Consider the following 230,686-nt stretch of genomic DNA (forward strand, 5'->3'; position numbering starts at 1 on the left):
CTCAGAAAAACTAGATTATTACACGCCTGTATTAACAACAAATGAAAAAATGATTGCAGAAAATCCTGACACGGTAAAAGCATTTGTAAAAGCAGCTGCTAAAGGATATAAATTTACTATCGAAAACCCAGGTGATGCCGCAGATATTTTATTAAAAGCAGCGCCAGATTTAGATCCAGAGCTTGTGAAAAAGAGTCAAGAATGGTTAGCGCCTAAATACCAGGATGATGCACCTCGCTGGGGTGAACAAAAGCTTGAGGTTTGGGAGAACTATGCTTCCTGGATGTATGAAAATGGATTACTAGAAACAGAATTAGAAGCTAAAAAAGCTTTTACGAATGAGTTCTTACCTGAATAGGAGATGTTATTATGGCAAATGCACTAGTCAGTATACAAATCATCCCGAAGCCGTCTGATGGTGGAGATGTGATTCCTTTTGTGGACGAAGCAATTCGAGTGATTGATGAATCTGGGGTAAAATATGAGGTCCATCCGTTAGAGACGACAATGGAAGGCGAGTTATCCCATTTGTTTTCAATCATTGAAAAAATGAACGAACGGATGATGGAAATGGGCAGTAAAAATGTGATTTCCCAAATTAAAGTTCTTTATCAGCCAACAGGTATTACATTGGAAACCCTGACGGAAAAATATCGATGAACTATTTAATTAGAAAAGGATGGAGACCGGTTGCGGTTCTCCTTCTTTTGTTCATTTTATGGGAAATCATTGTAAAGATAACGAGAGTACCCGAGTGGCTCTTACCGGCACCTACAATGATTATGAATGAGATTATTTCAGGTTGGACGTCGTTTTATCCAGATTTAGTCTCAACAGCGAACATTGCGGTTGAGGGTTTTTTAGTAGGGACCACAGTTGGAGTGGTTGTTGCTGTCTCGCTGCATTTGGTCCCTTGGATCCGGGACTCAGTGTACCCGTTGCTTATATTATCACAAAATGTTCCGATTATTGTGCTCGCTCCTCTGCTTGTTATATGGTTTGGATTTGGATTATTACCTAAAATTATTGTAATCACCCTTACCTGTTTTTTCCCTATCACTGTGGCAGCTTTAGACGGATTTAAACATGTTCCATATTCCCATAAACATTATATGTTGATGGCTGGGGCAAACAAGTTTCAGTTGTTTTGGAAGCTTGAATGGCCATATGCACTCCCCTCCATCTTTTCTGGCTTAAAAATTTCAGCCACCTATAGTGTTATGGGGGCTGTCATTTCTGAATGGCTCGGAGCGGAAAAAGGAATTGGTGTGTATATGACCTTAGCATCTTCTTCATTTAGAACAGACAAGGTATTCGTTGCCATTCTATCGATTATGGTACTAAGTCTCTTATTTTTTACCGTTATAGTTGCAGCCGAAAAATATTTCATTCGGTGGCAAAGCAAAGGAGGCAGCGAGGAGTGAGTCATTTACTAGTTGATCACATTGTAAAAAGTTTTGGACCAAATGAGGTTCTTTCAGATTTATCTTTTTCGATTGAAAAAGAAGAGTTTGTTACCATCATCGGGCCATCTGGAAGTGGAAAAAGTACAATTTTTAACTTAATTGGCGGGATCATGACCCCCGATAAAGGAGTCATTGAGCTTGAAGGGAATAATATTATTGGGAAACGCGGCTCGATTAGTTTTATGCCACAAATGCCTTCCCTCCTGCCTTGGCGGACTGTTTTGCAAAATGTATTACTCGGAGCTGAACTGCAGGGTAAAAAGGATCGGGATAAAGCGATCGAAATGCTTCGTAAAGCCGGTCTTGCTGATTATGTGCATGCTCGCCCGGAAGAGCTATCCGGCGGAATGAAGCAGCGCGTCGCGTTTATACGAGCCCTGCTAAGTCCCCAATCTCTCATTTGTCTTGATGAGCCTTTTTCGGCGCTAGATGAATTAACAAGATTAGAGATGCAAGAATGGCTTCTTTCGATTTGGGAGGAATATCGTCGGACCGTGCTGTTTGTTACTCACTCGATAGAAGAAGCATTGTTTCTATCGGATAGGATCATTGTGTTATCCGCAAAGCCAACAAGAGTGGCAGCGGAATTCAAGGTCCCATTCAAACGCCCGCGGGATGAAAGCTTGTTTTTAGATGATAATTTTCTAAAATGGAAGAGGACAGTTACTTATTCATTAAAAAACGTTGGAAGTGACAAGGATGGAGAAGTTAATAGACGCCCATATTCATTTAGATCAATATGATGACATTGAAATTGCCACGCTGGTTGAGGAGAACGTAGCCATTGAAGCACTTGTTTCAGTTTCGATGAACCTGGATTCCTGTAAGAGGAATCTTATTTTATCAGAACGATATCCCATCGTAAAACCTGCATTTGGTTTTCATCCTGAGCAGATTCTGCCAACTGAAAAAGAACTTGATGAACTAATAAACTGGATGAGAGTTAACAAAGACAAAATGATTGCTGTAGGTGAAGTAGGCCTGCCATTTTTTATGAGGGCAGAAAATAAAGTTACAAAAAAAGACTATGGCCGCTATAGTGAATTGCTTGAACTATTTGTGAATCTAGCCAAAAAGTGGGAAAAGCCTATCTCACTTCATGCGGTCTATTCTGATGCCCCAGTTGTTTGTGATCTTCTCGAAAAGCATTCAGTTTCTAAGGCTCATTTTCACTGGTTTAAGGGGGATCAACGGACAACCGAGAGAATGCTGGCAAACGGATATTTCGTTTCTGTTACTCCGGAGGTTGCCATGGAAGAACCTGAAAACGTCACTTTGGTGAAAAATTATTCGATTAATCAAATCATGCTTGAAACAGATGGTCCATGGCCCTTTGAAGGTCAATTTATTGGAAAAAGGACAAACCCTCTTATGATGAAGGAGTCGCTTAAAAAAATAGCTGAAATCAAACGTATGACTTTTCAGGATGTAAACACACAAATTAGAAATAATACTAAAAGATTTTTTAATATATAAATTAATTGGTACAATTGTCTTACATATTTCTTTATTCAAAGACTAAATGTTTAAATCCTAAAGCCTAGGCTGTCCCAAAGATGGGACAGCCTTTTCCATTTTTATTTAGTGTTGCTTTTTTTAGCAGCATTTTCTAATTTACTTTTAGGATCTTCTGTCATTTCCGCATCCTGTCCATAACCCTGTGGATTCACTCCAGGTGCCTTGACACCGCGATTTCTTGAACCGTTTTTACTCACCGCTGTTCACCTCCCATTTTTTTAGTATTTCCATGAGAGAATAATAAAACTCAACTTTCTAAACAATAAAGATAAGAGGTGATAAAAATGAACAAAGGTGTTTATTTAGCCCTATCGAGTATTGCATTAGCACAGGGCTTAAAGATTCCCATTCATTACTATAAAAAGAAAGAATGGCGCCCAGACCTCTTTTTTCAAACAGGTGGAATGCCGAGCTCCCATTCAGCAGGGGTTTCTACACTGACCACCTATATTGCTTTACAACGCGGGCTGCCAACATTTGATTTTGCCCTATCTCTTGTTTATGGGCTAATTGTTATGTATGACGCTCAAGGTATTCGACGGCAAACAGGTGAACTTACCTTAAAGGTGAATTCTATGCACGATTTAATTGAAAAAGTGGATAAAGAAGAAAGCGTAGAATTTGAGCAAGAAGCCCCTAAAAAGTTAAAAGAAATGTTAGGACATCAGCCTGAAGAAGTAATTGGCGGTGCTATTCTTGGGGCAATAGTTGGAGTCATTGGACATGTATGCACAGAAAATAGTAGAAAATTGTCGAAATTTAAGGTAAAATCTGATAGTAAATGGTTTTAGATTGCTTGGAGAGGGATGGAGAAGCCAGTGCGGACAGTGGATGAGTACTTGCATTACTTGGAGGGAAAAGGTTTTCATTTTCAAGAGGATGCAATCGGTTTTATTTATTTCGGAAAACAATACACGAATGCTTCCGATGAATTGATTAATTCAGCAATAGAGATCACATTAAAAGCTCAGAAAACCTTTGATGGCAGCTTTTATGTGTCATTATTAGAAACCCTTGTTTCGAGCAAAATACAAACAAGAAATGCGGCCCTAAAGTTTGTTAAAGAAAGAGAACTAGTGGCAATGTAAAACAAAAATCCTCCCTAAAAAGGAGGATTTTTGTTTTACCCTTGAAAGCTCTTGTCTTTTCTAAGCACAGGAAATTTTTTGGCGGGAAGCTCTGCAAAAATCATTCCTGCAAAAATAAGCAAGCAGCCAACTAGTGCGCTGAGAGATAATCGTTCATCCGCCCAATAATACCCCGCAATCGCTGCAAATACAGGCTCCATTGCAAATATTAAAGCCACTCTTGTAGCTGTAGTGTATTTTTGAAAATTCGTTTGAATCCAAAACGCTAAGGCTGTCGCTAGTATACTGGTGATCATTAAAGCGACGATAACATCTTGTGCGAGCAGAATTTCCGGATTAAATGATCTTCTCCAATCCTCAAAAATAAAGGCGGAAAGGATGGATAATACTGCGACGGTGGAAATTTGAATCACCGTTAACAATAAGGTTGGATATTTGCTTGAGAACTTTCCCGTGAAAATAATTTGAAGAGCAAAGCTAATCGCACAAATAAACACAAATCCATCTCCAATATTTAAAGAGGAAACATCGGTCATCGTTAGCAGAAACAAACCAATGCTTGCAATCGAAACTCCGATTACTGCATTTCTGCTTGGAAACTGTTTTAACAAAAACATTGAAAAAAGTGGGACGAAAATTACGCTTAACCCTGTAATAAAGCCAGCTTTAGAAGTGGTTGTATATACTAAACCGATTGTTTGAGTGGCGTAACCTAGAAATAGCCAGAACCCAATAAATACACCAGATGCAAGCATTTTTAAGTTTAATAAGGCAAGTTGCTTTCGTTCAAATATAAAAAGCCATAATAAAAGCATGACTGCTGCTGCCAGAAAGCGGATTCCATTAAAGGAAAATGGTTCGAGCAGGCTAATCGCATTTTGAACAAGAACAAATGTTGTGCCCCATATAAATGTAACGAATAATAAGCTGATATCAGCTAGTATTGGCTTTCTCATGAAGATTAAATTTCCTCCAACGTATTTTTCCGGATCGCAAGACGTGCTAATTCATCGGCAGTTTTATTTTCGATGCTTGGAATCCACTTCATAAAAAATAAATCAAATTGTTTGGACAGCTGTAATGCTTTTTCCAGCAGTGGTGCATATACTTTGTTTTTTACAAATTCCTTCTCCACACCTTTATTCACTAATTCTGAATCTGTTCGAAAAGATACAACTGAATGAGAATAGCCTTTTTCTAAACAGATTTCTAACGCTTTTATAAAGGCGTGATATTCTGCCTCATGATTAGACATCAGGCCAAGTGGGATGGAAAATTTTTCTGCTGTTCCATTCCCTTTAATAAATATTCCAGCACCGCTTTGTCCAGGGTTACCGGCACTGGCACCGTCGATATAAACTTCAATCAAAGCAGCCCCTCCAGTTTCATATTAATTGAAAGTTTATCATAATCTAACACAAAACGCAGGAAATATATTTTCCCTATTTCTACTTTGTTGATATGGGTATGCTAATATTAGATGTTTAAACATATTGTAAGAAAGTGCCAATCATTCATTCTTACTTTTCAACTCAGAAATTTTTTAAGGAAGGTTGAAAATCATGAAATATAGACTTGAGTGGAATTATAAAACAGGAAAAAATGAAAAAATACAATTTACCTCTGATTGGATATCTACGGAATTGGCAATACAAGCTGGTGAAGAGCTTGAAAAGCTAGGGAAAGCAAGTGATATTTATTTTTATGATGAAGTTGGTACATCGTGGATTTTAAAAGAACTGAAAAAGCTGGTCACTGAAATAGAAGATGATCCACATGAAATTACCGTTTATTTTGATGGCGGTTTTCAAAAGGAAACCAATACTGCTGGTCTTGGCGTGGTTATCTTTTTTAAACAAGGAAAAAAGAAATATCGCATTAGGGCCAATGAAGTTTTCGATGAATTGGAAACAAATAATGAAGCTGAATATGCAGCTTTTTATTATGCATTAACGATTTTAGAAGAATTAGGGGTTCATCATCTGCCATGTGAATTCAAAGGGGACTCGCAGGTCGTGTTAAAGCAGCTAGAGGGAGAATGGCCATGCTATGAAGATGTGCTCAATGCCTGGCTCGATAGGATTGAAGAAAAGATCAAAGCGCTATCACTTATACCAAAGTACACTCCTATACCAAGGAACGACAATAAAGAGGCAGATAAATTGGCAACACAGGCGTTAGAAGGGAAGGAAATATTCGCAAAGACTCAAATCATTTAAGAAACGGGGTGCCGTAGACTCGTGAAAAATTTAAGCAGAAAAGAACTGTTTAATCATGTTGAAACCTTAATGGCTCACTATTGTAATGGCTGCTTTGTCCATCAACAATTTAAACAGGAAGGCGGCAGGAGGTTTGCACATCGCTTTTGTATTTCAAAATGTACGGTTGGGGAAAAGCTTCAAGAATATGGGAAAAGGCTGACATGAATAGCGGTTTTCGGCTGAAGAATTTGTTCACTGTGGATATACCTGCGGTACCTGAAGGAAATAGAAAAAAGGCTGACGGTTTTCGCCAGCCTTTGGTTGTTTTAATGATTATAGTTTTACTACGTTAGCAGCTTGAGGTCCACGGTTTCCTTCAACGATTTCGAAAGAAACTTCTTGGCCTTCTTCTAAAGACTTGAAGCCTTCGCCAGTGATCGCGCTGAAGTGTACAAATACATCGTCTCCGCCTTCAACTTCGATAAAACCGAAACCTTTTTCATTGTTGAACCATTTTACTTTACCGTTTTGCATCTACTATTTCCTCCTAAGCCTTTCAGGACACCTTGTTAAGTGCCAAAGATAAATATTATCATGACCACAAAGATAATATAAATACTATTCAATTAATGATACATGACGCTTTAAATATACATGAATATTTTTGGGCAGTCAAGGAAAGTAAGCGCTTTTTTAGCCAATTAATTGTATTCTCATGCCATATTAAAAATTAATAAATCTAACTGAACATAAAATTTTATCAGCCTCATATTCTTATAAAAATGGTTGATAAAGGGTGAGGATTATGTACCGATTTTCGATTGAGGGAGATGAATGGATTTTAAGATTCTCGCCACAAGTCTTCATTGAAGCCGAAGAAAAACAAGTGGTTTTGATGGCGTTGCTTCAAATCGGAAAAGATTTATCATCATATTCACATGGTGACGCCTTTCTCATGTTTACAAAGAATATAGGTGCCATCGTTTTTGATGTTGAAAGAATTCCATCATTTATTTTGACTGTATCGAATATTATTCCAGAAGAAAATTGGTATATGCAGGATTTAAACTTAAAACTAATACAATAAAGAGTATCTAGGTGGTCAGAAATGACCGCTTTTTTTGTGTTAATTGTTAGATTTTAGACAAATGTATTCTAATTTATTAATGAAAATCATTGCTATGATATGCTTGAAGTAAATCCTCTCTTTACCCCCATGGTGCATAAGCACTCCTTTTCACATTCAACTAGAATTTTTTTATCCTTTACAAAAAGACAAATGAAGTGGGAAAATGTATTTTTGGATGCTTTATCAAAAGGAGCAATCATAATGAAATTAATTATTGCAGAAAAGCCAGACCAAGGTTCGACATTGGCTTCTATATTTAAAAATAAAAAACAAAATGGTTTTATTGAGATATTTCCAAACGAAACTTTTACTAATGGTGCCTATGTCACGTGGGCTATTGGACATTTATGTCAGTTGGTGAACCCAGAAGCTTATGAGCCAGGTTGGAAGAAATGGTCGTTGGATAATCTGCCAATGATACCTGCCCAGTTCCAATATGAAGTGACAAAGGATAAAATCAAACAATTTTCCGTAATCCAAAAGCTAGTAAACAATCCTGCGGTAACAGAAATTATTCATGCGGGAGACGCCGGGCGTGAGGGTGAATTAATTATCCGTAATATTCTTCGGATTACAGGCTGTAAAAAGCCTATGAAACGATTATGGATTTCCTCTTTAACACCTAATTCCATTCGCGAAGGTTTTAATAAATTATTGGATGAAGACTATACTAGAAATCTATATTATGAAGCGTACACCCGAGCATGTGCAGATTGGGTAGTTGGAATGAATGCCTCAAGACTCTATAGTTTACTTTTGCAAAAGCAAGGCTTTTCTGATGTGTTTTCTGTGGGCAGGGTACAGACACCCACCTTGGCTCTTATTGTAAAAAGGGAATTAGAGATTGAGAATTTTAAATCTGAACCCTTCTGGGAAGTAATTGCCCATTTTAACATAGATGGCAAGAAGTATAGCGGAAAATGGCAGAATGATGGAGAAACCCGAGTAAAAACAAAAGAAATGGCTGAGAAGGTTGCGGCGTTTTGTAGGGATAAACCTGCAGAAGTATCAGATGTACAATCGGAAAGAAAAGAGTTTTTGCCGCCATTACTTTATAATCTATCTGCTCTTCAGGCGGAAGCGAATAAACGATTTAAGTTTTCACCAAAGAAGACATTAGATGTGCTGCAAAAACTCTACCAAAAAGGGAATGTTTCATATCCTCGATCTGACTCGCGGTATGTAACAAAAGAAGAAGCGGCCACTTTTCCAGAAATTCTAACTAAATTAAGTCATATTAATGGATACGATAAATTTTTTCCACTGCCTATTGAATCGATTGCCGATAACAAGCGGTATGTTAATGAGAAAAAAGTTACGGACCACTATGCGATTATTCCTACTGAACAAATTCCAAATGTAGACCGGCTTGATCCCGATGAAAGAAAACTTTACGACCTTATTGTTACGAGTTTAATAGCGGCTCATTATCCAAAAGCCATTGCCGAATATACAACGGTAACTACTTTAGTAGCTGGGCGGGCAGTTTTTCAATCAAAAGGTAAGGTTCAAATCGAAGAAGGCTGGCGCAAAGTAATCAACCAAAAGGAAAAAGAGGATGAACCTGCTCTTCCACAACTAGCAAAAGGAGAACAAGGCCGAACGGTTAAGGTTGATGTAAAAGAAAGCCAGACCCAGCCGCCCAAACGCTATACCGAAGGCCAGTTAATTACGTTAATGAAAACGGCAGGTAAGCATATCGAAGACAAGGAAATGGAGAAAATCTTGTCCAAAACGGAAGGCTTAGGCACAGAAGCTACAAGAGCCGGAATTATCACCATGTTAAAGGACAGAAAATATATCGATGTAACCAAGAACCTTGTTTATGCGACAGCGAAAGCTAGGATATTGATAGAAGCGATTGGACAGGAAATTCTTGCATCCCCGAAAATGACAGCAAAATGGGAGCAAAAATTAAAAGAAATATCAGAGGGGTCAGCTTCTCCCAAGAATTTCATGGAACAGACGAATAAAATGGTCTCCCACCTAATCTCATCAGGGGTAGGACATTCTGCTAATTGGTTTTTCTCAGAAGATGTGCGCGAAAATTTCACCCCTAGTAAAAAGATGACAAAGGGTAAAGGCGGCACAAAACTGGGCAAATGTAAAAAATGTGATGGTTCTATTGTTGATAAAGGGAGCTTTTACGGGTGCTCGAACTATCAAAAAAACCAATGTAATTTCACAATATCAAAAAAAATTCTTGGAAAAAACATTACCCAAAAGAATGTTAAACTTCTTTTAACGGAAGGCAAAACAGAATTGATTGAAGGCTTTACAAATAAGGATAAAACTTTTAATGCAAGTCTTTATATAGATGAACAGGAGAAAAGGGTTAAGTTTCTATTTGAGGAACAGAATTCGAAAACTGTGACAAAGTCATAAATCAACTTGTCACTATTTTTTTTCTATAGTAAACTTTTAAGAGAGTAATTTTTTTGGAGGTACGGGATGCCAACACCGAGTATGGAAGATTATATAGAGCAAATTTATATGTTAATTGAAGAAAAAGGATACGCCCGAGTTTCAGATATTGCAGAGGCATTATCTGTACATCCCTCCTCAGTTACAAAAATGGTTCAAAAGCTAGACAAAGATGAATACCTTGTCTATGAAAAATACAGAGGCTTCAGCTTAACAACTAAAGGGAATAAGATTGGCAAGCGCCTCGTATTTAGACACGATCTGCTTGAACAATTTCTAAAAATCATCGGAGTAAAAGATGAAAATATATATAAAGATGTTGAAGGAATTGAGCACCACTTAAGCTGGGATTCAATTGAAAGAATCGTTGACCTCGTTCAATTTTTTCAAGAAGATGAATCAAGAATAGAAGCATTAAAAGAAATACAAAAACAAAACGAAGCCGAATAAATGTAAAAAGCACTTGGGAATCCCCAGGTGCTTTTTTAGAATAAATTAGGATAATGATCAAAGGATTGATCCTGCTCAGGACTTAGTATGAGTTTTCCATCGTAATCTTCGATTGTCTGGACGCCTTGGATAACGCCGTTTGCTGCTTCCATTAACGCTTTTTGATAGGAGATGACCCGACCTCCGGATGTAACAAAACTAATAATATCTCCAAAATGGTTTCGATGCAGGCCTACTACTGTTTCCACAACGTTTCCCCCCTTTGCTCGATATTCTTTCTATAATTTACGAAAAATAAACGAGGAGGGATATTAATTTAACAACGTATTACATAAAAAAACGTAAAAAAGAAGCATCTGTCCGATGCTTCTTTCCTTATTCCCAATTAAAAGGTGTTTCTTGATAGACGTAATAGTTGAGCCAGTTTGAAAAGAATAAGTGTCCATGAGAACGCCAGCGATTAATAGGCGGTTTTGTTGGATCATTGTTTGGAAAGTAATTTTCCGGGATATGAATTTGCAGCCCTCTGCTAATATCACGATTATATTCCTGTGCTAAGGAATCAGATTCGTATTCCAAATGTCCTGTTATCATCACATGCTTCCGGTCACGTGAGGCAATAAGCAGGGCACCGGCTTCCTCAGATGCGGCTAATAACGTTAATTCAGGGTTTTCATGGATTTCAGCAATTGATACATCTGTATACCGAGAATGGGGAGCATAAAATTGATCATCAAAACCACGCAGGAGAAAATCATTCTGCTCGAAAATCTGGTGCTCATAGATACCTGAACATTTACGAGATAGTTCAAATTTATCAATCCCATAATGATAAAATAATGCGGCCTGTGCTCCCCAGCAAATATGCAGGGTAGAGGTGACATTGGTTTTAGTCCAGTCCATAATTTCTGTGAGTTCTTGCCAATACTTTACTTGCTCAAACTCCATCAGTTCAACAGGCGCACCTGTAATAATCATGCCATCATATTTTTGATTTTTGACCTCTGAAAAAGTGGTATAGAATTGTTCTAGGTGCTGCTTGCTTGTGTGTGTAGATTCATAGGAATTCGTTTTTAAAAATTTGACGTTTACTTGCAGCGGGCTGTTTCCCAATAGCCTTAATAGCTGCGTCTCTGCCTTTTCTTTTTCAGGCATTAAATTGAGAATAAGAAGTTTTAATGGACGGATATCCTGGCTGATTGCCCGTTCGTCGTCCATAACAAAAATATTCTCATGTTCAAGTATTTCTCGTGCAGGCAGCAGCTTTGGAATGTTAATAGGCAAGGTGCACTCCCCCTTTATTTCTAATTTTGTTAAGTATAAAGTATTTTTAAAATATTTGGTCTATAACATTATAAACATTATATTAGATTCAGAAAAGAATAAAGTTTTGTGACAAATAATACACGAAATAAATCTGCGATTTGATACAATAAAAAAGGTTATAAATTCTATGTGAATGCGAGGGATCATTTTTGCAAATGAAAACATCATTTAAGTCCGACATTGAAATTGCACAAGAATCGACCATGAGGCCAATTGTAGATATTGCTGAGTCAATTGGTTTAAAGGATGATGACCTCGAATTATACGGCAAATACAAAGCAAAAATCTCTTATGAAGCGCTTAGGAATATTGAAACAAATAAAAGTGGGAAAATTATCCTTGTTACCTCTATTAATCCAACACCTGCTGGCGAAGGAAAATCGACGGTAACAGTTGGCCTTGGCGACGCCTTCAAACGCATTGGTAAGAAAGCGATTATTGCGATGCGCGAACCATCATTGGGTCCTACTATGGGAATAAAAGGCGGTGCTACCGGCGGAGGGTATTCACAGGTTTTACCCATGGAAGATATTAATTTGCATTTTACAGGGGATTTGCACGCGATTACTACCGCAAATAATGCCCTAGCCGCATTACTGGATAATCATATCCAGCAAGGTAATGACCTTAAAATTGATCAGAGGCGGATTGTCTGGAAACGCGCGGTTGACTTAAATGATCGTGCACTAAGAAAAGTTATTATCGGCCTTGGCGGACCTCTGCAAGGAGTTCCTCGAGAAGATGGCTTTGATATTACAGTTGCCTCAGAAATTATGGCCGTTCTCTGCTTAGCTTCAGATTTGAAGGATTTAAAATTGCGGTTAGCCCGAATGGTTGTTGCTTATAATGTTAATAAGGAACCTGTTACAGTTGGTGATCTTGGGGTTGAAGGTGCGCTTACTTTATTGCTTAAGGACGCGGTTAAGCCAAATCTCGTCCAAACGATTGAACACACTCCTGCACTCGTGCATGGCGGGCCTTTTGCCAATATTGCGCATGGCTGTAATAGTGTGATTGCTACCCGTGCTGCAGCCAAGCTGGCTGACTTTGTCATTACAGAAGGCGGATTTGGTGCTGATTTGGGAGCAGAAAAGTTTTTACATATTAAAACCAGAAGTGCTGATATTAAACCAGAAGCAGTTGTAATCGTTGCAACCATCCGAGCATTAAAAATGCATGGCGGAGTAGCGAAATCGGATTTGGCTAAGGAAAACGTCGCTTCCTTAACGTTGGGCTTTGCAAATCTACAAAAACATATCGAGACAATCAAAGCATTTGGGTTACCAGTAGTGGTGGCTATCAATAAATTTATTACGGATACAGAACTGGAAGTTCAGACGTTACTAGAATGGTGTAAGCGTGAGGGTGTTCATGTTGCGTTAACCGAGGTCTGGGAAAAAGGCGGAGCCGGCGGAGTTGAGCTTGCAAAAACATTGTTATCTGTAATCGAAAAAGAAGAAAATAACTTTCAACACTTATATGACGTATCAGATTCCCTAGAAACCAAAGTGAGAACGATTGTTCAAAAAGTATATGGCGGAAAAGACGTAGAATTCTCTACGAAAGCGAAAAAGCAGCTATTAGACTTTGAGAAATTCGGCTGGTCTCATTTAGCAATTTGCATGGCAAAATCTCAGTATTCCTTGACCGATGATCCAACAAAATTAGGTAGACCGACGGACTTTATCGTCAATGTAAGAGAGTTCAAACCATCAATCGGTGCTGGATTCATTGTTGCCTTAACCGGAGAGGTTATGACCATGCCGGGGTTACCGAAAAAACCTGCAGCACTGAATATGGATGTGGACGAAACGGGCAAGGCATTAGGGCTGTTCTAATTATATGAGGTGAGTTGAATGTTTGATCCTACGGCTTTTGATAATATGAAAGTAGTCATTGAAGGGGCGTTATATGATTTAGATTTAGCGGGAGAAATTATTATTACGGATCGAAATGACATCGTGAATATGGCGAAAATGTCCCGAATTTTTGATATTCACTTTCAACAATCCTCAACTCAACAACCAATTGTGACTGCTAAATTGGAAATCAAAGCAGAATTAATTAATCTTGCAGCAGAGTTACTGCCAAACTCTATGTCACAGAAACAGGCGGGATGCATAATTAAGCTGCAATTTTATCATCATGGTTTAACCGATGAAGCACAATTTAAAAAAATACAAGAAATATTTATTGATATTTGGGGAGAAACAAGACAGATTAGTCAATCTGTAACCCTTACACCTTCCAAATCACTAATCCATAATTGTATTTCAATTGAATTTGACAGACTGATCAGCGAGGACCAAATGGATGATTTGGTTGAAATGATCAATTTTATGATGACTTCCATTGTCCAATTACAATCATACCTAAGAGAAATTAGTTAAATAGATTGAAACCGGCTATACTTATAGCCGGTTTTTTATCATTATTAATATTTACAAGAAAACCATTTCAAGGTACGATTATTCTAACTAGATATTAGGACCTCATACCAATTTTAAGGGGAGATAACATTGGTTAAAACGGCATGGGTAACAGACAGTACCGCATTTTTAGATGAAGAACTAAAAAATCATCCTGATTTGTATACAATCCCATTAACGATTTTATTAGACGGTGAGGAATTTGCTGACGGAATTGATTTAACAGCAGCACAGCTTTTTGCTAGATTAAAAGAACTTAAGGCGCCGCCAAAAACCTCACAGCCTGCTGTAGGTGTTTTCCAGGAATTATACGAAAAACTTTCCAAGGATTATGACCAAGTTGTAGCTGTTCTTTTATCAGGAAAACTTAGTGGTACCGTCTCTTCAAGCGAACAGGCAGCAAAGCTTGTGGATATTCCTGTTAAAACCTTTGATTCACATATTCTAACTGCACCTATGACTGCTTTATTAAAAAAAGGTATGGAATTAATGGAGGCTGGTAATAGTATTGATTCTGTTATGGATCAATTAGAATTATTAAAGACCACAAACGAGACATATGTTTTAATTGGAAGCCTTGAACAGCTTCATCGCAGCGGAAGAATGTCTGGTTTACAATTTTTCTTAGGCAGCATGCTTAACGTAAAGCCCATCATTTCAATTGAAGAAGGCGCCCTTAACACAAAAGAAAAAGTCAGAAGTGATAAAAAGGCAAAGGAAAGGATTCTAGACTACTTTAAATCCTCTTATGAGAAAAATAAATTTAAAGAAGTATATATTTTATATGGCTTACACCAGGATCATGCAAATGAATGGAAAGTGAATTTGGAACGATTATATCCTGAGTTAAAGGTTATTACTTGTCCGTTAGGTGCCGTAATTGGAGTCCACGCAGGTGAAAATACCCTTGGTATCAGCTGGCATAATGGTTTGAAATAACTTTATCCCCATGTGAGCATACTAAAATGGCAGTTCATTTTAGATTAGGGGGTAATCACCATGAAAAATAAAAATTTAACACGTGAAGAGATTGAGAAACAAGACGAAAAAAATGATGTCGAACTCGGCGGCGAGCATACAATTGGTAACACCAAGTCACAAAGTCAGAAAAAGAGCGGTCGTCAGGCGAACAAAAAATAACTCCGAATTCTCGGGGTTATTTTTTGTTTGCTTTTCATGGTAAAATACTTGGGTGAAGGAAGGTGTTTTACATGAAGAATCAAATTATAGAACAAACTAATACGTTTGTCCGTAGTCAATTAGGTGAAGACGCAACAGGACATGATTGGTTCCATGTTGACCGCGTCAGACGGACAGCATTACATATTTGCACACAAGAACAAAACGGTGACCCATTTATTATTGAAATGGCGGCACTTTTGCATGATATCCCTGATGAAAAGCTTAATGACAGTGCTGAGGCAGGGAAAAACAAACTAAATGCATTTTTAAACAGTATTTCGTTACCTGAAGATGCACAAAAGGCTATCGTGGAAATTATTGATTCTATTTCATTCAAAGGTGGAAGTAAAACTGAGCTAAAAACAATAGAAGCAAAAATTGTTCAGGACGCAGATCGGTTGGACGCCATTGGTGCGATTGGCATTGCGAGAACATTTGCATATGGCGGTAAAAAGGGACAACCCATTTACGACCCCAGCATACATGTGCGCGAGGAAATGAGTATTGAAGAATACCGAAAAGGAAAATCCACGAGCATTCATCATTTTTATGAAAAATTATTAAAGTTAAAGGATTTATTAAATACAGATACTGCGAAAGAAATGGCAGAAAAAAGGCACCAAACGATGGTGGACTTTTTAGAACAATTTTATCTAGAATGGGAAGGTCAATACTGATGAAAATGCTGACAGTAGAAAATGTTACCAAAACGTATGGAGAAAAACAGCTATTTAACAACATCTCCATTACCATCGGTGAAAAAGAGCGAGTCGGCTTAATTGGCATTAATGGAACGGGAAAATCATCACTATTAAAAATTATTGCCGGCTTGGATCAGCCGGATGATGGAAAAATTATCACAGGCAAGGATTACTCGATTGCATTTCTAGACCAACAGCCTGACTTAGATCCAGCTAAAACAGTTCTAGAACAGGTCTTTCACGGTGACGCACCTATTCTTAGGTTAATGCGCGAATATGAAAAAACACTGTGGCTTTTGAATACATCACCTAATGATACAAAGGTTCAAGAGGATCTTTTCCAATTGCAAAAGCAGATGGACGCCTTAAATGCATGGGATGCTAGTACAAATGCAAAGTCGATTTTAATGAAACTTGGTATTGAGGATTTCACAAAGAAAATCAGTGAGCTTTCCGGGGGACAGAAGAAACGGGTTGCGCTAGCTCAAGTCCTAATTGCTGAACCTGATTTACTAATTCTTGATGAGCCTACAAACCACCTAGACTTTGACTCTGTAAAATGGCTGGAGGATTATTTAAGCCGATATAGCGGCTCCATCCTTCTTGTTACACATGACCGTTATTTTTTAGACAGGGTTGCCAACCGAATGTTTGAGCTTGATGGCGGAAACCTCTATAGCTATAAAGGAAACTATGCAGCATTTTTAGAAGCAAAAGCACTCCGTGAGGAAAATGAGGCTGCGACCTTTGAAAAGAAGCAAAACCTGTTTAGACGTGAGCTTGAGTGGATGAGGCGCGGTGCAAAAGCGAGAACAACCAAGCAGAAAGCTAGGATTCAGCGGTTCGATGAATTAGAAGATAAGCTTTCGGGCGGGAAGCCGACAGGTGAAAAAGTAGATATATCATTAACCGGAAGCAGGTTGGGAAAACAGGTATTCGAACTCAAAGAGGCGTCTAAGCGGTACGGGGAAAAAACAATTATAAATCACTTTAATTTACTAGTAAAACCAGGAGACCGGCTTGGGATTATCGGCAGAAACGGGGCAGGTAAGTCAACATTGTTGAATATCCTCGCTAAAAAGCTTCCGCTTGATGAAGGTGAGTTCATCATGGGTCAAACCGTAAAAATCGCTTACTATACACAAGAAAGCGAAGACATGGACGAAAACAAGCGGATGATTGAATACATTAAAGAAACCGCTGAAGTGGTTGAGACGTCTGACGGTAAAACTTTATCAGCAGCACTCATGCTTGAACGCTTTTTATTCCCGCCATTTTCTCATGGAACTCCAATTCGTAAATTATCCGGGGGAGAAAAGCGTCGTTTATACTTGTTAAAGCTATTAATGACCGCGCCAAATGTTCTCTTACTGGACGAGCCTACAAATGACCTCGATACTCAGACATTGACGGTTCTGGAAGATTATTTAGAGGAATTCCCTGGCGTGGTAATCACAGTATCCCATGACCGTTATTTCCTTGATAAAGTCGTCGACCAGCTGCTCGTCTTGCGTGGTGAAGGCCGGATCGATTCATTCTACGGAAATTATAGCGAGTACCTTGAAAAAGAATCAGCTGTGGAAGTGAAAAAGACGGGATCTAATACGCCTGCACCACCTAAAGCTCTTGAAAAAGAAAAAAAGAAAAGAATGACCTATAAAGAGAAAAAAGAGTGGGAAGAAATAGATGAAGTGATTTCTAAAACGGAAGCTCGACTAGAAGAAGTTGCCGAAGAAATGGGAAACACAGGCAGTGATTTCACCAAAGCCCAAGAATTAATGAAACAAGAAGCAGAATTAAACGAAAAGCTAGAGTATCTAATTGAAAGATGGGAATATTTGGCTGAGTTAGCTGAAAGTGAATGAAAAAGTACGTCGATGACGTACTTTTTTAGTTGAAAAATTTTATATCAGCGATACCGTCCAAGACCAATTTCTAGAATGAAATATCACCTTTATGTTAAACTTGTAAAGAGAAACTAAAGAATTAGGTGAACTTCATGAAAATTAAGGGTATTGAACCAACTCCAAGCCCGAATACAATGAAAATTATCTTAGACGAAGAACTGCCCATGGGGAAAAGCCATAATTATAAAAAAGAAACTGCGGCAACTGCACCAGATATTATCCAAAATATCCTTCAAATTGAGGGAATTAAAGGTGTCTATCATGTAGCAGATTTCCTAGCGGTTGAACGCAATGCGAAATACGACTGGAAGGATTTGCTGGCGAAAGTCCGGAAGGCGTTTGGGGAAACAGCAGAGGAATCAACGGAAAGCCCCAGGCAAATAGATGAACACTTTGGGGAAGTCAAGGTTGAAGTTCAAATGTTTAAGGATATTCCCCTTCAGGTTAAGCTAACAGATGGCACCACAGAAAAACGATTTGGGATGCCTGATTACTTTTTAAAAGCAAGAGAACGGGCACAGCTTACAGACGAAAATTATATACTGCTCCGTAGATGGGATCAAAAAGGCGTCCGCTATGGAGATTTCGATCAAATTGGTCAGGAAGTCGTAGAGGAATTAATTGCCGCTTATCCTGCTGAACGGCTTGAGGACCTAGTATCCAGAGCACGAGTAAAAGAAACCGCTGCTAAACCAAAGCCAATTCGAGAACGCAAAAAGGTAACTCTGGAATCATTAGACAATCCCGATTGGCAGATTCGTTATCAGCTGCTTGAGCAAATGGATGATCCTGAGCTAGAAGATTTACCTGTATTAGAAAAAGCATTATTAGATGAAAAGCCATCGATACGCAGGCTCGCAACCGTTTATTTAGGGATGATTAAGGACCAAGCGGTTCTGCCTTATTTATATAAAGCATTAAAGGATAAGACAGTGACTGTTCGCAGGACTGCTGGTGATTGCTTATCTGACCTTGGATTCCCAGAAGCAAGTGAAGAAATGGCAAAAGTACTTCAAGATTCAAGCAAATTAGTTCGTTGGCGGGCTGCGATGTTTTTGTATGAAGTGGGTGATGAGACGGCATTGCCAGCATTAAAGGCAGCCGAGAATGATCCTGAGTTTGAGGTCAGTATGCAAATCAAGATGGCGATTGAAAGAATTGAAGGCGGCGAGGATGCTAAAGGTTCTGTATGGAAGCAAATGACTGAAGCGCGCAAAACAGAAAGTTAATTGGAATTGCACTTAGTAAATCAGATATAGTACACTGCAAATATAGAAAGTGAGGTTTTTATGATGTCAATGGCATATGAAGAATACATGAGACAAATGGTTTTGCCAATGCGTGAGGAGTTAACAAGAACAGGATTTCAAGAACTTACAACAGCTGAAGAAGTTGAAAACTATATGGAAAATGCAAGTGGAACAACACTTGTTGTTGTAAACTCAGTTTGCGGATGTGCGGCTGGTCTTGCTCGTCCTGCTGCTACACAAGCTGTATTAACAAGCGAGAAAAAGCCGGACCATCTTGTAACCGTATTTGCTGGACAAGATAAAGAAGCAACAGCGAAAATGCGTGAGTATTTTGAAGGAATTGAGCCTTCATCACCATCAATGGCTTTATTAAAGGGAAATAAAGTAGTTCACTTTATCCCACGCCATGATATTGAAGGAATGCCAATGGAATCCATTATGGATAATTTAAAGGCTGCATTTGATGCCAATTGCTAAAAGGATGTCTTATGACGTCCTTTTTTTTGGAGGATTTTAAGTGTCATGTTTGTTACCACAGCAGGACGAACCAATCAGCAAATGATAGAAAAAGCAATGGAAATCGCAGAGAGATTAGCAGTGCCGTACATACCGCGTAGAAAAAAATCAATTCAGACTTTACAAAAAGAAACCAATAGCGAGTGTATCGTTGTCGGAAAGGAAAGGCTGGAACTATTTTCGTTGGGAGCGGATCAGCCCTTCTTCTTTCATCCAAATTCAGCGATGTTTCGAATTAAGCGACTGGCAAATGGTGAACACGATCCCTTTGCCGAAGCAGCTCAACTTACCAAGGGTATGACTTTTCTCGATTGTACACTAGGTCTTGCATCAGATTCGATTGTAGCAAGTTACTTAGTAGGGGATGATGGTATGGTGACAGGCACCGAGGGTCAAAAGTATTTGGCATTCATGGTCAAGGAAGGACTGAAAACTTGGGATTCGGAAATTTCCGGCATGAATAAGGCAATGGCTAGAATACGGGTTATACATAGTCATGCACTTAAATATTTAAAATCTCTGCCGGATAACTCCGTCGATTGTGTTTATTTTGACCCGATGTTTGATGAGGCTATCCTCGAATCAGATGGGATTAAGGCGTTAGGTCACCTTGCACTTTATGATGATTTGAATGAGGAAATGATAGAGCAAGCGTTGAGAGCATCGAAAAATCAAGTGTTGTTAAAGGATCACTATAAAAGCAAGCGATTTGAGAAATATGGTTTTCACGTTTTGCGACGAAAGACTTCTAAATTTCACTTTGGTTACCTAGAAAAATAATAATTTCTATCAATCTGTAAGAAATGATTTTTCCATTTTGCCTTTAAAAGAAGTATAATATTTGTTAAGATTCAAAAAATATCGGAATTCTTCCAGGTACAAAGGGGAATGTAGATGAATAAATGGATTCGTAAATCGTTTGTAGTACTGGTTTCAGTTTTAACATTTGGTTTAATAACTCCTACTCAACTAATAAATAACGCCAATGCTGAGAAACCTACAGAGAGAGATACAATTGAAGCTGCTTTGTTAAGAGGTTATGCTCAGGAAAACAGCTTTTTTGAGACAGAAGAAGTAGTAGATAAGGAAAAATTTCTCGAAGACCTAATCAAACAGGCAGAACTGCAATCCTATCAAAAATTTGGTACAAGGATTAAACCTGTAATTGAAAATGAATTTCGCGAAATTATTATGCCAAATATCGAAAAGGCTTTACAGGAAACAGCTGCTCAATTTCCAACCGAGGATTTAGTAAATTTAGCTATTACAGAGACTCCAGGAAAGGGACAATCAGAAAAAATCTTTAACATCAAGAATAGTGAAACCAATATGGATGTTCTTCGTTTTCATGTGAGAAGAGATAATCCGCCTCAAGCTGGTTACTGGTTTAATTTTCATTACCACACCTATCATGACGGGTTTCAAAGCCATCATGAGCTGGGGTCTATCTATTGGGATAAAAACACCCCGCCAAAATGGATGAGTTAATGATTTGCGAAACAATAGTAAAAATTTTATTATAATTATTGAAACCTTTCCTAGAGAAACTCGTATATAGACTATTACCTAAAATGGAGGAATGAAAAAATGGCAATTAGTTTATCAAAAGGACAAAAAGTTGATTTAACGAAAACAAATCCTGGATTAACAAATGTAGTAGTTGGTTTAGGCTGGGATACAAATAAATATGATGGCGGAAATGATTTCGACCTTGATTCATCCGTTTTCTTATTAGGTGAAAATGGCAAGGTTACAAACGAAACTGATTTCGTATTCTACAATAATCCAAAAGGTGCAAATGGTGCAGTAGTACATAATGGAGATAACCGTACTGGCGCAGGTGATGGTGATGATGAGCAAGTAAACATTAATCTAACTGCAATTCCTGCTAACATTCAACGAGTTACTTTCACGATTACAATTCACGATGCACAAGCAAGAAATCAAAACTTTGGTCAAGTTTCTAATGCATATGCTCGTATTTTCAATGAAGCAACTGGTGAGGAATTGATCCGTTATGATTTAGGAGAAGATTTCTCTATTGAAACAGCAGTTGTTGTTGGCGAACTATATCGTCATAACGGTGAATGGAAGTTTAGCGCAATTGGCAGCGGCTACCAAGGCGGCTTAGCGGCTCTTGCTACAGACTTTGGATTATCAGTAGGATAACAACTAGAATAAAGACCCAGCACTTGCTGGGTCTTTGAACAAAAAACATATAACATCCGGGAGGAATTTTTTTTATGTCTGTTTGGCAAGGAATTATAGATACGTATTCTCAATTTTTTAACTGGTCAATGTGGGCTGAGGTTCTTACTGACCCAGTCGCATGGGGACTTATTGGAACCCTTGTAATTCTTGAAGGATTACTTTCAGCCGATAATGCACTTGTATTGGCCGTAATGGTAAAACACTTACCACCTGAACAACGCAAGAAAGCATTATTCTATGGATTATTAGGTGCATATGTTTTCCGTTTTATTGCTATCGGTGTCGGGGTCTTTTTAATTAAGCTTTGGTGGGTAAAGATTTTAGGTGCGGGATATCTTGCGTGGTTATCTATTAAATATTTCATGGATAAACGTAAAGCAGGGCAAAGTGAAGAGGAAGAAGCGCATGGTATAAATCAAAATGGGCTGCTTATCCGTCTCTTTGGAACATTCTGGGGAACGGTTGTTGCCGTTGAATTAATGGATATTGCATTCTCCGTTGACAGTGTGCTCGCTGCTTTTGGTGTTAGTGAACAGGTATGGGTTTTATTACTCGGTGGTGTACTTGGGGTACTTATGATGCGGGGTGTTGCCGGAGTATTCTTAAAATTAATTGACCGTATTCCTGAACTTGAAACATCTGCGTATGTCTTAATTCTGTTAATCGCAGCAAAAATGTTTGTAGCTGTTTTCGGTATTCACGTACCACACGCAGTTTTCTTTATCATTATTTTACTTACGTTCGGAGCTACTTTTATTGTTCATTATATGAACAAAAAGAAAGAAGTTGGCAAGGAATCATAATTATTAACGTACGACATAAAATGGGGAACAGACGAAAGTCAGTCCCCATTCTTTTTTATTAAAGGAGTAATTGAGAATGAAGTATTTTACTTATTTTTATGAAAATGAGCTTGAGGCATTATTCTTTCAAAAGCCAAAGGACTTTAATAAGTATAGTAATCGGGAGCTTTTATCTTATGGACTTGGTGCAACGCTATACATGCCGGCAACTCGTCCAAATATTCATCAAGATCTCCTTTCAAAAAAGCATGAAGGATTAACTTCTCTTGTAATCGACCTAGAGGATGCTGTAGGTGATATCGAGGTTGAAAAAGCAGAAGAGCAGCTTGTAGAGGAACTGCTAAAATTATATGGTGAAATTAACAAAAATTATTTAACATTTGATGATCTGCCTCTTATGTTTATCCGGATTCGGAACATCGAGCAGCTTAAAAGAATGAGGGAACAACTAGGAAATGCAACCCAGTTGTTAACGGGAGTGGTTTTACCGAAATTTAATGCAGAGACTGGTGAGGAGTTATTAACTGAGGTTGTGAATATTCACACAAACACTAAACCTTTTTACGCCATGCCTATTCTTGAAAGTGATAAAATAATACATAAAGAGACAAGAATGTCAGAATTAATGTCGATAAAACAGCTTCTAGATCGCTATAAGGAAAATATATTAAATGTTCGCATTGGGGCTACTGATTTTTGCGGATTATATGGAATTCGCAGAAGTGTGGATACCACTGTTTACGAGATTGCTGTTTTACGAGATTGCATTGCAGATATTATTAATGTTTTCCAACGGTCAGAGAGTCCTTATGTGATCTCTGGGCCAGTCTGGGAGTATTTTTCTTCCAAACCAAGGATGTTAAAACCACAGCTTAGACAGACTCCTTTTCGCGAACGTTATGGTGAAGAAGGCTTAAAATGGCGTGCCGAATTGATTGACCAAAATATGGATGGTTTAATTAGAGAAGTGTTAATGGATATTGCTAACGGGCTTACCGGAAAAACAATTATTCATCCTACGCATATTAAAGCTGTCCAGGCCCTCAATGTTGTAACTTACGAGGAATATATCGATGCCTGTTCCATTATGGAAGCAGAAAACGGCAAAAATGGAGTTAAGAAAAGTGATTTCTCAAATAAGATGAATGAAATTAAGCCTCATTTGTTTTGGGCAAAAAAGACCATCTTAAAATCTCAGCTTTACGGGGTGCTGCATGAAGGATACACAAATATCGACCTTATCAAAAAAGACGTATTCGTATACAATTCTTGACAAAATTACTGTTGACATTGAAGTGACCGCTAATCCATTTCAGTTACCTCTTGAAGAACTGTTTACTATGGCAGCAAGAATCAATAAAAAACGGTCGTTTTTGTTTGTTAGTAAGGTTCTTGGAAAACATTTACCGATACAACCGCAAAAAGGTCTTTTAATACCTGCTTTACTTGCAGCTAGATACGCAGAGAGTATAAGAGAATTGAATTGCGAAGTAACAGAGAGTCTGGTCAGGGAATTTGGTCAAAAAGAGACAGATTTTCAAAGCGTTTCTTTTATCCCTAAGACGGTGAGCCCGGTGGTGATTGGATTTGCAGAGACGGCTACTTCACTTGGTCACGCTTTTTTTGATTGCTTTGAAGAAGCAGACTATTTTCATACAACAAGAGAAGAAATCGATCATCTAACACCTTGTATAACCTTTGAAGAAGAGCATTCGCACGCTACCTCTCATCGCTGTTATATTCCGATTGATCTGATTGATAATCAACGTGAAATTATTTTAGTAGATGATGAAATGACCACTGGAAAAACAGCAATCAATATTATCCAATCGATACATTCCCAGTTCCCTAGAAAAGAATATACGGTTGTGTCTATTTTGGATTGGCGTTCTAAGGAAAACAATCAACAATTTACACACCTAGAAAGAACACTTGGGATAAATATAAATGTCGTAAGCTTATTGAGCGGTAAGGTCCATGTAAACGAGATTGGTACGCTTCAAGAACTACAGAAACAACCTGATACATACAAAGAAATAAAAACATCAATCGAATCGGTATCATTATCTGCTTTTTTTGAAAAAGAATCTGCCGGGATTAACAATAGGACTCCCTATATCAAGGAAACTGGCCGCTTTGGGATAGAAAGCAAAAACAACCTAGCCCTTTATCAGAAAATCAGTGACGCTGCGGATGTGTTAAGACAACGTAGAACGGGTTCAAAAACGCTTTGTTTAGGGAGCGGGGAATTCATGTATATCCCAATGAAATTAGCTGCCGAAATGGGTGAAAATGTCTTCTATCAATCTACTACTAGAAGTCCAATTTATATTCAAAACATCAAAGGGTATGGGGCAAGACATGGTGTAAGTTTTCCTAACCCAGAAGATCAGGATGTGGCTCATTTCGTTTACAATATCGCTCCTGGTATATATGATGAATTATTTGTTTTTTTTGAAAGGGAAGTATCTGCTGAAAATCTTCATCCATTCTTAAAACAAGTTGAAAAATTGCAGTTAAAGTCGATTAAAATCGTCTTTTTCTCAGAGTAATAGGGGTGAAAGAATGTCGATAATAACCAATCAGCCTGCTAAAATGGGCAGCTATTCTGAGGATGATGTTCTTTTTCTATTAAAGGATTTAAGTACTATTCAACTTGAAGACTCAACTGTGAATCGCGAACTGAGAGTTCAATCTGGTCAGCATTATAGTGAGTCACTGCCGATAGAATACCAGCCGCCGAAGGAATATGTGGAATTGTTTTGGAGTGCCGCCAATGAATATAAAACAAAGGTGGCACAATGCACCGGTATTGTGGCAGAGCAAATCTATCGCCATAAGGGTAAGCAAGCCATTCTCGTTTCTCTTGCGAGAGCTGGAACGCCGGTTGGAATTCTGATTAAACGATATATTAAATTCCGCTACGGCATATCTTTACCTCATTATAGTGTCTCGATTATCCGTGACAGAGGTATTGACGAGAATGCACTTCACTATATCCTCAAGAAACACCCTGAAGGAAACATTCAATTCGTGGATGGATGGACAGGAAAAGGTGCCATATCGCTTGAATTAACTAAGGCATGCCAAGAGTTTGAAAAGAAATATCATATAAAACTCGATAATCAACTTGCGGTCATTGCAGACCCTGGCCATTGCACGACACTTTTTGGAACGAGAGAAGACTTTCTCATCCCGAGTGCTTGTTTAAATTCGACAGTATCAGGTCTAGTAAGCCGTACGGTATTAAATGACACGTATATTGGTAAAAACGATTTTCACGGAGCAAAGTATTACCGTCAGCTACTTCAAAGCGATGTTTCGAATGATTATATTGAGTTGATTGCTGGTGAGTTTTCTGCTATCAGTCAAGAAGCAGAGGAAATCGCATTACTTAGAGTAAACGAGGAAATTAATGCGGAATTTTCAGGTATGCAGGATGTTAAAACCATCCAAGCTGAATTTGAAATAGGGAGCACGAATTATATCAAACCAGGAGTTGGTGAAGCGACACGAGTTCTACTTCGAAGAGTCCCATGGAAAATTCTCTTGCGCGATCCTTCAAGTCCTTATGTGAGACATATTCTTATGCTCGCTGAAGAAAAAGGAGTAGAAGTAGTGACATATCCTGAAATGAATTATTTGTGTATGGGGTTAATTAAATCGGTTAAGGAGACTAATAAATGATAACTGCATCGGATCTTGACCGTACAATCATGTATTCCAATCGAGCAATCGAAGAATTTGGAATACCAGAGAATCTTGTGTTGAAGCCGGTTGAAATGATAAAGGGAAAATGGGCGGGGTATATGACGGAAGCGTCTTTTTCCATGTTAAGAGAAGTTAACCAACACAGTTTGTTTATACCGGTTACAACGAGAACAACAGAACAATTTAAACGGTTTGTGATTTTTGAAAAAGAAATACCATTGACTTACGCGATTACCACAAATGGAGCACATATTTTGTATAATGGGGAACCTTTAAAAGAGTGGTCCGAACATTTACTTATTCAATTGAAAAATGGATGTGCATCTGAGGAAGAGTTACTTTCAGCGTTGAAAATGGCTGGAATTACATTTGATGGGGAAAGAAAGCAGGCTGAAAACCTATTTTTCTACTTTGTTTTAAACTGTCTTCCGACCCCATCAGAACTCACAGAAATTCGCGGGCTTACAGCCAATTATGGATGGAAAATGAGCCTTCAAGGCAGAAAACTCTATTTTATTCCAACTGCCATTAGCAAAGGTAAGGCGCTTGAATATATTTGTAACCGAGAAGGAATGGAAGCAATGGCAGGTGCAGGTGATTCTGTTTTAGATTGGGATTTTCTAAAAAATTGCCGCTATCGATTCGTCCCAAGCCATGGAGAGCTCCTTAAAGTAAAGGGACCAGCTGATTTCACGCTGACAAACCAACTCGGAGTTGCAGCTGGTGAAGAAATACTCCAGCATTTCCTAAAGGCTATAACACTCAAAATCTAACTATCCTTAATATAGGGATAAAAAAAATAAAAATAAATCGAAGCAAACAAAGCAAAAGAACCACAAAAAAATAAGACAGACATACTAAAACTGGCAAGAACGGGAGAAAGAAATAGAGTAAAAAGTAAGCATAACCAGAATAAATCAATCATAACGAAGGTTTTCGAGACCATTATATCCATAATGATACTTAATTCCTCGCTAACATCTTCCATTCTTGGCCGCTTGTATATAAACCTCATGAAGTCACCTACTTTTAGTCTTGAGTACTCAATCATATGTAAGGACAAGGAAAAAGGTGAAAATGAGGAAATTACCTAGCTTATTTCCCTAGTAATGAAACATTTTAAGATTACTTTCGTATAAACAATGAACCAATTATTTAACTGTGATATGATGGTAAAGAATACCCTTACATAATTTAACTGTAACGTACAAAAAAATCTTTCGCTTTTACGAGGGAAGGGATTATGAATGAATTTACCATACAACCAAATGAATGTCCGACCTGTATCCCTTTCATTTGAAAATTGGCTTGATATGCTGAAGACGCCCCTGTCAGAGCGGCCAGAATTTTCAATAGAGCAGGGAAGTATTCAGATTGGGCAAGTACTGGCGAAATTCCTTGGAATTCCGATTGACAGTGATGAGTACTATAATCAGCTTTTTGATTATGTGTCTTCCTCTGAAACACACTTACATTTATTAAGTGAGGAATCACTAAATAGAAACATTGATAATCAACATTTTCAATCGATTCAAAAGGTACTGAATATCAGTCAAGAACAGAAGCTTTCAATCAATCGGTTCACTGCTTTTCTTGATGGGGAGCGGCTGCTGTATAAGTCAAATATCCCAGCCATTCATCGAAAAATTAGGGAAGCGATGATCAGTACGCTCGAACTTTTCACCCAGCGTGAAAAGGATGGGTTAAAAAATCATGAACTAAGAAGAGTTCTAGTTGACGTAATTAAATGGTCGATGAACCACTTAAATCCATTATTAGATACCGTTGACCTGCAAAAGGAAATGCCCAAATTCTTATGGTACGGCGATTTGAAAAGAAGCCAGCCTTATTTTTTATATTATTTAGTGAAGCTCGGCTGCGATTTAATTATCTTTGATCCAGAAGGTAAGGATGTTTTAGCTGGATTTCTAGATGAGGAAATTTTTACGCATCATTACCAAAATAAACAACAAGCCGAACCATTTCCAAAAGAAAGAAGAAATCGCCAAACCACTGTTGCCTATCGTGCCTCAAGAGAGATCGAGACCATTCTCAACCAAGAGGGCTCTGGTTTATATAAACCGTGGCAATTAAGGGAGTATACGCCATCTTCCATTACCTTAAAAACAACCTATGATGAATTATTTATCCTCGGAAAAGAAATCGCAATGGTACGGCCAGGTTTTGAAGCAGAGAACGGACAAGTCAAAATTCCATCTCTGTTTGCGAAAATTCAGGGCGTGAGTAAAAACCGTAAAGAGTATTGGGAGCGAATTCAGAATCTCACAGAATTCGAACATAGCCTGTTAATTCGCCAATTGCCGTTTACATGGTCAAGCTCTAACGATTTTCGTTTTCACTACCGAAACGCTCTTGACAGGGACGGATTGTTAAATCCAGAAATGATGATGCAGGCACATTATTGGCCGTATTCATTCTTACCAACTGGATTACAAAAGGGGATCGCGAATGCGATTCGACGAATTTGTGAAAAGCCGGGTTTAAAGTCATTACCAGGGGAAAGCATGGAAGAGGTAAGCATTTATTTATTTAGTCAGGCGATGTTTACACCAAAAGAAATCATCCAGTTAATGGAGAAATTTGATTATTCACAGCATGTTCCGAAGTTAATTATTTATAACAATGAATGCCGCGGTAGGCTTTCAAGATCAGACGCTGCCCTTATCCTGCTTTTAAACCAATTTGGTATTGATATTATCGTATATAATCCGCCAGGCCATAATGATATTGAAAATTTCCTTTATGATAGTCTATTTGATACACACTGGCTTGAGGATGTTGTCTTTGAATTAGAATACAAAGAACCTTTCAAACTGAAAAAAAAGTTCTTCCAAGGAATTATAAAAAATTTAAGGGGAGATTAAATAGTGAATCTACCACAAAATCAATCTGCTAACTTAATGACCGAGGAAACACTAAGTGAAGCAAAGATTTCAGACATTAAGCTTGCCCTCAGGAAGGAAACAGAAGTTCAAAATCTGGCAAGATCTATTGATGAACGTGACCAGATAAAAATTTTAGAGTTTGGGAAAGAGCCAGCTGTGCAAATCTCCCGTTTCTCTGATCAAATCTTAGGTAATATGCGTACTACGAAGGTTGAAGATTCTGGCGAGCTATTGAAGCAGCTTACGAAAATTATGGATAAGTTCGATCCAAAGGACTTTCAAAAAACTTCTCCCGGATTTTTCGGAAAGCTCTTTAAAAAAGGCGAAAAGATGATTGAAAAAGTATTTGGAAAATATCAAACGATGGGCTCTGAAATTGATAAGGTATATGTGGAAATATCCAAGTATCAGCATGAAATGGTTGATTCCACAAAAATGCTCGAACAAATGTATGAGCAGAATTATCAATATTACATGACGCTGGAAAAATACGTGGTCGCTGGTGAAATGAAGGTAGAAGAACTAAAAAATAATCAATTGCCACAACTGGAAGCACGTGTTGCGTCAGGTGATCAGATAGCTTCTATGCAATTGGATACTTTGAAAAATGCGATTGAAGCTTTAGAACAGCGAATTTATGATCTTGAAATGGCAAAGATGGTCGCGTTGCAGACAGCACCACAAATCCGCTTGCTGCAAAGAGGTAATACAAAGCTGATTGGAAAAATTAATTCCGCTTTTGTAACAACCATTCCAATCTTTAAGAATGGACTCATTCAGGCAGTTGCTGCAAAAAGACAGAAGCTTGTCGCTGATTCGATGAGTGAACTCGATCGCCGTACCAATGAAATGCTTCTGAAGAATGCGCAAAACATTTCGAAACAGAGCACTGATATTGCAAGACTCGCAGGCGGTCCAAGTATTAAAATCGAGACCATCGAAGAATCCTGGAACATTATCATTAAAGGTATGCAGGAAACACGAGCCATCGAAGAAGAAAACCAACGCCTGCGTGTAGAAGGAACAAAGCGTCTAGAACAGCTCCAGGATAACTTTAAAAAATTGAAACAACAATACTAATTGATTGTTAACTATAAAAATAAATTTATGAGGTGAAAGTTATGGCTATTAGCTTACAAAAAGGTCAAAGAGTTGATTTAACAAAAGGAAATCCAGGTCTATCTAAAATCATGGTAGGTTTGGGCTGGGACCCAGTTCAAAGCGGTAAAAGCGGAGGCGGCGGTCTCTTCGGCGGATTGTTTGGCGGCGGAGGAGCTGGCGGCGGTGCCAATGTAGATTGTGACGCATCTGTTATTTTGCTTGGTGCCAACGATAAAATTCAAAACAACAATGACGTAATCTACTTTGGTAATTTGAAAAGCAAAGACGGCAGCGTACAGCACTCTGGAGACAACTTAACAGGTGATGGCGACGGTGACGACGAGCAAGTAATGGTAGAACTAAGCCGTGTTCCAGCAAGCGTTCAAAAGCTTGTTTTTGTAGTTAACATTTATGATTGTGTAAAAAGAAAACAGCACTTCGGCATGATTCGCAATGCATTTATCCGTGTAGTAAATCCATCCAATGGTCAAGAAATGATTCGTTATAACTTATCAGATGATTACAGCGGCAAAACATCATTAGTAGTAGGCGAAATCTACCGCCACAACACAGAGTGGAAATTCGGTGCTGTTGGAACTGGTACCAATGCTGCAAGCTTAAGTGAAGTAGTGCGCTCATACAGTTAATTCTACAGGAACAAGCTATGCTTGTTCCTTCTAAAATTTTAGTCTAAAGAGGTGATCTAGTTGGGCATCAATTTATCTAAAGGACAAAGAATTGATCTTACAAAAACAAATCCAGGGCTGACAAGGGCTATTATTGGTCTTGGCTGGGATACGAACCGCTACCACGGCGGACACGACTTTGACCTAGACGCTTCCGCGTTTCTAACAGACGCAAATGGGCGGGTAACGCAGGATTTGGATTTTATCTTCTATAATAATTTAGCTCATGCGTCAGGAGGAGTGGAGCACACAGGAGATAACCGCACTGGTGAGGGTGACGGGGACGACGAGCAAATAAGAATTGATTTCAGCAAAGTACCTTCTCACGTACACCGGATTGCGATTGCCGTAACGATACACGATGCAGACTCGCGGAACCAAAACTTTGGACAGGTTTCCAATGCTTTCGCCCGGTTGTTTGATGAAGAAACAAATCGTGAAATTCTCCGTTTTGACCTAGGCGAGGACTTTTCCGTAGAAACAGCTGTCGTTATTTGTGAGCTTTATCGTCACAACGGCGAATGGAAATTCAACGCCATCGGAAGTGGATTTTCAGGCGGATTAGCCGCACTTTGCCGGAATTATGGACTTCAAGTATAGAGTTTTTTTGAAAAGCTGCCTTATTTGAGCGGCTTTTCTTTGCGTTTATCAGCGTTAATCGCAATATATCAGCGATGCCCTGACTTCCACCAATTAATTACCAATTATTCAGCACAATCTACCATGTTATAATTCTAGTAAGTACTAATTTACTAGGAGGATTATAATATGCGTAAATGGGTTGTTTCCTCCATCGTAGCTGTAATGTTTTTGTCGATGATCACTACCTCTAAAGCCTCATTTGACAGCATTAAGCTTGGCGATTATCCAAGAAACTCTGAACTCTATCAATATATAAAAACCGAATCCTCCCTTCAACAACTAAACAAAATGATTCTATTACCAAATAGCGTTTTTGATGAAAAAGAAGCAGCTGGAATTATTACTAGAATGGCTAATTTACCTGAATCTCTTTTAGAAAAAATCAACGAACAAGACATCACCCTTAAGCTGTTTACTGGAAAATTAACCGACAACCAAACAGCACGCTACTTAGCTGGGCAGATTCCACGTGGGTATAATTCACAATCTACATGGGATGAAGTACCTGGAATTGGCGGCTCGCAGGTGGTTTTGGTGAAAATAGGGCACAGTGAACAAGGGAAAGGGCACGGCTCTGTGAATTTAGAGTTACATGAAATCGCGCATTCGATTGATAATCTAGTCTTCCAAAATGTTAGTGAAAATAAAGAATTTCAATTGATTTGGGAAGAAGAGAGAGGTATTTTATTTCCAGGAAACTCGTATTTCATCTTGCATGCAGAGGAATACTTTGCTGAAACCTTTGCCATGTACTACCTAAACGAAGAAACAAACTTACAATTGGAAAAACTAGCTCCTCAGACGTATGACTTTATTCAGACTCTGCAATAAACAGTTCATTATGGTAAAATGAAAAACATGAATGTTTTACAGAGGGAGTGTCAGTTTTGAAGCAATATTTAGATTTATGCGAGCATGTTTTAAAAAATGGTCATGAAAAAGGAGATCGTACTGGAACAGGGACGATAAGTACCTTTGGCTATCAAATGAGATTTAATTTACAAGAAGGATTTCCTTTATTAACCACTAAAAAGCTTCATTTAAAATCGATCATTTATGAGTTGCTATGGTTTTTAAATGGAGATACCAATGTCCGTTATTTACAGGAAAATGGTGTACGTATATGGAATGAATGGGCTGATGAAAACGGCGAACTAGGGCCAGTATATGGACACCAATGGCGTTCATGGACAGGTGCTGATGGGACGACGGTGGACCAAATTAGTGAGTTAATTCATCAAATTAAGACCAATCCAAACTCAAGAAGACTGATTGTGAATGCATGGAATGTAGCAGAAATTGATAAAATGGCGTTGGCACCGTGTCATTGCATGTTCCAATTTTACGTGGTCGATGGGAAATTATCTTGTCAGTTGTACCAACGTTCAGCAGATGTATTTCTTGGTGTGCCGTTCAATATAGCCTCTTACGCTTTACTGACGATGATGATTGCTCAGGTTTGCGATTTGGAGCCGGGTGAATTTATTCACTCATTCGGTGATGTTCATATCTATCAAAATCATATCGAGCAAGTGAAAATGCAAATGGAACGGGATCTGCGTTCATTGCCAAAAATGAAAATAAATCCCAATGTAAAGGATATTTTCTCCTTTGCCTTTGAAGATTTCACTTTGGAAGGTTATGACCCACATCCACACATTAAAGGAGCGGTCTCAGTATGATTTCTTTTATTGTGGCTATGGATGAAAACAGAGTTATCGGCAAAGATAATGAATTGCCTTGGCATTTGCCGGAGGATTTAAAATTCTTCAAACGAACAACAATGGGGCACCCGATTGCGATGGGAAGAAAAACGCATGAATCCATCGGTCGGGTTCTTCCTGGAAGAGAAAATATCGTGATTACCCGTCAACTAGATTATAAGAGCAACAATGTGACGATTTTCTATTCGATGGATGAATTTGTGGAATATTGCCGAAATCAGGATGATGAAATCTTTGTAATTGGCGGTGCTGAAATTTTTAAAGAAACTTTTGCTTTCGCAGACCGTCTTTACATAACACATATATACGAAGAGTTTGAGGGAGACACCTACTTCCCAGAGTTCAATGAACGTGAATGGGAGCTTGTCTCCTGTGAAAAAGGAATAAAGGATGAGAAAAACCCTTATAAGTACGAATATAGGATTTATGATCGTATTATAAAAGGCAGCCATTAATTTTGCTGTCTTTTTTATGGAAGTTCGTCAAATCTTTATGGCTAACCGTGAAGCTATAAACATCGCATCATAAAGAAAGAAGCATCGGCTATTGATGCTTCTTTCTTTTTAAAAATAGGAACCATTTAATTCATAATCAGCCAATTTATCAAGCATTCCTCTAAATTCATCTGGATGGCAGAAGTCTTCCTCATGGAAATGTGCTTTCACCCATTCAATTAATTCATTAGGGCTATTAAAGTATTCACCGCTGCTGTCGCTTTTGCGAATCATATACCTGCCGTTCTCTTCATCGATGGTTACTTCAACTGGCAGGGCTCCATCAAAACTACTGAGTGAAAATTCCATCTTCATCACATCCATTCCTTTAAGTTTCCAATAGTATATGTTTCTCTTGATGAAATTATAAGTGTAAACTGACCAATTGTCAAAATATTTATACAATTCAAAAACCTAATTTACGTTGACTTCAGGGGTGGTTCTTGGTAAATTGTTAAGAGTAAATAGTAGAGAAATAAATGCAAAAAATCACATCTGGGAAATATTTCTTAGATAATGTGAAATTAATATGAATTATTGCGTATATTTTACTCAAAAGTGTTTATCAATACTATAATCGTAGTAGAAAGATCATTAACTAAAGGGGATGTAAATCAATGTTCTCAAATATTGGAATACCAGGATTAATCCTTATTTTAACTCTAGCCCTCATTATTTTTGGACCTAAGAAGCTGCCTGAAATTGGTCGTGCCTTCGGACAAACATTGAAGGAATTCAAGAAGTCAACTCGTGAATTAACCGATGATGTGATGAAGGACATCGATGAAGAAAAACAAAAATTGACTAAATAAGGTGTAAGATTCTTTCTTGCACCTTTTTTTCTTCAATTGACTTTTAAACTATAAAAATGGTGTAAATAACGTTTACTATATTTTCAACCTTTGAAATTGGCAGGGGAAATACATGGAAGATAAAGAATTACAATTAGTTGATCATTTAGATGAGTTGCGTAAACGGATTATTATTTCGGCCGTTGCGTTTGTTGTTTTTTTCATTGTTGGATTCATTTATGTGACAGATATCTACGATTGGATCGTTCGAGATCTTGATGTTAAATTGATTGTACTCGGACCAAGTGATATTATCTGGGTTTATTTTATGATTGCGACTGTTATTGCGATTGCGGGTACTATCCCTGTGCTGGCCAGCCAATTATGGATGTTTGTAAAGCCCGCACTTAAACCTATTGAAAAAAGAATTACCTTATCATATATTCCTGCACTGTTTATATTATTTATCGTTGGTCTGTCCTTTGGTTACTTCATCATTTTCCCAATGGTACTCGAGTTTTTAGTCAATATGGGTGCAGACATGTTTGTAACCAATTTTACAGCCGAAAAATATTTCCGCTTTCTAATGAATATGACCCTTCCGTTTGGTGTATTGTTCGAACTTCCAGCGGTCGTTATGTTCTTAACAGCATTAGGTATTATTAATCCATTTGTGTTAGCGAAAATCCGTAAATATGCATACTTTGTGTTAATTTTAATTGCAATTGTTATTACTCCTCCGGATTTCATGTCCGATTTTGTAGTGACACTGCCATTACTGCTGTTATATGAAATCTCGATAAACTTATCGAAGTTTGTTTACAAAAAACGAATGAAAAAGATGCAGGAAGAGGAAGAAGAATTTGCAAATTTATAATTAACAGAGATACAAGGCCTTCAGAGATTTATTTCTCTGGAGGTCTTTTTTTGGGGATAACATTATTCTGAATGGGGCATTTTTTTATAATTTTTTGTGTTCACTCATCCATTCCTGGAATTTTATGTACTTCCGATACTCATGAAAATCTTCCTTCTTTAAGCCTTCTTCAATTGCCTGCTGTATTAACACCTTCCATTCCTCACCTAGCTCGTTATCCTCAACTATTTGTACTCTTTATCTTGTAAAAGAAAATCAATACTTGTTTCTAAAGTTTTAGACACTTTAACGAGAAATTGAAGAGACGGATTGGTCTGTAAACCTCTCTCAAGCTGGCTTAAGTAAGATTTCGAAACATCAGCTAATCTTCCTAATTCCGTGATGGAAAACCCTTTTTGCTACCTCAACCGTTTAATCTTATTCCTGATCATATTACCTTCATCTCCCTAAAATAAAGAATCCGCTAACAATAAACATTATATAGAACCGATTATTCTTTATAAAATACAAAATAATAAGAAAACAAGAGAAATAAGGAGTAAAAGGAACAATGGTGTTCTTTATTAAGAAAATACGGTCTATTTTGAGGTTTTTCATGTTCGTTATTTTGTTTTATACTCAACTCATAGGTTCGTTATAAGGAACAAAACCCTAATCGTTCATCATTATAAGAAGCAAAATCATAAAAAAGACATTTTACCTGAACGGTCATAAGGGAGGGAGAAAAATTAGAAACAGTAGATTGAGGAAATTTAGAAAGAAACATAAAAATCTTTTGGTTATTTGGAATGTTGGACTTATATGGTATTTATTAATGTTTACGGCTACAAATTTTTCATCTTTATCTACAAACGCGATATTTATTGATCAGGTAAAAAATGAATCAAGCTTTCAGGCAAAAACTTGGTGGGATAAAAGTTCATTAACATTTATTAATAAATATGGCGGAACTTGTACTGAAATCTTTACCTACATAAAGAACGTCGGTGATGGAGATATGGCCCTTACCTCAAAATATTACGTGTATTATAGTCCGACTGGTAACCCAGTAAACCCTGATGGGATTAATGGAGAATTAGTATTTTCACAAGGTGTAATTCCAAAAATGAAATCCAATGGTGATCCTTTAAAACTCACTTATGCACCGCAAAAGCCTGGATTTTTTAAATTCGTCGCTTTCCAGCATCCTGACAAACCTGGCGAAAATGGAAACAACTTAACTATAGAAGGAAAGCCAGTGACATTTAGTGAGTTAATTAAAGTAGAAAAGTGTTCTAAGCCTTAATAAATGTTCTAGATACCCTTAGGTTTACTAAAAAAAATTAGGTAGGTAATGCGGATGAAAACTTTTAAAAAGTGGGCAAATAGAATTTCATCAATAATAATTTACGGATTGCTAATTTGCATGATATTTCTAGTCATTTCTTCAAAAATGGCAGGAGGAACTCCTAAGGTTTTTGGTCATGAAATTATGACAGTTCTTTCAGGATCCATGGAACCAGGAATAAAGACCGGTTCAATAATCGCAATTAAACCAGTTAATGATCCTACAAATTTCAAAAAAGGTGATGTCATCACTTTTAAAGCAAGTGATGATCCAAATAAATTGATTACACATAGAATCATTGATGTCCAAAAAGTAGATTCAACAGTTCAGTATATTACAAAAGGAGACAACAATGACGCTAAAGATCCATCACCCGTAGGTCCTGGAAGTATAGTTGGTGAGTACAATGGTTTCACAATTCCGTTAGTTGGAAAATTAATGTCTTTTATTCAATCAAAAACAGGTGCTATCTATCTACTAATTGTCCCTGGTGTCCTAATGGTACTTTGGTCCGTGTTTAGTATTTGGAGAGCAATTACACAAATGGAATCAAAAAAGGAAACCCCAGTTGGTTGAATCTCCTAAAAGGAGTTCACATAAAAAATAATTAGCCCGTACATAACAGGGTAGGAGAAAGAGGAGGAAATTATAATGAGTTTAAAGAAAAAAATGGGAGCAGCACTACTAACCACAGCTATGGGAGCAGCATTAATCGGTGGAGGAACATTTGCATTATTCACAGATGCGGCAACAAATAAGAATAACACTTTTTCTGCAGGTACATTAGATATTAATGTGAGCCAGACTGATATTGCCTGGACAAATGAAGATGGAAGCATAAATGTTCCATTCAATAATCTTGCGCCTGGGGATAAAGGAGAACTACAATTTGATGTAACAAACAATGGAACACTCGAACTACGTTATGATGTGTCTGGAGGATATTCTGATGATGCAGACGCTACCACACCATCATTTATTCAAAATAAAACAGGTGAAGATTTAGTAATTACGGTGTCTCGTTCTATTGATGGACAAAATTGGACTATAGTAACTCCAGCTAATGAAGATGATGTTGTTATGGCTCCAAATGCAGTGATTAAGTACAAAGTTAATTATTCATTCCCTGAAGCTGCTGGAAATACTTATCAAAAAGCGGCAGGACAATATCAACTTACTTTCAATGCTGAACAAACTCGTAACAACTAATATTTAAAAATACACTAAAAAACAAATAAGGGTGGCGATTGCCACCCTTATTTATTAAAGAGGATGTGAAAAAATGACCATAAAGAAAAGGTTGGCACTTCTATCAGTAACAGGACTGGTTGGAATGGGGTTAACAATAGGTGGAGCAACCTACGCGCTTTTTACAGATTCTGCACAAAGTAAAAATAATACTATCACTTCTGGATCAATAGATATTTCCGAAAAGCGTGATAGAGGTGACAGTGTACCGGGTCCAATGTTTTATTCTTCAATCTCAGACACAAATACAACAGATCCAGGTAAATATGCATATGATGTTGATAAAGCAAATAACCTATACCCATATGGTGGAGAAGCAAAGGGTGGATGGGCACCTGGTGATAGTGTCCAAAGAACAATGATAGTTGAGAGCGAAGGATCATTAGAGGCAAGATTAAAAAGCATTAGTGCTACTGTAAAAGGTTCATATGATATTATGAATGGTCCGACTGTATTGAGAACTATTACTGGTGTCACTAGCAGCTCTTTAGGAGACGACCTTGTTGCTTATAATATGTTTATAGCAAAGATGAATGTAACAATAACTGCACCCGGAAATATTCCACTATATAATGGACCACTGAGCACATTATTAACGGGATATAATTTACCTTCCACATTATTGTATCCGCTTGGGCGAAATGGCAGTGAAACAGCACTAGATTTCCTAGTAACTTTAGATAAATCTGCTACAAATGAAATAATGGGTAAAAATATTATTTTCGACTTTACAATTAACGCAGAACAGGTAAGAAATAATTAATTATATATTGCTGGCCGCGGATAAATTTATCCGCGGTTTAGGTATTGCGAGGGACTCTTATGAGAAACTACAAGTTATTATTTACCGGTTTATTTCTAATATCTTTTATTATCCTCTTATTATCATTAACGCAGGTTAGAGGTACCAAAGCAGATGAAACAGTGTACAAGGTTGATATTTCCACAACCCCTGCAGAAGGGTTTTTAATAGCTGAAAATATGGCTCCCGGCGATAAGAAAACTTCTATATTAAACGTAGCTAATAATGGTAATCTTGATTTCAACTACTCTGTCAGTTCACGACAGGAATCTGGAGATGTAGATTTATATAATAGGATATTACTTAAGGTTTCAGATGGTGATGGATCGCTATATGAGGGAACCTTACAGGGGTTTCTTAATTTTCCATTAGGTACGATTGCGATTGGAGGTAATGAATCTTTAATGTTTACAGCAGAACTACCTATAGAAACAGGAAACGAAATTCAGGGGAAAACTACTACTGTCGCTTTTGATTTTACGGCAATTGGTCATGAGGAACAGATTCCTATTGGTGATCAATGCTATGAACCGCCATTTGTTAATAGTAATTTTACTCTTCATCAAAAATCAACCGTACCGATTAAGTTCCATTTAAGAGATGAATATGGGGATTTAGAGTATGAGCTTTTGCAAAACGTTCGACTAGAGGTTACTGGTCCATTTCCTAATGGGGGCAATCAAACATATATTTTTACTCCAAAAAATGGAACGTTAGATTTTCAAAAGGTAAAACCACCACATTATCATGCACGCTTTTCTACTTTTGATTACCCAGTAGTGACAGATCAATGGTATACCGCAACAGTATATGTTGATAACAAAGAGTATTGTACTAAGTCATTTCAAGTGTTACAGCAAGGCAATCGATCAAATTCACCATAGCATGTAAGAAATGGAGTTGGCGTGAATGTACAAAAAAAGTGGATTTGCCTTTATTGGAGGAATGCAGCGATTATAATTAAAGAATAACGCAAAAACCTTCGAGCACCGGGCAATCGGTGTTCTTTTATTTTTCTCAATTATTTTTATGAAAATAGGGGAATTTATATATTAAAGAATAATGAACAGGTATAATACTATGGAGTAATCCTAGGGATGTGAGTAAATGAGCAAAATTAAGATTGTAACAGATTCCACTATAGATATGACAATGGAACAAGCGGATGAGCTTGGTGTTGTTGTTGTTCCATTATCTGTAACCATAAATGGAGAAACCTATTTAGACCGTGTAGAAATTCAGCCTGCTGAATTTATGGAAACGATGAAGAGTCTAGAAGAATTACCAAAAAGCTCCCAGCCGTCTGTAGGAACATTCCTTGAAGTGTACGACAGACTTGGGGAAGAGGGCTATGAAGTAATATCCATACATATGACAGGTAAAATGAGCGGAACCGTTCGTTCTGCTGAAAGTGCTGCCAAAATGACAAAAACGAAAGTAACAGTGGTTGACTCGGAGTTTATATCGATTGCCCTACAGTTTCAGGTTCGGGAAGCCGCACAAATGGCGAAACAGGGTAAAAGTCTAGAGGAAATCCTTAACCGACTCGATTCTGTCCGTCAGAACAGCAGTCTCTATATTATGATAGATACATTAGAGAATATGGTCAAAGGTGGTAGGATTGGGAAAGGAAAGGCCTTCATTGGTTCATTACTTAATATCAAGCCGATTGCTTCATTAGAAGGTGCGGAGTATAATCCGGTAGCAAAAGTCCGCAGTCATTCTCAAGTGGTTAAGTGGATGGCCAAACAATTTGCGGAAGATGTTAAAGGAAAAACCATTAAAGGGGTGGGCATTGTTCATGCTGAGGCCCACGGGTTAGCTTCAAAAGTTAAAGAATCCATCATTGAATTAACAGGATATCAGGATATATCTGTTGATTATACCGGCCCAACCATAAGTACCCATACCGGTCCAGGTGCGATTGCATTAATGTACTATACGGAAGACTAACCGAGGATGGTGCCCGCTAGGTACCATCCTTATTTTTATAAAAACTGAATTTCAGAGCCCTGTACAGTATATCCTAGCCGCTGCAAATGTTTTCGAATTCCACTTCGTTCCCATGTCCTAAGAATCAAGACTTCGAGCATCTTTTTCGGATAGAAGATTCCGATGTCGGTGAGTTCTTCGAAGTTCATTCCCTCTCGAACATACTTTTCAATTACTTCGTCACGTTGATCGATCAATCCAATAAATTTGCTCATCTCTTCTATAAATTCCTGTCTTCTGAAAACACCTTTTTGATGTCCTGTGATATAGGTGTCGGCGTCAAGTTCAAGCAGCCGTGCACTGGAGGCAATAAATTCGTCAATATCCCCATCCGTTCCAAAGTACCAAGGTCCAAACGATGTCATATCAAAATCACCGACATAAACGACACCTAATTCCGGAAAGTAGGGAGTGGTATATCCTTTTGTGTGTCCGGGTGTATGGAGAAAGTTTACCTTTACACCGCTAAAGTTATATTCTTCTTCATATTGATAGGTTCCAGATATCTCTCCGAGGTTCTGCACCCATTCCTTCGGCAGGTGCTTTCTCAATGCTTCTACGCCCTCGGGGCCCCATTCCTGGTAAACTCCGTTCCCTCTTGCAATTCCTTCGATAGATTGAATGGTCTCAAATTCGAGTGGATTTATCCATTTTTCTGCATCTCGTAACAAATGGTTATGCAGGGTATGATCTGGATGGTAATGGGTATTAACAACCAATTCAACACCATATTGGTCATCAAGTGCTCGTAGTTCAGCTGGAACGGCTCCCGTATCAATGAGGACCTTATCTTTACAATTAATATATAAACTTCTTGAGTAGGGAACCTTACTATTATTAGCTCCTTCAATAATCATAATGGGACCAATTCGTCTCATCCTTAACACCTCTACTTTACTACACTCTTTTTTCTAAATTTTCTGTTTTGTTGAATGAATACTCATTCATAATACCATATGTTCCCCATTCTATAAACCTTCTTTTTATCCATTTAGGGGATGAGTAAGGAACAGGATGGTGTCTAAGCACCACCCTTACTTTTTGGGTAAAAATAGCTTTTTTGGTAATGCTAAAAAAAATTGAATTAAAAAGGTGTTGCCTATGTTCAAATGGTTGTCAGGGAAAAAAGCGGAAGAAACACCAAAAGCGCATAGTTTAGAGTTGGAAGAATTAAAAGAACAGCTTAAAACTGAGTTGAATGTGGGTTCTGACCTTGTCTTTAGGACAATGAAAAGGGACGGAGAGAAACTTATTTTCTGCCTGATGAACACATTAATAGATTCGACAAGACTCGATGATATCGTAATCAGATCTATCTTAAACAATAAGGATATGGAATGGACTTGTGAATCAATAGCAAAAGTGTTACCTATGGTTTCTATCACTGCTGCTAATCAATTAGGTGAAGTGGTTGAGGGAATTAATGAAGGAAAAGTTTATATTTATGCTGAGGGGCAGCCTTATGGAATCCTAGCAGATGTCAGAAAAACCCTTGAACGAGGACTTGCACAAGCTGAAACGGAATCACTTGTTTATGGTCCGAAGATTTCTTTTACGGAATCACTTCAAGGTAACATAAATATTCTGAGGAACAACATAAAGGATGAAGATTTATGTACAGAAGATATAACGGTCGGAAAAAGGTCAAAAACCAAAGCGAAGCTTGTCTATATTAGGGGTATTGCTGATGAAGAAATTATAAATACTTTTAAACAAAGGGTTCAGGATCTTACCTTGGATTATGTCCCGGGCACAACTGTACTTGGCCAATATATTGAAAGCAACAGCTGGACTGTTTTCCCGCAGTTAATGACAACAGAACTCCCTGATCGTATTTCGATTGCATTATATAGAGGAAAAGTGGCGGTATTATTGGACAGAAGTCCTGATGCTCTCTATGGTCCCACATCCTTTTTCGCCTTTTTCGAATCCACAGAAGATGTTTATATGCGTTGGAATATGGGGTTATTTTTACGACTGCTGCGGCTAGTGGCTACTTTTTTGTCTGTATTACTAACGCCAGCTTATGTGGCCGTTTTAACGTATCACTATGAAGTCATTCCTTCCCCATTGCTGCTGTCGTTGGGGGAATCAAGGGCGAGAGTTCCCTTTCCACCCGTCATGGAAGCACTATTACTCGAATTTGTTATTGAATTATTAAGGGAGGCAGGGGCGAGGCTGCCGACAAAAGTGGGTCAGACCATGGGTATTGTAGGAGGTATCGTAATTGGGCAAGCAGCAGTTGAGGCAGGATTTACTAGCAATATCTTGATCATAATCATTGCATTAAGCGCTCTTGGTTCATTTACGACACCAAGTTATTTAATGGGTACTGCGATTCGAATCATTCGGTTCCCAATCATTTTGATGGCAGGATTATGGGGAGGGATTGGCATTATGGCAGCTTTTTGCTTTTTCATTATCCATCTCCTCAAATTGGAGACCATTGGCGGACCCTATCTTACACCTATATATCCTGTTAGATTAAAGGATTTTGGATATAGTTTTTTCAAGCTTCCACCGCAATATCTTTCATTCCGCCCCTTAACAAATCGAACAGACGACCAGGAGCGCTTTCCTAAAAAGAAGGCGAAACAAAAAAAGGATGTAGATGAATAGGAGCGAACAAAAAATGAAGGTGAATTTACATCCAAAAGAAGGATTGTTGATAAATGCATTTATGCTCGTTTTTATTATCCATGCAGCACAGGTAGGAGTAGGGTTAGTGGGGCTTCCAAGAGTTGTTTATTTAGAAGCAAAGCATGATGCTTGGATATCTGTTTTCCTAGCAGGCATGATAACTTCTGTTGTTTTAACATTTATGATTCAAATGCTTAAACAATATGACAGTGCAGATTTGTATGGTATTCATGTCGATATATTTGGTAAATGGGCAGGATATTCTCTGAATATTATTTACATGATTTATATGACATCTACTTTTTTTGTCATTTTAATGAACTACGTTGAAATTGTTCAAGTGTGGATATTCCCAACTTTGCCAACTTGGCAAATCTCCCTTGTTCTCATATTGTTAATCATTTATGCAGTTTATGGTGGAATAAGGGTTGTTGTTGGAGTGGCCTTTCTTTCTGTGATCGGTACCTTTTGGCTGGTTATCGTGATGTTTATACCCTTACAATACGGTGATTTTAACCATTTGTTTCCAATTATGAATACAAATGTAAAACAACTTTTAAGGGGAGCTCAGAGTACAACACTTTCTATGTTGGGTTATGAATTAATATTGTTTGTTTATCCATTTGTGAAAGAGAAACATAAAGCAATGTTTTTTGTTCAAATTGGTAATCTGATTACAACGATTGTGTTTACACTTGCAACGCTTGTTTGTATTGTATTCTTCGCTTCGAATAGCTTGGAAAAAACAATCTGGCCGGTTTTATCGATGTTTAAGATTGTTAGACTTCCTAACTTGGAAAGGTTTGAATTTATCGCTGTTTCTTTTTGGATGCTGATTATTTTGCCCAATATGTGCTTCTATGTTTGGGCAGCTTCAAAGGGCTTTTCTAGAATTTTAAGAAAAAAACAAAAATGGGGTATTTGGATTATCGGGATTGCTGCCTATGGAGCAACATTTTTTATAAAGTCACGATATCAAATGAATACTGTTACGGATTTAATTGCAAAGGCAGGTTTTTACTTTGCTTTTTGCTATCCAGTCCTTCTTGCGATTATTGTCTTCATAAAAAAATGGTTTAAAGGGAGGGAGAGTAAGCATGCAGAAACGTCGTAAATGGCTGCAAATGGTGATTGGGATAAGTTCTTTCTTTTTACTAACAAGCTGCGGAGTTGAAACAAGGCAATTGGAAAGATTAGGACTCATTACAGCAATCGGGTTTGATTTAAAGAAGGAAAATGAAATTAAAGGGACAGTTGCAGTAACAAAATTTGATCCAATGGCCAAAGTTATGACCAACTTGATTTCTGCCGATGCGAATACACTCCAAACTTTACGAGCAGAGGAAAATCTTGCAATCGACCAAAGACTAGAAATGGGTCAGCTCCGGTGTGTCATATATAGTAAGGAGTTGGCGGAAAAAGGAATTATTCAGCTTGTAAATGCTCTCAATCGTGATCCGACTGTTGGGAATATGGTTTATTTAACGATTGCTGAAAAAGATGCTTTTTCCATCATTAGTATGGACGAGAAGAAAATAAAGGTGAATATAGGAACCTATTTATATAATTTAATTCGACAAAATGTTGAAAGGGAACTTCTAATCTCTCCGACACTTCATGAATTTAATCACGAATTTTTTGATTACGGCAAGGATCCGGTGTTGCCAATATTAAAAGTAAGGAAGGACAAGGTAGCGATTTCAGGGGTTGCTTTATTCAATGATGACCGAATGGTAGCAAGATTAAGTAATGATAAGCTCTTTTATTTAAAACTCTTAACAGATGAATATCGTACAGGTTCCAAGGAATTAGAATTTGACCGCGACGAATTCAAGAAAATTATTAACACACATGGTGGGAAGAATTTTGGAGAAATATATAACAAGCTATTTATTAGTATCGATAATTTGCGCAGTAATACGAAAATTGATTTGGTGGACAAAAAGAATCTTCGTTTTAAGGTCGAGGTAGAAATGAATTCTAGATTGCTGGAATCCACGAATTATTTAGAATTAAGCGCCCCCGCTAACATGAAGTTCATAGAGAAAAAAGTAAGTGAGGAAATGGAAAGCCAAATTAAAAAACTCCTTGTGTTTTTCCAAGAAAAACAAGTCGACCCAGTTGGAATAGGAAATGAGTATATGGCTCATGTTCGTGGCAAACTTATATCACAAAAGGAATGGAAAGAATTATATAAGAATGCTAAATTTGATGTTGAAGTAAATAATACTCTTACTCAAACAGGAACAATGGATTAACAAGCCGTTGTCTTTCTTCTTTTGTGAATCTTTGTTAAACTAATCACGAAAAGAAAAAGGTTGCGGGGGATTAATATGAAGTATCGATTGTCGTTTTTATTATTAGTAATTATTGCACTCCTATCAGCTTGTGGGCAGAAAGGGATTGAGAATCCGCTTGATTATCCAGTAAATGAATTTAAGGCTGTCACACAAGAAAATGAACCATTTGAAAAGAAGAATTTGGACGGAAAAATTTGGGTTGCCGACTTTATTTTTACAAATTGCGCAGATGTTTGTCCGCCAATGACGGCTAACATGACAAAGCTGCAAAAAATGGTGGATGAAGAAGAGTTGAAGAATGTCGAGTTTGTATCATTTAGTGTCGACCCAACTGTTGATACACCCGAAAAACTAACAGAGTATGCGAAGAATTTCGGGTTGAAGGATGATAATTGGACTTTTTTAACAGGCTACTCACAGGAATTTATTGAGACTTACGCGAGGGAAACATTCAAAACGTTAGTAAAAAAACCACAAGAAGGTGACCAGGTTATTCACCAGACATACTTTTTCTTGGTAGGACCAGATGAAAAGGTTAAGAAAATTTACGATGGATATCAAGAAGTACCATATGAGGAAATGATTAGTGATATAAAATCCTTACAATAGACCTTTTTCCGGGTCTATTTTTTTGGTAATGAATACATATAGGACTAGCTTGTTTTGTATTATTTTTGTTCTGTTATAATATCATTAGTAAGAGGTGGTGATACGAATGAAAAAACTATTCACCCTTCTCATTCTTTCGACATTTTTCTTAAGTTCTTGCAGTCAATCCGATCGGTTGGAATTACATAAAGCACGGACGGCTTCGGCTGTTGTTTATGAAGAGATACCTGCCGATTTTGTCCCAAAGGAGATACGAATTATTTCCGCTGGTGACTCATTAACAGAAGGTGTAGGAGATAGTACCAAAACTGGTGGATACCTGCCTTACTTAAGAACTTTGCTCGAAGAAGAAAAGGGAATTAAGGAAGTTGATTTCTACAACTTCGGTGTAAAAGGTGATCGTACCCTGCAATTATTAAAAAGACTGCAGACAGAAGAGATGAAAGAAACACTTTCTACTGCTGATTTGGTGATATTGACGATAGGTGGCAATGACATTATGAAGGTAGTCAAAGATAATATCTCAAATCTTCAACTGTCGGTTTTTAATAAGGAACGAGAAGTATACATTAACAATTTAATTGAAATCATGAATTCCATTATTCGAGTAAATCCCGAAGCTTATATCGTTTTGGTTGGAGTATACAATCCTTTTTCCCAATGGTTTTCAGATATTAAAGAGCTTGACAAAATTGTTACGGATTGGAATGAGGCAAGCCAGAGGGTTGTTTCTAATTATTCAAATGCCTATTTTGTTGGGATTGAAGATATATTTATAAACCCAGCTGAAAGTTTATTGCATACTGATAACTTCCATCCAAACGATAAGGGGTATGAATTAATTGCAGGGCGATTAAACCAAACCCTAGAAGAACGAACATTACCTGATCTCGTTAAAAAGGCGTATATGGTCAGTAAAGAGGAGAACTAGCTTTCTATGAAAAATAAATGGAAAACGGGATTCTTTCTTTTATTAGGGTTCATTGTCATTATCATTATTATTCTTTTATCTTTAGTCATGATACCGGGTGATGAAAAAGGAAAGATTCAACAAACTGTACCCGAAAACAAAACTGTTTCTTTCGAGGTAAAATCGAATAAGACGGACCTTAATGTATTAATAAACCAGTATATTAAAAAGGAAGCGGCCGATTCACCGATAGAATATAGTGTACAGCTGCAGGATGAAGTGGAATTGTATGGTACCTTACAATTTTTTAGTCAAGAGGTAGATTTAAAACTTACCTTCGTTCCAGAGGCATTAGAAAATGGTGATTTAGTCCTAAAGCAGAGGTCAATTTCTGTGGGCAGCCTGCCTTTGCCTGTATCCTATGTACTGAAATTTATCAAAGACAATTATAAGCTCCCAAAAGGTGTAGACATTTTGCCAAATGATAAAAAGATTCATGTACACATGGAGCAATTAGATCTAAAAAGTGATGTTAGTATAAAAGTAAACAGATTTGACTTACTAAAAGATGATATTGCTTTTACAATACTCGTACCCGTTGAATAAGGTGGCTCACATTAAGGTGAACCACCTATTTTTTTACCCCTAATCCTTCAACACCATTGCTTGAAAGGCAGGATCTCCTTTTGATAGACCTATCAATACAATGGTATAGGTTTCATTTGGACGAAACTGTGCTTTTGGCAGTGGGAGGACCACATTCTTCGTGCCTGCCTCCCTCACCTCTAAATCAACAGTCATCGGCATGATTCCTAGATAGTCGGTAGCCTGTTTGTAGGAAATGTTGGGAAAGACAACATCTCGGTCTTTAACGGCAATATCCAGGGCACCTGTATCAGATGATAAATGCAGGAAGCGTATTTTAGATTCGTTTGGCGGAACTTCCGGTTGAGTTAGGTAAGGCAGCAGCCGCATTTTTTTCACAGAGTCGATAGCTGCTAATGTATACGATTTACCAGGCTCAATCGTAATTCTCTTGTTGAGTACACTATCGATCGAATTTCCGGTTGGGTAAATATCAATGTGATACTTACCAGGTTTTAATGCTAAATAATTGCTTGCCACTCTAAATGGGAGGCGTTTTACTTGCATTTGCCCATTAATATAAATATCAATATCAGGGGAATCTGGTGAGGTGTGAAGGAACCGGACCCTGCCTTCGGCCTGACTCTGTTGGATGTTACGCATAATCATCGCTTTATTCATATATTTTAAATGTTTCAGATAGTAATGCATGTGCAAGTTTGGGTTAGAGTATTTAAAATTATGAGCCAGCAAATCATACATTGCAGCCCTTTGAAGATAATCAGTATGATTTCTATTTCCAGACATACCATTTGCTCCTTTCTTTCGTTCTTTACAAATTAATTTATTCATGCATGTTTAGGTGGGTGTCTATATTTGGATTTTTTGTTTACATATGGATAAACTTGACATATACTTAAAACAAATAAGTCGGAAGGCGGGTGAAGTGTAATGTTAAATGTAAATACGTTAATTGCCGTTAATTTCAATATCCTTTGCACAGCCCGCGGATTCACCATATAGGGGAATCTATACCCATTATTCCTTTTGTGAATAAAACCATGGGCTGTGTTGCCTATGGTTTTTTATTTTACAATTTTTGGAGGAATATGGATGAATTTAAACACAATTGGATTGACTGAAAAGATAAATAATGACTTTCATTCTTTAAAACAAAGTAATGACATGATTATTGGCCGGGTGGCCTTGGAGCATAAACATATGTATCGTGTATGGACGGAGGATGGGGAATTACTTTGTGAGGTTTCTGGTAAATTCAACTTTGAAGTGTTAAATCGTGAGGATTACCCTGCTGTAGGAGATTGGGTGATTTTGAAACCGCGTATCGATGAAGGAAAAGGAACCATTTATTCAGTACTGCCTCGCTTTAGTAAATTTTCGCGTAAATCAGCTGGGAGAACAGCTGAAGAGCAAATCGTTGCTGCAAACGTGGATACTGTTTTTCTTGTAAACTCTTTAAATGATGATCTCAATTTAAGAAGAATCGAACGTTATCTACTGCTGACCTGGGAAAGTGGTGCTAATCCTGTTATTGTCTTAAGCAAGGCGGATTTATGTAATAACATCGAGGGAAAGCTTGCAGAAGTCGAAGCAATTGCTTTTGGGGGCGTACCGGTTATAGCCATTAGTGCAGAGTTAAGAAGCGGAATTGAACAGCTTGAGGCTTACTTACAACCAGGTAAGACAATTGCATTATTAGGGTCATCAGGGGTAGGAAAATCAACTTTGACCAATTTGTTGCTGGGTGATGAGAAGCAGGCGGTTAAGGAGATTCGTGAAGGTGATGACAAGGGACGTCACACCACCACACACCGTGAACTGATTCAGCTTCCAAATGGCAGCGTGTTGATTGACACACCAGGAATGCGAGAATTACAGCTATGGGAAAGTGTGGATGGTTTAACTGAAACGTTCACAGACATCGATGAATTAGGTGAAATGTGCAAATTCCGGGATTGTAAGCACAAGGATGAGCCGGGATGTGCGGTTCTGGAGGCGATTGAAGAAGGTAGATTGGATGCAGGACGCTTAACCAGCTACAACAAGCTCCAAAAAGAGCTCGCCTATATCGAAAGAAAAGCTGACAAACGTGCGCAAACCGAAGAACAGAAAAAGTGGAAAACCATTACCAAACAGTCAAGGCAAAAAAAGAAAATAAAATAAAGAATTGCAGCCGAACCCGGGGCGTGGTTCGGCTTTTAATTTGAATTTGGTCAATTGGGATATAATCGGAACGCAGAAATAATTCATTTGAGGAGAAAAACAGCAAATTGTATTTCTTTGTGAAGATTCGGTATACTCATAGTCAAAGCAATAAAATCCAAAGGGGTGGGAATTGTGGAGGAAACGAAACAACTGGCAACTTTTGCTGGCGGCTGTTTTTGGTGTATGGTGAAGCCATTTGATGAGCAGCCGGGTATTATTAGTGTCTTATCTGGATATACTGGCGGGCATGTTGAAAATCCTACATATGAACAGGTTTGTTCTGAGTCAACTGGTCATTATGAAGCCGTTCAAATTACCTTTAATCCAGAAATTTATCCATATGAAAAACTGCTAGAATTATATTGGCAGCAAATTGACCCTACCGATCCTGGGGGCCAATTTTATGACCGCGGCCAGTCCTATCAAACAGCTATTTTTTATCATGATGAAAGACAGAAAGAGCTCGCGGAACAATCTAAGAAGGCATTACAGGAGATCGGCCGCTTCACAAAACCGATCGTTACGCCTATTCTGCCAGCAAAAACCTTTTATCCAGCAGAAGAATATCATCAGCATTACTATAAGAAAAATAAAGCGCACTATGAAGGATATCATGTAGGCTCAGGTCGAGCAGGATTTATCAAGGCACATTGGGGGGAGAAAAATGAAAAATAAGGAACAACTGAAAAAAGAATTATCACCGATGCAGTATGAGGTAACGCAAAATAACGGAACAGAGCCTCCTTTCCGTAACGAATATTGGAATGAAACGAGAGATGGCATTTATGTGGATATCGTTTCTGGAAAGCCGTTATTTAGCTCTCTTGATAAATACGATGCGGGCTGCGGCTGGCCGAGTTTTACCAAGCCGATTATAGAGGAAGAAGTTGTAGAAAAAGAAGATTATAGCCACTTTATGGTTCGGACAGAAGTAAGAAGTAAAACGGCTGATTCTCATTTAGGCCACGTTTTCGATGATGGTCCTGGACCAAATGGACTGAGATATTGCATTAATTCAGCAGCCTTACGTTTTATTCCGAAAGATCAGCTTGATGAAGAAGGATACGGAGCCTATAAAAAGCTTTTTGACGAACATTAAAAAGCCGCGGATTTGGTCTTACCCCTGTCAAGTAGACAGCTTAAAAAAACTATGCGACTAACGCGTGTCGGTATTCAACTGGCGCGCGTTGGTTTAGTTTCTTCTGAAAACGTTTGTAATTATAGTGGTAGATGTAATCTTCGATTGCTTGTCTAATCTCATCTTCTGTTTTACACTGTTCTATATACAACTTCTCTGTTTTAAGGTGCGAAAAGAAGGATTCGATGCAGGCGTTATCCAGGCAGTTTCCTTTGCGAGAGTGGCTGCCCTTTACGCCGTATTCTTCTAGTCGTTTGTTGTATAGCTTAGACGTATACTGAAAGCCTTGATCTGAATGTAGAACGGCTTCAGCTACGTCTTTTTTGCTTGTCCATTGAGAAACAGTATTTAAGACAAGTTCAAGATCATTTCTTCTTGATAACTCCCATGCTACAACTTCATTATTAAACAAGTCTTGAATGACCGATAAATAATAAAATTGCTTACCATCCGAAACGTATGTAATATCCGTAACCATCTTTTGATTAGGAGCTATTGCCTCGAATTTTCTATTAAGACGATTAGGTTGTATCACAGAAGGTGTGTGTCCATGTCGTTTCCTCTTTTTGCGTATGATAGCTTGAATCTCCATTTCTTTCATAAGACGGTATACCTTTTTATGATTAATTGAATAATCGTTTTCATTTAACCAAGTGGTCATACGAGGGTATCCAAATTCAGGATGAAGTAAATGAATCCCCATCATGTGTTCTCTTATATCCTGATCTTGTTTGGCTCTTTCTGCTCTATCTTTCTGAGTAGCCCTCCACTTATAGTAACTAGCTGGCTTAACATAAGCGATCTCTAACAACCAGGTAATACGATGGGTATCTTTTAATTCATCAATGATCTCATATTTGATTGGTTGAGCGATTTCCTCTCCTCCTTTACCAGATTTGGATACTGCTTTTTTAAATAATCCACCTGCGCTTTCAAATAATCTCTTTCTTCTTCGACGGATTTAAATATGGTACGTGGCCTACCTTTAAATGGACTAGTAGCTCCAACTCTTGTATCAAACTGTTCCCCATCTTTCCACTTCCTAACCCAAACTTTAAGTTGAGTACAATTTTTAATGCCAAGTTCTTCAGCTAAAACCGCATAACTTTTATTTCCATTGATATACTTCATAACTGCTTGTAACTTAAATTCATCAGTATAACTCTTAAATTCTTGTCCCTTTTTAGCCATTGAAAAATCCCCTCCAAGTATAAGTGTACCACCGACAATAACTATTGTGGTTTTTTTACACTGTCTACTTAAAGGGGATAATATCAATTTCGCGGCTTTTTCTATTGACCTTTTGCTTTTGAAGTGGAGGTCATTCCACCTGAAAGGATAAATTTCATAGCTTCTTCTGGCTTAACGTCAATAATTTCTACTTGCTCCTTCGGGATTAAGAAGGTAAATCCGGCCACTTGAAATGTTTGCGGAACATAAACCGCCACATGGTCCTTAAGAGGGCTATAGAAATCCTCCAACTGTTCAGAAGTAATAAACCCCATACTCCTCATCTGTGTTCCTGGAATCACAACAAGTGCCACCTTTGAAAAAGACTTTTTTTCACCTAAAAAGGATTGAACCGTATCTTTTATGACAGAGTAAATCGTTTTTACAACAGGAATTTTTTCCAGCCATTTATCAATCAGTCTAATAATACTTCCAGTAATAAATTTTGTAGATAACCAGCCTAACAGCGTGATTAGTACAATCGTGGTTAGCAAACCGATACCTGGAATGTAATCTTCTTGAAGATAAGGTCTTAATGTATTTCCAAGCAGTCCGTCGAGAAACAGAAATGTTTTGTAAATAACAAAGATTACAAGAATAATGGGAACAATGGTCAAAATACCGTTAACAAAGCTCTTCAAAAGAGTTTTCAAATTCATCACCTACATTTTCTTCATTGATTCTCATAATATAGGCGAATGCACAGACAGGTCAAGTACCTATTACATAAATTAAGAGTGTTAACAGACAAAAACCTTAAGGAGTGAATCGGTATGCATTATGGTCATGGGTTTGGTCAAGATTGCTGTGGTTATGGATTTCCTGCACAAGTAGGTGGATGCGGATTCGGCTATGGCACATTCGTATTAATTGTGGTGTTGTTTATTTTATTAATCATCATCGGTGCAAGCTACTGCTGAACCTAAAAGACTCAGGTGAAAGCCCTGAGTCTTTTTTTGTTTTTGTTATTTTCTAAAAACAAGCAAAACACGAACGATGGTGTTTTATATTTAGAAATAGTTCGTTTTTATTGTTGACGGATAGCAATATCTTTGATATATTTACCAAGGGTTAAGCAAATACGTCTTGGAGGTTTTGGACAATGGAAAATAGATATGATGTTATAGTAGTGGGTGCAGGCCCAGCGGGGATATTTACCTGTTATGAACTTACACTAAAAATGCCGAACGCAAAGGTGCTGTTAGTGGATAAAGGGCATGATATTTATCGGAGAAATTGTCCAATCTTAGATAATAAAATAGAGAAATGCCCTCCGGCCGCAGGCAGGAAAGAATTTGCAGGATGTTTGCCGGCATGTTCAATCACAGCAGGTTTTGGTGGTGCAGGTGCATACTCTGACGGGAAGTTTAATATCACGAGCGAATTTGGGGGATGGATGACCGATTATCTTCCAGATTCCCAAGTTGTCGATTTGATTAAATATGTTGATGCTATAAATTTAAGTCATGGTGCAACGGAAAGTATTACCGATCCACTAACAGATAAAGTTAAGGATATCGAACGCCGCGGCTATGCAGCAGGATTAAAACTCTTACGTGCTCAGGTTCGTCACCTTGGAACAGAGCAAAACTTGAAAATTATGAAAAGTATCTTTGAATACTTAAATGATAAAATTGAAATGTTATATAAAACTGAAGTTGAAGATATAATTACTGAAAGAACATCTGCCGGACATACCATCAAGGGAATAAAGCTTAAAGGCGGAAAAGACCTTTATGCTGATAAGGTCGTTATCACCCCTGGAAGAGATGGATCCAAATGGCTGACTGAAGTTTTAAAGGCTCGTCGTCTCAAGATGAGTAGTAACCAAGTAGATATCGGCGTTCGTGTTGAAACATCCGACATCGTTATGCAGGAAATTAATGAGAATTTATATGAAGGGAAATTTGTTTTCAATACTTCTGTTGGAACAAGAGTACGCACTTTCTGTAGCAATCCTTCAGGGCATGTGGTCGTTGAAAATCATTCCGGCATTATGCTTGCCAATGGCCATGCTTACAAGGATCCGAAGCTAGGAACCCCAAATACCAACTTCGCTTTGCTTGTATCACATACTTTTTCAGAGCCTTTTGATAAACCGACTGAATATGCACACGAAGTATCACGACTTGCGAATGCTCTTTCAAATGGCGGTCTAATTGTTCAAAAATATGGAGATATTTTAAAAGGACGCCGTTCAACAGAGAGAAGAATTAAAGAGGGATTCATTGAACCGACACTAAAAGAGGCGGTACCTGGAGACCTTGGCTTAGTTCTTCCATATAATACACTTAAGAGTTTAATAGAGATGACTGAGGCATTGAATCAAATTACGCCAGGATTAGCTTCAGAACACACTTTGTTCTACGGTGTGGAAGCAAAATTTTATTCTGCAAGGCCAAAGCTTAATGACAAGTTTGAATCAGAAATCAGCGGTTTGTATGTAGGCGGCGATGGCGCTGGAATTACCCGCGGTCTTGCTCAAGCAAGCGCATGCGGTGTCTGGATCGCAAGAGATATCATCAAAAAAGCAACAACCGAACCAAAAAAGGAAGTCGTTATGGCCTAAACCCGCTAAATTTAGCGGGTTTGTTTTACTATAAACGCATAACAAAAGGGGGAACGAATTCCCCCTTTAACCAATCGTTACTTTTTCTTTTGGATAATGAATTTTCTCCTGGCTATTATCTTTACCTCTTAAAATCAATAGGCACGTCACGATCCCCAATCTTCCGATAAACATCAACAAAATAATGAGTATTTTCCCGAATGTTGTTAATATCGGTGTTAAGCCCATTGATAATCCATTTGTTCCGAACGCAGATGTTACTTCAAACACTACCTGAATCAAGGTACCTTTTTCCGTAATTGATAGGATTAATATCGAGACTAAACAGAGGCTGGCGGCAGTTGATATCACGATAAAGGATTTAATAACATCCTCCGTATGTAGTTCTCTTCTAAACACTTTAATGGACCCTTTTCCCCTTGCATAAAAGAAAATGGCCAGTAAAACAATGGCAAACGTCGTGGTTCTGATTCCACCGCTTGCACTGCTTGGTGAACCGCCGATAAACATTAAAACCGACATGAAAATCTGATTACTCGGTGTCAATTCATTCAAATCCATCGTCGCCAGCCCTGCACTTTTGGTGGTGGCAGAATTAAATAGGGAGTAGAAGAAGGCTGCATGCCAGGATTTATCGGCAAAAAAATGATAACTATCGAGTAAATAAATAATAATGCTGCCGACAATGGTTAAGATGACAAATGTTGCAGTCGTCAATTTCGTAAATAAAGAGAAATGATATCTTCTTTTACTTTTTAAACTTAAGAAGTATTCATAAACCTCAACGATAACTGGGAATCCAATCGCTCCAATAATCATTAACAAAATAATGATAGTTTGAACAAAGTAGTCATCATTAAAAGGTATTAATGATTCCCCCGTAATATCAAAACCTGCATTCGTCGTGGCACTAATGGAGCTAAAGAATCCATGTTTAAATGCAGACAAGGGGCTATCGAAGTATTTCAAGAAACGCAAACCTAAAATGAAACCGCCGATTATTTCAAATGAAATGATGGTAATGAAAATCCGTTTTGCCAGCTGCACCAAACCAGATAAGTTAGATTGATTTTGGTCCACCATGATAAGCTGGCGTTCCTTTAACCCTACTTTTTTTCCAATCATAATCCATAGGAATGTGCTAAGTGACATTACACCTAATCCACCTATTTGGAGGATGATACACAACAGAAATATTCCAAAATTATTAAAGGTATCTTTTATTGAGATGACACTTAGGCCAGTTACACTGACAGCACTCGCAGAGGTAAATAAAGCGTCAATAAAACTAAGGGATGCATTTTCATGATGTGCCCATGGTATTAACAAAAGCAATGTCGAAATAATTAACGCAGATAAGTAAAAAATTACAATTAATTGAATCGTTGATAAAACTCTCTTTTTAGATACTGGCTTATTCGATTTATTCATTTAATCCATCCTTATGTAAATCTAAGTGTTATTCTATATGAACTACCCTTAAAAGTAAAAGATAGTTTTCTCACAATATAAATAAGATGAAAGTATTAAAAAACTCGCACATAGAATGAACTAAAAGGGGAAGTGGTGTCAGGTTGGAACGTACGTATCTAATAAAACCATCACTCGATGATACTTTGCCAATGATTGACTATGGCAAAGGGGTTTATTTGTATGATCGGGAAGGAAAGAAATATCTTGATGGTGCCTCAGGCGCTGTCACCGCGAATATTGGCCACGGAGTACCCGAAATCCTCGAAGCGATGCAGGAACAGGCAAAAAAGATATCGTTTGTTTACCGCTCTCAATTTACAAGTGAAGCAGCCGAAAAACTGGCTGAGAAAATTTCATCCCTAACTCCAGGAGACCTAAATTGGTGCTTCTTTGTTAATAGCGGGTCTGAAGCGGTCGAAACGGCAATGAAGATGGCGATTCAATATTGGCAGGAAAAAGGGATACAAACTAAAACGAAGGTATTATCAAGGTGGGTCAGCTATCATGGAATCACTTTAGGTGCACTTTCTTTGTCCGGGCACACAGGAAGAAGAGCGCGATTTGTTCCGCTGCTCGAGGATTTTCCGGTAATCAATCCTCCTTACTGCTACCGCTGCCCCTATAGCCTTGAGTCACCTTCCTGCGGATTTCTTTGTGCGCAGGAGCTTGAACATGCAATCAAACGTATTGGTGCGAATCATATTGCCGCCTTTATTGCAGAACCAGTAATCGGAGCCGCCGGTGGTGCCATTGCAGCTCCAAAGGATTATTTTAAAGTAATCAAAAAAATCTGTGATGAAAATGACATCCTTTTTATTGCGGATGAAGTTATGACAGGTTTTGGTCGAACGGGATCAATGCTTGCGATGGAACAATATGAAGTTATTCCAGATATTGTCGCTTTAGGGAAAGGGATGGGTGCTGGCTATGCTCCTATAGCGGCAGCACTTGCAAGTGAAAAAGTCATTGAGCCCATTTTAGCGGGGACAAAAGTAGTGATGAGCGGACATACCTTAAGTGCAAATCCACAATCCTGTGCCGTTTCTCTTGCCGTACTAGAATATTTAGAAAAAAATAAGATTGTTAGTGAGGTAGAATCCAAGGGAGAATACCTAATGAAACTCCTGCTCCCATTGAAAAATCAATTTTCCTTTATAGGTGATATTAGGGGGAAAGGTTTATTGCTTGGAATTGAATTTGTCAAGGATGCTGCCAATAAAACTCCTTTCCCTCGAAACGCACAAATCACCCAAACGATTATTACTCTTGCTAAAGAAAAAGGACTGCTCGTTTATCCGGCAGGTGCCGGTATAGATGGGGTACATGGTGACTCCATTATTGTTTCACCGCCATTAACGATTACCCATAGTGAAATAGAAGAATTAGTTTCTCTATTAGCAGAAACCTTTGAAGATTTCTCAAAGCAAATAAAGTCGGGTGGTGTTTAGATGGAGAATCCATTTGGTAAAATTACAACCTTAGAAAAGGTTTTGGAACTCTTCTATAACGGAATGACGTTAATGTTTGGGGGATTTGGCGGTGTCGGATCCCCGCCAACACTCATTTATGGAATCCTCGATAAAGGGATAAAGGACATCACCTTAATTGGAAATGATACTGGATTTCCACATATCGGCATTGGAAAACTAGTGAGTCAGGAAAGGGCAGTAAAGGTGATTGCCTCGCATATAGGTTCCAATCCAATTGCCGGTAAACTCATGCATGAAGGAAGGCTTGAGGTTGAATTTTCGCCGCAAGGGATATTAGCAGAAAGGATTCGTGCTGGAGGAGTCGGTCTTCCTGCAATTCTAAGTGATATTGGAATGGACAATGAACTCGTATCAAAAAATAAGCCCCATTTTCTCCTCAACGGGAAGGACTACTTAATAGAAACAGCTTTAACCGCAGAAGTATCAATCGTTTATGCCAAAAAAGCAGACCCCTATGGAAATTTAATTTATGACAAAAGTGCCCGGAATACGAATCCACTTGTGGCAATGGCTGGAGACATTACCATTGCAGAGGTAGAGGAAATCGTTCCGCTCGGAAGCCTTGACCCTGATGAAATTGTTACTCCCGGAGTTTTCGTCGACCATATTATTCCTTCGAAGGGAGTGAACTGGAAATGGGCTTGGGAGTAGATTTTCGCAATACCATTGCAAAAAGAGCGGCAGAAGAAATCCACAATGGAATGGTTGTAAACCTCGGTATTGGAATTCCCTCCTTAGTTCCCAACCATTTACCGAAGAACATGATGGTCATGTTCCATGCTGAAAATGGGATTACAGGAATGGGACCAAGCCCAGAAAAAGGGAAGGAAGATGAGAATTTATGTAATGCCGGCGGATTTCCGGTTACCTTGAATCCAGGTGGTTCTTACTGTGATAGCGCTGTGGCATTTGGGATGATACGACGAGGACGGGTGGATATCACCATTTTGGGTTCCCTTCAAGTCAGCGCACAGGGGGATTTGGCAAACTGGATTGTTCCAGGAAAAAAGGTCCCTGGAATGGGCGGTGCCATGGAACTCGCCCAAAAAGCAAGAAAAGTAATTGTATTAATGAATCATTGTGATAAGGCAGGAAATCCGAAAATTGTCACGTCTTGCACCTTACCGCTAACCTCTGCTGCTTGTGTGGATATGATCATCACAGAATTGGCCGTATTCAAGGTGACTGCTAAAGGATTATTGTTAACAGAATTGTTTGCGCCATACGATTTGCAGATAGTCGTCAATAAGACTGAATGCGATTTTACAGTAAGTGATACGATTCGGAAAATAGCCTATTAATCTCACCCATTCTTCTAAGGAAGGAGTGAACGTATTGAATAATCATGAAGAATTAATCAAGCAATGGCTGAAGGACAATCGTGCTAGAGGAACCCGGTTTTTACAAATCCTCGTCCAAGAGAATAGTACAAGAGGAAATGAAAGTAGTGCACAGGCTGTCATCATTGAAAAATGCCGGCAGTTAGGGTTGAATCTTGATATTTGGGAAATTGACCGGGATGAGTTAAAGGAGCATGAGGCATTCTGCTGTGACCGTCAGAGTTTTGAAGGAAATCCGAATGTCGTTGCTGTATTAAAAGGAACGGGAGGCGGGAAATCAATCATCCTAAATGGACATATCGATGTGGTACCGGTCGGCGATGAGAAGAACTGGGAACATGATCCGTTTAGTGGGCATATTGAGTGCGGTAAACTCTATGGACGCGGAAGCACAGATATGAAGGGCGGGACCGCAGCGCTTATTATGGCAGTCGAAGCAATTATTGCTACGGGAATCAAGCTTAAAGGGGATATTATTTTTCAAAGTGTGATAGAAGAAGAAAGCGGAGGTGCTGGTACGCTTGCTGCCGTCCTAAGAGGCTACCGGGCCGACGGGGCAATTATCCCGGAACCAACGGGTATGAAGATTTTTCCGAAACAGCAGGGTTCGATGTGGTTTAGGATTACCGTAAAAGGCAGGGCAGCACACGGAGGAACGAGATATGAAGGTATTAGCGCCATCGAAAAAGCAGTACTAGTGATACAAAAACTGCAGCAATTAGAGAAGAATCGAAATATTAAAATCACGGATCCGCTATTTAACAGCATTCCAATTCCAATCCCGATTAACATTGGAAAAATAAATAGCGGCGAGTGGCCATCATCTGTTCCTGATCTGGCTGTAATTGAAGGAAGAATGGGCGTATCCCCTGAAGAGACAATTTCCGCCGCACAAGGGGAAATGGCAGCTGTATTGGATGAACTCAATCAACAAGATGATTGGTTCCGAGAGCATCCACTTGGGATTGAGTGGTTTGGGGGAAGATGGCTTCCTGGGAACCTGGAAGTGGATCATCCATTAATGAAGACACTATCTGAGAGTTTTGTAGAAATTAAAGGAGAGAAGCCAGTTATTGAAGCAAGCCCATGGGGGACGGATGGTGGTATTCTCTCAAATGTTGGAAATACACCAGTGGTTGTTTTTGGGCCTGGAATAACTGCCACGGCACATGACGCCAATGAACACATTCTTTTGGAGGATCTGTTTGCGGCAAGCAAGATTATTGCTCTAACACTATTAAAGTGGTGTGAAGTCAGTGAGTAAGAGGAAATCCCTTCGATCTAGTAAAATTTTGTACAATAGTAAAAAATGACTCTTTCATTTGGAGGGATTAGGATGAAGAAAGACTTATGGATAGGCGGCGAATATCGAAGTGCTTCTTCCTATATGGAGCTGAAAAATCCATTTAACTTGGAGAGCCTTGCACAGGTAGGTATTGCCAACCATGAGGATGTGCAGGTTGCAATAGCTGCCGCCGAACAAGCTCAAGTAAAAATGGCAGAATTGCCTGCCTTTGAACGGGCGGAAATACTTGAAAAAGTAGTACAGTTTCTTAGAGATGACCGTGAGGAATGTGCAAGAATAATAGCGTTGGAAGGTGCAAAACCACTTAAAGCAGCTAGAACAGAAGTAGACCGAACGATTATGACCTATACCTTTGCAGCCCATGAAGCGAGGAAAATTCATGGTGAAACCGTGCCAATGGACGCCGCTCCTGGAGGGCAGGGGAGGCTCGCTTTTACAGTCCGGGAACCTTTAGGTGTCATAGCAGCCATCACCCCGTTCAATTTCCCTATGAATCTCGTTGCACATAAAGTGGGGCCTGCCATTGCAGCCGGAAATAGTGTTGTTCTAAAGCCAGCAAGTCAAACACCATTATCTGCTTTTAAGATAGCTGATTATTTTCACCGTGCGGGTTTGCCCGCTGGTGCACTGAATGTCATCACCGGAAGCGGCCGCAGCATTGGTGATATCCTAATGAAAGATGACCGTATCAAAATGATTACCTTTACCGGGAGTCCTGAGGTGGGAACCTATATCCGTGAAAATTCTGGATTAAAACGTGTAACCCTTGAGTTAGGATCAAATTCAGCATTAATCGTCGACGAAGGGGTAGGTTTAAATCAAGTCATCCCTAGGATTGTTACTGGAGCCTTTGCCTATCAAGGGCAGGTTTGTATTTCCATTCAAAGGATATTTGTTCATGAAAACATATTTGAGACTTTTGTGGAGCAGTTCGTACGTGAAACGCAAAAGTTGAAGGCTGGCGATCCATTAGAGGAAGATACGGATATTTCAGCGATGATTACTCGAGGAGATGTGCAGCGAACACAAAGTTGGGTAGATGAAGCCGTTAAGAATGGCGCTGAATTGAGGCTGGGGGGCAGTGCGGAAGAAGGAATTTTCCAGCCAACCGTTCTCGTAAATGTAGCTTCTACCGAAAAAGTAAGTTGTGAAGAGGTATTTGCTCCTGTCGTGCATATCAATACTTTCACTGAATTTAATGAAGCAATCAATTTGGTGAATGATTCAAAATATGGGCTCCAAGCGGGAATCTTTACGAATGATATTCATAAAGCACTTCAAGCAGCCAAAAAACTTGAGGTGGGTGGTGTCATGATTAATGAGATCCCTACCTTCCGAGTAGACCAAATGCCATATGGCGGGGTTAAAATGAGCGGAATGGGCCGAGAAGGCATTAAATATGCAGTTGAAGAAATGACTGAACTAAAGCTGATCAGCTTTAAAACAGAGTAGTGAAAATGTCTGGCTGATTCAGTCAGGCATTTTTTGTAAATAGGTAATTTACATTAGGGGGTTCAGTGTTTGGATTGGATTATAAATTAGAATACGAATGGAGTGTCGGTGATGAATCAAAGTGCCTCCACTATGTTAATTGAAGAAAGTAATTTTTTTTTAGAAGTGTATCTCGATCCTTTTAATAAAAGAATTCGCATTGATGATTACCGCGGCAATACTCAACTAGTGTTGGATAAAGCGGAGGAGTTAGCACGCGAGCACCAGGTGGAAAAATTAATTATGAAAGCACGATTAGAAGATCTCTTACACCTATATGAAAAAGGTTTACAGCCGGAAGCTGTAGTTGATCGTTATTTTCTCGGGTCTGATGCCCATTTTTTTTCGAAGTTTTATACAGTGGAGCGAAAGAAAAATGACCATTGGATGACAGAGGACGGAATGATTCAAAGTATTTATCAATTGGACACCACCATTGATAAGCCCTTTCCGCCTAAGGAGTATGAATTAAAGAAAGCAGATAAAGCATGTGCCAAAGAGCTTTCAGCTTTATATCGCAAGGTATTTCAGATTTACCCTGCACCCTTGCATGACCCAGAATATGTGGAAAAGACCATGAAGGAAGGGACCGTTTATTACGTTTTCTTTTACCAGGGGAAAATTGTTAGTGCGGCTTCTGCTGAAGTAAATTCTTTTTACAAAAATGCGGAATTAACGGATTGCGCGACATTAAAGGACCACCGAAAGTATGGGTTAATGAAAATTATCCTCCGTGAGTTAGAGGGTGAGCTGAGAAGGCAGGGGATATTTTGTGCCTACTCAATTGCGAGAAGTTTATCTTTTGGAATGAATGCGGTGTTATATCAACTCGGATATAAGTACCGTGGTCGACTAATGAATAACTGCTACATTTATGACAAGCTGGAGAATATGAATATGTGGGTAAAGAATCTGGCGAACTGCTAATATTTCGGCAATAGGTGACGAATTTTCGGCACCTTATAAAGGGAGGTGATGCAATGGTCCAATTAACTGCGTTAACGCATGAAGTTCTTTCGGCCATCCTGAAAACCATCGATGAAGGAATCCATGTGGTCAATACGGAAGGTAAAACTATTTTTTATAATGAAGTTGCCGCACGGCATGATGGCATGGATGTGAAAGAAGTCCAGGGGAAACATCTTTTAGACGCCTTTCCCTCCTTAACACCGAATTCAAGCACCCTGCTACGGGTAATTAAAACTGGTAAGCCCATCTATAATCAAACACAGGTTTATGTTAATATGCACGGAAAACAAATTGACACGATTAATACGACACTTCCTATTTTTTTAGATAAAGAGATTATTGGTGCAGTCGAGATTGCAAAAGATTATTCGCGTATAAAGCAATTAGCGGAAAGTCTTTTAGATTTACAAAGGAATGTTAATAAAAACACTAAGAAAAAAACGTCAAAGAAGGTTAAGTATACGTTACATGATTTAAAAAGTGTAAACCCAGCGTTTTTGAGCACGAAGGATGAAGCAGGTCGATTGGCAAAATCAGATTCTCCGATTCTTGTATACGGAGAAAGCGGTACAGGAAAGGAATTGTTTGTTCAAGGGATTCATCATGCTTCCTTCCGTGGAGATGGTCCTTTTATTGCTCAAAACTGTGCTGCCATCCCTGAAACGCTGCTAGAAAGTATTCTTTTTGGTACCGCAAAAGGCAGCTACACAGGAGCAGTTGAGAGAAAAGGGCTATTTGAGTTGGCAGATGGTGGGACACTTTTTCTTGATGAGCTTCATACGATGCCGATTGAGCTTCAAGCAAAGTTATTGCGTGTTTTAGAGGATGGCATGGTACGAAGGGTCGGAAGTTCACAAAATATTTCGGTTGATGTCCGTGTCATTGCAGCAATGAATGTCCATCCAAATACGGCGCTTCAAAGTCAAAAGCTTCGCTCCGACCTTTACTATCGTTTAAATGTGTTTACCTTCTCACTGCTGCCTATTAGGGAACGCAAAGAAGATATCCTATTTTTGACTAATTATTTTATTGAGTTATTTAATAAGACATTGAACAAACGGATTCATGGAGTTGAGCAAAGAGTGGAAGCTTTCTTTTTGAATCATCCTTGGCCAGGAAATGTAAGGGAGCTGAAGCATACAATCGAATACATGATGAATATCTGCGATGACGAAATCCTGCAATTGAAAGACCTGCCAATTATGATGAAACAGCAGGCAGCAGGGATTGAAAATAGTGAAAACAATTTATCCCTAAGAAGAAATGTCGAAGAGCTTGAAAATCAGCTGATTGACACTGCACTCAAACAGTCAGCGGGAAATATCAATCAAGCAGCCAAACTGTTAGAGATTCCAAGACAAACCTTACAATATAAAATCAAAAAGTTGAGAGAGTAACTGCCGAATAATCGGCTTTTTTTTGCAAATCAGCACTTAAAAATTTAAAATACCGTTACCTTACCCGGACTATGTGCATTGGCATAATTCTTGCATAATATCTAAGTAAAGCAGGGTAAGGAGGAATACACATGAAACAAACATTATACAAGCCAGATAGGCACTGGAAAGATATAGAGCTTTGGAAAAATGTAAGTGAAGATCAATGGAATGATTGGTTGTGGCAGTTAACCAATACCATTCGCACACTGGAGGATTTAAAAAAGGTGATCAATTTAACTCCAGATGAAGAAGAGGGAGTAAGAATATCAACAAAAACGATTCCACTGAATATAACACCCTATTATGCTTCATTAATGAACCTTGATGACCCGCGCTGCCCAATTCGGATGCAGTCGGTTCCGATTTCTAAAGAAATGCATAAGACGAAATATGACCTTGAAGACCCTTTGTATGAGGATGAAGATTCACCAGTTCCTGGCTTAACGCACCGGTACCCAGATCGTGTCCTGTTTCTCGTCACCAATCAATGCTCGATGTATTGCCGTTATTGTACGAGGAGACGCTTCTCAGGACAAATCGGTATGGGGGTTCCAAAGAAACAGCTGGATGCCGCAATTAACTATATCCGTCAAACGCCACAAGTACGAGATGTATTAATATCCGGCGGTGATGGTCTTCTCATTAATGATAATATCCTTGAATACATTTTAAAAAACCTTCGTGAAATTGATCATGTTGAAATTATTCGAATCGGAACAAGAGCGCCTGTGGTGTTTCCGCAAAGGATTACTGAAAACCTGTGTAACATTTTTAAAAAATATCATCCCATTTGGTTGAATACTCATTTTAATACATCGATAGAAATAACCGAGGAGTCTAAAAAGGCTTGTGAAATGCTCGCTAATTCAGGTGTCCCAGTCGGAAACCAATCGGTAATCCTCGCCGGTATTAACGACAGTGTGCCAATTATGAAAAAGCTTATGCATGACCTTGTTAAAATCCGTGTTCGTCCATATTATATTTACCAATGTGATTTATCCGAAGGAATTGGTCATTTTCGGGCACCGGTTTCTAAAGGACTTGAAATAATTGAAGGACTAAGGGGACATACGAGCGGCTATGCAGTGCCAACTTTTGTCTTAGATGGACCCGGCGGCGGCGGGAAAATTTCACTTCAGCCGAATTATTTAATTTCACAGAGTGCTGAAAAGGTTGTCCTCAGGAACTTTGAGGGAGTTATTACCTCCTATCCTGAACCAGAAAACTATCAGCCTGGAACAGCAGAGGGTTATTTTAAAGAGATTTATCCAGACATGGACGAGAAACGCTCAAATGTTGGGATCGCAGGTATTATGAATGACCAGCATTTCAACCTTGTTCCAGAGGGCTTACAGAGATTAAATCGTCGAAAAGAATATACTCAAAACCCTGCCCATACCACATTGAAGGATAAACGAAGCAAGCGTGATGAGTTGAAGGAAAAGAAATTCCAGGCACTTCAAAACAAACCAGAACAGGCTAAAAAAATTGATTCAGATGCGAACTCAGCATCGAATGATTAGAGGGATGAATTATGGGATTAGTCTGTGAATGGTGCGGGGGAGCTGCTAATAATGGTGAGAATATCGTTTATTGGGAGCTTCCTGACGGCACAAGAGCCATTCAAATTATAGAAACCCCTGCAGTGGTTTGCGATGATTGTAACATGGTCTATCAAACAGATGAAATAACAAAGGAAATTGAAGATCAATTATTCCTAATTGATACGAAGAAAATTGGGAATAGCATCAGCTATAAAGAATTAATGTCTCTTCCAAAGCTTTTGAAGAGAAATTATTTTGATTTTTCTTCCTAAAAATAACCCCTATCAGCCGATAGGGGTTACGTTTTCATTCTGTTTGAATTGATTTAGCAGCGTTTTTTCTAGCTCGTAAAAATTTAACCAGGTTTAATACGATGGTTTTCAAGACTGCGTAAAATGGGATAGCGAGTACCATTCCAAGGACTCCAGCCAGGTTTCCAGCAGCCAGTAAAATAATAATAATCGTTGCTGGATGGGTGTCTAAGCTTTTTCCAAGAATAAGCGGTGATAAAATATTACCTTCGATCTGCTGCGCGATGAGAATAACAATAACGACTAATAATGCTTTTGTAGGTGAATCAAACAATGCAACAATCACCGCTGGTGCTCCTCCAAGAATTGGACCGATATAAGGAATAATGTTGGTAAAAGCTACGATTAAGGCCATAACGAGTGCAAATGGTAAATCAATGATTAGGTACCCGATGAAAGCCAGTGTACCAACTGCTAAAGCTACAGTAACCTGTCCCTGAATATAGGCAGAGAGAGTCTCTCCAGTCTCTTTTAGAATCGATAAACCTTCCTGCCTATATGCAGTAGGAAGAAATTTCGAGATAGCTGTAGGGAACTTGTGCCCATCTTTAAACATATAGAATAGCAAAAATGGAACCGTGACGAGAATAATCGCAATATTGGTGATTACACCAAGAATGTTCGTAATGCTGCCGGTAATCGTGTTTGGCAGGGTATTGGCAAATTCTATAAGCCTTTCCTGTACCGTCTCAAGAATATCCTTTTGTTCATCCATAATCCATTTAAATTCAGAAGATTTCATGACACTGTCAATAAATTTCATCGTTTTGTCTGCATACACTGGAAGTTCGTTAGCAAGTGCGGTAAATTGTTTTGTAATAGCAGGAATTAAATTTCCAATCGCCAGTACGCAAAGGAGAATAAAGACCACATAAATGATGATGATGGCTAATAGCCTGGGAACTTTATGACGCTGTAGAAAATTAACAACTGGGTTAAGTAAAAAATAAAGAAAGCCAGTAATCAGAATGGGGAAAAAGATGGTTGAAAAAAAGATTCCGATAGGCTCAAATAAAAAGGATATCTTAGTTGAAACCCAAATGATGGTTAAAATTAACAGGACCTGAATTAACCAGTATTGAAATTTTTTCTTTGCCAATGTTTGTACCTCTATTTCTATATATTTTGTAAAATTATATCAAATCTTAATCTGTTATAGTATCTTTAAGTTATATCAATTTTCTTCACAGGATAGAAAGAAAGGCGCTAAATATGATTAAATCCTTTTATCATTTCTTAATGAAATATAGGCACCCAGAACCAAAAGATGCCCTAAGTGTTTTTGCAAATGAGGCTTTTTTGGACCATAGCTTCCCCAAAACATCGGAAGATTACCATGAACTCAGTTCTTACCTAGAATTCAATGGTCATTATCTGGAGTCCATGACTATATTTGATGAAGCCTGGGAGCTCTATGTACTATCGGAAAGTAATTAAATGTATGTAATTTACCTTTAAATCGTCTCTGCAAAAAGAGGCGATTTTTCTTTTTCTCCATTGTGCGCGGGTACATCCGTTGGTGCATATACTATTGTAATCAAAATTCACGACTCATCATTGAGAGGATGGAGGATATGAAAAGAAGGAATATACCGAAGTATAAGGTCGGTGATACGGTCGTGATAACGATGTATGGTACAGTTGGCAAAGTAACAGATGTCAATTTTCTAATTTTATTCGCTCTTACATATTATTTAATATAGGAGTGATGAAATGTGGCATTAGCAGCCATTTACTTACGTTTATCGAGAAATGAAGAACAATTGGATATTGATGAAATATTAACAAGTCATCGAAATGCATTAATCAAACTTGCAAATCAAAATAAACTTACGTATGACATTTATCAAGAAATCTCGAGTGGGATTAGTACAGAACGAACAGAACTGAATCTATTGCTGAAAAAGTTAGAAGAGTACGATTATCTTTTAGTAATGGATATCGATCGTATTTCGCGTGATAATGCCTATGCAGAACAAATTAAAACAATGCTGATTGCAGAAGACATTAAAATATTGACTCCTCAGGGTGCAATTGATTTGACTCAAGAAAGTAATGAAATGCTTTTCTCGTTCCAAGCAATGTTGGCTAATTTTGAATACAAACAGATACGGAAACGTTTGGGGAGAGGTCGTTTAGCAGCGGCGGAACAAGGGAGGTGGGTAATGAGCAACAAAGCACCACTCGGTTATTCAAAAGATGAAAATCAAAAGTTAATTATAGTAGAAGAAGAGGCAAAAATAATCAGACATATCTTCCAAAAAACATTAGAAAGAGTCAGTGCAAATGAAATTGCTAAGCAGCTAGATACATTAGGCTGGAGGAGTAGAAGCGGTAAAGTTTTAACAACTTCTCATATTTGTGCAGCAAGAAAGAATGTCGTTTATTATGGAGTTGTCCAAGCTTGTAGGAGAGTTAACGGAAGAGTGGTTGATCATGTATTTGTAGAAGAAGCACATGAGCCAATTGTAAGTAAACAGACATTTTTGGAGGTCCAGAAATTATTAGAGGAAAACAAATGTGGCAATCATTTTCATAAAAAGAAAGCAACAAGGAGACTACAAAACTTCCTTTATTGTAATTGCTGCAGAAGAAAACGATACATCCAAATTGATGGTAGTGGAACGGATTTTATTAAGTCATGCTCATATAAAATAAGCAACAACACTTGTAAAGATAGAGGACACAAGTATCTCCCCGTGGAAGATTATGTTATTAAGAAAGTAATAGAAAAGAAGACAGACTTTGAAAAAACCTTAAATAAATTGAAATCATTAGACACTTCTGATGAAGAAAATAAATTAAACAATCAAATGAACTCATTAGCCAAGCAATTAGAAAAAATTGAAAAGAGGCAAAGAAATCTAGCAATAATGCGAATGGATGGTGAAATAAGTAAAAGTGAATTTCTTAAATATAGTGAGGAAAACGAGGAACAAATCAAACAGGTAAAACAACAAATTGATTTAGTCAAAATCCAATTAGAAAACTTGAATAATACAGAAAAAGAACAAGAACGGTTAGAAAAGATTATTGAATTGTTAGGTAGAATAGATACACTTGTCCCGGAAGAATGTAACACTTTCCTTAAAAGATTCATAAAGAAAATCTGGTTCTCAACTAATACAACAGCAGATCATAATACAAAAAAAGAAGCTGCTGAAGTAACGATTAAAATTGAATGGCTTTAATATTATTGAAATTCATATCTGATTATTAAAAGTATATTTATTCCATAATAACTGGTTATATTAATTTTATTACGTCTAGGGTTAAATGAAACCCTAGACATTCTTTTGTAACAAGTAGGTTCGTTATTGTAGGAAGGTCTTTTACTATTCACTCGATCGCTGGTGTCCGTTGATTTTATTCAAGAAAATATAATATTTAATCTTAATAAAAATATGATTATTCTGAAATATAGGAGCAGCAGTAATCAACTACTGATTGGACTTTTAATTGAAACTTTTCATCTGCAGGTACATAGAAAACGCCAGATCCATCAATTACTTTCCAATCTTCTCCCTGTAATTTATATTCTAAGTACCCAGCTAAAATTTCCATTTCTTCTTTTAAATCTGTAGAGAATTCGTAATCACCTGGCAGCATAATCCCTAGTGTCTTCTTCGTTCCATCTTCAAATAAAACCGTCCGACTCGTTACTTTTCCGTCAAAATATGTATTAGCTTTCTTGATAATCGTCACATGATTAAATTGCTCCATAGCTTCAATCTTCCTCCCTTTCTTAGATACAATCAATTTAACATAAAAATACTTTAGTATAAATAGACAGTAAAAATAATAGCATTTGAATATTTCTTTTCCAAGGATGAGGAAATCAAGCTAATTTATCTTTTATTATCCCTGCTCACAAAACATCCTCTCACTTTAGCAAAACTGACAATAGTTTTCTTATCTACGAAAGAAAATGTACAAATGCTCCAAAAGAACACTTTAAAATTCACTATTTTACCAATGACTTTTAAATAGAATTTTCATAATATTACTTTATTGGACATTATGTAAGGTTTACTAACATCAAATTGATACTTTAGCTAACAATGTATGCTTGCTTCTTACTAGAATAATGAAAACAAGATTCAACGTTTTTTATTTATCATGAAAATAAATTTTGAGGAGTTGAGAAGACAATGTCGACAAATTTGGCAAGTCATCCATTAGAAGAAGTAGAGATTCCTTTTCAAAAGGGGTTGGACGAATCACTAAAGCCCAAAACGGAAAAAGGCAGAACGGTAGGGTCCGTAGCGTATATGTTTATGTGGATTGGAGATGGTGTCAATTTAGGTAATATGACACTAGGGGCTAGCTTGATAGTAGCAGGAAGCGCAACACTAAATCTTTTTCAAACATTTATCGCAGCTGCCATTGCAATTGGTATTATTTCAGGGCTATTTGCTTTAAATGATCGTCTCGGATATAGAACAGGTATCCCCTACGTAGTACAGCTTAGAATGTCTTTCGGAATAAAAGGTTCTGTCATTTCAGCACTTTTGCGAGGTATACCTGCCATCGTTTGGTATGGTTTTCAAAGCTGGATTGGTGGTTCGGCATTAAATGAAATTGCGAAAGTTGTGACAGGCGGTACCTTTGATAATGTTGTCATTTGTTTTGTTGTTATTCAGTTGGTACAAATTGTGCTTTCATTGTACGGTTTTCATGCCATCAAATGGGTGGAGATTCTTGCTTCGATTGTGATTATGCTTGGGCTTGTTTATGTATTTGGCGTTCTTTTAGTATCTCACAGTGAGGTTATTACAGAAAAATGGATTCATGCAGAAGGTTCATGGGGCTTGCCATTCTTCACATTCATTATGATATTTTTAGGGAACTATGCGGCAATCTTTTTAAGTGCAGCGGATTACTCACGTGAGCTTAAAACTGGAATTAGTGACACGAAGCGTGGGTTTTTATATTTCTCTCCTATAATAATTGCATATGGATTTGTTCTTACAATCGGTGCCATGCTTGCTTCGGCCACTGGTATTTCTAATCCAGTGAAAGCCTTCGCAATTGTGGTTGACAATCCATATATAACAGTTTCTGTATCAGCGTTTATCGTGATTGGTGCTGTTGCTGTAAACATGGTAGCAAATATTATTCCGCCTACATACGTGATCACATTGCTTACAAAAATGAAGTATAAACCGGCTGTTGTGATATCTGGGTTGCTTGCATTTTGCTCGTTTCCATGGGTACTTGTTCAGGATGATTCTGCAAAAGGTCTTGGTACATTCATACTAATTTATTCCATATTCTTAGGTCCAATTGTTTCCATTTTGATTGTTGAATATTATATATTAAGAAAGCAAAAAGTAAATATTGCAGATTTATATGATGAAAAGGGGCCATTTGCCGGATTTAATCCATGTGCGATTCTTGCGATGTTGATTGGTGCTGGAGCCGCCTTTATAGAAGTTGATTTGGGTTGGATCATTGGGGTTATTGTTGCAGGTATTGCTTACTTTTTATTAATGAAGTATGCGTTCAAAGATTCAAAGTTTAAAAAAGGTACCATTTTCGAGCGGTAATTGTTATTTCGCCGCTGCAATAAATGGCTAAAATGACACCCCTGTATTGAATTAGTATAACTAATCCAATACAGGGGTGTTTTAATTTTCTTATCAATCATTATGAAGCAATGCTTTGATCTGGAATCCAATTCGGAGGCATAATGTTTGTTCAGGGTCTTTTAAACTTCGACCCAGCAGCTCCTCACACTTTTCCAAGCGGTAAATGACTGTGTTTCGATGAACAAATAGCCGCTTTGCTGTTTCAGAAAGTTGGCAGTGTGACTCCAGGTAAACGGATAGAGTTTGTAGAAGGAGATCATAGTCTTTTTTCGGCTCTGTCACCAGTCCTTTGAATGTGTTTTGGTAGAATTGCTTCATTTGTTCATAGGGAAGCATACGTAAAATTTCTGGTACTTCTTTCGGTTGGTATGCTTCAATAAATTGAGTATTGCCAAGCGTCGTGCCGTAATATAGAGCGTTCATTGCTTCTTTATAAGCATCTGGAAGACGAAGGGGTTGTTCGGCATAATTGCTGATACCAAAAGAAATCGTTTTGTTCAGTAGAAGAAAAAGAGTCGACTGGATCGTAGTTAAAAAAGTATGAAAATCTTTCTCATTCTCTTTCCAATTTCCCTTTGTTTCCATAAGGATAATGTATTTATTATCTACAGAAAATAATTGCATCGTCTCGGCGGATGCATGGACCGATTCTTCAATCAGGTCGTAAATGTGTTCTTTTTCTGATTGGTGTTCAGAAAGTAAAAAACTTTTTTCGAAATTGTCTAGTTTGCCAACGGCGCAGAAATATCGATACTCGCCAATCAACCCAAATTCTTTTCCGCGGTTAAGTATTTCCTCGGAGGAGGAAAAAGCACCATTTATGAAGTTTGTGAAAAATTCGTTTCGTAGTCGTTGTGTTTTTTGTCTTAAAGCATTTTCTTTCATTAATTCAAAAGCTATCACATTTGCAGCCTGTTCTACTGTTAAAACAGTTGTTCGGTCTGAGGGTGGGATGAATTGATGAATAAAAAGGTAACTCGGCTTTTTTTTGTGAGTATAGACAGGAAATACTGTAAAGGTTCTGCGATTCTCTCCTACGAGTGAAAATGAGGTAAAACCAGCATTGGGTAAGAAAGAAAAACTACCTGTGAGTAAAGAGTAAAAGTCGTATGACATTCCCTTTGTACTGTTAATCTGACGCAATTGATGATTTAACAGTGTCACGGGACTGCTGATCAAAACAGATAGGCTCTCAAGAATGATATCAAGTCCCTGACCATTTACGATGAGATTCGTGAAGTGTTGATGTGTCTTCATCGCCTGGTGAAGTTCGTTTGTGCGCATATCCAAAATACCGCTGAGGGATTGATGTACAATATCCCCTAAAGCTGTCTCAACCGGAATATCGATAATAGGGATGTTCAATTCATTAGCTAGTTGGATCGCTTCCATTGGAAGGTCATGCAAAAATCTGTTCGTTTTAATGCCAAGGCCAGCGCATCCTTGTTTTTGCATTTCCGTTATTAATTCTAATAGAGATGGGGGATTGTCTTTTAAATGAAATCCAGTGGTAACAAGTAACCCGCCTTTTTTCAAGTATGGAATAATATCAGGTGCATCCATCATATTAACCGTATCAACTTCACGGTTTAATCCATTGTTACCTGCAACAACGACTGCACCAGCATAGACTGGAAGACGTAATAAATTTTCTAGCAACATTTTTATTCACTCCCAGTATGATTTTTGTATTACCTTTTAGTTAAATTAAACAACAAAACCGACAAAGTTTCTACATATTTGTGAATGTTCTTTGCGTTCACTTCTATTAAAATATACATAGACAAGAAAAGAGTGGGGGGGAGTAATAATGGAGACAGATTCGTCTGTATTATCGAAACCAGTAAACAGTATGATTGAATGGCTGTCCTCCTACGGACAGACGGAAAGAAATGGTGTGACTCGCCTTTTATATGATAAAAAGTGGCAAGAAGCCCAGCAGGCTTTAAAGAAAGTGATAGAAACTCTCGGACTCGCTTCTTACTTTGACGACGTAGGGAATTTATACGGACGGCTGGAAGGGTCTGAAAAAAAAGCATCTTCTGTTATTTTAACAGGTTCACATATCGATACCGTAAAGGATGGCGGAAAATATGATGGCGCTTATGGCGTTGTTGCCGGTGTTATTGCACTTGATTATTTATCCCGGAAATATGGCCAGCCAAAACGAACCATCGAAGTTGTGTCACTTTGTGAAGAAGAAGGAAGCCGCTTTCCATTAACCTATTGGGGTTCCGGGAACATTACAGGTCTACGGACAAAAGAGCAGGTAGAAAAGATATTGGATAATCATGGTATACCATTTATTCAGGCAATGAACGAAGCAGGTTTTGGGCTTGGTCACTTCCGTGAAGCAAAACGTAACGACATAGATTGTTTTATTGAACTTCATATCGAACAAGGTGAAATACTTGAGCGGGAAAACAAATCGATTGGCGTTGTCAGCCATATTGTTGGTCAGCGCCGGTATAATGTAACGGTAACAGGGGAAAGCGATCATGCGGGGACCACGCCGATGCATTACCGAAAAGACGCTGTTTACACGGCCGCATTACTTATTCAAGCCTTAATAGAACAGGCAAAAGAAACAGATCCGTTGCTTGTAGCAACGGTCGGCAGAATGGAAATTAAACCGAACATACCAAACGTAATTGCGCGTGAAGTCGTGTTCTCAATTGACATCCGTCATAGTGAAGAAGCCTTGCTTGAAGAATTTAGTGTAAAGGTTTTTGAGGCATTCAAGCAAATTTGCCAGAAACATCAAACAAATCTTCAGATTGACAACTGGATGAACGAACAACCAGTGAAAATGTGTGAAAAGCTAAGTGATTTATCAGCAGCGGTGTTAGAAAAAGAAGCAGTACCCTATAAAGTGATGACAAGCGGTGCAGGGCATGATGCCCAAGTATTCGGGCAATACATGCCTGCATGCTTGTTATTTGTACCGAGTCATAGGGGCATCAGTCATTCCCCAGATGAATATACAAAAGCCGAGGATTTGGAAAAAGGCGTTCAGCTTTTGATCAAAGTCCTGCACAAATTAGCCTATTAAGGAGGACAACAATGTGACAGTATTTCGCGAATTAAACACACCTTTACGGACAATTATGACACCAGGACCAGTCGAAGTCGATCCTCGGGTATTACGGGCAATGAGTACACCAATTTTAGGGCAATTTGATCCGGCTTTTACCCAGATTATGAATGAGACAATGGAAATGCTTCGTCAAGTGTTTCAGACAAAAAACCAATGGACATTTCCAATTGATGGAACTTCGCGTTCTGGTATTGAAGCGGTGTTAACTAGTATTTTAGCACCAGGAGATAAAGTGTTAATTCCAATATTTGGGCGGTTTGGCCACTTGCTTACGGAGATTGCTGAACGGAACGGTGCTGAAATTCATACCATCGAAACAGAGTGGGGCCAAGTGTTTGATCAGGATGAAATCATTAAAGCCATGGAACGTGTAAAGCCGAAAGTGCTTGCGATTGTGCACGGCGAAACATCGACTGGATGTATGCAGCCACTTGATAAACTCGGAAAGGCCTGTCGTGAAATGGATATTCTTTGTGTCGTGGATGCAGTCGCGACCATTGCTGGAACAGAAGTGAAAGTAGATGAATGGCAACTTGATGCTGTTATTGGCGGAACACAAAAATGTTTTTCAGTTCCTTCAGGAATGGCACCAATCACTTACAATGAGCGGGTGGAGAAACTTCTCGCATCCCGGAAAAAAGTAGAAAGAGGTGTACGGACAACTGGAGATGCAGTGGACGTACGGAATCCTATTCAAAGTAATTATTTTGATCTAAGCCAACTCCAGGATTATTGGGGGCCGCGCCGTCTTAATCACCATACAGAAGCGACTTCCATGCTGTATGCTTTACGGGAAGGTGCTAGAATTGTTCTTGAAGAAGGGCTGGAAGAGCGTTTTTCCCGTCACCGTCTTCATGAGAAAGCGATTATGGAAGGGATTAAAGCTATGGGGCTGACACTCTTCAATGATGTAACTTGGAAATTACCGATGGTTACATGTGTCAACATTCCAGAAGGAATTGACGGTGAAGCAATCCGGTCTATGTTACTTGGACAATTTGGTATTGAAATTGCCAGTTCGTTTGGTCCGCTTCATGGGAAGATTTGGAGGATTGGTGCGATGGGATACAGTTGTAGGAAAGAAAATGTTTTCGCTGTATTGTCTGCTCTTGAAGCAGCACTTATCCGGAATGGGGCATCTGTTCAAAGAGGCGAAGCTCTGCAGGCAGCACTAAATGTCTATGACCCAGCCTCTCGTATGGCAGTTATGATGTAATAGCAAGCCGGATCTTATCCAAGTTCGTTTATGGTTAAGCCGGCTTTTTTCTATAAAGAGAAACAGTTGCTATAGCGAAATGCATTTTTTGAAAAGAAGGTGGACATATGTGGGAATGGACGCGGGTAAAACATTGGACAGCAGGGCTGCAATGGCTGTTTTTCCTTTTTACCAATACGGTTGTGATACCGATAACCATCGGAAGTGCCTTTCAATTGGAACAAGGAAAAATAATTGCGCTTCTTCAGCTTTCTTTTCTTTTTACCGGAATAGCTTGTATTATTCAAGCACTATTGGGTCACCGCCGTTCAATTATGGAAGGACAGTCGGGTCTTTGGTGGGGTGTTATTTTAAGTATGTGCTACATAGCGCCGGCACAAGGACTGCCACTGACTGTAGTGGGCGGCAGCATTTCAGCCGGCATGATCATTTCAGGAGTTATTACAATGATTGTCGGTCTATCAGGTTTATCAAGATTCATTGCAAAATGGTTTAATCCGGGGGTTATGGCTGTATTTACGTTTTTATTGGCCGTCCGGCTTAATACCATTTTTTTAAAAGGAATGCTTGGTATTCCTTTTAGTATAGGAGGGTCACCGGCTCAGATTGACATTCCGGTCTTTTTATTATCAGCTATGGTCGTATTGCTAACGATTTTCCTTAGTGTAAAAGGTGGAAACGGCATTGGCCGGTATTCACTTCTCATTGGGATTATCGCTGGTTGGATCGCTTATGAAACCGTCTTTAAATCAACTAGTGAGGCGGTCAATATGAGCAGTGAGTCAACCATTGGGTTATTTCTTCTTGGAGACCTTTCTTTTGATATTGGAATGATCATCACGGCTGTAGTCGCCGGGATGTTAAACCTTTCAAATACATTTGGCGCCTTAAAAGGAACAGATGAAATATACAAAAGTGAAACAACGAATGGACAGTACCGGCGCTCGTTTACGATTTCGGGTGCATTTACAATCATTTCTGGCTTGTTCGGGATGGTTCCGTATGCACCGTATGTTTCGTCTATCGGGTTTTTAAATCAAACCCGAATAGTCGAACGTCTGCCTTTTATTCTTGGAGGCGTTATGTTTATGGTCATGGGTGTGGTTCCTGAAATCGGCAATCTAATTGCTAAAATGCCACTTAGTGTCGGGAGTGCTGCGTTACTTGTGGCTTATATGCGCTTATTACAACCAGCACTTGGCTACTTTGCACAAATTAAACTGACAACAGCCAACTTGTACAGAGTGGCCACACCACTATTTATCGGAACTATTTTTATGTCATTTCCCACTGAATACTTTGGATCGGTTCCAGCAACCATTCGTCCGTTGTTCAGTAATGGCCTGCTGATGGGTATTTTATTGGCTCTTGTATTGGAAAATATTCATTTTCGTAATATTGGAAAAAAGAAAGGTTATAAGCATATTAAGAGAGGGGCATAAAAAATGATTGATAAATGGAATGCATTCATGAGCAAAGAACAAACTCTTGAGCCAACAGGGTCTGGAGTATTAAACGGACAGACATTTGCGGTAAAAGATGTTTATTCGATTAAAGGGCATACATGTACGGCCGGTAATCCAGACTGGTTACGAACACACAATCCGTCTGTTGAGACAGCAAGCAGTATTCAAAAGCTTCTAGCTGCAGGGGCAAAGCTGACAGGTACCTTACAGACTGATGAACTGATGTACAGTTTAAATGGTGAAAATGCTCACTATGGTACCCCGGTAAATCCGAAAGCTCCGGGCAGAATTCCTGGAGGATCATCGAGCGGTTCCGCTTCTGCGGTATCCGCAGGCCTAGTAGATTTTTCACTTGGAACGGACACTGGAGGTTCGGTGAGAATTCCATCTTCTTACTGCGGATTGTATGGGATTCGTCCGACACACAATCTTGTAAGTAGTGATGGTGTTATTCCTTTGGCAAAGAGTTTTGATACAGTTGGATGGATGGCACAGGATGCTAGGCTGCTTGCCCAAGTTGGGGAAGTATTACTTCCATATTCTGGTGACGACGGCTTCTTTCAACGCATTCTTCTAGAAGAAGATGCATGGGCATTGACGGATGCGAAATCAACTGAAGAGCTAAAAAGACTTTTGCCTGCTATTAAAGATAAAACAGACTATTTTGAACAGGTCCAGGTAGCGGATGAAGGATTACCAGCATGGACAGAAATATTTAGGACGATTCAAGCGCTGGAAATTTGGGAAGAACATGGCCCGTGGATTACAAAGGAGATGCCATCATTTGGGCCCGGAATTGCGGATAGATTTCAGATGGCCAGCATGTTGAAGAAAGAGGAGTGCCAAAGCCAGTTTGAACAATGGAAGATGATCAGGCACCGGATGGTTCAATTATTAGGGGATGATGCACTTCTCGTTTTACCAACTGCTCCAGGTCCCGCACCACTTTTAAATTTACAAGGTAAAACAGCCGAACGTTACAGGGCAAGAGCCATGCAATTAACGTGTATTGCTGGGCTTGCGGGATTACCCCAAGTAACTCTTCCGCTTGCAACTGTCGACGGTCTGCCAGTTGGCTTATCAATTATAGCGGGTCGAAACCAAGACAAGCGTCTGTTGAAGTGGGTTGTTTCCTTTGCAGAAGATCACAATACCAAGGAGGCAAAACAATGAAATTAGCAACAATCCGTCATAATGAAGAAGAAATTGCGGCGATTATTGAAGGGGACGGAGTTTTTCAAATGCAGCAGGTCAATGAGCTGTCAGGAAACCTGTGGAGTGAAAAATTGCTTCCACTTATACAGTCTGGGGAGCTTAGTGAATTGACAGCATGGTATAACCATGAAGGTAAGATACAATTACAACAGCAAAATGGTCTTGAACTTAAAGAAGTTGTATTTGCGCCTTTGTTCCGTGCTCCCGAGAAAGTACTCGGTGTAGGCATGAACTATCTAGAAAAGGCTCTTGAGTTATCGGGTAAGCCGCCGGAGTCAGAGCCGGTTATATTCATGAAACCCAATTCAAGCTTAATTGGTCAAGGAGACACAATTGAAATTCCGCCTCAATCGCCGAATGTTGCTGGTGAAGCTGAACTGGCGATAATCATCGGAAAAACTTGTGAAAATGTCGAGGAAATAGATTTTTACAATGTTATCGCTGGTTTTACGACTAGTCTTGATATGACGGCAAAAGATATTCACATTCAGAACCCTGCTTTTCTGCAGCGGGCTAAAAGTTTTAATACGTTCTGCAGCTTCGGTCCGTATTTGATCACGGCAGATGAATTTTCCGATTTAGCATCCATTAAAGTGGAGACGGTATTAAACGGAACGGTTTTTCATGAGAATACGATTAGAAATATGATGTACCAGCCGGCCTATATTGTGTCTTTCTTTTCCAAAATCATGACACTCCAGCCAGGAGATGTCATATTAACGGGAACACCGGGATCCGTCTTAATCCGTGAAGGTGATTCGGTGGAATGCCGAGTAACCGGATTTTCAAGTTTAACTAATAAGGTGAAAAAGCGGGCATAGTTAAAAAGGTAAAAGCTGTTTTAGTAATCGGCGTGATCAGATTCCTAAAAACAGCTTTTTGTTATGAAAGATAGGATTTGTTTTGGGGTATGAACCGAATCACTGAATTCACTTTTAGATAAAATGTACAAATGGATTAAATAAAATCGCAATTCCTCTAATGAATTAAAATTGTGAATACTATAAAATCTAATAAAAAGATCAATGTTATAAAAGGTAACATAGTACGTTACCTCTCCTAAGAAATCAAATAACAGGGGGAAGAAAAATGAAACAATTTGATATGATCATTAAAAATGGAACAGTTGTTTTACCGGATAAAGTAAAAAAAATTAATATCGCCATAAAAAATGGAGTAATAGCGGCGATTAACGATGAGCTCTCATTTGAGGCGGAACGTATTATTGATGCATCAGGCCAGTATGTATTTCCCGGCATGATTGACGTACATGTTCATTTTAGCGATCCTGGCCGTGAATATTGGGAAGGGTTCCGTACCGGCTCACAGATGATGGCGGCAGGAGGTTGTACAACTTTTTTTGATATGCCTTTGAATGGGATTCCTTCCACTATTGATAAAGAGGCACTATATGCTAAAAGCGACAAAGGCAATCAAGAATCTTATACTGATTTTGCGCTCTGGGGAGGACTTGTCCCAGGGAATGAAAATCATTTGGCGGAATTGGCTGAAGAAGGAGTTATTGGATTTAAAGCGTTTCTGTCAACGACCGGGAACAAGGAATTTGAAAATGTGGATGACATTACATTATTAAACGGGATGAAAATCATTGCTGGTTTAAACAAAGTACTTGCGCTTCACTCAGAAAGCGGCCCGATTACTGACTGGCTTACAGCAGAAAAAGTAAAAGCAGGACACGTATCAGCGGACGATTATTTGGCAACGCGACCAATTGCGGCAGAAGCAGAGGCTGTACAACGTGCATTATATTATGCGGAAGTAACCGGCTGTCCGTTACATTTTGTGCACATCAGCTCGGCAGAAGCCATTGAAAAAATTGAGGAAGCAAAGAGTAAAGGTATGAATGTTACAGTCGAAACATGTCCACATTATTTACTTTTTAATCAAAACACTTTGCGTGAAAAAGGAGCGGTCGCTAAATGCGCTCCACCGCTGCGTATGCCAGAAGAGCAGGAAAAACTTATTCAATTACTCATCAACAAGAAGTTTGATATGATTTCTTCTGACCATTCACCATGCACGAGCGATTTAAAAGATCCGGCTGCTTATAATCTTTTCCAAGCATGGGGCGGCATTAGCGGTGGCCAATTTTCCTTCCTTTCTATGATGGAATTGGCTTTGAAGCACAACATACCATTCGAACATATTGCAGAGTGGACAGCCTTGAACCCAGCAGAGCGATTTGGACTTTCATCTAAAGGGAAAATTGCTGAAGGGTATGATGCAGACATGGTCCTTGTTTCTGTTGACGAGTCGTTTACTGTTACAGAAGATAACTTTTTCGCTAAAAACAAAATCAGTGTTTATATCGGACATACGTTCCCATGTAAAGTAATGAGCACAATCAACCGTGGACAGGTGGTCTATGAAGAGGGTGTCATTCGTTCCGAGCAGGCTAGTGGAAAATGGATAACACCAAAAAAATAGAACCAATAGTAAAGCTGTCATCTCATTCTTAAACTTGAATGACTGGCGGCTTTTTAAAATAGAAATCACTCTATTTTTACTTTAATACTATCAATCGAGTTATAACCATATCCTTTCTTGTTCCACATTGCTTCCAATGGATTGATAGAATACTAACGAATCCTTTTTATGTTGGGCAAAGTTGGTTTAACTTAATTGGTGAAAAAGGAAGAGTGGCCCGAAAACTCTTTTGCTACTCCTTTAAGGAATATGTGCTTAAACTAATCAAAAAGGGAAGACAAATATAAAACATCAGTGAATTAATCCCTAAAAATGGAAAGGTTAAGTGATTAAAAGTGCTCAGAAAAGGGAAGTTCTCTAAAAATGTCGGGTTGGGCCTTGCTCTTTCTTTTTGCCCTTTAGTTGAAAAGACCCTCTTCGCAGTAATTTATTGTTATTTGTTTGGTAGTGAATGTGGATGAAACGTTCATAATTTGGATTTTTACAAAAATGCTGATTATGTAAATTTAATTATAAATATACACTGCAGACAAGATACCATTCTAGAACGTAACGCATATTTTACTACGAGGTGATCTCATCATGAAAGTAAAATATGAAGAAATAGGCACTTTTGACGCGGAGAAAGCCACTAGGGGATTAATTGAGCTGTACAATAGGATTAACAAGCCAAATGCTCAAGATGAAAAAAATAATGAAAAAGCAAAAGATAAAACAAATGATAAAACAAATGATAAAACAAATTAACTCGTGTACCGTTGGTATACGAGTTTTCTTTTTATATAATCAAGGTTATAGCCAATAAATTTAGGAAAGTAACAGATGTCAAGTTGATTGACGGAAATTATGTATATGAAGTGAATAAAAGTGATGGTCTTTTTGTTGAATCAGGACTACAGCTTCTTTCAGAATATGAAGGGACTTTGGTGGAACAGGAACAAATAGATATCGAATACAAATTCTTTTTCGGAGATTTAGTTCAGGTCGCTGGTTATGGCTCTGATTTGTTTAAGATTGTCGGATTTCGAACAGAAATTTGGCGCTACAAAGAAGATGCATGGGAAGATGTTATCTACGAACTTTCAAGGATTAGTGATGGGGAATGGCTAGAAGCGGGTGAAGAAGAAATGACACTCGTGGCTGACGCTGAGAGTGCGGACACATTCATTCAAAAGTTAGGGCTTCTTTATTTAGTAAATAATGATGAGAAGCAGCAAGTTGCAACTTCAAAAACTCAAAAAAACATCGTCAGAAAAGCAGAACTTGAAGAAATCGAACGTAAAAAGGAAAGAAAACAGCTAATTGATAATTTATTAGATATTTTTAATGATTACAAAATTTTATATACCATGTTCAACGATCAGGAATATTATCAAGTTATGCGTGTCATTCTTAGAAAATTAAAAAGTGTAGTAAATGACGATGGTAAAAGCCATGTCTAGCTTCTACCAGCTGGAAAAAGACACTAATAGGTAAATGACCAAAGGAATCCCACCCCATTTTATTAAAAAAAATAGACACTCTAAAATTTTCTCAAAGGCAGAGATGATTAAACCATCCTCCTGATTTACGTCTTCAATAATAGCTTCAATTTTTGCATGTAGATTTGACATACCTCTATCACCTCATAATCGTTCTTTATATTCAGCCTATGCTTGTCCTGAGAAAAAAAGACATAATTAATCTTTTATTTTCCTCTCTATGTTTAAGCTGTAGAATATTTACCGATTCTTCTAGAAGTAAATAGCATGAATACGCAGAATTCATCATACATTCTGTAAAAAGGGGGCGATGCTATGAGAGAAATTGAAGTATTTATTGATACGGAAGAGATTGCTGAATTTTTCTTTCATGAGCTGGTGAAAAGAGGATACGTTCCTTCGGAAGAAGAATTGGAAGAAATCGCTGATATCACCTTCGAGTATCTCATCGAGAAAAGTATTATCGACGAAGAAGTTGAAGATGAATAGGTAAAATATCACGATACTTTATTCATCTTTTAAATACGGGATAACGAAAAACGAGCATTTGAACCTGCTCGCTTTTTGTTGTGAAAAACTTTTTTACTATTTTCTTTAAAGTATGAAACTTTCCTTTTTCTTTACCGTATTACATACAACGAGGCTCGAGGAGGTAAGATGATGCTAAAAAAGATTTTAAAGTCACTTCTAGGAAGTAAATCTCATCATCAAAAATATTCACATTCTAGTAATGCATGGAAAAAAATGAACAAAAACAAACATAAACACTTAGGCCATCACCACTACAAAAACAAGCATAAAAGTGGCAGTTCCTTTTCAAGTTTTTATAGCAGTTAAATATTTTTATGTTTAAAAGAATGATTTTATTTGCCTCTAACAAAATGGAAAGCCGATTTCAGCAAAATGAAATCATAGCTAATCGCTACCAGGTTGTGAATCATCTAGGTGTGGGAAGCTACGGAAACAGTTACTTAGTCTTTGACCAACTATTACAACAAAAAAAAGTGTTAAAAGCCTTACGTATCCATAAAAGAATCACGAAGTCTGGCAGAAAAAGATTTGAGATTGAAAAAGAGCTGCTTCAATCCATTAAGCACCGTGGGTTTCCGAAGTATTTTGAGGATGGCAGTTACAAAGATATTCCTTTTTATACGATGGAATATATCGAAGGTAAGAATTTTGAACAGCTAATCTTTCAGGATGGGCGTCAATATACTGAATTAGAGGCTTTTAAAATAGCCAGTGATGTACTAGAGCTTATAAACTATTTACATGAACAGCAGCTTATTCACCGAGATATAAGGATTCCCAATGTAATTGCGAATGGTTCTGAGATTATGCTTATCGATTTGGGGCTTGCTAGGAAATATGATCAAGATGTTGGTGAACATAAAAAATCAAAACGGAATTTACGAAAAGAGATTACTCCTCAAGCGGACCTTTATGGTTTGGGTCATTTTTTGTTGTTTTTACTTTACTCTAACTATTCCTTTCTAAAAAAGCAGAAAGAAAGCAGCTGGGAAGAAGAATTAGAGATATCCTATCAAGCAAAGCACATTATTAGCAGGCTTTTACAAATAGAAGACTGCTATGAGAGCTGCGCACAAGTAAAGACAGATATGAAAATATTAATTGGGAAATAAGGAGGAAATGATAATGGCTTTTTTTGATAAAGTATTTGCTAGTGTAGGAATTGGTTCTGCTACGGTTGACACAAAGCTTGAGCGAGATCGATATACGCCTGGGGAGACGATTAACGGTGTAGTTGAAATCAGAGGCGGGAAGGTAGACCAACAGGTAGATGACATCTATTTATCGTTAAATACTACTTATTTAAAAGAATCAGATGATAAAAAGTATAATGTTACAGCTACTATTGATCGTTTCCGTATTACCAGTCCATTTACCATTGGAAAAAATGAAAGAAAAGAAATCCCTTTTTCCTTCCAGCTTCCACTAGACACACCACTTTCAATTGGCAGGTCTAAAATCTGGGTTACCACAGGGTTAGATATTAAAAATGCAGTGGATCCTGGTGATAAAGACTTTATTCAAGTTGTACCTAATCAATTAATGAATGCAATCTTTAATGCAGTTGACGGTCTTGGATTCCGTTTGCGTGAGGCGGATTGTGAAGAAGCTTCATACAAAGTAAGAGGCCGCTTGCCATTTGTGCAGGAATTTGAATATGTTCCGACCTCCGGACCTTTCCGCGGAAGATTAGATGAGCTTGAAGTAGTAATGCGGCCATCTGGAAATGGAGCAATAGAATTACTTTTACAAGTAGATCGTCGTGCTCGTGGATTGGGAGGATTATTTGCAGAAGCAGCAGGTTTGGATGAAACCAATGTAAGATTAACAGTTACATCAGCTGACATTCCAAACCTCCAACAGCAAATTCAAAGTGTTATTCAGAGATTTTCTTAATACTCGACAAAAAAAGACGCAATTCTCTGAAGGATTCTACTATGTTCATCTCTAATTATTAAAGTAATGACAATTATTTTAATGATTGGAGGGGATAAGATGATCAAGGCGATAACCAGAAGAGCTAATATTCAATATGATGTGACAATCTTTCAAACTCCAAAGTATAGAGAATACAAAGGATACCAACAAGTTTATCGTACCTTTATTCGTGCAGGTACCCATGAAAGTTGTTTGGAGGAAACATTTAGTCTCTTTAATGTTACCGATCGAATTCCATCGAATTATAAGGGAAGATTTCTTTCCACTGGAGATATCATCTTAATTGACGAGGGTCGCGGCGGGCAGCATTATTATCAATTGAAGCCTGGCGGCTGGCAGCCTATAAATCGAATCCATATAAGATAAAAGAAGACCTAAGGAGCCCTTCCTTAGGTTTCTTTTGTGGATTAACCTCTTGCTTTTCTTCCGCCAGCAGCACTATTTTCTTTTGCGTGTGCTTCATGTTCTGCAATGATTGCCTCGGGTGGAATATGGTTATTTTTCTTTGGACGATTTGTTTGTGCTCTATGCTTTTTTCCCATAATGTATCGTACCTCCTTTGGATAATATAAAAATAGCTTCCCACAAATAAAAAAAATCATGACCATTTCAATCAAAGGTTTTTCAATCGAAATTGGTTATGATATATTGACAAGTGTGAGTTTAGGACTTCACTTAGATGACTGGAGGATTTTTATTATGAGTGTACATATTGGTGCGAAGGAAAATGAAATTGCAGAAACGGTATTACTGCCAGGAGACCCGCTCAGGGCTAAATATATTGCAGAAACCTTCTTAGAGGATGCAAAATGCTATAACGAAGTAAGAAATATGTTTGGTTTTACTGGTACTTATAAAGGGAAAAGAATTTCTGTTCAGGGAACAGGAATGGGAGTTCCCTCTATCTCGATATATGTAAATGAATTAATGAACAGCTACAATGTTCAAAATTTGATCCGTGTCGGTACTTGTGGTGCGATTCAAAAGGATGTAAAAGTTCGCGATGTTATTTTAGCGATGACAAGTTCAACTGATTCCAACATGAATCGTTTGACCTTTGGAGGCGTCGATTTTGCTCCGTGTGCTAACTTTGATTTGCTCAGAAAGGCCTATGATGCAGGAGTAGAAAAAGGACTAAATCTAAAAGTAGGGAACATTTTCACAGCAGACTCGTTCTATAATGATAATGCTGAACTTGAAAAATGGGCTAAATATCAAATTCTTGCAATTGAGATGGAAACAACAGCTTTATATACGTTAGCGGCTAAATTTAACCGCAAAGCACTATCAGTTCTAACTGTAAGTGACCATATTTTAACAGGTGAAGAAACAACTGCCGAAGAGAGACAATTAACATTTAACGATATGATTGAAGTAGCATTAGAAGCTGCTACAAAATAATAGGAAAATCGACCTCTTTCAATGCCTGAAAGAGGTTTTCTAATTGACGTTTTTGGTAAAAATAGATATAGTGCATTAAGGAAGAAGAAAGATAGATAGGTGAGAAAATGGGTTGGAAAACTTTATTATCGATTGGTTTCTTAACCATTCTAATTAGCGGCTGCAGTCAAATCGATTCACTTTTAAATAAGCTTCCGTTTACTGCTGATGACCATAGTAAGAATCAGCAGTCACAAGAAGATATGCCTCCTCTTAATGATCCACTTAGTTTGGAATCAATATTTTTCAATGAAGTAAAAGAAGTAGATGGCAAAAATGTGATTCAAAATTCTACCAATGTCATGGCGTTGGTTAACAAAGATTTTTACCTGCCTGAAGATTACACTCCAGGAGACCTTGTTAGACCAAATGTTGAGTTTTCATTTGGTGAGGAGGAAATAGAAAAAAGTTTAATGAGAAAAGAAGCGGCTGAAGCATTAGAGAAAATGTTTGCGGCTGCTGAAAAAGACGGAATAGAACTATATGCCATTTCAGGTTACCGCTCATATAGCCGGCAAAAATCGCTGTTTGAAGCTGAAGTAAATAGAGTGGGGCTAGAAAAGGCTGTTCAGGCAGTTGCTTTTCCAGGGGCGAGTGAACATCAATCAGGGTTAGCTATGGATATTTCAAGCAAATCAAATAAATTCTACTTAAATGAAGCCTTCGCTGACACAACAGAAGGAAAATGGCTGAAGGATAACGCCTATCGCTTTGGTTTTATTCTAAGATATCCGAAAGAGAAAAAAGACATTACCAACTATATGTATGAACCTTGGCATTATCGCTATGTTGGAATTAAGGCAGCAACAATTATGTACAAGCATAATTGGACATTAGAGGAGTATTTTAATGAAGTAAAGAAAATATAAAGAATACAGTACGGCACGCCTAAGGCAGGATGTGCCGGTTTTTTATTAAAAAGATTAGAAAACAGTCTGTTGTATTGGCACCCTGTTGATTGGAACGGAAGGCACGAAGACTCCTCGAAAATGCTGTCGCATTTTCTTCGTGCGTGGGCAGATTCAAGGAAGTAATTCAATGTCCTGCGGGATGACGGGGCTGGGGAGACCCCACAGGCGCTTAAGCGCCGAGGAGGCTCCCCGGCACGCCCGCGGAAAGCGAAGTGCCTCGTGACAGGCAAAGACCGCCTGTGCCTGCGATGATTATTCAAAGAAGCTTTCCTTAGTGGAGTGGAGATCAACAGGCATATATTCAAAGGAATGAATAATATTTCTTTTTTATTTTTTATTAAAAGATGTTATTCTAATCTTTAAGGGCTAGTTTTACATATTATTTTTTCGACAATGAAAGTGGTGAAGGCTTTGGATGAACAAAACGTTGAACAAGAACATACCGAACAAGAACAAGTAACAGACAAAAAATCAGGATATGTACACATTAAGAAATTTCATTTTATATTGATACTGTTTTTCCTTGTATTACTATCTACAGGAATAACAACATTTGCTCTATCATTCGGAGAAGAAAAAGTCATTACAGTAGGAACAGAAAGAGCTGAATTTGAAAAACTTTACGCTGCCTACGATACATTAAAGAGCGGATATTTCGAGGAACTTGACCAAAAAAAACTAATCAATGGGGCTATTGATGGTATGGTAAAGGCCCTGGATGATCCATATACAGACTATATGAGCGTGGAGGAAGCTGAAAACTTTCATAGCTCTATCAATTCATCTTTCCAAGGAATTGGAGCTGAAATCCAAGAGAAAGATGGACATATTACCATTGTTTCACCTATCAAAGGATCTCCTGCGGAAAAAGCAGGATTGAAACCAAATGATATCATCATGTCAGTAGATGGCAAAAGTCTTCAGGGAATGACTTCAACTGAAGCAGTAACGATTATTCGCGGTAAAAAGGGGACAAAGGTTGAGTTGACCATCCAACGCCCAGGAACGGATGCACCGGTAAAGGTCCCGATTATTCGCGATGATATTCCGATTGAAACGGTTTATGGTGAGATGGTTGGCGATGGTATTGCAAAGGTTCAAATTACTAGTTTCTCTACCAATACATCAAAAGACCTTACAGCAAAGTTGAATGAACTTCAAAAAGAAGGTATGAAAGGGTTAGTCTTGGATCTGCGCCAAAACCCAGGTGGATTATTAGATGAAGCCATCAGTATCTCAAGTATGTTTGTTCCAAAAGGGAAGTTGATATTAAAAGTGGAAGACCGTAATGGAAAGACGGAGGAGTACCCTTCACAAAATGATGGAGATCCTGACTTCCCATTAGTGATATTAATCGATAAAGGAAGTGCCAGCGCTTCAGAAATTCTTGCTGGAGCAGTAAGTGAATCTGCTGGAGTAAAGCTTGTAGGTGAAACCTCCTTTGGGAAAGGAACTGTTCAGACAGCCAAGGATTTCCCTGATAAATCAAATATTAAATTTACAACGGCTAAATGGCTCACGCCCAATGGTAACTGGATTCATAAAAAGGGAATTAAGCCTGATTTCGAAGTTCCGCTTCCGGAGTATGCATCTCTGCCAATCATAAACCTAGATAAAGAGCTGAAGCTGTCTAGCTCTTCAACTGAGGTTGAAACAGCACAGAAAATGTTAAAAGCAATCGGTTTTGATCCAGGTCGTGAAGATGGATTCTTTGATGAGAAAACCCAAGGTGCTGTAAGCAGTTTCCAAACCGCTAATAATTTGCCTGCTGATGGAGTTTTAAAAGGGGATTCCACTTTTAAATTAATGGAAAAACTGAGAGAAATGATTGAAACAAATGATACGCAACTTCAAAAGGCAATTGAAGTGTTAAAAGAAGAAATGAAATAATGAAGAGGTCTGGACCATTTGGTTCAGGCTTTTTTGTGTGAAGAAAGTATAATCTTTGCCTGATTTTCCAACAATGGAGATGAAATAAACGGAAATTAGGTGAGGTATAAATTTGAAAAAATTAGTCATTGCCGTAATCGTCCTATCGTTTTTCGGATTTGGTCCATTAAAGTCTTTTTTTCAAAGTGGTACAGAAAACGACGGGGAAGGAAGAAAGAGTATCCCCATCCTAGAAAAATTAAAGGACACATCAAAAAGTGAAGAGAAGGTTGAAACCTATCTTATTATGGAAAAGAGGACAGAACCTGCTTCATCCAATACAGAACCAGGAATGCTTTTAAAATATGATAAAGATAACAAAAAAATCGAATATGGGACGATCTTGCTTCCAATGATTGAACAAGAAGCTGAAATCCACGAGCTGAAAAGTGCGGTAAAAGAAAAATATCAAGTAGATATTGATTATTGTGTCCTCTTTGATACGAATAGTATAAGTACGTTAATCGATTTGCTTGCACCAAATGGTATTGAAATGACCAAAGAAGGGCAATTAGCTGGTGAAGCCCAAACACTAAAGGGCGAGGATTTTGTATGGTATTTGGAGCAGCTAAAGCTGAATCCTAGTTCCTCAAACGAATTATCTCCGATATTTATGGCCTTAAAACAAGAAATTATCAATCGAATATCGCCAGAAAAAATAATTACTTTAGCACCGCAAATCGTTAATGAGACTTTAAAGAGTGTCACTACTGACATTGGTAAAGGAAAATTAATGGATTTAGGATTATCTGTGGTGATGAACCCAGTTACTTCAATTGAACAAATCAACATAGTGGCGGCTAATCAAAGAGTTGAGTTTGAAAAGGTAAATAAAATGTTGGAAGACGAACAAGAGTTATATTAACCACAAACAAAAAGGCGAATGATTCATTTTCTTCCTTCTCAATTTTCAGGAAGAACATCTAATAATTGACGAATTCTTTCTTTTTTACGTTCTATCAATTCTGCAATAAATTGACCATATTCGGTATCTTTTTGTGAGGCCATCTCTTCATATAGTTCCTTTAACTGGTCAAGGTGCTCTTTTAGGGTATATTCATTCACGCCAGAACCTCCAGACTGTACTTTGCGAAGGATGATTTCAACGAGTTTATCATTGGTTGCCTCTAGTGATTTTGTTCCTTGTCGGACATAAATGGCGCCATATCGAAGCTCGTTTCGTTGAACAACCGAAGTATAGGGAACATATTTTGGATCATATTCAATAATGAGTACCTGAAACCGTTTATTACTGAAGGCTAGTTGATCCTTATTATAATGAAAATCTTCTGTCCGATATTTTAAATATTTTGGCAGTAAATTGGCCAGTTTGTTGTCAATATCTGCTTTATCTAAGAAGTCATCTTCGTTTAGGCCAGTTAAAGCAATAGCACCCTCATCATTTTGACTGACGCCGACTATAATACAGCCTCCACCCGAATTTGCGATAGCCAGAACATGTTTTGCCATTTTAGAAAATTCTGTCCATTTGGTTTTAAAGTCTAGAAAATCCGTTTCTCCCGTATTGTGAAGAAGAAGGTCTTTTAACGATTCATGTGAAGGGTTCTTAATGAAATGCAGGAGACTTTTTGGGTAGACATACTCATAGATCATGAGGAATAGTCCTTTCTGAATATTCTTTTTACTATTATTATAAGCGGTTTGTATCTAGTTGTTAGCCCAATTTCAGATATAATAAAAGGAATATCAGATGAAAAAGAGGTAAGCAGTATGCACAACACTGAGGTTTATATATTATCAGGTTTTTTGGGAAGCGGAAAAACGACACTTTTGAAGCGATTACTGGAGAATGAGCGATTTCTAGGCAGAAAAACGGCTGTCATGATGAATGAGCTGGGGAAGGTCTCGATTGATTCTGAAGTCGCTCGTGATGAGGACATCGCTTTGAAAGAATTATTAGGAGGCTGTATCTGCTGTTCGATTCAGGACAAACTTGAAGCGCAGCTGCAGGACTTATTAATAAATGAAAAACCAGAAGTCATTTATATTGAAACAACGGGTGCCGCACACCCAGTTGAAGTTCTAGACGCCATTCTTTCACCATTATTTGCCGATCAATTTACGATAAAGGGAATTGTAACCACTGTGGATGGATTAAGATGGAGAGATAGAAAAGTATTAAGCCCACAGATTCACCAATTGCTTCTCGAGCAGGTTAGGCACGCAGATTTCATTCTGATTAATAAAATGGATGAACTGTCAGAATCTGAACAGGCGAAAATTATTTATGAAATTCAGGGAATTAATTCGGCGGCACGTTGTTTATTAACCACTTTTTCACAGGTTTCAATCGATGAATTGAGAAAACTAACTTTATCATTTGATAAAGAAACGAGTTCATCATTCTCTAAAACAGCCCTTAATTTAACTACCTTTGTTTATCAATTTCAAGGCCCTATAAGCCATACAGGGTTCGAAGAATTTTTGAAGGATTTACCGGAGAGGATTTATCGAATCAAAGGATATGTGAAATTTGATCCTTCATCCAAACCATATCTCTTTCAATACTCATATGGAATGCCTTTTTATATGAAGGAAGAAATGAATTTACCATTAAATCTTGTGTTCATAGGTGAAAATATTCGATGGTTAGAGCTTGAAGAGAAACTCAAAAGACTTGAAAATGCCTTCAATATCCAATAAGAATAATGAATGAACATTTCTTCTTCAGGTAACTCTTTTAATGTAGTTATTTAACATTAAAAGGGGGATTAGATGAAGAGTAGAACAGTTTTTGTGATGGTAATTCTTTTCCTCCTATATGGTCAAGGGATTCATGCTGTTACAAATGTTAGTTACAAAATTGAAATGCTTCCATGGGAAGAAGTCAATAAAGTTTTGCCAAAGTATTCAAAGTTTACCGTCCTGGATATTGAAACCGGCAAGAAGTTTAAAGTTCAAAGACGTGCGGGAAGTCATCATGCCGATGTACAGCCATTGACTCCGAAGGATACAAAAGTTATGAAAAAAATCTACGGTGGAAAATGGAGCTGGAAACGGCGGGCCATCATCGTGATTAGAAAGGACCAATGGATTGCGGGATCCATGCACGGTATGCCGCATGGCGCTGGGGCTTTAAAAAATAACTTTCCGGGGCATTTTTGTATCCACTTCTACGGAAGTACCACCCATCGAACAAATGCGATGGACCTTTCACATATGTTAATGATATTTAAGGCTTCTGGAAAACTCGAAGAGTACTTAAGTATGGCCTCGCCATATGAAACAGTTGAAGCATATATCGCTGGTTTAAAGCAGCAGGATGTGTATATTTCTAAGTTAATCAGCGCGCAAAAAATTAATTGGAAGCCAGTACTAGGCAAAATTGAAAACGTTAGAATAACAAGAATGCCGATATTACCTGCCGAAGATTTAAGACAGGAAATAAGCATGGATGTACCTGTGGAAATTGACTGGTTTATAAAAAATAGAGGAAGGCAGCACTACAGGGGCGAAATCCATTTAATGCGGTTTTCCACGATGGAAGCATGGAAGATAGATACTGTATCCTTCCTTAAAGAAAATGATTTAAAATAACATGAAAAAACACCTTCATAAAGGTGTTTTTTCATGTTAGGCTTGCTGGCCAAATTTTATGAACGTCCTCTCGTCCTCAATTAACCCGCAGGAGGCACATTGAATTCGATAATCTGGTCCATTATAAGGAAGGTGAAAGGGTTCTAAATCGTTTTCGCTGTATTCTCTGACGACCTCACCGGATTGGGGGTCTAGTTTTACAGATTGAGAAACTTGTTGGATTATATTGAAACGGCTTCGATTGGTTTTACAATTTGGACATTTATAAGGTGTTGACATGGTTATCTCCTTTCACAATATTATTGTATTTATTTTTTGCGATAATGTTAGAAAGTATGTAACAATGCAATTGAGGATATATGGAGGTGGCTGTATGACTAGTAGCGACTTCAATTATGATGAATTATTAGCTGAATATCGCATGATTTGGAATAATCGTTTGCTTGCTGCCGGTGATAGAAGCAGTGAAGACACACTATAGGAAGCAGTGAAAAGAGAACTGCTCGATGTAAATTCCCAGCCGAGAATTCGTAAAAATAAGTACGAGAAATATTATTCTGCTATTAACAGAATCACACAGTCAACAATCTCAAATGAAGCAATGGTAGCACTCATACAGTTGCATAATGGTGCTATGGAGCAAATAATAAAGGAGGGATAAAGATGAGAAAGTACTTATTTCTAATTCTAATCATTGTATCTGTTTTGAACATCAGTGCATGCAATAATAAAGATAAAAAAGCTGAAGAGCTGCCTGATTTTGTGGAGGTGAATTTGACGGTTAACCCTGAAAAAGGAAATGTCAACGAACCGATGGTTTTTGAAGCAAAGGTAACCCAAGGAGCTGAAAATGTTGAAGACGCCGATGAGGTGACCTTTGAAATTTGGCGTTCCAAAGATGAAAAGCACGAAAAAATCAAAGTGGAACATACCACAGATGGCATCTATCGTTTAGAAAAATCATTTCAGCAAGAAGGGACTTATTACATTATTTCTCACGTTACCGCTAGAGACATGCATAACATGCCTAAAAAAGTATTCGTTGTTGGAACACCAAGTGAACCAGAAGATCCAAGTGAATCGAAGAATGATATGAATATGGAAGGGCATTAAGAACAAAAAGCGGAAGCGCCTTGACCAGAGAAAAAAGCAGTTCATTTTTTCCTAGCCCCGACAGGCAAAAGTTCGGCAAAAAAGTCCGTTCTTTGGACTTTTATTGCCGAAGGTTTTTTGACCCCGAGGGGCTAGGCGCTGCAGCTAGATTAAAAAGGGAAAGACAGCTGAAGATTTGTATGCTGTCTTTCCCTTTTTACATTTCTGTCACATCGATTTGCGAATATTGAATGTCATGTGATTTTATTAATTTGATCTCGAGTATTCCGTCTCTAAATTTTGCAGATGAGCCTTTCTTTTTTACCATTGCTGGAAGCGTGATGGAATGTTTATCATCTCGCTCGGGTATGTTTTCGACCATCAACTGGTTTGCAGTATGATAGATCCGCAAAACTTTAAGGAGTGATTCATCCTTAATCGGGATCCTGACAAAAACAGAATCATGCGTTTCAAAGGATGCAGCGTTTAATGAATTTGCCTGCTGAGAGGGCTGGGGGCGAAAATGATTGACGAAGTCATGAGAATTCATGGTGCTTCCGGATTGAGCAGGCATGACATTTCCCAAAATTCCTTTGATAAATTGGTCGATTTCATCAGGTTTCATTTGCTGAAGCTTATTTTTCATATCTTTATTAAAAGGAAAAAAATTAAACGGGAACATAGACTCCCCACCTTCCAGCACACTGGGCATTGATACCTTATACTATGCAGCATAGGCTGCTGGCGTTATAAATAACTAGAAATTTGAAAATATAATCAAGCCTTCCAAGCATATAGTTTTAGAAAACATTAATGTGAGGTTATGGCTCGTGAAGAAAAAAACCGCTTTAATTACTGGAGGAGCTACTGGTTTAGGAAAAAAAACTGCCTGCCAGCTTGCAAAACAAGGCTACCAGCTAGCTGTTAATTATCGAAACAGTAACCAAGAAGCAATACTTCTTTCAAAAGAGCTTGAAGAGAAATTCGGGAGTGAAATTATTTGTATTCAAGGAGATGTTGCCATTCAGGCAGATTGTACAAGAATTGTTGAAACAGTTATTTCGGAATTTACCTCCATCGATGTTGTCATTCATAATGCAGGACCCTATGTACGTGAAAGAAAGAAACTGACGGAATACTCATTCGATGAATGGAATTATATAATCAATGGGAATCTAAATGCTGTTTTTTATTTATCGAAAGCGATTATTCCTATTATGAGAGAGCGGCAATGGGGGAGAATCATCACTATGGGTTTTGAAAGGGTAGAAACCAGTCCTGGCTGGGTTTACCGTTCGGCTTTCGCTGCTGCAAAAACAGGGCTGGCATCGCTGACAAGAACCATTGCAATCGAAGAAGCCGCAAATGGTATTACGGCTAATATGGTTTGCCCTGGGGATATTATTTCTCACTGGAAGGAGAAAAGGATTGAGGAAGCGACTTTTAGTGAAAGCGTGCCAGTGGGAAGACAAGGAACAGGGGAAGACATCTCGCGTGTCATTTCCTTTCTAGTAGACGAAAAGTCTGACTTTATAACTGGAAGTATCATTCCTGTCACTGGAGGAAAGGATGTCCTGGGAAAAGTTTATTCTCAAAAAGGTCAGTCAAAATAATTTTCCTTTTACAATTTTTTGAACTATTCTATTTTTTGGAATGATTTATGTTCCTTTTGTGGATAATAAATCTAACACATCTATGAAAGGAGCAAAATAAAATGAGTTTTAACATGAATCGTATTAATCCAAATCAAACTCAAGTATTTTTTCATGATGGTCGTTTTGAAACATTAACGAACGAGGAACTAGAAGAATTTTTGCTCCATATGGGTATAACTGAGGTTAATTTCGGAACGGAACCAAACATAACGGATTAATTAAATTCTCTTTATAACAAAAAAAGCAATCGGCTGTAGCCGGTTGCTTTTATGCTTCTAACAAATGTGATGGTTCTTCCTGTACAGAACCATTATTACGCATGAGGTAAAAGGAGTATTGGTCTTTTGGTATTTCATATAAATCATATACATCACCATTCGCATTTAACTGGTCGTATAGTGATTTTCTAGTTTCATTTGCCTTAACTACATAAGGGAGTTTTTCTGCAGCCTTAATAGACCTAATATTGACTTTACGAATCCTCATAAAGATGGTCTCTATTCCTAACGTATAAAAAGCCTCTTGGAAAAAAGCATCCTTCGCTGGAGCGTTATAACCTTTCCCGTGATAAGGTTTTCCAAGCCAAGTGCCTAAAAATCCTGCATTATCTTCGATATCAAAAAGATTTATGGTTCCGATAGGGGCACCCCATTCATCAAGGATAGTCCGCGATATTAATTCACCGCGTTCTTCCGCTTCAATCGTTTGTTTCGTCATAAAGATAAATTCTTCATATGAAGAACATTTTTGGCGCACAAAAGGGAAGACATCTGGATGCGACATAAGTTCAAATAATACATGGCTGTCATGAAGATCTCGTTTCTTAAGCATTGAATTTCCCTCCATTGGGCAATCCGATCCCATGTCTAAAGAAGCGGCCCACCCACGAAATTTTTTATTCAGATAAACTAAAAAATTTCGGGGTGGGAATCGAACCCACTAGAACCAGGTATTACTGGTGGCGCACCATTTGCCTTCCCTATATCATTTTTTTTGCTGCGGAAATAATGTGATTTCCCCCTAGATTTTTAGGCCTTCTTTCGGTTTCACTTAGAGTATCATACTAGAAAAAATAAAAAAAATAAATAGGTTTTTTGTTGATTTTTCGTGTTTATTTATTGGCAAATTTCAACATATTTCTACTGTTCTGAGAATACGATTTCACCACTAATCATTGTCCATTTTGGTTTTGCTAAATAATGAAAAGGATGGTGACTCCATAGAACTAAGTCTGCGTCTTTTCCTTCTTCAATGCTGCCTATCTGGTGGTCTAACCTTAGGTTCCTTGCCGGTAAAATGGTAATCCCTTCTAATGCTTTTTCCTCCGAGAGACCTTCGCGCACGGCGATACCCGCACATATATTTAAATATTGAATGGGGGTATACGGGTGATCGGTAGTAATCGATACTTCGACACCATTATTTGTGAGCTCTTGATACGTTTTCCAAGTCTTATTTTTTAGTTCAATTTTTGATCTCCTTGTTAAGGTCGGACCGACAGAAACCTTTAAGTTCATCCCAGATAACTCACTGGCAATTAAATGCCCTTCAGTACAATGCTCAATTCTTAAATCAAGGTTGAATTCCTCAGCGAGACGTAATGCGGTAATGATATCGTCAGCACGATGAGCATGAATTCTGACAGGAATTTCTCTTTTTAATGCCATTACAAGTGGAGCTACTCGTAAATCCTCAGGAGTATCGGTATGGATTGCTTTATAGAACGCTTCTCTAAGCATTCCCATGATGCCCATTCTTGTTATCGAATCATTATTTCCCTGACTATGGATTCTTTTTGGATTTTCTCCTAATGCGAGTTTTAGACCTGCAATTTCCTGAACGATCATTTTTTTTACATTTTTCCCGGTTGTTTTAATAACAGATGTGGTGCCTCCAATTACATTTGCACTACCTGGCATGACGTGTGCGGTGGTGATTCCACTTTTGATTGCGTCGGAAAAAGCAGGATCTAAAGGATAGACGCCATCTATGGCTCTAATATGAGGAGTCATGGCCTCTGCTGTTTCGTTTGCATCATTACCAGCCCAGCCAGTTCCTTCATCGTATAGACCTAAATGGGTATGAACATCAATAAAGCCTGGAAAAAGATATAGTTGATTACAGTCCATTATTTTAACCGTTGAATCCGTTTGAAGATTTTTTCCTACCTTTATGATTTTTCCATTATCAATTAGAACATCAGCGCTTTTAAGCGGTTCAGATGTAATCGGGTAAAGTGTTGCGTTTTTTAAAAGTATTTTCATGATCATTAAACCTTTCTACACACTGATAATATTATTTTTATTATTTTATCAACTGGACGATTGAGTTGATAGTGGAAAATAAATGATTTTTTAAAAAATTATGAAACCTTTTACTGGTCACAGCGTAAGTATTAGGGAAAGATAGAAAAAATTTTCCTTTGGGGGAATCATAAAATGATAAAAAGCGAAGAAAGAATGCTTGCGGCAATTCTCTATGTTGTTGGTCTATTTTTTCCGATTATAGGTCCTCTTGTTATTTGGTTATTAAAGAAGGATGAGTCATCATATATCAATTATCATGGAAGAGAATATTTTAACTTTTTCATTTCATACACCGTTTATTCCGTAATAAGCGGGATTTTAATTTTCCTTATTGTGGGTATTTTCTTATTATGGATATTAGGAATAATGGCCCTAGTATTTACAATCATCGCAGCGGTCAAAGCATATGAAGGAAACGAATACCGATTCCCGCTAATTTTTAGAGTAATAAAATAATAAAATAGACCAACCGGCCCAGCAAAATAAATTTTTGCTGGGTTTTGAACGTTTTTATAGTTCAAACGTCATATCAATATATAAAGCCTCGCAGGTTTAACGAATAAGGAGGCAAAGGAGCGATCCTTAGAACTACTAGAACTTGTTGGAATTAGTGATGCAAAGAATAGGAGAGTAGGGAAATATTCAGGAGGGATGAAGCAAAGGCTCGGTATTGCACAGGCGATTATTCACCGGCCGCAGCTTGTCATGTTGGATGAGCCTGTTTCTGCATTAGATCCATTTGGCAGAAGAGAAGTACTAGAGCTTCTCGAAGGATTGAAAAGGGAGACCACGATTCTATTCTCCACACATATTTTGAATGATGCTGAGGAAGTTTGTGATGAAATCTTATTTTTACATAATGGAGAAATTGTAGAATCCGGACCAATGGATGATTTGCGTGAACGGCATCAGCAGGCAAAGGTCGACTTAATTTTCCGTAAGAAAACAGAAGAGATGGAAAATACTTTTATAAATCATAGCATAACAAAATCTGTTCTGATAGATGGAAATCGGATAAGTGTGTTTGTTACCAATGTAGGGAGTGCCAGGAAGGAGTTCTTGAGACTAATTTCCGATAAAGAATGTGGAGAAATTTTAAATGGATCTGGGTTCCAATTACCTTCATCTTATTAGGTGTATCAGAGCCATTAACAAGTTATTATTTACCGCAAATCATTAAGTCCGTTGGCGGTCTGCCCGAGGGTGCAATCTTTGAAATGCCAAAACCAACGGCAGGGGCTGTTTTAGCTTCCGGTCTTAACCAATACTCGACTATCGGGGTGTTAGTCATTGTTCTTGGTACAATGGGTATCATTGCAGGTGAAAGAAAAAATGGAGTAGCTGCGATGATCCTTGTAAAGCCGGTTTCTTATCTTTCCTATGTTACCTCTAAATGGGCGGGTAGTCTTTTGCTAGTGTGGATTTCATTATTTATTGGGTATATATCAACCTGGTATTATACTGGTCAGTTATTTGAATGGGTACCTATTGGGGAATTTTTCCAAACGTTAGCTCTTTATGGATTATGGCTGACGGTCATATTAACCGTTACCGTGTTTTTTAGTGCTGTGCTTTTGTCGCCCGGAATGGCAGGATTTATCTCCTTAGCAATCGCGCTGGTACTAAGTATCCTAAGCGGTGCACTTTCTCACTTACTAGAATGGAGCCCTTCGCAATTAACTAGTTATGCAGGTGCTTTGCTTACAGCAGGGGAACTTCCTGATGATACACTGCCTGCAAGTTTTATATCACTCTTGCTTATCGTGATTCTATTATGGTTAAGTGTGTTTATTTTTAAGAAAAAAGAGCTTGCCTCCTAATTAGGTCAATTGTAATGGAGAGGTCATTTCGGGTGGCTTCTTTTTTTATCTACCAGCATTAACAGAAAAAACTTCTATCATTTTTCTTGTCCACGTTTAATAGAATAAAAATAAGAGGGGCAGATAAGGAGTTTTCATAATGAAAATAGATGAATTTTACCGTGGCAGTGCAAGTGTCACTTTAAATGGAAGCATAGCAGCGTTAGTTCCCGCCATCATTATCGGTGTTGGCAATCTCTATTATTTTCAAAATAAGCAAATTATGTTATTAACGATTCCTTTTATTATTTACAGCCTCATTAGTTTTCAAATCTACCTTTTTAGGATGAAACAATCTATTTCAATTGGGCGAAATATGCCTCATTCGGAAACCCATAATCGAAGTTTATTTGAAGCGAGACATCTTGTTGTTATTTTCATGAACCACCAACAGGCATGTGTACATCTCTTTTTTCCTGATGGAAACCAGGCGGGGGTAATTAAGAAACACCGAAAAAAAGGATTTTTCCAACCAGCAATTTATGCGCTTTATAATGGCCAAGAACAAGCTATCGGATTTTATAAAATAAAGCAGTCAAAGTCTTTAATTATTGAGGTTTATGATATGAATATGAGATATGTTGGCTGCTATGAAAAGTTTAAAAACAGGAAAGAAATAATGGATGATGCAGGCCGTTTCATTGGCTCAGTAGAAGGATCGAAATTGTATATGGATGAACGTGTCTTGAATCAGTCAAGGCAGCAGGTGGGAGGGCTGAGACGAGGATTGATGCCCATTGAATGGAGTACTCGATTTCCTAATCCAAATACACCAGTACTTTCGCTTTCAGAAAACTTATCCGAAAAGGACAAGCTAGTTAGGATGTCTTTTTTGATTCATGAATATTTTATTGAGCGATAAGGAAAGTGTCATTCTCGTTGAATATTTGATAGAATAGGTTAAAAATATTACGGAGGTTTTAGAAGTGCAGATTGAGTTAATTAAAGGTCATGGTTCAGGGAATGATTTTCTCTTAATAGATGAAATAACAAATTCTTACTCCTTTTCGGAAAGTGAAAGAGCGGGGCTTGCTGCTTTGCTATGTGACCGAAATTCAGATTTAGGGGCAGATGGTATCCTTTTTATTATGAAAAGCGATCAGGCTGACGGAAGAATGCGGGTATTTAATGCAGATGGTTCAGAAGCTTCGATGTGTGGTAACGGTCTGCGGTTAGTTGCTCGATATGTTTGTGAAATGAAGGGGCTTAATGAAGCAATTATTGAAACAATGCGGGCAGATTTAAAGGTGAGTAAGCAAGAGGATATCTATCCAAACGTGACAACTTACCAAGTAGAAATTTCACCTGTATCGTTTCATTTGGCGGACTTGCCATTGAATATCAATGAACCAAACTTACTTAATAAAAAAATCCCAGAGCTTTCACAGGAGTTAACCTTTTCTGCTTTGGCGGTTCCAAATCCACATCTAATATCAATTGTGGAGACAGAACAATTGAAATCCGGGGTGCAAAAAGAGATAAGCGAGAAGGTAAATAATCCAAATGAGTTATTCCCTGACGGAGTCAATGTCAGCTTTGTCAAATCTTTGGATGCGGGCAGTATTTATGTAAATACCTTTGAGCGCGGAGTGGGCTTCACAAATGCATGTGGAACAGCAATGTCCGCCTCCTCATTGGTAACATGTCTCCAAGGGCTGAATAGCGTGGAAGAGATTATTAATGTTTATAATAATGGCGGCAGAGTCCAATGTGTCGTTCATGAAAACGATGAAAATTATAGTATTGATTTAATTGGTAATGCAACATACATGTACCAAGCACAGATTAATGTTGACCTGGAACGTGAAACTTTTTCTGTTCGCTCGAAAGAAGAATTTACCGAGCAGATAACGTATGAAAAACTGCAAGCAGACGCACAAGAGTATCTTCAGAAGGCTGGACTGTAATCGTTTAATTTAAAGGTCACATAGAGAGATTCTATGTGACCTTAATCAGCTTATAAACCATAAATCGGTCACTATGGTCAAGCCGGACTACCTATTTCTTTGCTTTCAACACTTCCAGTACAGGTTCAAAGGACTGAATCGATTTTGTTTGAAAATAATTTTTAAATGGGTCACCTTGTTTTCTAATCCGATGTAATGCATTTTCCATGTTAAAGTCCACGGGATTTAGGGTATAATCCACTTCTTCCCAATATAGTGGAGTAGCGACACCGGCATGCTCATTGCCTCTCATGGAATAAGGTGCAACAATCGTTTTTCCCTCACTATGCTGAATATAGTCTACGTATAGCCTGTTTCCGCGATTCTTTTTCATTCGTTCAATTGTAAAAGAATCAGGATCCTTCGAAATCAAATAATCCGCTATAAAGCTTGTGAATAAACGTGTATCCTCAAAGGAAAATACGTCCTCAGGCAAAGGTAAATAGATTTGTAATCCTTTATTTCCAGATGTTTTAATATATCCAATTAGATTTAATTGATCAAGAACCTCTTTAATTAATAAAGCCGCTTTAACGGCCAAATGAAATTCCTCCTTGGAGGGAGGGTCTAAATCAAAGACAATTTCACTCGCTCCCTTACTGTGAATCGTTTGAAACGGTATATGGTATTCAATCGCAAGCTGATTTCCGAGCCATATGAGTGTTTTTAGGTTGTTACAAACGATATAATCAATTCCCTCTGATAAATGTGTCTTCACAAAATCAGGTGCATAGTCTGGGCAATTCTTTTGATAAAAAGGCTCACCGAACATTCCATGGGGGTAACGAATTACCGTTAATATCCGATTTTCTAAAAAAGGCAGCATATAAGGTGATACTTCCCTTAAATATAGAATGAAATCTGCTTTTTGAATGTCATGGTTTTTCCAAAGCGGCTTATCGGGATGGGTAATATCCAAATCCTCCGGTAAATTTTTTTGCTTAAAGATAAATTGCTCGTATGTACACTCATTAGGCTTTAAATCAAAACGGAAGGTATGAAAATGCGGTTCGCGCAGCTGATTATCGTAAAGTTCTAGGTATTTCACCTCCAGACAAATTGCTGGCTCGACATAGAGAAATTGACTATCTTCGCTAACCATATTCTGCTTAATCGTACTTTGAAGAGCTTGCTTCTCGTCAGGTTTAAAGCCAAATAGTACTTGACCAATCCCTTGAATACTTCCTTCCTTATACACTCCAACATAAAAATACCCATTTGTCTTTTCAAATGCTGTAATAAAGCAGGAGACATATTTCCAATTTTTGTATTTTAACCACTGTAAAGATCGTTTGCCTTCCTCCCAAAGGCTGTTTTTTTGCTTGGCAATAATCCCTTCACCATCATGAAGAATAACGTTTTCCCATAATCTTGAAAAATCCTTATGAGCCTCAACTAGCTGCAGCAAATTTTCGTTATAGGGGTCTGCAACCAGTGGGAAATCCAGCTGCTTAAATAATTCAATCAGCTTAGCCTTCCGTTCATCAAATGTTTTTGAATGCAGTGGTTTGCCTGCCATGACCAGGATATCAAAGACCATTAGCCGACATGGAGCTTTAGCAGCTTGTTCAGCAATTTTTTTAGCGGCTTTTGTCCTCCCGCGGACCTGAATGGCAGCGAAATTGGCCTTATAAGGATTTTCAAGTAAAACCAGCTCTCCATCAAGTCGAAGAGGAAGAAAAGGTTGAAATAAACCCTCTAGCGGTTCCAGAAATTCTTTTATCTCAGGGAATTGCGGCAGCAACGGCTTATCATTCCTGCTAGTTAGAGTAATTCCGTTATCATCCCAATCCAAAATCGCCCGAAATCCATCATATTTAACCTCGTACAGCCAATCAGGTTGAAGTGTTAAATCGAAGGTTAGTGTTGGCAGCATCGGTTTCATTAATTTATTTCCTCTCTTTTACCTTTATTTTGTTTCAAACCACCATGAATCATCCTTTACCAAATGTTTTTAGGAATTTCTATCAAAGGAAAACCGACAATAATAGTAAAAAGATTGGAGAATTAATATGCATACGATGTGGAAAGGCAGCATTAGTTTTGGGCTTGTAAATATCCCTATCAAGCTTCATACCGCCACTGAGGATAAAGACATTAAGCTTCGGACATTGCATAATAAATGCCATGCACCGATAAAATATGAAAAAATTTGCACAGTATGTGAACAGGAAGTAAAACCTGAGGACATTGTTAAAGCATACGAATATACAAAAGGGAAATTTGTGGTGCTTGATCAGGAAGACCTCGAAAAACTTCGGAAGGAAAACGAAGAAAAAGCAGTAGAGATTATTGATTTTGTCAAAATGGAAGAAATAGATCCTATATATTTTGACCGAAGTTATTATATGTCCCCTAATGAAGGCGGTGGGAAAGCATATTCCTTACTTCGAAAAGCTCTTCAGGAATCACAAAAGGTTGGAATAGCAAAAATTATTATTCGTTCCAAAGAACAAATGGCAGTCATTCGTGTGTATGAAAATACACTGGTTATGGAGACTATTCATTTTCCAGATGAGGTTCGCCGTGCGGGAGACGTTCCCAATGTCCCAGCAGATGATAAGGTCACCGATAAAGAATTAGATACCGCCATTATGTTAATTGATCAATTAACAACCGAATTTGAACCTGAAAAATATACAGATGAATACCGTACCGCATTATTAGAGTTAATTGAAGCAAAACGCACAGGACAAGAAACTGTTACACCGACAGCAAAAGAAACACCTTCAAACGTTACTGATTTAATGGCCGCACTACAGGCTTCCATTGATAGGACTAAGCCAAGAAGTGAAGGTACTGGAAGAAAAGAACCGGCAATAAAAAAGGAAACAACTATAAAGAGGGAAACGGCAGCGAAAAAAGAAACAATAGCCAAAAAGCCTGCAGTACCAAGGAAAAAAGCAGCACCAAAAGTAAAGAAAGAAGCATAAGGGAAAAACCGATTCGACTATCTCGAGTCGGTTTTTTGAGTCCTTAACCTTATAAGAGATAGTACTTTGAATCCAATTTCTTACATATTATGATGGGAGAATGAAAAATGAAGAGGTGCGGGGGAGAGGCAATGGCTTATAATGTGCTTTTATTTGCAGATCCTGGGGTTGATGATTCTTTTGCGATCATGTATGCATTATTAAATCGAAATATAAATATTGTGGGAATCGTTAGTGGATATGGAAATACACCGAAAGAGCAATCTGTAAAAAATTCTGCTTATTTAGTTGATTTAGGAGGAAGAGAAGATATTCCTATCATTGCTGGGGCAGCAGGTCCATTGTTTGGAGAACCTGTACAGTTTTATCCGGAAATTCATGGACCAGAGGGACTAGGACCAATAAGGCCGCCTGATTCATTTCAAAATGTTGAAGTTCATGACTTTAATAAAATCCTTGAAATTATTAATCAGTATAAGGGAAATTTAATGATTGTAAATGTCGGAAGATTAACAGAACTTGCACTTATGTTCATCCTATATGGTGACAATGCTTTAAAGGATGTAACAGCTTTTTATATTATGGGTGGTGCATTTCTGGTTCCAGGAAATATAACGGCAGAAGCGGAAGCTAACTTTTTTTCAGATTCCATTGCCGCAAGAATCGTTATGGAAAAGGCTCATAATATTTATCTTTATCCATTGAATATTACAAATAGAGCCATTATAACCCCGGATGTGGTCGAAATTCTTACAGAAAACAGTCCAACACCTTTTAGGGCATTACTAAAACCGACATTTGATTATTATTTTAAAGCCTATCAAAAAAATGTTCCAGGTATTAAAGGCGCACCTCTTCATGATGTTGTCCCCTTAATGGCAATAACCAATCCTGATATTTTCAGGTATATACCACGAAGAGTAAGGGTAGAGGAATTTGGAAATGCGAAAGGGAAGAGTATTGCTGATTTTCGACCAAAACCCGATTCAGAGCCACCAGAAACGTTAGATTATATCTGTATGGAAGCTGACATCCAAAAGTTTGTAATAAACTTTATGGATGTCTTTGTAAAAGGGGAAACTGAAAAAAGTTAAATATCAGTCTATATTTTTATAGTTAGTAATATGTTAGTATGCTATACTGTAAATTTAATTGACTTTTAGAGTAAAAAAGAGTATGATTAAAGTACGCTTTTAAGTTCGTGAAAATATTTATTGGTTTAAAGTAGTCGTAACTGCACGATGTGTGGGTGATGTCTATTACCTAGTTGTGCCTTACGACTTTTTGATTTTTTAAATGGCTATGTGCTTAAAGTGAACAATTTTTTGGGGGTTCTATTAATGAATAACGGTAAAGTAAAATGGTTTAATGCAGAAAAAGGATTTGGATTTATCGAAGCTGATGGCGGTCAAGACGTATTCGTACACTTCTCTGCTATTCAAACAGAAGGCTTCAAAACTTTAGAAGAAGGTCAAGCGGTATCTTTTGAAATCGTTGAAGGTGCTCGTGGACCACAAGCTGCTAACGTAGTTAAAGCTTAATTCGTGAAAAATAAAAAGGTGGTGCAATGATAAGGCATCACCTTTTTATCTTTATAAAGATGTTTCTATTTAATCAAAGTGTCAAACAGTCTTGCAAAAAGTACAAGGGGTGATCATTTTGGCGTTTGGTAGAAGAAATGATGAAGAAGTAAAGCTTGAAGAAACTAAAATTTGGGAATGTAGTTCAGATAATTGTAAATGCTGGATACGTGACAATTTTAAGAGCACTGAAGTGCCCCTCTGTCCAATATGCAAAAGTGAAATGAGCCTTACCACTAAAGAATTACAGGTAATTCACAATCATAGTAAAAACTTTATGTAATAACTATAAGAAAAAGCAGGGGTTAATTCCTCTGCTTTTTCCTATGAATCGATGTTTCCCTTACAATAATTAAACACTGTTAGTTCCTCGTCTTCTTCAAGAGCAAAGTCTAAAACCTTGTCTGTTCCTCTTTCATAAAGATGATAGTGGGAAATTCTTGCTCCCTTTTCATCTACTACAAACAGTACCTTAATTCCGACACCTTTTTCAGAATAGAGTTCATCTTCTTCCTCTACATCTATTTCTAAGAAAAATTCATAGCGGTCACCCGATAATAATCCAAATGGATCTACAAGTTTTTCAATTGTATGACCAGTAATATTCAATGAAATCATCCTTTACAAAATATTATCTTTTTTATTATATACATATTTCAGGATTAACTAGAAACAAATGACTCTATTCGACCTCAAATTGTTATCAAAATATGGATAATTATTTTGAAATAAGTGTGAACGTTGTGAAATTTAATATTTATTTAATAACTATAAACTAAAATTGAATTATAAGCAGGGAGATAGATTTCAAGGTGAAAACTGCACTTTACATTTGTGAATACTTTCACAATTGAGAAAAAGGAGTGAATTATTAATGCCTAAAGGCAATCCTGTAAAGAGATTATTGGCTAATAAAATGCAGCGTAGAACTTTTTTAAAATGGTCGGGGGCGATTGGTGTCCCAGTTATCGCTGGAGGCGTAGGAACTAAAATATTGCTCGACAAGCAAAAGGAAGAAAACGTTGCAAGTGCCAGTGAGTGGGATAAGGTCGTTTCGACCTGCAGTATCATAAATTAAGAACAAATATTAAAATGATTTTTAATATGGCAGGGAATATGCTAGTTAACCAGCACGCTGATATTAATAAAACAACAAGTCTATTAGAGGATGAAAGCAAAGTCGAATTTATCTGTGTGAGCAATCTTTTTATGACCCCAAGCGCGAAATATGCAGATATTGTTCTGCCAGGAACAACTTTTTTTGAAAGATACGATATAGGGGTCCCATGGTGTTTTGGAGATTATGTCGTATTTGGTGATAAAACCATTGACCCCCTTTACGAATGTCGTGATGAATACGATGTCTTTGCAGAAGTGGCAGACAAATTGGGTGTCAAGGAACAATTTACTGAAGGAAGAACTATCTTAGACTTGGTAAAAGAAAGTGTTAAACGAACACGCGAGGAGCTTGATCCGAGCTTCCCAACATTTGAAGAGTTCAGGGAAAAAGGTGTTCACCATTTTAAATTTGATGAACCGCTTGTTGGTTTCAAAACTCAAATTGATGACCAAGAGAACAATCCATTTGAAACACCTTCAGGGAAAATTGAATTATTCTCTAAAACACTTTGGAATATGAATCAGCGTCAAGAGATACCAGCTATTGCTAAATATATATCTTCATGGGAAGGACCGGAAGATCCATTAATTGAGAAGTATCCATTACAACTTATTAGTTGGCATTATAAGCGTAGATGTCATTCCACCTATGATAATATGCCATGGCTTGAGGAAGCTGCCAAGCAAGAAATGTGGTTGAATCCTAAAGACGCGGAGAAGCGTGGAATAAAAGATGGAGATAGAGTTCAAGTGTTTAATGAGCGTGGAAGCTTGTACATTGATGTGAAGGTAACAATTCGTATCACTCCTGGAGTGGCTGGTATTCCACAAGGTGCATGGTATACACCTGACAAAACAGGCATAGACCAAAGGGGATCGGTAAACGTGTTAACATCGCAACGACCGACTCCTCTTGCAAAATCAAATCCGCAATTAACAAACCTTGTTGAAGTGAAAAAAGCGTAAGGAGTGAGTATTATGGGTCAAATAGGATTTTATATCAATCAAAGTATCTGTCAAGGCTGTAAGGCTTGCAGTGTAGCTTGTAAAGATAAAAACAATACAGAAGTAGGGATAAACTTCCGGAGGGTTTACACGAAAGAAGAGGGGGCGTATGTGCAGCAGCCAAATGGCGGAGTTGTCCATAACGTGAAATCCTACTATTTTTCAATTGCCTGTAATCATTGTGAACAGCCTGCTTGTATATTAAGCTGTCCTACAGGTGCGATTACCAAGAGTGATGACAATGGAGTTGTTACAATAGATCAGGACATTTGTGCTGGAGCTCAACGATGTGTTAAGGCTTGTCCGTATGGTGGACCACAGTACAATAAAGAGAAATTTAAGTCAAATAAGTGTAATTTCTGTATGGACCTGCAGGAAAAAGGGGAAGACCCCGTTTGTGTCGCAACGTGTCCATTAGGAGCCATTGAATTTGGACCAATAGAAGAACTTCGAAATAAATATGGAGATATTAGCCATATAAAAGGAATGCCTAGTCCTGCGATAACGAAACCGAACATTGTGATTACACCTCATCGTGACGCTAAGTTAGTTTAAAAAAGGCTGTTTTAACGCTAATTGTTGATTTTGCACCCTGTTGATTGGAGTGGAAGGCACGAAGACTCCTGCGGGAGTACGGGGCTGGGGAGACCCCACAGGCGCTTAAGCGCCGAGGAGGCTCCCCGGCACGCCCGCGGAAAGCGAAGTGCCTGGAGCGGAAATCAACAGGCCATTTTAACACAGCCTAAAGAAAAAAATTTGAGTTGGTGAAAAGATGTCCATCCTCGTAAATTGGCTTGAGAGCTTACATGAAGAAATGAACGTTACCACTAAATGTTTAAGAGTACGTAACCTGAAGTCAACTTGCAATCTCTGTGTACAAAGCTGCGAACACAATGCAATTGAAATAAATGGGGTCATACTCATTGATACACAAAAATGTACATTATGTGGGGAATGTATGATTGCTTGTCCGTTATCTGCCATCGAGGGCATTGCAAGTAACCGGTTTTTCGAAAAAGGAAGCTTAGTCTTTGATGAAAGCTACACTCCTTCATTAAAGGAGTTACTCATTTATAAAAAAAGAGGAATGACATCGATTCAACTGAACAATCAAGTAAACCATGAATGGGAAACAGTAGTAGCTAATGCAAATGAACAATTGCAATCACTCGATGAAAGTCCAATTATATTCGTTAATAAAGTAACAGAAACGGCGCTTTCAAGAAGAGCATTCTTTAGTTTTTTCAGAAGGAAGGAAAGCAGCTTGCTAAAAGCATGGCTCCTGCAGCCTGGAAAATAGAGCAAGATGACTGGAAGTTAACGAAATATTATCCAGACTTTCAATTTTACTGTGTTACCATCGATCAGGTTAAATGTTCACTCTGCCAGGCATGCTTTTCACTCTGCCCAGAAAACGTGTTTCACATAGAAGATAACAAACTTGTGATTGAACATGAAAAATGCGTAAATTGTACTAGTTGCACCGATGTTTGTTCTGAAAATGCGATAGAGATTATTTCAGATGTCAAAAGAAAAAAAGATCAAATTGTACCTGTTCATTCAAAGACTTGTCAAGTAAAAGAAACAGAGAAATGTCATGTCTGTGCAGACCGTGATTCCGAATGGCTCAGTCCATATTAAATTTTTTACAGAATGAAATGTTTCCGTTTGGTTAAATTAAACCCATCTTAAGCATGGGTGGTGAGAATGTTGACGAAACGGAATATAAAAACGAAATCTGGACTGCAAACCGCAAAAAGCTTAACGAATTCAGAGTTCGCAAATGAAATGACTCCACAAAATAAAAAGGCTAAGAAAGAAAAGCCTCACACATAATGGTTAGTATAATAGCAAGAGCGCTGGGGAAGCCCCGGCGCTCGTTTTTAGTTTTGACTTTTCGCTCCAGGTTTTATAGCAAATAAAGCAACAAAAGCTGCAATGATACTGAGGCCACTAAGTGTAATAAATATCCAATGAGTTGATTGTTTCATTAACAGTGCAATAATCGGAGGGCCGGCTGCAACTCCGATAAATCTCATCGAGCTGTAAATGGAAGAAATGGTACCCCGCTCTTCTTTCTCAATTCCTTCAGTGATTAAGGCATCTAGACATGGTAATCCTATTCCGATGCCAATTCCGGCTATTAAAAACATGGTAAGCATGAACCATAGTTTAATCGAGAACCATAGAGCCAGAATAGCCACAGCTGCCATAATAATTCCACCGAAGGTAAGCCATTTCATTAGGATTTTATTTTTTTTGATAGCCTTTCCTGCTATAAAAGAGGCTAAACAAAGTGCCCCAAGCGGCAATGCTAAAAACAAACCTTTTTTTAAATCTTTAATTCCATATTTTGTTTCGAATATTTCCGAAAGGTAAAATAATATACCAAATAAGACTAACATCAAGATTCCGCCAATAAAAAAGATAGCGTATAACCATTTCCCTTTCTCAGTAAAGGTTTTCTTTACATTTGTAAAAAATTGTTTAAAAGGGATGGGTTTTGTTCGAGACTTAGGACTCTTTACTAAAACCATGACCATTATGACCGAAATGGTACAAAAGACCGGAAATGAAAAGAAAGGTAAAAACCAAATAAATCCTGCTAACAAGGAACCCAAAATTGGGCTTAGAACCTTACCAAATGTATTAGAAGTTTCAATTAAACCTAGACAACTGCTTACATCGTCTTCATTTTTGAACATGTCGCCAACCAATGGGAGTACAATGGGCATAGCTCCAGCTGCCCCAACCCCTTGGAGGGCCCGTCCGGCTAATATTACCCAATAGGCGTTTTCTAATTTCCAAGCAGCCCATCCTGAAATTAAACCGCCAATTCCTGCGATAATGAGACTTGGAATAATTACTTTTTTTCTTCCAATATGATCTGATAAATACCCTGCCACTGGGATTAAGAAAATTGCCACTATGGAATACACCGTTATAATCATACTCGTCTGGAACGCTGTGATGGATAATTCTTTTTCCATTGAGGGCAGTACTGGTATTAACATCGAATTACCTAAGGTCATCACTAACGGAATCGATGACAATGAGAGTATTGCCCATTTTTGTTTGGATAGCTCACCTGATTTTTTCTTTTTACCAGCTGAAGAGGATTTGTTTCTCACAGCCTCTGAACTCGGGCATAATCGTTCAATATGATCCATTTCTCTTCTATCCCGCCTTCATTATGATGTGCTAACGTTAATATTGACATCTTTATTTCAAAATAACTATCTAATAACAATCCTTTAAATGGAATATCCTAAAATTGAATTTTCTAAAAATTAGTGTTGACATTAGGTTTTGAAATGAGGTAATATAAAAATCAATAAAGCAAGGGCATTGATGAAGAGTAGTAACTTCTACGGATTCTTTAGAGAGCTGATGGTTGGTGCAAATCAGTGTAGACGTATTAGTGAATGGACTTCGGAGCCTCCAAACCGAACCTCCTATAGGGTCAGTAGGCTTTGGCGAAATCCTCATCGTTAAAAGAGGCAGATATTCAGGCACAGTATTGCCTCGATATCGGTAAAGTGAGCTGATTTTTGGCTAATGAAGGTGGCACCACGGGTCTTCCGTCCTTTTTGGATGGAGGGCCCTGTTTGTTTTTAACCAAATAATTTAAATCAATGAGCAAGAGTAGTACACTTATTTAATTCTTTTCAGAGAGTCGGGGAAGGTGAGAGCCCGATAAGAATGGATTTGTGGAATGGACTTGTGAGAGGCTGCCCGAACATAAGTAGGGCCGCACGGAATTCCACCGTTAAAGGGATAGGATATCGAACATTCCATGTTCCGTATCCGAAGAGGAAGCTGCAGATAGGAGCTTCAAACAGAGGTGGCACCACGACAAAGAATCGTCCTCTATACGCATAATTTTGCTTTTTTATGCGTATAGAGGACGATTTTTTTATTTCTATACGAAAGGATGTAAAGTGAATGAAAATAAAAAATGGTTTTTACCTAAAGGAACTAAAAGGGGATACATTCACTCCCATTTCTATTTTGCAGAAAATTAGCGGTGATAAAAAGTTTTTATTGGAGAGTTCACATAAGTACCATGACTCTGGGCGTTATTCTTTAATTGGATCGGATCCAGCATTCGAACTTATTTCCCATGGTGACTCGAATGAAATTCTATATCGAAATGGAGATAAAAAAGATATCAAGGGAAACCCACTTGAATTGATTAAAACATTGCTCCCAAAAATGGATGATGCACCTTTTCCTTTTATAGGCGGGGCAGTAGGGTACGTTGGCTATGACATAATCCGGCAATTCGAGGAAATTGGTGAAGAGTTTGCAAATGGATTGGAAATGCCTGATGTTCATTTAATGTTTTACGAAGAAGTGATTGTTTTTGACCATCTTGAAGAGAAAATAACGCTTTGCGGTGTACCCCTTTCAGAGGAAATAGATAAAGATTTACTTGAGAAAAGGTTGGAGCAAAGAATTGAAGAGCTGAAGCAGCCTGCTTTTTATCAGGAAGAAAACCCTTTTCAATTTACAGGTTTTCAGTCTGAAACATCCAAGGAAGAGTTTATTGAAAATGTAGAAATCGCTAAGGAGCATATCAAGGCAGGTGATATTTTTCAGGTGGTTCTCTCTAGAAGAATGAAATCATCGTTTCAAGGATCACCCTTATCACTTTATCGCAAGCATCGTGCCCACAACCCGACACCATATATGTTTTATATTGATTTCGCTGGATACACCGTAATAGGTTCATCACCAGAAAGTCTAATAAAAACAAGGGGGACACAGGTATTCTCAAACCCAATCGCAGGTACAAAAAAACGAGGAAAAACGACTGAGGAAGACCAGTTGATTGCAAAGGAATTAAAAAGTGACGAGAAAGAATTGGCTGAGCATAAAATGCTCGTTGATCTCGGTCGAAATGACTTAGGAAGAGTTTGTGAATTTGGGTCAGTAACAGTTGATAAGTATATGGAGGTTGAAAATTTCCGACATGTCATCCATCTAGTGTCAGAAGTAAGCGGAACACTGACAAAAGAGCATAGCAGTCTAGATGCTTTGGCAGCATGTCTTCCTGCAGGGACTGTTTCCGGGGCACCGAAAATCAGAGCGATGGAAATTATTAATAAATTGGAGAAATCAAAAAGGGGACTTTATTCTGGAGCCATCGGCTACTTATCAGCAAACGGAAATATGGATTTTGCCCTGGCAATTCGTACGATGATTTTAAAAGAAGGAACTGCCTACATACAGGCAGGAGCGGGAATTGTACACGACTCTAATCCTGAGTCAGAGTATGAAGAAACAATAAATAAACTAAAAGCCTTTTTGGAGGGTGAACAATGATTTTATTAATCGATAATTTCGACTCTTTTACCTTCAACCTTTATCAATATTTAGGAGAATTAGGAGAAAGCGTCACTGTTATTAGAAATAATCAACTTACTATTGAGCAAATAAAGGAAATGAATCCTAAGGCGATCATCCTTTCTCCTGGTCCTGGGAAACCAGCGGATGCAGGAATTTGTATTGAGGTCATTCAAAAGTTATATCAAGAAATTCCTATATTGGGTATTTGTTTAGGTCATCAAGCAATCGGGGCGGCATTCGGCAGTGAAATAAGGAGAGCAAGTTTTATCAAACACGGAAAAACATCACAAATCACACATAATGGCAATGGGATTTTTACTTATTTGACGTCTCCGTTAGAAGTCATGCGTTATCATTCTTTGGTCGTGGATAAGGAGAAACTGTCACCCGAATTGGAATGTGTTGCCCATTCACTTGATGATCAAGAAATAATGGCACTCAAGCACCGTTATTATCCAGTATTCGGTTTGCAGTTTCATCCTGAATCGATTGGCACTCCAACTGGAAAGCAAATGCTTAAAAACTTTTTAACTGAAATAGAAGGGAAGAAGAAAAATGAAGAATTTTTTACTCCAGTTAGCTGAAGGTGAATCTTTCTCTGAGCCTCAAATGAAGGAGGCAATGGACTTACTATTAGGTGAAGAGGTATCGGAAAGTGAAATTGCAGCATTTTTAATGGGATTAAAGTCAAAAGGGGAAACAGTAGAAGAAATTACAGGTATTGTAAAAGGCCTCAAAGATAATACTCTTCCATTCCGTAAGAAATTTCCAAATGTTCTAGATAATTGTGGTACGGGTGGGGATGGCTCTTCAAGTTTTAATATTAGTACTACTTCTGCCTTTGTAATCGCAGGTGCGGGAATTCCTGTCGCAAAACATGGAAACCGCAGTATATCAAGCAAAACTGGAAGTGCTGATGTGTTGGAGTATTTAGGAATCAATTTAAATTTACCCGTAGAAGTAACAGAAGAAATTCTCGCTGAACTTGGTATTGCTTTCTTGTTCGCACCTCATGTACATCCAAAACTAAAAAAGGTCATGATGGTTCGAAGACAACTAAAAATACCAACCATTTTTAATTTTATCGGTCCGCTAACCAATCCAATCGATTTGGATTATCAGTTACTAGGTGTCTACCGCAGGGACTTACTCCCTGTCTTTGCAGAGGTACTGCAAAATCTTGGACGTAAGCGGGCGGTTGTAATCAATGGCGCAGGATTTATGGACGAAGCCTCACTTCAGGGAGAGAACCATCTAACACTTCTTGAGGACGGTGTGATCTCTAGTCAAAGCTTTGTACCGGAAGAAGTAGGATTGCCAATATATGATAACAGCGCAATTAAAGGCGGAGATTCCAAAGAAAATGCGATCATTCTTAAAAATGTCCTTTCAGGAGAAAAGGGTGCCTGCCGAGATACAGTCCTATTAAATGCTGGAATAGGGATTTATACAAGTGGAAAAGCAGAAACCATATCGGAAGGAATTAATATAGCTAGGGAAGTCATTGACTCAGGAGCCGCCTATGAAAAATTACATCGTTTAATTGAAGTGACTCGAAAAGCTCAAAGAGAGGCGATATAAAGTGGAAACGATATTAGACCGTATCATACAGGAGAAACGAAAAGAGGTCCAAAAACTTAGGAAAGAAAATCTGCTGAAAATAGAATCAAGACCGAAAAGATCGCTTATCCAAAAATTACAGGAAGCCGAAGAAATTGCAATTATTTCGGAATTTAAGCGAGCATCTCCGTCTAAAGGAATTATTAACAACGGAGTAGAACCGGCCGAACAGGCAGTGTGTTATGAGAAGGCAGGAGCTTCCGCTATTTCAGTGCTAACCGATTCAACTTTCTTTAAAGGTTCTTTTTCAGATTTAAGAGCTGTTAGAGAAGTGGTAAATTTACCGATCCTCTGCAAGGATTTTATGATTGATTCAAGTCAAATTGATATGGCAGTAAAGAATGGTGCCGATATCATCCTGCTGATAGTGGCTGCATTGGATGAGGATACACTAGGAAAACTGTACCAATATGCAAGAGGTCTGGATTTAGAGGTATTAGTAGAGGTTCATAATCAAACTGAATTAGAAAAGGCACTTAAATTAGGAGCCCAATTAATAGGGGTAAATAATCGTGATTTGAAGACATTTAATGTTTCGCTAGAGGCAACAGAAACCTTGGCAAAGTCTGTCAAAGACGCAGGCGCCTTTTTAATTAGTGAAAGTGGAATACACACAAGGGAAGATGTAGAGCGTGTACGAAATGCAGGTGCGAATGGAATTTTAGTTGGTGAAGCACTCATGAAAAGTCCAGACCTATTCCAAGCCTTCCAAGATTTTATGCTTCCACTGGCAGGAGGAACAGTAAAATGAAGGTGAAAATTTGTGGAATTACTGACCTTACTACAGCATTAGCCGCGATTGATTATGGAGCGGATGCGATTGGTTTTGTTTTTGCAGAAAGCAAGCGCAGAATTTCGGTAGAGAAAGCAAAGGAAATTGTCGCCCATTTACCGAAAGAGGTATTTAAGGTCGGGGTGTTTGTTAACGAGGAAAAAGAAAAGATAGAGGAAATTGCTTCAATTGTCGGCCTATCTCATGTTCAATTACATGGTGATGAAACCCCAGTCTTTAGTGAATCCCTATCATTCCCGGTAATAAAAGCAATTAGTGTTCACGACGAAAAGAGTTTGAAGAGAATAGAGGATTACTCTTGTGAATACGTTTTGCTCGATGGCCCAAAAGGGAAATACAGAGGAGGCAACGGCTTGGCGTTTGATTGGCACTGTATTTCTGCAAACGAAATTAAGAATAAAAAGATCCTTCTTGCTGGTGGTTTACATGAAGAAAATGTTGAAGAAGCGATAAAGCAAATTAAACCGTATATGGTCGATGTCAGCAGTGGTGTAGAAACAGAAGGAAAAAAGGATCTTGATAAAATCCAATCATTTATTAATAAGGCTAAAGGGAGCCATACAGGAGGAACAAGAAATGAAGTCATATACACTGCCGAATGAAAAAGGGCAATTTGGAATCTACGGGGGAAGATTTGTACCGGAAACACTTATGAAGGCTGTTCTTGAACTGGATGAAGCCTACAAAGCAGCAAAAAAGGACCCAAGTTACCAAGCAGAAATTGATGGGTACTTAACAGAATATGTTGGGAGAGAAACACCACTTTATCATGCGAAAAATCTCACAAAATACGCGGGCGGAGCTCAAATATATCTTAAAAGAGAAGACCTTAACCACACAGGTGCCCACAAAATAAATAATGCAATCGGTCAGGCTTTACTAGCTATACGAATGGGCAAAAGGAAAATTGTCGCCGAAACAGGTGCTGGACAGCATGGTGTTGCGACTGCAACAGTCTGTGCCTTATTAAATCTGGAATGCATTGTTTTTATGGGGGAAGAAGACATCAAACGACAGGCGTTAAATGTCTTTCGAATGGAGCTTCTTGGCGCTAAGGTTGTTAGTGTCACCTCTGGCAGCGCAACATTAAAAGATGCCGTTAACGAGGCATTAAGATATTGGGTTGAACATGTAGAGGATACACACTATCTCTTGGGTTCAGTTATGGGACCACATCCATTCCCTGTAATGGTAAGAGATTTTCAAAGTGTGATTGGCAAGGAAACAAAAAAGCAGTTCTTGGCACAGGAAGGCAAGCTTCCGGAAGCAGTTGTGGCTTGTATTGGCGGAGGCAGCAATGCGATTGGAATGTTCCATCCATTTATAGAGGATCAAGAAGTTCGTCTTTATGGTGTAGAGGCTGCAGGCCAGGGGACAGACACAGATTTCCATGCTGCTTCACTCACAAAAGGAAAACCGGGCGTCCTTCATGGAGCATTAATGTACCTGCTGCAGGATGACGACGGACAAATTATCGAGGCACATTCTGTTTCAGCTGGTCTTGATTATCCTGGTGTAGGACCAGAACATAGTTACTTAAAAGACAGCGGCAGAGCGCAATACCATTCGATTACAGATAAAGAAGCACTCGATTCATTCCAACTTTTATCAAAATTAGAAGGAATTATTCCTGCACTTGAAAGTGCTCATGCAGTAAGCTTTGCAGTTAAACTTGCTGCTGGAATGAAAGAAACCGAGCATATTGTGGTGTGCTTATCCGGTCGTGGTGATAAGGATGTAACAGCTGTTAAAGAAAGGTTAGAAAGGGAGAGAGCGTAATGAATAGAATTGAACAAAGTTTTAAGGTGTTAAAAGACCAAGATCGGAAGGCTTTTATTCCCTATATTATGGGCGGAGATGGAGGGCTTAGTAACCTATCAGAGCGTCTGCTTACTTTAGAAAAATACGGTGCCACCCTCATTGAAGTCGGTGTTCCTTTTTCAGATCCTGTAGCAGATGGTCCAACCATCCAGCAAGCTGGTATTAGGGCATTGCAAAATGGAACGACACTAAAGGGAATTATTGCTGAACTTACAAAAGCGAAAGAAGTAGTATCCATCCCAATCGTACTCATGACTTACTTAAATCCTGTCTATTCATACGGGATATCTACATTTGCACAAGATATTGCAAATGCCGGAGTAGATGGCTGTATTATTCCCGACCTTCCGATAGAAGAGGAAGACCTTCTAGCTGCAGAGCTTGAAGATGTGGGGGTTGAGTTAATCCGACTGGTTACGTTGACATCTCCAAAAGAGAGAATAAAAGAAATATCAAAAAGAGGCAAGGGTTTTTTATACACCGTTACAGTAAAAGGAATAACCGGAACAAGAAATGAATTTGATCAAGAAGTAGTCGAATTTTTAAAGAAAGTAAAGGAAATTAGCCCCATTCCAGTTGTCGCTGGGTTTGGTATTTCAAACGAAAAACAGATTAATGAGCTAAGCCCACATTGTGACGGAGTCATTGTCGGCAGTAAAATTGTCGACTTATTCCATAAAAATGATTTAAATGGTCTTGAACGCTTTATGTCCGTACTTAAACCTGAAAAAAACATCATTTAAGAATCGAAATCCACTCCATTTAGAGTGGGTTTTTTACTTTATCAAGTGTCATTTGTTAGAGAAGCTCAATTGAAAATTAACTGGGACTCCTTTTCGATAGCTGCAGAATCCTTTGAAATTGGCAGGAATGTCTGCTTGATACCCTCGTATATCTCCTATATAATTAGTCTATACTTTTACTGAGCTTCATAGCATTTTAATCATATTTTAGGGATATCCCTTTTCTTTTTTATAAACTTCCATTCTTGGAAGTTTTGTTTGTTATTGAGATAGATAAAAAGAGGTGTTAATAAATGAAGGAAATTACGGTTGAGGAATTAGAAAAGATAAAGCATCCGGTCATCATTGATATCCGTGCACCAATAGAGTTTAAGGATGGTGCAATCCCGGAAGCAATCAACATTCCTTTATTTACAGATAAAGAACGAGAGGAAATTGGAACCATCTATAAACATGAAGGACAAGAAGTGGCAAAATGGAGAGCCATGGAGCTGGTCTCACCTAAAATACCTAGTCTGCTTCATCAAATAAAAGCAGCAATGGGGAATGGGGAAGAGTTAATAATCCATTGCTGGCGCGGGGGAATGCGCAGTAAAGCTGTCGTAACCTTTTTAGAGTTCGCAGGCATTTATGCTGCGCGTCTAACAGGTGGTTACAAAGCTTACAGACAATACATTCTTCAGCAAATCCCCACGATGCTTCCAGATAAAGCCATTGTATTGCACGGGCTAACTGGCGTAGGGAAGACAGAAGTTTTGAAAAAGTTAAAAGCATTTGGGTACCCGACACTCGACCTTGAGGAAATGGCCTCACATCGGGGATCCATCTTTGGTACGATCGGGTTGGGAGAGGGCAATAATCAGAAGACTTTTGATTCTCTTTTATACAAGGGACTTCAAGATATTCAGGGTTCAACTTATTTTGTTATGGAAGCAGAGAGCAAACGGATTGGGAAAGCTGCCCAGCCTGAAGAACTTATGGATAAAAAAATGAGGGGAATTAATATCTATATTCACACCCCTTTAGAGCAAAGGGTTAAGCAGCTGGTAAATGAGTACGTTTTGCCTTATCAGAATGAGTCTTGGTATCACAATCAAATCTCGATTGGAATTGAAAAGATTTTAAGAAGAATAAAGGATAATGAAATGAAACAAATATTAGTCCAATCTTTAGAAAAAAAGGATTACCAAGAGATGATTGGTATTTTACTCGAACATTATTATGATCCACGTTATGATCATGCCACCCTTGAGTATGATGGAAGCTTTATAGATGTTTACGCGGACGATTTTGAGGATGCGAGTATAAAGGTGATGGCAGAATTAGATAAACTAATGGTGAAAAAGAAGGTAGTACTTGAAGGTCAAATGTAAGTTGCTGTTAAGGTCGGCTAACCCGGCCTTTATTTTTTGTATTAAAAAACCGCCAGAATTGGCGGTTCTTAAATCTACAATTATCGTTTTTTAAATGGCCTCAATCCACGACGTTTTATTTCATCTTTTAAAATCTTTATCCATTCTGTTTCCTTTCCAGATTTTAAAGCATCCCGATATGTCACCACTAACAGCTCGTTACTCATTATTTTCAACTTTGCAAGCCTCCTTTCGGATTAATGGATTGAATATTCAGTTTTTAATATTGTAATCGTTTTCTAAACATTTGAGAACCTTTTTCACAAATTTGTCATATTAAAAACATGAAAACATTTCATAAGACACCTATGAAATATAGTTGCACTTTGGTGTTCGATTTGATTATACTAAGGAATAGTTATGAAATGGAAAGGAACGGTGCTGTGATGATTCATTTAACATGGCGAGAACGTGAGACAATAAAACAAGTAAAATGTATTCATACGGATGCAAAAAAATACATAGTAAATAACGCATTAACTGCTGGCAAGACCTATGATGTTAAAAATGAAACCGAAGAGTTTTATTATATTATCGACAATACTGGAAAAGTCGGCGGATTTTACAAAGAATACTTCCAAAATGTAGACTGATGGGCCATGCCTGCCAGTCTCTTTTTTAATTATGAACGAGGGAAGGGGAAATGAAGATGTGGAATGAGCTTTTTGAGTTAAACGGGGAATGTGTCAGATTAGTTCCAATCAGCTTGGATCATCTTGATGGACTATGGGAAGCAGCTAAACCGGATGAAATCTGGACCTATATGGCTGCCGCTGTAAGAAGTAAAGAAGAGATGGAGCAGATGATTGCCTCAGCTATCCAAAAGAGAGAAAAGGGTTCAGATTATACATTTGTTGTGATAAATCAAGAGAATCGTATTATCGGAAGTACGCGATACCTTGATATTTTACCAGAACATAAAAGTCTAGAAATTGGCTCTACTTGGTATCATCCAGATGATTGGAGAACAAGAGTAAACACTGAATGTAAATACTTGCTGTTAAGACATGCATTTGAAACCTGGGAGATTGGGCGTGTACAACTTAAAACAGACTCTCGTAACCTGCGTTCCCAAAAAGCAATCGAACGAATTGGGGCAGTAAAAGAAGGGACTCTTAGGAAGGACCGAAAAATAGCGGGCGGATATGTGCGCGACACCGTCTTCTATAGTATTCTTCAAGAGGAATGGGATACGCTGAAAAAGAAACTAGAAGGTAAGCTGAGTAAAAGCTAAACAAAGCCAGGCATATGCCAGGCTTTGTTTGTTTAGAAGTGTCTACTATTTTATTGGTTTGTACTTGCTGTCATTTCTGTCTTTTTTCCATTTTGATAAACTTTTCTGCTTAACCATGTTTGCAGAATTAAAAATGTACCGCCAACAGCCCAATAAAGCGGCAGAGCTGCTGGAGCACTAATTGAAAACATAACAATCATGAGCGGTGACAGGAGTCCCATGAATTTCATTTGCTGTTGCTGAGCAACAGGCATGCTAGACTGTGAAACTTTAAATTGGAAATAATAAATCACACCTGCAATGAGGGTAATGATGATATCAGGGTGCCCAAGACTAAACCACATAAAACGGTGGGTGGCAATCTCTTCAGAACCTCGAATGGCGTAATAAAAACCCGTTAGGATTGGCATTTGAATCAGAATTGGTAAGCAGCCCATGTTTAATGGATTTACACCGTGCTTTTGATAAAGCCCCATCAATTCCTGCTGAAGTTCTTGCTTCTTTTTCGGATCCTTTTCTTCTTTTAATCTTTTTTGGATATCCTCCATGTCAGGCTTCATGACATCCATTTTCTCTTTCATGTCCATCTGATTTTTATATTGCTTTAACATAAAAGGCATTAATATGAGTCTAATGATTAGGGTAACGAGAATAATAGATAAGCCATAGTTACCATTGAAAAGCTCTGCAATAAAATGGATGGATACAATAAAAGGTTCAACAAAATACGTATGGAAAAAACCATCGCCTTTTCCGTCTGCTGCAGAACATGCTGAAAGTAAAATAGTGGTTAACGCTACTAATAGTAAAGTTGGTAAAGAAGATTTGTTTTTCATATTTCCTCCTAAGATGGTTTAGATTGTTTTTAATTTGAAATAGGAAGGAGGAAATAGGTTCTTCTTTATCATCCTCGGAACATTCTTTTCTACGAATATATTTAACAATTCGGATTAGAATGATATTTACATTTAAAAAGCAATTTTTCTTATAAAAAAACAATGGGTGATTAATTTTTGTATGTGCAGTTTGGCTTATGTCGCCCATAAAACAAAATTCCACATTCCATGCCCAAAGTATTTTTATTATAACACCAAAATAAAGACTTAAATAAAGTGCTTCTAACGCGTTTGCATCGGTAAAATCAATGAGCAATTGGTACAAAAATAATCACCTCGCTTTTTCTTGCTAATGATTTGAGTATAAAGGAGAAGGGTGTAAGAATCAATTTAATCAAAAAGTTAAAAAATGCTGCTCTAGCGTAGAGCAGCATTCGACTTCAATTACTGTTTTTCCCAGTGTGCGGTGATTAAATCATAAGCAAATTGGACTTTTTCTTCGGTCGGTGGTTCTACATGTTGTAATGGATATTCTAATCCAAGTGCTTCCCATTTATAAACACCAAGCTTATGGTAAGGAAGAATTTCAACTTTTTGTACATTTTTCAGGGTGCCAATAAATTCCCCAAGCTTTTGAAAATCTTCTGGATCATCTGATACCGTAGGGACGAGGACATGGCGCACCCAAATAGGTACATTACGGTCAGATAAGAAATTGGCAAATTCGAGAATATGATTATTTGCCATACCGGTTAACTGAATATGTTTCTTGCGGTTAATATGCTTCAAATCAAGTAAAATCAAGTCCGTATATTGGAGTAACTCTTCAAGCTGTTCAATAAACAGTTTTGAGTGTGCGAAACAGCCGCCTGAAGAATCAATGGTCGTATGAATCCCTTTCTTTTTACATTCCTTAAACAATTCTGTAAGGAACGGTACTTGCAGAAGTGGTTCGCCTCCGCTGACAGTGATTCCTCCACCTGATGATTGGATGAAGGGAAGGTAGGACATGAGATCATCCATGATTTCGGAAACGGTCATCTGTTTGCCGCTGCCGATTTCCCACGTATCAGCGTTATGGCAAAACTGGCAGCGTAAAAGGCAGCCTTGTGTAAAAACAACATAGCGTATGCCTGGGCCGTCGACTGTTCCTAATGTTTCAATAGAATGAATATTTCCGTTCATGATGATGATCCCCCTTTATTTTTAAAACAGGAGCCTCTTAACAAGGAACTCCACAGTGTAGTTTACAGTGATTCGTGGAAAGTACGGTTAATAACGTCTAACTGCTGTTCTTTTGTTAATTTGATAAAGTTAACCGCATATCCAGATACACGAATGGTTAATTGTGGATATAATTCTGGATGTTCCATTGCGTCCATTAATGTTTCTTTATTAAATACGTTAACATTTAGATGGTGACCAGTTTTAATTGTATATCCATCTAGAATTGATACTAAGTTACGTACCTGGCTTTCCTCTTCTTTACCTAATGCTTTAGGAACGATAGAGAAAGTATTTGAAATTCCATCCATTGCTGAGCTGTATGGCAGTTTCGCAACAGAAGATAAGGAAGCAAGTGTACCTTTTGTATCACGGCCATGCATTGGGTTTGCACCTGGTGCAAATGGTTCCCCAGCACGGCGTCCATCTGGTGTGTTACCAGTCTTCTTACCATAAACGACATTTGATGTAATCGTCAAAATTGACATTGTATGAACAGAATTTCGGTAGGTTGGATGTTTTCGTAACTTTTTCATAAATGTTTCAACGATTTCTACCGCAATACTGTCAACACGATCATCATTATTTCCGTATTTTGGGAAGTCACCGGTTGTTTCGAAATCAACAGCAAGGCCGTTTTCATCGCGAATCACTCTAACTTCACCATATTTAATTGCACTTAATGAGTCGGCTACAACGCTCAATCCAGCAATACCTGTTGCCATTGTACGTAAGATTTGAGTGTCGTGTAAGGCCATTTCAATTCTTTCATAGCTATACTTATCATGCATATAGTGAATAACATTCAAGGTGTTGATATAAAGCCCTGCAAGCCATTCCATCATTTGATCAAACTTCTGCATGACTTCTTCATAATTCAATACTTCTGACGTAATTGGCTGATATTGTGGTCCTACTTGAATTTTTAATTTTTCATCCACACCACCGTTGATAGAGTAGAGAAGTGCTTTTGCAAGGTTTGCGCGGGCACCGAAGAACTGCATTTGTTTACCAATCTCCATAGCGGATACACAGCAGGCAATTCCATAGTCATCGCCATATTCAGGACGCATAATATCGTCATTTTCATATTGAATAGAGCTAGTTTTAATTGACATTTTTGCACAATATTTTCTAAAGTTTTCAGGCAGCTGTGGGGACCATAAAACGGTTAAGTTTGGTTCTGGAGCTGGACCTAAATTATCTAAAGTGTGCAGGAAACGGAAAGAGTTCTTTGTTACAAGAGAACGTCCATCTTGAGCCATACCGCCGATTGACTCCGTTACCCAAGTAGGGTCACCAGAGAATAATTCATTATAATCAGGTGTACGAGCAAATTTTACTAAGCGAAGCTTCATGACAAAATGGTCAACTAATTCCTGTGCTTCAACTTCTGTTAAAGTGCCATTTTGGAGGTCTCTTTCTACATAGATATCTAAGAAAGTAGATACACGTCCAAGACTCATTGCAGCTCCATTTTGCTCTTTAATAGCAGCTAAGTAACCAAAATATAACCATTGGAATGCTTCTTGTGCTGTTGTTGCCGGCTGTGAAATATCAAATCCGTGACTGCTCGCCATTTCTTTTAATTCGTTCAAAGCGCGAATTTGCTCTGCAATTTCTTCACGAAGACGCATATTGTCTTCTGTCATTACCTTGCTTGTATTTTTTTGATCCTGTTGTTTTGCCTTGATTAGGAAATCAACACCATATAATGCAACCCGACGGTAGTCACCGATGATACGTCCGCGACCATATGCATCAGGAAGTCCTGTAATAATCGCTGCTTTACGTGCTAGCATCATTTCATCAGTATAAGCATCGAAAACCCCTTGGTTATGAGTTTTACGGAACTCTGTAAAGAATCTTTCGATTTCTGGGTTTAGTTCGTATCCATAAGATTCTAATGCTGCTTTTGCCATCCGAATTCCACCGAAAGGCTGCATAGAACGATTAAAAGGCTTGTCAGTTTGAACACCAACTACTTTTTCAAGTTCTTCATTAAGGTAACCAGGGGTGTGAGAAGTAATCGTGGATACTGTTTCAGTATCCATGTCTAGAACCCCGCCTTTTTCACGTTCCTGTTTTGTTAGTTCCATTACTTGTTCCCAAAGTTTGTTTGTTGCTTCAGTTGCACCGGCTAAGAAGCTGTCGTCACCCTCGTATTGAATGTAGTTTTTTAGTATAAAATCTCGAACATTAACTTCTTTTGTCCAAGTACCTTTTGTAAAACCTTTCCATTGTTCCATGATTATTTCACCTCGTAAGTTTGTGTGAGATTTAATATAACAGTGTTCCTGTTATTTCTTAACTAAAGTGTAACAGATTTTTTTTGAGGGAAGTCACAGATATTGTTAACATATTGTGAAGTCTTGTTTTTAAGGGTTTTTTAGGGGTTGTTTTTGAACTTTTTATGAACGGGCATCGAATTATAATAAATCTGTACTATAATTATTAATAGAAAAACATCATCTGTTATATATGAAAAACACGATGATATCAATATACTGATAGTGGAAACCTATGAAACAGGCAGCTAATTGCAATGAAAAAAACAGGAGAATAATCTCCTGTTTTTAATCGACGATGATGTCTGCAATCATTGGGCCATTATGGTCTCTGTCTCCATGTACTTCACAAATCAAACGATACGTACCCTCTTTATCAATTTGAAGAGGGACCATTGTTTCTTCACCTTTTTTGACTGTACCTTTGATATCGGTACCTTCAATATAGAATGGGTGCTCTTCACCGTTAACACCACTAATGTATAAGTTTACTTTTTCTCCAGCGTTTAGTTGAATAGTACCTGGATCCCAGCGGTATACTTCAATTTCCTTTCCGTCTTTCGTTTTACTGTTAAACTCTACTGTGACCATATGAATTTCTCTAATATTTTCATTCACAGTTTGATTAAACACGGTAGTATCTCCTGCTTTTAGCAAAAACCAAGCAGAAATGGTAACAAGTAGGAAAGCTGTTACTAAAATAAATACTAGTGTATCTTTTTTTAATACTAAAAACTTCATTATTAACCCCCCAATAATTTGTCCTATTCCATGTTTATGCAGCAAAGGGAGGGGAACTTGTCTCTTTTTTTAAAATTTTTTCTATAGCTAGTTTTCTTTCGTTTCTTGTAGTTTAATTGCAATTATTTCAGAATAACGCCAAACTCTTTTCGATTGAATAACAATTTGCCTATAGATATTTACATCATAAGATATTTTGATAAAATCAGATGATAAATGAAAAGTAAGGATGTTGGACATTGTCAAAAATAGTTTCATTTTTTATGATCTTGATGCTCATATTATCAATCCAAGTTAACGCATACGCAGCAGAAAATCAGCCCCTAGAGATAAAGAGTGAAGCAGCGGTCCTGGCAGATTCAGAAACAGGTGCCATTTTATATAGCAAAAATGGTAATGAAAGATTATACCCTGCAAGTTTAACGAAAATTGCTACAGCCATTTATGCAATCGAAAATGGAAATGTAGACGATATTGTTACAGTAAGTGCAAGGGCGGTAAAGGAAGATGGAACTAGAGTCTATTTAGTTGAAGGAGAAAGGGTACCTTTAAAAAAGTTGATCCAAGGCATGATGATTAACTCAGGGAATGACGCTGCAGTAGCAATTGCAGAACATATAGATGGTTCGGTTGAACAGTTTGCTAACAATATGAATAAGTACTTAACGGAGAAAATTGGTGTGAGTAATACCCATTTTTCCAATCCCAATGGATTATATAATGAAAATCATTATACAACTGCATTAGATTTAGCATTAATAACGAATTATGCAAAAAAGAACCCCGTTTTTACAGAGATTTTTGGAACAAAAGAGCTAGGGTGGAGTGGTGAATCATGGGAAACAAAATTGCTCACTCATCACCGCCTATTAAAAGGTGAAATTCCTGTAGATGGCATTACAGGTGGAAAAACAGGTTTTGTAAATGAATCAAAGCATACGTTGGCAACAACAGCAGAGAATAAAAATATAATGCTGACGGCAATTGTTCTAAAAGCGGACAGCAGCAAGGCTTCGTATAACGATACAATGAAGCTGATTGAATACGGTTTTTCTAGTTTTACGCACCGTATTATTAAACAAAACGAGTTATTTGCCCTAAATAAAAAAGAATTTTACCCTAAAAATGATATTTTCATTACCGAGCACGTCGATAATTCTGAAGAAATCATTACAGAGCAAGGAATGCTAGAAGTAGTAAACAATGGTCAAGTTTCACATTCTATACAACTTGAAGAAAAAGAACCGAAGCCAAGTAAAGTGGTAAAAAGGGAAAAACTGCTTTCTAGTGAGCAAAATGGTATTAATATCTTTTACGGAATGATCGTATTTGCACTTGCCGGATTATTTATTAGAGTTAGAAAAAGGCTTGTGAAAAAACAATAAGCCGCAAAAAGCCACGAAGAGAAATCCCTCTTCATGGCTTTTTTTGTATCATATTTGAAAACAATAACATCAGGAAAGAGATGATCACCATTGATAAAACGAATGACCAAGCTAAACTCATGTTTCCAGATTCCATCGCAACATATATCGCTGTTGGCGCAGTTTGTGTTTTTCCCGGTATATTTCCAGCAAACATTAAAGTTGCCCCGAATTCACCAAGCGCACGGGCAAAGCTCATAATCAAACCGGAGATAATCGAAGGAAGTGTCAATGGCAGGGAAACGAATAAGAATACCTTCATTTTGCTTCCGCCATCCACACTGGCAGCATCTTCGATATCCTTATCCACAGATTGGAAGCCTAATTTTACTGCTTGGTACATAAGTGGAAAAGCAACGGTGGACGAGGCGATAATTGCGGCCCAAGGAGTAAACATGATGGTATGGTGAAAAAAATTCTCGATAAAAGCACCAATTGGACTATTTCTTCCAAAAAAGTAGATCAATAAAAAACCTATTACCGTCGGCGGCAGTACAATAGGGAGCATAAGGAAGGTTTCAAGGAGCATTTTTCCTTTGAATTTCTTATTGTATAATAGTCTCGCAAAAAAAACGCCTAAAAAACTCACGATAATAACTGATATAGCTGCTACTTCAAGAGAGAATCTAAGTGGGTACCAAAAATCGCTAGTAAACATAAGCATCAATCCAATACTATAAAGCCATATTTTTCAAAAATAGTTCTTGCTGTATTCCCTTGTAAGTAAGAAAGAAATAATTCAGCCTCGTTTTTATTTGCTGACGATTCTAATATGCCTGCAGGGTAGATAATAGACTCATGCGTTTGTTCATCTGCAGTTGACACAACTTTTACTTTATCAGATATATAGACGTCTGTCATATAAACAATTCCTGCATCCACATCTCCTGTTTCTACATATGTTAGAGCCTGTCGGACATCCTTGGTTTGAATTACGATTGGTTTCTAGTTGTTTCCAGAGACCTAGACTTTCGAGTGTTTGTTTAGCATATTTCCCGGCTGGAACAGATTCTGGTATACCAATCGCGATTTTATTGATCTGGTTAGGCTTCAGATCTGAAAATCCGGTTATGTTTGCAGGATTTTCTTTGTTGGTGACCAAAACTAGCTGGTTTCCTAATAAATCCACCTGAGTTCGTTTATCAATTAATCCTGCGTGAGTTAATTCATTAAAGGGGTCATGTGCTGCAGAGAGGAAAAGATCAACCGGTGCTCCCTGGAGTATCTGCTGTTTCAATGCACCAGAGCCACCAATATTATATAAAAGTTTTATCTGAGGATTATCATTTTCAAAATTCTTTTTAATTTCGATTAGTGCTTCATTAAGGCTGGCTGCAGCAGAAATGGTTAATTCTACAGTTTCACTCAGTTGGGATTCTTTGGGGGAACATGCCGATAGGGCGATTAACAGAAAAATGGCCATACCAACAAGGATAGAGTTCTTCATTCAATACTTCCTTTCAAAATCTATCAAAGTTTCTTCTATCATTATAACGAATGATTGTTTTTCCTAAAAGTATTGAATAAGAAAAAAACTGCCTGGGTGGCAGTTTTAAGTATAAACTATCGTTGTCCTATGTTGTTTTGAACCTATTGAAGTCTGCTTTCAACTTGCTGGCACACTTCTTCTGCGCTCATCCCATTAGCTTCAATAACCGAACCCTTTGTAAAGGTATCCTGCATTCCCATTACATTAGAATCTAAACCAGTTACAACGCAGCAATCACAATTTTGTGCATCAGATTCCTGTCTTAGTTGTACTACATCATGTCCTTTTTCCCTTAATGCTTCTAGAACATCAGTTAGTGATTCTTCTACTCCAATTCTTGCCATACAAAACACCTCCTCCTGTAGATTATCATGCCAAAGTTCTAATGAATTATTCTGTATAAGTCACGATAATCTTCAAAAACTAACAAAGGAGGTGTTACAATGGGAAAACGTAAAAAGGATCCATCCACTATTGGCTTAGCGTCACCACAAGTAGAAGGCCAAGGAACCACAACAACAGAAACAGGTGCAAGAGAAGCATCTTCATCACGCAGAAAACAAAAGAAAGACTGATAAAAAAAGCGGGCACGAGTTGTGTCCGCTTTAACCTTTTACTTATTGTACATCTCTGCCACTTGTTTTTGAATTTCACTATTTTCAAGATATTCATCATAAGTCATTTGCTTATCAACTAATCCACTTGGAGTTAATTCAAAGATACGGTTGGCGATGGTTTGAATAAATTGATGGTCATGTGAAGAGAAAATAAGTGACCCTTTAAAGTTTATTAAACCATTATTTAATGCCGTAATCGATTCCAAGTCAAGATGGTTTGTAGGCTCATCAAGAAGTAATACGTTAGCTCCGTTAAGCATCATCTTTGAAAGCATACAACGAACTTTTTCTCCTCCTGAAAGAACACTTGCTTTCTTAAGTACCTCTTCACCAGAAAATAGCATTCTTCCTAAGAATCCTCGTAAGAAGCTTTCACTTTCATCTTTTGGAGAGAATTGACGAAGCCAGTCAACCAGATTTAAATCGCTGTTCTCAAAATACTCTGAGTTATCCTTAGGAAAATAGGCTTGAGACGTAGTAATACCCCATTTAAAGGTACCGCTGTCAGCTTCCATTTCACCCATTAATATTTTGAAAAGGGTAGTCTTGGCTACTTCATTTGTTCCAACAAGAGCGATCTTGTCACCTTTATTCATGAAAAAGCTAATATTATCGAGTACTTTGACACCATCAATCGTTTTTGTTAAACCTTCAACCCTTAACAAATCATTGCCGATTTCTCGTTCTGGTGTAAACCCAACGAATGGATAGCGGCGGGAGGAAGGGCGAATGTCGTCTAATGTAATTTTGTCTAGTAACTTTTTGCGGGAAGTTGCCTGCTTTGACTTAGAGGCATTCGCGCTAAAACGAGCTATAAAGGCTTGTAGCTCCTTTATTTTCTCTTCTTTCTTTTTGTTGGCATCGGAAGCCATTCTTGTAGCTAGTTGACTTGATTCATACCAGAAGTCGTAGTTGCCTACATAGATTTGAATCTTTCCAAAGTCTAGATCTGCAATATGGGTACACACTTTATTTAGGAAATGACGGTCATGGGATACGACAATGACTGTATTTTCAAAGTTAATTAGGAATTCTTCTAACCATTGAATCGCCTTAATATCTAAGTGGTTCGTCGGCTCATCGAGAAGTAAAACGTCGGGTCTGCCAAAAAGAGCTTGGGCAAGAAGTACCTTTACTTTTTCTGAACCCGTTAATTCAGCCATTTTCTTATAATGTAAGTCTTCACCGATACCAAGACCTTTTAGAAGAATCGCTGCTTCTGGCTCTGCTTCCCATCCATTTAATTCTGCAAACTCACCTTCAAGCTCAGCAGCTTTCATACCATCTTCATCTGTGAAGTTTTCCTTCATGTAAATGGCGTCTTTTTCTTGCATTACTTGAAAGAGTCTTGCATGACCCATAATAACGGTCTTTAAAACTTCGTGTTCCTCGTATTCAAAGTGGTTCTGTTTTAATACTGCCATCCGTTCATTTGGACCAAGTTGAACCGTTCCGGTTTGAGATTCGATTTCTCCAGATAATATTTTTAAAAATGTTGATTTTCCAGCGCCGTTTGCGCCAATTAAACCATAGCAATTTCCAGGAGTAAATTTAATGTTTACATCCTCGAATAACTTTCTGTCACCATATCTTAAACTTACGTTACTAACAGTTATCATTTATAATATCCTCCAACAGCAAAATATCTACTAATTATACCATTAAAATGGGTTAAGAGCGAATTCTTTGTTGAATGAGAGTATTTAATAGAAAAAAATAAAACATATTGCAGAAAAATTTTCTAATTTTTTTTCCTAGTTTTCACACTTTATTCATATTTTTGTTGTAGAATTGGGTAAAGAAGTATTGAAGGAATAAAGTAGGTGAGAAGTATGTCGAAAAAGCAACTTACTGATCTTGTTAATAAGTTAAAACAGGCCGGAATAAAAGCAAGTTTAACAAAACCAAAGTCCAACTACCTATTATCTCTACAGCAAATAAAAAAGTTTCCTTCATCCGTGAATTAAATAGGTATTAAAAAGCGATTAATCCCGAGGACTAACCGCTTTTTTTATTTTCTGTTATTCAATTTCATCCATCATTATTGAACTGAGTGATGATTACCAAAGAATAATTCCTTCCAAATCGGAAGGCTACCTCTTATTTGCATATTGTTCTGCAAGCAGCTGTTTTACTTGGTTATAACTTAAGCCTGACTGGCTATTTAATCTCTTTACTTCCTCAATATCTGTTCCGACTACAGTTAATTTTTTTTCATTCATTTTCATCTAGATTATTCCTTCCTTATTTTGTTTATGGTAAAAATTGTTTTTTAGCAATGAAAAGGACATTTTTGGTACATACTATAAAAAAAGGAGGCGGTTCCCATTTTTTATGGTAAAAGGGCTAAGGATGAAGAAGTTGAAGTAATTATGCTTGAGACTGAAGTCTATTCTTGTATGGATAATGCTTGTATAGGATGGATGAGAAAAGATTTTGTAACGGACGACTTGCTTTGCCCAATGTGTGGTAACGAAATGACTGCAGAAATAAGAGAGCTTCCGAAAATATAATGAAGAAAGTATTCAAAAAGACTGTCAAAATAAATGACAGTCTTTTATTCATCTCCAAAATCAAAGAAATGACCTTCGAATGCTTTTTGTGCTGATTCAGAAGTAGGAAAAAGAGCATCATCATCTTCAATGACATGAAAAGTTTCGTTTAGGAATAAGGCAAGTGCATTTGGATCCTTCGGGTGTGCCACAATTTCCGCAGGTCGTACATTAGCAACAGTTGGTACATGTGGATTACGATAGATTACAAACACTTCGTCACCAGGCTTAGCGCTTGAGATATCAACAATATCCATATCCATTACATCCTTAATTATAAATTTTCATTTTGCTGGCGAATTTCATCACCAGTAATTAAGACATTCGCATCCTCAAGTTCCTTGTGTTGATCAACCGACTCACCAGGAACATATTTTTCAGTAGGATAAATACCTCCATGTATGGATGTTTGCTTCTTTTTGGATGAACTAGTTTCCTTGTCCATTACAAACACCTCCTTTTTTAAGCTTTTGCTTTCTGTATTGGGTTTATTCTTTCCTAAATTTTCAATAAAAAAACTCCCCAGTTTGGAGAGCGTGATAAGGTGTTCTATTCGTCCTTATTAGCTAAACAGCGATCGCATTCCATTAAGTAGCTTTCTGCTTGTTCTTCCATGTGCTGCCCACATTGTGGGCATTCCTTTTTCGGTAAAGTGCGGAAAAATTCAACTGGACTCATTAACATTGGTAAAACCTCCTCTTTTTTAATACAGTTTATTATCTTTTTATTTGTTGTAGTACAGTACATTTAAAAAATTTTTTCTCATTATTCTTCTCTTTTTGCTAAACAGCGGTCACATTCCATTAAGTAGCTTTCTGCCTGTTCCTCCATGTGCTGCCCACATTCTGGACACTCTTTCTTTGGTAAAGTACGGAAAAATTCAACTGGATTCATTAACATTTAAAACTCTCCTCCTTTTTTAATACAGTTTATTAACTTTTCATCTGTTGTAGTACAGTATAATCAAAAAAAATAAATTTGTGTAGTCCTTTTTAGAAAATAATTTAATTTTTTTGAAAAATGATACATTTATCCTGTATTTTAATTTTTTGCAAACGAGGTCCAAATTATGTAAGAAGTAACAATTATATTTGGTTAAAATAATATAAATTCGACAATTTTGTGAACAAAGCACTTCCCTGCCGTATTAGTTTACATTACAATCAGAGTAGAAAGAGATAATTCAAAAGGGGGGATACTGTAAATGGATACAGTATCGGCAGAATATCATCCATTTTTAATTGTTATTGCCATCGGATTAACGATCATGGCTTCTTATACAGGTTTAGATATGTTTACTTTAATTAAAAATTCAAAGAATAATAAAAGGCTTTTATTTCTTGGCGGCTCTTTAGCAATGGGGGTTGGGATATGGGTAATGAATTTCGTAGGGTTAATTGCCGCGGATATTAATCGCTTTTCTAGTTACCAAATACCCCTGACGATATTATCCATTTTTATAGGGATCGCCTTTTCAGGGATGGCTTTCATTCCTTTATTTGGGAAAGAAATTAGAAGGTTTCATTTATTTTTTGGTAGTTTATTCTTAACGACAGCCGTTTTTGCTATTCATATAATTAGTATATACACTATGAACCTGACGATTAAATACAATGTTCCGCTCTTTATATTATCCGGATTATTGATATTTGGGTCGTTTTTATTTTCTTTATGGATGCTTTTTTCTTCAAAAACCTACTCAAAAGGAAGTCAAACCTGGTTAAAACCAATTAGCGCGCTGATTATTTCAGGTGCAATTGCAGAAGGGCATTTTCTTTTAAAAAGAGCTTCAACTATTATTTCATCCATTAAAGAAAATGAATCAATAAATGAAGAGACTTTTTTAATATATTTGGTACTATTTGTGACAGTTTTAATTATAAGTGGGTTAATTGCTTCTAGTACGTTGATAAGTAAGCAGCTTGCCGAATCCGATACGAACCTGAAGGATATCAAAGCGGCTTTAGATGCTTCGACCATTGTTGCAATCACAGATCCAAAAGGTACGATAGTATTCGTAAATGATAGGTTTGAAGAAATCTCTAAGTATAGTAAGGAAGAAATTATCGGAAAGAACCATCGCCTGCTAAATTCAGGATATCATTCAAAAGAGTTTTTTCAGGAATTGTGGTCAACCATTCAATCCGGCAAGATATGGCGGGGAGAAATTAGAAATAAAGCGAAAGATGGTTCGTTTTATTGGGTAGATACCACCATTGTTCCATTCTTAGACAAAAAAGGGAAGCCGGTACAGTATGTGGCGATTCGTTCTGATATAACCAATCGAAAGAATTCGGAAAAGGCACTGTTGGAATCTATTAAAGAGACCCGAGATATCACGTTTGCGCTCGATCAATCTTCCATCGTTGCGATAACTGACCAAAAGGGAACCATTACAAGTGTAAATGATAAGTTCTGTGAAATCTCAAAATATAGTCGTAAGGAATTACTTGGAGAGGATCACAGGATATTAAATTCTGGCTTCCACTCAAAGGAATTTTTCAAAGAACTCTGGCGGACGATTGGTCAGGGAGATGTGTGGAAAGGCGAAATATGCAACCGCGCTAAAGATGGAACACTTTATTGGGTGGATACAACGATAGTTCCTTTTCTTAATGAAAATGGGAAGCCATACCAATATGTTGCAATTCGAACCGATATTTCTGATCGAAAAAGAGCTGAAGAACATTTAAAAGAATCAATAAAAGATAATACAGACATTCGCTTTGCGCTTGACCAATCCACGATTGTAGCATTTACAGACGCCAGAGGAATCATTACAAGCGTAAATGATAAATTCTGTGAAATCTCAAAATACAGCCGTGAGGAGATAATTGGAAAAGATCATAGCATTTTAAATTCTGGTCATCATTCCAAGCTGTTCTTTAAAGATCTTTGGAAAACGATTGGAGAAGGAAAGGTTTGGAAAGGTGAAATAAGAAATAAAGCAAAGGATGGAACATATTATTGGGTGGATACAACGATAGTTCCTTTCTTGAATGAAAATGGGAAGCCATATCAATATGTAGCGATTCGTAATGATATTACGGAACGTAAGAAAACAGAAGAAGTTCTCCACCGCCAGGATAAGCTGGCTGCTGTCGGCCAATTAGCAGCAGGAGTGGCACATGAAATTCGCAATCCACTTACATCAATGAAAGGATATGCAGAATTCCTAACATTAGATGAAAAGGACCCTGAACGCTTAGAATTTATGAACATTATTCTCGATGAAATCGAACGGGTCAATACGATTGTGGAAGACTTCATGGTATTGGCAAAGCCGAAGATGGTGGAATTAGAAGAAAAGAATGTCGTTCCAGTGATTAAAAACGTGGTATCACTGCTTGAATTTGAAGCAAGAAAGAAGCATGTGAAACTTTCATTTGAATGTCCTCATGAAATTATTCAAATTGAATGTGATGAAAACCGATTAAAACAGGTGTTTTTAAACTTTATTAAGAATGGTATCGAAGCGATGCCAAATGGCGGCGATTTGCAAGTTAAAACAATGATTCACAATAACAATGTTCAAATCTCCATTCGGGACACAGGCGTCGGAATACCAAAAGAAAAACTAAAACAGCTTGGTGAACCATTCTATACAACGAAGAAAAATGGGAACGGGCTTGGATTAATGGTTAGTTTTAAAATAATTGAAAACCATAATGGAAAAGTGTTCGTTGAAAGTCAACCAAATAAAGGAACAACCTTTAATATCCTTCTGCCGGCAAAACCAGCATGATGAAAACGGAAGATACTCTCTTCCGTTTTTTTATTGCCATTATTCATAAAATAGACAATTATTTACTAAAAAAATTAAGCTACTTTTAGTTTGAATAGATTAATATGTTTATATAAGTACTAATGTTTAATTTAGGAGGGGAAACTTTGGGAGAAGCAAATCTTGTCAAAACTATTTGCGGTTATTGCGGCACAGGCTGCGGTTTAGTACTTGAAGTAAAAGATAACCGAATTATGAAAATTCGCGGTGACAAAGAGGCACCTGTAAACAAAGGGCAAACCTGTGTGAAGGGTGCATTTGCCTATGAATATGTACATTCGAACAATAGACTAATGAATCCGCTCATCCGAAAAGCCGGGCAATTAGTTGAAACAACATGGGATGAGGCGTACCAATTTATTGCAGACAAATTGTCTGGCATTAGAGATACGTGGGGATCAAATGCTATTTCGATGTTTGCTTGTGCGAGAACAACTAATGAGTCTAACTACATTACACAAAAGTTTATGAGAACAGTTATTGGCAGTAACAATATAGACGGATGTAACCGTACTTGACACGCTCCTAGCGTTGCCGGTCTGGCAACTGTATTTGGAAGCGGTTTCCCGACGAATACGTTAGAGGATTTTGATAGAGCAGAAGTATTGCTGCTAATGGGATCCAACACGACAGAGGCACATCCTATAATTGCGAACCGAATAAAAAAGGCAATCAAAAAAGGCCTTAAGGTAATTGTTATTGATCCGAGAAAAATTGACATGGTTAAATTTGCTCATCGTCATTTGCAAATCAATGTCGGTACAGATATAGCATTGATTAATGCCTTCCTTCGAGTGATTATTAAAGAAAACTTATATAATGAAGAGTTTATTAAGCAATTTACCATCGATTTTGAGTCATTAAAAAAACATGTTGAACGGTACACACCTGAATATGCTGCTTCGATTACTGGCTTGAATGCAGAAGATATTGTAACGACAGCAAGGGAATATGCGAGTGCAAGCGGTTCGATGATCGCTTATACACTAGGAATTACAGAACATCATTGTGGTGTTAATAATGTCTTTGATATAGCGAATCTTGCACTATTGACAGGCAATATTGGTAAGCAGGGGACAGGTATTATGCCGTTACGCGGACAAAATAATGTCCAAGGCGCAGGTGATATGGGATGTTTGCCAAACCAATTGGCAGGTGCGATGAGTTTAGTCAATGATGAGTTCCGTGAACGTTATGAGAAAGAATGGAATGTCACGCTAAATCCTAATGTAGGTGATACACAAACGAGAACCTTTGACAGACTCGAAAATGGTGAATTAAAGGCGCTTTATATCATTGGAGAAAATCCATTGCTTGCGGATGTTCATATGAACCATACGAAGGAGTTAATGAAAAAGCTAGACTTGCTAATCGTTCAGGATATTTTCCTAACAGAAACTGCTAAAATGGCAGATGTTGTTCTTCCGGCTTGTTCATGGGGAGAGGTAGATGGAACTTACACGAATACGGATAGGAGAATCCAAAGAGTCCGCAAAGCAGTTGAGCCTGGGCGAAATGTAAAAGAAGATTGGGTTATTTTATGTGAACTTTCAACTATTATGGGTTACCCAATGAACTATTCAAGCAGTGAAGAAATCTGGAATGAAGTGAGAAAACTTGCCTGGGAGATGTATGGCGGTATTTCCTATAAAAGACTTGAGAAAGAATACAGTATCCATTATCCATGTCCGACGGAGGACCATCCAGGGACATTTGTCATGCATGAGAGATTTCACAATCAGCAGTCTAGTGCTAAGAAATCACCATTTGTTCCAGTTGATTTCACACCTCCTTTGGAGCTTCCGGATCAAGAGTATCCATTTACACTAACAACTGGAAGACGTTATGAGTCCTATAACACACATTCACAGACTCGCTATTATGCAGCAGGAGTTAAAGTGAAACAAACAGAAGAAACCGTTGATATTCATCCTGACGATGCGCAGGCACTTGGGATCACTGACGGTGATGTGGTTGAAGTTCGATCAAGAAGAGGAGAGCTGAAGGTAAAGGCGAAAATTACCGATCAAGTCGTTCCAGGACTTGTATTCATGAGCTTCCACTGGAGTGAAACACCAACGAATGTTCTAACATTAAACGAGTATGACCCGATTTCAGGCACCGCAGAATATAAAGCATGTGCAGTAGCTATTTCTCGGATATAATAAGAAGGCGCGGAATTTATCTTCCGTGCTTTTTAATTACATCAAAAGGCAAAAAAACAAGCCGGGGATTACCCGGCTTGCTTGACCATTTGTTTAACTGTTGCTGTTTTTCTTTGATAGTAGAAATAGTTAAGTGCAAATGAAATGACGTAGAAACCAATGAAGAAATAAAATGCTGTTACGTATGAACCTGTTGTATTAATACTCCATCCGAATAACTTAGGAATTAAGAAAGAACCATAAGCTGCAAATGCTGCAGAGAAACCAATAACAGGCGCTGCTTCTTTAGGTATGAAAATTGTTGGAATCATTTGGAACGTAGACCCAGAACCAATACCTGAAGCAAGGAATAAAACAAGGAATGAACCTAAGAAACCAGCAAACTCATTTAGGTTTAAGAAGTAAATAACTCCTAATGCACCAATGGCCATAACCACAAATACATAAGCTGTTACCCTAGATCCACCGAACTTATCAGCCAGCCAGCCGCCAACAGGTCTTGCTGCAGCTGCAACTAAAGCACCAAGGAAAGCAAGTGAGATATATTCAGGGAACTGTGATTTTAGCAGCAGCGGGAATGCCGCTGAATAGCCAATAAAAGAACCAAATGTAGCGATATAAAGAACCGTCATAATCCATGTGTGTTTACGTTTAACAATAACAAACTGATCTGCAACTGATTGTTTCGCACCTGGTACGTTATCCATTTTAAAGTAGGCAAGTAATGTCATAATAACAATCGGGATTACCCAGATGAATGCTGCATTTTGTAACCATATTTGTTGACCATTAGCTAATACCTGACCTTTACCGGCGAATGCAAATGCACCAGTTGTAACGATTAAAGGTGTAACAAATTGTACAACTGAAACACCCATGTTTCCTAAACCGCCGTTAATTCCTAGAGCTGTACCTTTTTCTTTTTTCGGGAAGAAAAAGCTAATATTTGCTGAAGAAGAAGAGAAGTTACCTCCACCAAGACCACAAAGTGCCGCTAACAATAACATAATTGAAAATGGTGTATCAGGATTTTGTACCGCGAATCCAATACCAATAGCAGGAATCGCTAAGACGGCTGTTGAAATGACAGTCCAGTTTTTTCCGCCAATTGAACCAACTGCAAAAGTATAAACAAATCGAAGTGTTGCTCCAACAAGGCCTGGGATCGCAGCCAATGTAAATAATTGTTCATCTGTAAAATTAAATCCAATATCATTTAATCTTATTGCAACCACAGACCATATCTGCCAAACAATAAATGCAAGCATTAAAGATGGAACAGAAATCCATAGATTACGCTTAGCGTGTTTTTTTCCTTCTGCATTCCAAAACTTTTCATCCTCAGGATTCCAATAATTAATTCGTGCCATTTTTATCTCTCCCCTAAATCCACAATTCTTAAGTGGATGTTCTTTGTGTTTTCACTATAAAACACATGCTAACATGATTTTAGTGACGTACGTCACAAAAATAGTGAAGGAACTGTGAACTTGGGGTGAAAGTCAAAAAGTTGTAATAATTTACGGCTTTATTCAGCATTTTGGAAAAAAATAGACCTCCGAAGAAGGTCTTATTTCTTTTGATCATCAACTTCATGAAACATGGCAACATAATTCTTTGTTTCCCCGCTGTCATCTTTAATGGCGGTTATGGTTAACCATTCTTGATAGATTTCTTGATTTTTTCGTTTGTTCCAAATGACCCCTTCCCAGTAGCCTGCATTAATCAAACTATCCCACATCTTTTTATAAAAAGCATTATCGTGCTCACCTGATTGAAGTACACTAGGTGTTTTACCGACCACTTCAGCCATTGTGTAGCCTGTGATTTTGGTAAATGCAGGATTCACACTTTGAATGATTCCATTTTTATCTGTAACAGTTATACCATCGGTGGCATGATTTACAATTTTGGCAGATATTTCCTGATTTTCTCGATAGTAAAGCCAGATAACTAATATTGAACTTGCTAATGAAAATTCTGATAGCGACATGAAGCCAATTGCGTAGTGTCCAGTCCAATTAAAGAGAATGCTTAAAATGATTGGCGGGAAAAAACCTCCAAGACCACCCATTGCTGAGACAATACCATTCACAATTCCTGCTTGTTTTGAGAAATATAAAGGGACTAATTTAAAAACAGTACCATTCCCAAGGCCTGCACAAATAGCTACGAATAAACATCCAAATGAATAAATTGGCAGGGAGGGAGTAAAGGCCAATAAAAAACCTGCGAAAGTAAGTCCCGTAAAAACACCCATTAATATAAAAAATGGATTTAGTTTGTCCCCGAGCCAACCGCCAATGGGCCTAAAGAAGGTTGCTATTGCAATAAACCCTGCTGTCCGTAAGCCGGCATCCACATTTTCTAAATCAAAATGATTTACTAAGAAAGTAGGTAAATATATGGTGAAAGCCACAAACGATCCAAATGTGATGAAATAGAATAAACTCAAAAACCAAAGCTTTTCATTCTTATAAACTTCTTTAATTTGCTCTGTTAATGAATTGTTAATCTTTTTCTCATTTTTATCACCAAAAAGAAAATTCAAGATGGCAAACATCAAGACCACAATAAGGAATATCTGAATGGTCGTTCTCCATCCAAATGCATTTGCTAGAAAGGGTGAGGCAAACGAAGTAAGTGCTGTTCCGATATTCCCAGCACCATAAATCCCATTAATAAAGCCATGTTTTTCTTTTGGGTAATATTTAGGCAGGGAGGTAACACCGATAGAGAAAACTGCTCCGCCAACACCAAGCATTAAACCACCCAAAATTAACATGAATAGTGAGTTAGCAATACTTAGAATACCGATTGGCAGTAATAATATAATAAAACTAATCGTAAATATCGTTCTAGCACCAAACCGATTTGTCCAATATCCAATTGGAACTCTAAGTAAAGACCCAAGGATTACAGGTACGGCCGTGGCCAAGGATATTTGCGTTGATGATAGCTTAATATCCGCTTGAATGTAGGGCATAAGTGATGAAATAAGCACCCAGACCATAAAACCCGCAACAAGGCTTGTAGTTTGAAGATATAATTGTTTTGCACCTTGAGACATTCCAATCCCCCTTCATTTCAATACGTGTATGATTTCCAGTAAATAGCTGTACAACCGAATTTTCTGTGTAATCTACATGTTCGTAAATTTTTCTTATTGTATTATAGAACAATTTTTGGAATTTAACTGTGAATTATGACACTAAACTATTAATATAGCTTTAATTCTATTAAAAATGGTAAATAACTCCTGATTGGTGTATTATCATACTCAAATCACCATACAAAGGGAAGGTTAACTACATATAAACCAAAAGGTTAGGAGGAGATTATATGAAATTTCAAAAGAAAAAAACATTTGATGAGCAGTTAGAGCTAATGAACATTCTATCAAAACGATTTTTCTCAAGAGCACATCAGGTTGATATCGAGGGGAGTTTTCCATTTGAAAATATTCAAGATTTAAAAGATACGGGGTATACCTCATTAACTGTTCCAAAGAGGTATGGGGGAAATGAAATTTCTCTATATGAAATGCTCTGTTTCCAAGAAAAAATTGCGGAGGGGGATGGAGCGACGGCCCTATCCATTGGCTGGCATATGGGGATTATCAAAAACCTCGCAGAAAAAAACTCGTGGAATGAAAACATTTTTCAAAAAATATGTGAGGACGTTATTAATGGATATTTAATCAATAGTGCAGCAACAGAGCCGAGAACAGGAAGTCCAACCCGTGGTGGAAGACCGGAAACAACCGCCCATAAAGAAGGAAATCATTGGATTATTACTGGTAGAAAAACGTTTACCACCATGGCACCTGTTTTAGATTATTTCATTGTTAGTGCCACTTTGACAGATAGAAACCAGGTGGGGAACTTCCTTATCCCCCGGTCCACAAAGGGGATTGTAATAGAGGAAACATGGGATAGTATTGCCTTAAGAGGAACAGGAAGTCATGATCTAATCTTGCAAAATGTATCCGTACCTGAAGAATATTTTGTGGAACAGATTGGGATTGAAGGGAAGAAAGCAAGCGGATGGCTTCTACATATTCCAGCTTGTTATCTTGGAATTGCAAAAGCTGCTAAAAAATATGCGATAGAATTTGCGGCAAACTATGCTCCTAATAGTGTCGAGGGTACAATTATTGATCTACCGAACGTTCGACAAAAAATAGGGGAGATGGAATGGAAATTGATGGAATCAGAATATTTCTTACATGCTGTTGCGAAGCAATGGGATGAATCTGAAGAGCAGGGCAGAGGAGCAATGGGTCCCGTCCTAGGAGCTGTAAAATTAACGGTTACAAATAACGCTATCACCGTAGTGGATTTAGCAATGAGATTAGTTGGGGCAAGAAGTTTATCCTTAAAAAATCCTCTGCAGCGGTACTATCGAGACGTAAGGGCGGGACTTCACAACCCGCCGATGGACGATATGACCATTCAACTCTTAGCAAACTACGCCATCAAAGACTTACATAATTCAAAGTGATTTTTTTGATTAAATTGACATCACCTTGAACATTTTAATTATAAGGGGTGAAGACAATGCCAAGAGGTAAAGAGTTAAGTCAGCTTCCTAAGTCTAATACCAAATTAGACTTAGGCACAAATACAAGAGAGGTTCTTAGTAAAGGTTTTGACCAACAAATTAAACCTCAGCCAAAAGACGTAGATAAGGAAAACGAAGACATGATATAGGCAGAATAGGACCTGACAATAAAAATACCCCACCTTTACAAAAGGTGGAGGTATTTTTATTCTTCGATAAGTTCTCCAATTTCAACGATCGTTCGTTCTTCAAGCGGTCCTCTTAGGTGAACGGTTGCGGTTCTTCCATCCTCATTTAACTGATCAATCCATACGGAAGCTCCATTATATTTGACTTCAATATCTGCAGAAGACGATAGTATTTGCTTTACACGATTAACATTCATTCTTTCACTCCTCTTTTCATTTGTCATTTTATTTTTACCTTTATGTGGGATTTAATTCATTTGGATTGTAATCGCTTTCTTATATTATAAATAGTTCTAAAAGGATAACTTGTATTATATTCTGTAAAAGATAAGACTAAAATCATATTGCATGCCCTAAATTTACGGTTTATGATTACTTAGAAAAAGATCCCTAAAAAAATTGAAACTTATTAAGCTTCTCACCGTCTTATATAAAAGAAGTTTAAATCATCCCAAGGCTGAATGAATTAAATTTTAAGCTTTCAGGCGAATTTGACCAAGCGTTCTTCAATATATTTACTGGCTAATTATAGTGAAAATTGACGAAAAAAATTGGGTATTAGTGGTAAGGGTTTTGTTTTTATTTAAATAGAAATGTGATATAGTTAGTGAGGTTCGTTTACCGAAGGTTTTGGTAAGTGAGAGGAGAAATAGAAATGAAAAAGTTTAGACTGCCAAAAATAAAAAATAATGGATCGATTGCTTTCTTTGCAATTGCTGTTTTTTTATTCTGGCTAAAAACATATGCAGCTTATCAAATTGAATTTACCCTTGGAATTGATAATAACCTGCAAAGGTTCCTTTTATTTATTAATCCATTAAGTTCGGCACTATTCTTTTTTGGTTTAGCATTACTTTTTAAAAAGCGTATGAAATTAGTATTGATATTAACGAACTTTATTTTGTCGTTTTTATTGTACGCGAATATCGCTTATTACAGATTCTTTAGCGATTTTATTACGGTTCCAGTATTGATGTCGACGAAAACAAATGCAGGTCAGCTGGGAGATAGTGCCCTTTCATTAATGTCTCCATTTGATTTCCTATACTTCTTGGATTTCTTTATTTTAATTATTCTTGCTGTTACGGTTTTTAAGAAGGCTGCGGTAGAACATAAAAAGTCATTTAAAGTGGTCCTATTGTTTGCAGTCACTGTATTCTTATTTAATCTTGGTTTGGCTGAAAAGGATCGTCCACAGCTTTTAAGCCGTTCATTCGATCGGAATTACTTAGTAAAATATTTAGGTGCCTATAACTTTACCATCTACGATGTAATTCAAAACATTAAATCTTCAGGTCAGCGTGCACTTGCGGACAGCAGTGATATTACGGATGTTGAGAACTACCGGAAAGCAAATTTCTCAAGCCCTAATCCTGAGTATTTCGGTAAAGCCAAAGGAATGAATGTTCTTTATATTGCGATGGAATCACTTCAGACCTTTGCAATCAATTATAAAATGCCAGATGGACAGGAAGTAACTCCTTTCTTAAATTCTTTAGTACGCGAGAATGAAGCATTTTATTTTGAGAACTTCTTCCACCAAACCGGTCAAGGGAAGACATCGGATGCAGAATTTTTGATGGAAAATGGATTATACCCAATGGCTCAAGGTGCTGTATTTGTTAATAAAGCACAAAATACCTATCAGGCTATGCCCGCCATCTTAAAAGGTAATGGTTACTATTCCGCTTCGTTCCATGGGAATTATAAAACGTTCTGGAACCGAAACGTGATGTACAAGGCGTTAGGATATGATCAATTTTTTGATGCTGAATATTACAATATGACTGAGGAAAATACAAAGAATTACGGTTTAAAAGATAAGCCATTTTTTACAGAATCAATGCCATTACTTAAGAGTTTACCACAGCCGTTCTATACAAAGTTTTTAACCCTTTCAAACCATTTTCCGTTTGAAATGGATCCAGAGGATACTGATTTTCCTGCTGGCAATACAGGTGATAAAGTGGTTGACCAGTATTTCCAAGCAGCACACTATATGGATGAAGCCATTGAACAGTTCTTTAATGATCTAAAAGCTTCAGGTTTATACGATAATACCGTTATTGTTATGTACGGTGACCATTACGGTATTTCAGAAAACCACAATGAGGCAATGGCAAAAGTACTTGGTGTTGAGGAAATTACTCCAACTTTAAATGTGGGCTTACAGCGTGTTCCTTTATTTATTCATGTTCCTGGAGTAAAAGGCGGAATTCAACAGCAATATGGAGGTCAGGCAGACGTTCGTTCAACAATCCTTCACTTATTAGGAATTGATACGAAAGACTATATGGAACTTGGATCTGATTTACTATCTCCGGACCACAGGAACTGGGCTTTATTTAGAAATGGTGATTTTGTATCACCTGAAATTGTTCAGGTGAAAGGTAAATGCTACAGTAACGTAACTGGAGAATTAATTGAAGGTACTGAGGCATGCAAGGAAATTGCAGATAAAGCTGCTACAGAGCTTCAAATATCTGATGAAATTGTGTATAAAGACCTTTTACGCTTTTACCAACCGGAGGGATATACTCCTATAAATCCAAACGACTTTGAATATTTAGCTCCAAAAGCAAAAAAAGAGGGTAAGGACACCGAAGGTACGACTGAATCTGAAAGTACTGATAGTACGGAAGCTACAGGTGAAACAGAGATTGAAACAGAAAGTATAAAAACAACCGAAACTGCAAATGAATAATAAATAAATATAAAAATAAAGAGGGGCTTTCATTTCTGATGAGGGCTTCTTTTTTTTATTAATTTGGTTGAATAAATATGTAGCTTAAGGATTATGTTTATAATATAATGAATAGTAAAAAAATGGCATGCGGCATGGAGTGGAGGAGATTGATATGAGGGATGTAAGGTTAATTGACATATTTGAACATCATATAGCACAAAAATACTTGAATCGATCTGGAATTGCCCACGCAATTGCTGTTGCCTATCATGCCTTTCATTTAGCAAAGGAACATCATTTGGATGTCGATACAGCTGCAAAGGCGGGGCTTTTACATGATATGGGGCATTACACGTGGTATAAAAATGGAAAATGGGATTATGATCTATATAAACAAAATGACATACACCCGATAAAAGGGGCAGAGAGAGCACACAAATTATTAATTCGTCTTGGTGAAAATCCAGTAAAAGCAAAGACTATTGCTCTAGCCATACTGTTTCATACCGATTCATTTTTGCCATCAAACGATATTGTACGTACACCACTGCAGCAAATTGTAAAATGGGCAGATGAGAAAGACGAAGAAGAGGGTGGAATGCACCATTATCGCAGCATTGACTACGATCGTGCAAAACAAAGCATTATCCGTTTAGATGAGTCGATTGATTCTGAAATTGAAAATATGAGTTAGCTTAGAGTAAATCAAACAAGCTGTGCTTTTAGCACAGCTTGAAATAAAATATGTACCTAAACTCGACGGAATCCTTCCTCTTGTAAAAACTCTTCTGCTTCACCATAGGTATCGAAGCTTTCTTCAAGGTTTAACCCAAAGTAAATATTCCAAGTATCGTTCTCATTGATTACGATTAGGTGATTTTTTTCCTCATCAACCCAGCGTTCTTCAACCTGATTCCCAATAATCGCCTCTTCTGTAAGTGACCTTTCTACCGGTAGTAAGGATTCGATCGACTCCTTAATCAATTTCCTTAATTCTTCCGCAGAAAAGTCACGGATATTAACCATTCCTTTGTCATCTGTTTGATAAGAATCTAGGTTTCCTGCATAAACAAATCCATTTCCATTTGGATGAAGATGATAGACCACATTTTTCTTATCAGATGCGCTGTTTGGCAGCTGGAAATTAACACGTTTGAGTGAGACGTCTTTTCGCTCTAATTCAGGGAATGCTTCAATGATTGCTAATTTTTCGTTAAAAGTAAGCATAGGTGCCTCCAATTTTTTCGTAATGTTACTATCATACAGATAGTTTAACTGAAGATACAACAATTTATTTTAAAAATGATTAAGCTCTATTTTTTTAATAAAAAACAATTGAATGGGCATTAAAGTCATGTTAACATTATGGTAAATAAATAAAAATGATTTTTGGAGGAGTCTGTCACCAAGGGATAACTGTGTCCCTAAGTGATAGGCTCTTTTTGCATTTCCTAAAAAGTTGAGATGGAAACCAAATCAAAAGAATAGAAAGGTGGAATGATATTATTGAGCATTATTTGAAATCTTAAAGTTAGCTGTCAAATAAATGGGTATCTATCTCAGAAATAAGGAGGTTTTGTTTTGTCTGTTCTTCACTTGGCGATTACAGCACCATTTATCCTATCAATTTTTATTCCTGTATTTTACAGAATATTACGCCGAATTCATACAGGATGGTTTGTGCTGCCTTTACCTATTTTATTGTTCGTTTATTTTCTCGCTTTCTTACCGGAATCCATGAGTGGGAAATCATTCATTGAAGTGATTAACTGGATTCCGTCTTTAGGGATTAATTTTACCGCAAAAGTCGATGGACTTGGCCTCTTATTTGCCCTGCTAATAACTGGGATTGGGGCATTGGTTGTTCTTTATTCTATCTATTATCTAGCAAAGAATAAAGAAAAGCTCAACCACTTTTATGTATATTTACTGCTCTTCATGGGTGCCATGCTTGGAGTTGTCTTATCGGATAACTTAATTGTGATGTATGGATTTTGGGAGCTAACAAGCTTTTCATCTTTTCTTTTAATTGGTTACTGGTACGAACGAGATAAATCTCGTTATGGTGCACAAAAATCAATGCTCATTACGGTACTTGGCGGACTCGCCATGCTAGGAGGAATCATCCTTCTTTACATCATGACTGGAACCTTTAGTTTCACAGAAATTCTGTCTCAAGCCAATCAAGTTTTTGATCATGCATTATTTGTGCCTGCATTACTCTGTATTTTACTTGGGGCATTTACAAAATCTGCTCAATTTCCATTCTATATCTGGCTTCCGGATGCTATGGAAGCTCCTACTCCAGTGAGTGCTTATTTACACTCTGCGACAATGGTCAAGGCAGGGATTTATTTAGTAGCACGTTTTACTCCGGTGTTTGGAGAACATTTTCTTTGGTTCTGGCTAGTAACGTGTGTTGGGATCCTTACCTTGATATGGGGTTCTGTATTTGCGGTAAAACAGACCGATTTAAAAGCGATTTTAGCTTTCTCTACCGTCAGCCAATTAGGTCTTATCATGTCATTGCTTGGTGCTGGAGCAGGAGCTATACATTATGAATTTTTGGATGAAAACATCTATACGGTCGCTGTAACAGCGGCTATTTTCCACTTAATCAACCATGCAACCTTTAAAGGAAGCTTGTTCATGGTCGCAGGAATCATCGATCATGAAACAGGAACAAGGGATATTCGTAAATTGGGCGGTTTAATGCATGTTATGCCGATTACGTTTACTATTTCTATTATCGGTGCATTCTCAATGGCGGGCCTTCCACCATTTAATGGGTTCTTAAGTAAAGAGATGTTTTTTACAGCGATGGTTCATGTAACCGAAATGGATTTATTTAATCTTGAAACATGGGGGATTTTATTCCCGGTGCTTGCTTGGATTGCCAGCATCTTTACTTTTGTTTATAGCATGATTCTTGTTTTTAAAACTTTTACTGGTAAGTATCAGCTGGACAAACTAGATAAAAAACCACATGAAGCTCCAATGGGGTTACTGATTTCACCAGTTATATTAGTTTCTCTTGTGATTATTTTCGGTTTTTTCCCAAACCTTTTATCTGATAGTCTCATCTCACCAGCTATGGCTTCGATTCTTCCAAGTCTAATAGGGGCGGGGGAAGAATTTAAGGTTCATATTTACTTCTGGCATGGTCCTACCATTGAACTGTTTATGACACTTGGGGTTATTATAGTAGGAAGCCTTCTTTATAAAACGCATTCTAGATGGGGGAAAATCTATAAAGGTCTTCCGGAGAAGCTTGCTCTTAATCGTGTTTATGACTTCATAATAAAAGGGATACAATCAGTCTCCTATAAGGTAACCAATACTTATATGAATGGATCGATTAGGTCATATCTCGTATATATATTTGCATTCTTAATTATTATTCTTGCAGCCACCCTTTTTGGAAAGAATGCCTTTACGATTGATACAAGCAATGTATCCTCGATAGGAGTATACGAAGTCGCCCTAGCCATTCTTGTTGTGTTGGGATCAATATGTATTCTATTTGCTAAATCAAGAATGACTTCTATCATTCTGCTCGGTGCTGTTGGCTATACGGTTTCTTTATTCTATGTTCTCTTTAGAGCACCGGATTTAGCCCTAACTCAGCTTGTTATTGAAACGATTTCGGTCGCGTTATTCTTGGTGTGCTTCTATCATTTACCTAAATTGAAAAGGTTTGAGACAAGAATGAGATTTAGACTTACGAATGCGCTTATCTCCGTTGGGGTAGGTGCAGTGGTAACCTTAATCGCACTTTCAGCTCACAGTAATAAATTATTTGACTCAATATCACAGTACTATGTGGAGAATACGTATACAGAGGCTGCCGGCAAGAATATGGTAAACGTCATTCTAGTAGATTTCCGAGGCTTTGATACACTCTTTGAAATTACGGTATTGGCAATTGCTTCGTTAGGAATCTTTGGCATGATCAAATTAAGATTGAACAGGAGGAAAGAAGGATGAGAAAAACAAACAATCTCATACTTGAAACAGCGATAAAAGTTCTTCTTTTCTTTATTGTCCTGTACTCAGTCTATATTTTTACAGCAGGACATTATTACCCCGGTGGTGGATTTATTGGAGGACTCATGACAGCTGGGGCGATTGTACTCTTATTAATTACGTATGATATTAAAACTGTTGAGGAATTACTGCCAGTAAACTATCGGATTCTCACGGCGATCGGGCTGCTATTTGCCATTGGAACAAGTGCGGGATCTCTTTTATTTAATGTTCCGTTTTTAACTCATGCATTTGGTGATGTTAACTTACCGCTTCTTGGTGAATTATCTCTTCATACTGCAACGCTTTTTGATCTAGGCGTGTACTTTGTTGTTGTCGGAGTGACGATGACCATTATTCAAACGATAGGGGAGGATGAATAATGGAAATCTTAATGGCATTTGTAATTGGAATTTTGTTTATGACCGCCACCTATCTAATGCTTTCAAAAAGTCTATTACGTATTATCGTCGGTACAGGACTATTAAGCCATGGTGCTCATCTCCTTATTCTTACGATGGGTGGTTTGAAACGAGGAGCTGCTCCTATTTTAGGGGGAAATGCGGAGAACTATACAGACCCTCTTCCTCAGGCGTTGATTTTAACGGCGATTGTAATCAGCTTTGGAGTGACAGCATTTTTCTTAGTATTGGCTTATCGAACCTATCAAGAGCTGGGGACTGATAATGTAGAAGAAATGAGGGGAACCGAGAAAGATGACTAACTTAATCATTTTACCTATATTGATCCCCTTATTTACTGGGGTAATATTAATTTTTCTGAATAAAAGAATCACAGCTCAGAGAGTTGTTGCAGCGGTCTCTTCAATAATTACAATGATTGCTGCTGGATTTATTGTACAAAAGGTACGCACAGATGGAATCCAATCCCTTAATGTCAGCAGCTGGGAAGCTCCATTTGGGATTACTTTAGTATCTGACATGTTTTCTGCACTTTTAGTATTAACAACAAGCATTATTGCGTTTGTTTGTTTAATTTACTCCTTTAAGTCAATCGGAGAAGAACGTGAAAAATATTATTACTATGCTGTGTTTAACTTTTTATTAGTAGGGGTGAACGGAGCTTTTACAACAGGAGATATTTTTAACCTTTTTGTATTCTTTGAGGTAATGCTTATGTCTTCCTATGTTTTACTAGTACTTGGGGGAACTAAGATACAACTGAGAGAATCGATTAAATATTTACTAGTCAATGTCATATCATCAGCATTATTTGTTATTGCTGTTGCCTATTTATATTCCGTAGTCGGCACGTTAAATATGGCTCATATTTCTAGTCGAATCAATGAAATTAGTGCAAATGGGATGCCAGGGATATTAACAGTGATTGCTGTCCTGTTTTTAATCGTTTTTGGTTTAAAAGGAGCCATTTTCCCTCTCTACTTTTGGATGCCGGGATCCTATTTCGCACCACCTGCCCCTGTATTAGCACTTTTCGGCGCTTTATTGACAAAAGTAGGAGTTTACTCGATTACGAGAACCTATACACTTTTCTTTTATCATGATATAGATGCTTTTGGTATTCTCTCCATTCTAGCGATTTTATCAATTGTTTTCGGTGTTATTGGAGCAATTGCTTACTGGGATATTAAGAACATTATTATTTATAATATCATCATCGCTGTAGGTGTGATTCTTTTTGGGGTTTCTGTCTTGAACACCGCTTCGATATCAGGTGCTGTTTACTATTTGATTCACGATATGATAATTAAAGCAGCGTTATTTCTGCTAATAGGAATTGTCATTTCGATTACGGGAACTAGTAATTTAAGAAATATGAGCGGGCTAATTACACGATATCCAGGTCTTGGCTGGACTTTCTTTATCGCTGCACTAGCTCTCGCAGGAATCCCGCCATTGAGTGGTTTTGTTGGAAAGCTCCTTATTGTGCAAGGAGGATTTGAGGGAGACAGCTTTATTGGTGGTTTCATTACATTGATGTCCAGTTTACTCGTTCTATTTTCGGTTATGAAAATTTTTATTAACGGTTTTTGGGGAAAGGACCGTACTTATCGTGGAGAGGAAAAAGCACCTGTAAAACAATTGCTTATTGCTCCTGTTATCTTAGTAGTGATTTCTGCTCTTTACGGAATTGGTTCTGAATCCATATTACCGTATATTTCTCAGGCAGCACATACCTTATTAGATCCCAATATATATATTGATGCTGTCTTAAAGGAGTGAATAAGTTTTGGCATTTCAAATTTTATTGAATGTGGTGTTAGCCTTTTTATGGATGTTTATTAAGGTTTCCTACGATCCCATTAGTTTTATAAAAGGCTATATTTTTGGACTCCTTGTCATATTTGTACTAAGACGTTACTTCCATAGCCGTTTTTATGTATTTCGATTATGGTCTTTTATTAAACTGATCATTATTTTTATAAAGGAACTAATATTGTCCAATATTGCCATTGTAAAAGTTGTTCTAAAACCTAAATTAGATATGAGGCCAGCTATTTTTGCAATGGACACGGAATTAACTAAGGATTGGCAAATTACGCTTCTCTCAAGTTTAATAACATTAACCCCAGGTACATTAGTCATTGATGTTTCAGAGGATAATAAAACCCTTTTTATTCATGCGATGAATATTGGGGAAGTAGAAGATGAGATTAACAGTATTAAGAATTCCTTTGAAAAGGCTATTTTGGAGGTGAGCAGGTAATGATTGACATTATTATTCGATTAGCTTTGTTATTCTGCTCCATTTCGATGCTTGGATTAATTTATCGGGTAATAAAAGGTCCCAGTACAGCAGACCGAGTGATTGCATTAGATGCAATTGGTGTGAATCTGGTAGCCATTACGGCATTGATATCAATCGTTTTAAACTCTCATGCTTTCCTTGAGATTATACTTTTAATTGGTATTCTCGCCTTTATTGGAACAGTGGCGTTTGCTAAGTATTTGGAAAAGGGGGTTATTATCGAACGTGAGCGTAATCATTGATTTTTTCATAGGATTCTTTATCTTAGCGGGAGCCCTGTTTTGCCTCATTGCTACTATTGGAGTGATTAGGCTCCCTGATGTTTATACGAGAAACCATGCTGCCTCAAAAGCTGCTACATTAGGGGTAATGTCGATTCTATTGGGAACATTTCTATACTTTTATGCTCTTGAAGGTCATTTTAATTCAAGGCTTATCTTAGGCATTATTTTTCTATTTATGACTTCCCCCGTTTCTGGCCATTTAATTAACAGGGCAGCCTATAATTCAGGAGTAAAACTTTGGGATAAAAGCGTAAGAGACGACTTAAAAGAATATAATAAAAAGATTAGGGAGAATCATCTTTAGATTAATATCGAAAAAAGTGTTCCAATTATTGCTTGGAACACTTTTTCCTTATTAGTAGGACCCTATAATGCGAACATATTCCCTAGGCTTAAATGACTCAAATGATTTCCAGTTATCATTAGAAATCTCAGTGTTTACATTTGTATTCAGTGGAGTAATTTCATTATTCATAGGAACCGGGTTGTGATTTTTTATATAAGAGTCCATCTTATATACATTAAATTCCCGGTGGTTTTGTTGCTGCTGGTGGAAAAAAGCGGCCGAAAGTAGGAGTATAAATATAGATAAACTTACCACAATTTTTATTTTCAATTTGTAGATACACCTCCCATTTAAAATCTAGTTTGTACAAAAATAAGTCGTTTTAAAATACTCCCTTTAGATCTCACCTATTAAATGGTTTGTTAAAGGGGTAATTTTTGGGAGGACTAGTATTTTTTATCTACCTTTTTATCTACCCCCATAATTGTCCTTTTTGGTACGTATATTTTAGTAAATAAACAATGGAGGTTAGATATGGGAACATCAATGATTGATATCGATAAGTTACTAGAGTCTACAGAAAATCTAACATCTGAGAAAGTTACAAAAAAATTAAAAAAAATAGAAATTGATAAATTATTAGCTCAAACGGAAAATTGGTCCAGATAAATAGCACCATAATTGATGAAAGCTCTCGAAAAATCGAGGGCTTTTTACTATATTCTGATGAAAAATTCTCATTTAGGAGAATGATGAAATTTGTCGCTTTAAAGCGGAAAAATAATTTTATGTAATTCTATTGCTTTTAGTGTGAAAAAATACTAGAATAACTTTTATAATATAATAAATTTTTAGAAAAATTAAAAGGCAAACTGGGGGTTGTAATAATGAAAAAAGGTGTAAAAGTATTGTCCTTCGCCTTAGCAGGGATGATGTTGCTTGCTGGATGCGGCGGTAAGGAATCAACGGGAGGAACGGAAAAAGATGGGGAAAAGGTATTTAAAATTGGTATTAGCCAATTTGCAGCCCACCCATCACTGGACGCAGCAACGGAAGGTTTTAAAAAGGCTTTAGAAGAAAAAGGTATTAAAGTAGAATATGACGAACAAAATGCACAAGCGGACATGAATAATGTTCAAACAATCGCTGATAATTTCGTTGGAGATAAAGTAGATTTAATTTTTGCCAATGCTACACCAAGTGCAACAAGTGCACTGAATGCTACAAAAGAAATTCCAATTATTTTTACTTCTGTTACAGACCCAGTGGGTGCTGGATTAGTGAAAGCATTCGACCAGCCTGGTGAAAATATAACGGGTACAACGGACAATCATCCGGAAGGAACAGCTAAAACCATTAACTTTATTACCGAAGAGGTAAAAGCGAAGGAAATTGGCGTTATTTATAATTCTGGTGAACAAAACTCTGTTGTTCAAGTGGAAGAAGTGAAAAAGTTAGCAGAAGCAAAGGGTGCTAAGCTTGTTGAAGTATCTGTCTCAACCTCTGCTGAAGTGAAACAGGCTGCTGAATCCTTAGTTGGCCGTGTAAATGCCATCTATATCCCTACAGATAATACGGTAGTATCTGCTCTTGAGTCTGTTATTTCGGTTGCGAACAGCAAAAAGATTCCATTATTCGTCGGCGAGCTGGATTCAATGAAAAAAGGTGCAGTCGCAGCGAGTGGCTTCGAATACTTTGATCTTGGCTATCAATCTGGTTTAATGGCTGCTGAAATTTTAAGCGGAAATAAAAAGGCTTCTGAAATTCCCGTTGAATTGCCAAACAGCTTAGCACTAATTATTAACAAGCAGGCTGCCGAAGCACAGGGGCTTGAAGTAAAGGATGAATGGAAAGAACTTGGTGAGTTTTACGAAGGCGAATAATACTCATAGGGTATTGCAAGGAGTCAGCCCCCAAAATGGCTGACTCCTTCATAACTGTATAGGAACTAATTAATGAAGAGCATAGTCTTAGAGAAAGGATGATCTCAATGTTTACAGCCATATTTGGATCATTTGAAGCAGGTATCATCTACGCGATTATGGCACTGGGCGTCTATCTTTCCTTTCGTATTCTGGATTTTCCGGATTTAACGGTAGATGGGAGTTTTGTTACAGGTGCAGCACTATCAGCAGTGCTAATTGTTAATGGGGTTAACCCGTTTTTAGCCACAATACTGGCATTATTTGCAGGATTTGCAGCAGGATGTATGACCGGGCTGCTGCATACTTTTGGGAAAATTAATAATTTGCTTTCTGGTATTTTAATGATGATTGCACTTTATTCTATTAATCTTAGAATCATGGGAAGATCAAATATCCCGCTATTAAATACGGAAACTTCTTTTACGCAAATCGGTACATTTTTCGATAGTCTGGGAATAGATTCGTTCTTGAATAGCCTTTTAACGATGGTTGGTCTAGGAGACAGTCTTCCTGGTACATGGGGAATTTTATTTTTTATGATTATTGTCACCTTTGTAATCAAATGGCTTACAGATTCATTTTTGCAAACGGAAATTGGTCTTGCTCTAAGAGCAACTGGTAACAATAAACAGATGATTCGCAGTTTCTCTGCCAATACAAATCTCCTTACCATCCTGGGTCTTGGGTTATCCAATGCACTGGTTGCCTTTTCGGGCGCCTTAATCGCACAGCAAGGCGGTTTTGCCGATGTTGGCATGGGTATCGGGATGATTGTTATTGGGTTAGCTTCTGTTATTATCGGTGAAGCCTTGTTTGGCACCAAATCAATTGCTAGAGCGACTCTTGCGGTTATCGGAGGAGCGATCATCTACCGTATTGTTGTTACACTTGCATTAAGGGTAGAATTCCTTGATCCGGGTGATATGAAGGTAATCACAGCACTTATTGTTATCATCGCCTTAACTGCACCAAAATTAATTGAACACTCTAAAGAGAAAAAGCGTAAAGCCAAGAGAAGACTAGAAAAGCTGAAAACGATACAGGCATCGGCTCAAGGGAAAGGGTGAGAATCATGCTGCACTTAAATCAGATTCATAAGATCTTTAATGAAGGAACTCCTGATGAAAAAATTGCGATTGACCACGTGAATCTAAGCTTGAATCCAGGTGATTTCGTCACAGTAATAGGCAGTAATGGAGCAGGGAAGTCAACATTAATGAATATCATTTCCGGTGTATTAATTCCAGATGTTGGTGAAATCCATATTGATGGTAAGAATGTCACAACGATGTCAGAATATAAACGGTCAAAAATGATAGGACGGGTTTTCCAAGACCCTATGGCGGGTACGGCGCCTAGCATGACAATTGAAGAAAATTTGGCGATGGCTTACTCACGTAATAAAACCAGAACCTTTAGAAGGGGTGTTACGAAAAAAAGACGTGATTATTTTCGGGAGGTGCTTGAATCTTTGCACCTAGGTTTAGAAAATCGGTTAAGTGCAAAGGTAGGATTGTTATCTGGAGGGGAACGGCAGGCACTTTCACTGTTAATGGCAACATTTACAGAACCTGCTATACTATTGCTAGATGAACATACAGCTGCGCTTGACCCATCGAGGGCTGAATTAATTACCAATCTTACACGTGAAATTGTTGCAAAATACCAGCTTACAACCTTAATGGTCACGCACAATATGCAGCAAGCCATTGATCTTGGTAATCGTCTAATTATGATGGATAAAGGTCAAATCATATTAGAAGTCGATGCAAAGAACAAAAAAGATCTAACCATAGAAGGATTATTAGAGGAATTTAAGCGAATTCGCGGAGTACAAATGGCCAGCGACCGTGCCGTTCTATCCTAAATATCAGTAACAATCAGAAACAGTCATCGATGGCTGTTTCTTTTTTCTTTACCAGCCAAAAGCGGTATTGCTTTAACGCCTGCTCTTGAGAGGACAGGGCTGTATCAATTAATATATATTCTGAATATTATTAATTAAATGATAATGGGAGGAATATAAATGAAAGAAAAACGAATAAAAGCCGAAGAACTAGTTAACGATTTTTTTCCTGTTAGAGATGTCGACTATATCGAAATTTACACAAATAATGCCAAACAGGCATGCCATTTTTTCTGTACAGCATTTGGGTTTAAACCAGTAGCTTACTCCGGTCTTGAAACGGGAAATCGTGAAACCGTTTCCTATGTGCTCCAACAAAGAAATATTCGTCTTGTTCTTACTGGCTCATACAAAGAAGATACAAGAGTTGTTCAGTTTGTAAAAAAACATGGTGACGGTGTTAAGGATGTTGCTCTATTAGTTGATGATGTTGATAAAGCATATAGTGCAGCTGTAGAGCGTGGCGGCATTGCACTCGTACCGCCATTTGAACTGAAGGATGAAAAGGGGACCATTAAAAAAGCCGTTCTCGGTACATATGGAGATACCATCCATACGTTAGTAGAACGCAAGAATTATCAGGGTGTTTTCATGCCAGGATTTGATCCTTATTCCGTTTATCTGCCAATCGAAGATGCTGGCTTGATTGGCATTGACCATGTTGTGGGTAATGTTGAGCATATGGAAGAATGGGTCGAATATTATTCTAAAGTAATGGGATTTGTGGAGATGAAACACTTCACAGATAAAGATATTACCACCGAGTATTCTGCATTAATGTCGAAAGTTATGCATAATGGCGGCAGAATCAAGTTCCCAATTAACGAGCCAGCCGAAGGAAAAAGAAAATCTCAAATCCAGGAATACTTGGAATTCTATAATGGCCCCGGTGTACAGCACTTGGCTATATTAACCGAGGATATTGTTTCAACTGTAGCCATCTTGAAAAAGAATGGGGTTGAGTTTCTAAATACACCAAGTACGTATTATGAAGATTTAGGACAGCGTATCGGAAAAATTGACGAAGAAATTGAGAAGCTCCGTGAATTAAATATTTTAGTAGACCGTGATGATGAGGGTTACCTGCTGCAAATCTTCACCAAGCCGATCGTTGATAGACCTACATTATTCGTCGAGATTATTCAGCGTAAGGGTGCGCGAGGATTTGGTGAAGGGAACTTCAAGGCATTATTTGAATCGATCGAAAGAGAACAGGCTCGAAGAGGAAACCTATAAGAGGGAAAGAGACCATGGACGGAAGGAAAAGGGAGAAGTTTCTCCCTTTTTTCAAGAGTTTAAAGGATAGAGGTGTAGAGGAATGGAAGTGTCACCAGACACACTTGAATGGAGAGACGCCTATAAGCTGCTAATTGGCTCCATTTTGCCGCGTCCGATCGCTTTTGTGTCATCTATTGATGAAAATGGTATTGCCAATGCTGCTCCCTTTAGCTTCTTTACAGCCATATGTGCGGACCCCATGCTTATCTGTTTTTCACCAATGAGAAGAGGAAGCGATGGTGCAAAAAAAGATACACTTGTAAATATCGAAAATACAAAACAATTTGTGGTTAATATCGTCAGTGAAAGCTTAGCTGCGCAGATGAATGATTGTGCGGTCGAATTTGCACCTGAGATCGATGAGCTAGAGGAAGCAGGTTTAACAAAAGAACCTAGTCTTAGAGTGAAGGTCCCGCGCATAAAGGAATCACTTGTTCATTTGGAGTGCGAGCTCTATCAGGTGTTGGATTTTGGTGACAAACCTGGCGCAGGAAGTCTAGTAATAGGCAAGGTTTTGAATATTCATGTTGAAGATGGATTATTTCAGAATGGGAGAATCGATACAGCAAAACTGCAGCCTATTGGCAGAATGGCAGGGAATACTTATACCAATCCATTAGGGAAAACGTTCGATATTCTAAGGAAATAGGACTAGGTGACTATATGAGATTCGTAACCTTTGAAAAAAGTGATGGAACTGTAAGGTCTGGAGTGCTGTTAGATTCTGACCATGTCATTGATATGCATGAGGCTGCGAACGGGAAATTGCCAGGAAATATGCTAGAGTTTCTTGAGCAAAGTGAAGATAATTTGAAAATAGCCCGGGGTCTTTTACCGTTATCCTTAGGCGATAAAGGTGTATATCCATTAAATGAGGTTAGGTTGATCGCACCTCTGCCAAATCCCAAAAGCTTCCGTGATTTCTATGCATTTGAGCAGCATGTAAAATCTGCTAGGGTGAACAGGGGTTTGAAAATGATTCCGGAATGGTACCAAGTTCCCGTTTTTTATTTTTCAAATCACCTGGCAATCAAGGGTCCGGAAGACAAGATTTCTAAGCCTAACGAATGCAAATGGCTTGATTATGAGCTTGAAGTGGCTTGCATTATTGGAAAACAGGGGAGAAATATCACTGCTGAAGAAGCAGAAAATTATATCTTTGGTTATTGTATTCTGAATGACTGGAGCGCACGGGACCTTCAAAGACTGGAAATGAAGGTAGGATTAGGTCCTGCAAAGGGAAAGGATTTCGCGACCTCAATTGGACCATGGATCATTACCAAGGACGAGATGGATCCATTAAGAAATGGTAAAGGCTTTGATATAAGTATGAAGGCAAGGATTAATGGGATTCCTCTTTCGAAAGGAAATATGAAGGATATCTACTATTCGTTTGGAGAAATGATTGAAAGGGCCTCTGCGGGCGTCACGCTTTATCCAGGGGAAATCCTTGGTTCTGGAACAGTTGGGACAGGATGTATCCTAGAACTCGGTACAGAGGTCCATCGTTGGCTGGAACCGGGTGACGTAGTTGAATTGGAGATTGATAAGTTAGGTGTTTTAAAGAATTCAATTATTGAAGCGAGGTAAAATCATGTATTATCGGCAAATGGGCAGGATTCCTCATAAACGTCATACCGTGTTTAAAAAAGATGATGGCAGTCTCTTTCGTGAGCAGGTAATGGGGACACGCGGCTTTTCCGGCACCCAATCGATTCTCTATCACCATTACATGCCAACAGAAGTACTGAAAGCGGAGCTGATTGGCAGCTATACACCCGAATACGAAGAGCAAAAAACATTAAAGCACCGCCTTTTTTTGACAAACAATTTTACGAAAAAAGGAGACGCTCTTTCAGCGCGTGAATATATTTTAGGGAATCAAGATTTATTAATTGGTACAGCTTCTATCAATCAGCCTATGAAGAGCTATTATCGCAATGGTGATGGAGATGAAATGCTGTTTGTTCACTATGGGTCAGGCAAACTAGAAACGATGTTCGGAACGATATCCTATCGGCCGGGTGATTATCTATTAATACCAATTGGAACTATTTATCGAATGATCCCCGATGACAAGAAAGAAACAAAGTTGTTGTTTATAGAAGCTTTTAGCCAAATTACTACACCAAGACGGTACCGAAATGAATATGGACAACTGCTTGAGCACAGTCCATTCTGTGAACGTGATTTCCGGGGGCCAGAAAAGCTAGAGACCTATGACCAAAAAGGAGAGTTTGAAGTTGTAACAAAATCGAGAGGAGCGCTCCATTCTCATATACTTGGACATCATCCGCTTGATGTTGTAGGTTGGGATGGATACCTCTATCCATGGGCTTTTAATGTAGAGGATTTTGAACCAATCACAGGAAGAATCCATCAGCCCCCTCCTGTTCATCAAACGTTTGAGGGAAACAACTTTGTTGTATGTTCCTTTGTTCCTAGGTTGTTTGACTACCATCCGGAAGCCATACCTGCCCCATACTATCATAGTAATGTGAATAGTGATGAATTGCTTTATTATGTTAAAGGTAATTTCATGAGTCGTAAGGGTGTACAACTGGAGTCGATTACACTTCATCCGAGTGGAATTCCACATGGTCCTCATCCTGGGAAAACAGAAGCAAGCATTGGAAAAAAAGAGACGCTTGAACTTGCGGTTATGATTGATACCTTCCATCCGCTTAAGGTGGTAAAAACAGCAAGCGGGATAGAAGATAAAGAGTACATGTTTTCTTGGGTGGAAAAATAAGGAATAAAATATTTTGAACAATCCAATGATAGAACCATTGGGTTGTTTTTTCTTTCGTATAAAATCATAAAATAAGCATTATATAATAAATAAGTGATAGTATTGTTTATACGATTATTACATTGGAGGTGAGAGATCATGAATTTGGAATTAGTGCAATCGAAATTAAAGAGCCATACACCCAGTATTTTGGGGAGTGATAAATTTTCTAAATATGCTGTAATGGTCCCGCTTATTCAAAAGGAAGACGGTATTCATGTCTTGTTTGAGGTCCGGTCACTCCAGTTGCGAAGGCAACCTGGGGAAATTTGTTTCCCAGGAGGTAGAATTGATCCAGAGGATCGCGATGAAAAAAGTGCAGCAATTAGGGAAACAACGGAGGAATTAGGAATAAGCAGTGATAACTTATCAGAGGTTTTTCCACTTGATTTCATGATTTCCCCTTTTGGAATGATGATTTATCCCTTCGCAGCGATTATTGAAAGTCCTGATAAGATTCAGCCAAATCCCGCTGAAGTGGGAGAAATTTTCACGGTTCCGTTAACTTATTTTATTGAAAATGATCCTGATATTTACAACATTCATTTTAAGGTAGAACCTGAGGAGAATTTTCCATTTGATTTAATTGTAGGCGGCGAAAATTATAATTGGCGGACAAGGGCGCTTGATGAATATTTTTACCTTTATGAAGAGAAGGCGATTTGGGGACTTACGGCTAAAATCCTTTCCCATTTTATTGAAATAATGAAACAGTAAATTTATTTTAGATGATTTTACTGTTTTTTTTTATTTTGTCCTCCTGAGAAAAACAAATGTCTTTTTACGGAAGAAAAAGTACTTGATTATTTTCTGAATAGAGATAAAATTAAGAGTATACTTTTTTGGGATAGGTGATGTTGTGATGAAGGTTGTAAAGTTTGGAGGATCCTCTTTAGCGTCAGGAGAACAACTAGAAAAGGTTTTTCAGATTGTAATGTCCGATCCTGAGCGGAAAGTAGTAGTTGTATCTGCTCCGGGAAAGAGATTTGCTGAGGATGAGAAGGTAACGGACTTGTTGATAGAATGCGCTGAACAATGTCTGCAAGATAATAATCCAACTGAGAAGTTTAACGCCGTTATGTCAAGATATTCCTCCATTGCAGCAGAATTAGCTCTCCCTAATGAGATAATTAGTGAAATACATCACGATTTATCAGACAGATTAAATGAAGACAAAAGTAAACCAGACCGGTTTATGGATCTTGTAAAAGCAAGCGGAGAGGATAATAACGCTAAATTGGTTGCGGCATACTTCAGGGCGCAGGGTGTAGAGGCAACATATGTAAACCCAAGAGAAGCAGGGCTGTTTGTTAGTGATGAACCTGGTCATGCACAGGTCTTACCTGAATCATACGAAAAGTTATATTCATTACGTGAGGTTCCAGGAATCGTAATTTTTCCAGGATTCTTTGGTTATAGCAAACAAGGTGAGGTATTCACCTTCTCACGAAGTGGCTCCGATATAACAGGTTCGATTTTAGCAAACGGTATAAGAGCAACTCTATATGAGAATTTTACGGATGTGGATGCGGTTTTTTCCGTTAATCCAACCCTCGTGCATAAACCAAAGGAAATCAAAGAGTTGACCTACCGCGAAATGCGGGAATTATCTTATGCAGGATTTACGGTGTTACATGATGAGGCACTTGTACCGGCTTTCCGTGCAGGTATTCCGGTTCAAATTAAGAACACCAACAACCCAAGCGCACCAGGAACACGAATTGTCTATACGCGTGATAATACGAATGGACCTGTTGTGGGAATAGCGAGTGATAAAGGATTCTGCAGTATTTACGTTAGCAAATACTTAATGAATAGAGAAATTGGTTTTGGGCGAAAGCTTTTGAGTATTTTGGAAGAGTATGGATTATCGTATGAACACACACCTTCAGGGATTGATGATGTATCTGTCATTTTGAGAGAGGCCCAGCTCGACCCTGACATGGAAAATGAAATTATCTGGAGAATTGAGTCAGAGTTACATGCTGATGAAGTAAAAGTCCAGCACAGCCTGTCATTGATTATGGTCGTAGGTGAAGGGATGCGCCGAAATGTCGGAACCATGGCCCGTGCCTCAAAAGCGTTAGCAAAGGCAGAAGTGAATATCGAAATGATTAACCAGGGTTCATCCGAAGTAAGTATGATGTTCGGTGTAAAACAAATCGATGAAAAAAGAGCGGTTCAAGCTCTATACGATGAGTTTTTCGCAGCAGTACCAGTATAAAAAGCAAAAGCAGATCTAAAATTAATTTTTTAGACTGCTTTTTTTATGTAATTCAAATTATCATAATTGAGGCTTATGATGACTTTTCCTTAATTTTATTTTTGTTCGTACCCCAGCCCAAAAGGCAATGATTAGCCCTCCTCCTGTATCGGAAATTAAATCAATCATGGTATCGTCATTTCCGCCGCCTTGTAACGTCATATTGAAAAATTGATCACAGCTAAACTCATAGATTTCCCATATCACACCGCCTAAAGCAGCGAATGATAAGGTGAACAGGAAGATAATCCAAGGGGATATTTCGACCTCTGCATCTCGATGAACCAATCTTTCATATAAAGCAATTCCAGCAAACGCAAGGATAGCACCACTAAGGAAGTGCACAAAGGTATCCCACCAGCCAAGACCATACCAACCTAGAATCGAGCCGCAATATTGTGAACCGACCAAGAAAAGTAAATAGGAAATAACAATTGGCAAATTGAACTGGAGTTTGGTAAATAGGGCTAAGAGAAGTGGAACCGCCCCACAAACCATCCCGCCGATGGCAACGGTTGATTTATATGATTCCCCTTCCGCGCGATAAAGAAAAAATAGTACAGCCATAAATGCCACATAGAGAAAACTTAGCAAAAGGACAAGCTTTCGATTCATTCATTTCACCTCAGGTAGAAAGTGGATATTATGATTATATCCAGTTCTTAGCTATCTCACCCAAAGTTTTCAAAAAGACAGCAAATGTAATTGAAGCCCCTTTTCTTTGTTTATCGTCCAATTCGCTTCGACACAATTTTTAGCGTATAGTGTATATATAAAATATCATGGACTCAGTTTCGTGGAGGAATATATGCAAAGAGCACAAATACCAACTTATGAACGGATTGCAATTGATTTAGCGAATCGAATTTACAATGGCGATTTGGCAAGATTTACTGGCCATATCAAAGCACACAACGATAAGGCTATTAAAATGGAGCGGAAGTACGGCAGGGATGTGAACCGTGAGCCGGAGATTGTCTATAAAAGAATTACAAGGGAATTAAATGAGCTTGAATCTTTGGCAATAGAACTTCAAAAAGAAGTTGATAAGCAGCAGGTAAGGAAAGTTGAAGTTGGGATACAGCAGGGTGAATGTAATACTCTGATAAAGGGAAAGAAGGATGAATTGGAACGAGTCGAAAAGGAAAAAGGCTCTAGACTTGAGTTGGAGAAGTCCTTCCATAAGCACTTCTGCAGATATTATTTTCTCGATCAAGAGTTTCGTTATTTTTCTGCAGATGATTGGATAGATATTGCGGATAAGTTGAATACTGAGCGGGATCACTTAAAGTATACCTATGATAATACTTTAAAAGATTTTTGGTATCATCAGCTAGATACCACACTTGTCAATGAAGACTTCTGGGTGGCCAATCATGATGTTCGGAAAATGGTTGAAAGATTAGCCGAAGAAGGTGTATCTGCCACCTATGGGACGCAGTTAATTCAAGAATTTACTGCTGAAGAGCAAGCATTAGTAATGGAGAGATATCCTTTATTGGCATATGGCATCATTGTTCACCAGCATAATTGGGATAAAAAAGTTGACCAGGCGGCACTACAACAGATGTTAGCTCATTCCCCGGTACCAATTTTTATCCGTGAACGAATGAATCAGGAATATTTACTGCCATTTGAAATCGTCCGCGACCAGGGAATTTCTATGGCATTTAACCAAGAACACTGGATTCGGTGGAAGGAAAAGTTAGCAGATTTGACGGAAGGTTTTACTTCCGATTTAGAAAAAATTCAGGCCAAACTTAATGCAGTAGAACGTATGCTTGAGTCAGTAAAAACTCTTTCAGTCATTACTTTTCAAGAGATTCTTAATAAGGAAGAAATGATTAGCGGCCATCTGGCAGAACTAAAGGGGAAAGCCGATCATTTGCAATCAGAAATGCTTTCCATTGAATCCCAATTAGTGGAGTTAGGTAAAAGGATTAATCAAAATAACCAGGAACGACAGTCCCAGCACCAGATACAACATGAGCTAGAGAATTGGGTGAGTGAGCATCAGCAGTATCTGCAGTATCAAGAATTAAAGGCTGAAGCACAGGCGAAAAAGACAGAGATTGAGTATCGTTTAAGCTCATTGGGTAAGCAACGAGATGCCCAGGTGGAAAACATGAAAAGCTGGGAGAAGTCCTTTAACAATTGGAATTATCAGATGGAGCATCAAACAGGACGATTAAAGGAAATCCTACCTCAGGTTCAATACCCATCGAGCCAGTCCCTTTATACTGATGAAGGGGAAACACCGCAATTACGGAAATCAATCTTTGATGATGTTGTCCCAATGATTAAAAGCTGGGATACACTACAACAAAAAATTAATAATGCAGATAGTGAGCTAGCTTCTGAAAAAACAAAAAGAGAGTACCAGTTTAAGGACCAGCAACAGAAAAAGTCTTATTTAGATCAATTAGACGTGAAGTGGATAGAACGGGAAGCTTCAAAAATGCCAAGAGAAATTCTGAAGGCTCAACTTAAAAATAAACAAGATGAATTGAAAAAAATCAATCAAGAGATAAGTTCTGAAACGGGTAACGTTCAGAAGCTTACCGGTAAATTAGAACAGATTGAAATAAATATTTCATACCAGGAAAGGCAGATACTCAAGAAACACCACAGAAGTGCAGAGCCTTGGAATGATGTGAATCTTGAGGAAAGAGAAGACGAGATAGAGGATGCTCTAAGGAAACTAACTGAGGATCTTGTTGCACGGAATAAGATTATTGCTGACCTAATAGGTAATCAACAAAAGTTGCAAAAGGAGCAGGATATCTTAAAAACGCATTTACCTGTCATTAAGCAAGTTGGGGAAATACCATTTGCCTATAAAGAGAAAATTAGGTTTGAACCAGAAAAACTGATTCAACAATGGATTAAACAAAATAAGGAAATAGCAGAACGCATTGATCAATATCATAGGGGCTTTAAAACTCATTTGAAGGAGCTTAGCTCGGTTCTTCAGGATGAGAAAGTTGATGGTCCATTAAAACAGAGTATGAGTCAACTGATTCCACAGCTTGAAAGTGATTCGATTCGTTCAGGATTAAGTGTTATTTCAAGTGTAATTGAGCATATTCAACACGAATTACTGAAGTTAAAAGAGGACAAACAAAAAGCCGAAAATGCTCAGGAAATCTGGGTTGATCGTGCCGTTATCCGCGTTATCAGGATATTTCAATCCTTAAAGCAAATGGTTAATCGGATGAAAATTAAAAATAAGGAAGGTCACTATTTCCCGCTCGTTGAGATTGAACGATTAAAAGAAATTGAAACAGGTGATGACGAAGAGTACCGTCGCTTACTACGCGAACATTTCATCCAAACGATTGAAAAGCTGCTGGAAAGTGAAGAATCGATTGAGAATTTAACGGACAGCCAATTGAAAAAGTATATAGATGATAGTCAGCTGGTTCTTGTTTCATTGCGTAATCGGTACCCGAAATTGGCCATTTATAAGCCGCAAACGACCAATGCTTTTATATATGAAAAACCAAGAAAGCATCACTATACGGATTGGGAAACGCTAAACAAGGGTTCGAAGATGGAAGCAAAGGGCAGCGGCGGGCAGTTGTTAGCAGCAAGAACGATGATTATGATGATGATTATGACCTTCAAACGCCAGGAACACAGCAATAACTGGTCGGTACTAATCACGGATAATCCATTTGGCCAAGCAGTTTCAGCCCACATTTTAGATCCGATATTCTCCATTGCTGATATTTTGCGCTTTCAATGGATTGTCCTTGCACCACCTGAATTAATCAAGCTAGATGTCAGCCGTCGTTTCCCTGTTTACTGGAAGCTAGAACTTAGCCAGCAAAAGCAAGGTGAGATTATCAAAGAAGTGCTTCAGCATGGGGGCAGGGCATTTGATGAAGTGGAGTTTAGTTTGTTTTAAATCGATATACTTAAAATTAAAAGTTTATATTGTATACTAGCTGTTTGAAATCTATATGTATCTAACTAATTGTTATATGAAAGTACAAAGATTCTTTCCGATGGAAGCTCCTTGATTAATGTTTTATGTGCTTTTTTCCTCGAATATTTTTAGGATACCTTGGTCAAAATACCATAGGTTACTAATTCTGATGAAATGAGGACAAATAATGAAGCAAATTTTACAGCAAGTAAAAGAGGAATTAGAAAAGGCATATGATAATCCACAATCGAACAATTTAGATCAATGTCTTCTGCAACTTCAGGCTGCTAGAGAACAGTACGGTGATAAAGGTAATATGATTGAGAACTGTATCACAGCAGTAACTCAAGCGAGAAATTCGATTGTGGCCTTAGAGAATGCAGGAGATGTATCTTCTGCCGCAGCCTTTGGTCAAGCTCACAATGCTCTTCAAAATGCGATAGAGTCTTACTCTGATACAGATGATAATCAGTATCAATGAGGATGTCCAAAAGCATTGCTTTTGGACATCGACTTTTATTCTTTTTCCGGTATGGAATAGAAGATTATAATAAGTGTTAATGAATTCATTAAGCAATCTGCGATGAAGCTTCTTTCTGTTTCAGAAATCTAACAATTTCATCTACAGCTCCGGTACCCATTCGAATGAGTGCATCTACTGTGTTTGCACCATTGTGAGGAGTCCCAATGAAATTATCACATGTTAATAATGGGTGATTTTTAGAAATTGGTTCCTCAGCGAAAACATCTAATGCAGCTCCAAAGATTACACCATTTTGTAAAGCATGATAGAGGTCTGTTTCATTAATAATTTTTCCTCTTGCTGTATTAATTAAAATCGCATTTTTTTTCATCAGTGAAAGCTCACGTGCAGAAATTAAATTCTCCGTAGCTTTTGTCAATGGAACCGAAATACTAACAATATCACTTTCTTTTAATATATCTTCTAAACAATCATATTTAATAAATCCTTCTTCACTGCATTGCAATTCACTAGTATAAGGATCATAAACTAGTACATTCATACTAAATGCAGCTTTTAGTTTATGTCCAACTAATGTTCCAATTCGTCCTAATCCTATTAAGCCGATTGTTTTTTCCTGCAATTCAAACCCAGCTAATTCAACAGGAGAATTTTTGCTTATCCCTTTTTCAACCATTTTTTGGGATAAGTTTATTTTTCTTGAACAATTCAACGCAAGGCCAATTACTAATTCAGCCACGGAGTGCATGTTGGCCTGAGGAGTATTCGTAACTCTTATTCCTTTTCTTTTTGCATAATCTAAGTCTATATTATCTACTCCGACACCATGTTTTGCGATAATTTTAAGATTCGGCATTTGGTCTATTACTTCTTGTGTCATTTTAAAAGTACGTACGATTACTGCTTCAGCAGTTGAATAATTCTCAATCTCTTTATCTGTCCAAGCAACAACATCTAATTTTTCTTTTGCATATTGTAATGCACTTGGATCAATAGGGTCAAAAATAAATGTTATCATCTAAATACCTCCCAACTATACTAGCTTGATTCCGAGTTTTTCTATAGACTCTTCCAAATTCAATATTTCTAAGGTATCTTTTCCAAGTTTTAGTTGCTCCATGATTTTTTGTTCTGCCTTCATTTTTGTTAAACACATTTCATAGACCATTTCTATATCTACTTTTGGAATAACTGCTACGCCATTTTCATCTGCTACAATTAAATCTCCTGGGCAAACAGCAACTCCTCCACAAGATACTGGCATATTTACTGTCCCTGGATTACTTTTATATCCTCCACGAGCGTTGATTCCAGATGCAAACATTGGAAAACCAAGTTCTTCTATTTCTTTAATATCCCTAACTGCACCATCAATGATGATTCCGCCAATATTACGTTGCATTGCATTAACGGTTAAAATCTCGCCCCATACACCAGCATTTGGATAATTTCCTGCATCAACTACAAGAATATCACCTTCTTCAGCTAAGCTGACACCAAGATGAATCATTAAGTTATCAGATGGATAACTCATAATCGTTAAGGCTGTTCCAACGCAACGTGCCCCTGTCCAAATGGGTCTAATTCTATGATCCATGATATTTTGTCTGCCCATTACATCACCTATTATAGGTGTAGCTATATTAGCAAATTTTTCATTCCATTCTTTGTTTGGTCTTTCAAAAGTACGATTAAATGTAAGCATTTTTCATTCGCCCCTTAAAATTAGGTTTATCAAGTCATTTCCGGAAATCTAATTAAATAGTAGCAATCGCTTACATTTATGAAAAACGGTATTTTTACATGTTAATTATCGAGAAATTTGATTATTGCCATAAAAAAGCCCTTGTATTATGCCTAAAAATGGCATAATACAAGGGAATACAGTTTATCCCAAATGATTTTAAAGAAAACAGAGTATAATTACAAACCTGGTTTTAATAATCCTTTTTTAAACTCTTGTTGCCATCTTTCCTGCGCATTCATGTATTTATTAATTAGAAGTTTAAATTCACTAATGGCATCCCTATTACTGTAAAGTGGATTTTTATTACTAATCATGTAAATCGTTCTTTTTGGTGCAGCTTCTTTAAACGGTAACAGATGGACTGAAAACTTTTTACTCAATTTATTCACAACACTAAATGGGGCGATAAACCAAGAATTTTCATCAAGTAATTCAAATGACAACAAAGCAGAATCTGTGATTAATTTAGGAGAGGAATTAAGTGGAATATATTTATTATGCCAAGTTAAGTATTCTTCACCCCAATTAATAAAAATTTGATTATTAGGATTAAGTTCCTCTGGACCGATTTCCTTTAAATTAGCAAAATCCTCGCATTTCGTAACGAATACCATTTCTTCATCTAATATTTTTACTGATTCAATTTGAGGCAGAATGATATGGTTTAAAGCGAACCCTATATCAATAATTCTTGCGTCAATTTGATCATAAATCTCATCTGTATGCAGCGTTTTTATCGTTAACTGTACATTTGCATGGTAATTAAATATCTCTTGATAAATCCCTGAAAACAAAAAATTATTAACGCTATCAACCACTCCTATTGATACTGTTTTTTTGAATGGTGAAGAACTGAAATTCTGAATTTTATCATTAATATTTTGCCATTCTAAAGCAATTGACAGAAAGTATTTTCCAGAGTCAGTCAATTTAATATGTTTAAAACCTCTGTCCCTTTCCACTAATATTACACCTAGTTCTTCTTCAAGAGCTTTTAACCGATAGCTGACAGTAGATTGTGATAAAAAAAGTTTTTCCGCTGTTTTTGTTACATTCAGTGTTTTCGCTAATATAGCAAAGGTTTCTACTAGTTCATAATTCATTAAAACACTCCTTTGATTATATTATATAAAAAATAACCATTCGTGTATTTGATATTTTTAGAATGAAATATCAAAAAACTTGATAATTAACATGTAAAAATATCGTTATTAAAATTTGTAAGCGTTTGCTAATATAAAATCAGATTCCGGGAATTAAAAATAATCCTTATTCTTAAGGAGGAGATTAGATATAACACAAGCGTTTGGTTAATTTGAAATGCATTTATACTTATTCTTTCATTACGATATGAATTTATTGTAGTATAATTAAATTTTGGGTAGGGGGAGTTCACATGAGAGAGGCACTCGCAAAAAAACCACAACCTGTTTTACAGAAAAAAACACGATTTCGTTGGGTAGTACTATTCTTAATTTTTATTACTTATATGATTGCCGGCGCAGACAGGGCTAATATAGGTGTGGTTGTTCCAACTATAAAGGATAGTTTTAAAATGAGTAATACTGATATTGGGTTGATGACTACTTTGTTTTACCTTGGATATGCTGCTATTCAAATTCCGGCAGGTATGTACTTTGGCAAGAGAGGTGTACGCAAAATATTTTCAATATCAATGATTTTAACTTCTCTGGCAACGTTATTCATGGGAATGGCTAATACCGTTTTCCAACTGAAAGCTTTAAGGCTTTTATTGGGGGTTGCCGAAGGACCACTTAATATTGGAATTGTTACTACAATTAATAGATGGTTTCCATCTCGAGAAAAGGGTTTTGCAACTGGTATATTTATGGCTGCAATTAAGTTTGCGCCAGCTGTAGTTCCTCCACTTTGTGCTTTTATCATTGTTACTTACGGTTGGCGTGAAGTATTTTATCTATTTGCCATCCCTGGCATTATTGCGGCTGTATTATGGTGGTGGTTGGTAAAAGACAAACCGGAGGAAAGTCCGTATGTCTCAGAATCTGAGTTAGAATATATTAATGACAAACAACCAGTTGAACAGTCAATTGTTACAAAAACAAAGAAATCTAGTCAAAAGAAAAGTTTTAACTGGTTAGACAAACTTATTCGGACAAAAAACATTAAACCATTGGATACAAACCGAGAAGTAGTATTTTCTTGGAACCTTTGGGGATGTGCTTTAGGTTATGCCCTTATGGTAGGGATTACCTATTCAATTATGACGTGGGTACCTACTTATTTGGTTGAGGTTAAAGGGTTTTCTACCATGAAAATGGGTTTTGTCGCATCAGCTCCTTGGATTGGTGCTATGATTGGAAATATCTTTGGTGGATGGCTATCAGATAATATTTTTGATAAACGTCGTAAGCCTAACATGCTTTTAACTGCTGCTTCCACTGTATTTATGATGTATTCACTTTTATATGCGCCTAATAATGCAGTAATACTAGGTGCGCTGCTTTTACTTACAGGTGTACTGTTAAATATTGGATATTCTACCTTTTTGGTCTATCCTATGGGACTTGCATCAAAAGACAAGGTTTCTTTTGCAGCTTCTATAGTTAATACAGCAGGATCCCTCGGTGGTGCATTTGCTCCATTTCTAGTGGGTGTACTCTTGGATAAATTTGATTGGAATATAGTGTTTTTATTCTTTGCGGGAAGTTCTTTAATGACTCTTATAATTCTACTTACTATGATTGAACCAAGGACAGAGTATAAGATAGCAAAAATAGTATACCTTTATTTCTTTTATATACAATTAACAAAGGTCCACCGTTCTGACGGTGGACTTTAATTTTGTTAACCAGTCAAGGATATAGAATTTCATAGGAAAACCAGGAATTCTTCTTTTTTCTAGGTACATTATGTCTACAAAGGATTGCCTAGAATTAAGTTTTCTACGAAGTACTGCTATTTGCCAATACATACTCCCCATATTCTAATTTAAAATAGTATTCCAAAACTTCTAAAGACTTTTTTGTAAGGCTAGTTGGCCTTTTATGTGTAAGTTTATAAACAGTGTATGGTGGGGGAGTGTCTGTAAGTTCATACATTTTATAGCTCCCGCTTTTCATAGCTTCCTCCGCAATATACTTTGGAACAATTGCCCACTGAGTAGGATTTTGCAGCAGATATAATAGTAAATGGATACTATCCATTCTAATACGTGATGTAGCCAATGGATCCCACCAATAAGCGTGCCAAGCTTGATATTCAAGCCCAAAAGGCATAAAAAGTTCGTCATTAGAATCTAACTCTTGAGGGTGTATTTTTTCTGATCTATGATCGTTGTTTAAGGATGATCTAAGAACAACCATTGGTGATACAAAGCACTTTTCTACATGAACATTTTGATGAACTCTATTCCGGAGTGAGAAAGCAATATCGAGTTGTCTCTTTTCTACCTCTGAATATAAATGAATTGAATGTAAAGTATGAATGGTAAGTTGGACATTTTTCCTATCATTATTTAAGTTTTTAACAATATTTGGCAATAGGAATTGGTTTATACTATCAACTGTACCTATTGTTAAAGATAATCGGTTACCTTTTGTTTGTATTAATCTAGCTTCATGCTCTAAACGATTCCATTCTTCAGCTAATTTATAAAATTCTTCGCCCATTGGTGTTAAGTTGATTTCTTTTAAACCTTTTCCACGTTCTATAACCTGATATCCTAAATCATTTTCCAATGCTTTTATCCGTTGGCTCACTGTTGTTTGTGCACAATGTAGATCCCTCGCCGCACCACTTATTGATTTTGTCTGAGCAACTGCTAGAAATGTTTCAATATATTGAGATACCATTCTTCACCTCTAAATAGCAATATTTATGATATTTAATAGTCGAATTAATCGTTTTACTATTAAGAATATTAAATATATTATAAATTTACATATAATATCTGTCTATGAATAAGGGGGAATGGATTATAAAAAATAAATTAGTATAATCGAATTGAGATTAACAGAACCAATGGAATCATTATTAAATGTAGCTAGAGGTTAGTTAGTTGAAGAAAAGTGTTATTAAAGTCATAAATTTGTAAGCGGTTACCTAAAGGGGGATATATCTATGATTAAATTATTTGGAAGAAAAAAGTGGATTTCAATTATGGTAGTAGGATTGATGTTAATCATATCCGGATGTTCAAGCAAGCAAAGTTCTAGTGAAAAAGATAGTTCAGAGGCATTTCCAAATGGTCCAATCAAAGTGATTGTTTCGTATTCAGCCGGCGGAAGTTCAGATCTTGGAGCACGATTACTAATGCAGTATGTTGAAAAGGAACTGGGTGTACCTGTGGTAGTTGAGAACAGACCAGGTGCTGGTGGATGGGTAGGTTGGGAAGAACTTCTAATGGCCGAACCAGATGGAAATACAATTGCGTTAATCAATACACCGAATTTAATGACTGGTTATATGGATCCTAGCACAGGTAGAAAACAGAATTTGGAAAGCTTCGAATTGATTGCAAACCATATCACTGATCCTGGTGTCATTGCGGTTCGTAAAGATGATGAACGTTTTAATAGTGTTGAAGATTTAATCGAATATGCAAAGAAAAATACAACAACCACAACTTCAACAGGTGCACTTGGTGACGACCATATCGCTTCATTGAAATTAAACAAGGAATTAGAGACTAAGTTTAATGCCGTTCATAATGGTGGAACAGGTGAAAGTGTAACTGCTGTTCTTGGAGGACATGTTGATGTATTATTTGCAAACATTGGAGACGTAACTACTTTAAGTAAGGACAATGAAGTGAAAGTACTTGCGGTAATGGCTGAAGAGCGTTCTCCTATCCTTCCAGATGTACCTACATTAGGAGAAGAGGGGTATGAAGGAATTGTTTCTGGGTCATCTCGCGGTTATGCAGCACCCAAAGGAGTAGATAAAGAGAAAATGAAAGTTCTCCGTGAGGCTTTTGAAAAGGCAATTAATAATCCTGAACAAATTGAAAAAATGAAAGAAACTGGATTACAGGTTAATTATTTAGATCAAGATCCTTATATGGAATTATTAAGGGAAGATGAAAAAGGAATTAAGGGAATTAGTGATTTATTAGGTTGGTAATTTAAATGAAAAAATAGTAGTAATACAAGGATGGTTTACCCATCCTTGTGAATTTAACATTCAGTATATTGGTAATATTACGTCTATGATTAACTATAAAGAAGAAGGAAGGATGTCCATTGAAAAAATTAGGAGTATATGTTGCCTTGTTTTTCTTTATTTATGGAGTCGTATTTTTTGGACTTTCATTTTCACTAAAATATAAAAGTGAATTTGGTCCTGGACCTGGTTTTTTACCAACTTGGACGAATTGTCTGTTAATTATATGTTCGGTCCTATATTTAATTAGTGCATTTAAAAAGGACCTTACCTTTATTCAAGATGTAATACCTAAGGGTGAAGGATTTATTAATGTTTTAGTAACGATTGCCTCTTTAATTCTTTTTATGGTGATTGTTCCTTTTGCAGGTTTTGTGGTAAGCAGTATTATCACATTATTTCTTTTATTTAGCCGTGGGTATAGATGGTATTTGGGACTAGGAATGGCAACTACTGTTACATTTATCGTATTTTGGGTATTTGGATCATTATTTGGGATACCTTTACCGGTGAATGAGTATGGTTGGTAGGAGGTAAGTAATGATGGAATCACTTCAATATTTATTATCAGGTTTTGGAGAAGCACTCACATGGGCTAATTTACTTTTTTGTATAATCGGTGTCAGCTTTGGAATGTTCATTGGTGTATTGCCGGGACTTGGACCAACTGCAGGGACAGCGTTACTTTTACCTTTGACGTTTTCTTTAGAGCCAATTACAGCAATTATTATGTTAGCAGGTATTTATTATGGATCAATGTATGGCGGGACGATTACTTCGGTATTAATTAATACACCTGGTGAGGCTGCTTCATTAATTACAACATTTGATGGGTATCCACTAGCAAAGCAGGGGCGTGCTGGCGTCGCATTAGGGATATCAGCAATTGGATCGTTTATAGGTGGATGTGTTTCAATTATTGGATTAGTCCTTATTGGTCCAGTGCTGGCAAGAGTTGCCTTGAATTTTGGACCGCCTGAGTTTTTTGCACTAGTCTTTATGGGAATGGCGTTGTTACTTGGATTAATGGGAAAGTCGCTAATAATAGGAATTGTTTCTGCACTTTTCGGTTTATCTTTATCTTTTATTGGTATTGACCAAAGCTCAGGTGTTGTCCGATTTGCATTCGGTCAAACGAATTTAATGAGTGGAATAGACTTTATCTCAGTAGCAATGGGGTTATTTGGTTTATCAGAACTATTGTTAAATGCTGAAAACAAGTTAGGTGAAAATGCAGAAAAGCCACCTAAAGTGAAAGGGTTATTTCCAGAACGACATGAGTGGAAGCCTACTTTGAAATCGGTAGGCAGAGGAAGTATCTTAGGCTTTTTAATTGGTTTAATTCCAGGAACAAATTCAGTCATCCCGACCATATTGAGTTATTCAATGGAGAAAAGGCTTTCCAAAGATCCTTCTCGTTTTGGGAAGGGTGCTTTAGAAGGTGTGGCTGGTCCGGAAACTGCCAATAACTCCTATAGTGGTGGAGCATTAATTCCTTTATTTACCTTAGGGATACCTAGTTCTCCAACCATTGCTGTCCTTTTAGGAGCATTCATTATGCACGGATTAACTCCGGGACCTACATTATTTGAAAAGGAACCTGAGTTTGTTTGGGCAGTAATAGCTAGTATGTTTATTGGTAATGCGATTTTATTAATTTTAAATTTACCACTAGCCAATGTGTGGGCAAGAATCACAATGATTCCATATAGAATTCTATTTCCAATCCTTATTATGATTATCATAGTAGGAACGTATAGTTTAAATAATAGCTTATTTGATGTCGGCGCGATGTTCGTATTTGGAATCATTGGTTATATCTTTAAAAAGGCAGAAGTTCCTCTAGCACCAATTATCCTTGCGTTTGTATTAGGTGAATTACTAGAAAAAAACCTAATTCAATCCTTAACCATATTTGAAGGTAATCTATTAGGATTTTTTATGCGCCCCATTTCAGGAACGATTTTAGCAATATCTATAATTGCGATCATCATAAGTATCATCTCTACTATTAAAAACAAACGAATCGTTACAGAAGATGTTGAAATGTAGCATATAATTATTTTCGTGTTCTAATGGCAAAACAGTTTTATGTAATTCAGCTCCCTCTGTATTTGGAAGAAAAAAGCCTAACTCTGGACAACTTATAAATGCATTTATGAACGAAAGCTTTTCTTTGAAAGGATTAGGATTTTTGTTAGTCGAAGCGTGGGAGAATTTGCTGAATGAATATGGAAGCTTTAAAAATAATCAAAGAAGGAACAGAACACAGTGTAAAATGTGCTCAGTAGCATTTAGTAAATGAAAGAACTTCTAACTATTCTATAATATTTGTTTCTATATTATTTTCACTACTAGTTTTTTTGATTTTTATGTATCTCTCTTTCTTATTATCTAAGTAGAAAGAAAAAACGTAAATTAAAACTAGAAGGTACCTTTAGTTTAATTGAAGACTATTGCAGCACAAATTCCCCACTCTTCTTAAATAGAAGGGTGGGGAATTTTAACTATTGGTTTTATTTCTGGTGTAACGGTGGGAGAATTAAAAAATCAGCAGGATCATTCTACTATTAGGAAAATAGTTATCTTACATTCAATTTATTTTTCAAATGGGTTTACAATAGTTTACTTTGCATTAGTTTTTCAGCGAGTTTTTATAGGAAAATTTTTTTCTAACTACAATGATGTAATAAGAATGTTTGGTGGCATTTTTCTTGTAACAATAGGAATGTTTATATTGGATATATTCAAACCAAGTTTTTTAATGAAAACACATCGCTTCCAATCGGTTATTGTGGGAATAGTATTCGGGGCGGGATGGTCTCCTTGCATTGGACCAATTTTTGGAGCAATTATGTATGCAAATATAATGTATCCTACCCAAACTTTTTTAATATTGCAGCATATTCATTGGGGGTTCTGTATCCCATTTGTAATAATGGCATTTTTCATTAGCAAAACAAAACTAATTTTAAAATATTCAACATTACTAATGAAAATCGGCGGCGTTTTAATGATAATCATTGGATTAATGGTATTTTTTGATAAAATGACTTTCATAACAATCTGGGGTTCCGAAATACAGTATTATTTTGAAGAGATGCTTAGTAATGAATCATAAGCAATGAGGATATTATATGATATGAGGTTGAAGGAGACTTATATTACGTAAATGTGTTTGATTAATAGTCTTACATAAGGAAAAAGGGAGCTTGTTTCTAAACAAACTCCCCATTATTATTGGTCCTTTAAGACTATGTTAGCTTCGTTGCAGGAAATCCTCAGTCGAAATCACATTGGCATACATACCTTGAAGTGCGCTGACAAACGCAAAGTGAACCTGTTCTGCCGGAACTTTCCTTTCTTGATAAGATAAGTCCCTTGTTGCACATGCATCTTCAATAAGTGTAGTTTCAAAGCCTAGATCGACTGCGGCTCTAACAGTTGCATCAATACACATATGCGTCATCATACCTACAACCACAACCTTGTTTACACCTTTTTCTCTTAATTTGCTTTCTAAATCAGTCTTTAAAAAGCTGTTAGCGAAATTTTTTACGATAATGTTTTCGTGTTCTAATGGTAGAACAGTTTCATGTAGTTCAGCTCCCTCTGTATTTGGAAGAAAGAAGCCTAACTCTGGACTACTCGCGATATGCTGAACATGAAAAATATTATCTTTGTTATTTTGTCTAAACCAATCAAGAACTTTAGCAGCATTAGCGGCTGCTTTATCAGGATTGCTTAACTCCATCTTTCCATTTGGAAAATAGTCGTTTTGTATATCAACAATGATTAAGGCTGTACTCATTTTATCCACCTCATTAAAAAATTTTTGTTACAAGTATGATGATAAAGAATATCTTGATTTTTATCGATACTTTGATGAAACACTTTTAGATCAAATCATTTCATGGTGAAAGGAATTAATAAATGGAACTTAATAACATTGATTTTCAAATCCTTCGGTTACTATCCGAAAATTCACGTATTCAATGGAAAGACTTAGGTGAACAAATTCATATGACGGGACAAGCAGTAGGAAATCGTATTAAAAAACTGGAGGAAAGTGGTGTCATTAAAGCTTACTCACTAATCGTTGATGAAATGAAAATAGGACTTTTCTTTACAGCGTTTGTCATTATCTATATGAAAACAGCAAACCATGATTCATTTATACGTTTTTTAAATGATCGAAATGAGGTCGTTGAAGCACACCGCGTATCAGGAGAAGGCTGTTACCATTTGAAAATAAAAGTGGATTCTCAAGAAACATTGAATCTCTTTCTTAATAACATTCTCGATTATGGGAACTACACTTTGTACCTATCCATACAAGAGACTAAACAACAAAATCCGTTGACTGCCAAAGGTTAATTGAAGGTAATTATCCTAATATTACAGGATTATTGCCAAGTCATTCGAAGATCATCTTTACTCTTAAGACAAACCAGCTATTTTGATGATAGATAAAACAAAAAACCGAAGGGTTTAATCTTCGGTTTTACCATGCTTAACGAGAAGTATAACCTGCATCTACATGAAGTGTTGTCCCAGTTACATAAGAGGATGCGTCAGAAGCTAACCAAAGACTAGCTTGAGCAATTTCTCGTGGCTGTCCAAAGCGGTTCAGTAAGCTTAATTGAGGGGCATATGCTTCTTCTGTTAAACCAAATTGCTCTAATGCACCACGAAGCATTGGTGTATCAATTGCACCTGGAGCAACTGAGTTAACACGAATATTGAGTGGACCATTTTCCATTGCAGCCACTTTTGTCATACCAACTACACCATGCTTCGCTGCAACATAGGCTATGTTATTTGGCTGTGGACGGAATCCACTAACAGATGAAATGTTAATAATAGAGCCACCATGTCCTTGTTTTTGCATTTGTTGTAATTCATATTTCATACAAAGTGCAGTACCAGTTAAATCAACTGATATTAAACGATTCCAGTACGCTTCATCAAATTCAGCTGCTGGTTTGTCATCTGGTGTTAAAGCAGCGTTATTTACTGCTACATCTAATTTACCAAATGTATCAACTGCGAATTTAATCATTTTCTGCACTTCTTCAGATTTTGAAATATCTACTTTTACAAAGGCAGCTTCGCCTCCGCTTGAATTAATAGCGTCTGTCACTGCACGACCTTTTTCTTCGTTAAAATCAGCAATAACAACTTTTGCTTTTGCTTCTGCAAATAGTTTTGCTGTAGCCTCACCCATACCCATTGCAGCACCTGTAACGATTGCAACTTTACCTTCTAATAATGGAAATGTCATATTAAATTCCTCCTAGACAAATATATACTTTATACTCATTACAATAGTGTTTATAATTAAAACCATCAATCAGCAAAGTATTCAAGTTTGTATATTACTATACAAATCGATAGGTTTTGTATAGTAAATTAATAACTTAGTCCCAGAAGATTAATTTTTTCAACATACTTTATTGTGAGGTGACCAACTATGACAGAACTTTTTAATAAACAAATTCAACGTTCAAAAAAAGCATTAAAAGAAACCTTTTTAAAATTGCTTTATCAGAAGCAATTTGATCAGATTACAATCTCAGAAATTGTTCGTGAAGCAAATTATAATCGTGGAACTTTTTATGCAAATTTTGAAACAAAGGAACATTTACTTGATGAAGTCATTCAAGATACGTTAACAGAAATGATTAATCAAATTCGAAATCCTTATAAATCCATTAAAAAAGTAAATATCAAGGATTTAAATACGGATAATATAACATTGTTTAAGTATTTTCAAGAAAATGCAAAGCTTTATAAATTATTATTGAGTAAACATATACGTGTCGATTTCCGTTATCAAATGGCAAAGGCTATTGAACAGATGTTTATTGAGGAATATGAGTATGAACTGGAAGAAGGAACATCAATAAGCACTAAGTGGTTGTATATTTATCGCTCTCATGGCATAGCAGGGTTAATCATTCGATGGATTGAAGAAGATTTCTCAACTTCACCTGAATATATGTCCAAGCAAATTGTAGAACTTATGCTTACTTCTACAGAAGTTTTTTATGTTAAAAGCTGTTAAGGAATATATGTCTCTATTAAAAAATGTTACAGATATTTAAAATTAAAAAGATTGTGAAGAACTGTACCTACACTTACGGGTGCGTTCGTATTATGAGGTTAACCAGTTTTTACTGGTTGACCTTTTTTTAATAGATTCTATTATATCAGTAGCCAGGGTAGGACGAACGGGTGGGTGGGACAATGATCCCGTCAACTAAACTGTCCGCCCCCTACTTGTAGAAACATGTTTGAAATTCTGAGGGTCCAAGCGATATAATTAAAGATTTCACCCATATTCAGGCTTTATCTAATTTCAAAATATTATATTAAGTAAAAAAAACACTACTTCATATTCACAAAAAGGTATAGTATTAAAGGAAAATTATATTTGTTTTATAAACGGTACAATCATAAATTGTGTGAAAAAGGATGCTAATTATGCCTTCTTTATTGAGGGAGTTTAGTTGAAGATCGATGTTTAACTTGTGTTCCACAATCGGGCCAGATTATGGAATAACACTCAATAAGAAAATTGATTTATGGAAAAAATAGACTTAAACGAAAAGGGGAAGAGAAAGGATTAGAAAATGTATAAAAGCCACGAAGCGCGTTGGTATGAAAGCGTTTCGTGGCTTTTTGAATTTTTCCAACCCATCATTTAAGAATCTTTCCCTCTTTTGTGTGTATATCGTATACATAAAAAATTTGAGTATTATTATTCGATTCCTTCCGGTATCCTAACATTTTGTATCGACTTTTTATGGAAATGGATTGCTTGCAGCCTCTGTATATCCTCTTGCCTATTTGAATCAACTTAAATTTTATTCAACTGATTTTTTATTAGAATCTTTTTCTAAAAATTCTCTAAAATTATCTCCCCAATCACAAATGGAAGTTACAACGGGTTCTAGAAGTAAACCAATTTCACTAAGTTGATACTCTACTTTAGGAGGTACAACCGGATATACAACTCTAGTAATTATATTATCCTCTTCTAATTCCCTTAATTGTCTAATTAACATACGTTGATTGACATCGGGAAGGTATTTTTGTATTTCACTTAACCTCAATGGAGATTGTCTGAGTAAACACCATATAATTGCTATCTTCCAACGACCACCTATCACCGATAAGGCCAAATCTTTGCTCGTGAAGAACGTTTTATCTTTATAGGGAATTTCCATATTATTACTAACTCCTTCTATTGTAATATGTTTATAGTGACAAAAAAGTCAGTATTGTCCCGTTAATTATAATGTGTAATTATATAAATTGTAAATACCATAAAACAAAGGAAAGAAGGGATTCATTTGAAAAGTAGAGCTGCTGTTGCATTTAGAGCGGGAGAACCACTTAAAATTGTAGAAATCGATGTAGAAGAACCAAAAGCCAAAGAGGTATTAGTAAAAATACTGTATACATCAGTCTGTCATACAGATGCTTTTACATTATCAGGTGATGATCCCGAAGGTGTATTTCCTGCTGTACTAGGTCATGAAGGTGCGGGTGTTGTCGTTGCTGTAGGGGATGAAGTGACTTCAGTAAAACCAGGGGACCATGTTATTCCGCTATACACAGCTGAATGTGGAGAATGTAAATTCTGTCGTTCTGGTAAAACAAACTTATGTAGTGCCGTACGAGAAACTCAAGGTAAAGGTTTAATGCCTGATGGAACAACTCGTTTCTCTTATAATGGAGAGCCTATTTATCATTACATGGGAACAAGTACATTTAGTGAATATACAGTCGTTCCTGAAATTTCTTTAGCAAAAATTGACAAAGAAGCGCCGCTTGACAAAGTTGGTCTATTTGGATGCGGTGTTACTACAGGGATTGGCGCTGTACACAAGACAGCAAAAGTGGAAGAAGGGGCTGTGGCAGCCGTATTCGGTTTAGGAGCCATTGGATTAGCCGCTATCCAAGGATTGGTTCAAGCAAAGGCAAGGCGAATTATTGCTGTAGACTTAAATGAGGATAAGTTTGAATTAGCTAAAAAAATGGGCGCAACTGACTTTCTAAATCCTGCAAAATTTGACAAACCAATTCAAGAAGTCATTGTTGAAATGACGGATGGAGGAGTCGATTATAGCTTCGAGTGTATTGGAAATGTTGAAGTAATGAGGTCTGCTCTTGAATGTTGTCATAAAGGTTGGGGTGAAAGTACGATTATCGGTGTAGCAGGCGCAGGTAAAGAAATTCATACTCGTCCATTCCAATTAGTAACGGGTCGAGTATGGCGTGGATCAGCTTTTGGTGGCGTGAAAGGAAGAACAGAGCTTCCTGGAATGGTTGAAGATTATATGAATGGTAAAATCGATATCGATTCGTTTATCACACACCACTTAAACTTTACAGACATCAATGAGGCATTTGATTTGCTTCATAAGGGTGAGTCAATCCGTACGATGTTAACATATGGGGAGTGAGAAAGTGAGTCTTAAACTTATTGAAAAAAAACGCTCTTTCGGCGGAGAACAATGTAAGTACCGCCATTATTCAGAAGTCTTACAATGTGAGATGACATTTAGTATCTACTTACCATCAAATATAGAACAGAAAAAAATCCCTCTTATTTGGTGGCTATCTGGTTTAACATGTACAGATGATAATTTTAGTCAAAAAAGTGGATTTCAAAGATTGGCTGAAAAATATCAAGTGGCTGTTATAATTCCAGATACTTCACCACGTGGAGAACATGTGGCGGACGATGACGGATGGGATATTGGAAAAGGGGCAGGTTTTTATCTAAATGCGACACAAGATCCGTGGGCAAAGCATTATAACATGTATACGTATATAGTAGAAGAATTAACAGCTATTGCGTCCACTTTGGTACCTCATTTTTCAGGAGAAGAAAGTATTATGGGCCACTCAATGGGCGGTCATGGTGCTCTAGTGATTGGCATGAAAAATGCGACAAGATTCAAAGCGATTTCTGCCTTTTCTCCTATTTTAAGTCCTAGTAGAGTCCCGTGGGGAATAAAAGCATTTTCTTCTTATTTAGGTGATGATCAAACGACTTGGAAAGAATGGGATGCTTCAGAACTCGTCAAAGAAGCGGGCATGCCGCCTATTCTTATTACGCAAGGAACTCAAGATGATTTTTATCAAAATCAACTAGATGAAACTTATTTTTTAAAGAATGCTCAGGAAAATAATCAAGTAGTAAATTACAAGAAAGTGGAAGGTTATGACCATAGCTATTTCTTTATTTCTACTTTCTTAGAGGAACATTTCGCTTTTCATATGGAGTACTTAAGATAATTCTTTTTACGAAAAATATTCACATTGCAATTGAATGTGGATATTTTCGATTACTGCATGTTCTTATATTTTAAGATTTATTATTAAAAAATAAGTAATGGTTTGAAGAAGGGGTGAGCTAATTGGGGGTTATTGTGAAAACGGATTATAAAAAAATGTTAGTCAATGACTGTGTTAGACCCTACTTATTAAAAGCTCGTTATGGGATTGAAAAAGAAAGTAAACGAGTTGACTTATTCGGAAATTTAGCTAAAACAGATCATCCTAAAAGTATTTCGCTGAGAGATGATCATCCGTATATTCAACGGGATTTTTCAGAATTACAGATGGAAATCATCACACCTGTTACTGAGACATTAGAGGAACTGTTTAATTATTTAGCAGCGATTCATGATGTTGCTTATCGTTCTATGGGGGAGAATGAAATGCTGTGGCCATTAAGCATGCCGCCACAGTTACCAGAAAAAGACGAAGATATTGTGATTGCGAAATTGAAAAGTGCTGAAAATGTTCGATATCGTCAATCTTTATCACATTCTTATGGCCGTCGTAAACAAATGCTTTGTGGTGTTCATTTTAACTTTGAATTTGGCGATGAGTTCATTCAAGCGTTATTTAACGCACAATCGGAGATTAAAGATTATCAGCATTTTAAAACAGAGATTTATCTAAAAGTCACAAGAAACTATTTACACTATCGATGGTTCGTCACTTATTTTTATGGAGCTTCTCCTAGTAGTGAAAAGAATTTTTTTGAAGAAGATTCGTTGAATAAGGTAGTAAGAAGCATTAGAAGCAGTAAATTTGGTTATACCAATTCGGATGATGTTCAAGTGTCATATAGCAGTATACAGAATTATGTATCAGATCTTTCTTTGATGGTTAAAAGAGGGCTTTTATCAGCAGAAAAAGAATTTTATTCACCTGTCCGTTTAAGAGGCGGACATCATGTTTCCGATCTAGAGGATCACGGTATTAGTTATATTGAATTGCGAAATATAGATTTAAATCCTTTTGGAAATTATGGAATTATCTATGAACAAGCAGAATTTCTCCATCTTTTCTTACTTTATTTACTATGGAAAGATGAAGGGGAAAATTGTGATGAGTGGGTAAAAATGGGCGACTTTTACAATGATATCGTGGCTCTTGAGTACCCATTAGAGCATACACAATTTGAAGTAAAAGCTAAAAATATGATTGATGAGATGGAACAGTTAGCAGCAATTTTAAATTTGACTGTTTCAGATACGTTATTTGTAAACTTGAAAGAAATGCTAATGGACCCAAGCAAGACTTTAGCTGGAAGACTATATACAGAAAGTGAAAAAAGCAGTCAAGGTCAAGTGGCTACGTGTATTGCTAAAGAAAATTATAAAAAATCATGGGATATGCCCTATCAATTAGCAGGATTTACTGATATGGAGTTGTCCACTCAGATTTTAATGTTTGATGCGATTCAACAAGGAATCCAAGTAGAAATTTTGGATCGACAAGAGCAATTTTTGAAGCTAAAATTAAAAGATCATGTTGAATATGTAAAAAATGGAAATATGACAAGTAAAGATAATTATGTATCCACTTTAATTATGGAAAATAAAACAGTTACAAAGAAAATTCTTCACCAACATGGATTCCGAGTGCCTAAGGGTGAGGAGTTTCAAACAATCGAACAAGCTTTACGTTCCTATGATCTCTTTTCCACCGTACCTTTTGTTGTGAAGCCGAAAACAACAAACTATGGGTTAGGAATATCGATCTTCAAAGAAGGCGCAAATTACGAAGATTATCAAAAAGCCATTACACTAGCATTTAAAGAAGACTCTTCTGTATTAGTAGAAGAATTTCTTAAAGGAACAGAATATCGATTTTTTGTGTTAAATGATAAAGTTTATGCTGTTTTATTACGAATTCCTGCGAATGTTAAAGGTGACGGTAAACATACAATCCAAGAGTTAGTCAATCAAAAGAATCGTGATTCATTAAGAGGAAGCGACCATCGAACACCTTTAGAAAGGATCCAGTTAGGTGAATTGGAGAAACTTATGCTTAAAGGTCAAGGATATCAAGTCGATTCGATTCCTAAAAAAGATGAAATCATCTTTCTACGTGAAAACTCCAATATTAGTACAGGTGGAGACTCGATTGATGTGACAGATCAAATTCCTGATGATTATAAAAAAATAGCAGTGGATGCAGTAGCTGCACTTGGAGTTAAAATTTGTGGGATTGATTTGATTATTGAAAATACAGAAGTTCCTGCAGATAATAAAAATGCTTACGGAATTATTGAAGCCAACTTTAATCCATCCATGTATATGCACATTTATCCATATAAAGGAGAGTCTCGACGTTTAACTATGCATATCATACATTATTTATTTCCTGAACTATTACAAAGTCAGTCAAATTAGGGGTAACACTATCAAAATACGGATTTACAACGTTAAGCTGTCGAGTGACAATAAAGTTATTTACTGCTCAAATCTCAAACATGCATAACCCTGTCCTGATTAGGGACGGGGTTAAAATAATATTGTTTAAATACTGTGTGTTGTATAATGACGACATTAAAGTGAGGAGATTGAGCGATGATTACTACTTATGAAGAAACTGTAGCTAGTTTTGATAAAATTGATTCCGCAAAAGCACAGGAATTGGTAATAGGGGAAGGTGAAGCCGTTATCTATATTGGCAAGGCTGTATGTCCTTATTGTCAAAAATTCGTTAAAAAACTAAAAAATGTTGCTGAAGAAACGGATAATCATATCTATTATGTCAATAGTGTGGAAGAATCTGATATAGAAGGTATTACGGCCTTCCGTAATAAATGCGACATTCCAACGGTTCCTGGTTTCATCTTTACTAATGGTGACACAGTAAACGTAAAATGCGATTCATCCATGTCAGAAGAAGAAATCAAAACTTTTATGAATAAATAATTCAATTCCAAAGCGACAAGTGTCTGCTACATTCTGCTTGGAACATTTTTGACCAAGGCATATATATTGAATTGAAAATCTAATAAGATAAATCGTGTTATTCAATTAAAGGGCGCTTTTCTTTAATAAGAAAGCGTCTTTTTGCATAGACAACACATATTAGGGACTGAGTTTATTGATGTGTAAAAAAAGATTGTGAAGTATTGTACTTAAACGTAGTGTAGTGCTTTATTAAGTGAATAAGTCATTTTAAAGTTATTTTCAAATATTGTCGAACCTTCTACTGGAAGTAAGTTCAGGCAATTTTTCACTTTACTTGGAGCCTCTGCGGGCATGATTATAAGCCATGAAGCCAGGTGTATCAAAGATTCTGGCTCAGCCAAAACAGGCTATCATGCCCGCCTCTCCAAATAAAGTGCACGTCTCTACAAGGATAAACTATTAGTCTGTTAGTTAAATCTTATACATGAAAAGCTTTACTTTAGCCATTTTTCTTTGATAAGCACTACAGAAAGTAACGGGTGCTTTAATTGAATAAGCCATTAAAAAAACGCTTAGAGATCTTTCGCTCTGAGCACTTTTCTATGCTTAAAACTTGTGCAGGTCTTTTTCCTGAAACCCTTTTATGGGGGGAAGGCAATTCGTGAATGAGATACAACATTTCTTAACAACTTAAGAAATATAAAAAGTAGAAGAAGGTGTATTATGGCGAAAAAATGTTATCTGTCATTCATCATCATTTCTGTATGCATGGCATTATTATTAATGTCATCCTGTAGTCAGTTACAAAGAAAAGAGGAATCCAATAAGAATAAAACTCCTCGTGAAGTTTTAGGTTTCTACACAGAGCAGGAGGGAAACGTACCCAGGGTCGCAACCTACAGTGAACTCGCAATTCGCCAATTTGAGCATTATTGCACCCTTTTGGTATAAGCTTGATGATAAACGACCAGGCAGTCTTATAGCTTCCGTTACAGCAGACCATAAAATGCAGGTGATTCAGAGTGCTCATAAAAAACACCTGAAGGTATATCTGGTTGTACATAATCTATTTTATGAAACCGTGGAGAAGGGCAAGCAGGTAGCGAGTAATGTCCTCAATAACGATGCAAACCGCAATGTTTTCATTCAGAACTTACGCAATGAAATAAATCAGTTTAAATATGACGGTATTAATATTGACATGGAAAATTTGTATTTGACTGACCGAGATTCCTTTAGTCTGCTGATAAAAAATTTGTCTGATGCACTAAATCGTGATGGAAAAGTAGTTACGGTTTCAGTCCCGGCAAACACAGGTGATTCCCGTGCTAATCCCTGGTCACCATGGTTTGATTATGAAAAGCTTGGTCAATATTCAGATCGGTTAATGATTATGACATATGATGAGCACAACCCAAGAACAGCACCTGGGTCAACAGCGTCGATCAATTGGACAGAAGCAACGATTCGTTATGCTTTGAAACATGGAGTACCCTCATCAAAAATTTTACTCGGTATCGCTAGTTATGGATGGGACTGGGATACAACAACAAACAAAGCCTCGTATAGCTCCTATGCACAGTTAATGGATCAGAAAACTAAATATAAAGCTAAGGATATATGGGACGCCCGTTCGCAAACACCTTATTTCAATTACATAGATAAAGAACAACATAGCCACCAGGCATGGTTTGAGAATAGCTATAGTCTGCGGTTTAAGCTAGATCTTGTAGAAAAATATAACTTACGAGGAATCGGGATTTGGCGGCTAGGCTTAGAAGACCCTATGTACTGGAAGACTATACATGAGAAAATAAAAGTTAAAAAGTGATGGAGTGATCCTCTAAATTCTGTTGGGATGGCTGCGGCGATCGCTTTTTTTCTTCTTGCACTAACTGGCAGATATATACAGTATGATTTTCCACCGTATTTAACGTAAGTATAGATATCAAAAATGCCATTTTTCTATCTTTGTAGACGCATTATCTACAGTAAGTAATTATAGTTTTCAACGTAAACAACGATAAAGGACAGCTCATAATGGTGAAAACCTATTTATCTGTCGGCAAATTAGCTAAATGAATTTATCTGGGGTAACAACCAATCCAGTGGAAAAGGCAAGCGCTAGCGGTTCTTGATACTGAGAAGGTGGATATGATAGGCTGTCCGGCTGGCAGCCCCCAAGCGACCATCGGGAGCGCCCCAAGGGGGAAGCCGGCTAGGGCTGCCACATCATTATCCGCCGGAGGCTCAGTGTCAAGGATGCCTTTGGAACGGTCGGTAAGGAAGGATCTGTCCTGCCTCTTACGGTGACGATTGTTTATTATCAACTTCATTGTCGTTTCCTAATTTGCACTCAAAAAAAGTGATTAAAATCATCGTGCCCAAAGAGTAACTGAGGATCAAAGTCAATAGGTAAACGCTTATCTACAAATACATGTAAACAAAGATAAAAGGTGCAGCACATCAACGATTTATTGCTGATACTGTATATATCTGCCACTTTAGTTTAAGAAGGTGTTCCCTTATTATAAGGCATAAGAAAACCAATAAATTTAAATAATATATATAATGTATGTCGGATAGGGGAGTGATTAAAAATTCATTTAGCAATAGCATTATGGGCTATTTTGGCTGCTATGTATTGGGGGGATTGGAAAAATTTCAAACATTATTATCCGACGATTATTTACGTTATTGCTGCCGATTTTTTATATAAAATTTTTGCTCTTAATAATTATCATTTATGGAAAATCCAAAAAGACTATATTATAAATCATATTACGACTTACCTTTTGTACGTTTTAATAACCTTTTCATTGTCCACTTTTATCTTTTTATCGACCTATCCCACCCCCTTGAAAAAACAAATGGTTCATATTTTAAAATGGACATTTATTTATAGTGTAGTCGAATGGATTGGTTGGAAATTTGGGCGAATTACTTATTATCACGGGTGGAGTATTTGGTGGTCGATTTTTTTTAACATTAATATGTTTATAATGATGCGAATTCATTATGTTAATTACTTGTGGGCTATTCCATTAAGTATTATTTGTACACTTATTTACTTGATTGTCTTCAATTATATATAAAATTGAACATAGAAATTCTTGAACTAACGGGTGCGTTTCTACAATAAGTGGAGACGCTTTTTTTACTACCATGAAAATAAACTTCTGTAACTCAGAGAAAAAGGCAATACTAAAGAGGATGCAGCTCATTCATTTTTTAAAAAAGGGGAGAGCGCCAGATTCATGGATCTATGGTTTAGAAAGTGACTGGATTAAGATGCTTTAGGTTCTTCTAACGTAACGGTGTATCCTAAACTTTCGAGTCGTCTTAGCGAATGCCGAACGATAGATTGTTGTCTCTGCTTATCAAAGTAGTCTTCGCCTAAGTCTACATACATTTCTTTTCGGGTTAAGAGATAATAAGAGATACGTAACATTGCGTGGGCGACCACAATACCAGCACGTTTCTTGCCTTTTCGTGATGCTGTACGCCTATACAGTGCTCCGAGATAGTTTTTGGATCCTCTTACTGAATGAGCTGCTTCCGTTAATGCCGATCTTAAATACTTATTTCCTTTTTTAGTCTTGGCTGATTTTCTTTTCCCCGCACTTTCGTTTTGCCCAGGAACCAAGCCTGTCCAAGAACACATATGAGCTGCAGTGGGGAATTGGTTCTATACATCAGTCCCAATTTCGGATAGGATTTGCTCAGCCATTCTGGTCGCTATACCAGGAATGGAATCCAATCTTGCTACATCTTCTTGATGAGAGCTTACTCTGTCCGCAACTTCCTGATCCAGCATCTCGATTTGCTCAGTCAGAAAATCTATATGACCTAAAATCGTTTTTAACATGAGGCGTTGATGTGAATTGATATAGCCTTTTAAGGCGAGTTCGAGTTCCTCTTTTTTCTTTTTCATAGTCCGTCGAGCGAAGTTTGCTAGTTTTTCAGGATCCTCTTCACCATCGGCAATGGCATCAAGCATATCTCGTGCTGACACACCTAACACATCTGAAACAACAGACCCTAACTTAATGTTCGCGCCTTCTAACACCTTTTGGATTCGATTATGTTGTCTGGCACGCTCTTCGATAATACTTCGACGATAGCGAACGAGTTCACGCAGTTCACGTTGATTTCGATCAGGGATATAACTAGCTTTAAGTAGTCCATGGAGAAGTTTGGCAATCCATTCTGCATCCTTGACATCTGTCTTGCGCCCCGGAACTGCCTTCATATGTTGGGCATTCACCACTAAAAACTCAATATCCTCAGCTTCTAGTAAATTCACAATAGGCTTCCAATAAACACTCGTGCTCTCCATGGCGACATGGGTACAATTATGTTGTTTAATCCAGTCAACCAACTGTAGTAGAAATACAGTTTTAGTAGAAAACGTTTGAATCTCCTTTCCATCAGGTGTCATAATACAGGCAGTAATATTGTCCTTATGGACATCCATACCGCATGCTCTTTCAATGACTACATCCATTGAAAACATCCTTTCTACGGCGATCATTAATTTAGAGGCTGGTGCAACAACCAGAATAGGATTAATCTACCATGTGTGCTTCCCGTAAGGGAGCGACAGTCAGTGGTGCACCGTGGTCGGTGGAGTCAGACTAACGGATGGGCTCTAACACACCATAGTTAAGCGACCTTCCTCTCCCAGCCGTAGAATCAGTATTGACGGTTCGTGACCATTTTCATTCTCTGTGGTGAAGCGCTGATTTTTGCGCTTCATGGATGGCTAACGGGGCAGGATTCTTCATTCGTCCCCCAGTAATCAATGTATATTAAACCAAATAATCGTATGAATATTTGTTGTGGTTATTTAAAAGTCTGTTAAAATAATCGGTAAATAATTTTACACCTATTTATTTTGGGTGTTCAATAGGAATTGTAAAGAGGTTGATAACACTGTAAAGTGTGGGTATACAATTTAACATTCGACAGAAGGTGATGAGAGTGAAGGATATTTTAATTATTGCCCCGTATCCGGAGCTTGCCAAAGATGCAATACAGCTTCGTGAAAAAACAGACATTAAATTTTCACTTATTATAGGTGACTCCGAAAAATCTTACAAACAACAAATCGATTCATCAACACGAGTTATTATTTCAAGAGGGGGTACTGCAAAGTCCCTTAGAGATTCATTAGATCTCCCGATTGTTGAAGTACCCGTTACAACGGCTGATATTTTACAGTCTATTAGTGATGTTGCCAAATGTGGGTATAAAAAAATTGCGATTATTACTCCTGCTAACATATTATCTAATATAAATCACAGCTTGGAATTGTCTGATCAATTACAATTGATATTTGCAACAGGTGTTGAGGGACAAATTGCAAATAACGTGAAAAGGTTAATTCAGCTTGAAAAAGTAGAAGCCATTATTGGAGATCGGGTTTCTACAAATATAGCTCTTCAGCATGGAGTTCATGGTCATTTGCTCAAATCAGGTGAAGAATCCTTGCTCATGGCATTGGAAACAGCGACAAATGTTCTTCGGGCACAGACAAGAGAAAGAGCAAAGATTAAGGAGATGCAGTCCATTCTTAATGTAATTAATGACGCAGTCCTCACTATTGATCCGAACGGCATCATCCAGGTATATAATGATTCTGCAAAAAGAATATTCGATTTCCCTTATGAAGACATTGTGGGTAAAAAATATTCTGATTGTTTTAAGGATTCACATTTACTTAAATTATTTGAAGAAAAAAAGGAAGAACGTAATTTGCTGCATACTGTAGGGAACGGAAAAAAGATCGTAGTTAACCAAATACCGATCTATGTTGATTCCGTCTTCCATGGGTCTGTCGGAATATACCAGGAGATTAGCAGAATCCAAAATCTGGAGCTCAATATTCGAAAACGGTTAAATGATCGCGGCTTATTTGCGAAAAGTACATTTGACGACTTTGTGACCACCAATAGCAGAATGAAGCAAGTGGTCTCGGAAGCTAGATTATATGCCAAATCCGAAGGAACGGTATTGATTTATGGGGAGAGTGGAACAGGGAAAGAATTATTTGCACAAAGTATTCATAATGCGAGTGGAAGACAAAAAGGTCCATTTGTTTCCGTCAATTGTGCTGCACTTAATGAGAATTTACTAGAAAGCGAATTGTTTGGGTATGTGGAGGGGTCCTTTACTGGTGCTCTCAAGGGAGGAAGGTCTGGTTTGTTTGAATTAGCACACGGTGGGTCACTTTTCTTGGATGAAATTGGAGAAATATCTCCCCACTTTCAAGTGAAATTGCTGCGTGTTTTACAGGAGAAAGAAGTAAGGCGAATTGGTGGAGACCGGGTCATTCCTATTGATGTTCGGATCATATGTGCAACCAATAAATCGTTATATGATTTGTCTCAGGATGGAAAGTTCCGTGAAGATTTATATTATAGGCTATGTACATTGGAATTAGATTTAATTCCTTTACGTTATAGAAAAGAAGATATTATACCTATGGCGATTTCTTTTTTGAAGGTAGAAATGCTGCGGGAAAAACGAACCTTATTTTGGGAAAATACAGACGTTTTCCTTCCGTTATTGGACCATAAATGGCCGGGGAATGCTAGAGAGCTTCAAAATGCCATTCATCGGTTGGTTATTTGCACACCAGAAGGAAATATTACGCAAAACCATGTATCACAACTAATTGAATTTGTAAGTAGAAGGAAGAGAACAGGGAACAAACTTGAGGTAGAGCTTTCAAATGACTTTAGAGAAATGGAAACGGCAATCTGGAGAAAGCTGTTAGATGTATTCAACGGAGACAAAGAGCGTTTATGTCAAACCTACAATATTAGTAAAACTACATTATGGAGAAAGTTGAATTTCGAAAACGAAAAATAACTCATATCAAAGGTAAGTGAGATTCTTTTTTTGTAGTTTAAAAGAACGTCTATGCTAAATCTATATTATTAGTAAAATCAATCATGGAAAAAAATACAGTTCAAATTTGGAATTAAAAATTTCAAATTTGAACTAACATAAAAATTTTAGGAGGGATGATCCCTCCTTTTAATATATTAAGGAAAGTTTATGTTCGTTTTAGCAGTGGGGCCAAAAAAATTTTTTGGTGGTGAAAAACTCTCTTAAATGTTGGATTAGACTGCTTTTTTAATAGGAATTTGACAGAAATCCCCCCTTTTTTTCTATATTTTTGTCTTACCTGTTCCATGTTGGCACGGATATTGCATTTTAAGAGTATGAAAGACAAAAAAGTATAGAGGTGGAGAAAGTATGAGTGAAGTTTCCGTTGAACAAATTTATAACACAGTAAGAAAGATTTCCGTTGACCAAATTCGCGATACAGTGGCAACACTGTGCTGGGAAGCATGTTACAACTTGCCAGAAGACATTGTAGAAGGATTTCGTAAAGCGAGAGAAACCGAGCAGTCACCGTTAGGAAGGTCCATTATTGACCAACTCATTGAAAACGCTCAATTGGCCGCAACAGAAGATCGTCCGTACTGCCATGATACAGGACTAACCGTTGTTTTTGCTGAGGTAGGACAGGATGTATATATTGATGGAGGGGATTTTGAAGAGGCAATCCACGAAGGAATTCGCAAAGGCTATAAAGAAGGCTATTTGCGCAACTCCATTGTCGGAGATCCGTTGCTCAGAAAAAACACAAACGATAATACACCTGGTGTAATACATACCAAGCTCGTACCAGGAAACCAAATTAAATTAACGGTTTTGCCAAAAGGTGGCGGAAGTGAAAATATGAGCGCCATGAAATTTCTACTTCCAGGAGAGGGAGTAGAAGGGGTAAAGAAATTTGTGCTGGATACGATCATAGCAGCAGGTGGAAGAGCTTGTCCGCCAATTGTGGTTGGTGTTGGAATCGGAGGAAGCTTTGACAAAGTAACAGAAATAGCTAAGAAGGCGGTTCTACGTGATATTGGGAAGCACCATCCTGAACCACATATTGCACAATTAGAGAAAGAACTGCTTGTGGAAATTAACAAGACGGGTATTGGTCCACAGGGTCTGGGTGGAACAAGTACCTCCTTATGGACGGCTGTTGAAACATACGGGTGTCATATCACAGCTCTGCCAGTGGCAGTAAATATTCAGTGTCATGCAGCGCGGAAAAAATCCTGCATCATTTAATTTCAGAAAGGAAGGTGCTAAATAATGGCTAAAGTATATATAAACACACCACTAACGAATGAAGATGTATTAAATTTACATGCTGGTGATGAAGTTTTTTTAAATGGAGTTATTTATGTAGCGAGGGACGCTGCACATAAGCGTTTTCTAGAGCGGTTTGAAAATAATCAAGAACTGCCAATTGATTTACGAAACCACATCATCTTTTATGCGGGACCAACACCACCTAAGCCTGGACAGGTTATTGGGTCTATTGCTCCCACTACAGCCTCCCGTATGGACCCCTATACGCCAGCTATGTTTGAATATGGGGTTAAGGGTGTAATTGGAAAAGGACCTCGCAGTCCATACATTAAAGACGCATCTAAAAATAATCAAGCGATTTGCTTTTCCGCTATTGGTGGGTTATCTGCTCTTTTGAGCGATAAGATACAATCCGCCGAGGTAGTCGCTTATGAAGATCTGGGGCCGGAGGCAGTCCGTGAGCTTATTGTTAAGGATTTCCCTGTTTTAGTTGTCTATGATGCACATGGAAATGACCTTTATGAACAGGAAATCGCTAAGTATCGAACAGTATAACATAATAGGAAACCCTTAGACTCCCCTGCTTAGCCTCGCAAGAGGTGGGGAGTCTCGGGATGTTTCTTCCAACGATGAGAAAATGACTACGTTAACTCCTTAGATCCAAGATACAATTCTCTTCATGTGCTTGAGAAGAGAGACTCCATTCGGGAGTATGTTTAAAGAACAAAACAAATAGGGGGATGTTAGTATTGAAGAAGAAAAAAATAGGACTGCCTATCCAGATTCTACTTGGTTTGGTATCTGGTGTCATCATTGGGTTAATATTTTTCCAACATCCTGGAGTCGAGGCCTACCTAAAACCGTTAGGTGATATCTTTTTACGTTTAATTAAAATGGTTGTAGTTCCAATTGTTTTTACAAGCATTGTGGTTGGTATTGCTGGATTAGGCAGTGCCAAGAAGCTTGGGAAATTAGGGTTTAGAACCATTCTGTATTTTGAAATAGCTACAACGATAGCCATTGTGATTGGAATTCTTTTCGCAAACACTTTCCAGCCTGGTGCAGGGGTAGATATGAATGAGCTATCGAAAGGGGACGTATCCAAATACACGGCAGCTGAACAGGAACAAGTAAGTAAATTGGAATTTATCACCAATATTGTTCCGCCAAATGTAGTTGACTCAATGGCCAAAGGCGATCTTTTACCAGTTATTTTCTTCGCTGTTTTATTAGGTCTAAGTATCGCTGCAATGGGAGAAAAGGGGCAGCCTTTGCTGAATTTTTTCCAAGCCTTTTCCAATGCTATGTTCCATATGGTTTCTTATGTACTTAAAGTTGCACCATTCGGAGTTTTTGGACTAATTGGTGTAACGATTTCAAAGTTTGGTGCAGCCTCTTTGATTCCATTAGGGAAATTAATTATTACGGCTTATGGGGCATACTTACTCTTTGCCATTGTCTGCCTTGGATTAATAGCCAAATTATTTAAAATCAATTTTATCGAATTTATCAAATTCTTAAAGGATGAATTACTTCTTGTTTTTACTACATCAAGTTCCGAATCTGCTCTGCCACAAGTAATGAGTAAGTTAGAGAAATATGGGTGCCCTAAACCAATCGTTTCCTTTGTTGTTCCTATTGGATACTCCTTTAATACGGATGGATCTTGTATCTATTTAGCTATTAGTTCCCTGTTTATTGCCCAGCTTTACGGAATCGACATGTCACTAGGTGCACAAATCACGTTAGTATTAATTCTTGCAATTACTTCCAAAGGGATTTCCGGAGTTGCCGGCGGAGCATTAGTAGTACTCCTTTCCTCTTTAGCAGCTGCAGGGCTTCCACTTGAAGGTTTGGCTTTTATCGCCGGAGTTGACTTTCTTTTAAATATGGGAAGAGCTGCTCTTAATGTTTTTGGAAACGCTTTAGCAACTGTGGTAATTACGAAATGGGAAGGCCAATTTGATAATGAAAAGAATAAGACTTACGTCATTCATGGTGATACTGCGGTTTAGGTAAGATAGAAGGGGTCAGCATGAATTTGCGGCCCTTATTTTCCGATTATTTGTAATTTGGAGTTGATTACTAATGCTGGTACTACAAAAAACAAAAACACAAAAAATAGTTCGCTATCGGGACCAAAATGGAAACGAATATTATGGTATTGTTGAGGGTGAGGATATATTACAACTTTCGAGCAGTTTTGCTGAATTGGTCAACAAGGAAATACAGTATGACGGCGTAAAGGTTAAATATGATGAGATTAAAATTTTGGAGCCTGTAGAACCGTCTAAAGTGATTAATTTCGGCTGGACTTATGCAGACCATGCGAAGGAAACTGGCGGCAAGGCCAATTTAAAAGAACCGTTTTTGTTTTTAAAACCGCTATCTTCGCTCATTCCAGACAAGGGAAAAATCATTCTTCCTCCGAATGATTTAACCAATCAAGTGGAATTAGAAGGTGAACTAGCCATCGTAATTGGGAAACGCGGTAAAAATATAAAAGAAGCAGCTGCGCTGGATTATGTTTTTGGTTGCACAATATTTAATGATGTGACAGCAAGAGATCTTACAAAAAACGATCCTCAGTTTACAAGGGGAAAAGGGTTTGATACTTTTGGACCAATTGGTCCGTGGATTGTTACCGGTATAGATCCTTCAAATTTGAGAATCGTTACAACCTTAAATGGGAAAGTTGTTCAGGACGGTAATACGAATCAAATGACCCTTAGCATACCGTTTCTTATAAGTTGGATTTCGCAAGTCATGACACTAGAACCTGGTGATGTTTTGGCAACAGGCTCACCTTCTGGCAGTTGTCCAATAAATTATGGCGATCTCGTAGTTGTTGAGATTGAGCAGATCGGTAAACTAAGTAATTATGTACAATAAGGTATTCTTGAATATGATTGGATACGAATCCAATGCAAAATGTTTATTTTGACAGAAGAATGCAAGGACAAAATCCCGGACAAACAGTGGGTCCAAATGGAGAACAGATTTATTATATCATTAATCAAATTAATGGTATTGGAGAGCCATTAGCTTTTCAGGTAGATTGGGAATCAAGCAACGGCAGAGATTCTTTCGTTTTTGAAGGAACAAAGCACATTGAAAGAAATGGAATTCACTATTATTTAAAATAATAAGTTATTGTATGCAGGTTAAGAAGCACCTAGTTAGGGTGCTTCTTAATGTGCAAGAAAATGTCCCCTTTTGTTTAAGTTAATAGATGAAAGGGGTGATAATGCGAACTTAAATATGTTTTGTTGAATAGATTCTCTTTAAAGACAAGAAAAGTAGGTGAACAAAGTGGGAAAATATCAATTGGATTACAAAGGTCAGGTAGCTGTGACGAAGTTTCATGAAAAACAGACGCCTGCCAAATTTGATAAAAAGCAGCAACTTGAAAAAATGCGTGCGGAGTATTTGAAAAAGAAGCAAAAACAAACAGATAAATAATATGAATGAAAACATAGGAAGACTAAAATCTCCCTATGTTTTTCTTATTCGAAGTTCTTTTTTCAATTGCGATAGTTAAGAAACATTGTATTCATCGTAAGAACTAATATAGAATAATTTAAAATAATTGGAAAAATATACCTCAATTAAATAAACCGAAATCTATTAAATTGTTGATATATCAATGTTTCTAACGTATTTTTTGATGAATTTATAAACTTAGTTACGTTTTTGATTACATTTTTCCTAATTTTCTGTATATGGTGCAAACAAACACAAGAAAATAGGTAAGTTATTCATCGTTCCAATATATACAGGCTATTTTTTCAAACCTCTTACTTATGCAACTAACGCCTTCTTATCTACAGTATTAGCTCAAAAACGTTGAAAGAATGCACCTTTTATCGTCGAATACATGTAGTCATAGATACACGTTTTAAGAGCATGACTTGAACCCCCCTGTGGGTACAATTGATACTGAAAAGGCTGTATCATTTTTTCCATCAGGCAACGAGCATATCTATCACACCTACCGCGCTTACGCTTACTGTCCTTGAAGTTTAGTATGGAACAAGCCCACTTCCACACTAAACTTCAAGGTTGTTTGTTTCTCCAGTTACCCAAGTCCATTTCCCCATACCTTTGAATACGTTGAATACTATAAAAAATAACTGTATATAATGTTTCCACAAAGATAGAAATCTGGTCGTTTTTGTATCATTACATACGTTAAATACGGTAGAAAAACATACTGTAGATAAGCATGCGTTAGTTCAATACGAGTGACCATCATAATGATGGTCTTTTTTAATTTCTGGCCAGACGTATATAGCGGTATATTCCATAAATGACAATAAAATACCAATGATTGATTCATAGCTGTGCCTTACAATTATGATGAGGTGGTTTATGTGTTTGTTTCACCAATGCTGTTACAAAGGTCAGAACAGCCTTTTGATGATGAATCATACATTACAGAATTAAAGCTAGATGGCATTAGGCTGATACTTTCTAAGTTCGATAATAGGGTGCAGCTATATACCCGTCATAACAATGAGGTTACTGCTAAGTTTCCGGAACTTTTAACAATAGATATTCCGGACGGAACTGTAATAGATGGCGAGATTATTGTCACTGATCCAGCCGGAAAACCGGACTTTGAAGCTATGATGAGCCGGTTCCAATCAAGGCGCTCCTTCCTCGAAAACAGGACTCTAAGTTATGTCGTTTTCGACGTTATACAATATAAAGGTAAGTCTGTTACCAAGCTGCCGTTAATAGAGAGAAAACAGCTGCTAGATGAAATTATCACCCAGGATACTAGTCTAGTTACGAAAGTTAAATATATAGAAGGTCATGGCGCAGCATACTTTGATTTAGTACGAGCGCAAGGATTAGAGGGAATCGTGCTAAAGCGCAAAGACTCTCGATACGAGGTCGGTAAACGCAGCCAGGCGTGGCTAAAGGTCATTAATTATCAATATGAAGATGTAATGATTACAGGGCTTAGAAAAGGCGAATTTGGGCTGCTACTGAGCTTTCTAGATGGGAAACCAGCTGGAATAATGGAGTTCATGCCACAAGCTGAACGGAAGGAACTATACAAGCTGCAGCAAGTTGTTTCTGAGGATGATAAATTCATCTTTATTGAGCCGGTAAAATGCCGGGTTAAGTATAGGAACCTAACAAAAACCGGGTTCCTCCGAATACCTTCATTTGTGGAATGGAAGAAAGAGTTTTAAAGCATGTTTAGGTCGGGATCACAATGGTTCCGTCCTTTTATTTGATATATATATAAGAGATTGTGAAGGCATGCACTTAAACGTAGTGTAGTGCTTTATTAAGTGAATAAGTCATTTTAAAGTTATTTTCAAATATTGTCGAACCTTCTACTGGAAGTAAGTTCAGGCAATTTTTCACTTTACTTGGAGCCTCTGCGGGCATGATTATAAGCCATGAAGCCAGGTGTATCAAAGATTCTGGCTCAGCCAAAACAGGCTATCATGCCCGCCTCTCCAAATAAAGTGCACGTCTCTACAAGGATAAACTATTAGTCTGTTAGTTAAATCTTATACATGAAAAGCTTTACTTTAGCCATTTTTCTTTGATAAGCACTACAGAAACTAAATGAAGAGATGTCAATAAGGATTCTAGCACGTTCTTATTGAAGTATAGGGGCAGGTTTGTTGAAAAAGGAAAATAATAATTTTTATTGTAGAATATGCTTTTACAATAAACAAAATGATTTATCGGTGTTAGGCACCATGTTGACAATCTAAACTTTTTTTATTATCCTTTAAAAAACGTTAATGAATTCAATAAAATTTCGTATAACTCCAATAATATGGTTTGGAGGTCTCTACCAGGAACCGAAATTCCTGATTACGAAGAAAGTACAAGATTTGTATTTTCTTCGTAGTCAGGAATTTTTTTTTCTGTATTTTAATCTAAAAATTTATTTCAGGAGGTCAAAAAATGAACTTTTTAGCATTGCCAAAAATTGAACTTCACTGTCATTTGGATGGAAGCCTTAGGATTGAAACTATTATCGATATTGCCCAGAAGGAAGGCATTCAGTTACCCTCTTTTGATAAGGATGAACTGCAAAAGGAACTGATTGCTCCGTTAGAATGTGAATCCCTTGATGAGTATTTAAAAAGATTTTCTCTTCCTAATTTGGTCATGCAGTCCAAAGAGAACTTAAGAAGAATTACTTTTGAGCTATTTGAGAATGCAACAAGGGAAAATGTAAAATATTTGGAAGTCAGATTTGCCCCGTTACTTCACACATTAAAAGGTCTTGGTGTTGAAGAAGTTATTCAATCTGTTATAGAGGGGATGAGGGAAGCTGAAAGCTGTTACGAAATAAAAGGAAATATAATCTTATCTTGCATGAGGACGATGTCTGTAGAAAGCGCATTTGAGGTGGTTGAAAAGGGGAAAAAGTTCCTTGGAAAAGGTGTAGTGGCAATTGACCTATGTGCATCAGAAGAAGAAGGTTTTTGTGAAAGATTCGTAGATCCAATCGCATTAGCCAAAGAATATGGCTACAGAGTCACTATTCATGCCGGTGAAACGGGAATTGGTAACAACGTTCTAGAAGCTGTTGAACTGTTGGGTGCTGAAAGAATAGGACATGGAGTATTTATTAAAGAATGTGCTGAGGCTTATAAGATCGTGAAAGAAAGACAGGTAGTGCTTGAAATGTGTCCAACAAGTAATGTCCAAACGAAAGCTGTTCATCATTATTCTGAACATCCGATTTATAAGTTTCATAAAGATGGAATAAAAGTGACAATTAATACGGATAACAGAACAGTATCTGATACTACAATGGCAAAAGAAATCCATCTAGTTAACAAAGAATTTAATCTAAGCGAAGAAGATTACCGGCAAATTTATTTAAATAGTGTAGAAGCATCCTTTGCCGACCAAGAAACTAAGGAATGGTGCTTGGCAAAATATTAATAGAAAATTAGACTTAAAGTGACAAAAACAGTCCCCGAACTCGAATATATCTTTTAATTACCATAAAAATAAACTTTTGGTTGTGAAGTAATGTACTTAAACTACCATGAAAATAAGTTTCCCTAGAATTGAAAAAAGGCAATACTTAAGAAGCCCCTGCCCGATCGTCAAAAAAACGGGAGGGCGTGACTGGATTAAGGTCAGTATCAGTATTGACAGGTCCTATCCATTTTCATTCTTTGTGGTGCAGCTCTGCTGGATGGGTGGCTAACGGGTGCGATTGTTTAATATGAGCAGTCGCTTTTTTACGCATTGGGAGGTTAGTTGAAGAAGGATTTCCTCTTTTATTGGGAGAAATTAATAAAGATAATGTGTAAGAGTAACATGGAAATGGGGCATTTTTTTGTTGTTAATTATTATTGCGGCTTTATTTTTTCTAGGGGTTACTTCTATTTCCTACCAACAAGAAGGTTTCTGCTTATTTGTATTTACGGGATTAGTGATTTTGTTATTACTTGTTAATAAAGCAAAACGATTCGTTCTATCACTACTGTTATCGTTTCTGATCGGTCTTGTGATATTTATGGTTTCTAATGATTTCGTTGGAACGATGAACATCTCAAAAGAAATAAAAATCATTCTTAATCGTCTTTTTCTTGTTTTTATCATTATTGGAATCGTTTTTAACCATCTCTTATTTAATAAAAAGGTTACTTGGCACAATAACAAACCTGATTGGAAAAATCCTATCGTCTTACCGTTTCATAAAGTTAATACATTTTGGTTTTGGTTGATTGGAATAATCGTTAATGTCATAATATATGTGTTTTTTATTGTTCAAAAGGATATAGAGTATATTCAAACACTATTATTGTTTTGTTTATTTTTTTCATTTATTAATGCGGTTTTTGAGGAAGTTATTTGGAGAGGGATATTGCTTTCTGCTCTTAAGGAACACACATCAACAGGGTATGCTGTTATTGTTACAAGTGTTGGTTTTGGACTTCTTCATCTCTCAATTGGTTTTAGTATTTTTCTAAGTTTGTTAATTTCTGTTGCCGGGGTAATTTATGCCTTAATCACACTTAAGACAAACAGTATCTATCCGAGTATTGTTTTTCATATCGTAATAAATATTGGAATGGTATATAGCGGATTTATAATCTAACACAATAGACTTTTAAATGAAATAGTGAGTTTTTTTTTTGTTACCACTAAAAGTGGCACCCATTATGCAATATGACTAGTGCTGATAACCTAACAGCAGAGAAAATGCTACAGCACCATCTAATTTTGTGGATGGTACTGTGGCACTTTCTATCATTTTGCAGACTATCATTTTCAAGAAAAGCTAAAATGTACTTTGTGAGCTTCTATGTTTATTTCTTACATGATTTTTATACTAATTGGATAAAGATATGGTGTTTCAGGTTCATTGATTTTCTTCCAGTTTGTAATTTTTATAAGTGGAAGTTCAGTCCCGTTGTAGGTGGTGACATCTAACACACCTTCTGCTTCAATCCATGTATCATTATCAAGGGATGGAGCCTCAGTAAATTCAGTAAGGAATCCAATTATGCTGGCATCCGCAACACAATGGGTGATTAAAAACCTGGAAAGCAAAAGCTGGTTTTGGGATAATTCCTTATCTTTATATACAAATCCTTTTAATTTGATTTGTTTCCCTTTATATTTACTAACATCCATTCCGATCTCATCGTAAAAAGCGGCATAAACGTAATCGTTCATCTCAATTGTGTTTTTTAGTTCTAACTGTTTAACCAGCTCATTATATTCTTCCTCCGATATAATCTTTTCATTTTCTAAATTAATAGGATCTGTAGAGCCATCATTTTTTTCGTCCTTTTGTGGAGACGTTTCACTGCCTATCATGTTTTTTTGTTTTTGGTTAGACAACATCAGCATGGCCCCTTTTTTATCCGCTATAGATGCGTCTAACACCTTGGGAGAAAGGAAAAATCCGGTTACCAACGGGAAAATGATGACGAAATAAGCGATTATTTTTTTTGTATTTAAAGGAGTGTCCCCATGATCGTGGTGACAAGGATGGTCATCGTGATGACAATCATGGTGGCTTTTTTTCTGAGTTGACCATACTCTTGTAACTTGGATAAAAAATAAAATCAAAAAAATGATGGACGCAGTTTGGCTTAATCCTTCATATTTTGGATTAATAAACTTGGTAATATCCCCGGTATGATGCAGCTTAAAGAGCAGGGTTGAAAATGCTAGTAAAATAAATGCTCTAAACGCCTGCTGAAAATGCAATCGCATGCCTTTTCCTCCTTAAATAAAGTTCTGTACCAGCAATAATGTGAAAAAGACCATGGAAATGATTAATGCCAACACAATCATAACAAATCTCATTCGAAATACGCTGAGCATCATAATCGTATTTTTTAAGTCCATCATTGGTCCGAAAATTAAAAAGCCAAGGATGGAGGTGTAAGGAAATATGCTGCTGAAGGAAGCACCTATAAAGGCATCTGCCTCAGAACAAAGGGATAAAATATAAGCCAGCCCCATCATGACAAGTAACGAGGATGCGGGACCATTTCCAGTTTCTAATAATGCTTTAGCCGGCATATAGGTTTGTACAGAAGCAGCAATGAATGCTCCTATTACCAGATATTTTCCCATATCAAAAAATTCATCAATTGAATGTGTCAACATGGACCAAAAACGGTTGGTAAAGGATTGTTTCGTTTGTGTAAGGGAGGAGTGTAATGTTATAGGTGCTTTTAGTTGGTTTCCTTTAAATAGCCTGCTTACGGCAAAAGCCACTAAAAGGGCGATAAGAAATCCTAAACCCATTCGCAATCCAGCCATTTTCACACTGTTTCCAAATGCCATGTATGTAGAGGCAATGACAACCGGGTTGATAAGGGGACCTGTTAACATAAAGCCAATTGCTGCATGAATCGGGACTCCTTTCCCGATAAGCCTGCGTACGATTGGTACGATTCCACATTCACAGGCAGGAAAAAGCGCCCCAACGATACAACTTACAATGACAGCCATTACTTTGTTTTTAGGAATCCATCTTTGGATATGATCCTCGGTAACAAAGATTTGAATAAAACCTGCAATGAGAACCCCTATTAAAACAAAAGGAAGGGCTTCTATTAAAATACTGAGAAATATGGTGTTTAGATTTAATAGGGACGATGGAAGAGTCAATGGAAGTTTAAATTGGGTACTGAAAGAAAGAAGTAATAGAGCAAGTGCAATCATGAAAAAACCTGTAATATCGATAATATTACTTCGAAGAATGCGAATCATGGTTACCTCCCGATTATATACAGTCATTAGTTTCTACTTAAATATATTTCGCAGTTAATAGAGTATGAGTAAAATAAATAATTGTTTTAATAGAAAATCCCTGCCGTAAGAAAGTAGGCAGGGATGTAAGAGGACAAAGGTGTAGTTGATTTGTTTGTTGTTAATCGTTCAATGCAGTCTTGATGGTTGTTAAGTTTTGTCTCATAATGCTGAAATAATCTTCTTTTTGCTTGATATCTTCCTCTGTTAAAGCCTCCAGATTATGAAGTGTAAGAGATTCTGCTCCAATTTCCTTTTGGATGATTTCTGCTACCTTTGGAGATACATTCTGCTCAAAAATAACATACCGGATGTTGTGTTCTGTGGACTCAGTAATGATTTCCTGCAATTCTTTTTGGGAAGGCTCCTGTGTTGGTGATAAGCCTGAAATAGGTATTTCTATTATGCCATACCGCTTTTCCCAATAGCCATAAGCAGAGTGAGCAACTAATATATGTTTCGTTTTCGAGCCATCGACGGTTTGCTTAAATTCTTGATCTAGTTTTTCAAGATCACTTTTTACTTGATTGAAATTTGCTTCAAATTCTGATGCATGTTCAGGCATTAACTCACTCAAAGAATTTTTAATGTTTTCTGCTAGGCTAATAGAAAGTAAGGGGTCTAACCATACATGAGGATCCACGTCTCCATGTTCATGTTCTTCTTCCGTATGCGCAGGCTCTTCGGTTTCACCTTCGTCAGCATGTTCCTCCGTATGTGTACTTTCCTCCTCATGGTGTTCCTCTTCAGATTGAGTGGATTCAATGAGTTCAATACCATCCGCTGCTTGAAGAATTTTAACATTTTCCTTTTTCAAGGCTTCAGCAGCTTCTTCTGCAAACCCTTCAATTCCAACTCCTGTATAGATAAATAAATCCGAATTGGCAAGTGCAACCATGTCTTTCGTAGAAGGTTCAAAGGAATGTGCATCTACATTTGGAGGATAAATACTTTTTACTTCGACGTAACTTCCGCCAATTTTTTTAGTGAAATCTTCAAGCGGATAAATGGTGGTGTAGACGGTTAAAGAGTTTTTTTCTTTCTTTTCTCCAGTTGTTGCAACTTCTTTAGATCCACAACCTGCTAACAAAAGGCTTAAAGTTAGAACAGAGGTAGATATAAGTGTAGATATTTTCATAAATTACTCCTTTAATATAGTTAAATTTTTATAAAATGTAATAAAACGAAATTGTTACGTTTTACATTCTAAAATAAAACTATGCATTTGTAAATGAATTTAGGAATCATTTCGGTTTATTTTTTTTAAAGTAGGAAATTAACGTTCTATCACTTGACATTAAAACGAGATTGGGATAAAGTGCAAATCGTAATCATTTTGATTTAAATATTAAAAATTAGGAGGAAAGTAAAATGCGTGTGAAAATAACTTTACAATGTACAGAAACTGGCGACAGAAATTACATTACAACAAAGAACAAGCGGAATAATCCGGATAGACTTGAACTAAAGAAATATTCTCCTCGGTTGAAACGCTATACGATACACAGAGAAACCAAGTAAGAAAATAGTGCAGTAAAATGTCCTTTACTACCTGAGTCATTTCAAATTAATAAAAATATGTATAAGGTTTAAATCGTAATGATTATTGTTTGTAAAAAAGAAGGGAGAATGATTATGAAAGATACAAAAATTCCGGTAACTGTTTTAAGTGGGTATTTAGGAGCAGGGAAGACCACTTTACTAAACCATATTCTTCAGAACCGAGATGGATTAAGGGTTGCCGTTATTGTGAATGATATGAGTGAAATTAATGTGGATGCAGAATTGGTAAAACAGGGAGGGGGGTTAAACAGAACGGAAGAAAAGCTTGTGGAACTATCAAATGGATGTATATGCTGTACATTAAGAGAAGACCTTTTAAAAGAAGTGGAACGACTAATCGAGATTGGAAATATAGATTATATTGTGATTGAATCAACAGGTATAAGTGAACCAGTACCCGTTGCACAAACCTTTTCTTACATAGATGAAGAGCTGGGGATTGATCTTACAAAGCATTGTAAACTCGATACAATGGTTACAGTTGTTGATGCAAACAGGTTTTGGCATGACTTTGCCTCTGGAGATCTCCTTCTGGAAAGAAACCAGGCTGCAGGTGAAGAGGATGAAAGAAGTGTTGCGGACTTATTAATAGACCAAATTGAGTTTTGTGATGTCTTAATCCTTAATAAATGCGATTTGCTTGAAGAGGAACAATTAATTCAACTGGAGGTTTTTTTAAGAAAGTTACAGCCTACAGCGAAGTTTCATCGTTCCATAAAGGGGAATATTCACCCATCAGAGATTTTAAATACAGGTTTGTTTAATTTCGACGCCGCAAGCGAATCTGCCGGTTGGGTTAAAGAATTGGAAGCGCCCGAGCATACTCCGGAAACGGAAGAGTATGGAATCAGCTCCTTCGTTTATAGAAGTTCTGTTCCATTTCATTCTGAAAGGTTCAATCGCTGGGTGGAAGAAATGCCAGAAGAAATTGTGAGGGCAAAAGGAATCGTATGGTGCGCAACCAGGAATGACGTAGCTTTATTATTTTCGCAAGCAGGTCCATCGGTGCAATTAGACCCGGTAGCTTATTGGATTGCCTCCTTGTCCCCAGAGCAACAAGCCCAATATTTTGAAGAAGACCCGACAGTAAAAAAAGATTGGGATGAAAAGTTTGGAGATCGGAAAAATGAAATCGTTGTGATTGGAATCCACATGGATAAAGATGTGGTGAAATCTTCTTTAGATCGCTGTTTATTGACAGAAGAAGAGATGATACAAGATTGGAATAAAATGAGTGATCCCTTCGTATGGAATATTACTTCAGCAGTTAACTAAAATGAAAGAGCCTACAATATAGACTGTAGGCTCATTGATTTTATTTTAAAAAACCCCCTGTCAATTAAATAAATGCCTGCATCTAGCATTAGTATTTTAATCTAAACATTTTTAGGGGGGACCTGAATTGAATAAAGTAAAATTAAGAAAAACTGGACAATTGTATATTCCTAAAACTCTTACTAAAATATTAAATATTGATGTAGGTGACATCATCTATATTTTTATGGATGGTAAAAATATTGTATTAACAAGTAAAGCGGGGTTTGAAAAAGAAAATAAGTGTACGTATAATCAAAAAGGAACCATTCATATACCGGCAGAAATAAGAAGATTAAGTAATATCGACTCAGATACAATCTTTACTATTACAATCGATGAAAAGGAAAAACGGGTATACCTTATCCCGGATTTACCAGGGTGAATGGGATTGTGAAGAATTCTCTAAAACTATAGGGTGCATGAGTTGAGCAATGGGGATTGTTGTGGCGCTCCTTATGTGTTATTCAGCTCTGCATTTTAGTTCAAAAAGGGTGATATAATTGAGAAAATGTTTTGGATGGAATTCAAAATTAAAAAGGAGAGGAGAAACCGAAAAGGAATCTCCCCGCTCCGGAATGCCATTTTTAAAAGGTAGATTCCTTTTCTAAATAAGCAGGCTTTATTTTAGTTTTAGCTATCTTCAGATTTCCCGCGATAATCCCGCCTAATATTAATACAACTCCGAGCCATTGAGTCGTACTTACGTGTTCCGTTAAGACTAGTGCTGATAAGATAACAGCAATAGGCAGTTCCGCTGAGGTTAAAATGGTCCCAAGCCCTGGTCCGATATGTGGCATGCCGATTGTAAAAAGGATTGGCGGCAAGACTACTCCTAATAAACCAAGATAAAAACCGTACGGTGCAATTTCCATTAATACTGGTATATGGAGCAACTCCGTTGGCGGACTGAGGATGAAAACGGTAATCATGCCCCCAGTGGTAAATAGAGCACTTTTTTGCACGACCGGTGTATCTTTCTCCACACTACTGCTAAGAAAGATAAACGTGGTATAGGTTAGTGCAGAAAGCATTCCCCAAATGGTACCTTGCCACGTCATTCCTCCGCTGCCTTCAGCGATAATTCCTGAAGCAAGTATGGAACCAATCACTAGAACGGCAATAGAAACAACTTTCTCGACTGTTGGTTTCATTTTATAAAAAACCCACTCAAATAAGCTGCCATTCTGATCGTTTTCTAAGTGGCCAGACCACCCCCGGAAAATATTGTGTTCGTATCACGTGGAGAATCTCCCACTCCTACTTACAATTGAGTTAAGCGATGTCCTAATCTCTAATTATAACTTTGACAATACGTTTGAAAAGATTGGTTAAATTTTGCCAAGATTAAGTCGACCTACTCTGGAGGAAGTACTCCAATCCACGGCGAATTTGATTTCTAGTCAAATAAATAGGAGTCTCAATAGCATAGGACGAATTTCTGTAAAAGAAATAACACCCATAAATGTTGATATATCAACGTTTGTGGGTGTTTTTTGCGTTTGAGGAAAAAGTTAAAAATGTAGGATTTGAATTACACATGGTTTTCTGTAACTTAACAGACCAGATGCACTAAAGAACATAAAGGAGTACATGGCATAGAGTACAAAATTTTGGATGTTCTCTAAACAAAAAAGGACCGGGGTGGTTTTCCCCCGGTGGCTGAAAACCTAAATTACTTATAAATAATGCTCCTCTTATTTCCAAAACGTTGTAAGAAATTTATGACCAATAAACTCTTCAGCAAGGGTAGAATAATGATTCCTCTGATTATATCTTTTTCGAATCATTTCCATTAATCTGAGTGGAATGGGTTTCCCCTCAATTAAATGGTAATAGTGATCATATGCTTGTTTTAAATGCTCCCATCTTAAATCATTTCCGGGTTGAACATATTCGGAAACATCAATTATTTTTGCTCTCCCATTTTGTAGAAAAACATTTTTCAAATGAATGTCACGAGGATTTAATCCTTTTTGACGCGCATACTCCCTTGCATGGTCAACTTCTTTAATAATCTGTTTTGGAATCGGTATACCTTGAAGTAAACAATCATATAAAGTGATTCCTTCCTCGAAATTTAGAACAAGGTAATTATCTTTGAAACCAAAACATGTTGAAAAATAGGGGGAGTCACCTAATAATTCATAGACTTTCTTTTCTAATTGAATTTTATCGATTTTATCATCCGCATACATTTTAAATGCATACGCTTGATTTTCAAGGGATTGAAATACAGCTGCATCTGTCCCTATACCAATACACCTTAAATGATCAGAGGATCCATGGATCGAAACAGGCTCGTTGTTTGGGTTTGATGAGATCGAGATTCTTGATAAATCTTTATCCGCAATTATCCAATCCTCTTTCATGATTATTCACTCCTTTGAAGGTTTATGGTTACTTGCTAATGGAGCCTATCTACCACTTCAAATGCTTATAATCGATAGTCTATATATCTTGTATACTCCACTAAGTTTTCCTACTGCCTAGATGGTGCCAAAACCTTTTTCAATCAAAATCGTTCATTTCATCCGTTATCTAATTGAGATAGTTCCGTTTTCTCATTTATTCCTTTGGTAAGTTTATTTCTGTTTTATTTATATAAATAGATGATTTCTAGTAAAGAAATACATATAACTAGCCAAACACTTCCAGCTATAAATCCTGCTAGCACATCAGAAGTATAATGCACTCCCAGGTAAATTCGACTGATACCAAATAGTAGAATAACCAGACAGAGAAAAATTCCCAAGCCTAACTTAGAAAGAGGCTTTCGTTTGCTTCGCAAAACTAAATACCTAAAAACACGTAATAAGTCATACTACCCATGGAATGCCCGCTTGGAAAACTGAATCCATCCGCCTCGATGATTCGATTGATGTTGGGACGTTCTCTCTTAAAAAAGTTCATTAACAAAAGATTTAATAGACCTCCGCCTGCTACAGTAATGAAGTACAATCGCATTCCCCAAACATCTTTACGTTTCACGAATAGCCAAATCATACTAATTATGAGAAGAAGACCAAGCATAAACATTGAGCCCATTTCCGTCATAAACAGCATGAATCCATCCATTGCTGGTGAAGAATAAGATCTGATAGTATCAATAACGTTCTGATCAAATAGGAATGTCTTCTTTTCTATTTGGTCAGTTGATAAACTACTAAACATGTATAAACAAATAGTAGAAAATAACAGGCCGGTAATTGCCCACATAGTTACATAGGGTGGGGAAGACATAGCCTCTTTACGTTTTTGAAACAATATACTTCACTCCTACTGTCAAAGTGTTTATTTAAAATATAAATGAATATCGTTCCCGAAAGTGAAAAAACCTTTACTGTTGTAGTAAAGGTCTAAAAAATAAAAAGAGACCTTTACCAACTATACTGGTAAAGGTCTCGCTAGCAATTGACATTGCCAACAAAGCCGGGGACTCTCATCCCGGAATGACGACTTTGTAATTAAAGCTACTCCCCTTTGGAGAATCACGTTCATTTAAATTATTTCTATTGTAACGTTAAAACAGTTGAAAGTCAAAAGAACTGTATTACTACTAATTACGGACGAAGCGTAGAGATTCCGTAAAAAAAGCTTTTTTTATGATTAAATACCGCAAAAAGTATCATGTTTATTTTAAGAGAGATTCGTCTAAAGCAAAGATACCTCGATGAAAACGTCATGAAACGGAGGAAGGGTATGGAGAAAAAGTCATCATGGTTTACATTAGAAGTGATACCGCAATTTTTAGGGGAACATTATTCTACAAAATATTGTCTACAAAACCCGTACAGCAGAGTACTACATGTTACCGCCAGTAGGCAAATATAAAACGAACGTTGTAACGGATGATCAAACAATGACCGAAGCAAATATTTTGGTCGATACAAACAAACGGCTCCATTTTGAAAATACGAGATTAAAGCATACACAGCTACTCAAAATTTTCTGGTTGGAAAAGATTGAGTAAGCACAGATCCAAACCAGTCAGTATCATGACACACTTTGCATTATTTTTAACGCGTGAACTTGAAGTGCTAAATTAAAGAGTAAGCCTATTACGTTAGTAATGAAAAGCAAAATAAAATAATCTCTAGAAGCATTAAATTTGAAGAGCAGTGTCCATGAGTGGTGAGACTTTACCCGGTTGGTTTTTGTTTATTTATTATCTATTTTTAATACTTACACTTTTTACAACATCTTTTCTTCTTATATGGAAAAAATACGTCCCCATTTCCATAATTAACTTGATTTTAGTGATAACTGTCCCGATAGTTGCTTTGTTGAATAGCATTGGAAGAACTGAAGGAACAGAATTGGATTACCTAATAAGTTAGTCAAGGGTCTCTTTGGACAATCTTTGTTTTACTAGGATTTTTATATATGCTATTTTCCTGGATTCAATTTTTTGGGAGAACCAAGAAAACATCTTTATTAAGCTAACCGGTGCTTTATTTGAATAAGAACAACATAAGATTCGAAAACCAGGTGTAAAAATTTAGGAGTCAAAAATGGTTGTGTTTATGTCTTCTTGCAAATATTTTTTAAAAATGTTAAACTTTAGAAGAATTATTTTTGTTCGGTGTAAAGGATAGTCTAAGATTAACTTTTCGTCTTGATGATCACTGAGTTCAAGGATAGTAACACATTGTGTGCAAAGCACACAGCAGGAGGAAACAAAATGGAACAAGGTAAAGTAAAATGGTTTAACGCAGAAAAAGGTTTCGGATTTATCGAGCGTGAAGGCGGAGAAGACGTATTCGTTCATTTCTCAGCTATCCAAGGCGAAGGTTTCAAATCATTAGACGAAGGTCAAGCAGTTACTTTTGACGTTGAGCAAGGTCAACGTGGAGCTCAAGCAGCTAACGTGCGTAAAGCTTCATAATAAGAACAACTAAAGCAGGCTCTGTATAGAGTCTGTTTTTTATTTATTCTTTTAAAAACAATGAGCCCCACTCACGAATGAGTAGGGCACATGTAAACAAGTAAATCAAATGGTAAACAAAGTGTATTACATAATCACGAATCCTCCTAATTACCTTTGAATAAAAATTTTAAAGTGCTTTTATAGAGAGTGGCTAAAATTGTCACTCTTTTTTGATGTAATTGTGACTCAGCATGACATTACATCAGGCTTCTGGAACTACACGGGGTGATCCAAAAAGGGATTTACACTCTTTATTGTAGAACTTATTCAGCTAACGGGCAGGTGTATTGAGTAACAAGGGCTTGAATTTCGTGTTGAAACTTTATTATTAGATATTTTATATAGTGGGGATAATACCACTAAAATTAAAGAAATTTTGCATGTTGGCAAAAAAGGGGGCAATACAAGAATGAGTGAAGCAATCAATTTACATAGAAGTGCGATTAACATGTTGATGGCGACAAGCCGGACTTTCTTTATTCCTATTAGTCATCTACCGTCAGGATTACAAGAAGCTGTTACATCCGCTTACTTATGCATGAGAGCTATTGACGAGATTGAAGACCATCCCCAACTCCGATTGGAATCCAAACATAATCTATTACATTCAATCAGCTCGCTCTTGAAAAAGCCCTTCAATAATAAGAAGTTAATGGCTTTATTTCTCCCATACCACTCCCTCCTACCGGAGGTTACCTTACGATTTGGCGATTGGATAAATCTTTGTCCACCGACAATTGTAGAGAACATTTCGAATGCCACATCTACTATGGCGAAGGGGATGGCGGACTGGGCTTTAAAAGAGTGGCGGATTCAGAATGAAGAAGATTTGAATGAATACACATTTTACGTTGCAGGTTTGGTAGGAGTTATGCTCTCAGATATTTGGAAGTGGTATGATGCTGTTGAAACGGACAAGGAACTAGCTATAGCCTTTGGTCGTGGCTTACAGTCTGTCAATATTCTTCGCAATCGTACTGAAGATTTAGAACGAGGTGTGGATTTCTTTCCCGATGGATGGGAGTTAGAAGATATGTTTATGTACGCCCGACGTAACCTAGGATTGGCAGACTTTTATTTAGAGGATATTAAACCCGGTCCGATCCTTAATTTTTGTAAAATCCCGATAGCACTTGCTCATGGTACACTTGATGCTTTAACAGAGGGGAAGGAAAAAATGAGTAGAGCTGCCGTAACTGAAATAGTTAGTCGAGTAGTAAATAGAAAATAAGATTCTACAATTTAAATTTTTATCTGTGTCCTTTTTATTTTTACTAACGGATGGATGGAAGAACCGCCTCAAATGGAAGAACGAAAGGCGATAATTAAACGATTCTGAAAGTTTATATTTTCATTCATTTGATGATGATGTACTACGGGTTCATATGGAAGAACAGAATTTCTTCTATAATCTGTGATTCCTCAAAATACGAATGGATGGAAAAAGCCATGTAATACTGATTACCTTCATGCAAATAGTTAGTTAGAGAACAAGTATTAGGTAGTACGTATTGCAAATAACATCTGAATCTCTTCTTCATCTAAAGGGTGGGATGCTTTAAGAAGGCATCGCCTTTTCTTTGTTGTTGTGCTAATGGGTGGCGATTGCTGAATAAATGGGAATCGCCTTTTCCTATTGAAGTAAAGAGCAGGTTTGGGAAAAAATGATAAAATCGAACATTGTAAAGAGACTGAACAGGAGGGAGAAACTTGAATAGGAGTATAATACTGGTCATTATATTGTTTGTTGGTTTTCTTACAAGTTGTTTACAATCAGTTGACTATACAATTCTTGATGAAGAAACAGTAAATAATATGACCGCAATTTCTGCTTATGTTGACGAATTACAGTCGTGTAAATTGGAATACAAAGGCTACAAAGTATTTGATACTTCTGATGGTAATAAAGTAGTTATAATTTCTTTAGATTGAACCAAATAAAACCCTTAAAGTATATACGGTAGAAGATTGAAGTAAAGACACAGGTATAACAATTGTTCAAACCGATTTGCCATCAGACCAAAAGAACTCATATATTGCGATAAAACTTGATGAAATAGTTGGAGCCTTCTATGTTTTTGAGAGAGTTCAATACGAAGGTACTGATAATTAAAAATTTCACCGTATTTGTATTATGGTTTAAGATTTCAAGGGATATCCTATCTAATACCTTTATCATCATCGAACAAATGTAGGGGATTTTTCAACTCACTTACCAATAATTGTCTTTTATTTAGTATAATAAAATTAACATTATTTGAATTTTAGAATAACTTGATCAAGGAGGTATTATATGTCAAGCATCGCTTACTTATTTTGGGGACTTTTATTAGCAATTGTAGTGTTTGGTGTATTATACGATAAACTATTTCCAAACAGAGTGAAATTTAAAGATACAGAACACATCAAATCCACTAATCAACAATTAAACGAAAATGCTTCTTTGAACAATAAGAGTACAAATGAAATAAGTGGAACTTTTTTACCCTGATTATTTCACTTGAAAAATCTCCTCAACCATTATTCGAAAAAAGAGTCCATCAAATTATTCGATGGACCCTTTTTTTGAAGAACAAAAGGAATCATTCATTTTTATTTGTATTGTAAAAATCATTTATAATAGAATTCTAAAATAACTTGGGGGTAACGGTATATGCCTGGAATTGCTAAAACACCTGAACCACCTTATTATGCAGTGATTTTTTCGTCACAGAGAACTACTGGTGATAAAGGTTACGAAAAAATGGCGAAAAAAATGGTAGAGTTAGCTTCTCAGCAAAAGGGATTCTTAGGCGTGGAAAGTGCTCGTGATGAAGAGTTAGGAATTACAGTTTCATATTGGGATTCCTTAGATGCTATAAAGAATTGGAAGGAACACTCAGCACATCAGATTGCACAGGATAGAGGTAAAAATGAATGGTACAAGAGCTTCGCACTAAGAGTGTGTAGAGTAGAAAGGGATAACTTTTACGAAATGTAATCATTCTAGCGTTATGCATTAAAGTGGTGCTTTTCTTTAAGAAGGAGAAGTGCCCTTTTTTGTTGAAGTTATTGTAGTAACGGGCAGTAATAACCGAGATTATAAAAATGTTAATACTATAACTAACAAATTAAGGGAGACAAAGTAATGAAAATCAACATGATCATTTTTCTAACTTCTTCAAAAGGAAATTAGTATCAATGACTATATAGACAAACTTTTAGTCTCAAGGTTCTTTCCTCTAAAAAGCTGTCGATAATTAGATGTAAATGTGTTTCGGATGTTTTTTAAAAGTTCGGCAGGTTTTTCGGATTTTTTGAATTTATTCTCTCTCTTGAACTGTTCTGATTCCTGTACAAATAATCTAACGACAAAGATAATAAATGCTGGGATGGCAGCAATAAAAAAAGAACTTCGCCATCCAAGTGACGGTACTTTATTTTTGGCAAGCTAAACAATCCAAAACTCGAGAGTCCAGGATAGAAAAATATATACAGCAAATTCTCAATGGAAAGGTATTAAACGATTAGTATATATGATGAAAACTTAGAGTATAAGCAAACAAATAAACGCGATTAGCCCAGCTAACCGCGTTTTCCTTTAAATATTTTCCAGCTTTAAGCTCTCGATGATGTTCTCGTTTTTTATTTTTGAAATCGAATAGAGCATGGCGGATCCTACGTTCAGGAAAATCACGACGATGACGAATAGAATGCTCATCCAGGGAAACTGGAATCCGTATTCAAAGGTGTAGCCAACAGAATGGTGAATGCCGAACATGACGAGTAGACTGATGGGTGACCGTAGGTAAGGGCCTTCACTCCATAAAAAATACTTTCATATTGGATCATATGATTAAATCCTTTCGGGGTCATGCCCACCGATCGCTGCATCGCAAATTTACGTTTTCTACAGCGAAATGCTGGTTGAAATGGTATTAAAGATATTAGCAATCGAGATAAAGGAAATCAGCGTGATGAACCCATAAGTAAAGACCGACATGAGCATAATCATCTGTTCATCTTGTTGTCGCTGCTGGTAGAGATTGAATACATGAAGGTTGGAATCTTTTCGGTCTTCAATCGCCGTTTGGGTTGCCATTGGGTCTGAACTATTGAGATACACATAGGGAGTAACCTCTATGGCAGCATTCGCTAATAAGGAATCCATTGTTGCTTGTGGGACGATGAGGTTAACGCCGCCAATCGCAACGGTATGGATGCCCATTGCCACTTGGTCAGTCAGTGCGCCAACTTGAACTCTGCCGACTACTTCTGATTCCGGTTGTTCATTCTCCATATCTCCTATAGGCATCGTAAATAAGTTGACCTTCCTCCCAACCTCAGACTGAATCGATTTTGTTTCGATAAATTTTCCTGTTCTACCATCTTCATAGGTAATCTGGTCAATAACAATCGCTCTTGGTGTGTCTTGATTCGTAAATTCCTTTGCATCGACACCGACTTGTTCGGCATACGTTTCAAAACTTTCCGGATCCAACCCATGCAGCATTACATTATAATGATACTTTCCATCTTCAGCTTGCAGTTGATTTTTCAGATGATCTGGTACTTCTTCCGGCTCGATGAGTGCCACCAAACTTGCTTCCTCGATGATGGTAGATTTGGTAACATGATCGAGCTTTGTGTAGTCTGTTAAGTCTTCCTTCTCCACTTGGGTGCTGTAAATTTGAATATCGTACTTGAGATCATTTTGCGACATGCTCAGTGATTTTTTTAGATTGTCAGTAAAATAGGTTACCGATAAGAAAAGCACAATGCTAATTACGAGCGAGAATACGGTTGCTAAGTACTTTTTCTTATTCCTTTTGACATTCTTCAACCCAATTTCGGCTTCAAGCCCAAAGATTTTTCGGACTAGCTTTGAGGTTTTCACAGTTTTCCCCGTCAGCTTAATGTCATAGGTTTGTCGGTTCGCATCCACCGGAATACCATTTTTATAATGTGGATTCCCTTTCCAAATAAGACGACTTTATTTTAGTTTTAGCTATCTTCAGATTTCCCGCTATAATTCCGCCTAATATTAATACTACCCCAATCCATTGAGACATACCTACATGTTCGGTTAAGACTAGCGATGATAAGATAACAGCAATAGGAAGTTCAGCTGATGTTAAAATGGTCCCAAGACCTGGTCCGATATGCGGCATGCCGATGGTAAATAGGATTGGTGGCAAGACTACGCCTAATAAACCAAGATAAAAACCGTACGGTGCAATTTCCATTAAGACTGGTAAATGGAGTAGCTCCGTTGGCGGACTGAGGAGGAAAACGGTAATCATGCCCCCAGTGGTAAATAGAGCACTTTTTTGTACAACAGGTGTATCTTTCTCCACACTGCTGCTAAGAAAGATAAAAGTGGTATAGGTCAGTGCAGAAAGCATTCCCCAAATCGTACCTTGCCATGTCATTTCCCCGCTGCCTTCAGCAATAATTCCTGATGCAAGTATGGAACCAATCACAAGAATAGCTATGGAAACAACCTTCCCCATTGTTGGTTTCTTTTTGTAGAAATACCATTCGAATAAGCTGCCAATCCAGACAAATTGAAATAAAAAGATAATCGCAAGTGAAGCGTTAAGTGATTGTAGAGATTGGTAATAAAATAGACTCGTTAAACCAAGTGGAATTCCGGATAAAAGTAATTTGCCTATTTTCGGCAGTGTCAGTTTTTTCTTTTTTGAAAAGAGAGCGACGATCCAGATTAAGAGAGTCCCGATTAAGAATTGACTTCCAGTCACCGCTGCGCTGGTAAAACCAGCAGAATAAGCTAACTTTACAAATGTTGATAATGCACCGTAGCTGCATCCCCCGAGTAAAACAAGTAGTGCGTAATGCCAAGTTTTCATTTTTTAAATACCCCTTTCATTCTATAAAACATAAAAAGCCACACAGCTATAGTAGCTGTGTGGCGAAAATAGAGATGTCTCTAGAAAAGTCCACAAACAATTTTTTTTGATTCAATTTACTCTGTTTATTCTAAAGCGATTCACAATAAATGTCAATCAACAAGTTTTCATGGCAGTATCTCTTCAGTGAAATAATCCAGGACCATACATCCAGCTCCCTGGGCTACGATGTTGTAGGCAGTAGTAGATTTTATAATCTGAACATGACTTTTAGGATAGTGCATAAGTCGATTCTGTGCTGTTTCAGAGACCACTTCGTAAAAAAGTGGCTTTGGCACCAACGTTCCTCCACAGACAACGATATCCGGACGCAAAAGGAAAATGAGATTACTAAGGCCGATGCCAAAATAAAAAGCGGCATCCTTCACTACCTCAAGGCAAAGAGGGTCTTCTTGTTCTAGAGCATGTAAAATATGATGAAAATCGATATCTTCTACATCATTCACTCTATCTTGAAGGATAGAAACATAACCACGTTTCATTCGACGGACTAATTCGTTACGGATGGCTGGTAAGCTGCTATAGGCTTGTAGACAACCATACGATCCGCATGAACAACGCCGTCCGTGTATATCCACTACCATATGTCCTATGGTCTCGTCCATCTCCATGTTAGTATGAACCAATCGACCTTGTAAGATCGTACCGCAACGAATTCCCATATCACTTGAGATAAAAACTAAATTATCTGTTTCATTCCAATAGTTTTTACGGTATTCCGCTAATGCTGCCAGATTTGTTCCGTTATCTATGAATACATCAGTATGATTATTTTGTTGCAGATAGTCGACGATATTAAGGTTATCCCAGCCTCCTGCAGGAAACAGATGCGGGTTTATGATAACCCCAGTTTCTTTATCAATTGGATCAAGAACTCCAATTCCCATTCCTAGCAGTTTCTCTCTTTGAATTTTGTGTTTAGACAGTAGTTCCTCGACACATCGGGATACAAAATTTAATGTGTACTCTCCCGTGCATTGTGAATCCATCCTTAATTTTTCAACGTCTACGATATCTAAGTTTAGATCCAGGAGCAGCACTGTGGTGTATAGGTTGGTGATTTCTACGCCAATTACATAATAAGCGTCAGGCTTGATGACATACATCAATGGTTTACGTCCACCGCTAGACTCCCCAATGCCGCTATCGTAGATAAGTCCTTCCTGAACAAGCTCGTCCAGTAAACGAGTACATGTCACATGTTTGTATCCAGTTATTTCAGTAAGTGTATTAATCCTGACTGGCCCTAACTTACGAACAAGGCTATATAAAAGTTTTAGGCTCTTCGTTTTAGGTGATGGTAAGCCTGCAAATTGCTTTAACATAAACTTCCTCCAAAATGAATAAGGGTTACTCTATATTTTATCTGATTAATTAATAAAGGAGAAGATAACACAACAAACATTTTTCCTTTTTGGAAAAAAGAAACCAGATAACTAATCATCAACAGTATTTTTTAAGATAATTTTTATAAACTTTTTTTCAAATTGATTTTTATTCATTTACAATAGCCTCGAAATCAATTAAACTTTTTTCTAAATGGTTATAAAAAAGGAGATATTTTTTATGCATAAAATCCAAGATATTTTAGAAGCTAGAGATTTCATCATGAGTAAGACTGGCAATCGTCCAACAATTGGGATGATTTTAGGATCAGGATTAGGAACTCTTGCAGATGAAATCACGAACCCTGTCACAATTCCATATAGCGAGATTCCTCACTTCGCAAAATCGGAAGCAATCGGCCATGCAAATGAATTAGTAATTGGGGAATTAATGGGAAAAACCGTAGTGGCGATGAAGGGACGTTTTCATTATTATGAAGGCTTCACTTTAGATGAAGTCACTTTTCCAGTACGAGTAATGAAGGCACTGGGTGTAGAGAATCTACTTATCACAAATGCATGCGGTGCAATTAATACAAGCTTTAACCCAGGAGATTTAATGTTAATTACGGATCATATCAATTTAGTCGGTACAAATCCATTGATTGGTCCAAATAATAATGAATTAGGAACACGTTTCCCTGATGTTTCTCAAGTATATAATCGTGAATTACGAAATATTGCCGCAAATGTAGCAAAAGAACAAAACATCACCTTTCAACAGGGCGTTTATGCTTGGTGGAGCGGACCCGCATACGAAACTCCAGCTGAGATCCGAATGATTCGAACATTAGGAGCGGATGCGGTAGGGATGTCAACTGTGCCAGAGGCGATTGTAGCGATTCACGGAGGTATGAAAGTACTTGGTATTTCCTGTTTAACCAATATGGCATGTGGGATTCTAGATCAACCATTAAGTCACGATGAAGTCATTGAAGTGGCTGCTATGGTAAGAGAGAAATTTATCAAACTAGTTAAGGAAACCATTGCAAGAATGTAATACAACATGGTTCACTTTTTATCATAGTAATATAAAGTCAGCTGAAGAATCGTAATAGCACAATGCGCTCGTGCGAGAAAAGACCCAAGTGAATAATCAACACTTGGGTCATGATTTAAGTCACGTAGCGATTTTTTCTTAAGGAAGCAGTTTAACAGTTTGAAGTATTTTATTTATCAAGATTCGAGCATCATTAGCCTCGATGGTTGTTAATTGAATACGGAAGAATGGTCTTACTCTACATTCCAAACACCTGCTAAAGCAGTCTACAATACGAACATCTACATCATTTTGATAGTGCAGGCGAAGAAGGTCAATGACTTTGTCAGCGTCTGTTACCTTAATGTTCCGCTCACAAAACTTAGCCACTCTCATTCTGTTTTTTTCCCTTATTAATAAAAACTTCTATTTCTGTTCGTAATGGGTAAATTGGATATCCAAAGTACGAAGGTAGGTTTGCAGACCCGCATCTTGGATTGGGATAATGTATGCGGGTTCCCCTGATTCATTGTGATGAGAGTGCCACAGTCCTGGAGGGGTAACGAACGCTTTTCCAGTTACCCAGTCAATCCGAATTGGATCAATGATTTGTTTTGTAATAGGATCTACCTTATCTCCAACTAATGTATATGTTCCAGGTGAAGAATATGCAACAAAGTCAAGTGCAACTGATTTATGACTATGTGGAGCTTGGTTTGCGCCAGCAGGGACAATACCCAACATAGCCCATAAAACATGTGTAATCGTTAAAGTTTGATCAAAATTTTGATTATTTAACAATATGGAAATTCGGTTTTTTAAATGTGCATCTACTAACTTAAATATTAACAAAATTCAGTGGAGGCAGTTAAATGTATATAAAAAAATTACCCCAGGAACCTATTGTTCAGTTATTTAATGCAATGCTTTCGTTAAAAACACAGGAAGAGTGTGCGGCATTTTTTGATGATTTATGTACAATGAATGAAATAAAGTCTTTTGTACAAAGGCTTGAAGTTGCAAGATTACTGAAAGAAGGCAATACATATATGGATATACAAATAGAAACGAATGCCTCATCCTCTACGATTACAAGAGTTAAGAAGCTATTAGATTATGGAAATAATGGATATCAAACTGTTTTAGAACGAGTAGAAAATTATGTTAAATCATAAATAATCCTTCTTTTAGACTCTCTTTGTGATATGAGACAGAGATAACACTTATTAGGCTGCCATTTTCCCAAATTTCATGGGCGTTTGGCAGCCTAATGTTTCTTAATAGATTCTTCATTATAACATTGGGAAGTGTGGTATTACCTAAACGAGCATTTAACCAATAAGTTTTAGTCCAATGGCTGCAACTAAAATTAATGCAATGCACGCAATCCTTCTCCAATCTTTTGATTCGCCGTAAATCATAATTCCTAAAAGTGCTCCACCAGCTGAGCCGATTCCTGTCCATATTGCATAAGCGGTCCCCATAGGTAGAGTTTTCATGGCGTAGGCAAGAAAAAGAAAACTAGCGCCAAATCCAAGATTTAATAGTAATAGTGATTGCCAATTACGACTGTTATTCAATTTATTTATGGTAATAACCCCAAATGCTTCACATAATCCTGCTAAGACTAATGATACCCACGCCATTAGGAATCAACTCCTTCTTGAGTATCGTCTTTTGTTAATACCTTCAATCCAAGAACACCAACTAATAACAGTAAAATCAACATGACTTTTTCCAGCTTGACGGGTTCTCCGAAGAATATGATTTCAGAGATGACCGTTCCTGCCGTCCCTAATCCGACAAAAACGGCATATACCGTACCAACAGGAAGTTTCCGGCCAGCCATTATGATTAAATAGAAACTTACCATAATCGAAATCACTGTTCCCGTCCAAGTCCAAAGGTCATTTGCATGTTTTAAACCTATAACCCATAACACTTCAAAAAATGCCCCAATAAACACTTTCATCCAATTCGCATTCATTATCTATTACCTCCATTAAAAATTGATTAAAAACAAAAAAAGCCTGAGAGATGACTGTTAAACAGTATCTCCCAGGCTTTTATCCTTCCGTGACACAGCGGTGCTGTGAGTTTTCTCTCGGACCAGACCAACACAGATGCTGCGGAACCCTAGAAAACATTTAAATATACAATTACCATTTATTATATAGATATTTAACTATTATTCAACTGTAAAATATGGCAGAAACCTATGAGTTTATCCTTTGGGTAGGACTCTTCCTCATACGATTGATATCTTCTCTTGGTGGACAACCAAACATACGGGAATATTCCCGGCTGAACTGCGACTGGCTTTCGTAGCCTACCCGAAAGGCCACATCCGCAATATCCGTCGATTGTGCCAATAACATGGTTCTAGCTTCCTGGAGCTCAATTGTTTTTGGAACTGAATGGGGCTCATCGCTGTAACCTCTTTAAAGTGCCGATGAAGAGAAGCAACACTCATATTCGCTAATTCAGCAAGCTCCTCGATTTTAAAAGAGGTGTCATAGTTTCTGATGATATGTTCAATAACATCTCTTATTCGATCGCCGTTGCTGCCCTTTATGGCCATTTGTTTCAGAGAATCACCATGAGGACCCTGTAAAATCCAATAGAGAATTTCCTTTGTGAATAGAGGAGCTAGTACCGGTATATGTTGCGGATTTTCTAGCAACTGAGTTAATCTCATTGCTGCGTCGAACAGAGCTGGCTCTACTTTACTGACAAACATAGCCCGTTTGGCATTTTTTTTCTGACCTGCTTGAATATCAAAATCACTTAATACTTCTAAGATTTGATTAGGTGTAAATTCAAGTTTAAGGGCCAAATAAGGACTTTCAGATGATGCCTTTATCACCTGCCCCGTAACCGGCAAGTCAGCAGATGCCACAATGTAATGAGCGGGACCGTACCGAAAGCGGTCCTCAGCTAACCATACTTCTTTTTCCCCTTGGAGTATCATGCAAAAGGATGTTTCGTTCACCCTTGCAATGGGTTCGGTAACCAAGCTTTCTCGGATTAAAAATAAAGACGGGATCTCAGTAGGATGAACCCCGTCCTGCTGTAAATAACGTTCAATGAATTTGGCAAGTTTCAGCTGCTGTTCGTAGATTTCTAATGACATACGTGTATTCTCCTGTATCAATGATAGTCACATTCTATCTCATTTTAGTCGATTATGTAAATGCACTTGATAAGATTAGGCAAAAACTTGATAGGAATGAGATAACGATTGCTCTTTAAATTGTTGCATAATGTACATAGACCGATGTTGTTATTGAAAATTTTAGTTCCACGGAAGCGATAGGGGTAAGTGAACCATGATTGAAAGACAATATAACATGTTACCGAGTACGGGATTTGCCCGTCCAGCACGTATGTTAGTAAGTATTTCTACTAAATACTTATCAAATCTAGTTCTCGAATATGAGGGGAATTCTGTTAAATTAAATTACTCAACCGAGACGATAATGGATGTTATGTCGTTGGGAATTAGACCTGGTGCTCCATTTTATATAAGGGCTGAAGGGATTGACGAGAGTCCAGCGCTACAATCTATAGAAGACCATTTTAGCAAGATGAAACTCATTTATTAATTTAGCAATATTACATTTTTGATAAAGTGAGGGTAAATAACATGGAATATGTAAAACTTGGCAACACAGGCTTAGATGTATCACGGTTGTGTCTCGGGTGTATGGGTTTTGGGGACGCAAGCAAATGGATTCACCAGTGGGTACTTAATGAAGAGGATTCTCGCCCCGTTATAAAAAAAGCACTCGAATTGGGAATTAACTTTTTTGATACAGCAAATGTTTACTCTCTGGGGACAAGTGAGGAATACCTGGGACGAGCTCTTAAGGAATATGCAAATCGTGATGAAGTTGTCATTGCAACGAAAGTACACGGGCAAATGCACAAGGGTCCAAATGGTTCTGGGCTTTCCCGAAAAGCGATTATGAGTGAAATCGATAAAAGTCTTAAAAGGCTGGAAACAGATTATGTAGATCTTTATATCATCCACCGCTGGGATTATAATACTCCTATTGAAGAAACAATGGAAGCATTGTATGATGTGGTGAAAGCTGGGAAGGCAAGATACATCGGTGCTTCATCCATGTACGCATGGCAGTTCCAAAAGGCATTACATGTAGCCGAGAAAAATGGATGGCCGAAGTTTGTATCTATGCAGAATCATTTAAACCTCATTTACCGTGAAGAGGAAAGGGAAATGCTGCCACTGTGCAGGGAAGAGGGGATTGGGGTAACTCCGTATAGTCCGCTTGCATCAGGCAGATTGACACGTGATTGGTCCGAAACCACACACCGTTCTGAGACGGATCAAATTCAAAAATCTAAATATGATTCGACCGCTGCTGCGGACCGAGTGGTTGTAGAACGAGTTGCAGCCCTCGCAGAAAAATATGGTGTTCCACGCCTCCATATCGCACTGGCCTGGCTGCTGCAGAAAGAACCAGTAACATCTCCTATTATCGGAGCAACCAAAATATCTCATCTCGAAGATGCTGTAGGTGCGCTGAACATAAAGTTAACAGCTGAAGAAGTTGCCTATCTAGAAGAGCCATATGTGCCACACCCAATCATTGGGCATAATTAATGGAAGATTATCCTTATGAGGGAGTTAGTAATTAGCTAAAGAAAAGTGAATGTGGCAGCTAGAGTAGCAATAAAGGACGATTCTTCCACAGGAAGGTCGTCCTTTTGAAAGTGGGCTTATTTGTGACTTTTTACTCTCTTTTGGCATCAATTCTGCCACCTTTCAGTTCACTTCCTAAGAGTTAAGGAGAAAGTTATCCCATAAAACTGGATTTTCTCGGTGTTTTTCATATTTTTGCAGCATTATTGTTAACTCTTCAATTAATTCATCTGTCTCTAAAATGCTTGCTTTACCATATACTTCGACGGCTTGATAATTCCATGTTGGAACTTCTTCATGTCCTTACCAAGAAGAAGAAATGTAAGCATTCTTCTTTATATAAATCCTCTCGATTTCAAGTGATTCCTCATCCATTTCTTCAGACTGAGCATCATTGATATTGACCTTTAAATATCCAGCGACCTCATTAATTAAAATAAACAAAAAAGTTTTGCGAATAGATATTGGATAATTCTTTTTTTATATTTATAGTAATTTATATATATCGCTCCTTTTATATAATCAATAATTTCTCTTGTTTCCTTTCTTAACGAATTCCCAATCGACTTCTACATTTTTCCTTACTCTTTGAAGTAGATTAAAAATGGTCTCCACTTCCACTCTAGAAAATCCCTGTAATGCTACCTTATTGGAATGGTCATTTTCTTTTTTTATGAAAGGAAAAACATTTTTCCCTTTCTCTGTTGGAAAAAGATTTTTAATTTTTTGGTTATGTTCATCATTTTTCTTTTCAATAAAACCATTTATTTCAAGTTTTTTTATAGCACGAGCTGCTGTTGTTCGATCTGCCTTTAACATCTCAGCTAACTTTTCTTGAATGATTCCTGGATTTTCACATATTCGTACAAGGTACAAATACTGCCCTTTTGTAAGGTCATATTCTTTAAATTCTATATTACTTATAGAATCTAATGCCCTTGCTATCATTCCAATTTCTCGTAAAATTTCTTTCATGAATATCTCCTAAACCAACATTTTTTGTTGCATTTACTATAAAACTGATATAAATTAAAATTAACCTAATTTCATTGCATTTGCAACAAAATTATCAAGGTCATATTAATCTAAAAGGACTGAAAAAAATGTATGCAAAAAGAATAACGATTGATGTAGATTTAAGGGCAGCATTTGCTATTCGGAAACAAGTATTTGTGAAAGAACAAGGCATACCACTAGAAGATGAATTTGATCAATTTGATAAACTGAATGGACTTTGCGAACACATATTAGTCCATTACAATGAACAACCAGTCGGAACGGGAAGGATATGGTTTATTGATGGAGTAGGTAAATTGGAGAGAATCTGCATGCTTGAACCTTACCGTAAATTTGGTCTTGGAAAAATCATTATAAAAGCGTTAGAAGAAATCGCAGAAGAACAGGGAGTGTCCCAGGTTAAATTACACGGGCAAACGCATGCAGAAGGCTTTTATCAAAAACTTGCTATCGGACTTCATCTAGTATATTTAGGGAAGATGGAATTCCACATGTATTAATGGTAAAAGACATAGCTACCAAGTGATGCAAATGTCGAGTAAACATAAATATGGACTTTATGTTTTAGGTATTTTAATACTAACCCTTGGTATTACTTTAACTATACAATCAGACCTTGGGACATCTCCTTTTGATGCACTTTTGGTCGGTTTATCCCTAAACGTGGGGCTTACTGTGGGAAGTTGGGAGATAATCATAGCTTTATTAATAATATGTTGTAATTCATTTTTAAAAGGAGAAAGACTCGAAGTATTGGGGTTATTAACAGCTTTTATAACAGGGATTGGTATTGATTTGTGGCTTTTTTTATTACAGAGTTTGATTACACCTGAACAATGGTTAAGCAAACTTGTTTGTTTTGGAATCGGTTTGGTTCTTGTTGGAATAGGAACTGCAATTTATTTACACACAAATTTTGCACCTATTCCAATTGACCGTTTAACACTAATCATACAAGAATTAACTTCGAACAAATATACTATTTTCGAGAACACTCATTTACTTTGTATTCTTGATTATGGCAACGATATTCAATGGACCTATTGGCATTGGAACTTTATTAACCGTCTGTTTAGGAGGACTAATATTAAATTACTTTGTGTCACTTACTAGAAAAGTAATAGACATTATATTAACAAACTCTACAAGGAAATATGATGCAGACAAAAACCATTCAATTTAGGATGGTTTTTGTTTTTGAGGTTCTTATTGAGCTAACCTGCTTACGATAGTTCAATACCTAACGTTTCCATTTCTATATCTCTCCACAGACATTAAAAGCGTATAGGCTCCAATCTAAGCTACTTATCCAATACTTAACGATGTGAATATTGCATTATTGTCAACTGATCAGCCATCAAGTTTAGCTCATAGAATTCGTTTTATAATATCGATATTTCGTTGGTCACACGAGGAAGGGCATATAACCATATATCAAGCTGCAAAAATCAAAGAACCTAAACAAGGTAAACGGGTTCCAAAGTTTTTGACAGCGAGAGAAATTGAACATTTGAGGGAAGCGTGTTTTACTCCATTGGAAAAGGCATTATTTGAATTTATGTTTTCAACAGGTTGTAGAATAGGCGAAATTGTTTCTCTTGATAAAAATCGTATTAATTGGTCCAATCGTTCTGTAATTGTGCTTGGGAAGGGTGATAAGGAAAGGGAGGTCTACTTTAATATACGGTGTGAAATCTGGCTCAAGCGATATTTAGACCTTCGCCAGGATAAAGACCCCGCTATTTTTGTTACTGAACGGTACCCACATAGAATGAGTATTGGACAGATGAGGTACATGGTACATTATAAAGCGAATATCAAGTCGGGCAGGGATCACCAAAGAAATCCATCCAGATCAACTACGCCACAGCTATGCTACCCACCTTTTAAACAACGGAGCTCCGATTGATGTTATTCAAAGTCTACTAGGGCACGAAAAAAGCAAGACCACTAGGATTTATGCTCAGTTAAGTGGAAGCATTAGAAGAGAATTTTATAGAAAGTATTTTTAAAAATGTAGTGGAAAGGCAACGGTTTTTTTTACGCTGCCCTTTTCACTATTGCACCCTTTAGTTGAAGAAGAAACTCAGATGTTATTTGCATGACGGTCATGAGCAATTCGTGACTTTTCCATAAATTTTTTATTTTTTAATTATTGCTTTTCGTTCTACCATTTGAGGTGGTTCTTCCATCCAGCCATTTTCAATCATAATCTTTGCACCTTCATGGGCATATTCAAAAATATCTTTCGTAAAAACAGCATTTTTTGCTGCTAAATCGTTCCGTAAACTAAAAGCAGTTCCTACGGCATTGCCTCCCATAGAAAAACTACAAAACATACTAGTACAATACATCATGAGCTTATCGGAAAACGGAGGAACTGTTGAACGCGTCGCATTTCCGCCCGAGGGAGAAGGTATTTGGATACCATCTTCTAGAAATGTTTCACTCAGCTCTTTAATAATACTTTTGGACAGTTCTGCTCCTTTTGTAAAAAAATTTTTTACTTCTGATTTATTGGCACATTGAGCAAAACCAGTAATCATTTGTAACCCAGTCACATTTGATTCAATACCATGAAAAATATAAGCAACCTCTATCGTATTTAATGTTCTCTTGCTACCAATTTTAGTAAATGGATTAAGTCCGGCCAAATAGTTTGTTTCTTTAACAAACTCAACCGAATCAGGCATAGAAACATAAGGAGACCGAGCCAACATCCCTTTTTCAATCAAATATTGTGTACAAGAATTGTAAAATGCTTGGGTAATGGCAGTAAGATCCTTAAAAAGCAGAACAATATCTTCACGATATACCATGTTTATATTTAGCGTATGCAACCCCATACTAATTTCTTTTAGTAATCGTACAAACATGATGTCGAAACCATTATCATATAGCTTAGGCACATCTTTGTTAACATCTTTAGAAGTAAACCCAACCGGTATTACTGCTCCTTCATTTTGGAAAATCCCTTTGATTTTCTCAACGTAAGGGGTAATTTCATGATATACATCAGTCATGATTTTCTTAGCTTTTTCGTCGTCAGCTTTTTCTATAAAGTATTCTAACATCCGTAAAATCATCGTTTTCTCTTGGTATGTAAGCCATAGAACTCCAAGTTCGGATGATG

Annotated in this window: 248 protein-coding genes, 9 pseudogenes, 2 riboswitches and 2 other annotated features (2 of these 261 running past the window's edge); of the genes and pseudogenes, 185 read left to right on the top strand and 72 right to left on the bottom strand. The window is 37.5% G+C overall.

Features of this window, described 5'->3' with window-relative positions:
• The 5 genes in view from QFZ28_RS11430 to QFZ28_RS11450 are tightly spaced (at most 11 nt apart) and all read left to right on the top strand, a layout consistent with a single transcriptional unit that may run on beyond the window.
• On the top strand, positions 1-358 hold the 3' end of the coding sequence (locus QFZ28_RS11430; RefSeq protein ID WP_373428059.1) for an ABC transporter substrate-binding protein. The gene continues 650 nt to the left of window position 1, outside the view; 358 of the gene's 1,008 nt are visible here — the last part of the coding sequence; its start codon lies beyond the left edge, outside the window; the stop codon is at positions 356-358.
• An 11-nt stretch (positions 359-369) separates the two neighbouring features.
• Positions 370-660: a thiamine-binding protein gene (locus QFZ28_RS11435; RefSeq protein WP_133367156.1), complete on the top strand. Its 291-nt coding sequence runs from the start codon at positions 370-372 to the stop codon at positions 658-660.
• Positions 657-1,424 carry an ABC transporter permease gene (locus tag QFZ28_RS11440; RefSeq protein ID WP_307194747.1) on the top strand — a complete coding sequence of 256 codons (768 nt, stop codon included), beginning with the start codon at positions 657-659 and terminating at the stop codon, positions 1,422-1,424. The genes QFZ28_RS11435 and QFZ28_RS11440 overlap by 4 nt, the downstream gene beginning before the upstream one ends.
• Positions 1,421-2,209, top strand: coding sequence for an ABC transporter ATP-binding protein (locus QFZ28_RS11445; RefSeq protein WP_307194748.1), 789 nt, complete (start codon positions 1,421-1,423; stop codon positions 2,207-2,209). Before QFZ28_RS11440 ends, QFZ28_RS11445 begins: the two co-directional genes overlap by 4 nt.
• Positions 2,166-2,942: a TatD family hydrolase gene (locus tag QFZ28_RS11450; protein ID WP_307194749.1), complete on the top strand. Its 777-nt coding sequence runs from the start codon at positions 2,166-2,168 to the stop codon at positions 2,940-2,942. Before QFZ28_RS11445 ends, QFZ28_RS11450 begins: the two co-directional genes overlap by 44 nt.
• Positions 2,943-3,043: 101 nt before the next feature.
• Here the strand turns inward: QFZ28_RS11450 and sspL are convergent, their stop codons facing one another.
• Entirely contained in the window at positions 3,044-3,181 is a 138-nt protein-coding gene (gene sspL / locus QFZ28_RS11455) for a small, acid-soluble spore protein L (RefSeq protein ID WP_306073616.1), read from the bottom strand.
• A gap of 87 nt (positions 3,182-3,268) precedes the next feature.
• Here sspL and QFZ28_RS11460 point away from each other — a divergent pair, with 87 nt between their 5' ends.
• Both QFZ28_RS11460 and QFZ28_RS11465 read left to right on the top strand, forming a co-directional pair.
• Positions 3,269-3,775 carry a divergent PAP2 family protein gene (locus tag QFZ28_RS11460; RefSeq protein WP_307194750.1) on the top strand — a complete coding sequence of 169 codons (507 nt, stop codon included), beginning with the start codon at positions 3,269-3,271 and terminating at the stop codon, positions 3,773-3,775.
• Positions 3,776-3,790: 15 nt separating this feature from the next.
• Entirely contained in the window at positions 3,791-4,072 is a 282-nt protein-coding gene (locus QFZ28_RS11465; protein ID WP_307194751.1) for a DUF6123 family protein, read from the top strand.
• A 35-nt stretch (positions 4,073-4,107) separates the two neighbouring features.
• On the opposite strand, the gene QFZ28_RS11470 is transcribed toward QFZ28_RS11465, so the two are convergent.
• On the bottom strand, positions 4,108-5,028 hold the full coding sequence (locus tag QFZ28_RS11470) for a DMT family transporter (protein ID WP_307194752.1): 921 nt from the start codon (positions 5,026-5,028) through the stop codon (positions 4,108-4,110).
• 5 nt (positions 5,029-5,033) lie between these two features.
• Positions 5,034-5,441 (bottom strand): reverse transcriptase-like protein, encoded by a 408-nt coding sequence (locus QFZ28_RS11475; RefSeq protein WP_307194753.1) that lies wholly within the window; start codon positions 5,439-5,441, stop codon positions 5,034-5,036.
• Positions 5,442-5,634: 193 nt separating this feature from the next.
• Here QFZ28_RS11475 and QFZ28_RS11480 point away from each other — a divergent pair, with 193 nt between their 5' ends.
• Complete coding sequence (locus QFZ28_RS11480) at positions 5,635-6,291, top strand: reverse transcriptase-like protein (RefSeq protein WP_307194754.1); 657 nt, start codon at positions 5,635-5,637, stop codon at positions 6,289-6,291.
• 21 nt (positions 6,292-6,312) lie between these two features.
• On the top strand, positions 6,313-6,498 hold the full coding sequence (locus QFZ28_RS11485; protein ID WP_307194755.1) for a zinc-finger domain-containing protein: 186 nt from the start codon (positions 6,313-6,315) through the stop codon (positions 6,496-6,498).
• 108 nt (positions 6,499-6,606) lie between these two features.
• On the opposite strand, the gene cspD is transcribed toward QFZ28_RS11485, so the two are convergent.
• Entirely contained in the window at positions 6,607-6,807 is a 201-nt protein-coding gene (cspD, locus tag QFZ28_RS11490) for a cold-shock protein CspD (RefSeq protein ID WP_026563856.1), read from the bottom strand.
• 271 nt (positions 6,808-7,078) lie between these two features.
• Between cspD and QFZ28_RS11495 the strand changes: the two genes are divergently transcribed.
• The 3 genes from QFZ28_RS11495 (at position 7,079) to mntR (ending at position 10,276) form a co-directional block, all read left to right on the top strand.
• Positions 7,079-7,360 carry a hypothetical protein gene (locus tag QFZ28_RS11495; RefSeq protein WP_307194756.1) on the top strand — a complete coding sequence of 94 codons (282 nt, stop codon included), beginning with the start codon at positions 7,079-7,081 and terminating at the stop codon, positions 7,358-7,360.
• Between the two features lie 243 nt (positions 7,361-7,603).
• Positions 7,604-9,787, top strand: coding sequence for a DNA topoisomerase III (locus tag QFZ28_RS11500; RefSeq protein ID WP_307194757.1), 2,184 nt, complete (start codon positions 7,604-7,606; stop codon positions 9,785-9,787).
• A 66-nt stretch (positions 9,788-9,853) separates the two neighbouring features.
• Positions 9,854-10,276: a transcriptional regulator MntR gene (gene mntR, locus QFZ28_RS11505; protein ID WP_283861222.1), complete on the top strand. Its 423-nt coding sequence runs from the start codon at positions 9,854-9,856 to the stop codon at positions 10,274-10,276.
• A gap of 35 nt (positions 10,277-10,311) precedes the next feature.
• Here mntR and QFZ28_RS11510 read toward each other — a convergent pair whose 3' ends face one another.
• A complete protein-coding gene (locus tag QFZ28_RS11510; protein WP_307194758.1) occupies positions 10,312-10,524 on the bottom strand; it encodes a DUF3892 domain-containing protein in 213 nt (70 codons plus the stop codon).
• Positions 10,525-10,651: 127 nt separating this feature from the next.
• Positions 10,652-11,560, bottom strand: coding sequence for a homoserine O-acetyltransferase MetA (gene metA / locus QFZ28_RS11515; RefSeq protein ID WP_307194759.1), 909 nt, complete (start codon positions 11,558-11,560; stop codon positions 10,652-10,654).
• A gap of 191 nt (positions 11,561-11,751) precedes the next feature.
• On the opposite strand from metA, the gene QFZ28_RS11520 reads away from it, so the two are divergent.
• The 23 genes from QFZ28_RS11520 to QFZ28_RS11630 all read left to right on the top strand — a co-directional run bounded on the left by QFZ28_RS11520 (position 11,752) and on the right by QFZ28_RS11630 (position 33,826).
• The gene (locus QFZ28_RS11520; RefSeq protein ID WP_373428060.1) at positions 11,752-13,440 is read left to right on the top strand and encodes a formate--tetrahydrofolate ligase; all 1,689 of its coding nucleotides are present in this window, start codon (positions 11,752-11,754) and stop codon (positions 13,438-13,440) included.
• An 18-nt stretch (positions 13,441-13,458) separates the two neighbouring features.
• The gene (locus QFZ28_RS11525) at positions 13,459-13,992 is read left to right on the top strand and encodes a hypothetical protein (protein WP_307194761.1); all 534 of its coding nucleotides are present in this window, start codon (positions 13,459-13,461) and stop codon (positions 13,990-13,992) included.
• 129 nt (positions 13,993-14,121) lie between these two features.
• On the top strand, positions 14,122-14,970 hold the full coding sequence (locus QFZ28_RS11530; RefSeq protein WP_307194762.1) for a DegV family protein: 849 nt from the start codon (positions 14,122-14,124) through the stop codon (positions 14,968-14,970).
• A gap of 60 nt (positions 14,971-15,030) precedes the next feature.
• A complete protein-coding gene (locus QFZ28_RS11535) occupies positions 15,031-15,171 on the top strand; it encodes a hypothetical protein (RefSeq protein ID WP_307194763.1) in 141 nt (46 codons plus the stop codon).
• A gap of 71 nt (positions 15,172-15,242) precedes the next feature.
• Positions 15,243-15,890 carry an HD domain-containing protein gene (locus QFZ28_RS11540; protein ID WP_307194764.1) on the top strand — a complete coding sequence of 216 codons (648 nt, stop codon included), beginning with the start codon at positions 15,243-15,245 and terminating at the stop codon, positions 15,888-15,890.
• Entirely contained in the window at positions 15,890-17,779 is a 1,890-nt protein-coding gene (locus QFZ28_RS11545; protein WP_307194765.1) for an ABC-F family ATP-binding cassette domain-containing protein, read from the top strand. The genes QFZ28_RS11540 and QFZ28_RS11545 overlap by 1 nt, the downstream gene beginning before the upstream one ends.
• Before the next feature lie 134 nt (positions 17,780-17,913).
• Positions 17,914-19,050, top strand: a complete 1,137-nt coding sequence (locus tag QFZ28_RS11550; RefSeq protein ID WP_307194766.1) for a conserved virulence factor C family protein — start codon at positions 17,914-17,916, stop codon at positions 19,048-19,050.
• A gap of 63 nt (positions 19,051-19,113) precedes the next feature.
• Positions 19,114-19,548 carry a BrxA/BrxB family bacilliredoxin gene (locus tag QFZ28_RS11555; RefSeq protein ID WP_179596231.1) on the top strand — a complete coding sequence of 145 codons (435 nt, stop codon included), beginning with the start codon at positions 19,114-19,116 and terminating at the stop codon, positions 19,546-19,548.
• A gap of 45 nt (positions 19,549-19,593) precedes the next feature.
• Complete coding sequence (locus QFZ28_RS11560; protein WP_307194767.1) at positions 19,594-20,367, top strand: class I SAM-dependent methyltransferase; 774 nt, start codon at positions 19,594-19,596, stop codon at positions 20,365-20,367.
• Positions 20,368-20,481: 114 nt separating this feature from the next.
• Positions 20,482-21,075 (top strand): YpjP family protein, encoded by a 594-nt coding sequence (locus QFZ28_RS11565; protein ID WP_307194768.1) that lies wholly within the window; start codon positions 20,482-20,484, stop codon positions 21,073-21,075.
• 99 nt (positions 21,076-21,174) lie between these two features.
• On the top strand, positions 21,175-21,756 hold the full coding sequence (locus QFZ28_RS11570) for a TerD family protein (protein WP_307194769.1): 582 nt from the start codon (positions 21,175-21,177) through the stop codon (positions 21,754-21,756).
• Positions 21,757-21,830: 74 nt separating this feature from the next.
• Positions 21,831-22,601, top strand: coding sequence for a TerC family protein (locus QFZ28_RS11575; protein ID WP_307194770.1), 771 nt, complete (start codon positions 21,831-21,833; stop codon positions 22,599-22,601).
• A 76-nt stretch (positions 22,602-22,677) separates the two neighbouring features.
• Positions 22,678-23,874 (top strand): HpcH/HpaI aldolase/citrate lyase family protein, encoded by a 1,197-nt coding sequence (locus tag QFZ28_RS11580; RefSeq protein WP_307194771.1) that lies wholly within the window; start codon positions 22,678-22,680, stop codon positions 23,872-23,874.
• Positions 23,816-25,153, top strand: a complete 1,338-nt coding sequence (locus QFZ28_RS11585) for a phosphoribosyltransferase family protein (protein ID WP_307194772.1) — start codon at positions 23,816-23,818, stop codon at positions 25,151-25,153. Before QFZ28_RS11580 ends, QFZ28_RS11585 begins: the two co-directional genes overlap by 59 nt.
• A gap of 13 nt (positions 25,154-25,166) precedes the next feature.
• A complete protein-coding gene (locus QFZ28_RS11590) occupies positions 25,167-26,288 on the top strand; it encodes a cysteine protease StiP family protein (RefSeq protein WP_307194773.1) in 1,122 nt (373 codons plus the stop codon).
• Positions 26,285-27,085, top strand: coding sequence for a hypothetical protein (locus QFZ28_RS11595; protein WP_307194774.1), 801 nt, complete (start codon positions 26,285-26,287; stop codon positions 27,083-27,085). Before QFZ28_RS11590 ends, QFZ28_RS11595 begins: the two co-directional genes overlap by 4 nt.
• Before the next feature lie 474 nt (positions 27,086-27,559).
• A complete protein-coding gene (locus QFZ28_RS11600) occupies positions 27,560-29,197 on the top strand; it encodes a YceG family protein (RefSeq protein ID WP_307194775.1) in 1,638 nt (545 codons plus the stop codon).
• A 36-nt stretch (positions 29,198-29,233) separates the two neighbouring features.
• The gene (locus QFZ28_RS11605) at positions 29,234-30,298 is read left to right on the top strand and encodes a toxic anion resistance protein (RefSeq protein WP_307197004.1); all 1,065 of its coding nucleotides are present in this window, start codon (positions 29,234-29,236) and stop codon (positions 30,296-30,298) included.
• Between the two features lie 41 nt (positions 30,299-30,339).
• Positions 30,340-30,966, top strand: a complete 627-nt coding sequence (locus tag QFZ28_RS11610) for a TerD family protein (RefSeq protein WP_307194776.1) — start codon at positions 30,340-30,342, stop codon at positions 30,964-30,966.
• A 60-nt stretch (positions 30,967-31,026) separates the two neighbouring features.
• The gene (locus QFZ28_RS11615) at positions 31,027-31,605 is read left to right on the top strand and encodes a TerD family protein (RefSeq protein ID WP_307194777.1); all 579 of its coding nucleotides are present in this window, start codon (positions 31,027-31,029) and stop codon (positions 31,603-31,605) included.
• A gap of 168 nt (positions 31,606-31,773) precedes the next feature.
• On the top strand, positions 31,774-32,478 hold the full coding sequence (locus QFZ28_RS11620) for an anthrax toxin lethal factor-related metalloendopeptidase (RefSeq protein WP_307194778.1): 705 nt from the start codon (positions 31,774-31,776) through the stop codon (positions 32,476-32,478).
• Positions 32,479-32,534: 56 nt separating this feature from the next.
• Positions 32,535-33,329, top strand: a complete 795-nt coding sequence (locus QFZ28_RS11625) for a thymidylate synthase (RefSeq protein ID WP_307194779.1) — start codon at positions 32,535-32,537, stop codon at positions 33,327-33,329.
• Entirely contained in the window at positions 33,326-33,826 is a 501-nt protein-coding gene (locus tag QFZ28_RS11630) for a dihydrofolate reductase (RefSeq protein ID WP_307194780.1), read from the top strand. Before QFZ28_RS11625 ends, QFZ28_RS11630 begins: the two co-directional genes overlap by 4 nt.
• A gap of 108 nt (positions 33,827-33,934) precedes the next feature.
• Here QFZ28_RS11630 and QFZ28_RS11635 read toward each other — a convergent pair whose 3' ends face one another.
• Complete coding sequence (locus tag QFZ28_RS11635) at positions 33,935-34,174, bottom strand: hypothetical protein (protein WP_283861197.1); 240 nt, start codon at positions 34,172-34,174, stop codon at positions 33,935-33,937.
• Positions 34,175-34,482: 308 nt separating this feature from the next.
• On the opposite strand from QFZ28_RS11635, the gene QFZ28_RS11640 reads away from it, so the two are divergent.
• Positions 34,483-34,677 (top strand): twin-arginine translocase TatA/TatE family subunit, encoded by a 195-nt coding sequence (locus QFZ28_RS11640; protein WP_045524138.1) that lies wholly within the window; start codon positions 34,483-34,485, stop codon positions 34,675-34,677.
• A gap of 112 nt (positions 34,678-34,789) precedes the next feature.
• Positions 34,790-35,533, top strand: a complete 744-nt coding sequence (gene tatC, locus QFZ28_RS11645; RefSeq protein WP_307194781.1) for a twin-arginine translocase subunit TatC — start codon at positions 34,790-34,792, stop codon at positions 35,531-35,533.
• Positions 35,534-35,757: 224 nt separating this feature from the next.
• Here tatC and QFZ28_RS11650 read toward each other — a convergent pair whose 3' ends face one another.
• Entirely contained in the window at positions 35,758-35,916 is a 159-nt protein-coding gene (locus tag QFZ28_RS11650) for a helix-turn-helix domain-containing protein (RefSeq protein ID WP_307197005.1), read from the bottom strand.
• A gap of 359 nt (positions 35,917-36,275) precedes the next feature.
• Between QFZ28_RS11650 and tapA the strand changes: the two genes are divergently transcribed.
• The 6 genes from tapA to QFZ28_RS11680 all read left to right on the top strand — a co-directional run bounded on the left by tapA (position 36,276) and on the right by QFZ28_RS11680 (position 40,863).
• Positions 36,276-36,818 carry an amyloid fiber anchoring/assembly protein TapA gene (tapA, locus tag QFZ28_RS11655; protein WP_307194782.1) on the top strand — a complete coding sequence of 181 codons (543 nt, stop codon included), beginning with the start codon at positions 36,276-36,278 and terminating at the stop codon, positions 36,816-36,818.
• A gap of 54 nt (positions 36,819-36,872) precedes the next feature.
• Positions 36,873-37,436, top strand: coding sequence for a signal peptidase I SipW (sipW, locus tag QFZ28_RS11660; RefSeq protein ID WP_307194783.1), 564 nt, complete (start codon positions 36,873-36,875; stop codon positions 37,434-37,436).
• A gap of 75 nt (positions 37,437-37,511) precedes the next feature.
• The gene (locus tag QFZ28_RS11665; protein ID WP_307194784.1) at positions 37,512-38,069 is read left to right on the top strand and encodes a TasA family protein; all 558 of its coding nucleotides are present in this window, start codon (positions 37,512-37,514) and stop codon (positions 38,067-38,069) included.
• A gap of 73 nt (positions 38,070-38,142) precedes the next feature.
• Positions 38,143-38,871: a TasA family protein gene (locus QFZ28_RS11670; RefSeq protein WP_307194785.1), complete on the top strand. Its 729-nt coding sequence runs from the start codon at positions 38,143-38,145 to the stop codon at positions 38,869-38,871.
• 59 nt (positions 38,872-38,930) lie between these two features.
• The gene (locus QFZ28_RS11675) at positions 38,931-39,794 is read left to right on the top strand and encodes a hypothetical protein (RefSeq protein WP_307194786.1); all 864 of its coding nucleotides are present in this window, start codon (positions 38,931-38,933) and stop codon (positions 39,792-39,794) included.
• Between the two features lie 223 nt (positions 39,795-40,017).
• Positions 40,018-40,863: a DegV family protein gene (locus QFZ28_RS11680; protein ID WP_307194787.1), complete on the top strand. Its 846-nt coding sequence runs from the start codon at positions 40,018-40,020 to the stop codon at positions 40,861-40,863.
• Positions 40,864-40,898: 35 nt separating this feature from the next.
• Here QFZ28_RS11680 and QFZ28_RS11685 read toward each other — a convergent pair whose 3' ends face one another.
• Positions 40,899-41,780: an MBL fold metallo-hydrolase gene (locus tag QFZ28_RS11685; protein ID WP_307194788.1), complete on the bottom strand. Its 882-nt coding sequence runs from the start codon at positions 41,778-41,780 to the stop codon at positions 40,899-40,901.
• A 223-nt stretch (positions 41,781-42,003) separates the two neighbouring features.
• On the opposite strand from QFZ28_RS11685, the gene QFZ28_RS11690 reads away from it, so the two are divergent.
• The 6 genes from QFZ28_RS11690 (at position 42,004) to QFZ28_RS11715 (ending at position 47,967) form a co-directional block, all read left to right on the top strand.
• Positions 42,004-43,521, top strand: coding sequence for a spore germination protein (locus QFZ28_RS11690; RefSeq protein WP_307194789.1), 1,518 nt, complete (start codon positions 42,004-42,006; stop codon positions 43,519-43,521).
• Between the two features lie 13 nt (positions 43,522-43,534).
• Positions 43,535-44,656 carry a GerAB/ArcD/ProY family transporter gene (locus tag QFZ28_RS11695; protein WP_307194790.1) on the top strand — a complete coding sequence of 374 codons (1,122 nt, stop codon included), beginning with the start codon at positions 43,535-43,537 and terminating at the stop codon, positions 44,654-44,656.
• Entirely contained in the window at positions 44,640-45,800 is a 1,161-nt protein-coding gene (locus QFZ28_RS11700; protein ID WP_307194791.1) for a Ger(x)C family spore germination protein, read from the top strand. Before QFZ28_RS11695 ends, QFZ28_RS11700 begins: the two co-directional genes overlap by 17 nt.
• 75 nt (positions 45,801-45,875) lie before the next feature.
• Entirely contained in the window at positions 45,876-46,451 is a 576-nt protein-coding gene (locus QFZ28_RS11705) for an SCO family protein (RefSeq protein ID WP_307194792.1), read from the top strand.
• 106 nt (positions 46,452-46,557) lie between these two features.
• Positions 46,558-47,382 carry an SGNH/GDSL hydrolase family protein gene (locus QFZ28_RS11710; protein ID WP_307194793.1) on the top strand — a complete coding sequence of 275 codons (825 nt, stop codon included), beginning with the start codon at positions 46,558-46,560 and terminating at the stop codon, positions 47,380-47,382.
• Between the two features lie 6 nt (positions 47,383-47,388).
• A complete protein-coding gene (locus tag QFZ28_RS11715; protein WP_307194794.1) occupies positions 47,389-47,967 on the top strand; it encodes a YpmS family protein in 579 nt (192 codons plus the stop codon).
• A 39-nt stretch (positions 47,968-48,006) separates the two neighbouring features.
• On the opposite strand, the gene QFZ28_RS11720 is transcribed toward QFZ28_RS11715, so the two are convergent.
• Positions 48,007-48,753, bottom strand: coding sequence for a DUF4397 domain-containing protein (locus tag QFZ28_RS11720; protein ID WP_307194795.1), 747 nt, complete (start codon positions 48,751-48,753; stop codon positions 48,007-48,009).
• Positions 48,754-49,059: 306 nt separating this feature from the next.
• Between QFZ28_RS11720 and rsgA the strand changes: the two genes are divergently transcribed.
• The 3 genes from rsgA to msrB all read left to right on the top strand — a co-directional run bounded on the left by rsgA (position 49,060) and on the right by msrB (position 51,271).
• Positions 49,060-50,130, top strand: a complete 1,071-nt coding sequence (gene rsgA, locus QFZ28_RS11725) for a ribosome small subunit-dependent GTPase A (protein ID WP_373428061.1) — start codon at positions 49,060-49,062, stop codon at positions 50,128-50,130.
• A 225-nt stretch (positions 50,131-50,355) separates the two neighbouring features.
• A complete protein-coding gene (gene msrA / locus QFZ28_RS11730; protein WP_373428126.1) occupies positions 50,356-50,847 on the top strand; it encodes a peptide-methionine (S)-S-oxide reductase MsrA in 492 nt (163 codons plus the stop codon).
• Entirely contained in the window at positions 50,837-51,271 is a 435-nt protein-coding gene (gene msrB, locus QFZ28_RS11735; protein WP_307194797.1) for a peptide-methionine (R)-S-oxide reductase MsrB, read from the top strand. Before msrA ends, msrB begins: the two co-directional genes overlap by 11 nt.
• 49 nt (positions 51,272-51,320) lie before the next feature.
• Here the strand turns inward: msrB and QFZ28_RS11740 are convergent.
• Positions 51,321-52,501, bottom strand: a protein-coding gene (locus QFZ28_RS11740) for an IS3 family transposase (protein WP_307194798.1) whose coding sequence is annotated in 2 segments (ribosomal slippage) — positions 51,321-52,213 and positions 52,213-52,501 — 1,182 coding nt in all. Because the reading frame shifts where the segments join, the coding sequence is not laid out codon by codon here.
• Positions 52,502-52,602: 101 nt separating this feature from the next.
• Positions 52,603-53,193 carry a DUF502 domain-containing protein gene (locus QFZ28_RS11745; protein WP_307197007.1) on the bottom strand — a complete coding sequence of 197 codons (591 nt, stop codon included), beginning with the start codon at positions 53,191-53,193 and terminating at the stop codon, positions 52,603-52,605.
• A 120-nt stretch (positions 53,194-53,313) separates the two neighbouring features.
• Here QFZ28_RS11745 and QFZ28_RS11750 point away from each other — a divergent pair, with 120 nt between their 5' ends.
• Both QFZ28_RS11750 and QFZ28_RS11755 read left to right on the top strand, forming a co-directional pair.
• Positions 53,314-53,460, top strand: coding sequence for a YjcZ family sporulation protein (locus QFZ28_RS11750; RefSeq protein ID WP_307194799.1), 147 nt, complete (start codon positions 53,314-53,316; stop codon positions 53,458-53,460).
• Between the two features lie 182 nt (positions 53,461-53,642).
• A complete protein-coding gene (locus QFZ28_RS11755; RefSeq protein ID WP_307194800.1) occupies positions 53,643-55,109 on the top strand; it encodes an NAD(P)/FAD-dependent oxidoreductase in 1,467 nt (488 codons plus the stop codon).
• A 66-nt stretch (positions 55,110-55,175) separates the two neighbouring features.
• Here the strand turns inward: QFZ28_RS11755 and QFZ28_RS11760 are convergent, their stop codons facing one another.
• Positions 55,176-56,540: a TrkH family potassium uptake protein gene (locus QFZ28_RS11760; RefSeq protein WP_307194801.1), complete on the bottom strand. Its 1,365-nt coding sequence runs from the start codon at positions 56,538-56,540 to the stop codon at positions 55,176-55,178.
• Between the two features lie 143 nt (positions 56,541-56,683).
• On the opposite strand from QFZ28_RS11760, the gene QFZ28_RS11765 reads away from it, so the two are divergent.
• The 9 genes from QFZ28_RS11765 to QFZ28_RS11805 all read left to right on the top strand — a co-directional run bounded on the left by QFZ28_RS11765 (position 56,684) and on the right by QFZ28_RS11805 (position 66,433).
• Positions 56,684-58,030 carry an aspartate aminotransferase family protein gene (locus tag QFZ28_RS11765; protein WP_307194802.1) on the top strand — a complete coding sequence of 449 codons (1,347 nt, stop codon included), beginning with the start codon at positions 56,684-56,686 and terminating at the stop codon, positions 58,028-58,030.
• On the top strand, positions 58,031-58,723 hold the full coding sequence (locus tag QFZ28_RS11770) for a CoA transferase subunit A (RefSeq protein ID WP_307194803.1): 693 nt from the start codon (positions 58,031-58,033) through the stop codon (positions 58,721-58,723).
• Positions 58,708-59,373: a 3-oxoacid CoA-transferase subunit B gene (locus QFZ28_RS11775; RefSeq protein ID WP_306073659.1), complete on the top strand. Its 666-nt coding sequence runs from the start codon at positions 58,708-58,710 to the stop codon at positions 59,371-59,373. The genes QFZ28_RS11770 and QFZ28_RS11775 overlap by 16 nt, the downstream gene beginning before the upstream one ends.
• A 34-nt stretch (positions 59,374-59,407) precedes the next feature.
• The gene (locus QFZ28_RS11780) at positions 59,408-60,676 is read left to right on the top strand and encodes a peptidase (protein WP_307194804.1); all 1,269 of its coding nucleotides are present in this window, start codon (positions 59,408-59,410) and stop codon (positions 60,674-60,676) included.
• Between the two features lie 72 nt (positions 60,677-60,748).
• Complete coding sequence (locus tag QFZ28_RS11785) at positions 60,749-62,170, top strand: aldehyde dehydrogenase family protein (protein ID WP_307194805.1); 1,422 nt, start codon at positions 60,749-60,751, stop codon at positions 62,168-62,170.
• 111 nt (positions 62,171-62,281) lie between these two features.
• Entirely contained in the window at positions 62,282-63,136 is an 855-nt protein-coding gene (gene ablB / locus QFZ28_RS11790) for a putative beta-lysine N-acetyltransferase (protein WP_307194806.1), read from the top strand.
• Positions 63,137-63,189: 53 nt separating this feature from the next.
• Complete coding sequence (locus QFZ28_RS11795) at positions 63,190-64,575, top strand: sigma-54 interaction domain-containing protein (RefSeq protein ID WP_307194807.1); 1,386 nt, start codon at positions 63,190-63,192, stop codon at positions 64,573-64,575.
• 131 nt (positions 64,576-64,706) lie between these two features.
• On the top strand, positions 64,707-66,140 hold the full coding sequence (gene ablA, locus QFZ28_RS11800; RefSeq protein ID WP_307194808.1) for a lysine 2,3-aminomutase: 1,434 nt from the start codon (positions 64,707-64,709) through the stop codon (positions 66,138-66,140).
• 11 nt (positions 66,141-66,151) lie between these two features.
• Positions 66,152-66,433 carry a YokU family protein gene (locus tag QFZ28_RS11805; RefSeq protein WP_307194809.1) on the top strand — a complete coding sequence of 94 codons (282 nt, stop codon included), beginning with the start codon at positions 66,152-66,154 and terminating at the stop codon, positions 66,431-66,433.
• 34 nt (positions 66,434-66,467) lie between these two features.
• Here QFZ28_RS11805 and QFZ28_RS11810 read toward each other — a convergent pair whose 3' ends face one another.
• The gene (locus tag QFZ28_RS11810) at positions 66,468-67,571 is read right to left on the bottom strand and encodes an AI-2E family transporter (protein WP_307194810.1); all 1,104 of its coding nucleotides are present in this window, start codon (positions 67,569-67,571) and stop codon (positions 66,468-66,470) included.
• 116 nt (positions 67,572-67,687) lie between these two features.
• Between QFZ28_RS11810 and QFZ28_RS11815 the strand changes: the two genes are divergently transcribed.
• From QFZ28_RS11815 to QFZ28_RS11825, 3 genes are all read left to right on the top strand, one after another.
• Positions 67,688-67,909 carry a YozE family protein gene (locus QFZ28_RS11815; RefSeq protein WP_307197008.1) on the top strand — a complete coding sequence of 74 codons (222 nt, stop codon included), beginning with the start codon at positions 67,688-67,690 and terminating at the stop codon, positions 67,907-67,909.
• Between the two features lie 137 nt (positions 67,910-68,046).
• A complete protein-coding gene (locus QFZ28_RS11820; protein ID WP_307194811.1) occupies positions 68,047-68,175 on the top strand; it encodes a hypothetical protein in 129 nt (42 codons plus the stop codon).
• A gap of 12 nt (positions 68,176-68,187) precedes the next feature.
• Positions 68,188-69,663: a recombinase family protein gene (locus QFZ28_RS11825; protein WP_307194812.1), complete on the top strand. Its 1,476-nt coding sequence runs from the start codon at positions 68,188-68,190 to the stop codon at positions 69,661-69,663.
• A 217-nt stretch (positions 69,664-69,880) separates the two neighbouring features.
• Here QFZ28_RS11825 and ppnP read toward each other — a convergent pair whose 3' ends face one another.
• Positions 69,881-70,195: a pyrimidine/purine nucleoside phosphorylase gene (gene ppnP / locus QFZ28_RS11830; protein ID WP_307194813.1), complete on the bottom strand. Its 315-nt coding sequence runs from the start codon at positions 70,193-70,195 to the stop codon at positions 69,881-69,883.
• 428 nt (positions 70,196-70,623) lie between these two features.
• Here ppnP and QFZ28_RS11835 point away from each other — a divergent pair, with 428 nt between their 5' ends.
• The gene (locus tag QFZ28_RS11835; protein ID WP_307194814.1) at positions 70,624-72,021 is read left to right on the top strand and encodes an NCS1 family transporter; all 1,398 of its coding nucleotides are present in this window, start codon (positions 70,624-70,626) and stop codon (positions 72,019-72,021) included.
• 93 nt (positions 72,022-72,114) lie between these two features.
• Here QFZ28_RS11835 and QFZ28_RS11840 read toward each other — a convergent pair whose 3' ends face one another.
• Positions 72,115-73,725 (bottom strand): PucR family transcriptional regulator, encoded by a 1,611-nt coding sequence (locus QFZ28_RS11840; RefSeq protein ID WP_307194815.1) that lies wholly within the window; start codon positions 73,723-73,725, stop codon positions 72,115-72,117.
• Positions 73,726-73,873: 148 nt separating this feature from the next.
• Here QFZ28_RS11840 and allC point away from each other — a divergent pair, with 148 nt between their 5' ends.
• The 8 genes from allC (at position 73,874) to QFZ28_RS11880 (ending at position 82,947) form a co-directional block, all read left to right on the top strand.
• The gene (allC, locus tag QFZ28_RS11845; protein ID WP_307194816.1) at positions 73,874-75,115 is read left to right on the top strand and encodes an allantoate deiminase; all 1,242 of its coding nucleotides are present in this window, start codon (positions 73,874-73,876) and stop codon (positions 75,113-75,115) included.
• Between the two features lie 13 nt (positions 75,116-75,128).
• Positions 75,129-76,376 (top strand): pyridoxal-phosphate-dependent aminotransferase family protein, encoded by a 1,248-nt coding sequence (locus QFZ28_RS11850; RefSeq protein ID WP_307194817.1) that lies wholly within the window; start codon positions 75,129-75,131, stop codon positions 76,374-76,376.
• 107 nt (positions 76,377-76,483) lie between these two features.
• The gene (locus tag QFZ28_RS11855; RefSeq protein WP_307194818.1) at positions 76,484-77,818 is read left to right on the top strand and encodes a uracil/xanthine transporter; all 1,335 of its coding nucleotides are present in this window, start codon (positions 76,484-76,486) and stop codon (positions 77,816-77,818) included.
• A gap of 3 nt (positions 77,819-77,821) precedes the next feature.
• Positions 77,822-79,015, top strand: a complete 1,194-nt coding sequence (locus QFZ28_RS11860; protein ID WP_307194819.1) for an amidase — start codon at positions 77,822-77,824, stop codon at positions 79,013-79,015.
• Positions 79,012-79,878, top strand: a complete 867-nt coding sequence (locus QFZ28_RS11865) for a fumarylacetoacetate hydrolase family protein (protein WP_307194820.1) — start codon at positions 79,012-79,014, stop codon at positions 79,876-79,878. The genes QFZ28_RS11860 and QFZ28_RS11865 overlap by 4 nt, the downstream gene beginning before the upstream one ends.
• A gap of 268 nt (positions 79,879-80,146) precedes the next feature.
• On the top strand, positions 80,147-81,505 hold the full coding sequence (locus QFZ28_RS11870) for an allantoinase (RefSeq protein WP_307194821.1): 1,359 nt from the start codon (positions 80,147-80,149) through the stop codon (positions 81,503-81,505).
• A gap of 582 nt (positions 81,506-82,087) precedes the next feature.
• Positions 82,088-82,252, top strand: coding sequence for a hypothetical protein (locus QFZ28_RS11875; RefSeq protein ID WP_307194822.1), 165 nt, complete (start codon positions 82,088-82,090; stop codon positions 82,250-82,252).
• A gap of 11 nt (positions 82,253-82,263) precedes the next feature.
• Positions 82,264-82,947: a hypothetical protein gene (locus QFZ28_RS11880; RefSeq protein WP_373428062.1), complete on the top strand. Its 684-nt coding sequence runs from the start codon at positions 82,264-82,266 to the stop codon at positions 82,945-82,947.
• A gap of 3 nt (positions 82,948-82,950) precedes the next feature.
• Here QFZ28_RS11880 and QFZ28_RS11885 read toward each other — a convergent pair whose 3' ends face one another.
• Entirely contained in the window at positions 82,951-83,118 is a 168-nt protein-coding gene (locus QFZ28_RS11885) for a hypothetical protein (RefSeq protein ID WP_307194823.1), read from the bottom strand.
• Between the two features lie 183 nt (positions 83,119-83,301).
• Here QFZ28_RS11885 and QFZ28_RS11890 point away from each other — a divergent pair, with 183 nt between their 5' ends.
• The 4 genes from QFZ28_RS11890 (at position 83,302) to QFZ28_RS11905 (ending at position 85,821) form a co-directional block, all read left to right on the top strand.
• Positions 83,302-83,475, top strand: a complete 174-nt coding sequence (locus tag QFZ28_RS11890) for a YozD family protein (protein WP_024029256.1) — start codon at positions 83,302-83,304, stop codon at positions 83,473-83,475.
• A gap of 392 nt (positions 83,476-83,867) precedes the next feature.
• Positions 83,868-84,629 carry a serine/threonine protein kinase gene (locus QFZ28_RS11895; protein WP_307194824.1) on the top strand — a complete coding sequence of 254 codons (762 nt, stop codon included), beginning with the start codon at positions 83,868-83,870 and terminating at the stop codon, positions 84,627-84,629.
• A 13-nt stretch (positions 84,630-84,642) separates the two neighbouring features.
• Positions 84,643-85,413, top strand: coding sequence for a sporulation protein (locus QFZ28_RS11900; RefSeq protein WP_307194825.1), 771 nt, complete (start codon positions 84,643-84,645; stop codon positions 85,411-85,413).
• Positions 85,414-85,512: 99 nt separating this feature from the next.
• Positions 85,513-85,821, top strand: a complete 309-nt coding sequence (locus QFZ28_RS11905; RefSeq protein WP_307197009.1) for a YodL domain-containing protein — start codon at positions 85,513-85,515, stop codon at positions 85,819-85,821.
• Between the two features lie 41 nt (positions 85,822-85,862).
• On the opposite strand, the gene QFZ28_RS11910 is transcribed toward QFZ28_RS11905, so the two are convergent.
• Positions 85,863-85,997 (bottom strand): hypothetical protein, encoded by a 135-nt coding sequence (locus QFZ28_RS11910; RefSeq protein WP_307194826.1) that lies wholly within the window; start codon positions 85,995-85,997, stop codon positions 85,863-85,865.
• A gap of 157 nt (positions 85,998-86,154) precedes the next feature.
• Between QFZ28_RS11910 and deoD the strand changes: the two genes are divergently transcribed.
• The 4 genes from deoD to QFZ28_RS11930 all read left to right on the top strand — a co-directional run bounded on the left by deoD (position 86,155) and on the right by QFZ28_RS11930 (position 90,600).
• Entirely contained in the window at positions 86,155-86,856 is a 702-nt protein-coding gene (gene deoD / locus QFZ28_RS11915) for a purine-nucleoside phosphorylase (protein ID WP_307194827.1), read from the top strand.
• A gap of 107 nt (positions 86,857-86,963) precedes the next feature.
• Positions 86,964-87,764, top strand: a complete 801-nt coding sequence (locus QFZ28_RS11920) for a M15 family metallopeptidase (protein WP_307194828.1) — start codon at positions 86,964-86,966, stop codon at positions 87,762-87,764.
• A gap of 435 nt (positions 87,765-88,199) precedes the next feature.
• Positions 88,200-89,696: a S41 family peptidase gene (locus QFZ28_RS11925; protein WP_307194829.1), complete on the top strand. Its 1,497-nt coding sequence runs from the start codon at positions 88,200-88,202 to the stop codon at positions 89,694-89,696.
• A 112-nt stretch (positions 89,697-89,808) separates the two neighbouring features.
• Positions 89,809-90,600 carry a hypothetical protein gene (locus tag QFZ28_RS11930; RefSeq protein ID WP_307194830.1) on the top strand — a complete coding sequence of 264 codons (792 nt, stop codon included), beginning with the start codon at positions 89,809-89,811 and terminating at the stop codon, positions 90,598-90,600.
• 38 nt (positions 90,601-90,638) lie between these two features.
• On the opposite strand, the gene QFZ28_RS11935 is transcribed toward QFZ28_RS11930, so the two are convergent.
• Complete coding sequence (locus tag QFZ28_RS11935) at positions 90,639-91,349, bottom strand: AlbA family DNA-binding domain-containing protein (protein WP_307194831.1); 711 nt, start codon at positions 91,347-91,349, stop codon at positions 90,639-90,641.
• 117 nt (positions 91,350-91,466) lie between these two features.
• Here QFZ28_RS11935 and QFZ28_RS11940 point away from each other — a divergent pair, with 117 nt between their 5' ends.
• Both QFZ28_RS11940 and QFZ28_RS11945 read left to right on the top strand, forming a co-directional pair.
• On the top strand, positions 91,467-92,399 hold the full coding sequence (locus QFZ28_RS11940) for a CobW family GTP-binding protein (RefSeq protein ID WP_307194832.1): 933 nt from the start codon (positions 91,467-91,469) through the stop codon (positions 92,397-92,399).
• A 72-nt stretch (positions 92,400-92,471) separates the two neighbouring features.
• Positions 92,472-93,293, top strand: coding sequence for a hypothetical protein (locus QFZ28_RS11945; RefSeq protein ID WP_307194833.1), 822 nt, complete (start codon positions 92,472-92,474; stop codon positions 93,291-93,293).
• A gap of 36 nt (positions 93,294-93,329) precedes the next feature.
• Here the strand turns inward: QFZ28_RS11945 and QFZ28_RS11950 are convergent, their stop codons facing one another.
• Positions 93,330-93,572: a DNA alkylation repair protein gene (locus QFZ28_RS11950; RefSeq protein ID WP_307194834.1), complete on the bottom strand. Its 243-nt coding sequence runs from the start codon at positions 93,570-93,572 to the stop codon at positions 93,330-93,332.
• A gap of 208 nt (positions 93,573-93,780) precedes the next feature.
• On the opposite strand from QFZ28_RS11950, the gene QFZ28_RS11955 reads away from it, so the two are divergent.
• Positions 93,781-93,954, top strand: a complete 174-nt coding sequence (locus QFZ28_RS11955) for a hypothetical protein (protein ID WP_307194835.1) — start codon at positions 93,781-93,783, stop codon at positions 93,952-93,954.
• Positions 93,955-93,956: 2 nt separating this feature from the next.
• Positions 93,957-94,406: a FixH family protein gene (locus QFZ28_RS11960; protein WP_307194836.1), complete on the top strand. Its 450-nt coding sequence runs from the start codon at positions 93,957-93,959 to the stop codon at positions 94,404-94,406.
• A gap of 196 nt (positions 94,407-94,602) precedes the next feature.
• Here QFZ28_RS11960 and QFZ28_RS11965 read toward each other — a convergent pair whose 3' ends face one another.
• Positions 94,603-95,067 (bottom strand): Hsp20/alpha crystallin family protein, encoded by a 465-nt coding sequence (locus tag QFZ28_RS11965; protein ID WP_307194837.1) that lies wholly within the window; start codon positions 95,065-95,067, stop codon positions 94,603-94,605.
• A 148-nt stretch (positions 95,068-95,215) separates the two neighbouring features.
• Here QFZ28_RS11965 and QFZ28_RS11970 point away from each other — a divergent pair, with 148 nt between their 5' ends.
• Both QFZ28_RS11970 and QFZ28_RS11975 read left to right on the top strand, forming a co-directional pair.
• The gene (locus QFZ28_RS11970; protein WP_307194838.1) at positions 95,216-95,998 is read left to right on the top strand and encodes an SDR family oxidoreductase; all 783 of its coding nucleotides are present in this window, start codon (positions 95,216-95,218) and stop codon (positions 95,996-95,998) included.
• A 101-nt stretch (positions 95,999-96,099) separates the two neighbouring features.
• Complete coding sequence (locus QFZ28_RS11975; protein ID WP_307194839.1) at positions 96,100-96,258, top strand: hypothetical protein; 159 nt, start codon at positions 96,100-96,102, stop codon at positions 96,256-96,258.
• A 49-nt stretch (positions 96,259-96,307) separates the two neighbouring features.
• On the opposite strand, the gene QFZ28_RS11980 is transcribed toward QFZ28_RS11975, so the two are convergent.
• Together QFZ28_RS11980 and QFZ28_RS11985 are read right to left on the bottom strand one after the other, a co-directional pair.
• On the bottom strand, positions 96,308-96,871 hold the full coding sequence (locus QFZ28_RS11980; protein ID WP_307194840.1) for a GNAT family N-acetyltransferase: 564 nt from the start codon (positions 96,869-96,871) through the stop codon (positions 96,308-96,310).
• A 308-nt stretch (positions 96,872-97,179) separates the two neighbouring features.
• Positions 97,180-98,307 (bottom strand): amidohydrolase, encoded by a 1,128-nt coding sequence (locus QFZ28_RS11985; RefSeq protein ID WP_307197010.1) that lies wholly within the window; start codon positions 98,305-98,307, stop codon positions 97,180-97,182.
• Between the two features lie 171 nt (positions 98,308-98,478).
• Here QFZ28_RS11985 and QFZ28_RS11990 point away from each other — a divergent pair, with 171 nt between their 5' ends.
• The 5 genes from QFZ28_RS11990 to dapF all read left to right on the top strand — a co-directional run bounded on the left by QFZ28_RS11990 (position 98,479) and on the right by dapF (position 102,112).
• Positions 98,479-98,802 (top strand): DUF4870 domain-containing protein, encoded by a 324-nt coding sequence (locus tag QFZ28_RS11990; RefSeq protein ID WP_307194841.1) that lies wholly within the window; start codon positions 98,479-98,481, stop codon positions 98,800-98,802.
• 150 nt (positions 98,803-98,952) lie between these two features.
• Entirely contained in the window at positions 98,953-99,480 is a 528-nt protein-coding gene (locus QFZ28_RS11995; RefSeq protein ID WP_373428127.1) for an ATP-binding cassette domain-containing protein, read from the top strand.
• Positions 99,429-100,166 (top strand): ABC transporter permease, encoded by a 738-nt coding sequence (locus QFZ28_RS12000; RefSeq protein ID WP_307194842.1) that lies wholly within the window; start codon positions 99,429-99,431, stop codon positions 100,164-100,166. The genes QFZ28_RS11995 and QFZ28_RS12000 overlap by 52 nt, the downstream gene beginning before the upstream one ends.
• 139 nt (positions 100,167-100,305) lie before the next feature.
• The gene (locus QFZ28_RS12005) at positions 100,306-101,067 is read left to right on the top strand and encodes a hypothetical protein (RefSeq protein WP_307194843.1); all 762 of its coding nucleotides are present in this window, start codon (positions 100,306-100,308) and stop codon (positions 101,065-101,067) included.
• 64 nt (positions 101,068-101,131) lie between these two features.
• Entirely contained in the window at positions 101,132-102,112 is a 981-nt protein-coding gene (dapF, locus tag QFZ28_RS12010) for a diaminopimelate epimerase (protein WP_307194844.1), read from the top strand.
• 91 nt (positions 102,113-102,203) lie between these two features.
• On the opposite strand, the gene QFZ28_RS12015 is transcribed toward dapF, so the two are convergent.
• Positions 102,204-104,036, bottom strand: a complete 1,833-nt coding sequence (locus tag QFZ28_RS12015) for a DNA ligase D (RefSeq protein WP_307194845.1) — start codon at positions 104,034-104,036, stop codon at positions 102,204-102,206.
• 127 nt (positions 104,037-104,163) lie between these two features.
• On the opposite strand from QFZ28_RS12015, the gene ku reads away from it, so the two are divergent.
• The 4 genes from ku (at position 104,164) to QFZ28_RS12035 (ending at position 106,947) form a co-directional block, all read left to right on the top strand.
• Positions 104,164-105,084: a non-homologous end joining protein Ku gene (gene ku, locus QFZ28_RS12020; RefSeq protein ID WP_307194846.1), complete on the top strand. Its 921-nt coding sequence runs from the start codon at positions 104,164-104,166 to the stop codon at positions 105,082-105,084.
• Positions 105,085-105,191: 107 nt separating this feature from the next.
• Positions 105,192-106,178 (top strand): nucleoside hydrolase, encoded by a 987-nt coding sequence (locus QFZ28_RS12025; RefSeq protein WP_307194847.1) that lies wholly within the window; start codon positions 105,192-105,194, stop codon positions 106,176-106,178.
• 246 nt (positions 106,179-106,424) lie between these two features.
• Positions 106,425-106,625: a cold-shock protein gene (locus QFZ28_RS12030; protein ID WP_307194848.1), complete on the top strand. Its 201-nt coding sequence runs from the start codon at positions 106,425-106,427 to the stop codon at positions 106,623-106,625.
• A gap of 118 nt (positions 106,626-106,743) precedes the next feature.
• Positions 106,744-106,947, top strand: coding sequence for a cold-shock protein (locus QFZ28_RS12035; protein ID WP_307197011.1), 204 nt, complete (start codon positions 106,744-106,746; stop codon positions 106,945-106,947).
• Between the two features lie 41 nt (positions 106,948-106,988).
• Here the strand turns inward: QFZ28_RS12035 and QFZ28_RS12040 are convergent, their stop codons facing one another.
• Positions 106,989-107,282 carry a DUF6509 family protein gene (locus tag QFZ28_RS12040; protein ID WP_307194849.1) on the bottom strand — a complete coding sequence of 98 codons (294 nt, stop codon included), beginning with the start codon at positions 107,280-107,282 and terminating at the stop codon, positions 106,989-106,991.
• A 256-nt stretch (positions 107,283-107,538) separates the two neighbouring features.
• Between QFZ28_RS12040 and QFZ28_RS12045 the strand changes: the two genes are divergently transcribed.
• The 6 genes from QFZ28_RS12045 to QFZ28_RS12070 all read left to right on the top strand — a co-directional run bounded on the left by QFZ28_RS12045 (position 107,539) and on the right by QFZ28_RS12070 (position 110,624).
• Positions 107,539-107,742 (top strand): twin-arginine translocation signal domain-containing protein, encoded by a 204-nt coding sequence (locus tag QFZ28_RS12045; RefSeq protein ID WP_307194850.1) that lies wholly within the window; start codon positions 107,539-107,541, stop codon positions 107,740-107,742.
• An 8-nt stretch (positions 107,743-107,750) separates the two neighbouring features.
• Entirely contained in the window at positions 107,751-108,749 is a 999-nt protein-coding gene (locus QFZ28_RS12050; RefSeq protein WP_373428128.1) for a molybdopterin dinucleotide binding domain-containing protein, read from the top strand.
• A gap of 12 nt (positions 108,750-108,761) precedes the next feature.
• The gene (locus QFZ28_RS12055; RefSeq protein WP_307194852.1) at positions 108,762-109,343 is read left to right on the top strand and encodes a DMSO/selenate family reductase complex B subunit; all 582 of its coding nucleotides are present in this window, start codon (positions 108,762-108,764) and stop codon (positions 109,341-109,343) included.
• Between the two features lie 217 nt (positions 109,344-109,560).
• Positions 109,561-110,088, top strand: a complete 528-nt coding sequence (locus QFZ28_RS12060; protein ID WP_307194853.1) for a 4Fe-4S binding protein — start codon at positions 109,561-109,563, stop codon at positions 110,086-110,088.
• A complete protein-coding gene (locus QFZ28_RS12065; protein WP_307194854.1) occupies positions 110,064-110,429 on the top strand; it encodes a DUF362 domain-containing protein in 366 nt (121 codons plus the stop codon). The genes QFZ28_RS12060 and QFZ28_RS12065 overlap by 25 nt, the downstream gene beginning before the upstream one ends.
• Positions 110,430-110,498: 69 nt before the next feature.
• On the top strand, positions 110,499-110,624 hold the full coding sequence (locus tag QFZ28_RS12070) for a hypothetical protein (protein WP_307197106.1): 126 nt from the start codon (positions 110,499-110,501) through the stop codon (positions 110,622-110,624).
• 47 nt (positions 110,625-110,671) lie between these two features.
• Here the strand turns inward: QFZ28_RS12070 and QFZ28_RS12075 are convergent, their stop codons facing one another.
• Complete coding sequence (locus tag QFZ28_RS12075) at positions 110,672-111,958, bottom strand: MFS transporter (protein ID WP_307194855.1); 1,287 nt, start codon at positions 111,956-111,958, stop codon at positions 110,672-110,674.
• A gap of 169 nt (positions 111,959-112,127) precedes the next feature.
• Positions 112,128-112,380, top strand: a binding site (T-box leader).
• Between the two features lie 34 nt (positions 112,381-112,414).
• Positions 112,415-112,662, top strand: a binding site (T-box leader).
• Positions 112,663-112,733: 71 nt separating this feature from the next.
• Between QFZ28_RS12075 and trpE the strand changes: the two genes are divergently transcribed.
• The 8 genes from trpE (at position 112,734) to mnmH (ending at position 120,490) form a co-directional block, all read left to right on the top strand.
• A complete protein-coding gene (gene trpE, locus QFZ28_RS12080) occupies positions 112,734-114,116 on the top strand; it encodes an anthranilate synthase component I (protein ID WP_307194856.1) in 1,383 nt (460 codons plus the stop codon).
• Positions 114,113-114,724 carry an anthranilate synthase component II gene (locus QFZ28_RS12085; RefSeq protein WP_307194857.1) on the top strand — a complete coding sequence of 204 codons (612 nt, stop codon included), beginning with the start codon at positions 114,113-114,115 and terminating at the stop codon, positions 114,722-114,724. Before trpE ends, QFZ28_RS12085 begins: the two co-directional genes overlap by 4 nt.
• Complete coding sequence (gene trpD, locus QFZ28_RS12090; protein WP_307194858.1) at positions 114,696-115,721, top strand: anthranilate phosphoribosyltransferase; 1,026 nt, start codon at positions 114,696-114,698, stop codon at positions 115,719-115,721. Before QFZ28_RS12085 ends, trpD begins: the two co-directional genes overlap by 29 nt.
• Position 115,722: 1 nt before the next feature.
• Positions 115,723-116,511 carry an indole-3-glycerol phosphate synthase TrpC gene (gene trpC, locus QFZ28_RS12095; protein ID WP_307194859.1) on the top strand — a complete coding sequence of 263 codons (789 nt, stop codon included), beginning with the start codon at positions 115,723-115,725 and terminating at the stop codon, positions 116,509-116,511.
• A complete protein-coding gene (locus QFZ28_RS12100; RefSeq protein ID WP_307194860.1) occupies positions 116,508-117,155 on the top strand; it encodes a phosphoribosylanthranilate isomerase in 648 nt (215 codons plus the stop codon). Before trpC ends, QFZ28_RS12100 begins: the two co-directional genes overlap by 4 nt.
• Positions 117,130-118,332 (top strand): tryptophan synthase subunit beta, encoded by a 1,203-nt coding sequence (gene trpB / locus QFZ28_RS12105; RefSeq protein WP_307194861.1) that lies wholly within the window; start codon positions 117,130-117,132, stop codon positions 118,330-118,332. The genes QFZ28_RS12100 and trpB overlap by 26 nt, the downstream gene beginning before the upstream one ends.
• Positions 118,332-119,117: a tryptophan synthase subunit alpha gene (gene trpA, locus QFZ28_RS12110; RefSeq protein WP_307194862.1), complete on the top strand. Its 786-nt coding sequence runs from the start codon at positions 118,332-118,334 to the stop codon at positions 119,115-119,117. Before trpB ends, trpA begins: the two co-directional genes overlap by 1 nt.
• Positions 119,118-119,410: 293 nt before the next feature.
• The gene (gene mnmH, locus QFZ28_RS12115) at positions 119,411-120,490 is read left to right on the top strand and encodes a tRNA 2-selenouridine(34) synthase MnmH (RefSeq protein WP_307194863.1); all 1,080 of its coding nucleotides are present in this window, start codon (positions 119,411-119,413) and stop codon (positions 120,488-120,490) included.
• An 80-nt stretch (positions 120,491-120,570) separates the two neighbouring features.
• Here mnmH and sda read toward each other — a convergent pair whose 3' ends face one another.
• Entirely contained in the window at positions 120,571-120,696 is a 126-nt protein-coding gene (gene sda, locus QFZ28_RS12120) for a sporulation histidine kinase inhibitor Sda (protein ID WP_373428129.1), read from the bottom strand.
• A gap of 219 nt (positions 120,697-120,915) precedes the next feature.
• Between sda and QFZ28_RS12125 the strand changes: the two genes are divergently transcribed.
• Entirely contained in the window at positions 120,916-121,122 is a 207-nt protein-coding gene (locus tag QFZ28_RS12125) for a DUF6501 family protein (protein ID WP_307197012.1), read from the top strand.
• 56 nt (positions 121,123-121,178) lie between these two features.
• On the top strand, positions 121,179-121,763 hold the full coding sequence (locus QFZ28_RS12130; RefSeq protein WP_307194865.1) for a GNAT family N-acetyltransferase: 585 nt from the start codon (positions 121,179-121,181) through the stop codon (positions 121,761-121,763).
• Between the two features lie 50 nt (positions 121,764-121,813).
• Here QFZ28_RS12130 and yidC read toward each other — a convergent pair whose 3' ends face one another.
• The 4 genes from yidC to QFZ28_RS12150 all read right to left on the bottom strand — a co-directional run bounded on the left by yidC (position 121,814) and on the right by QFZ28_RS12150 (position 126,852).
• On the bottom strand, positions 121,814-122,599 hold the full coding sequence (yidC, locus tag QFZ28_RS12135; RefSeq protein WP_307194866.1) for a membrane protein insertase YidC: 786 nt from the start codon (positions 122,597-122,599) through the stop codon (positions 121,814-121,816).
• 444 nt (positions 122,600-123,043) lie between these two features.
• Complete coding sequence (gene pflA / locus QFZ28_RS12140) at positions 123,044-123,784, bottom strand: pyruvate formate-lyase-activating protein (protein WP_307194867.1); 741 nt, start codon at positions 123,782-123,784, stop codon at positions 123,044-123,046.
• Positions 123,785-123,846: 62 nt separating this feature from the next.
• Positions 123,847-126,072 carry a formate C-acetyltransferase gene (pflB, locus tag QFZ28_RS12145; protein WP_307194868.1) on the bottom strand — a complete coding sequence of 742 codons (2,226 nt, stop codon included), beginning with the start codon at positions 126,070-126,072 and terminating at the stop codon, positions 123,847-123,849.
• A gap of 327 nt (positions 126,073-126,399) precedes the next feature.
• On the bottom strand, positions 126,400-126,852 hold the full coding sequence (locus tag QFZ28_RS12150) for a cupredoxin domain-containing protein (protein ID WP_307194869.1): 453 nt from the start codon (positions 126,850-126,852) through the stop codon (positions 126,400-126,402).
• 239 nt (positions 126,853-127,091) lie between these two features.
• Between QFZ28_RS12150 and QFZ28_RS12155 the strand changes: the two genes are divergently transcribed.
• Positions 127,092-128,237 (top strand): D-alanyl-D-alanine carboxypeptidase family protein, encoded by a 1,146-nt coding sequence (locus QFZ28_RS12155; RefSeq protein ID WP_307194870.1) that lies wholly within the window; start codon positions 127,092-127,094, stop codon positions 128,235-128,237.
• A gap of 31 nt (positions 128,238-128,268) precedes the next feature.
• Here QFZ28_RS12155 and modB read toward each other — a convergent pair whose 3' ends face one another.
• The 3 genes and pseudogenes from modB to QFZ28_RS12170 form a co-directional block, all read right to left on the bottom strand.
• Complete coding sequence (modB, locus tag QFZ28_RS12160; RefSeq protein ID WP_307194871.1) at positions 128,269-128,934, bottom strand: molybdate ABC transporter permease subunit; 666 nt, start codon at positions 128,932-128,934, stop codon at positions 128,269-128,271.
• A 5-nt stretch (positions 128,935-128,939) separates the two neighbouring features.
• Positions 128,940-129,723: pseudogene (modA, locus tag QFZ28_RS12165) on the bottom strand (molybdate ABC transporter substrate-binding protein).
• Positions 129,724-129,866: 143 nt separating this feature from the next.
• Positions 129,867-130,109 carry a YkuS family protein gene (locus QFZ28_RS12170; protein WP_283861101.1) on the bottom strand — a complete coding sequence of 81 codons (243 nt, stop codon included), beginning with the start codon at positions 130,107-130,109 and terminating at the stop codon, positions 129,867-129,869.
• Positions 130,110-130,208: 99 nt separating this feature from the next.
• On the opposite strand from QFZ28_RS12170, the gene QFZ28_RS12175 reads away from it, so the two are divergent.
• A complete protein-coding gene (locus QFZ28_RS12175) occupies positions 130,209-130,340 on the top strand; it encodes a YuzL family protein (RefSeq protein ID WP_307194872.1) in 132 nt (43 codons plus the stop codon).
• 38 nt (positions 130,341-130,378) lie between these two features.
• On the opposite strand, the gene QFZ28_RS12180 is transcribed toward QFZ28_RS12175, so the two are convergent.
• Entirely contained in the window at positions 130,379-132,001 is a 1,623-nt protein-coding gene (locus QFZ28_RS12180; RefSeq protein ID WP_307194873.1) for an ABC-F family ATP-binding cassette domain-containing protein, read from the bottom strand.
• Between the two features lie 213 nt (positions 132,002-132,214).
• Here QFZ28_RS12180 and QFZ28_RS12185 point away from each other — a divergent pair, with 213 nt between their 5' ends.
• Positions 132,215-132,349 carry a hypothetical protein gene (locus tag QFZ28_RS12185; protein ID WP_307194874.1) on the top strand — a complete coding sequence of 45 codons (135 nt, stop codon included), beginning with the start codon at positions 132,215-132,217 and terminating at the stop codon, positions 132,347-132,349.
• A 126-nt stretch (positions 132,350-132,475) separates the two neighbouring features.
• Here the strand turns inward: QFZ28_RS12185 and QFZ28_RS12190 are convergent, their stop codons facing one another.
• Positions 132,476-132,610 carry a hypothetical protein gene (locus QFZ28_RS12190; RefSeq protein ID WP_307197107.1) on the bottom strand — a complete coding sequence of 45 codons (135 nt, stop codon included), beginning with the start codon at positions 132,608-132,610 and terminating at the stop codon, positions 132,476-132,478.
• Positions 132,611-132,709: 99 nt separating this feature from the next.
• On the opposite strand from QFZ28_RS12190, the gene QFZ28_RS12195 reads away from it, so the two are divergent.
• Positions 132,710-132,895 carry a cold-inducible protein YdjO-related protein gene (locus tag QFZ28_RS12195; protein ID WP_307197013.1) on the top strand — a complete coding sequence of 62 codons (186 nt, stop codon included), beginning with the start codon at positions 132,710-132,712 and terminating at the stop codon, positions 132,893-132,895.
• A 44-nt stretch (positions 132,896-132,939) separates the two neighbouring features.
• Here QFZ28_RS12195 and QFZ28_RS12200 read toward each other — a convergent pair whose 3' ends face one another.
• From QFZ28_RS12200 to yhfH (QFZ28_RS12215), 4 genes are all read right to left on the bottom strand, one after another.
• Entirely contained in the window at positions 132,940-133,191 is a 252-nt protein-coding gene (locus QFZ28_RS12200) for a transcriptional regulator SplA domain-containing protein (RefSeq protein ID WP_307194875.1), read from the bottom strand.
• A 17-nt stretch (positions 133,192-133,208) separates the two neighbouring features.
• Positions 133,209-133,379, bottom strand: a complete 171-nt coding sequence (locus tag QFZ28_RS12205; protein ID WP_307194876.1) for a hypothetical protein — start codon at positions 133,377-133,379, stop codon at positions 133,209-133,211.
• Between the two features lie 104 nt (positions 133,380-133,483).
• Positions 133,484-133,618 (bottom strand): protein YhfH, encoded by a 135-nt coding sequence (gene yhfH / locus QFZ28_RS12210; RefSeq protein WP_307194877.1) that lies wholly within the window; start codon positions 133,616-133,618, stop codon positions 133,484-133,486.
• Positions 133,619-133,699: 81 nt separating this feature from the next.
• On the bottom strand, positions 133,700-133,834 hold the full coding sequence (gene yhfH / locus QFZ28_RS12215; protein ID WP_082799471.1) for a protein YhfH: 135 nt from the start codon (positions 133,832-133,834) through the stop codon (positions 133,700-133,702).
• A 304-nt stretch (positions 133,835-134,138) separates the two neighbouring features.
• On the opposite strand from yhfH (QFZ28_RS12215), the gene QFZ28_RS12220 reads away from it, so the two are divergent.
• The 3 genes and pseudogenes from QFZ28_RS12220 (at position 134,139) to fdhF (ending at position 138,883) form a co-directional block, all read left to right on the top strand.
• Complete coding sequence (locus QFZ28_RS12220) at positions 134,139-136,679, top strand: PAS domain S-box protein (protein ID WP_307194878.1); 2,541 nt, start codon at positions 134,139-134,141, stop codon at positions 136,677-136,679.
• Positions 136,680-136,801: 122 nt separating this feature from the next.
• Positions 136,802-136,987: pseudogene (locus QFZ28_RS29740) on the top strand (hypothetical protein); the annotation flags it as partial.
• Positions 136,988-137,011: 24 nt separating this feature from the next.
• Entirely contained in the window at positions 137,012-138,883 is a 1,872-nt protein-coding gene (fdhF, locus tag QFZ28_RS29745) for a formate dehydrogenase subunit alpha (protein WP_373428130.1), read from the top strand.
• Between the two features lie 68 nt (positions 138,884-138,951).
• On the opposite strand, the gene QFZ28_RS12235 is transcribed toward fdhF, so the two are convergent.
• Together QFZ28_RS12235 and QFZ28_RS12240 are read right to left on the bottom strand one after the other, a co-directional pair.
• Entirely contained in the window at positions 138,952-140,253 is a 1,302-nt protein-coding gene (locus tag QFZ28_RS12235; protein WP_307194879.1) for a NarK family nitrate/nitrite MFS transporter, read from the bottom strand.
• Between the two features lie 200 nt (positions 140,254-140,453).
• Entirely contained in the window at positions 140,454-141,953 is a 1,500-nt protein-coding gene (locus QFZ28_RS12240; RefSeq protein ID WP_307194880.1) for a nitrate/nitrite transporter, read from the bottom strand.
• 272 nt (positions 141,954-142,225) lie between these two features.
• Here QFZ28_RS12240 and QFZ28_RS12245 point away from each other — a divergent pair, with 272 nt between their 5' ends.
• Complete coding sequence (locus QFZ28_RS12245) at positions 142,226-143,386, top strand: acyl-CoA dehydrogenase family protein (protein ID WP_307194881.1); 1,161 nt, start codon at positions 142,226-142,228, stop codon at positions 143,384-143,386.
• 56 nt (positions 143,387-143,442) lie between these two features.
• A complete protein-coding gene (locus tag QFZ28_RS12250; RefSeq protein ID WP_307194882.1) occupies positions 143,443-143,595 on the top strand; it encodes a hypothetical protein in 153 nt (50 codons plus the stop codon).
• Positions 143,596-143,651: 56 nt separating this feature from the next.
• Here QFZ28_RS12250 and QFZ28_RS12255 read toward each other — a convergent pair whose 3' ends face one another.
• Positions 143,652-143,831 carry an H-type small acid-soluble spore protein gene (locus QFZ28_RS12255; RefSeq protein ID WP_307194883.1) on the bottom strand — a complete coding sequence of 60 codons (180 nt, stop codon included), beginning with the start codon at positions 143,829-143,831 and terminating at the stop codon, positions 143,652-143,654.
• Positions 143,832-144,289: 458 nt separating this feature from the next.
• On the opposite strand from QFZ28_RS12255, the gene QFZ28_RS12260 reads away from it, so the two are divergent.
• Positions 144,290-146,338: an LTA synthase family protein gene (locus tag QFZ28_RS12260; RefSeq protein WP_373428063.1), complete on the top strand. Its 2,049-nt coding sequence runs from the start codon at positions 144,290-144,292 to the stop codon at positions 146,336-146,338.
• Positions 146,339-146,492: 154 nt separating this feature from the next.
• The gene (locus tag QFZ28_RS12265; RefSeq protein ID WP_307194884.1) at positions 146,493-147,014 is read left to right on the top strand and encodes an HD domain-containing protein; all 522 of its coding nucleotides are present in this window, start codon (positions 146,493-146,495) and stop codon (positions 147,012-147,014) included.
• Positions 147,015-147,070: 56 nt separating this feature from the next.
• On the opposite strand, the gene QFZ28_RS12270 is transcribed toward QFZ28_RS12265, so the two are convergent.
• Positions 147,071-147,547: a hypothetical protein gene (locus QFZ28_RS12270; RefSeq protein ID WP_307194885.1), complete on the bottom strand. Its 477-nt coding sequence runs from the start codon at positions 147,545-147,547 to the stop codon at positions 147,071-147,073.
• A gap of 354 nt (positions 147,548-147,901) precedes the next feature.
• Here QFZ28_RS12270 and QFZ28_RS12275 point away from each other — a divergent pair, with 354 nt between their 5' ends.
• From QFZ28_RS12275 to QFZ28_RS12355, 17 genes are all read left to right on the top strand, one after another.
• Entirely contained in the window at positions 147,902-150,307 is a 2,406-nt protein-coding gene (locus QFZ28_RS12275) for a Na+/H+ antiporter subunit A (protein WP_307194886.1), read from the top strand.
• Positions 150,304-150,729 carry a Na(+)/H(+) antiporter subunit B gene (locus tag QFZ28_RS12280; protein WP_307194887.1) on the top strand — a complete coding sequence of 142 codons (426 nt, stop codon included), beginning with the start codon at positions 150,304-150,306 and terminating at the stop codon, positions 150,727-150,729. The genes QFZ28_RS12275 and QFZ28_RS12280 overlap by 4 nt, the downstream gene beginning before the upstream one ends.
• Positions 150,729-151,070: a Na(+)/H(+) antiporter subunit C gene (locus tag QFZ28_RS12285; protein ID WP_179596048.1), complete on the top strand. Its 342-nt coding sequence runs from the start codon at positions 150,729-150,731 to the stop codon at positions 151,068-151,070. The genes QFZ28_RS12280 and QFZ28_RS12285 overlap by 1 nt, the downstream gene beginning before the upstream one ends.
• Positions 151,063-152,550 carry a Na+/H+ antiporter subunit D gene (locus tag QFZ28_RS12290; RefSeq protein ID WP_307194888.1) on the top strand — a complete coding sequence of 496 codons (1,488 nt, stop codon included), beginning with the start codon at positions 151,063-151,065 and terminating at the stop codon, positions 152,548-152,550. The genes QFZ28_RS12285 and QFZ28_RS12290 overlap by 8 nt, the downstream gene beginning before the upstream one ends.
• Positions 152,551-152,557: 7 nt before the next feature.
• A complete protein-coding gene (locus QFZ28_RS12295) occupies positions 152,558-153,034 on the top strand; it encodes a Na+/H+ antiporter subunit E (RefSeq protein ID WP_307194889.1) in 477 nt (158 codons plus the stop codon).
• Positions 153,034-153,318, top strand: a complete 285-nt coding sequence (locus tag QFZ28_RS12300; protein ID WP_307194890.1) for a Na(+)/H(+) antiporter subunit F1 — start codon at positions 153,034-153,036, stop codon at positions 153,316-153,318. Before QFZ28_RS12295 ends, QFZ28_RS12300 begins: the two co-directional genes overlap by 1 nt.
• Complete coding sequence (gene mnhG, locus QFZ28_RS12305) at positions 153,302-153,664, top strand: monovalent cation/H(+) antiporter subunit G (RefSeq protein WP_307194891.1); 363 nt, start codon at positions 153,302-153,304, stop codon at positions 153,662-153,664. Before QFZ28_RS12300 ends, mnhG begins: the two co-directional genes overlap by 17 nt.
• Positions 153,665-154,180: 516 nt before the next feature.
• A complete protein-coding gene (locus QFZ28_RS12310; protein ID WP_307194892.1) occupies positions 154,181-154,315 on the top strand; it encodes a hypothetical protein in 135 nt (44 codons plus the stop codon).
• A 218-nt stretch (positions 154,316-154,533) separates the two neighbouring features.
• A complete protein-coding gene (locus tag QFZ28_RS12315) occupies positions 154,534-155,529 on the top strand; it encodes an ABC transporter substrate-binding protein (RefSeq protein WP_307194893.1) in 996 nt (331 codons plus the stop codon).
• Between the two features lie 107 nt (positions 155,530-155,636).
• Entirely contained in the window at positions 155,637-156,638 is a 1,002-nt protein-coding gene (locus tag QFZ28_RS12320; RefSeq protein ID WP_307194894.1) for an ABC transporter permease, read from the top strand.
• Between the two features lie 5 nt (positions 156,639-156,643).
• On the top strand, positions 156,644-157,438 hold the full coding sequence (locus QFZ28_RS12325; RefSeq protein ID WP_307194895.1) for an ABC transporter ATP-binding protein: 795 nt from the start codon (positions 156,644-156,646) through the stop codon (positions 157,436-157,438).
• Positions 157,439-157,597: 159 nt separating this feature from the next.
• Positions 157,598-158,713, top strand: coding sequence for a 4-hydroxyphenylpyruvate dioxygenase (gene hppD / locus QFZ28_RS12330; RefSeq protein ID WP_307194896.1), 1,116 nt, complete (start codon positions 157,598-157,600; stop codon positions 158,711-158,713).
• A gap of 82 nt (positions 158,714-158,795) precedes the next feature.
• On the top strand, positions 158,796-159,404 hold the full coding sequence (locus QFZ28_RS12335) for a flavin reductase family protein (protein WP_307194897.1): 609 nt from the start codon (positions 158,796-158,798) through the stop codon (positions 159,402-159,404).
• 14 nt (positions 159,405-159,418) lie between these two features.
• Positions 159,419-160,345, top strand: a complete 927-nt coding sequence (locus tag QFZ28_RS12340; RefSeq protein ID WP_307194898.1) for a fumarylacetoacetate hydrolase family protein — start codon at positions 159,419-159,421, stop codon at positions 160,343-160,345.
• Between the two features lie 4 nt (positions 160,346-160,349).
• The gene (locus tag QFZ28_RS12345) at positions 160,350-161,507 is read left to right on the top strand and encodes a homogentisate 1,2-dioxygenase (RefSeq protein WP_307194899.1); all 1,158 of its coding nucleotides are present in this window, start codon (positions 160,350-160,352) and stop codon (positions 161,505-161,507) included.
• Between the two features lie 138 nt (positions 161,508-161,645).
• Positions 161,646-162,263 carry an NUDIX hydrolase gene (locus QFZ28_RS12350; RefSeq protein ID WP_307194900.1) on the top strand — a complete coding sequence of 206 codons (618 nt, stop codon included), beginning with the start codon at positions 161,646-161,648 and terminating at the stop codon, positions 162,261-162,263.
• A gap of 145 nt (positions 162,264-162,408) precedes the next feature.
• Positions 162,409-163,770 (top strand): aspartate kinase, encoded by a 1,362-nt coding sequence (locus tag QFZ28_RS12355; RefSeq protein WP_307194901.1) that lies wholly within the window; start codon positions 162,409-162,411, stop codon positions 163,768-163,770.
• Between the two features lie 60 nt (positions 163,771-163,830).
• Here the strand turns inward: QFZ28_RS12355 and QFZ28_RS12360 are convergent, their stop codons facing one another.
• The gene (locus tag QFZ28_RS12360; protein ID WP_307194902.1) at positions 163,831-164,424 is read right to left on the bottom strand and encodes a hypothetical protein; all 594 of its coding nucleotides are present in this window, start codon (positions 164,422-164,424) and stop codon (positions 163,831-163,833) included.
• 193 nt (positions 164,425-164,617) lie between these two features.
• On the opposite strand from QFZ28_RS12360, the gene QFZ28_RS12365 reads away from it, so the two are divergent.
• On the top strand, positions 164,618-167,719 hold the full coding sequence (locus QFZ28_RS12365) for a hypothetical protein (RefSeq protein ID WP_307194903.1): 3,102 nt from the start codon (positions 164,618-164,620) through the stop codon (positions 167,717-167,719).
• Positions 167,720-167,927: 208 nt separating this feature from the next.
• Positions 167,928-168,221 (top strand): hypothetical protein, encoded by a 294-nt coding sequence (locus tag QFZ28_RS12370; RefSeq protein ID WP_307194904.1) that lies wholly within the window; start codon positions 167,928-167,930, stop codon positions 168,219-168,221.
• Positions 168,222-168,309: 88 nt separating this feature from the next.
• On the opposite strand, the gene QFZ28_RS12375 is transcribed toward QFZ28_RS12370, so the two are convergent.
• From QFZ28_RS12375 to QFZ28_RS12385, 3 genes are all read right to left on the bottom strand, one after another.
• On the bottom strand, positions 168,310-169,242 hold the full coding sequence (locus QFZ28_RS12375; RefSeq protein WP_307194905.1) for a hydroxyacid dehydrogenase: 933 nt from the start codon (positions 169,240-169,242) through the stop codon (positions 168,310-168,312).
• A 15-nt stretch (positions 169,243-169,257) separates the two neighbouring features.
• A complete protein-coding gene (locus QFZ28_RS12380; RefSeq protein WP_307194906.1) occupies positions 169,258-169,929 on the bottom strand; it encodes a 4-carboxy-4-hydroxy-2-oxoadipate aldolase/oxaloacetate decarboxylase in 672 nt (223 codons plus the stop codon).
• A gap of 218 nt (positions 169,930-170,147) precedes the next feature.
• Positions 170,148-171,074, bottom strand: a complete 927-nt coding sequence (locus QFZ28_RS12385; protein WP_307194907.1) for a LysR family transcriptional regulator — start codon at positions 171,072-171,074, stop codon at positions 170,148-170,150.
• A 293-nt stretch (positions 171,075-171,367) separates the two neighbouring features.
• Between QFZ28_RS12385 and QFZ28_RS12390 the strand changes: the two genes are divergently transcribed.
• Positions 171,368-172,792, top strand: coding sequence for an MFS transporter (locus tag QFZ28_RS12390; protein WP_307194908.1), 1,425 nt, complete (start codon positions 171,368-171,370; stop codon positions 172,790-172,792).
• A 103-nt stretch (positions 172,793-172,895) separates the two neighbouring features.
• Here the strand turns inward: QFZ28_RS12390 and QFZ28_RS12395 are convergent, their stop codons facing one another.
• Positions 172,896-173,804 (bottom strand): LysR family transcriptional regulator, encoded by a 909-nt coding sequence (locus QFZ28_RS12395; RefSeq protein WP_307194909.1) that lies wholly within the window; start codon positions 173,802-173,804, stop codon positions 172,896-172,898.
• Between the two features lie 268 nt (positions 173,805-174,072).
• Here QFZ28_RS12395 and QFZ28_RS12400 point away from each other — a divergent pair, with 268 nt between their 5' ends.
• From QFZ28_RS12400 to QFZ28_RS12415, 4 genes are all read left to right on the top strand, one after another.
• Positions 174,073-175,074: a tripartite tricarboxylate transporter substrate binding protein gene (locus QFZ28_RS12400; protein WP_307194910.1), complete on the top strand. Its 1,002-nt coding sequence runs from the start codon at positions 174,073-174,075 to the stop codon at positions 175,072-175,074.
• Positions 175,075-175,193: 119 nt separating this feature from the next.
• Positions 175,194-175,643: a tripartite tricarboxylate transporter TctB family protein gene (locus QFZ28_RS12405; RefSeq protein WP_307194911.1), complete on the top strand. Its 450-nt coding sequence runs from the start codon at positions 175,194-175,196 to the stop codon at positions 175,641-175,643.
• A 13-nt stretch (positions 175,644-175,656) separates the two neighbouring features.
• Positions 175,657-177,165 (top strand): tripartite tricarboxylate transporter permease, encoded by a 1,509-nt coding sequence (locus tag QFZ28_RS12410; protein ID WP_307194912.1) that lies wholly within the window; start codon positions 175,657-175,659, stop codon positions 177,163-177,165.
• A gap of 481 nt (positions 177,166-177,646) precedes the next feature.
• Positions 177,647-178,234 (top strand): cytochrome c biogenesis CcdA family protein, encoded by a 588-nt coding sequence (locus tag QFZ28_RS12415; protein WP_444875316.1) that lies wholly within the window; start codon positions 177,647-177,649, stop codon positions 178,232-178,234.
• A gap of 138 nt (positions 178,235-178,372) precedes the next feature.
• On the opposite strand, the gene QFZ28_RS12420 is transcribed toward QFZ28_RS12415, so the two are convergent.
• On the bottom strand, positions 178,373-178,924 hold the full coding sequence (locus QFZ28_RS12420; protein WP_307194913.1) for a cysteine hydrolase family protein: 552 nt from the start codon (positions 178,922-178,924) through the stop codon (positions 178,373-178,375).
• Between the two features lie 122 nt (positions 178,925-179,046).
• Between QFZ28_RS12420 and QFZ28_RS12425 the strand changes: the two genes are divergently transcribed.
• The gene (locus tag QFZ28_RS12425; RefSeq protein ID WP_307194914.1) at positions 179,047-179,490 is read left to right on the top strand and encodes an Lrp/AsnC family transcriptional regulator; all 444 of its coding nucleotides are present in this window, start codon (positions 179,047-179,049) and stop codon (positions 179,488-179,490) included.
• Positions 179,491-179,626: 136 nt separating this feature from the next.
• On the opposite strand, the gene QFZ28_RS12430 is transcribed toward QFZ28_RS12425, so the two are convergent.
• On the bottom strand, positions 179,627-180,397 hold the full coding sequence (locus QFZ28_RS12430; RefSeq protein ID WP_307194915.1) for an SDR family NAD(P)-dependent oxidoreductase: 771 nt from the start codon (positions 180,395-180,397) through the stop codon (positions 179,627-179,629).
• A 189-nt stretch (positions 180,398-180,586) separates the two neighbouring features.
• Here QFZ28_RS12430 and QFZ28_RS12435 point away from each other — a divergent pair, with 189 nt between their 5' ends.
• On the top strand, positions 180,587-181,180 hold the full coding sequence (locus tag QFZ28_RS12435) for a TetR/AcrR family transcriptional regulator (RefSeq protein WP_307194916.1): 594 nt from the start codon (positions 180,587-180,589) through the stop codon (positions 181,178-181,180).
• A gap of 802 nt (positions 181,181-181,982) precedes the next feature.
• On the opposite strand, the gene QFZ28_RS12440 is transcribed toward QFZ28_RS12435, so the two are convergent.
• On the bottom strand, positions 181,983-182,345 hold the full coding sequence (locus QFZ28_RS12440) for a winged helix-turn-helix transcriptional regulator (protein WP_307194917.1): 363 nt from the start codon (positions 182,343-182,345) through the stop codon (positions 181,983-181,985).
• A gap of 126 nt (positions 182,346-182,471) precedes the next feature.
• On the opposite strand from QFZ28_RS12440, the gene QFZ28_RS12445 reads away from it, so the two are divergent.
• The 6 genes from QFZ28_RS12445 (at position 182,472) to QFZ28_RS29750 (ending at position 190,444) form a co-directional block, all read left to right on the top strand.
• A complete protein-coding gene (locus QFZ28_RS12445) occupies positions 182,472-183,587 on the top strand; it encodes an S-(hydroxymethyl)glutathione dehydrogenase/class III alcohol dehydrogenase (protein ID WP_307194918.1) in 1,116 nt (371 codons plus the stop codon).
• Between the two features lie 4 nt (positions 183,588-183,591).
• Positions 183,592-184,425: an S-formylglutathione hydrolase gene (fghA, locus tag QFZ28_RS12450; RefSeq protein ID WP_307194919.1), complete on the top strand. Its 834-nt coding sequence runs from the start codon at positions 183,592-183,594 to the stop codon at positions 184,423-184,425.
• 155 nt (positions 184,426-184,580) lie between these two features.
• Positions 184,581-186,839, top strand: a complete 2,259-nt coding sequence (gene gshAB, locus QFZ28_RS12455; protein WP_307197016.1) for a bifunctional glutamate--cysteine ligase GshA/glutathione synthetase GshB — start codon at positions 184,581-184,583, stop codon at positions 186,837-186,839.
• A gap of 177 nt (positions 186,840-187,016) precedes the next feature.
• Positions 187,017-187,367 (top strand): thiol reductase thioredoxin, encoded by a 351-nt coding sequence (locus QFZ28_RS12460; protein WP_307194920.1) that lies wholly within the window; start codon positions 187,017-187,019, stop codon positions 187,365-187,367.
• Positions 187,368-188,250: 883 nt separating this feature from the next.
• Positions 188,251-189,180, top strand: a complete 930-nt coding sequence (locus QFZ28_RS12465; protein WP_307194921.1) for a glycosyl hydrolase family 18 protein — start codon at positions 188,251-188,253, stop codon at positions 189,178-189,180.
• Between the two features lie 808 nt (positions 189,181-189,988).
• Positions 189,989-190,444, top strand: a complete 456-nt coding sequence (locus QFZ28_RS29750) for a CBO0543 family protein (RefSeq protein WP_373428131.1) — start codon at positions 189,989-189,991, stop codon at positions 190,442-190,444.
• Positions 190,445-190,635: 191 nt separating this feature from the next.
• Here QFZ28_RS29750 and QFZ28_RS12470 read toward each other — a convergent pair.
• Positions 190,636-191,856 (bottom strand): annotated as a pseudogene (locus tag QFZ28_RS12470) (IS110 family transposase).
• Positions 191,857-192,332: 476 nt separating this feature from the next.
• On the opposite strand from QFZ28_RS12470, the gene QFZ28_RS12475 reads away from it, so the two are divergent.
• The 10 genes from QFZ28_RS12475 to QFZ28_RS12520 all read left to right on the top strand — a co-directional run bounded on the left by QFZ28_RS12475 (position 192,333) and on the right by QFZ28_RS12520 (position 203,616).
• The gene (locus QFZ28_RS12475; protein ID WP_307194922.1) at positions 192,333-194,225 is read left to right on the top strand and encodes a sigma 54-interacting transcriptional regulator; all 1,893 of its coding nucleotides are present in this window, start codon (positions 192,333-192,335) and stop codon (positions 194,223-194,225) included.
• Between the two features lie 390 nt (positions 194,226-194,615).
• Positions 194,616-195,494 carry a fumarate hydratase gene (locus QFZ28_RS12480; protein ID WP_307194923.1) on the top strand — a complete coding sequence of 293 codons (879 nt, stop codon included), beginning with the start codon at positions 194,616-194,618 and terminating at the stop codon, positions 195,492-195,494.
• A gap of 24 nt (positions 195,495-195,518) precedes the next feature.
• Positions 195,519-196,073, top strand: a complete 555-nt coding sequence (locus QFZ28_RS12485; RefSeq protein WP_307194924.1) for a FumA C-terminus/TtdB family hydratase beta subunit — start codon at positions 195,519-195,521, stop codon at positions 196,071-196,073.
• A gap of 185 nt (positions 196,074-196,258) precedes the next feature.
• On the top strand, positions 196,259-197,533 hold the full coding sequence (locus QFZ28_RS12490) for a cation:dicarboxylate symporter family transporter (protein WP_307194925.1): 1,275 nt from the start codon (positions 196,259-196,261) through the stop codon (positions 197,531-197,533).
• Positions 197,534-197,606: 73 nt separating this feature from the next.
• The gene (locus tag QFZ28_RS12495) at positions 197,607-198,410 is read left to right on the top strand and encodes a fumarylacetoacetate hydrolase family protein (protein WP_307194926.1); all 804 of its coding nucleotides are present in this window, start codon (positions 197,607-197,609) and stop codon (positions 198,408-198,410) included.
• A 32-nt stretch (positions 198,411-198,442) separates the two neighbouring features.
• Positions 198,443-198,664: a hypothetical protein gene (locus tag QFZ28_RS12500; RefSeq protein WP_095251034.1), complete on the top strand. Its 222-nt coding sequence runs from the start codon at positions 198,443-198,445 to the stop codon at positions 198,662-198,664.
• A 166-nt stretch (positions 198,665-198,830) separates the two neighbouring features.
• Complete coding sequence (locus QFZ28_RS12505; RefSeq protein WP_095251033.1) at positions 198,831-198,980, top strand: hypothetical protein; 150 nt, start codon at positions 198,831-198,833, stop codon at positions 198,978-198,980.
• 911 nt (positions 198,981-199,891) lie between these two features.
• Entirely contained in the window at positions 199,892-200,722 is an 831-nt protein-coding gene (locus QFZ28_RS12510; protein WP_307194927.1) for an ATP-dependent DNA ligase, read from the top strand.
• Positions 200,723-201,286: 564 nt separating this feature from the next.
• A riboswitch (purine riboswitch) is annotated at positions 201,287-201,385 on the top strand.
• A 70-nt stretch (positions 201,386-201,455) separates the two neighbouring features.
• On the top strand, positions 201,456-202,448 hold the full coding sequence (gene add, locus QFZ28_RS12515) for an adenosine deaminase (protein WP_307194928.1): 993 nt from the start codon (positions 201,456-201,458) through the stop codon (positions 202,446-202,448).
• A 403-nt stretch (positions 202,449-202,851) separates the two neighbouring features.
• Positions 202,852-203,616, top strand: a complete 765-nt coding sequence (locus tag QFZ28_RS12520) for a CPBP family intramembrane glutamic endopeptidase (protein WP_307194929.1) — start codon at positions 202,852-202,854, stop codon at positions 203,614-203,616.
• 218 nt (positions 203,617-203,834) lie between these two features.
• Here the strand turns inward: QFZ28_RS12520 and QFZ28_RS12525 are convergent, their stop codons facing one another.
• The 3 genes from QFZ28_RS12525 to QFZ28_RS12535 all read right to left on the bottom strand — a co-directional run bounded on the left by QFZ28_RS12525 (position 203,835) and on the right by QFZ28_RS12535 (position 206,928).
• Entirely contained in the window at positions 203,835-204,743 is a 909-nt protein-coding gene (locus QFZ28_RS12525) for a TIGR03943 family putative permease subunit (RefSeq protein WP_307194930.1), read from the bottom strand.
• A gap of 12 nt (positions 204,744-204,755) precedes the next feature.
• Positions 204,756-205,751, bottom strand: coding sequence for a permease (locus QFZ28_RS12530; protein ID WP_307194931.1), 996 nt, complete (start codon positions 205,749-205,751; stop codon positions 204,756-204,758).
• A gap of 160 nt (positions 205,752-205,911) precedes the next feature.
• On the bottom strand, positions 205,912-206,928 hold the full coding sequence (locus tag QFZ28_RS12535) for a metal ABC transporter solute-binding protein, Zn/Mn family (RefSeq protein WP_307194932.1): 1,017 nt from the start codon (positions 206,926-206,928) through the stop codon (positions 205,912-205,914).
• A 233-nt stretch (positions 206,929-207,161) separates the two neighbouring features.
• On the opposite strand from QFZ28_RS12535, the gene rpmG reads away from it, so the two are divergent.
• The 3 genes from rpmG to QFZ28_RS12550 all read left to right on the top strand — a co-directional run bounded on the left by rpmG (position 207,162) and on the right by QFZ28_RS12550 (position 209,052).
• The gene (rpmG, locus tag QFZ28_RS12540; RefSeq protein WP_221831072.1) at positions 207,162-207,311 is read left to right on the top strand and encodes a 50S ribosomal protein L33; all 150 of its coding nucleotides are present in this window, start codon (positions 207,162-207,164) and stop codon (positions 207,309-207,311) included.
• A 114-nt stretch (positions 207,312-207,425) separates the two neighbouring features.
• On the top strand, positions 207,426-208,628 hold the full coding sequence (locus QFZ28_RS12545) for a GTP-binding protein (RefSeq protein ID WP_307194933.1): 1,203 nt from the start codon (positions 207,426-207,428) through the stop codon (positions 208,626-208,628).
• 127 nt (positions 208,629-208,755) lie between these two features.
• Complete coding sequence (locus QFZ28_RS12550; protein ID WP_307194934.1) at positions 208,756-209,052, top strand: AbrB/MazE/SpoVT family DNA-binding domain-containing protein; 297 nt, start codon at positions 208,756-208,758, stop codon at positions 209,050-209,052.
• A gap of 202 nt (positions 209,053-209,254) precedes the next feature.
• Here QFZ28_RS12550 and QFZ28_RS12555 read toward each other — a convergent pair whose 3' ends face one another.
• The 4 genes from QFZ28_RS12555 to QFZ28_RS12565 all read right to left on the bottom strand — a co-directional run bounded on the left by QFZ28_RS12555 (position 209,255) and on the right by QFZ28_RS12565 (position 211,934).
• Positions 209,255-209,821, bottom strand: coding sequence for an EamA family transporter (locus QFZ28_RS12555; RefSeq protein WP_307194935.1), 567 nt, complete (start codon positions 209,819-209,821; stop codon positions 209,255-209,257).
• A gap of 543 nt (positions 209,822-210,364) precedes the next feature.
• Positions 210,365-211,039 carry a serine/threonine protein kinase gene (locus QFZ28_RS12560; RefSeq protein WP_307194936.1) on the bottom strand — a complete coding sequence of 225 codons (675 nt, stop codon included), beginning with the start codon at positions 211,037-211,039 and terminating at the stop codon, positions 210,365-210,367.
• A 224-nt stretch (positions 211,040-211,263) separates the two neighbouring features.
• Positions 211,264-211,458: a phosphatase PAP2 family protein gene (locus QFZ28_RS29755; protein WP_373428064.1), complete on the bottom strand. Its 195-nt coding sequence runs from the start codon at positions 211,456-211,458 to the stop codon at positions 211,264-211,266.
• Positions 211,459-211,460: 2 nt separating this feature from the next.
• On the bottom strand, positions 211,461-211,934 hold the full coding sequence (locus QFZ28_RS12565) for a hypothetical protein (protein WP_307194937.1): 474 nt from the start codon (positions 211,932-211,934) through the stop codon (positions 211,461-211,463).
• A 541-nt stretch (positions 211,935-212,475) separates the two neighbouring features.
• Between QFZ28_RS12565 and QFZ28_RS12570 the strand changes: the two genes are divergently transcribed.
• The 7 genes and pseudogenes from QFZ28_RS12570 to QFZ28_RS12600 all read left to right on the top strand — a co-directional run.
• The gene (locus tag QFZ28_RS12570; RefSeq protein ID WP_307194938.1) at positions 212,476-212,640 is read left to right on the top strand and encodes a hypothetical protein; all 165 of its coding nucleotides are present in this window, start codon (positions 212,476-212,478) and stop codon (positions 212,638-212,640) included.
• A 711-nt stretch (positions 212,641-213,351) separates the two neighbouring features.
• The gene (locus tag QFZ28_RS12575; RefSeq protein ID WP_160723167.1) at positions 213,352-213,555 is read left to right on the top strand and encodes a cold-shock protein; all 204 of its coding nucleotides are present in this window, start codon (positions 213,352-213,354) and stop codon (positions 213,553-213,555) included.
• Between the two features lie 451 nt (positions 213,556-214,006).
• The gene (locus tag QFZ28_RS12580; RefSeq protein WP_307194939.1) at positions 214,007-214,828 is read left to right on the top strand and encodes a phytoene/squalene synthase family protein; all 822 of its coding nucleotides are present in this window, start codon (positions 214,007-214,009) and stop codon (positions 214,826-214,828) included.
• Between the two features lie 479 nt (positions 214,829-215,307).
• The gene (locus tag QFZ28_RS12585) at positions 215,308-215,529 is read left to right on the top strand and encodes a hypothetical protein (RefSeq protein WP_307194940.1); all 222 of its coding nucleotides are present in this window, start codon (positions 215,308-215,310) and stop codon (positions 215,527-215,529) included.
• Between the two features lie 361 nt (positions 215,530-215,890).
• Complete coding sequence (locus tag QFZ28_RS12590; RefSeq protein ID WP_307194941.1) at positions 215,891-216,088, top strand: hypothetical protein; 198 nt, start codon at positions 215,891-215,893, stop codon at positions 216,086-216,088.
• Positions 216,089-216,250: 162 nt separating this feature from the next.
• Positions 216,251-216,577, top strand: coding sequence for an antibiotic biosynthesis monooxygenase family protein (locus QFZ28_RS12595; RefSeq protein ID WP_307194942.1), 327 nt, complete (start codon positions 216,251-216,253; stop codon positions 216,575-216,577).
• A 434-nt stretch (positions 216,578-217,011) separates the two neighbouring features.
• A pseudogene (locus QFZ28_RS12600) lies at positions 217,012-217,107 on the top strand (YdeI/OmpD-associated family protein); the annotation flags it as partial.
• Positions 217,108-217,486: 379 nt separating this feature from the next.
• On the opposite strand, the gene QFZ28_RS12605 reads toward QFZ28_RS12600, so the two are convergent.
• The 3 genes from QFZ28_RS12605 to QFZ28_RS12615 form a co-directional block, all read right to left on the bottom strand.
• Positions 217,487-218,521: a hypothetical protein gene (locus QFZ28_RS12605; RefSeq protein WP_307194943.1), complete on the bottom strand. Its 1,035-nt coding sequence runs from the start codon at positions 218,519-218,521 to the stop codon at positions 217,487-217,489.
• 13 nt (positions 218,522-218,534) lie between these two features.
• Positions 218,535-219,446, bottom strand: a complete 912-nt coding sequence (locus QFZ28_RS12610) for an EamA family transporter (protein WP_307194944.1) — start codon at positions 219,444-219,446, stop codon at positions 218,535-218,537.
• A gap of 167 nt (positions 219,447-219,613) precedes the next feature.
• Complete coding sequence (locus QFZ28_RS12615; protein WP_307194945.1) at positions 219,614-220,831, bottom strand: ROK family protein; 1,218 nt, start codon at positions 220,829-220,831, stop codon at positions 219,614-219,616.
• Positions 220,832-221,072: 241 nt separating this feature from the next.
• On the opposite strand from QFZ28_RS12615, the gene QFZ28_RS12620 reads away from it, so the two are divergent.
• Positions 221,073-221,891: a purine-nucleoside phosphorylase gene (locus QFZ28_RS12620; RefSeq protein WP_307194946.1), complete on the top strand. Its 819-nt coding sequence runs from the start codon at positions 221,073-221,075 to the stop codon at positions 221,889-221,891.
• 138 nt (positions 221,892-222,029) lie between these two features.
• Here QFZ28_RS12620 and QFZ28_RS12625 read toward each other — a convergent pair whose 3' ends face one another.
• Together QFZ28_RS12625 and QFZ28_RS12630 are read right to left on the bottom strand one after the other, a co-directional pair.
• Positions 222,030-222,266, bottom strand: a complete 237-nt coding sequence (locus QFZ28_RS12625; RefSeq protein ID WP_307194947.1) for a DUF1450 domain-containing protein — start codon at positions 222,264-222,266, stop codon at positions 222,030-222,032.
• 30 nt (positions 222,267-222,296) lie between these two features.
• Positions 222,297-222,671 (bottom strand): hypothetical protein, encoded by a 375-nt coding sequence (locus QFZ28_RS12630; RefSeq protein WP_307194948.1) that lies wholly within the window; start codon positions 222,669-222,671, stop codon positions 222,297-222,299.
• Positions 222,672-222,742: 71 nt separating this feature from the next.
• Here QFZ28_RS12630 and QFZ28_RS12635 point away from each other — a divergent pair, with 71 nt between their 5' ends.
• Positions 222,743-223,045, top strand: coding sequence for a YerC/YecD family TrpR-related protein (locus tag QFZ28_RS12635; RefSeq protein ID WP_307194949.1), 303 nt, complete (start codon positions 222,743-222,745; stop codon positions 223,043-223,045).
• 156 nt (positions 223,046-223,201) lie between these two features.
• On the opposite strand, the gene QFZ28_RS12640 is transcribed toward QFZ28_RS12635, so the two are convergent.
• The 3 genes and pseudogenes from QFZ28_RS12640 to QFZ28_RS12650 form a co-directional block, all read right to left on the bottom strand.
• On the bottom strand, positions 223,202-223,516 hold the full coding sequence (locus QFZ28_RS12640) for a DMT family transporter (protein WP_307194950.1): 315 nt from the start codon (positions 223,514-223,516) through the stop codon (positions 223,202-223,204).
• The gene (locus tag QFZ28_RS12645) at positions 223,516-223,857 is read right to left on the bottom strand and encodes a DMT family transporter (protein WP_307194951.1); all 342 of its coding nucleotides are present in this window, start codon (positions 223,855-223,857) and stop codon (positions 223,516-223,518) included. The genes QFZ28_RS12640 and QFZ28_RS12645 overlap by 1 nt, the downstream gene beginning before the upstream one ends.
• A 66-nt stretch (positions 223,858-223,923) precedes the next feature.
• Positions 223,924-224,021, bottom strand: a riboswitch (guanidine-I (ykkC/yxkD leader).
• Positions 224,022-224,086: 65 nt separating this feature from the next.
• Positions 224,087-225,003, bottom strand: a pseudogene (locus tag QFZ28_RS12650) (AraC family transcriptional regulator N-terminal domain-containing protein).
• Here QFZ28_RS12650 and QFZ28_RS12655 point away from each other — a divergent pair.
• From QFZ28_RS12655 to QFZ28_RS12665, 3 genes are all read left to right on the top strand, one after another.
• On the top strand, positions 224,997-225,122 hold the full coding sequence (locus QFZ28_RS12655) for a hypothetical protein (protein ID WP_307194952.1): 126 nt from the start codon (positions 224,997-224,999) through the stop codon (positions 225,120-225,122). The pseudogene QFZ28_RS12650 and the gene QFZ28_RS12655 sit on opposite strands and share 7 nt — an antisense overlap.
• Before the next feature lie 98 nt (positions 225,123-225,220).
• Positions 225,221-225,475, top strand: a complete 255-nt coding sequence (locus QFZ28_RS12660) for an HPr family phosphocarrier protein (protein WP_307194953.1) — start codon at positions 225,221-225,223, stop codon at positions 225,473-225,475.
• A gap of 41 nt (positions 225,476-225,516) precedes the next feature.
• Positions 225,517-226,497, top strand: a complete 981-nt coding sequence (locus QFZ28_RS12665) for an aldo/keto reductase (RefSeq protein ID WP_307194954.1) — start codon at positions 225,517-225,519, stop codon at positions 226,495-226,497.
• Between the two features lie 130 nt (positions 226,498-226,627).
• Here QFZ28_RS12665 and QFZ28_RS12670 read toward each other — a convergent pair.
• The 3 genes and pseudogenes from QFZ28_RS12670 to QFZ28_RS12680 form a co-directional block, all read right to left on the bottom strand.
• Positions 226,628-226,866, bottom strand: a pseudogene (locus QFZ28_RS12670) (FMN-binding negative transcriptional regulator); the annotation flags it as partial.
• On the bottom strand, positions 226,840-226,980 hold the full coding sequence (locus tag QFZ28_RS12675; protein ID WP_373428157.1) for a hypothetical protein: 141 nt from the start codon (positions 226,978-226,980) through the stop codon (positions 226,840-226,842). The gene QFZ28_RS12675 and the pseudogene QFZ28_RS12670, both read right to left, overlap by 27 nt.
• Before the next feature lie 78 nt (positions 226,981-227,058).
• The gene (locus QFZ28_RS12680) at positions 227,059-227,511 is read right to left on the bottom strand and encodes a MarR family winged helix-turn-helix transcriptional regulator (protein WP_307194955.1); all 453 of its coding nucleotides are present in this window, start codon (positions 227,509-227,511) and stop codon (positions 227,059-227,061) included.
• A 128-nt stretch (positions 227,512-227,639) separates the two neighbouring features.
• On the opposite strand from QFZ28_RS12680, the pseudogene QFZ28_RS12685 reads away from it, so the two are divergent.
• The 3 pseudogenes from QFZ28_RS12685 (at position 227,640) to QFZ28_RS12695 (ending at position 229,565) form a co-directional block, all read left to right on the top strand.
• Positions 227,640-228,079: pseudogene (locus QFZ28_RS12685) on the top strand (GNAT family N-acetyltransferase).
• Positions 228,079-228,736, top strand: a pseudogene (locus QFZ28_RS12690) (YczE/YyaS/YitT family protein). The pseudogenes QFZ28_RS12685 and QFZ28_RS12690 overlap by 1 nt, the downstream one beginning before the upstream one ends.
• Before the next feature lie 124 nt (positions 228,737-228,860).
• Positions 228,861-229,565, top strand: a pseudogene (locus QFZ28_RS12695) (tyrosine-type recombinase/integrase).
• 129 nt (positions 229,566-229,694) lie between these two features.
• On the opposite strand, the gene QFZ28_RS12700 reads toward QFZ28_RS12695, so the two are convergent.
• Positions 229,695-230,686, bottom strand: partial view of a DUF3231 family protein gene (locus QFZ28_RS12700; RefSeq protein ID WP_307194956.1) — the 3' portion only. It continues 22 nt past the right edge of the window; only the last 992 of its 1,014 coding nucleotides appear in the window; its start codon lies beyond the right edge, outside the window — the gene reads right to left on this strand; the stop codon is at positions 229,695-229,697.

This window comes from Neobacillus niacini, assembly GCF_030817695.1.
In the GTDB taxonomy this organism is placed as follows: domain Bacteria; phylum Bacillota; class Bacilli; order Bacillales; family Cytobacillaceae; genus Neobacillus; species Neobacillus niacini_F.

Coding starts and splice junctions, on each gene's coding strand:
- QFZ28_RS11690 (WP_307194789.1), top strand. CDS start 42,004: ATGTTCAAATGGTTGTCAGGGAAAAAAGCGGAAGAAACACCAAAAGCG.
- QFZ28_RS12235 (WP_307194879.1), bottom strand. CDS start 140,253: ATGGCACGAATTAATTATTGGAATCCTGAGGATGAAAAGTTTTGGAAT.
- QFZ28_RS11710 (WP_307194793.1), top strand. CDS start 46,558: ATGAAAAAACTATTCACCCTTCTCATTCTTTCGACATTTTTCTTAAGT.
- QFZ28_RS11795 (WP_307194807.1), top strand. CDS start 63,190: ATGGTCCAATTAACTGCGTTAACGCATGAAGTTCTTTCGGCCATCCTG.
- QFZ28_RS12335 (WP_307194897.1), top strand. CDS start 158,796: ATGGAAGTGTCACCAGACACACTTGAATGGAGAGACGCCTATAAGCTG.
- QFZ28_RS11965 (WP_307194837.1), bottom strand. CDS start 95,067: ATGTTCCCGTTTAATTTTTTTCCTTTTAATAAAGATATGAAAAATAAG.
- QFZ28_RS12200 (WP_307194875.1), bottom strand. CDS start 133,191: ATGGATATTGTTGATATCTCAAGCGCTAAGCCTGGTGACGAAGTGTTT.
- QFZ28_RS11980 (WP_307194840.1), bottom strand. CDS start 96,871: ATGCTTAAGAAACGAGATCTTCATGACAGCCATGTATTATTTGAACTT.
- gshAB (WP_307197016.1), top strand. CDS start 184,581: ATGTTAGTCAATGACTGTGTTAGACCCTACTTATTAAAAGCTCGTTAT.
- QFZ28_RS12420 (WP_307194913.1), bottom strand. CDS start 178,924: ATGAGTACAGCCTTAATCATTGTTGATATACAAAACGACTATTTTCCA.
- QFZ28_RS12395 (WP_307194909.1), bottom strand. CDS start 173,804: ATGGTATCTCAATATATTGAAACATTTCTAGCAGTTGCTCAGACAAAA.
- QFZ28_RS12310 (WP_307194892.1), top strand. CDS start 154,181: ATGGGAACATCAATGATTGATATCGATAAGTTACTAGAGTCTACAGAA.
- QFZ28_RS12615 (WP_307194945.1), bottom strand. CDS start 220,831: ATGTTAAAGCAATTTGCAGGCTTACCATCACCTAAAACGAAGAGCCTA.
- QFZ28_RS12555 (WP_307194935.1), bottom strand. CDS start 209,821: ATGAAACCAACAGTCGAGAAAGTTGTTTCTATTGCCGTTCTAGTGATT.
- QFZ28_RS12440 (WP_307194917.1), bottom strand. CDS start 182,345: ATGGAAATTCCCTATAAAGATAAAACGTTCTTCACGAGCAAAGATTTG.
- QFZ28_RS11555 (WP_179596231.1), top strand. CDS start 19,114: ATGTCAATGGCATATGAAGAATACATGAGACAAATGGTTTTGCCAATG.
- QFZ28_RS12355 (WP_307194901.1), top strand. CDS start 162,409: ATGAAGGTTGTAAAGTTTGGAGGATCCTCTTTAGCGTCAGGAGAACAA.
- yhfH (WP_307194877.1), bottom strand. CDS start 133,618: ATGTTAATGAGTCCAGTTGAATTTTTCCGCACTTTACCGAAAAAGGAA.
- QFZ28_RS12315 (WP_307194893.1), top strand. CDS start 154,534: ATGAAAAAAGGTGTAAAAGTATTGTCCTTCGCCTTAGCAGGGATGATG.
- QFZ28_RS12005 (WP_307194843.1), top strand. CDS start 100,306: ATGAAAATAGATGAATTTTACCGTGGCAGTGCAAGTGTCACTTTAAAT.
- tatC (WP_307194781.1), top strand. CDS start 34,790: ATGGAAGATAAAGAATTACAATTAGTTGATCATTTAGATGAGTTGCGT.
- QFZ28_RS11950 (WP_307194834.1), bottom strand. CDS start 93,572: ATGTCAACACCTTATAAATGTCCAAATTGTAAAACCAATCGAAGCCGT.
- QFZ28_RS11575 (WP_307194770.1), top strand. CDS start 21,831: ATGTCTGTTTGGCAAGGAATTATAGATACGTATTCTCAATTTTTTAAC.
- QFZ28_RS12620 (WP_307194946.1), top strand. CDS start 221,073: ATGCATAAAATCCAAGATATTTTAGAAGCTAGAGATTTCATCATGAGT.
- QFZ28_RS11935 (WP_307194831.1), bottom strand. CDS start 91,349: ATGATCTATGAGTATGTCTACCCAAAAAGTCTCCTGCATTTCATTAAG.
- QFZ28_RS11680 (WP_307194787.1), top strand. CDS start 40,018: ATGAGCAAAATTAAGATTGTAACAGATTCCACTATAGATATGACAATG.
- QFZ28_RS11920 (WP_307194828.1), top strand. CDS start 86,964: ATGGGTTGGAAAACTTTATTATCGATTGGTTTCTTAACCATTCTAATT.
- QFZ28_RS12640 (WP_307194950.1), bottom strand. CDS start 223,516: ATGGCGTGGGTATCATTAGTCTTAGCAGGATTATGTGAAGCATTTGGG.
- QFZ28_RS12250 (WP_307194882.1), top strand. CDS start 143,443: ATGCCAAGAGGTAAAGAGTTAAGTCAGCTTCCTAAGTCTAATACCAAA.
- QFZ28_RS11480 (WP_307194754.1), top strand. CDS start 5,635: ATGAAATATAGACTTGAGTGGAATTATAAAACAGGAAAAAATGAAAAA.
- add (WP_307194928.1), top strand. CDS start 201,456: ATGAACTTTTTAGCATTGCCAAAAATTGAACTTCACTGTCATTTGGAT.
- QFZ28_RS12385 (WP_307194907.1), bottom strand. CDS start 171,074: ATGAATTATGAACTAGTAGAAACCTTTGCTATATTAGCGAAAACACTG.
- QFZ28_RS11635 (WP_283861197.1), bottom strand. CDS start 34,174: ATGGAATTTTCACTCAGTAGTTTTGATGGAGCCCTGCCAGTTGAAGTA.
- QFZ28_RS12665 (WP_307194954.1), top strand. CDS start 225,517: ATGGAATATGTAAAACTTGGCAACACAGGCTTAGATGTATCACGGTTG.
- QFZ28_RS11640 (WP_045524138.1), top strand. CDS start 34,483: ATGTTCTCAAATATTGGAATACCAGGATTAATCCTTATTTTAACTCTA.
- QFZ28_RS11470 (WP_307194752.1), bottom strand. CDS start 5,028: ATGAGAAAGCCAATACTAGCTGATATCAGCTTATTATTCGTTACATTT.
- QFZ28_RS12625 (WP_307194947.1), bottom strand. CDS start 222,266: ATGAGAGTGGCTAAGTTTTGTGAGCGGAACATTAAGGTAACAGACGCT.
- QFZ28_RS11580 (WP_307194771.1), top strand. CDS start 22,678: ATGAAGTATTTTACTTATTTTTATGAAAATGAGCTTGAGGCATTATTC.
- QFZ28_RS11895 (WP_307194824.1), top strand. CDS start 83,868: ATGGAAAGCCGATTTCAGCAAAATGAAATCATAGCTAATCGCTACCAG.
- QFZ28_RS12485 (WP_307194924.1), top strand. CDS start 195,519: ATGGCTAAAGTATATATAAACACACCACTAACGAATGAAGATGTATTA.
- QFZ28_RS11500 (WP_307194757.1), top strand. CDS start 7,604: ATGAAATTAATTATTGCAGAAAAGCCAGACCAAGGTTCGACATTGGCT.
- QFZ28_RS12425 (WP_307194914.1), top strand. CDS start 179,047: ATGGAACTTAATAACATTGATTTTCAAATCCTTCGGTTACTATCCGAA.
- QFZ28_RS12025 (WP_307194847.1), top strand. CDS start 105,192: ATGAAGAGGTGCGGGGGAGAGGCAATGGCTTATAATGTGCTTTTATTT.
- deoD (WP_307194827.1), top strand. CDS start 86,155: ATGAGTGTACATATTGGTGCGAAGGAAAATGAAATTGCAGAAACGGTA.
- QFZ28_RS12040 (WP_307194849.1), bottom strand. CDS start 107,282: ATGATTTCATTGAATATTACTGGTCATACAATTGAAAAACTTGTAGAT.
- QFZ28_RS11665 (WP_307194784.1), top strand. CDS start 37,512: ATGAGTTTAAAGAAAAAAATGGGAGCAGCACTACTAACCACAGCTATG.
- QFZ28_RS12365 (WP_307194903.1), top strand. CDS start 164,618: ATGCAAAGAGCACAAATACCAACTTATGAACGGATTGCAATTGATTTA.
- QFZ28_RS11875 (WP_307194822.1), top strand. CDS start 82,088: ATGAAAGTAAAATATGAAGAAATAGGCACTTTTGACGCGGAGAAAGCC.
- QFZ28_RS11750 (WP_307194799.1), top strand. CDS start 53,314: ATGCATTATGGTCATGGGTTTGGTCAAGATTGCTGTGGTTATGGATTT.
- QFZ28_RS11605 (WP_307197004.1), top strand. CDS start 29,234: ATGACCGAGGAAACACTAAGTGAAGCAAAGATTTCAGACATTAAGCTT.
- QFZ28_RS12595 (WP_307194942.1), top strand. CDS start 216,251: ATGCCTGGAATTGCTAAAACACCTGAACCACCTTATTATGCAGTGATT.
- yhfH (WP_082799471.1), bottom strand. CDS start 133,834: ATGTTAATGAATCCAGTTGAATTTTTCCGTACTTTACCAAAGAAAGAG.
- allC (WP_307194816.1), top strand. CDS start 73,874: ATGGAGACAGATTCGTCTGTATTATCGAAACCAGTAAACAGTATGATT.
- QFZ28_RS12535 (WP_307194932.1), bottom strand. CDS start 206,928: ATGAAAATATCTACACTTATATCTACCTCTGTTCTAACTTTAAGCCTT.
- QFZ28_RS12065 (WP_307194854.1), top strand. CDS start 110,064: ATGGCTCCTGCAGCCTGGAAAATAGAGCAAGATGACTGGAAGTTAACG.
- msrB (WP_307194797.1), top strand. CDS start 50,837: ATGAAAAATAAGGAACAACTGAAAAAAGAATTATCACCGATGCAGTAT.
- ablB (WP_307194806.1), top strand. CDS start 62,282: ATGAATCAAAGTGCCTCCACTATGTTAATTGAAGAAAGTAATTTTTTT.
- QFZ28_RS11450 (WP_307194749.1), top strand. CDS start 2,166: ATGGAGAAGTTAATAGACGCCCATATTCATTTAGATCAATATGATGAC.
- QFZ28_RS12545 (WP_307194933.1), top strand. CDS start 207,426: ATGAAAGATACAAAAATTCCGGTAACTGTTTTAAGTGGGTATTTAGGA.
- QFZ28_RS12290 (WP_307194888.1), top strand. CDS start 151,063: ATGACTAACTTAATCATTTTACCTATATTGATCCCCTTATTTACTGGG.
- QFZ28_RS11860 (WP_307194819.1), top strand. CDS start 77,822: ATGATTGATAAATGGAATGCATTCATGAGCAAAGAACAAACTCTTGAG.
- QFZ28_RS12130 (WP_307194865.1), top strand. CDS start 121,179: ATGTGGAATGAGCTTTTTGAGTTAAACGGGGAATGTGTCAGATTAGTT.
- QFZ28_RS12480 (WP_307194923.1), top strand. CDS start 194,616: ATGAGTGAAGTTTCCGTTGAACAAATTTATAACACAGTAAGAAAGATT.
- ppnP (WP_307194813.1), bottom strand. CDS start 70,195: ATGGAGCAATTTAATCATGTGACGATTATCAAGAAAGCTAATACATAT.
- trpA (WP_307194862.1), top strand. CDS start 118,332: ATGAATAGAATTGAACAAAGTTTTAAGGTGTTAAAAGACCAAGATCGG.
- QFZ28_RS12125 (WP_307197012.1), top strand. CDS start 120,916: ATGATTCATTTAACATGGCGAGAACGTGAGACAATAAAACAAGTAAAA.
- QFZ28_RS29750 (WP_373428131.1), top strand. CDS start 189,989: ATGTATTGGGGGGATTGGAAAAATTTCAAACATTATTATCCGACGATT.
- pflA (WP_307194867.1), bottom strand. CDS start 123,784: ATGAACGGAAATATTCATTCTATTGAAACATTAGGAACAGTCGACGGC.
- QFZ28_RS11885 (WP_307194823.1), bottom strand. CDS start 83,118: ATGTCAAATCTACATGCAAAAATTGAAGCTATTATTGAAGACGTAAAT.
- QFZ28_RS12490 (WP_307194925.1), top strand. CDS start 196,259: ATGTTAGTATTGAAGAAGAAAAAAATAGGACTGCCTATCCAGATTCTA.
- QFZ28_RS12260 (WP_373428063.1), top strand. CDS start 144,290: ATGAAAAAGTTTAGACTGCCAAAAATAAAAAATAATGGATCGATTGCT.
- QFZ28_RS12265 (WP_307194884.1), top strand. CDS start 146,493: ATGAGGGATGTAAGGTTAATTGACATATTTGAACATCATATAGCACAA.
- ku (WP_307194846.1), top strand. CDS start 104,164: ATGCATACGATGTGGAAAGGCAGCATTAGTTTTGGGCTTGTAAATATC.
- QFZ28_RS12055 (WP_307194852.1), top strand. CDS start 108,762: ATGGGTCAAATAGGATTTTATATCAATCAAAGTATCTGTCAAGGCTGT.
- pflB (WP_307194868.1), bottom strand. CDS start 126,072: ATGGAACAATGGAAAGGTTTTACAAAAGGTACTTGGACAAAAGAAGTT.
- QFZ28_RS12560 (WP_307194936.1), bottom strand. CDS start 211,039: ATGAAAGAGGATTGGATAATTGCGGATAAAGATTTATCAAGAATCTCG.
- QFZ28_RS12100 (WP_307194860.1), top strand. CDS start 116,508: ATGAAGGTGAAAATTTGTGGAATTACTGACCTTACTACAGCATTAGCC.
- QFZ28_RS11760 (WP_307194801.1), bottom strand. CDS start 56,540: ATGAATAAATCGAATAAGCCAGTATCTAAAAAGAGAGTTTTATCAACG.
- QFZ28_RS12380 (WP_307194906.1), bottom strand. CDS start 169,929: ATGCTTACATTTAATCGTACTTTTGAAAGACCAAACAAAGAATGGAAT.
- QFZ28_RS12085 (WP_307194857.1), top strand. CDS start 114,113: ATGATTTTATTAATCGATAATTTCGACTCTTTTACCTTCAACCTTTAT.
- QFZ28_RS12255 (WP_307194883.1), bottom strand. CDS start 143,831: ATGAATGTTAATCGTGTAAAGCAAATACTATCGTCTTCTGCAGATATT.
- QFZ28_RS11720 (WP_307194795.1), bottom strand. CDS start 48,753: ATGTCTGGAAATAGAAATCATACTGATTATCTTCAAAGGGCTGCAATG.
- QFZ28_RS11465 (WP_307194751.1), top strand. CDS start 3,791: ATGGAGAAGCCAGTGCGGACAGTGGATGAGTACTTGCATTACTTGGAG.
- QFZ28_RS12580 (WP_307194939.1), top strand. CDS start 214,007: ATGAGTGAAGCAATCAATTTACATAGAAGTGCGATTAACATGTTGATG.
- QFZ28_RS11630 (WP_307194780.1), top strand. CDS start 33,326: ATGATTTCTTTTATTGTGGCTATGGATGAAAACAGAGTTATCGGCAAA.
- QFZ28_RS11925 (WP_307194829.1), top strand. CDS start 88,200: ATGAAAGTGGTGAAGGCTTTGGATGAACAAAACGTTGAACAAGAACAT.
- msrA (WP_373428126.1), top strand. CDS start 50,356: ATGGTGAAGCCATTTGATGAGCAGCCGGGTATTATTAGTGTCTTATCT.
- QFZ28_RS11840 (WP_307194815.1), bottom strand. CDS start 73,725: ATGTTGCTAGAAAATTTATTACGTCTTCCAGTCTATGCTGGTGCAGTC.
- modB (WP_307194871.1), bottom strand. CDS start 128,934: ATGTTTACTAGCGATTTTTGGTACCCACTTAGATTCTCTCTTGAAGTA.
- QFZ28_RS12280 (WP_307194887.1), top strand. CDS start 150,304: ATGAGAAAAACAAACAATCTCATACTTGAAACAGCGATAAAAGTTCTT.
- QFZ28_RS12410 (WP_307194912.1), top strand. CDS start 175,657: ATGGAATCACTTCAATATTTATTATCAGGTTTTGGAGAAGCACTCACA.
- yidC (WP_307194866.1), bottom strand. CDS start 122,599: ATGAAAAACAAATCTTCTTTACCAACTTTACTATTAGTAGCGTTAACC.
- QFZ28_RS11775 (WP_306073659.1), top strand. CDS start 58,708: ATGGGCTTGGGAGTAGATTTTCGCAATACCATTGCAAAAAGAGCGGCA.
- QFZ28_RS12430 (WP_307194915.1), bottom strand. CDS start 180,397: ATGACATTTCCATTATTAGAAGGTAAAGTTGCAATCGTTACAGGTGCT.
- QFZ28_RS11495 (WP_307194756.1), top strand. CDS start 7,079: ATGTACCGATTTTCGATTGAGGGAGATGAATGGATTTTAAGATTCTCG.
- QFZ28_RS12075 (WP_307194855.1), bottom strand. CDS start 111,958: ATGGATCATATTGAACGATTATGCCCGAGTTCAGAGGCTGTGAGAAAC.
- QFZ28_RS11755 (WP_307194800.1), top strand. CDS start 53,643: ATGGAAAATAGATATGATGTTATAGTAGTGGGTGCAGGCCCAGCGGGG.
- QFZ28_RS12150 (WP_307194869.1), bottom strand. CDS start 126,852: ATGAAGTTTTTAGTATTAAAAAAAGATACACTAGTATTTATTTTAGTA.
- QFZ28_RS12525 (WP_307194930.1), bottom strand. CDS start 204,743: ATGCGATTGCATTTTCAGCAGGCGTTTAGAGCATTTATTTTACTAGCA.
- QFZ28_RS12170 (WP_283861101.1), bottom strand. CDS start 130,109: ATGGCAAGAATTGGAGTAGAAGAATCACTAACTGATGTTCTAGAAGCA.
- rsgA (WP_373428061.1), top strand. CDS start 49,060: ATGAATTTAAACACAATTGGATTGACTGAAAAGATAAATAATGACTTT.
- QFZ28_RS11535 (WP_307194763.1), top strand. CDS start 15,031: ATGAAAAATAAAAATTTAACACGTGAAGAGATTGAGAAACAAGACGAA.
- QFZ28_RS11805 (WP_307194809.1), top strand. CDS start 66,152: ATGGGATTAGTCTGTGAATGGTGCGGGGGAGCTGCTAATAATGGTGAG.
- QFZ28_RS11890 (WP_024029256.1), top strand. CDS start 83,302: ATGAGAGAAATTGAAGTATTTATTGATACGGAAGAGATTGCTGAATTT.
- QFZ28_RS11525 (WP_307194761.1), top strand. CDS start 13,459: ATGTTTGATCCTACGGCTTTTGATAATATGAAAGTAGTCATTGAAGGG.
- QFZ28_RS11865 (WP_307194820.1), top strand. CDS start 79,012: ATGAAATTAGCAACAATCCGTCATAATGAAGAAGAAATTGCGGCGATT.
- QFZ28_RS11545 (WP_307194765.1), top strand. CDS start 15,890: ATGAAAATGCTGACAGTAGAAAATGTTACCAAAACGTATGGAGAAAAA.
- trpD (WP_307194858.1), top strand. CDS start 114,696: ATGAAGAATTTTTTACTCCAGTTAGCTGAAGGTGAATCTTTCTCTGAG.
- QFZ28_RS11435 (WP_133367156.1), top strand. CDS start 370: ATGGCAAATGCACTAGTCAGTATACAAATCATCCCGAAGCCGTCTGAT.
- QFZ28_RS12325 (WP_307194895.1), top strand. CDS start 156,644: ATGCTGCACTTAAATCAGATTCATAAGATCTTTAATGAAGGAACTCCT.
- QFZ28_RS12345 (WP_307194899.1), top strand. CDS start 160,350: ATGTATTATCGGCAAATGGGCAGGATTCCTCATAAACGTCATACCGTG.
- QFZ28_RS12460 (WP_307194920.1), top strand. CDS start 187,017: ATGATTACTACTTATGAAGAAACTGTAGCTAGTTTTGATAAAATTGAT.
- ablA (WP_307194808.1), top strand. CDS start 64,707: ATGAAACAAACATTATACAAGCCAGATAGGCACTGGAAAGATATAGAG.
- QFZ28_RS12375 (WP_307194905.1), bottom strand. CDS start 169,242: ATGATAACATTTATTTTTGACCCTATTGATCCAAGTGCATTACAATAT.
- QFZ28_RS11855 (WP_307194818.1), top strand. CDS start 76,484: ATGTGGGAATGGACGCGGGTAAAACATTGGACAGCAGGGCTGCAATGG.
- QFZ28_RS12185 (WP_307194874.1), top strand. CDS start 132,215: ATGTCGAAAAAGCAACTTACTGATCTTGTTAATAAGTTAAAACAGGCC.
- QFZ28_RS12680 (WP_307194955.1), bottom strand. CDS start 227,511: ATGAAAGAAATTTTACGAGAAATTGGAATGATAGCAAGGGCATTAGAT.
- QFZ28_RS11550 (WP_307194766.1), top strand. CDS start 17,914: ATGAAAATTAAGGGTATTGAACCAACTCCAAGCCCGAATACAATGAAA.
- QFZ28_RS11960 (WP_307194836.1), top strand. CDS start 93,957: ATGAGAAAGTACTTATTTCTAATTCTAATCATTGTATCTGTTTTGAAC.
- QFZ28_RS11870 (WP_307194821.1), top strand. CDS start 80,147: ATGAAACAATTTGATATGATCATTAAAAATGGAACAGTTGTTTTACCG.
- QFZ28_RS12635 (WP_307194949.1), top strand. CDS start 222,743: ATGTATATAAAAAAATTACCCCAGGAACCTATTGTTCAGTTATTTAAT.
- QFZ28_RS12300 (WP_307194890.1), top strand. CDS start 153,034: ATGATTGACATTATTATTCGATTAGCTTTGTTATTCTGCTCCATTTCG.
- QFZ28_RS12500 (WP_095251034.1), top strand. CDS start 198,443: ATGCAAAATGTTTATTTTGACAGAAGAATGCAAGGACAAAATCCCGGA.
- QFZ28_RS11460 (WP_307194750.1), top strand. CDS start 3,269: ATGAACAAAGGTGTTTATTTAGCCCTATCGAGTATTGCATTAGCACAG.
- QFZ28_RS11585 (WP_307194772.1), top strand. CDS start 23,816: ATGAAGGATACACAAATATCGACCTTATCAAAAAAGACGTATTCGTAT.
- QFZ28_RS12360 (WP_307194902.1), bottom strand. CDS start 164,424: ATGAATCGAAAGCTTGTCCTTTTGCTAAGTTTTCTCTATGTGGCATTT.
- sipW (WP_307194783.1), top strand. CDS start 36,873: ATGAAAACTTTTAAAAAGTGGGCAAATAGAATTTCATCAATAATAATT.
- QFZ28_RS11620 (WP_307194778.1), top strand. CDS start 31,774: ATGCGTAAATGGGTTGTTTCCTCCATCGTAGCTGTAATGTTTTTGTCG.
- sda (WP_373428129.1), bottom strand. CDS start 120,696: ATGAGTAACGAGCTGTTAGTGGTGACATATCGGGATGCTTTAAAATCT.
- QFZ28_RS12590 (WP_307194941.1), top strand. CDS start 215,891: ATGTCAAGCATCGCTTACTTATTTTGGGGACTTTTATTAGCAATTGTA.
- QFZ28_RS11820 (WP_307194811.1), top strand. CDS start 68,047: ATGAAAAGAAGGAATATACCGAAGTATAAGGTCGGTGATACGGTCGTG.
- QFZ28_RS11540 (WP_307194764.1), top strand. CDS start 15,243: ATGAAGAATCAAATTATAGAACAAACTAATACGTTTGTCCGTAGTCAA.
- QFZ28_RS11570 (WP_307194769.1), top strand. CDS start 21,175: ATGGCAATTAGTTTATCAAAAGGACAAAAAGTTGATTTAACGAAAACA.
- QFZ28_RS12610 (WP_307194944.1), bottom strand. CDS start 219,446: ATGAAAACTTGGCATTACGCACTACTTGTTTTACTCGGGGGATGCAGC.
- QFZ28_RS12220 (WP_307194878.1), top strand. CDS start 134,139: ATGGATACAGTATCGGCAGAATATCATCCATTTTTAATTGTTATTGCC.
- mnmH (WP_307194863.1), top strand. CDS start 119,411: ATGAAGGAAATTACGGTTGAGGAATTAGAAAAGATAAAGCATCCGGTC.
- QFZ28_RS12390 (WP_307194908.1), top strand. CDS start 171,368: ATGAGAGAGGCACTCGCAAAAAAACCACAACCTGTTTTACAGAAAAAA.
- QFZ28_RS12645 (WP_307194951.1), bottom strand. CDS start 223,857: ATGAATGCGAATTGGATGAAAGTGTTTATTGGGGCATTTTTTGAAGTG.
- QFZ28_RS11440 (WP_307194747.1), top strand. CDS start 657: ATGAACTATTTAATTAGAAAAGGATGGAGACCGGTTGCGGTTCTCCTT.
- QFZ28_RS11590 (WP_307194773.1), top strand. CDS start 25,167: ATGTCGATAATAACCAATCAGCCTGCTAAAATGGGCAGCTATTCTGAG.
- QFZ28_RS12570 (WP_307194938.1), top strand. CDS start 212,476: ATGTTACCGCCAGTAGGCAAATATAAAACGAACGTTGTAACGGATGAT.
- QFZ28_RS11905 (WP_307197009.1), top strand. CDS start 85,513: ATGATCAAGGCGATAACCAGAAGAGCTAATATTCAATATGATGTGACA.
- cspD (WP_026563856.1), bottom strand. CDS start 6,807: ATGCAAAACGGTAAAGTAAAATGGTTCAACAATGAAAAAGGTTTCGGT.
- QFZ28_RS11675 (WP_307194786.1), top strand. CDS start 38,931: ATGAGAAACTACAAGTTATTATTTACCGGTTTATTTCTAATATCTTTT.
- QFZ28_RS11945 (WP_307194833.1), top strand. CDS start 92,472: ATGAAGAGTAGAACAGTTTTTGTGATGGTAATTCTTTTCCTCCTATAT.
- QFZ28_RS12180 (WP_307194873.1), bottom strand. CDS start 132,001: ATGATAACTGTTAGTAACGTAAGTTTAAGATATGGTGACAGAAAGTTA.
- QFZ28_RS11560 (WP_307194767.1), top strand. CDS start 19,594: ATGTTTGTTACCACAGCAGGACGAACCAATCAGCAAATGATAGAAAAA.
- QFZ28_RS11595 (WP_307194774.1), top strand. CDS start 26,285: ATGATAACTGCATCGGATCTTGACCGTACAATCATGTATTCCAATCGA.
- QFZ28_RS11600 (WP_307194775.1), top strand. CDS start 27,560: ATGAATTTACCATACAACCAAATGAATGTCCGACCTGTATCCCTTTCA.
- QFZ28_RS11565 (WP_307194768.1), top strand. CDS start 20,482: ATGAATAAATGGATTCGTAAATCGTTTGTAGTACTGGTTTCAGTTTTA.
- QFZ28_RS11695 (WP_307194790.1), top strand. CDS start 43,535: ATGAAGGTGAATTTACATCCAAAAGAAGGATTGTTGATAAATGCATTT.
- QFZ28_RS11685 (WP_307194788.1), bottom strand. CDS start 41,780: ATGAGACGAATTGGTCCCATTATGATTATTGAAGGAGCTAATAATAGT.
- QFZ28_RS12270 (WP_307194885.1), bottom strand. CDS start 147,547: ATGCTTACTTTTAACGAAAAATTAGCAATCATTGAAGCATTCCCTGAA.
- QFZ28_RS11785 (WP_307194805.1), top strand. CDS start 60,749: ATGAAGAAAGACTTATGGATAGGCGGCGAATATCGAAGTGCTTCTTCC.
- QFZ28_RS12045 (WP_307194850.1), top strand. CDS start 107,539: ATGCCTAAAGGCAATCCTGTAAAGAGATTATTGGCTAATAAAATGCAG.
- QFZ28_RS12285 (WP_179596048.1), top strand. CDS start 150,729: ATGGAAATCTTAATGGCATTTGTAATTGGAATTTTGTTTATGACCGCC.
- QFZ28_RS12495 (WP_307194926.1), top strand. CDS start 197,607: ATGCTGGTACTACAAAAAACAAAAACACAAAAAATAGTTCGCTATCGG.
- QFZ28_RS11940 (WP_307194832.1), top strand. CDS start 91,467: ATGCACAACACTGAGGTTTATATATTATCAGGTTTTTTGGGAAGCGGA.
- QFZ28_RS12655 (WP_307194952.1), top strand. CDS start 224,997: ATGACATACGTGTATTCTCCTGTATCAATGATAGTCACATTCTATCTC.
- QFZ28_RS11770 (WP_307194803.1), top strand. CDS start 58,031: ATGGAGAATCCATTTGGTAAAATTACAACCTTAGAAAAGGTTTTGGAA.
- QFZ28_RS11990 (WP_307194841.1), top strand. CDS start 98,479: ATGATAAAAAGCGAAGAAAGAATGCTTGCGGCAATTCTCTATGTTGTT.
- QFZ28_RS12000 (WP_307194842.1), top strand. CDS start 99,429: ATGTGGAGAAATTTTAAATGGATCTGGGTTCCAATTACCTTCATCTTA.
- QFZ28_RS12660 (WP_307194953.1), top strand. CDS start 225,221: ATGTTACCGAGTACGGGATTTGCCCGTCCAGCACGTATGTTAGTAAGT.
- QFZ28_RS11975 (WP_307194839.1), top strand. CDS start 96,100: ATGAGTTTTAACATGAATCGTATTAATCCAAATCAAACTCAAGTATTT.
- QFZ28_RS12030 (WP_307194848.1), top strand. CDS start 106,425: ATGAATAACGGTAAAGTAAAATGGTTTAATGCAGAAAAAGGATTTGGA.
- hppD (WP_307194896.1), top strand. CDS start 157,598: ATGAAAGAAAAACGAATAAAAGCCGAAGAACTAGTTAACGATTTTTTT.
- QFZ28_RS11900 (WP_307194825.1), top strand. CDS start 84,643: ATGGCTTTTTTTGATAAAGTATTTGCTAGTGTAGGAATTGGTTCTGCT.
- QFZ28_RS12175 (WP_307194872.1), top strand. CDS start 130,209: ATGGGAAAACGTAAAAAGGATCCATCCACTATTGGCTTAGCGTCACCA.
- mntR (WP_283861222.1), top strand. CDS start 9,854: ATGCCAACACCGAGTATGGAAGATTATATAGAGCAAATTTATATGTTA.
- QFZ28_RS12350 (WP_307194900.1), top strand. CDS start 161,646: ATGAATTTGGAATTAGTGCAATCGAAATTAAAGAGCCATACACCCAGT.
- QFZ28_RS11700 (WP_307194791.1), top strand. CDS start 44,640: ATGCAGAAACGTCGTAAATGGCTGCAAATGGTGATTGGGATAAGTTCT.
- QFZ28_RS12575 (WP_160723167.1), top strand. CDS start 213,352: ATGGAACAAGGTAAAGTAAAATGGTTTAACGCAGAAAAAGGTTTCGGA.
- QFZ28_RS12370 (WP_307194904.1), top strand. CDS start 167,928: ATGAAGCAAATTTTACAGCAAGTAAAAGAGGAATTAGAAAAGGCATAT.
- QFZ28_RS12245 (WP_307194881.1), top strand. CDS start 142,226: ATGAAATTTCAAAAGAAAAAAACATTTGATGAGCAGTTAGAGCTAATG.
- QFZ28_RS12205 (WP_307194876.1), bottom strand. CDS start 133,379: ATGGACAAGGAAACTAGTTCATCCAAAAAGAAGCAAACATCCATACAT.
- QFZ28_RS11705 (WP_307194792.1), top strand. CDS start 45,876: ATGAAGTATCGATTGTCGTTTTTATTATTAGTAATTATTGCACTCCTA.
- QFZ28_RS12240 (WP_307194880.1), bottom strand. CDS start 141,953: ATGTCTCAAGGTGCAAAACAATTATATCTTCAAACTACAAGCCTTGTT.
- trpB (WP_307194861.1), top strand. CDS start 117,130: ATGAAGTCATATACACTGCCGAATGAAAAAGGGCAATTTGGAATCTAC.
- rpmG (WP_221831072.1), top strand. CDS start 207,162: ATGCGTGTGAAAATAACTTTACAATGTACAGAAACTGGCGACAGAAAT.
- QFZ28_RS12435 (WP_307194916.1), top strand. CDS start 180,587: ATGACAGAACTTTTTAATAAACAAATTCAACGTTCAAAAAAAGCATTA.
- QFZ28_RS12190 (WP_307197107.1), bottom strand. CDS start 132,610: ATGAAAATGAATGAAAAAAAATTAACTGTAGTCGGAACAGATATTGAG.
- QFZ28_RS11610 (WP_307194776.1), top strand. CDS start 30,340: ATGGCTATTAGCTTACAAAAAGGTCAAAGAGTTGATTTAACAAAAGGA.
- QFZ28_RS11715 (WP_307194794.1), top strand. CDS start 47,389: ATGAAAAATAAATGGAAAACGGGATTCTTTCTTTTATTAGGGTTCATT.
- QFZ28_RS12400 (WP_307194910.1), top strand. CDS start 174,073: ATGATTAAATTATTTGGAAGAAAAAAGTGGATTTCAATTATGGTAGTA.
- QFZ28_RS11910 (WP_307194826.1), bottom strand. CDS start 85,997: ATGGGAAAAAAGCATAGAGCACAAACAAATCGTCCAAAGAAAAATAAC.
- QFZ28_RS11835 (WP_307194814.1), top strand. CDS start 70,624: ATGTCGACAAATTTGGCAAGTCATCCATTAGAAGAAGTAGAGATTCCT.
- QFZ28_RS12320 (WP_307194894.1), top strand. CDS start 155,637: ATGTTTACAGCCATATTTGGATCATTTGAAGCAGGTATCATCTACGCG.
- trpE (WP_307194856.1), top strand. CDS start 112,734: ATGAAAATAAAAAATGGTTTTTACCTAAAGGAACTAAAAGGGGATACA.
- QFZ28_RS12015 (WP_307194845.1), bottom strand. CDS start 104,036: ATGAAACCGATGCTGCCAACACTAACCTTCGATTTAACACTTCAACCT.
- QFZ28_RS11670 (WP_307194785.1), top strand. CDS start 38,143: ATGACCATAAAGAAAAGGTTGGCACTTCTATCAGTAACAGGACTGGTT.
- QFZ28_RS12060 (WP_307194853.1), top strand. CDS start 109,561: ATGTCCATCCTCGTAAATTGGCTTGAGAGCTTACATGAAGAAATGAAC.
- QFZ28_RS12530 (WP_307194931.1), bottom strand. CDS start 205,751: ATGATTCGCATTCTTCGAAGTAATATTATCGATATTACAGGTTTTTTC.
- QFZ28_RS12340 (WP_307194898.1), top strand. CDS start 159,419: ATGAGATTCGTAACCTTTGAAAAAAGTGATGGAACTGTAAGGTCTGGA.